Genomic DNA, 225789 nt, shown 5'->3' on the forward strand with positions numbered 1-225789 from the left:
CAGGCGTTCCTCGACCTCCTCCTGCAAGATCCCCGCCTCGGCCCGCTGCTCGGCGAGCTCGGCACGCTCTTCGGCCGCCTCGGCGCGCTGCTCGGCGGCGACGATGCGGGCTTCCAGTTCGGCGAGGCGCTGCTCGAGGTCACTGGACTGGGCGCTGGCGGGGCCGACCAGAGTGAGGCCGGCGGCGGCAATGGCGATGGCAAGTGGCGTCTTGCGCGTGACAGCGTTCATGATCGTCCTTTGTTGTTGTTGAGACGCGGGCACCAGATGGGCAGGATGCCCGGGGAATACCGGAGGCGTGCCGGTAGGAAGTTCACCGCGAACTTAATCGTTATAGACGCCAGCCACAAAATATTTTTGTAAATTTACAACTTATGTCTAACAAATCGAAGAAAAGCCCGGATTTTTTCGTAATAAACCTTCAAAAGATCCCCGATCCTGGCATACCTTTGCGCACTTGACCGACATGGAGCACGCGATGAACACCGCCCCCCCTGCGCTCATGCTGGGCATGATGCGCCTGCATGAAACCGCCGATCTCCACGCTCCCGAGCGCCTGGCCAACTGGATCGAGGCTCGCCTGGAGCAGGGGCTCGACTGGTTCGACCACGCCGATATCTATGGCGGCGGCGGGCGCAACGAGCGCCTGTTCGGCGAGGCATTACGCTGCCGCCCGGGGCTGGCCAAGCGGGTCCGGGTGATCACCAAGGCGGGCATCCGGATGGACCGCGGCGAGACCAAGCACTACGACAGCTCGCCGGAGTGGCTGGCCGGTGCCATCGACCGCGCCCTGTCTCGGCTGGGCGTCGAGCGTCTCGATGTCTTCCTGATCCACCGACCCGACCCGTTGATGGACCCCGAGGCCAGCGCCCGAGTGCTGGACGATGCCGTGCGCGACGGCAAGGTGGCGTCCCTGGGGGTCTCCAACTTCCTGCCCGACCAGTGGCGGCGCCTCCAGTCGGCGCTCTCCTCGCCGCTGCAGCACCACCAGCTGCAACTCTCGCTGACCCATTCCCGTCCGCTGTTCGATGGCCACTTCGATGCCCTGTGCCAGGATGGCCAGCACCCCATGGCCTGGTCGCCGCTGGGAGGAGGTGCGCTGTTTCAGGGAGAGGCAGGACGGGCCCTGGAGGAGATCGCCGCCCGCCATGAGGCCAGCCCGGCCGGGGTGGCCCTGGCCTGGCTGCGCCACCTGCCAGGCGCACCGGTGCCAGTGATCGGCACCCTGACGCCTTCCCGTATCGACACCCTCGGAGGCGAGGCCGGACTGACCCTCTCCCGGCGAGAGTGGTACGCCCTGCTGGAAGCCTGTCGGGGGCATGAAGTGGCATGACGTCTCCCGCCCACCCCTGACCGAGACCTCCTGCGACCAACGTCTAGGTTGATGCCGCTCAGGGGCGGGGTCTACCTTGGCCACCCATAACTTAAACGTTTAAGCCGCCAGAAAGGGTCGCACGACGACCCGATGCCCGGGGTGACGGCGGGACCGGCCCTCGGTGCATCACACCGACAACAACAAGCGACGAGGAAGCCAGCATGCTCAAGAAGACCCTGATCCCCGCGATCGCCCTGGCCAGCGCTGCCGCGAGCACCAGCCAGGCCCAGGCCGATGAACTGACCATCTCCTGCGGCGCCGTCGGTGCCGAGCTCGCCCTGTGCGAGGAAGGCGTCGAGGACTGGGAGGCCAAGACCGGCCACAGCGTGAATATCGTCTCGACCCCCAATTCCTCCACCGAACGCCTCTCGCTCTATCAGCAGATCCTCTCCGCCCAGTCCAGCGACATCGACGTGATGCAGATCGACGTGGTCTGGCCGGGCCTGCTGGCCAATCACCTGCTCGATCTGCGCGAGGCCCTCGGCGAGGACGTGGCCGCCGGTCACTTCGAGACCATCGTCGCCAACAACACCGTCGACGAGCGCCTGGTGGCCATGCCCTGGTTCACCGACGCCGGGGTGCTCTACTACCGCAAGGACCTGCTCGAGCAGCACGGCGTCGAGGCGCCGGAGACCTGGGAGGAGATGACCGCCATCGCCAAGGAGATCCAGGCCGCCGAGCGCGCCGCCGGCAACGACAAGATGTGGGGCTACGTCTTCCAGGGCCGCGCCTACGAGGGCCTGACCTGCAACGCCCTGGAGTGGGTGGCGAGCCACGGCGGCGGCACCCTCGTCGATGCCAACGGCGAGATCACCATCGACAACGCCCAGGCCGCCGAGGCCCTGGACCTGGCCGCGAGCTGGATCGGCGACATCTCGCCGGCCGGCGCCCTCAACTACACCGAGGAGGAGGCGCGCGGCGTCTTCCAGTCCGGCAATGCGGTCTTCATGCGCAACTGGCCCTACGCCTGGTCGCTGGCCCAGAGCGAGGACAGCGACGTGGCCGGCAAGGTCGGCGTGGTCAAGCTGCCCCATGGGGCCGATGGGGCCAGCGCCGCGGGGTCGGGCGGCGAAGCCCAGAGCGCCGCAACCCTGGGCGGCTGGAACCTGGCGGTCTCCAAGTACACCGAGTCCCCCGAGGTCGCCGCCGACCTGGTGGCCTTCCTGACCGGTGAGGCGGAGCAGAAGCGCCGCGCCATCGAGGGCGCCTACAACCCGACCATCGCCAGCCTCTATCAGGACGAGGAGGTGCTCGCCGCCGTGCCCTTCTTCGGCACCCTCTACGACACCTTCACTAATGCCGTGGCGCGGCCCTCCGCCCCCACCGGCGACAACTACGGCCGCGTCAGCAACAGCTTCTTCAACGCCACCCACAGCGTGCTGTCCGGCGACATGACCGGCGCCGAGGCGGTCTCGCAGCTGGATAGCGAACTGTCGCGCATCAAGCGTCGTCGCTGGTAACCGGAGGTCGAGATGTCCACTTCTGCAACCGACAGCGCCCCCCAGCCGGGGCGCACGTCCAAGGCGGGCTACCGGGGCACCAAGGTGCGCCGCCAGCGCGTCCGCGCCGCCTGGCTGTTCCTGGCCCCGATGCTGGTCGCCCTGGCCCTGGTGGCCGGCTGGCCGCTGCTGCGCACCTTCTACCTGAGCCTCACCGATGCCTCGCTGTCGGATACCGCCGGGGCCGCCTTCATCGGCATCGAGAACTACCTGGTCTTTGATGACGGTGCCTGGTACGGCCTGCTGACCGACCCCGTTTGGTGGCAATCGGTGTGGAACACCCTCTATTTCAGCGTGGTATCGGTGTCGCTGGAGGTGGTGTTCGGCATCATCGTCGCCCTGCTGCTCAACGCCGAGTTCAAGGGCCGCATGCTGGTGCGCGCCGCGGTGCTGATTCCCTGGGCGATCCCCACCATCGTCTCGGCCAAGATGTGGGCCTGGATGCTCAATGACCAGTTCGGGATCATCAATCACCTGCTGATGACCCTGGGCCTGATCGACGCCCCCCTGGCCTGGACCGCCGACGCCGACCTGTCGATGTGGGCGGTGATCATGGTCGATGTCTGGAAGACGATTCCCTTCGTCGCCCTGCTGGTGCTGGCCGCCCTGCAGATGCTGCCCAAGGACTGCTATGAGGCCGCCGAGGTCGATGGCATCCACCCGGTCAAGGTGTTCTTCCGCGTCACCCTGCCGCTGATCACCCCGGCGCTGCTGGTCGCCGTGATCTTCCGCCTGCTGGATGCCCTGCGGGTGTTCGACGTCATCTACGTGCTGACCTCGAACTCCACCAACACCATGACCATGTCGATCTACGCCCGTCAGCAGCTGGTCGAGTTCCAGGACGTGGGCTATGGCAGCGCCGCCTCGACGATGCTGTTCCTGATCATCGCCCTGGCCGTGGTGATCTATCTCTACCTTGGCCGCCGCCAACTGGGAGTCGACGAATGAACCGCTATCAGCAGATCAAGCTCGCCAAGCAGATCGGCAAGTGGGCCCTGATCGCGGTGATCATGGTCTACGCCATCTTCCCCTTCTACTACGCCGTGATCACCTCGCTGAAGCCGTCCAGCGAGCTGTTCCAGGTCGACTACTGGCTCTCCTCGGTCGACTTCAGCAACTACGCACAGATCTTCGCTCAGAAGAGCTTCGTGCAGGCCATTGGCAACTCGATCCTGGTCGCCGTCAGCGTGGTGGCCATCGCCCTGCTGCTCGGCATCACCGCCTCCTACGCGCTGGGCCGGGTACGCTTTCGCGGCCGCACCACGGTGATGCTCACCATCCTCGGCGTCTCCATGTTCCCCCAGGTCGCGGTGCTGTCCGGGCTGTTCGAGGTCATTCGTAGCCTGAACCTCTACAACAACCCGGGCGGGCTGATCCTGAGCTACACCATCTTCACCCTGCCCTTCACCGTCTGGGTGCTGACCACCTTCATGCGTCAGCTGCCGCTGGAGCTCGAGGAAGCCGCCATCATGGACGGCGCCACGCCCTGGGTGACCATCACCAGGGTGTTCCTGCCGCTGATGTGGCCGGCCATGGCCACCACCGGCCTGCTGGCGTTCATCGCCGCCTGGAACGAGTTCCTGTTCGCCCTGACCTTCACCCTCACCGACAGCCAGCGCACCGTGCCGGTGGCCATCGCCCTGATCTCCGGCGGCAGCCAGCACGAGCTGCCCTGGGGGCCGATCATGGCCGCCTCGGTCACCGTCACCGTGCCGCTGGTCATCCTGGTGATGATCTTCCAGCGCCGCATCGTCTCCGGCCTCACCGCCGGCGCCGTCAAGGGATAAGCTTCATGTCATCAATGGAATCCAAGATGCAAGACTCAACCTTCTGGTGGCGCGGTGGCGTCATCTACCAGATCTATCCGCGCAGCTTCCTGGACAGCAACAACGATGGCATCGGCGACCTGCCGGGCATCACCGAGAAGCTCGACTACGTGGCCTCGCTGGGCGTCGACGGCATCTGGCTGTCGCCCTTCTTCACCTCGCCGATGCTCGACTTCGGCTACGACATCAGCGACTACCGCGACGTCGACCCGATGTTCGGCACCCTGGACGACTTCAAGGCGCTGCTCGAGCGCGCCCATGCCCTGGGCCTCAAGGTGATGATCGACCAGGTGATCAGCCACACCTCGGATCAGCACCCCTGGTTCCAGGAGAGCCGCCAGGACCGCACCAACGACAAGGCCGACTGGTTCGTGTGGGCGGACCCCAAGCCCGACGGCACGCCGCCCAACAACTGGCTGTCGATCTTCGGCGGCTCGGCCTGGACCTTCGATTCGCGCCGCCGGCAGTACTATCTGCACAACTTCCTGAAAAGCCAGCCGGACGTGAACTTCCACCATCCCGAGGCAAGGAAAGCCCAGCTCGACAACATGCGCTTCTGGCTCGAGCTCGGCGTGGATGGCTTCCGCCTCGACACCGTCAACTTCTACTTCCACGACCTTGAGCTTCGCGACAACCCGCCGGTGCCGGCGGGCGAGGCCAAGACCCTGGGGGCGCCGGACACCAACCCCTACACCTGGCAGCGCCACGTCTATGACCTGAGCCGCCCGGAGAACCTCGACTTCCTCAAGGAGCTGCGCGCCCTGATGGACGAGTTCCCCGGCACCACCACGGTCGGCGAGATCGGCGACGACAACCCGCTCGAGCGCATGGCCGAATACACCGCCGGCGGCGACAAGCTGCACATGGCCTACGGCTTCGACCTGCTCAACGCCCCCCACTCCGCCGGCTACATCCGCGAGGTGATCGAACGCTTCCAGCGCCTGGCCGGCGACGCCTGGCCCTGCTGGGCGCTATCCAACCACGATGTGGTGCGCAGCGCGACCCGCTGGGGCGCCGACGAGGACCCCGTCGCCTACCCCAAGGTGGCACTGGCCATGGTGCTGTCGCTGCGCGGCAGCGTCTGCCTCTACCAGGGCGAGGAGCTCGGCCTGCCCGAGGCCGAGGTGCCCTTCGAGCGCATCCAGGACCCCTACGGCAAGGTGCTGTGGCCGGAATTCAAGGGCCGCGACGGCTGCCGCACGCCGATGCCCTGGACCCAGGGCGAACAGGGCGGCTTCTCCTCCGTCGAGCCCTGGCTGCCGGTCGAGGAGCGTCACCTGCCGCTGGCCGTCGCCAACCAGCAGGACGACGCCGACTCGGTGCTCAATGCCACCCGCGCCATGCTGGCCTTCCGCCGGCAGCACCCGGCCCTGATCGAGGGCGAGATCCGCCTGCTCGAGGTCGGCGAGGACCTGCTCGGCTTCATCCGCGAGAGCAACGCTGACCAGGGCGGCGAGCGGCTGCTGTGCGTCTTCAACCTGACCGGCGAGCCTCGGGAGACTCCGCTGCCGGCATCCGTTGGCGGGCACGCCAAGCTGCTCGAGGGCCCCGGTTTCCAGGCGAGCCTTGCGGCCTCGCAGCTGGTCCTGCCGGCCTACCAGGCCGCCTTTATCTCGCTCGATTAACCTCTTTCCAGAGGCCGGCGCCAAGGCGCCGGCCGGGAGTCGCAAGATGGCAAGCGTAACCCTTAACAAGATCAACAAGGTCTTCGGCAGCACCCACATCATCAAGGATCTCGACCTCGAGGTCGGCGACGGCGAGTTCGTGGTCTTCGTCGGCCCCTCCGGCTGCGGCAAGTCGACCCTGCTGCGCCTGATCGCCGGGCTCGAGTCGATCACCGAGGGCGAGATGCACTTCGCCCGCGACCTGGTCAACGACCTGCCGCCCCGCGAGCGCGGTGTGGGCATGGTCTTCCAGTCCTATGCCCTCTACCCGCACATGACGGTCTACGAGAACATGGCCTTCGGCCTGAAGCTCGCCAAGACCGACAAGCAGAGTATCGAGCAGCGGGTGATGGACACCGCCCGCATCCTGCAGCTCGAGGAACTCCTGCACCGCAAGCCCAAGGAGCTCTCCGGTGGCCAGCGCCAGCGGGTCGCCATGGGGCGCGCCATGGCCCGCGAGCCGCGCATCCTGCTGTTCGACGAGCCGCTCTCCAACCTGGATGCCTCGCTGCGGGTGCAGATGCGCAACGAGATCGCCCGCCTGCATCATCGCCTGGGCTCCACCATGATCTACGTCACCCACGATCAGGTGGAAGCCATGACGCTCGCCGACAAGATCGTGGTGCTGCGCGACGGTCGCATCGAGCAGGTCGGCAGCCCCCAGACCCTCTACCAGCAGCCCGCCACCAAGTTCGTCGCCGGCTTCATCGGCTCGCCGACCATGAACTTCATGCCGGCTACGCTGCTCGAGGGCAGCACCGAGGGCTGCCGGGTCAAGACCCCGGGGCTCGGCGAGCTCGGCCTGCCTCAGGACGCCAGCGGCCAGCCCCGCCACGTCGAGCTGACCCTGGGCGTGCGCCCCGAGCACCTGCGCCTGGCCGAGGCACGCGACGACAACCGCTTCGAGATCGTCAACGTCGAATACCTGGGCAACGAGGTCTACGTCTACCTCGAGCCCCAGGCCGGCGACACCCTGCTGATCCATCGCAGCGAGGCGCCGAGCCAGTGGCAGATCGGCCAGCGGGTGGCGCTGGTGCCCGAGACCGAGCATGTGCACCTGTTCGATGCCGACGACCGAGCACTTCATCGCGCGAGACAGCACGCCGCGGCCTGAGCCTCGATCGGCATGGCCCTCGGCCGTGTCACGACACGGGCCGCGGCTTCCTAGGCAGCCGCGGCCCGAGTCGCTATGCTGGCCCGACTGAATCGTTACAGCCTCAACCGCTCCAGGACGACCATCGCCTCTTGTCTACGTCACCCCGCATCACCATCAAGGACCTGGCCCGGGAGCTGGGCGTCTCCACCGCCAGCGTCTCCAACGCCTTCAATCGCCCCGACCAGCTCTCCCCGAGGCTGCGCGAGCGGATCCTCAGCGAAGCGCATCGGCTGGGCTACTCGGGGCCGGATGCCAAGGCCCGCAGCCTGCGCACCGGCCGCTCGCGGATCATCGCGGTGGTGCTCGCCGAGAGCCTCACCTACAGCCTCAACGATCCCGTGGCCAGCGAGCTGCTGTCCGGCATCGCCGAGGTCCTCGACGCCCACGGCCATACCCTGCTGCTGCTCTCCGGTCGCCAGCACGTTTCCCAGGCGCCCGGCTCGGCCAGCATGGCCGACGGCTTCATCGTCTATGGCCTGATGCCGAGCCTCAAGGTACTGAATGACTTGCCCGTCCAGCGACCACTGATCGCCGTGGATTTCGATATCGAGGCCCGTCCCAGCGTGCATATCGACAACGAGCCGGCCTGCCATGCCATCGCCCACCATGCTCTGGCCAGCCGCCCCGCCAGGCGAATCGGCGTCATCAACCTGCGGCTCACCGCATCACCTTGCAACGGGCCGATCACCGACGATCAGGTGCTGCTCTCGGCGGAGCGCACCATCACCCGATTGCGGCTGGCCGGCTTCCACCGCGCCTTTAGCGAGCACGGCATCGACCCGGCCGATGTGCCGATGTGGAACATCGAGGAGAACACCTTCGAGGTCTGTACCCCGGTGGTCGAGGCCATCCTCGATCTCCCCGATGATGAACGCCCGGACCTGCTGCTCTGCACGTCCGATCGCATCGCGCTGACGGTGCTGACGCTCGCCGAACGGCGCGGCCTGCGCGTGCCCGAGGACCTGCGCATCACCGGCTTCGACGGCATCGCCGAGGGCCAGTACCGGGCCCCGCGCCTGACCACCGTGCGTCAGGACAGCGTCGAGAAGGGGCGCATCGCCGCCCGCATGATCCTCGGCCTCAGCCCCCATGAGGATCGCCGGCTCGACACCGAACTGATCCTGGGCGACACCTGCCCCTGAGATCCACCGCTCCACCCGCCCTCTTCTCGCCCCCCGACCGGCCTCACTCGCCCCTCGACGGGTGACGGGTGAAGAGCGCTACCTGGGTCGGCTGGCCGAGGTCGGGGTCGAGCTCGCCGATCCCCGAGAAGCGCACGCCATAGCCGTGGCGCCGGGCGACCCCGAGGCCCCAGTCGCGAAAGCGCGCCCGGCTCCATTCGAACTTGTGGTCGGGGTCGCGGAACTCGCCGCGTGCCAGCCCAAAGAGCGGGTTGTAGTCGCCGTTGGGGGTAGTCAGCACCAGAAGCCCGGGGCGCAGGCCGGCGAAGACCGCCCGCTCCACCCGGGAGAGCCCCTCGGGGGGCACGTGCTCGAGGGTCTCCACCATGGCCGCGGCGTCGAAGTCGGCCAGCGCCGGATGGGCCTCGGCATAGGAACCGCAGATCAGCTCGAGCCGCCCCGCCCGAGCGGCGGGCAGGGTCGCGAGCCGCAGCTTGGCCTGGGCGAGCAGTTCGCCACAGAGCTCCAGGCCGACCACCCGCTCGAACTGGGCGTCGCGCAGCAGGTACTGCAGCAGGCTCCCGGAACCGCAGCCGAGATCGAGCACCCGCCGCGCGCCGCTGGCGCGGATCAGCGAGGCCGCGCGCTCGAGGCGCGCCTGGTGGAGGTCGGGGTCGTCGCGGTCGCTCATCGCCGTGTCGTCCGGTCGAGGGTGGCGAGACGATGATGGCGCACCCCAGACGGGGCGAAAAGCGGCGACCAGAAAAAAGGCGCGACTCGCGTCGCGCCGAAATGCCTGCTCGAGGCTCGCCGGGGCGTCATCCGATCAGAAGAAGCCCAGCGGGTTGATGTCGTAGCTGACCAGCAGGTTCTTGGTCTGCTGGTAGTGTTCCAGCGCCACCTTGTGGGTCTCGCGGCCCACCCCGGACTTCTTGTAGCCGCCGAAGGCGGCGTGAGCCGGATACTGGTGGTAGCAGTTGGTCCACACCCGGCCGGCCTGGATGCCGCGGCCCATGCGGAAGGCGACGTTGATGTCGCGGCTCCAGACCCCGGCGCCGAGGCCGAACTCGGTGTCGTTGGCGATCGCCAGCGCCTCGGCCTCGTCCTTGAAGGTGGTCACCGCCACCACCGGGCCGAAGATCTCCTCCTGGAAGACGCGCATCCTGTTGTGGCCCTTGAGCAGGGTCGGCTGGATGTAATAGCCGCTGTCATAGGCCGGGTCGAAGCGCTCCTTGTCGCCGCCGGTCAGGAACTCGGCGCCCTCGTCGCGGGCGACGTCCATGTAGGACATGATCTTGTCGAACTGCTCCTGGGAGGCCTGGGCGCCGACCTGGACGTCGGTATCCAGCGGGTTGCCGCGGGTGATGGTCGCGACCTTCTCCATCACCTTAGCCATGAAGGCGTCATACATGCTCTCCTGGATCAGCGCCCGCGACGGGCAGGTGCACACCTCGCCCTGGTTGAAGAAGGCCAGCACCAGGCCCTCGGCGGCCTTGTCGATGAACTCGGGCTCGGCGTTCATGATGTCGGCGAAGTAGATGTTCGGCGACTTGCCGCCGAGCTCCACGGTGGAGGGGATGATGTTGTCGGCGGCGCACTTGAGGATGTGCGCGCCCACCGGGGTGGAGCCGGTGAAGGCGATCTTGGCGATGCGGGTGCTGGTGGCCAGCGCCTGGCCGGCCTCGGCGCCGTAGCCGTTGACGACGTTGACCACCCCCGGCGGCAGCAGGTCGCCGACCAGCTTCATCAGCTCGAGGATCGAGGCCGGGGTCTGCTCGGCGGGCTTGAGCACCACGCAGTTGCCCGCGGCCAGCGCCGGCGCCAGCTTCCAGACGGCCATCAGCAGCGGGAAGTTCCAGGGGATGATCTGCCCCACCACGCCCAGCGGCTCGTGGAAGTGGTAGGCCACGGTGTTGGCGTCGATGTCCGCCGCGGTGCCCTCCTGGGCGCGGATGCAGCCGGCGAAATAGCGGAAGTGATCCACCGCCAGCGGCAGGTCGGCGTTGAGGGTCTCGCGCACCGCCTTGCCGTTGTCCCAGGTCTCGGCCACGGCGAGCATCTCGAGGTGCTGCTCCATGCGATCGGCGATCTTCAACAGGAGATTGCCGCGCTCGGCGGCCGAGGTCCTGCCCCAGGCCGGGGCGGCGGCGTGGGCGGCATCCAGCGCCAGCTCGATGTCCTCGGCGGTGGAGCGGGGAATCTCGCAGAACGGTTTGCCGTTGACCGGGCTGACGTTGTCGAAGTACTGGCCCTTGACCGGCGGCACGAACTCGCCGCCGATATAGTTGCCGTAGCGCGCGTCGAAGCTGACCACGGACTCGGGGCTGCCGGGGTTGGCGTAGATCATGGCGTGTCTCCTGATGATTGTCGTTATGGTGTCGTGATGGAGGTGCATTCAGTGTTGGCGAGCCCGGCCGCTGGCGATATCCGCCGGTGGCAGGAGCCGGGCTCCTCCTTCGGGAGGAGGCGACGCCCGGCGAGCCGGTTCGCCGAACTGGCGCACCACGGCGGCCCTCATCGTTGCATCCATCGCGAATCTCCTTGTCCTAGGCGGGTTCTCGGGCCGCGGCCGGGGGGATGGGACGCTGCCTCTCCAGTCTTGGTCAGCGAAGCCAGGTGGGACATACTGCATTGGCAGGAGAGCGCCTCCTCCCTCGGGAGGAGGCAAGAGGATGTCAGGAGGATTGCCATGCACACCCTGATGGTCGCCGATGACCATCCGCTGTTTCGCGAGGCCATCGGCGCGGTGATCACCGCCGGGCTGCCCGACTGCCGACTGCTCGAGGCCGAGAGCCTGGCGCAGGCCCTCGAGCGCGCCGAGCGGCATACCGAGGTCGATCTGGTGCTGCTGGACCTCGGCCTGCCCGATGCCAGCGGGCTGGAGGGGCTCAGGGCGCTGCGCGAGGCCCATCCTGCCCTGCCGGTGGCCATCCTCTCCGCCGACCAGGAGCGGCGCACCGTCCTCGAGGCCATCGAGCTCGGCGCGGTGGGCTACATCCCCAAGTCGACGCCGCGCCGGGCGCTGCAGGGGGCCCTGATCCGCCTGCTGGAGGGCCAGCTCTACCTGCCGGCGGAGATCATGCGCCACCCCCCGGCCGCGCCCTCCTCTCCGTGCCCCTCGCCGTCGGCCGAGGGCGTACCGCAGGACGCGCAGCGCCGGCGCCTGGCCGAGCTCACCGACAAGCAGCTCGAGGTGCTGATCCGCCTCTCCCGGGGGGCCCCCAACAAGGTGATCGCGCGGGAGCTGGAGATCGCCGAGACCACGGTGAAGACCCACGTCTCGGCGATCCTGCGCAAGCTTGGCGTCTCCGGCCGCGTCCAGGCGATCCTCGCCGCCAATGATGCCGACCTCGAGGCCCTGCTCGCCGAGCGCCGTCTGCCCTCAGCCTGAGCCGCCGCGCAGCGCGACCAGCTGCATGCGCAGGCGCAGCGGCTTCACGGGCTTGAGCAGACAGCCGTAGCCCCGCTGGCGGGCCAGGCCCGTGATCGCGGCGTCGTGATTGGCGGTGATCACCACCACCGCGAGCCCCGGCCGGCGCTCGCCCAGCCGCGCGGCCACCGCCAGGCCATCGGGGTGCCCCTCCCCCAGGTGGTAATCGACCAGCAGCACGTCCGCGGCCTCGTCGGGGGCCCCGGCGTCCAGGTCGGCCTCCAGGGCCGCCAGGCCGGTGGCGGTGCGCACCGCGCAGCCCCAGCCGGCGAGCAGCGCCGCCATGCCCTCGCAGATCCCGGGGTCGTCGTCGACGACCCAGACCCGCATGCCCGCCAGCAGATCGCCCTCCCAGGCCGGCGCCGGTGCGCTCGGCGGCGCCGCCGGCAGCCGGCCCTCGGGCACGCGCACCGCGAACAGCGAGCCGCGCCCCGGCACCGAGGCGAGCCGCAGGGGGTGGTCGAGGATCCCGGCGATACGATCGACGATCGCGAGCCCCAGCCCCAGGCCGCGGTCCTCGGCGTCGCGGCGCTCGCCCAGGCGCTGGAACTCCTGGAAGATCGCCTCGCGCTGCGCCTCGGGAATGCCGGGCCCGGTATCGGCCACCAGGATCTCGAGCCCGCCGGGGCGCCGACGGCAGCCCAGCAGGATCCGGCCCTGCTCGGTGTAGCGAATGGCGTTGGTCAGGAAGTTGCGCACCACCCGCGCCAGCAGCGCCAGGTCTGAGGCGACCACCGCCTCGCTTCTCACATAGTGAAGCGTGAGCCCCCGCGCCGCGGCCATCTGGCGGAACTCCTCGGCCAGCACGTCGAGCAGCCGCGAGACGGGAAAGGGGGCGACGTCCGGCGCCAGCACCCCGGCATCCAGGCGCGAGATGTCCACCAGGGTGCCGAGCAGCGCCTCCACGTCCTGGAGGGAGCGGCCGACATGCCCCACCAGCCGGGTCGAGGCGGCGGGCAGCTCGTGCTCCTCGAGGGCGCTGGTGAAGAGCCGGGCGGCGTTCAGCGGCTGCATCAGGTCGTGGCTGACCGCGGCCAGGAAGCGGGTCTTGGAGAGGTTGGCCGCCTCGGCCTCGGCCTTGGCGGCGTGGAGCTCGGCCAGGGTCTGCTGCAGCGCCTCGGTGCGCTCGCGCACCTGCTCGGCGAGCAGCACGGCATGCTCGAAGGCCGCATAGGGGGCCGCCCCGGCCACCCCGGCCGACTCCACGCGCTCCATCAGCGCGGAGGCGATGCGGCGCAGGCGGGCGTTCTCCGCCAGCAGCTCGCGCTCCCGGGGAGTGGCGTCGTCAGGGATCGTCCGCGGCCGGTCGAGCGCCAATGGCGACTCCGGTGAAGGTCTGGTTGATATGCATGCCATGATGCTGCTCCCCGTAGGAGTTGAAGCCCACCACCCGCGAGCGCGCCAGCAGCCGCGAGGCGGCGTCCACCTGCCCGCGAGCTTCCAGCTCCAGCCGACGCAGGAAGCAGTCGCAGGCGATGATCAGCGCCGGCTCGCCGAGGCGCTCGGCGAGGCCGGCGAAGACCGCTTCGAGGTCCTCGAGCAGGGGCGCGGGCCGCATGGCGGTCAGCACGATGCCGTTCTCCACCGCGCAGTAGAAGCTCAGGCTGCCGTCGTCGTTGACCCGCTGGATGGCGCGCACGTAGTGCGCCTCGCCCAGCCGCACCGCCAGGGGATGGCGGGCGAAGACCGCGGCGTCCAGGGCGGCGACCGGCAGGCCCACCAGCCGGGCATACTCCTCGGCGGCCGGCAGGGCGTTGAGCTCCAGCACCCGACGGCGCTCGCGATCGGCCCGAGTGACCACCAGCTTCTCGGTGCGCGGGCGCAGATGGTGGGTGGTGAAGACCTCGAAGGGCAGCCGGGTATTGATCAGCACCACCACCGCGGCCTGGCCGTGGAAGCGCCCCTCGGCGTGCACGTGGGTATGGGCCAGGCGATTGTCGTCGCCGGCGGAGCCGCCGAAGCTGGGGATGCGTCCCAGGGCGGCATCCAGGGTCGCCAGCACCTGCTCCTCGCAGCTGGAGAGGCCGTCGAGCAGGGTCAGCGCGAAGCTGTGACCGGCCAGGGGCGCCAGGGCGCGGTCGCGACAGTCGTCGAGCAGGCCGTCGACCAGGCGCTGGGCGCGCATCAGGTCGAAGTCCGCCAGGTTCTCGACCAGCGCGCAGGAGACCGCGAAGTGGCGCCGGTCGAGGCCGATGGCGACGATGCCGCCGCGCCCGTAGCCCGCCGGGGTGAGCTCCCCGGCGGTGGTGCAGCCCGCCACCGGCACGCCGGCGAAGGCCGCGTCCAGGGCCTCGGAGAGCGCCGCCAGGGGGTACTCGGCGCTGCAGAAGAAGAGCACGAAGCCGAGCTCGGGGTGGCACAGCGCCTCGGCGAGCTCCTGCCCGGCAGCGTGGGGATCGCCGTGGCGGCTGACGGCCGAGCGCAGCGGCGCGCCCTCGGCCATCGGGCCCGGCCCGGTCGCGCCCCGGTCGGACGCGACCCGGTCGGACGCGACCCGGTCGGACGCGCCGTCGAGCCCGGGGCGGGCGGAGAGATGATCACGCATGGCGACCTGCCTGTCGGGTTTGGGGCAGTGTAGGTCTCGCGTCCCCTCGCCACAACGCCGGACCGGGAGGCGGCACGACAGGGGCATGGGGCATCAAGACGGCCTGGTACTTTCTGCTGATCCTCGAACGAATTTGATCGATATCAAGGATGGGGTGAGCCTGCTCCGTCTACCTTATCTGGACGGTGCCCGGAAGAGGCCCGGATGACAAGAACGGAGAGATCCATGCCTGCCTGCCCACCCGAGACGCACGCCCATCCCAGTCCCGTCGACCAGCCGCTGTCGATCACCTACGACCACGAGGCACGCGAGATGGAGCGCTATCGCGGCCTGGCCCTCAGCTTCCTGCCGAGCCATCCCCACGTCAGCCGCCTGATGGCCGCGCTGGGCATCGAGTGCGAGCAGCGCCTGGCCGCCCTGGAGACGCTCGCCGAGCGGCTGGAGCGACGCTCCTGCCTGCCGGCGCCCCTGGCGCGGCGCCGGGACCACGCGACGCAGTACCGGCAACACCTGTTCATCCGCGACGACGCCACGGCGGCCCAGACCCTGAGCTACGCCCTGGCCTTCGCCCAGCACTCGCTGCAGTTCAGCGAGCTGATGGCCCGACACTGCCAGCTGGCGGGCCTCGATACCCTGCTCACCCGTTTCGCCGACGGCAAGCGCCGGGAGTGCCGGCTCCTCGAGGAGCTCCGGGACCAGTCGCCGGTCACGGCCCGCGCCACTGGTTCATTCGGCTGACGGCCAGGCCTCCAGCGCCCTCAGCGTCTCGGCCAGGCCGCGATGCAGCGCACTCAGCAGCGGCGCGACCTCGTCCAGGCGCGCCTGGGCGCCGAGCCGTTCCACCTGGCCGGCCAGCCTGGCGACCCGCCTCGCGCCCAGGCTCGAGGACTCCCCCTTCAGCCGATGCGCCAGGGACTCGACGTGGCGGTCGATCCCGTCGTCCAGGGCGCGTTCGAGTCCCGCCAGGTGCTCCGCCGCCTGCTGACGGTAGAGGGTGATCAGCGCCGCGAGCCCCTGGCGTCCCAGGCTCTCTTCCAGGGACGAGAGGGTCGACGCCTCGAGCGGCGCCTCGGGAGACGCGGCGTCGCCTGCCGGCGTCGTCCCGGCCCGCGGCAAGTGCCGGTGCAGCAGGGCCATCAGGGCCTGCTGGAAGAGCGGCTTGGTCAGGTAGCCGTTCATGCCGGCGGCCAGGCAGCGTACCTGATCCCCGCTCGGCCCCCCGGCGGTCATCGCCACCACCGGCACCTCGGCCGCCCAGCCGCCCCGGGCACGCAGCCGCCGGGTCGCCTCCAGGCCGTCCGTACCGGGCAGCTGCACGTCCATGAAGATCAGGTCGAAGTGCTCACGGGCCGCCCAGGCGAGGGCCACGTCGGCGTCTTCGGCGACGCTGACGCGACACCCCAGGCGCTCGAGCATGGCCCGGGCCACCTGCTGGTTGACCGGATCGTCCTCGACCACCAGCAACCGGGCATCGGCCAGCCCGCCCTCGGGGAGGGCCGGCGGCGCCTCTTCCGGGAAGGCGTCGCCCGAGGCCTCCGGCAGCGTCAACTCGAACCAGAAGCGACTGCCCCTGCCCGGTTCGCTCTCGAAGGCGAGCCGCCCGCCCTGCGCCTCGACCAGGCGCTGGCTGATCACGAGCCCGAGTCCGGTGCCGCCGAAGCGACGCGCGGTGGAGGGATCGCCTTGCTGGAAGGGCTCGAACAGCTGACACTGGCACTCGGGCGCAATGCCGATCCCGGTGTCGACGACCTCGAAGCGCACCGGCCCCTCGGCCAGGGCACGCACCACCAGGTGCACTTCCCCCTGCTCGGTGAACTTGATGGCGTTGGAGAGCAGGTTGAGCAGCACCTGGCGCAGGCGGCCGGCATCGCCGACGACCCGCGCCGGCAGGCGCGGGTCACGCTCGCACGTCAGGCGAAGCCCCCGAGCGGCGGCCCGCGGGGCGAAGAGGGCCACCGCCCCCTCGATCAGCTCGGCCAGGTCGAAGGGGCGCTCCTCGAACGCCAGGCGCTGGGCCTCGATCTTGGAGAGGTCCAGGAGGTCGTTGATCAGCTCGAGCAGACGCTGGGCGCTGTCGTGGATGGTGTCGGCGAAGTGGCGCGCCTTCACCGGCAGCGGCTGGTCCTGGAGCAGGTCGCTCATGCCGATGACCCCGTTGAGCGGGGTGCGGATCTCGTGGCTGACGGTCGCCAGGAACTCCGACTTGGCGCGGCTCGATGACTCGGCGCGCTGGGCGGTGACCTCCAGCTCGCGGCTCAGGGTCTCCAGCTCGCGACGGGCGGCGGCGTTGTCGCGGGACTCGCGGAACAGGAAGATCACCACCAGCAGCGCCGCCAGGCTCATCGCCAGGATCAGCAGCAGCAGGACGACGTAGAGGGTCTGCAGCGCCCGCCGCTCCTCGGTGGTGGCCTCGGCCAGGTGGCCGTTGATGGCGATGACCAATCGCTCGGTGACGCCGTTCAGGATGTCGAGCCGGGAGATCAGCTGGTTCCGGGCATCGGCATCGAGGCGTTCCAGGCGGCTCAGCTGCGCGTCCATGGCCGCGAGATGCGACTCGACCTGCCCCACCAGCGCCTCGGCGATCTCGATCCTGGCCAGCAGCTGAGTGATGTCGCCCTCCTTGAGCAGGTTGAGGCGGCTGTAGAGCAGCTCCAGGCGGATGCGCAGGGCCATCAGCGGCCGCTCGGCCGTCGGGTCGGGGCGCGCCAGGAAGCTGCGCAGCTCCACCGCGTCCCGGTCGAGCTTGTGGGCGTGCCAGGCGGCATTGCCGCCCACGCTCTCGGCCAGGGTGTGCTGGCGCCAGGCGACCAGGCCGACCACGACCAGGGCGGCGGCGAAGAACAGCAGCGCGGCGATGGCGCCCAGCTTCAGGCGCAGGGGGTAGTGCGACATCAGGCCTCCTCGCCCGAGGCCCCTCAGGGCACGATGATCCGAATGACGTGCCAGACCGAGCGGAAGCGCACCGCCTCGGTCAGAAGCTCGGGGTGTGCATCGAAGGGGTAGACGACGAACAGCGGGCCGTAGTCGCGGATCCCCAGGGGCTCTGCGTTCCGCGACATGGCGAGGATCACGTCGTGATCGTAGAAGTCGGAGCGCGGGGCCCGCGCCTCGAACCCGTTGAGGGCCTGGATGTGCAGGCAGTCACCGTCGGCCCCGACGGCCTCGAGCAGGGCCCGCACCAGCGGCCCCTCGAAGCGTCCCCGGTCGCTGTGCCAGGGCGTGTGGGTCTCGATGACCCGCGACGGCAGGGCCTTAAGCATGGCGCGATCGAAATGCGCCTCGCCGCCCACGTTGGTCCGGGTGATATCGCCGCCGAGGGTCAGGATCACGTCCCCGGTGGGCGCCGGCAGGGCCTGGGCCACGGGCCCGGCCTCATCGCCGGGGCGCGCCTGGACATGGGGAGGCGCGATCAGCAGCCACAGCAGCGGCGTCAGCAGTCGCGCGAGGTATCCGGTCGACATGAACGGGATTCCTGAGACAAGTGAGCGGCCCTAGGGTACGTCACTCGGCGCCCGAGGTCAGGGCACACCGGGCGAAAAGGCCGCGGGGCGCCATGGCGCCCCGCGGGTCTTCCTCGAGAGGGTGCGCGATCGCCTCAGCTCTCCAGCTTCTCGATCGGCTCGATGCGCACCAGGTCCTCGTAGGCGTGCCAGCTGGCATGGCCCAGCACCGGCAGGATCAGCGCCAGGCCGATGTAGAAGGTCATGACCCCGACCAGCACGCAGCCGGTGAGGATGGCCGCCCACAGCAGCATCGGGCGGAAGTTCTTGGCGACCGAGCGGATGCTGGCCTCGATGCCCTCCATGAAGGTGAGGTCCTGATCCATCAGGGTAGGGATCGCCACCACGCTGATGGTGAAGGCGCCGAAGGCCAGCACGGCCCCGATCGCGGTGCCCACCGCCAGCATGGTCAGGCCGTCGACCGTGGTCAGCAGCGAGGCGTAGAGCAGCTCGGGATTGGGCGCCTCGAGGCCGAAGAAGAGCGCGAACAGCAGCGTGGCCAGACGGATCCAGGCGAGAAAGAAGATCATCATCATCACGCCCATCATCGCCAGCTGGCCGGCGTGGCCCTTCCAGCCGCCGAACGCGTCGCCGAGGTTGGGCACCCGCCCCGCCTCGATCGCCCGGCTGATGCCGTAGGAGCCCACGGCCACCAGCGGCCCGAGGAACATGAAGCCGGCGATCAGCGGCAACAGCCAGTGCCACAACCCCAGCGTGAAGGCCCCGGCGGTGACGGCGATACTCAGCCCCACCCAGAACATGCCGTAGGCAAGGCTGACCGAGGTGGCCTGGCGAAAGTCCTCGAAGCCCGACGCCAGCCAGGCACGTGGCTTGTCCATACCCACTGACCGGATGGTGATCCTGACACTGGGCGCAGCCGTCTTGTCCCGCTCTCTGGTTGCCGCATTCATGGTCACACCCCTGTTTCCGCCTGTAGTGTCCCGGGTCTACCGGGCCGGTTCGGAACACCTCTCGCCGCGTCGTCGACAGGCGCCCGTCATCGCTTAACGCCTCATTAATGTAGTCGACGGCCGACGTTCACGCAGAGGGCGCAAGCGCCGGCTCCTCAACGCACAGTGTCCCCAGACGCCGCTCGACCGGGCCGCTGCCCCGGACGCGCGAACGCCCCTCCCGAGGGAGGGGCGTTCGCAGGGTACGGCGGGGCCATCGGCGACGATGGACCCCGAGGGGCAAGAGACCGCCTCAGCGCACGATCATCACCGACACCTTCGAATGGTGCACGACGTGCTCGGCGTTGGGCCCGAGCACGTAGTCGACGAACTTGCGCTTGTTGTGGGAGGCCATGACGATCAGGTCGATCTCGAGCTGCTTCGCCGCCTTGATGATCGCCTCCCAGGGCGAGCCGTCGACGATCACGCTCTGGACGGTGATGTCCTCCGGCACGTGCTCACGGATGAACTCGTGCTGGGCATCGGTGACCGCCTGGTGCGCCTTCGCGGCGAAGTCCTTGGGGAAGTAGGACCCCACCAGCGGCATGCGGTAGTCGGGCAGCACCGTCACCACGTGCAGCGAGGCACCGAAGCTATGGCACAGCGAGAGGGCCGTGGGCAGGGCCTTCTCCCAGGACGCCTCCTCGTTGAGGTCCACCGGCAACATGATCTTCTGGTACATGGTTGCGCCTCCTTCAGGCTTGAGCCAGGGCGGCATCGCGATCACGCCGCCGCCGTTGCAGCATCAGGACCAGGCCGAACACCAGGAAGGCGGGAATCCACATCCACTCCTTGGTCCAGCGATCCACCGGCGCCAGGACCTGGATGATCTCCTGGTCGAAGTCGAAGCCCATGTCGGCGGCCTGGCTGCCGTAGGCGACCATGTCGACCATGGCCTTCTCATCTTCGATGAACAGTTCCAGCCCAAGGTTCGCCAGACGCTCCTCGCCGGTCTCGCCCTCGGGCACCGGCAGCGTCATGTAGGTGGTCATCGGATCGCCGTAGGCGTCCAGCCCCGCGATCTGCAGCCGCAGGGTGGTGTCGTCGCTGACGCTGCCCAGCGTCTCGACGAACTGCGCCGGCGGCACCTCGCGGTAGGGGTCGTGGATCATGTCCATCCAGAAGCCCGGGCGGAACAGCGTGAAGGCCACCAGCAGCAGCAGGATGGATTCGTACCAGCGGCTGCGGGTCACCATGAAGCCCTGGGTGGCCGCCGCGAAGATCAGCATCGCCACCGTGGCCACCACGAAGATCAGGATCCCCTGCAGCCAGGAGACGTCGATCAGCAGCAGGTCGGTGTTGAAGATGAACAGGAACGGCAGCGCCGCGGTGCGCAGGCTGTAGTAGAAGGCCTGGAAGCCGGTGCGGATGGGATCACCGCCCGACACCGCCGCCGCGGCGAAGGAGGCCAGGCCCACCGGCGGGGTCACGTCGGCCATGATGCCGAAGTAGAACACGAACAGGTGCACCGCGATCAGCGGCACCAGTAGGCCGTTCTGCTCGCCCAGCTGGACGATCACCGGCGCCAGCAGCGCCGACACCACGATGTAGTTGGCGGTGGTGGGCAGGCCCATGCCGAGGATCAGGCTGAGCACCGCGGTGAGCAGCAGGATCAGCATGAGGTTGCCCATGGAGAGCACCTCGACCACATCGGCCAGCACCAGGCCCACGCCGGTCTGGGAGACGGCGCCGACGATGATGCCCGCGGTGGCGGTGGCAATGCCGATGCCGATCATGTTGCGCGCGCCGGTCACCAGGCCGCTCCACAGGTCCAGGAGCCCCTCGCGGATGTCGGCGGCCATGTCGCTGCGGCCGCGGAAGATCGAGGTGATCGGGCGCTGGGTGACCATGATGAAGACCATCAGCACCGTGGCCCAGAAGGCGGACAGCCCCGGCGACAGGCGCTCGACCATCAGGCACCAGATCAGCACGACGACCGGCAGGATGTACTGCAGGCCGACCATCACCGTGGGCCGCGTCTGCGGCAGGGTATAGACCGGCTCATCGGGATCGTCGAGCTCGAGCTCGGGATAGCCGGCGGCCAGCTTCAGAAGGGCCACGTAGACCACCGCCAGAACCACAGCCACCAGCCAGGGCGTGGCATCGCCCAGCAGCGGCTTGAGCCAGCCCAGGCCGTAGTAGACCACCAGGGCGGTGATCATCATCAGCAGCAGGCCACCGAGGAAACCGATCACCTTGCGCACCAGGGGCTTGGGCGCGTTGCTGCTCTGAAGGCCCTGCATGTTGGCCTTCAGCGCCTCGAGATGGACGATGTAGATCAGGGCGATATAGGAGATCAGCGCCGGCAGGAAGGCGTGCTTGATCACGTCGACGTAGGAGATGCCGACATACTCGACCATCAGGAAGGCCGCGGCCCCCATCACCGGCGGCATGATCTGCCCGTTGACCGAGGACGCGACCTCCACCGCGCCCGCCTTCTCGGCGGGGAAGCCGACGCGCTTCATCATCGGCACGGTGAAGGTACCGGTGGTCACCACGTTGGCGATCGAGGAGCCGGAGATCAGGCCGGTCATGCCGGAGGCGACCACGGCGGCCTTGGCCGGCCCGCCCTTGTAGTGGCCCAGCAGCGAGAAGGCGACCTTGATGAAGTAGTTGCCCGCGCCTGCCTTGTCGAGCAGGGCGCCGAACAGCACGAACAGGAAGACGAAACTGGTCGAGACCCCCAGCGCGATGCCGAAGACCCCCTGGGTCGTCAGCCACTGGTGGTTGACCAGGCCGAACAGGCTCACCCCGCCGTGCGCCAGGATGCCCGGCATCCAGGGTCCCGCCAGGCTGTAGACGAGAAACACCGTGGCCACGATCATCAGCGGCGGCCCGAGGGCGCGACGCGTCGCCTCGAGGAGCAGCAGGATCCCGACGACCCCGACGATCACATCCTGAAGGATGGGCGCCCCGGGACGCTGGGCCAGCTGTTCGTAGAACATGAACATGTAGGCGCCGCAGAAGGCCGCCGCTGCCGCCATCACCCAGTCCTGCAGGGGAATGCGGTCACGCGGCGAACGCTGCAGCGCCGGGTAGGCCATGTAGGCCAGGAAGAGGGCGAATGCCAGATGAATCGATCGGGCCTCAGTGGCATTGAAGACCCCGAAACCCAGCATGAAAGGAATCGGCGAGGCGATCCACAGCTGGAAGAGCGACCACAGCGCGGCGATGCTGACCAGCAACTTGCCGGGCGTCCCGGCCGGCTTGCGCGCCCCCGAGTCGGTAGAGGCGACCATATCCTCCAGGTCCACCTCGTCACCCGGAGACCTCATCTTGTCCTCGGTCATAAGCGAGCCCTGCTCTAAGTTATCGATTGACACTGGTTAATCATTCGTCAGAACCAGAATGCGCGGTCACCCCTCGAGATGACCGCGCACTCAACACCTGGGTGAGGTGATCTCAGGTACCGGAGATCACTCGATCCAGCCCTGCTCGCGATAGTAGCGTGCAGCGCCCTCATGCAGCGGGGCCGAGAGGCCGGAGCTCACCATGTCCTGGGGATCGAGGTTCTCGAAGGCCGGGTGCAGGCGCTTGAAGCGATCGAAGTTGTCAAAGATCGCCTTGACCGTCTGGTAGACCACCTCGTCGTCGGTGTTGGTGTCGGTCACGAAGGTGGCCGCCACGCCGAAGGTGGGCACGTCGTCCGGGTTGCCCTTGTAGAGGCCACCGGGGATGACCGACTTGGAGTAGTAGGGATGCTCCTCGACGATCTGGTCGATGACCGGCCCCTCGAGCGGCACCAGGCGTGCGTCGACGGTGGTGGTGGCCTCCTGCAGGGAGCCGTTGGGGTGACCGACCACGTAAACCATGGCGTCGATGTTGTTGTCGGACAGGGCCGCGGCCTGCTCGGCGGCGTCGAGCTGAGAGGCCAGGGAGAAGGTGTCCATGGTCCAGCCCTTGGCATCCATCACCACTTCCATGGTGTTGCGCTGACCGGAACCCGGGTTGCCGATGTTGACGCGCTTGCCTTCCAGGTCGTCGAGGCCCTCGATGCCGGCATCGGCGCGGGCCAGCATGGTCAGCGGCTCACCGTGGACACGGAAGACCGCGCGCAGCTCCTCGTAGGCATCACCCTCGAAGTTGCCGGTGCCGTTGTAGGCCTGGTACTGCACGTCGGACTGCACCACGCCCATGTCGAGCTCGCCGGACTTGATGCCGTTGACGTTGGCCACCGACCCGCCGGTGGAGGGGGCGTTGCACTTGATGTTGGCGTCTTCCAGACGGTTCACGAGGCGGCAGACGGACTGGCCGACGACATAGTAGACGCCGGTCTGACCACCGGTACCGATGGTGATGAATTTCTCTTCCTGGGCCATGGCCGGCGATGCGAACATCGCGGCTCCCAGCATCGCACCGGTGAAGGCAGCGGCAGAGAAAGCATGACGTTTCATGGACACACCTCTTGAGTTGTGCAAACGGATTCCTTGGCAGCGATCCGCTCCTGGACCGCCGACGGCCTTGAGCCGCTCCCCCCTACTTTAGCGAAAAAAGCGGTCATATGATGAGGCCTTTTTGCTTACGAGGGAGTCTAGACCCAGCGTAGGTCACGTGAACGTTAATTTTCCGCGGTGCTCTCCACGCACGGTCGCCTGGACGACCGAGGGACGTGGCGGATAGCGAGACGACGAACGGGCCTTGATGCCCCGCGATGCCAGGCGCCAGACTGGGCAGGAGGGGCGCTTGCCCGGCCAGCGAGGAGTCGCGACATGACCCAGCGAATCGAGTGCGTTCAGGGAGATATCGCCCGACAGGCCGATATCGATACCGTGGTCAATGCCGCCAACGCCCAGCTGAGAAGCGGCGGCGGCGTGGCGGGCGCCCTGCATCGGGCCGCCGGCCCGGCGCTTGCCGAGGCGTGCCGGCCGCTGGCGCCGATCCGGCCCGGCCAGGCGGTGATCACCGGCGCCTTCGCGCTGCCCAACCGCCACGTGATCCACTGCCTGGGGCCGGTCTACGGCGTCGACGAGCCCGCCGACGAGCTGCTCGCAGCCTGCTACCGCCACGCCCTGGAGCTGGCCGAGCGCCACGCCATCCCCTCGATCGCCTTTCCCGCCCTCTCCGCCGGGGCCTTCGGCTACCCGCCGGCCGAGGCGGCGCGGATCGCGCTCTCGACGGTGCTCACCACCCTGCCCCGCTGCCCGGGCATCGAGCGCGTGCGCTTCGTGCTCTTCGACGCCACCGGCCGGGCACTGCATGACCGCACCCTGGCCACCCTGCAGGGCGGCCAGGCGCAGCAGGACCCTCCTCAGACGTTGTAGCCCAGCACCGCCGGCAGCCACAGCGCGATGGCGGGGAACAACGCCACCAGGGCCAGGGCGGCCGCCATGGCGGCGACGAACAGCAGCGCCCAGCCGACGGTCTGCTCCAGGCGGATCTTCGCCACCTCGGTGGTCACCATCAGGTTCACCGCCACCGGCGGGGTGAACTGACCGATGGCGATGTTCATCGCCATCAGGATGCCGAACCAGACCGGGTTCCACGCGAAGTGCTGCATCACCGGGATCAGGATCGGCATCATGATCAGGTAGATCGAGATGGCATCGAGCACCATGCCGGCCAGCAGCACCGCCAGCATGATCAGCAACAGCAGCAGGGTACCGCTGTCGGTCAGCCCGATGATCCACTCCGCCAGGTGACGGAAGGTGCCGAGCATGGTGCCGGCCCAGGCGAAGATGCCGGCCAGGGCAATGATCAGGAGCACCACCCCGGAGATCACCGCCGCCTCGCCGAGCAGCGCCCAGAGGTCCCGCCAGCCCATCTCCCGGGTCAGCAGGAGGCCGACCAAGGCGCCGTAGGCCACCGCCACCACCGCCGCCTCGGTGGGCGTGAAGAGCCCGCTGCGCAGCCCCCCGAGGATGATCACCGGGGCGAACAGCGCCGGCAGCGCCTGGCGGAAGCTCTCGCCGAGCGCCGGCCGCTCGACCGCCGCCGGGGCCTCCCATCGATGGCGCCGGGAGAGCAGCAGCGCCGGCACCAGCAGCGCCGCCCCGGCCAGCAGCCCCGGGAAGAGCCCCGCCGCGAAGAGCGCCCGCAGATCGACCCCCGGCACCACGATGGAGTAGAGGATCAGCGCCACCGAGGGCGGAATCAGGATCGCCGTGGAGGCCGAGGCGGCGATCAGCGTGGCCGAGAAGGGCCTGGGATAACCCGCCTTGGTCATGCTGGGCAGCATTACCATGGCCACCGCGGCGGCGTCGGCGGGCCCCGAGCCGCTCATGCCGCCCATGATCATGCAGACCAGCACCGCCACCACGGCGAGGCCGCCGTGGCGCGGACCGATCAGCGCCTGGGCGAAGCGCACCAGGCGCGCCGCCACCCCGGCCCGCTCGAAGATCAGGCCGGTGAGGATGAACAGCGGAATGGCGATCAGCGGATACTTGGCCACGCCGTTGTAGGTGTTGGTGCCGAGCGTGGCCAGCATGGCCGGCGAGAGGCCGGCGAGGATGCCCACGGCCCCGGACAGCCCCAGCGAGAAGGCCACCGGCACCCCGGCGATCAGCAGGCCCGCGAAGGCCAGCAGCATCCACAGATCAGGCGTCATCGTCGAGCCTCCCGCGCAGGCGGTCCCAGGTCTGCTGCCCCTGGCGCAGCAGCATCAGCGCCGAGAGCAGTGGCAGCCAGGCCAGGTACCACCACTGGGGCAGGCCGAGCCCCGGGGAGAGCGAGCCCCACTGGATCTCCTGCCAGGTCATCCGGGCCCCGAACCAGGTGATCAGCCCCAGCACCGTCATACCGCAGGCGCCCTGGAAGAGGATCAGGGCGCGGCGCGGCACCGTGGGCAGGGCCCGCTCCAGCAGGCCGATGCGAATATGGCGGTGGCGGCGCAGGGCCACCGAGGCGCCGGCGAAGGTCAGCACCACCAGCAGGAACACCGAGAACTCCTCGGTGAAGGCGAAGGAGCCGCCGGTGAGGTAGCGCACCACCACGTTGGCCAGGCTGATCAGGCCGATGATCAGGATCGCGAGGGTCGCCAGCAGGCGTTCGAGTCTTGCGTCGGGAGGGGTCATGAGCGTTGAGGGTCAAGGGCGTTGAGACGAGATCGGCCCCGCAAGGGGCCGATCGTGAGAAGCCGAGGGGAAGGGGCGGTCACGGGGACGGCAGGCGCCGGGGTCACTCCGGCGACATGTCGTCGCGGGCGGCCTCGACGATCGCCTCGCCGATGCGCGGCACCCACTCGTCGTGGACCGACTCGGTGGCCTCGACGAAGGCTTGATGCTGCGCCTCGTCGAGATCGGTGACCGTGACCCCGCGCTCGCGGATCGCCGCCAGCCGCGCCGGCTCCTCCTCGCGGGTCATGGCGATCTCCCAGGCGCCGGCCTCCTCGGCGGTCTCGCGCAGCAGGGTGCGCTCCTGCTCGTCGAGGGACTCCCACACCTGGCGGTTCACCGCGAAGACCAGCGGGTCGTTCATGTAGTTCCAGCGGGTCAGGTGTGACTGCCCCACCTGATCGATGCGCGCCACGTCGAACACCGAGAGCGGGTTCTCCTGGCCGTCCACCGCACCGGTGGTCAGCGCCGGCTTGGCATCGGCCCAGCTCATCTGGGTGGGGTTGGCCCCCAGCGCCGTGAAGGTGTCCTGGAAGAGCGGCGAGCCCACCACGCGGATCTTCAGGCCCTCGAGGTCGGCCGGCTCGTCGATGGGCCCCTGGGAGTTGGAGAGCTGGCGGAAGCCGTTCTCGCCCCAGGCCAGCGGCACCACCCCCCGCGAGCCGATGGCCTCGAAGACCAGTTCGCCGGCCGCCCCGCCGGTGACGGCATCGACCGCCTCGGCATCGGGCATGAAGAAGGGCAGCGAGAAGAGGTTGAGTTCCGGCACCTGGGGCGACCAGTTGATGGTCGAGCCCACGGCCGCATCGATCAGCCCCGAGCGCATGGCCGAGAACTCGCGGGTCTGGTCGCCGTTGACCAGCTGGGAGTTGGGATAGACCCGCAGGGTCAGGTCGCCGCCGGAGCGCTCCGCGACCAGTTCGGCCCACTTCTCGGCGGCCTGTCCCCAGGGGAAGGCGTCGGAGAGCACGGTGGAGACGGAGAGCTCCCGGGCCTGGACGGACGAGGCGAGGGCGAGGGAAGCGCTGACGAGAAAGGCGCCGGCCAGGGCGGCGGCTCCTCGGCGCGGAGAGCGTGACGAAGGCATGGCGTGTCCTTGCGGTGTGGTCGTGGGGCGGTCCGTCGCCGGCCTCCCCGACATCGTTATCGGCAGGGCGTCATCGACGCCGCGAGCCTAACGATGCCCTGTCATCCGGGCGTCATGCAAGAGAGACCGCCCCCGGGCGCTGTCGCGGCATTCAACGGAGTTGCTATGCTGTGAGGCTTTTCGCCGACCCTCCCCGAGGAGACACCGTGCCGCTTCGCGACCTGGCCCTGGGCCTCGCCGTCATCGCCATCTGGGCGCTGAACATCATCGTCATCAAGCTGGGGGTGGTCGAGCTGCCGCCGCTCTTGCTGACCACCCTGCGCTTCGCCCTGGTGGCGGCGCTGCTGGTGCCCTTCCACCCCGTGGCCCGCCACCAGCTGCCCTTCCTGGCGCTGCTCTCGGTGACCTTCGGCTCCCTGCACTTCGCCCTGCTGTTTATCGGCCTCGGCCAGGCCGAGGCGGGCACCGGCGCGCTGCTGGTGCAGATGGGCACGCCCTTCGCCACCCTGCTCGCCGTGGTGTTTCTCGGCGAGCGCCTGGAGCCGCGGCGCGTGGCGGGGCTCGCGCTCTCCTTCGCCGGGGTCGCGGTGCTGGCCGGCGGCCCCTCGCTTCCGGCGCCACTGCCCACCGCCCTGCTGCTGGCCAGCGCCCTGGGCTGGGCCATCTCGCAGCTGCTGATCAAGCACGGTCCCAATGTCTCGCCCATGGCCCTGGCGGGCTGGGTGGCGCTGTTCGCCACCCCCCAGGTGGCGCTGGGGTCCTGGTGGTTCGAGCAGGGCCAGTGGGCCGCCATCAGGGCGGCCGGCTGGGCCGGCTGGGGCGCGGTGTTCTACACCGCGGTGATGTCCTCCATCGTGGCCTACGGCCTCTGGTACGGCCTGCTGCGTCGTCACCCGGTCAACCGGGTGGTGCCGCTGACCCTGCTGATGCCGGTAGGGGCGGTGCTGCTGGGCGTGGCGCTGATGGGCGACGGCCTGGGGATGCACAAGCTCATCGGCGGCGGGCTGGTGATCGCCGGACTGGCGCTGATCGTGCTGCGTGTCGGCTTCCGCCGCCCGGCCGGCTGATGCGGGGCGCCCGCGGCGCGATCAGGACGCCGGCGGCTCGCCGGCCTCGCCCGGGCAGAGCCCGCCGCCGCCCGGCCAGCTGACGCAGTCCCCCGCCGCCACGCCCATCGCCTCGAAGGCACCGGCGTTGACCTCCAGGGCCGCCCGGTAGGGCACGCCGGGGCGGGTCACCGGGCAGTCGCCGGGGGCCTCGGCGGTGCAGGGCGTCATGCGGTGGATCTCGGCGATGCGCCCCGCCTCGTCGATGAAGGCGATGTCCAGCGGGATCCGGGTGCGATACATCCAGAAGCCGTTGCGCGAGGGCTGGGGATGACGGTAGAGGAAGAGCATGCCGGTGCCCTCGGCGAGGTGGTCGCGCTCCATCAGGCCGCGGCTGCGCTCGCGAATGCTGCGGGCCACCTCCACCTCGAGGCGCTGCGGCCCCCGCTCGCCGTGGATGACCAGCGGCACGCGCGCGAGCGCCGGGGCCTCGTCGGGCTCGGCGGAGAGCGGGCGGGTCAGCAGGCCGGCCGCGGGCAAGAGGGCCAGGCCCAGCAGCAGCTGGCGACGGGTCGTGTTCATTGGGCCTCCTCGGCCTTGGGGGGAACAGGCAACGGATCGGGGGCGTCCGGCATCAGGTGGATGCCCGAGGCGAGCAGCGAGACGCCTACCCGCTCGCCCCGGGCCAGGCCGTTGCGGCGTGCCGCGTGGGTGGGCAGCTCGAAGCGCAGGGTATCGTCGCAGTGTTCGAAGGCGAGCGCCAGATAGGTGATGCCGCCCAGCACCGCCATCTCCACGACCCGGCCCGTGACGGGGTTCTCGCGCTCTCCCCGGGAGGGACGGCCGCGGCGGTGCAGCACCACGTCCGACGGCGGCAGGTACCAGCTGACGGGCTGACCCGGCGACAGCCCCTCGAGGCCGTGCGCCACCTCCAGTCGCCAGGGCCCCCACTGCAGCCGGCGCCCCGCCGCGGCGTCGACCACGCGGCCCGCGAAGACGTTGTGACGGTCGAGCAGCCGCGCCACCTCCGGGCTCCTGGGACGCCGGAAGAGCGTCTCGACGGGCGCCTGCTGCAGGCTGCGCCCGGCGTGCAGCACGCAGAGCCGGTCGGCCAGGGCGGCGGCCTCGTCGAGGTCGTGGGTGACCAGCAGGATGGGGATGCGGATCTCGTCGCGCAGCAGGGCCAGCTCGCGCTGCAGGCGGCGCCGGGTGACCTGGTCCACCGCGGAGAAGGGCTCGTCCAGCAGCAGCACCCGCGGGTTGCGGGCCAGCGCCCTGGCCAGGGCCACCCGCTGGCGCTGGCCGCCGGAGAGCGCCGCGGGGTGACGCTCGGCGAGGCCGTCGAGGCGCACCCGGGCGAGCCACCGCTCGGCGGCCCGGCGGCGCTCGGCGGCGGGCAGGTGATCAAGCGCGACCATGACGTTGTCCCGAGCGGTCAGATGCGGAAAGAGCGCATAGTCCTGGAACACCAGCCCCACCCGGCGCCGCTGAGGGCGCCGCGAGCGTCCCGACGCGGCATCGAACCAGGTCTCCCCGGCGCAGCGGATGACCCCGCTCGCCGGCCGGTAGAGCCCGGCGATGGCCCGCAGCAGGGTGGTCTTGCCGCTCCCCGAGGGCCCGACCAGGGCCAGCAGCTCCCCGGCCTCGCAGTGGAAGTCGGCGGCCAGCGGGATCGGCCCCGTCTGGTGCAGGCTGACCGCCAGCCCCTCGCCGCTCGCCCCCGGCCCCTGGGAAGGCGTCGACTCAGCCACGGCGCCACCTGCGTCGCCCGGCGAGCCCGTAGACCACGCCGATGGTCAGGAAGGAAACCAGCAGCAGCATGGCCGACATCACCGCCGCTCCCGACTCGTCGAAGGCCTGGACCCGGTCGTAGATGGCGATGGCGAGGGTGCGGGTCTCGCCGTCGATGGCGCCGCCGACCATCAGGATCACCCCGAACTCGCCGAGGGTGTGGGCGAAGGTGAGCGCCAGGGCCGAGACCAGCCCCGGCCAGACCAGCGGCAGCTCGATGCGCAGTAGTGTCTGGGCCGGCGAGAGGCCGCTGCACCAGGCGGCCTCGCGCAGGTTGGGGGGGATCGTCTCGAAGGCGCGCTGGATCGGCTGGACGGCGAAGGGCAGGTTGGCGACCAGCGAGGCGAGCAGGATGCCGGTGAAGGTGAAGTTGAGCCCGCCGCCGGTCAGCGACTGCCAGGCGGCGCCGAAGGGCGCCTGCTCCCCGAAGGCCTGCATCAGGTAGAAGCCGAGCACCGTGGGCGGCATCACCAGCGGCAGCGCCACCAGCGCCTCGCAGAGGGCGCGGCCGCGAAAGCGTGACAGCGCCAGGGCGCGGCCCAGCCACAGCCCTGCCGGCAGCAGCAGCAGGCAGGTGAGCCCGGCCAGGCGCAGCGAGACCGAGAGCGCCGTCCACTCCATCAGGCGCCGCTCGCCGGGGTCGGGGATGGGCTCGGCGGCTGGAAGCCGAAGCGCGCCAGGATCGCGCGGGCCTCCTCGCCCTGCAGCCAGGCGTAGAGGGCGCGGGCCGCCTCGCCGGCGTCGGGCACCAGCGCCATGCGCTGGCGCAGCGGGGCGTGCCGATCGGCGGGAATCAGCACGTGCTCGGCCCGCTCCCCAAGCGCCGGGGCCAGGGCCAGGGAGTAGGCGACCAGGCCGCCGCGGGCCTCGTCGGCCAGGGCGAAGCGCGCCGCCTGGGAGACGTTCTCGCCCATCACGCGCAGCGGCGCCGAGGCCGCCCAGAGCCCGGCCTGCTCGAGGGCCTGGCGCGCGGCGATGCCGTAGGGGGCGTGCTCCGGGTTGGCCAGCGCCACCCGTGGGCGCCCCTCCCCCGCCCGATGGTCGGCGATGGCCGCCTCGACGGCGGCGAGGGGGGCCGACTCGCTCGGCAGCGCGCCGCGCCCGGCGGGCTGGATCCAGGCCAGCCGGCCGACCGCGTAGACCACGCCGGTGTCCGCCAGGTGGCCCGCCTGGTGCAGGGCCAGCACGCTCTGTTCGTCCGCCGAGAGAAAGAGCTCGAAGGGCGCCCCCTGGGCGATCTGGCGACGGAAGTTGCCGGAGGCGCCATAGTTCACCCGCACCGGCGCCCCGCCCTGGGCGCGGAAGCGCTCGACCAGCGCGGGAAAGGCGAACTGCAGGGAGGAGGCGACGGCCACGGTGGCCGGCCCGGCGAGCGCCGGAGCGGCGCTGGCCAGCAGCCAGGCGGCCAGAGCGAGGCGAAGCACAGCGGTCATGGCGAGGTCCAAAGCCCGATCAACGAGCCCGCATTGTCGGCCAGGTCCTCGCCCGGAACAAGGCGGATGCCGCCGCCGCGGCGGCGGTCTCGAGGCGCCTCGAGCCGGATCAGCCCCGGGCCCCGTCGGCCTGGCCGAGGATCGCCATCAGGTCGATGCGGGACTCCCGTACGCTCAGGTCGAGCAGCGCCTCGAGGCCCTCCAGGTGCGCCGCGACGGCCCGCCGGGCGGCCTCTCCCTCGCCCGCCCTGAGGGCGTCGAGCAGCGCGGGGTGATCCCCTTCCAGGTAGCAGGAGCCGAGGCTCGGGCGCTTGTAGAGGGCGATCACGATGGAGGTGCGCAGGATCAGGTCGGTGAGCATCGCGCCCAGCACGCGGTTCGGCGAGGCCTCGGCCAGCAGGTGGTGGAGGGCCAGGGAGTGCTCGATGCGGGCCGGCTCGTCGCCGCGCCCGTGGGCCTCGATCTCGCGCTCGACCTGCTGCTCGAGGCGCGCCGCCGTGGCGGCGTCGAGGCCGCCGGCCAGCAGCGCGGCGACCTCGCCCTCGACCAGGCGCCGGGCGGCGAAGGTCTCGCGGGTCTCCTCGATGCTCGGCGCGCGCACCCGCGCCACCTGGTTGGGGCGCTGGTCCACCACGTGCTCGGAGGCGAGCCGAGTGAGGGCCTTGCGCACCACCGAGCGGCTGACCCCGAACACCTCGCCCAGGGTCACCTCCGGCAGGCGCGTGCCCGGCGGCAGGCGCTGCATCAGCACGGCACGCCGCACCTGGTCGACGATATCCCGGTCGCCGATGCGACGGTCGCCGATGCGACGCCCGGCCCTGACCTCCGCCAGCACCTCCTCCTGCCACTCCTCGTGCATGATGGTTCCTCTCGATAGTTTGCCGACAGCTTCTCATTCCGTCGCCAGAATGGCTACAGCAGAGGCACCTATCGTATACAAGGATCACGCCTCGGCCCGGTGCTCCGTGCCCACGTCGAGGATCTTCATGGTGTTGGTGCCGCCATGGGCGTTCATGTGGTCGCCCCGGGTGAGGATGACGTGGTCGCCCGGCTCGGCGATGCCCTGGCGGACCAGCAGCGCGAGGGCCCGGTCGTTGAGCTCGGCGGCGGTCATCTCGCTGGTGTCGAAGGGCAGCGAGACCACCCCGCGGTAGAGCGCCATGCGCCGCTGGGCCACCGGGTTGTGGGCCAGGCCGATGATCGGCAGCCCCGAGCTGATGCGCGAGGCGATCAGCGGCGTGTAGCCGGAGGCGGTCATGCAGGCGATGGCGGCCACCCCGGTCAGGTGGTTGGCGGCGTACATCGCCGAGAGCGCGATGGTCTCGTCGGTGCGGCTGAAGCCCTCGTGGATGCGGTGGCCGGACTCCTGGGCGCGGCGCTCGCGCTCGGCGCCCAGGCAGACCCGGTCCATCGCCGCGATGGTCTCCACCGGGAAGTCGCCGGCGGCGGTCTCGGCGGAGAGCATCACCGCGTCGGTGCCGTCGAGCACGGCGTTGGCCACGTCGAATACCTCGGCCCGGGTGGGCAGCGGCGACTCGATCATCGACTCCATCATCTGGGTCGCGGTGATCACCGCGCGGTTCAGGGTGCGGGCATGCTTGATGATGCGCTTCTGGGTGCCGATCAGCTGGGCGTCGCCGATCTCCACGCCGAGGTCGCCGCGGGCCACCATCACCGCCTCGCTGGCGCGGATGATGCCGTCCAGGGTCTCATCACTGGCCACCGCCTCGGCGCGCTCGAGCTTGGCCACCAGGCCGATCTCGGCCCCGGCCTCGCCGAGCAGTTCGCGGGCCTCGTCCATGTCGGCGGCGCTGCGCGGGAAGGAGATCGCCAGGTAGTCGACGCCGATGTCCACGGCGGTCTTCAAGTCGGCCCTGTCCTTGTCGGTGAGCGCCGGGGCGGAGAGGCCGCCGCCCTGCTTGTTGATGCCCTTGTTGTCGGAGAGCCTGCCGCCCACCACCACGCTGGTGTGGATCAGGTGGTCGACGACCCGGTTGACGTCGAGCACCACCCGGCCGTCGTCGAGCAGCAGGCGATCTCCCGGGGCGACGTCGTCGGCCAGGGTCTTGTAGTCGCAGCCGACCCGGGTGGCGTCGCCCTGGTCGCTGGCCAGGCCCATGTCGAGGATGAAGGACTGGCCCTCCTCGAGGGTCACGGCGCCCGCCTGGAAGCGGGCGATGCGGATCTTGGGTCCCTGCAGGTCGCCCAGGGCAGCGACGCTCCTGCCCAGGCGCGCGGCGATCTCGCGCACCCGCGCCAGGCGCTGGCGGTGGTCGTCGGCGGAGCCGTGGGAGAAGTTGAGGCGCACCACGTCGACGCCGGCCTCGAGCATGGCCTCGAGCACGCCCTCCCGGTCGCTGGCCGGGCCCAGGGTGGCGACGATCTTGGTGCGGCGGATGGGGGCGTGAATCGGGGCGTGAGTCGGCAGCGTCATGGGGTCCTCGGCAGTACCAGGATGGCACGGAAATCGTTGACATTGGTGCGCGTCGGCCCGGTGACGATCAGGTCGTCCAGGGCCTCGAAGAAAGTATACGCGTCATTACGTGACAGGTAGTCGTCGGGGTCGAGGCCCGCCGCCTGCGCCCGCCCCCAATCCTCGGTGGCGCACTGCGCGCCGGCGTTGTCCTCGGAGCCGTCGATGCCGTCGGTGTCCACCGCCACGGCGTAGATGCCGGGGGCGCCCCTGAGGGTCCCGAAGAGCCCCAGCAGGTACTCGACGTTGCGCCCGCCGCGGCCGTCGCCCCGGACGGTCACGCTGGTCTCGCCGCCGGAGAGGATCAGCAGCGGCCGCTCGAGCCCGACCTGGGCCTCGAGGGCCAGGCGAGCGTGCTCGCGGCCGAGCTCGCGGGCCTCGCCCTCCAGGTCGTCGCCGAGCAGGCGCACCTCGACCGCGTCGGCCTCGGCGGCGGCCCGGCCCGCGGTCAGAGCGTCCCGGGCGCGGGCAAGGATCTCGCTCTCATCGCGGGCGTAGCCCGGATCGTCCGGCCGCGGCGCCTCGTGGTTGGCCTCCAGCTGCCGGCGCACCGCAGCGGAGACCTCGATGCCGCGCCGTTCCAGGATCGCCAGCGCCTCGTCGGGGGTGGAGGCGTCGGGCAGGGTCGGCCCGGAGGCGATCAGCGAGGCCTCGTCGCCGGGCACGTCGGAGATCAGCCAGGTCAGCACCCGGGCCGGGTGCGCGGCGGCCGCCAGGCGCCCGCCCTTGATGGCGGAGAGATGGCGGCGCACGGTGTTGATCTCGCCGATCGGGGCGCCGCTTCTCAGCAGCGCCTTGTTGATGGCCTGCTTCTCGGCCAGGCTCACGCCCGGTGCCGGCAGGGTCATCAGCGCCGAGCCGCCGCCGGAGATCAGGGCGATCACCAGGTCGTCCTCCCCCAGGTCGGCCACGGCCTCGAGCATGCGCCGCGCCGCCTGCTCGCTCAGGTCGTCGGGCATCGGGTGCGACGCCTCGAGGACCTCGATGCGCCGGCACTCGCTATCCGGCCCTTGTGGACCGTGCCCGTAGCGGGTCACCACCAGGCCCTCGAGGGGCGCCTCGGGCTGGTGGGCCTGCCAGCTGCGCTCCAGGGCCGCGGCCATGGCGGCGGCGGCCTTCCCCGCGCCGACCACCACGGTGCGACCGCGGGGCGGCGCGGGGAGCCGTTCGGGCAGCAGGGTATCGGGATGCACGGCCGCGATGGCGGTGTTCGCCAGTCGGCGAAGCCAGTCGCTCGGCGCCTCGAGCGCGCCGTGGGGGGCCTGGGGGCTGTGGGTGTTCATGGACGTCTCCTTCACGAAAAAGGCCCGGTGACGGGCGGGTACTTCAGGGGGACCCCACCACCGGGCAACGATCGCCAGCGGCGATCCGGCAGGCGACGACCCGACGCCTGCCGTCAGGGAGCAGTCACCTCCCCGTCACCCGTCGGCCCACAGTGATGGCCGACGGGCAGAGCTCACGCCCCGTCGAGGGACGGGTCGTCACTCAGTCCTGGCCGATCTCGTGGTTGGCCAGCGACTCCAGGGCCCGGACCATGCCGGCGTGATCCCAGTCGGCACCGCCGTGGGCGGCGCAGGCCTGGAGCAGCTGCTGGGCGTTGGCGGTGCCGGGCAGCGAGAGGTTCAGGGTGCGTGCGCCCTCCAGCGCCAGGTTGAGGTCCTTCTGGTGCAGCTTGACCTTGAAGCCCGGGTCGAAGGTGCGCTCGATCATGCGCTCGCCGTGCACGTCGAGGATCTTCGACTGGGCGAGGCCGCCGAGCAGCGACTCGCGCACCTTGGCCACGTCGGCGCCCGCCCTGGAGGCGAACAGCAGCCCCTCGGAGACCGCCTCGATGGTCAGGGCGACGACGATCTGATTGGCTACCTTGCAGGTCTGGCCGGCACCGTGTCCACCGATATGGGTGATGGTCTTGCCCATCACCTCGAGAATCGGCGTGGCGCGCTCGAAGCCCTCCTCGGTGGCGCCGACCATGATGGTCAGGGCGGCGTTGATGGCGCCGCCCTCGCCGCCGGAGACCGGGGCATCGACGTACTCGCCGCCCGCCTCATGGACACGCCTGGCGAAGTCCTGGGTGGGGATCGGCGCGATGGAGCTCATGTCGATCACCAGGGTGCCCGGTTTTAGCCCCTCGATCACGCCGCCCTCGCCGAAGAGCACCTCCTCGACGTCCGGGGTGTCCGGGACCATGGTGATGATCACCTCGGAGGCCTCGGCGACCGCCTTGGGGTTGTCCAGCGCCTGCATGCCCTTGGCGGCCAGGGTCTCGTCCAGGGTGCCGCGCCTGACGGTGGTCAGTGCGTGGCCGGCGTCCAGCAGGTGCCCCGCCATGGGACGGCCCATGATGCCCAGTCCGATAAAACCGATCTTGCTCATGATGATACTCCTGTCACGTTACTTGCTGACGTTGGGTCGTGAGTCTTCGTCGTCGTGCGGAAAGTGTCGCTCAGGGCCTTCAGGGATGAGCGCCGGGGACAAGACGAAGCGAGGGTCCTACGCCAGGGATGGCGTCGGTAGCGCCCAGGGAGGGGGTCACAGCGCCCTCGCGGCGTCTTGACGCCGGGATAGCTCATCCCGACCGCTGCCCTGTCCCGTCACCGCTTTCTGCCTTCAATGTTCAGCCTTAACATCGTCCAGCCAACCCAGGCCTTCCTGGGTCCCCGCCCGGGGCTTGTACTCGGCGCCGATCCAGCCCTGGTAGCCGAGGCGGTCGAGGTGCGCGAACAGGAAGGGATAGTGGATCTCGCCGCTGCCCGGCTCGTGGCGGCCCGGGTTGTCGGCCAGCTGCACGTGGGCGATGCGATCGAGGTGCTTCTCGATGGTCGGGGCCAGATCCCCTTCCATGATCTGCATGTGATAGATGTCGTACTGCAGCTTCAGGTTGTTCGAGCCCACCTCGTCGAACAGCGCCAGGGCCTGCTCGGTGCGATTGAGGAAGAAGCCCGGGATGTCGCGGGTGTTGATCGGCTCGGCGACCAGCAGGATGCCGGCGGCCTGGAGCTTCTCGGCGGCGAAGCGCAGGTTCTCGACCAGGGTCCGGCGCGCCTGGTCGTCGCTGACGCCCTCGGGCTTGATGCCGGCCAGGCAGTTGACCTGGGTGTTGCCCAGGACCTTGGCGTAGGCGATGGCGCGGTCGACGCCCGAGCGGAACTCCTCGACGCGGTCCGGGTGGCAGGCGATGCCGCGCTCGCCGGCGCCCCAGTCGCCGGCCGGCAGGTTGAACAGCACCTGGGTCAGGCCGTTGTCGTCGAGGCGGCGCTTGAGCTCGTCGGCCTCGACGTCATAGGGAAAGAGGTACTCGACGCCCTTGAAGCCCGCGTCCGCGGCGGCCTCGAAGCGGTCGAGGAAGTCCACCTCGGTGAACAGCATGCTGAGATTGGCGGCGAACTTGGCCATGTCGCTCTCCTGGATCAATGAATCATGTGGTGGGGCACCGGGGACAAGCCGAAGAGGAGGTCCTATGCCAGGGATGGCATCGGTAGCGCCCATGGATGGGTTCACAGCGCCTCCTCGAAGGCTTGTCGACGGTTCAGCCCCATGTCTGCTCTGTATGGTTCAGGTTAAAGCCGCGATCGAGCTCGGCGCATCGGCGACGCTCTCGGCCAGCGCCTCGAACTCCTTGATGCCGGCAAGGTCGGTGCCCATGGCGATGTTGGTCACCCGCTCGAGGATCACCTCGACCACCACCGGCACGCGATGCTCCCTCATCAGCTCGCGGGCCTCGGCGAAGGCCGGCGCGATCCGGTCGGGCTCGGTGACGCGGATCGCCTTGCAGCCCAGCCCCTCGACCACGGCGACGTGATCCACGCCGTAGCCGTTGATCTCCGGGCAGTTGATGTTCTCGAAGGCGAGCTGCACCTGGTAGTCCATGTCGAAGCCCCGCTGGGCCTGGCGGATCAGCCCCAGGTAGGAGTTGTTCACCACCACGTGGAGGTAGGGCAGGTGGAACTGCGCCCCGACCGCCAGCTCCTCGATCATGAACTGGAAATCATAGTCGCCGGAGAGCGCGACGATGTCGGTGTCCGGGTCGGCGCGACGCACGCCCAGCGCGGCCGGGATGGTCCAGCCCAGCGGGCCCGCCTGGCCGCAGTTGATCCAGTGGCGCGGCTTGTAGACGTGCAGGAACTGCGCGCCGGCGATCTGCGACAGGCCGATGGTGCTGACGTAGCGGGTGTTCTTGCCGAACGCCTTGTTCATCTCTTCAAAGACGCGCTGCGGCTTGACCGGCACGTCGTCGAAGTGCGTCTTGCGCAGCAGGGTGCGCTTGCGCGCCTGGCAGGCCTCGGCCCAGGCGCTGCGATCCTTGAGCCTGCCCGCGGCCTTCCACTCACGGGCCACCTCGATGAACAGCGCGAGCGCCGCCCCGGCGTCGGAGACGATGCCGTAGTCGGGGCCGAAGATGCGCCCGATCTGGGTCGGCTCGATGTCGACGTGCACGAAGGTGCGACCCGCGGTGTAGGTCTCGAGGTTGCCGGTGTGGCGGTTGGCCCAGCGGTTGCCGATGCCCATCACGAAGTCGGCCTCGAGCAGGGTCGCGTTGCCGTAGCGGTGCGAGGTCTGCAGGCCGGCCATGCCCGCCATCAGCGGATGGTCGTCGGGGATGGTGCCCCAGCCCATCAGGGTCGGGATGACCGGCACGCCGGTCAGCTCGGCGAACTCGGTGAGCAGGTCGGCGGCATCGGCGTTGATGATGCCGCCCCCGGCGACCAGCAGCGGCCGCTCGGCCTCGTCGAGCATGGCCAGCGCCTTCTCGATCTGGGCGCGGCTCGCGGTGGGCCGGTAGGCCGGCAGCGGCTCGTAGGTGTCCGGATCGAACTCGATCTCGGTCATCTGCACATCGATGGGCAGGTCGAGCAGCACCGGGCCCGGACGGCCGCTGCGCATGACCTGGAAGGCCTGCTGGAAGGCGCGCGGCACCTGGGCCGCCTCCAGCACGGTGGTGGCCCACTTGGTGACCGGGCCGGCGATGGCCGCAATGTCGACCGCCTGGAAGTCCTCCTTGTGCCGCTTGCCCACCGGCGCCTGGCCGGTGATGCAGAGGATCGGGATGGAGTCCGCCGAGGCCGAGTAGAGGCCGGTGATCATGTCGGTCCCGGCGGGGCCGGAGGTGCCGATGCACACGCCGATGTTACCGGGCTGGGCACGGGTGTAGCCCTCGGCCATGTGCGAGGCGCCCTCGACGTGGCGGGCCAGCACGTGGTCAACGCCGCCGATCTCGCGCATCGCGGCGTAGAAGGGGTTGATGGCGGCGCCGGGCAGGCCGAAGGCGACCTCGACGCCCTCCTTGCGCAGCACGTGAACGGCAGCTTCCGCGGCGGTCATGCGAGCCATGAGGAGTCCTCCAGTGGCGTATCTTATTATTTGGAAAATATTTCTGTATACAGAGATTAGGCGCCACCCCGAGACCCGTCAAGATTTATTGGAAAATATTTCCACTTATTTTTCTGCGCCAAAAAAAGCGCAAAATATCAGTGGCATAGAGAGTCAAATACTCCCCACACCCTCTCCTGATCGCCCATGGATCGGCCGGACCGCACCCCGGCTCAGTCGACATGACAAGGGTAATGTGTATGCCATCCTGCGGCGCGACTGGTGACATGCCGGCCCTGCCACCCCAGACGACGACACCCGCCGGCTGGCGGGTGTCGTCATGTCGCGCAGGAATGGCGAAACTCAGCGGCGCTGGCTGTAGGGCAGCGCCATGTGCCGGTTCACGTCCTTGTAGAGCAGGTAGCGGAAGGGCCCCGGGCCGCCCGCGTAGCAGGCCTGCGGGCAGAAGGCGCGCAGCCACATGTAGTCGCCGGCCTCGACCTCGACCCACTGCTGGTTGAGGTGGTAGACCGCCTTGCCCTCGAGCACGTAGAGGCCGTGCTCCATGACGTGGGTCTCGTCGAAGGGGATCACGCCGCCGGGCTGGAAGGTGACGATGGTCACGTGCATGTCGTGGCGCAGGTCGTCCGGGTCGACGAAGCGGGTGGTGGCCCACACCTCGTTGCAGTCCGGCATCACGGTCGGCGCGATGTCGTTCTCGTTGGTGACGAAGGCCTCCGGCACGTCGATGCCATCGACGACCTCGTAGGCCTTGCGGATCCAGTGGAAGCGCACCGGGGCGTCGGCCTCGTTGCGCAGCTGCCAGTCGCAGCCGGGCGGCAGGAAGGCGTAGCCGCCGGGTTCCATGCGATGCTTCTCGCCCTCGAGGGTCAGCGTCATCTCGCCGTCCACCACGAACAGCACGCCCTCGGCGCCGGCGTCGGTCTCCGGGCGCTCGCTGCCGCCGCCCGGGGAGACCTCCATGATGTACTGGGAGAAGGTCTCGGCGAAGCCGGAGAGCGGCCGCGACAGCACCCACAGCCGGGTCTTCTCCCAGTGGGGCAGCTTGCTGGTGACGATGTCGCGATAGACGCCCTTGGGAATCACCGCGAAGGCCTCGGTGAACATGGCCCGGTCGGTGGTCATCACCTTCTGGCTCGGATGGCCGCCCTTAGGGGCGTAGTACTGGTGGCGCGGCTGACTCATGAAGTGGACTCCTGTTCGCTTTCGGTCGGCGCGACGGCCGCGCCTGGCGGCAGGGTCACGCGGATGTCGATGGGGGACTCGTCGCAGTTGTTGCCCTCGCCGCCACGGTCGACCACCAGGAACTCGCCCTCGCGCTCCAGCACCGACTGGATGGCGTGCCAGGTGCCGGCGCGGTAGTTGACGCCCTGGCGGCCGTCGGTGACGAAGGCGCGCACCTCGCTCGGCGCGATGGCCTCGCCGGGCGGCGCCACCACCACGATGAAGCGCTCCTCGTGCATCGGCACGAAGGCCTGGCTGCCCTGGGGATGGCGCTCCAGGAAGGCGAGCTCCAGCGGCAGCGTGACGGGCTGGCTGACGAAGATGCTGATCAACGCGCGGGCCTGCTCGCCCAGCGTCTCGACCCGGGCCAGGTCGTGGTAGCGCCGGGTGCGGCCGGCGTTGATGGGGAAGTAGTCGGACGTGCGGGTGTCGATCACCTCGCCGAAGGGGGCGAAGGCCTCCGGGGTGAGGGGCTGGGCCTCGAGTTCAAGCATGACGGCTCCTGAGGGTCGCAGGGGGTGACGGGCGGCGCACCGCCCGTCCCAAGCTCGAAGATGACACCGGATCAGGGCGCCGGGTGGTGCTCGGCCCAGTGGCGGGCGATGTCCACGCGGCGGGTGACCCAGACGCGATCGTGGGCCTCGATATGGTCGAGGAAGCGCTGCAGGGCGCGGAAGCGGCCGGGACGGCCGAGCAGCCGGCAGTGCATGCCCACCGAGAGCACCTTCGGGGTCTCCTCGCCTTCCGCATAGAGCACGTCGAAGGCGTCGCGCAGATAGGTGAAGAAGTGGTCCGCGGTGTTGAAACCCTGGGGCGCGGCGAAGCGCATGTCGTTGGTGTCCAGGGTGTAGGGCACCACCAGGTGGCTGTGCTCGCGGCCCTGGCTGTCGGCCTCGCGGGTCCAGAACGGCAGGTCGTCGCCGTAGTAGTCGCTGTCGTAGAGGAAGTGGCCCTCGTCGAGCACCAGGCGGCGGGTATTGGGGCTGTCACGGCCGGTGTACCAGCCCAGCGGCTTCTCGCCGTAGAGCGACTGGAAGATCTCGATGGCGCGGCGCATGTGCTCACGCTCGACGCTCTCCGGCACGTTCTGGTAGTGGATCCAGCGATAGCCGTGGCAGGCGATCTCGTGACCCAGCTCCTGGAAGGCTTGGGCCACCTCGGGATGGCGCTCCAGCGCCATGGCCACGCCGAACACCGTCAGCGGCAGGCCGCGACGCTCGAACTCGCGCAGGATCCGCCATACGCCGGCCCGGGAGCCGTACTCGTAGATCGACTCCATGCTCAGGTGGCGGTCCGGATAGGCGTCGGCGCCGATGATCTCGGAGAGGAACTGCTCGGAGCCCTCGTCGCCGTGGAGCACGCAGTTCTCGCCGCCCTCCTCGTAGTTGAGGACGAACTGCACGGCGATGCGCGCCTTGCCGGGCCACTTGGCCTCGGGCGGCGTGCGGCCGTAGCCGATCAGGTCGCGAGGATAGTCCCCTCGGGTCGGTGAGGTCATGGCGTGGCTTCCTTCTTGTTGGGGCCGGTGGTCAGGGGCTGGCTCGATGGCGGGCGGCGTCCATCATGAGTGACAACAAATGTATACAATTAAAGGATAGGGTGTACCCACTAGCGTTGCAAGATCCCCTCCCCGGGAGCGGCGGCCAGCCGCCTCAACGCCAGGCTCCGGGCCAGGCCGGCCTCCAGGGAGTCGATCAGCCGTGCCTAGGGGCTTTCTCGGCGAACCGATATGGGCCACGCCTCGCTCGGCCGTCTCGGCCTCCACCTCGACCGCTTCGCCGAGAAAGGCCCGGACCCGGGCGGCCATGGCATCGGTCATGGCGGCGTTGGTGTTGCCGTTGAGCATCAGCAGGTGCATCGCCTCTCCTCCGAGGGGACTCGGGGACGCCCTCCAGCCCCCATTCTTGTATACAAGAAATCAAGCCTTTCGCCAAGGGGCCGCTGCCGTCCTCGCTAGCGCGTCGGGCTCACCCGCGCCACCGCCCTCGCTGAGGGGCGACGTCAACGCCGGATCGCCGCGGCGACCGGGAGAGGCGCCGTCGGCAATATGGTATCCATTAGCTTAAAGAAAATGTATACATGCTGCTCATATGCATGTCACCACTTGAATGTATACACTAGATGCCGGCATGATTTTTTCTCTAATTATGATTCATGTCGCTGATTTCAAAGGACTTACCAAGGGGCATCCCACGACGCGTCGGACTTGATCTGGCGAACCTGCCATTCTATTTTGTGTACAAGAAATAAATTCATTGTTCACAAAAACAACGAGGCAGCGAGCCCCCCATGAAGATTCGCGTCATCAACCCCAACACCACCCGCGGCATGACCGACACCATCGGCACCGCCGCCCAGCGCATCGCCGCCCCCGGCACCGTCATCACCGCCACCCAGCCGGCACACGGGCCGGTCTCCATCGAGAGCCACTTCGACGAGGCGATCAGCGCCGTGGGGGTGCTCGAGGAGGTGATGGCCGGCGAGCGTGAGGGCGTGGATGCCTATATCATCGCCTGCTTCGGCGACCCCGGCCTGCTGGCGGCCCGGGAGCTGACCCGGGCCCCGGTGATCGGCATCGCCGAGGCCGCCTTCCACATGGCCACGCTGATCAGCACCCGCTTCTCGGTGGTCACCACCCTGGGCCGCACCGGCATCATCGCCGAGCACCTGCTCGAGCAGTACGGCTTCGGCCACCACTGCCGGCGGGTCCGCGCCGCCGAGATCCCGGTGCTCGACCTGGAGGACGACGGCGACGCCGCGCTCACCCGCATCATCGAGGAGGGCCGCCGCGCCCGCGACGAGGACGGCATCGGCGCCATCGTGCTGGGCTGCGGCGGCATGGCCGACCTCACCGACGAGATCAGCGCCGCCGTCGGCCTGCCGGTGGTCGAGGGCGTGACCGCCGCGGTCAAGCTCGGCGAGGCGCTGGTCGGCCTGGGGCTTGGCACCAGCAAGGTGGGCGATCTTGCCTTCCCGCGGGCCAAGGCCTTCACCGGACGCTTCGAGCACCTCTCCCACGGCGCCGGCCTGGTCGGTTAAACCGCGCCGCGCAGGCGACCCCGGCCCCGAGCGGGCCGGAGAACAATCACAACGACAGCATCCCACTGCGAGGACCGTCCCATGACCCTCTCGACCTCCCGCGCCGTTCCCGGCGATGATATCCGGGTGACCCACGACACCCACCCCGACAACCCTCATGACACCAAGGCCGCCGGCAGCGAGTCGCTGGCCCCCCAGAAGACCCGCATCATGGGGCGCACCTCCTACCTGCTGGCCTGGTTCGGCGGCTGCGTCTCGATCGGCACCTTCACCATGGGCTCGAGCGTGGTCGGCACGCTGAACCTGCTGCAGGCGACGCTCGCGATCGCCATCGGCTGCTTCGTGATCGGCATCGCCCTGGCCCTGAACGGCGCCGCCGGCTACAAGTACGGCATTCCCTTCATGGTCCAGGCGCGCAGCGCCTTTGGCATCAAAGGCACCCGCCTGCCGGGGCTGGTGCGCGCCGTGCCCGCCATCGTCTGGTACGGCTTCCAGAGCTGGATCGGGGCCGGCGCGCTGAACATGGTCTCGGCGACCCTGTTCGGCTTCGATAACCTGATCTTCTTCTTCATCGCCTTCCAGTTCCTGCAGATCGCCCTGTCGGTGCTCGGTTTCCAGGGCATCAAGTGGCTGGAGAACATCGGCAGCGCCTTCATCCTGGCCTCGCTGGTCTACATGTTCTACAGCACCGTGCAGCGCTACGGCGACGAGCTCTCCGCCAGCATGCTGACCATGGAAGGCTCCTGGGGCCTGCCCTTCTGGGGCGCCACCATGCTGTTCCTGGGCATCTACAGCACCATGATGCTCAACGTCAGCGACTACTCCCGCGAGCACAAGGAGGGCAGCGGCCCGGGCCTCTTGACCACCCTCTACGCCATGTCGATCCTGCCCTGCACCCTGTTCATGGGCCTGATCGGCTACATGGTCTCCGAGGCCACCGGCGTCGCCGACCCCATCCAGGTGTTCGCCAACGCCGTGGACAACACCCCGCTGCTGATGACCACCCTGCTGTTCATCGCCTTCGCCCAGGTGACCACCAACGTGCTCAACAACGTGGTGCCGCCGACCTACGTGCTGATGGACACCTTCAAGCTGAAGTTCCGCACCGCCACCGTGATCGTCGGCCTGCTCGCCTTCGCGACCTTCCCCTGGGAGCTGGTGCAGCCGGACTCCGCCGACGGCCTGCAGCTCTTCGTGCAGACCTACTCCGCCTTCCTCGGCCCGATCTTCGCCATCCTGGTGGTCGACTACTACCTGGTGCGCCGCCGCACCCTGGACCTCGGCAAGCTCTACGACGAGCAGGGGCCCTACCGCGGCGTCAACCCGGCGGCCCTGATCGCCACCGCGGTGGGCATCGCCGCCGCCCTGACCTTCTCCTCCGTCTCCTGGTACGCCAGCCTGATCCCGGCCGGTGTCACCTACTTCCTGCTGATGAAGCACTGGGCCCCCTGCCAGCGCTTCTGCCAGTAACGCCCCGACCGCGGGGATAGCCTCCCCGACGCCCGGCCCCTCCCGCGGGAGGGGCCGGGATCACCACAGGAACAGAGGGCAGCTCCCATGACGGACATGACGGACCAAGCGCTGGAGATCCAGCATCGCGACCCGAGCCTCTACAACGACGACCTGGCCCCGATCAAGAAAGACGATCGCACCTGGGGCTGGTTCGAGATCTTCAACGTCTGGTCGAACGACATCCAGAGCCTGTTCGGCTACACCCTGGCGGCCTCGCTGTTCATCTCCTACGGCCTCAACGGCTGGGCGGTGATGGCGGCGATCATCCTGGCCGGCGTCGTGGTGATGTGGCTGGTCAACCTGACCGGCAAGCCGAGCGTCAAGTACGGCGTGCCCTTCCCGGTGATGATCCGCGCCAGCATGGGGGTGCGCGGCGCCAACTTCCCGGCCATGCTGCGCGCCATCATCGGCATCTTCTGGTACGGGGTGCAGACCTACTTCGCCTCCACCGCGATGGCGCTGCTGCTCACCGCCCTGTTCGGCGACCCCGGCGGCGAGTTCCTCGGCATGACGGCGATCGGCTGGCTCTCCTTCGTGATCGTCTGGGCCTTCCAGATCGCGCTGTTCTGGGCCGGCATCGAGAAGATCAAGCACTTCCTCAACTGGGCGGGGCCGCTGGTCTACGTGGTGATGGTGGCGCTGATGATCATCGTCTGGGTCAAGGCCGGCAGCGACCTGCTCCCCGCGGTGGGCACCATCTTCGGCGGCGAGAGCGAGTACCAGGGCAGCGCCGTCGGCGCCTTCCTGGCCATCACCGGCACCATGATCGCCTACTTCGCCGCGGTGGTGATCAACTTCGGCGACTTCACCCGCTTCGTGAAGAGCGAGCGGCAGATGAAGCTCGGCAACCTGCTGGGCCTGCCGCTCAACGTTGCCTTCTTCTCGTTCATCGCGCTGATCATCACCGCCGGCACCCTGGCGCTGTTCGGCGAGACCCTGACCAACCCCTCGGACATCATCGAGCGGGTCGACTCGCTGCCGCTGACCATCATCGCCGCCATCACCTTCTTCGCCGCCACCGTGGGCATCAACCTGGTGGCCAACTTCATTCCCCCGGCCTACGACCTGGCCAACCTCTTCCCGCGAAAGATCAGCTTTCGCATCGGCGGGCTGATCACCGCCATCATCGCCTTCTTCGTCGGCGCGCTGTGGGTCTCGGTGATCAGCCAGATCGGCATCGCCGGCTTCGTCAATGCGCTGGGCGCCATCGTGGCCCCCTTCTACGGCATCATCGTGGTCGACTACTACCTGGTGAAGCGCCAGCGCCTGAACATCCAGGAGATGTTCTCGAGCGACCCCGACGGCGCCTACCACTACGTCAAGGGCTGGAACCGGCGGGCGCTCGCGGCCTTCGGCCTGGCCGCGCTGTTCTCGGTCTCCTCGGTCTGGGTACCGGCGCTGGAGGCCCTGGGCGGCTATGCCTGGCTGATCGGGGCCGCCCTGGGCGGCGCCTTCTACGCCCTGCTGATGCGCCCCCGGCGCGCGCCGGTTCCCGCGCACTCCTGAGGGGCTTGGCCCCAACGCGACGCGCCCCGTGCCGATGGCACGGGGCGCGTCGTCGTTCGCGCGGCAAGGGTGGAGAAGACAGAAAAGGCGCTAGCCGGCGAAGATCTCGAACAGATCCGGCGCCTCGTCCTCCTCGACGTGGATCGACAGCGAGGCCTCGATCGCCTTCAGGTGGCGGCCCATGAAGGCCTCGGCACGCTCGCCGTTGCCGGCCTCCAGGTAGCCGATCAGGTCATCGTGGTCGTGGGACTCGCAGCCCAGGTGGCCGGCGTTGCCGTAGACCGCGAGGATCAGCGAGGAGCGCGAGCAGAGCCGCTCGACGAAGTCGGCCAGGGTGGCGTTGCCCGAGATGCTCGCCAGGCGCGTGTGGAAGTCCGCCGAGAGCCGGATCGCCGTGCTCTGCTCGCCGGACTTCAGGGCCTGGCGCTCGCGCCGGGCCATGTCGCGCAGCGCGGCCAGGTCCTCGGCGGTGATGCGCCGAGCGATCTCGCGCATCAGGCCGCACTCGACCATCAGCCGCGCATCGAAGACGTCCTTGGCCTCGTCGGCGGTGGGCCGGGTCACGCTGGCCCCGCGGCGCGGCGTCAGGGTCACCAGCTGCTCCAGGGCCAGGCGCTGGAGGATCTTGCGGATGCCGGTGCGGCTGACGCCGAACACCTCGGCCAGGGCGTCCTCGCGCAGGCGCGCCCCGGGCTTGAGGCGGTGCTCGATGATCGCATCGCTGATCGACTGGTAGATCGCCTCGTGACGCTTGGGACCGTCGCCGCTCTTGCCGGGGCGACCGCCGCTGTCGCCGGCCTGACTCCCGGCGACGGACTGACGCTGGTTCATGGACGCTGCGCTCCGTGAAAAGACCCGATATGCCGATCATTGTATACGCTTTGCGCCCCCCGACACGACAGCCGCCCGCCAAAAAGGCGGGCGGCTGTCAACGACGACGGGGCGGGAAACGGCTCAGGGCGTCCAGGTCGTCACCGCGGCGCGCTCCTCCTCGGTCATCTGGGTGATGTTGCCCAGCGGCATGTAGCCGCTCGCCACCACCTGCTGGACCTGCGCGATCTGACGCAGCAGCTGGTCCTCGGTCTCGAGGATCACCCCCGCCGGGGCCGCCGCGAAGCCGGCGTGTTCGGGGGCCTGGGCGTGACAGCTCACGCAGCGCCGCTCGACGATGGCGTGCACCTCGGCGAGCGACGTGGCGGCCGTGGCCGGCGCCTCGCCGCTCGTCGAGGGGGAGACGGCGGCGGTGGCCACGCCGTCCTTGCCGCTCGGCGCGCCGACCCAGACCGCCACCAGGATCAGCGCCACGCCCGCCGCCGGGTAGGCCGGCCGGATGGCACCCGCGTGCATCAGCACGAAGAACTGGCGGATCAGCGCGCCGGCGAAGATGAACAGCGCCATGATCACCCAGGAGAGCTCATGGGTGTAGGTGAAGGCGTAGTGGTTGCTGAGCATCAGCAGCACCACCGGCAGCGTGAAGTAGGTGTTGTGCACCGAACGCTGCTTGCCGCGCTTGCCGTCGATGGGATTCGGCGTCTCGCCGGCCTTCATCGCCTTCACCATGCGGCGCTGGCCGGGGATGATCCAGAAGAAGACGTTGGCGGACATGGCCGTGGCCATTACCGCACCGGTGAGCAGGAAGGCGGCGCGGCCGGCGAAGATCTGGGTGCTCAGGTAGGCGACCACCACCATCATCACCGCCACGGCCAGGCTCAGCACGCCGTCGCGCTCCATGTTGGGGCTGATGCGCTTGCACAGCTCGTTGTAGACCACCCAGCCGGAGAGCAGGAAGAGCAGCGCCACGGCGTTGGCCTGCCAGCCGGTCAGCTCGGCGGCCCAGGCCCAGTCGCTGCCCGGGTTGACCAGGTAGAAGCCGGGGTTGGTCATGTAGAGCAGCACGAAGAGGCCGAAGCCGGAGAGCCAGGTGGTATAAGCCTTCCAGAACGACCAGTGCAGGTCCTCGGGGAGTTTCTCCGGGGCGCTGGCGTACTTCTGATTGTGATAGAAGCCGCCGCCGTGCACGGCCCACATCTCGCCGAACACGCCCTTCTGCCTGTCCTCGGCGGCCTTGGGCGGCCGCAGGCCGTTGTCCAGCATCACGAAGTAGATGGACTCGCCGATCCAGGCGACGGCGGCGATCACGTGCAGCCACCGCAGCAGGAGGTTGGCAAAGTCCAGGAGATACGCTTGCATGAGTCGGCTCTCGTCTTTTGTCGTTATCAGTGGCGCCGAGGGGCTCAGCTGCCGCGATAGGTGGAGTAGCTGTAGGGCGAGACCAGCAGCGGCACGTGGTAGTGCTGGGAGGCGTCGGCGACGCCGAAGCGCAGCGGGATCACGTCGAGAAAGCGCGGGCTGTCGCCGGCCAGGCCCTGGCGATCGAGGTACTCGCCGGCGTGGAAGACCAGCTCGTACTGGCCCGCGGTGAAGGCCTCGCCCTCCAGGATCGGCGCGTCGCAGCGGCCGTCGTCGTTGGTCACCACCTCGCCGATCCGCTGGCGGCTGTCGCCCTCCAGGCGGTAGACCTCGATGCGAATGCCCTGCCCCGGGCGACCCTGCGCAGTGTCCAGCACGTGTGTGGTCAAGCGTCCCATGCGTCTCTCCTCTACGCCGAAGCCGGCGCTGGCGGCCGGCGGCCAGTGTGTGGCGACCCCCGGGAATTATCCGGATGTCGATAAGGACATTTCTAGCTCGAAGTGGAGTACATTTCAAAGCATTTTTTGTATACAGTTAAATCTCGTCCCGAGAGACACGCATCACCACCCGCAATGGAGGTCACGGCATGAGCGACAATACCTTTACCCCTCGCCCCAGCGAGCTCGACCGGATGCGTTTCGTCGAGCTGTACGGCGAGACCTACGAGCACTCCCCCTGGGTGGCCGAACTGGCCTGGCAGCAGGGCCTTAACAGCGAGCAGGACACCCCCGAGGGGCTGGCCGAGGCCATGGGGCGGGTGCTCTTGGGCGCCAGTCCCGAGCGCCAGCTCGAGGTGATTCGCGCCCACCCGGATCTCGCCGGCAAGGCGGCCATCGCCGGCACGCTCACCGACGACTCCACCCGCGAGCAGGCCGGCGCCGGCCTGGACCAGTGCACCCCCGAGGAGATGGCGCGCTTCGAGCGCCTCAACGCCGCCTACAAGGAGAAGTTCGGCTTCCCCTTCGTGATGGCCGTCAAGGGCCACGACCGCCACGACATCCTGGCCGCCTTCGAGACGCGCCTGGAGAACGACCCGGCCGAGGAGCGCCGCACCGCGGTCGAGCAGATCAACCGCATCGCCCGCTTCCGCCTGCAGGCCCGCCTCGGCTGAACCCGGCGGGCCGGCGCAGACGCCCGAGTCCTGACGAGCCGCCGGCCTGCCGGCGGCTCGTTTTTTATGCCCGTCGCGCCTCGCGATAAGGCCCCCTTTGACACGCGAGCGCGGACGCCCGGCCAAGGATCGGCCGGGCGTCCGCGTCCGTCGCGCGTCGCGTCGTTACTTCGAGGAGGCGCCGGTGGCCGCCGCCGAGCGGCCCTCGTCGCCCCCGGTGGCCTCACCCGCCGCCTCCGCGGCCGCCTCGGCATCCGCCTTGGCGATCTCCTCGCGCTCCCGGGCCTCGTCCGACAGCGACTTCCTCGGCAGCACGATGTTGAGCACGAAGGCGGTGATCGCCGCCACCACGATGGGTGCGCCGCCGATCACGTTCTGCAGCATCGCCGGGAACTGCTCGATGGCCGACGGCACCGAGGCGATGCCCAGGCTCAGCGCCAGCGCCAGGCCGACGATGGTCATGTTGCGGGCGGAGAGCTCGTCCTTGGTCAGCAGCTGGATGCCGGTCATGGTGATCATGCCGAACACCGTGATGGTGGCCCCGCCCAGCACCGGGTAGGGGATGGTGGTCATGATGGCGCCGAACTTGGGACTGAGCCCGGCCGCGATCATGAACACCCCGGCGATGGCCAGCACCGAGCGGCTGATCACCTTGGTCATGGCCACGATGCCGACGTTCTGGCTGAAGGTGGAGGTCGGCAGGGCGCCGAAGAAGGCGCTCGCCGCAGTGGTCAAACCGTTGCCCAGCAGGCCGCCGGTCAGTTCCTTGGTCTTCAGCTCGCGGTTCATGCCCGCCACGCTGGTGGCCGACAGGTCGCCGATGGTCTGCACCGAGTTGATCACGCAGATCACCACCATGGAGACCAGGGCGGCGGTGTGGAACTCCATCTCGAAGGGCATCACCTCCGGCACGGCGACCCAGCGGGCGTCGGCCACGGCGTCGAAGCTGACCATGCCCAGCGAGAGCGACAGCAGGTAGCCGACCAGGATGCCGACGATGATCGCCGAGAGCCTGACCACGCCGCGGCCGAACTGGGAGGCCGCCAGCACCGTCAGCAGGGTGGCGATGCCCACCCCCCAGTTGAGCGGGTCGCCGAAGTTCGGCGCGTCGACGTTGCCGCTTCCGGCCATGTAGCGGATCGAGATGTCGTAGAGCGACAGCCCGATCACCAGCACCACCGTGCCCGCGACGACCGGCGGGAAGAGGTGGCGGATGTACTGGATGAAGTAGCCCACCACCATCATGGTGATGCCGCCCACCAGCTGGGCACCGAGGATGCCCTCGATGCCGAACTGGCCGCCCACCGCGATCAGGGTCGGCACGTAGGCGAAGCCCACGCCGAAGATGGCCGGCAGGCGGGCGCCGAACTTCCAGACGCCATAGAGGTGGAACAGGGTGCAGATCCCCGAGGCCAGCACGGCGATCTGGATCAGCATCAGCTTCTCGGCCGGGGTCGCACCGACCACGCCGGCGATGATGATCGGCGGGGTGATGACGCCGGCGATCATCGCCAGCACGTGCTGCAGGGAGAGCGGCAGGGCCTTGCCGATCGGTGGCCTGCCGTGGAAGTCGAATAGCGAGGTGTTGCTGGCATTGCTCTGCATGGTCTCGGCCTTCGGAGTGGTGTTGTTGTGCGTTCAGCCGTCTTCGTCGCGCCGGCACGCTGCCGCCGACATATTGGATACACGATACTAGATCCAAAAACATACCATATCGAAAATAACTGTATACAAGAAACCAAACCTTCGCCGCGTCTCGCGTCGGCTGGACTAGACTCAAGTCAGTGAAAGCGTGACCGGAGCCCACCATGTTTCGTGACCGCCTCGAGGCGGCCGATCGCCTCGTCGATCGCCTCGCCGACCTCAAGACCGAGAAGCCGCTGATCCTGGCCATTCCCCGGGGCGCCGTGCCCATGGGGCGCCGGATGGCCGATGCCCTGGACGGCGAGCTGGACGTGGTGCTGGTGCGCAAGGTGGGCGCGCCGGGCAATCCCGAGTACGCCATCGGCGCGGTCGACGAGTCGGGCCGCGTGGCCCTGGAGCCCAGCGCCGGCCACTACCGCGAGGACGCGGTGAACCGGGAAGTGGAACGCCAGCGCGCGCTGATCGAGGAGCGCCGCCGGCGCTATACCCCGGTGCGCGCCGCCATCGATCCCGGAGGACGCGTGGTGGTGGTGGTGGATGACGGCAGCGCGACGGGGGCCACCATGGCCGCCGCCCTCGGCGCCCTGCGCGACCGGGGACCGAGACGGCTGATCGCCGCCCTGGGAGCCGCGCCGCCCGACACCGTGGCGCGGCTCGAGGGGCTGGCCGACGAGGTGGTCTGCCTGGAGGTCTCGCCCCACTTCCGTGCGGTGGGCCAGTTCTTCGCCGACTTCGGTCAGGTGGAGGATGAGGAGGTGATCGCCCTGCTGGGACGCGAGGCGGGCTGAGCGGCTTCGCGCCAGGGCCGCTGCCGCCGCGGGCGCGATGAGATGAGCGGAGAGAGGCGGCGCCATCACGCGAACGGGCGCCACCCGAGGGTGGCGCCCGTCATGCGATCGTCCGCCGGGTTCCGCCCGCCCCATCGTGCAGGGGCGGGCGAAACGCGCGGGGACTTACTTGCCGGCCGGGGCCGCGGCCTTGAGACCTTCCTCGGCGAGCTTCTGGCTCTCGCGAACGTACTCCTGGCTCAGGCTCATGAGCGTCTCGGCATCGCCGCGCAGGCGCTCGCCGAGCTGCTCGGTGGCCTTCTGCTGGGCGTCCACGGCCTTCTTCAGGCCCTCGGCGTCGCGCACGTCGAGCCAGCCGCGGGCCTGGGAGAGGCCCATGTCGGTCAGGGCGCGCACGGCGTCGAACTGGGCGGCGACCAGCTTCTCGGTGTAGTCGAGGTTGAGGGCGCCGAGGCGACGGGCGGGGGCCACGAAGGTGGACTCGAACTGCTCGGTCGCCTGCTGGGGGGTTGCCTTGCTCATGAAACACCTCCATCGGTTGTCGGCAACGGGACCTTCGGCCCCGTGTTGCAATGCAACATAGCAGGCCATTTTGTGCAGCGCAACATCTTCTCGCTCAGGCATTCTGCTTTCGCGACCGGCCCCTAACGACGACCCCGACGACGGCGCCCGGCCGAGGCCGGGCGCCGCAGGCAGCGAGCCTTCCAGGAAGCCTCAGCGATAGGCACCCTCGATGTCGGTGACGCGCAGGGCATTGCGCCCCAGGCCGTCGTGGAGGTCGAGCATGCGCTCGAGCCAGCCGTACACCGGGTCGGCGTTGGAGACGAGGTCGGCGCTGGAGACGCAGCGCGCCCACATGAAGTTGCCGAAGACCAGATAGTCGGCGCCTGCCGGGGCGTCACCGTCGAGGAAGTCGCCGTCCGCGAGCTGGGCGCGCAGCGGGGCCAGGGCATGATCCAGCTGGGCCAGCCCCTTGGCCGGGGAGTGGAACTCCTCGAGGGTGCGACCGAGGCGCTTCTCGCGGGTCTCGCGGAAGTAGGCGCGGTCGTCGGGATGGATGGCGTTGAGCAGGTCCATGACGATGGTGCGCAGCATGGCCGGGGCCATCACTCGCTCGGCGTAGTGCTTGAAGAAGCGCCCCCGTGCCTCGGCCAGTCCCTCGCCGAGCAGCGGTGCCTCGGGATAGGTGCGGTCCAGGTAGCGCAGGATCTCGTAGCTGTCGGTGACCACCTCCTCGCCGTCGACCAGCACCGGCACCTGATAGTGATCGGCGAAGGCCAGGGCCTCGGTGTCGTTGAAGCGCCAGGGCCGCGTCTGCACCTCGAGCCCCTTGTGGGCCAGGGCGAGGCGCACCCGCCAGCAGTAGGGCGAGAACCGCAGCCCCTCGTCGATGCCGCAGAGATCATAGAGCACCCGTGTCATGCCGCCTCCTCGTGTCGGGTTCCGGGCCTTCGATAGTGCCAGCCTTTGCGGCCGCCGCCAACGCCGTGTCGGCCCGGTAGTCCGGCGACAGCGGCTTGCCCATTAGTCTAACCCCCTGCCCCCGTCCCGGTCCGGCACCGGGGCCGCATGTGCATTACAAGTCATTGAATAGAAGCTCCTTTCACGAAACGGTGACGCGCCGATCCGAGCCTTCCATATTGGTCAGACCAATGTTCCAACAGTGGTCAAGCCCACGGCTTGCGCTTAAGGTCGCCACCACAACACGCCCTCGCGGGCACGCTCACGCTCCACCGTTCCCCTGTGAAAGGAACCTTCCATGAACGAAACCACACTCGCGCTGCTCGCCTTCGTGCCCCTGGTGCTGGCCGGGGTGCTGCTGATCGGCCTGCGCATGGCCGCCCGGGTCGCCATGCCGATCGTCTTCGTGGTCACCGCGCTGATCGGCCTGCTCGCCTGGCAGATGAGCTTCACCCGGGTCCTGGCCTCCACCCTGCAGGGCCTGATGCTGACCGTGGCGATCCTGTGGATCATCTTCGGCGCCATCCTGCTGCTCAACACCCTCAAGCACTCCGGGGGGATCACCGCCATCCGCAACGGCTTCTCGGGCATCAGCCCGGATCGCCGCGTGCAGGCGATCATCGTCGCCTGGCTCTTCGGCTGCTTCATCGAGGGCGCCTCGGGCTTCGGCACCCCGGCCGCGGTGGCCGCGCCGCTGATGGTGGCGCTCGGCTTCCCGGCGCTGGCCGCCGTGGTGGTGGGCATGATGATCCAGTCCACGCCGGTCTCCTTCGGCGCCGTGGGCACGCCGATCGTGGTCGGGGTCACCGGCGGCCTGGATCGCGCTGGCATCACCGAGGCGCTGGAGGCCGGCGGCAGCGGCTGGCTCGAGTACTATCACCTGATCGCCGGTGAGGTCGCGGTGATCCACGCCCTGGTCGGCGTGCTGATGCCGCTGATCATGGTGATGATCATGGTGCGCTTCTTCGGCGCCAACCGCTCCTGGAAGGAGGGGCTCTCCATCGCCCCCTTCGCGCTCTTCGCCGGTGTCGCCTTCGTGGTGCCCTACGCCCTGGCCGGCATGCTGCTGGGACCGGAATTCCCGTCGATGATCGGCGCCATGGTGGGCCTGGCCATCGTCGTGCCGGCGGCCCGTCGCGGCTTCCTGCTGCCCAAGGACACCTGGGACTTCCCGCCCTCCACCGCCTGGCCGGACAAGTGGCTCGGCAAGCTGGTGATCAAGACCGAGGACGTGGTGGGCAAGACGCCGATCACCACCGTCATGGGCTGGGTGCCCTACGTGCTGCTGGCCGTCTTCCTGGTCGCCTCGCGCACCATCGAGCCGCTCAAGAGCGCGCTCACCTCCGTCGCCATCGGCTGGAGCAACATCCTCGGCGAGACCGGCATCTCCGGCAGCATCCAGCCCCTCTACCTGCCCGGCGGTATCCTGCTGGCGGTGGTGCTGGTGACCGCCGTGCTGCATCGCATGCGCCTGGGCGAGCTCAAGGCGGCCTTCGGCGAGTCGAGCCGGACCCTGCTGGGCGCGGGCTTCGTGCTGATCTTCACCATCCCCATGGTGCGGATCCTGATCAACTCGGGCGTCAACGCCAACGACCTGGTCTCCATGCCGGTCGCCATGGCGCAGCTCGTCGCCGACGGGGTGGGTGGCATCTACCCGCTCTTCGCGCCGGCCGTGGGCGCCCTGGGGGCCTTCATCGCCGGGTCGAACACCGTCTCGAACCTGATGCTCTCCGACTTCCAGTTCAACGTCGCCCAGCAGCTCGGCGTCTCCACCACCCTGATGGTCGCCCTGCAGGCCGTGGGCGCCGCGGCGGGCAACATGATCGCCATCCACAACGTGGTCGCGGCCTCCGCCACCGTGGGCCTGCTCGGCCGCGAGGGCGAGACCATCCGCAAGACCATCCTGCCGACGCTCTACTACATCCTCGCCGCCGGCGCGATCGGGCTGCTGGCCTTCTACGTGCTGGGCATCGGCGACCCGCTGCTGGACCTCGGCTGATCCCGGCGTGCGCCTGGCCATGGACCGGGCGCCCCCGGAACGACGCACCGCCCCCACGGCCCGGCCGTGGGGGCGGTGCGCCTTCCGGGGGCCGCCGGCGCTCGGCGCCCCTACTCCCACTCCTCCAGGCGCATCGCCGAGCGCTCCAGGCGCTGCTCCTCGGCCTCGATCTCGCCCAGCTGCTCGCCGATGCTCGTGAGGTGCTCCAGGGCGGCGCGCCGGGCGAGCTCGGGCTTGCCGTCGACCACCGCGTGATAGAGCCGGGCGTGCTGGCGATTGATCATCTCCCGGCAGTGGGGGCGGTGATAGAGGTTCTTCACCGAGGCGAACACCGAGCTCAGCAGCAGGTCCGTCAGGCTCTGCAGCGTGTGGACCAGCACCGGATTGTGGGAGGCCTGGCAGATGGCCAGGTGGAAGCCGTGGTCGAAGCGCGCCAGGCGCTCGGCCTCGATCGACTCGGCACCCTCCACGTAGTCGACCATCTCCCGGTAGCGGCGGGTGATCAGCACCCGATCCGAGGCCGTGCCGCGGCTGGCCGCCAGACGCGCCGACTCCCCCTCGAGCAGTGCGCGCACCTCCAGCAGGTCGAAGAGGGTCCGCGGATGGTCGCGGAAGAGATGCATCAGCGGAGAGTCCAGGGGCGTGGCGACCAGCGGGGCGACCACCGAGCCCCGCCCCTGGCGGGTCTCGATGACGCCCTTGCTGCGCAGCGTGCGCAGCGCCTCGCGCAGGGAGGCCCGGGACACCTGCAGGCGCTCGCTGAGCCGTCGCTCGGAGGGGAGCAGCTGGTCCGGACGGAAGACGCCGTCGAGGATCAGCTCCTCGAGCCGGGCCGCGATGGCGTCGGGCGTGCGCGAGGTGATCCGCAGCTCTTCATGGTAACGGGGCATGATCGTGCTCTCCGGGGATGCCAGGGCGTATCCCGAGGGTGTATTGTGGAAAAACTTTCCACAATACTACCAAGGACTGGTCTGACCAGCGAACCAGAGACTGGACACGCCCGCCATTAAGGCACAGATTGGTTCCACACAGGTCATGTGCCCGGCCCGGTGGGCGATGGGCACGCAAGCGAGGAAGCCCCATGAACATCCTCTACGACGAGCGGCTCGACGGCGAGCTGGCGACAATCGACAAGGCCGAGGTCCTGGCCGACCTTGAGCGCTCGGCGCCGGGCCTCACCCTGCTGCACCGCGAGGAGGACCTGCGCCCCTTCGAGTGCGACGGCCTCTCGGCCTACCGCGTGCTGCCGATGCTGGTGGCGTTGCCCGAGACCCTCGAGCAGGTCGAGACGCTGATGAAGCGCTGCCGGGCGCTGGGGGTGCCAGTGGTGACCCGCGGCGCCGGCACCGGACTCTCCGGCGGCGCCCTGCCCCTGGAGCAGGGCGTGCTGCTCGTCATGTCGCGCTTCAACCGCATCCTCGACATCGACCCGGACGCCCGCATCGCGCGCCTGCAGCCCGGGGTGCGCAACCTCGCCATCTCCGAGGCGGCGGCGCCCTACGGGCTCTACTACGCCCCCGATCCCTCGTCGCAGATCGCCTGCTCGATCGGCGGCAACGTCGCCGAGAACGCCGGCGGCGTGCACTGCCTGAAGTACGGGCTGACCGTGCACAACGTCATGAAGGTGGAGGTGATCACCATCGAGGGCGAGCGCATGACGCTCGGCAGCGAGGCGCTGGACGCCGCCGGCCTCGACCTGCTGGCGCTGTTCACCGGCTCCGAGGGCATGCTCGGCGTGGTCACCGAGATCACCGTCAAGCTGCTGCCCAAGCCCGAGACCGCCAAGGTGCTGATGGCGAGCTTCGACGACGTAGAGAAGGCCGGCCGGGCGGTCGGCGACATCATCGCCGCGGGCATCATCCCCGGCGGGCTCGAGATGATGGACAAGCTCGCGATCCGCGCCGCCGAGGATTTCGTCAAGGCCGGCTACCCCGTCGAGGCCGAGGCCATCCTGCTCTGCGAGCTCGACGGCGTGGAGGCCGACGTCGACGACGACTGTGCCACGGTGCGCCAGGTGCTCGAGCGGGCCGGCGCCACCGACATCCAGCAGGCCCGGGACGAGGCCGAGCGCGCGCTCTTCTGGGCCGGGCGCAAGAACGCCTTCCCCGCGGTGGGGCGGATGTCCCCGGACTACTACTGCATGGACGGCACCATCCCTCGCCGGGAGCTGCCGCGGGTGCTCAAGGGCATCGCCGAGCTCTCCGAGGCCTACGGCCTCAAGGTCGCCAACGTCTTCCACGCCGGCGACGGCAACATGCACCCGCTGATCCTCTTCGATGCCAACCGCGAGGGCGAGCTGGAGCAGGCCGAGGCGCTCGGCGGCAAGATCCTCGAGCTGTGCGTCGAGGCCGGCGGCTCGATCACCGGCGAGCACGGCGTCGGCCGCGAGAAGATCAACCAGATGTGCGCCCAGTTCAATCCGCACGAGCTGACCCTCTTCCACGCGGTGAAGGCGGCCTTCGACCCCGAGCGCCTGCTCAACCCGGGCAAGAACATCCCGACGCTGGCCCGCTGCGCCGAGTTCGGCGCCATGCACGTCCACAACAACGAGCTCCCGCACCCCGAGCTGCCCCGATTCTGAGGATTCCCCATGGCCGAGACACGCCCCACATCGACCGACCAGGACATCAGCGAGGCGCTCGGCGAGCGCGTGCGCCGGGCCGCCGAGGCGGGCACCCCGCTGCGCATCGTCGGCGGTGACACCAAGGCCTTCTATGGTCGCCCCGTCGAGGGCGAGACGCTCTCGACCCGTGAGCACCGCGGCATCACCTCCTACGACCCGGTGGAGCTGATCGTCTCGGTGCGCGCCGGCACGCCGCTGGCCGAGCTCGAGGCCGTGCTGGCCGAGCAGGGCCAGATGCTCGGCTGCGAGCCGCCCCACTTCGGCGACGACGCCACCGTGGGCGGCATGGTCGCCACCGGCCTCTCCGGCCCGCGCCGCCCCTGGGCCGGCAGCGTGCGCGACTTCGTGCTGGGCATCCGCCTGATCACCCAGGACGGTGTACAGCAGCGCTTCGGTGGCGAGGTGATGAAGAACGTCGCCGGCTACGACCTGTCGCGGCTGATGGTCGGCGCCCAGGGCACCCTGGGGCTGGTCACCGAGATCTCGCTCAAGGTGCTGCCGCGCCCCGGCGCCCGCCAAAGCCTGCGCCTGGAGCTGCCCCGGGCCAAGGCCATGGCCAGGCTCTCCGAGTGGGGCCGCTCGCCGCTGCCCCTCACCGCGGCCGCCTGGCACGACGGGGCCCTGCACCTGCGCCTGGAGGGCGGGCCGAGCTCGGTGGCCGCCACTCGGGCCAAGCTGGGCGGCGACGACCTGGACGACGGCTACTGGGCGGACCTGCGCGAGCAGCGTCTGGCCTTCTTCTCCCGCGAGGACGCCCGCCCCCTGTGGCGCCTCTCGCTGCCCCACAACACCCCCTCGCTGGGCCTGCCCGGCGTCGAGGAGGCGGACCTGCTCTACGACTGGGGCGGCACCCAGCGCTGGCTGCGCAGCGACCTCGACGCGGCCACCCTGCGCGAGGCCTGCGCCCGCGCCGGCGGCCACGCGACCTGCCTGGGCGAGCGCGAGGGCGCCGGCCAGGCCGACCCCTTCATGCCGCTGGAACCGGTGGTGGCGAAGTACCACCGCGCCCTGAAGGACCAGTTGGACCCGAAGGGCATCTTCAACCCCGGCCGACTCTACGCGGCACTCTGAGACCTGAAGGGAACGTCCGAGATGCAGACGCACTTTACCGAGGAAGACCTCCAGAAGCCCCACATCCGCGAGGCCGACCGGGTCCTGCGCAGCTGCGTGCACTGCGGCTTCTGCAACGCCACCTGCCCCACCTACCAGCTGCTGGGCGACGAGCGCGACGGCCCCCGCGGGCGCATCTACCTGATGAAGGAGATGCTCGAGAGCCGCGACGACGACCACCAGGTGACCGAGGAGACCCGGCTGCACCTCGACCGCTGCCTCACCTGCCGCAACTGCGAGACCACCTGTCCCTCCGGCGTCGAGTACCACAAGCTGCTCGACATCGGCCGCGCCGAGATCGAGCGGCGAGTGCCCCGCAAGCCCGCCGAGCGCGCCCTGCGCTTGGGGCTGCGCAAGGCGCTGGTGGAACCGAAGCGCTTCCAGGCGCTGCTCAGGCTCGGCCAGACCTTCCGCCCGCTGGTGCCCGGCTCGCTCGCCGCCAAGATGCCGCCGGCCCCGGTGGACGCCGGCGCGCGACCCGAGGGGAGCCGCCATGCCCGCCAGATGCTGATCCTCGAGGGCTGCGTGCAGCCCGGGCTCTCGCCCAACACCAACGCCGCCACGGCCCGGGTGCTCGACCGTCTCGGCATCGGCCTGACCCCGGCGCCGGAGGCCGGCTGCTGCGGCGCCATCGACTACCACCTCAACGCCCAGGAGGCCGGGCGGGCGCGGATGCGCGCCAACATCGACGCCTGGTGGCCCCATATCGAGAAAGAGGGCGAGGCCGGGGTGGAAGCCATCGTCCAGACCGCCAGCGGCTGCGGGGCGATGGTCAAGGAGTACGGCGAGGTGCTCGCCGACGACCCCGACTACGCCGAGAAGGCGGCGCGCATCAGCGCCCTGGCCAAGGACCTGGTGGAGGTGCTGCGCGACGAGGACCTCGCGGTGCTCGCCGTGAAGGAGAGCCGGCGGCTCGCCTTCCACTGCCCCTGCACACTGCAGCACGCCCAGAAGCTCGGCGGCGCGGTGGAGCAGGTGCTGCGCGGGCTCGGCTTCACCCTGACCCCGGTCCAGGATGCCCACCTCTGCTGCGGCTCGGCCGGCACCTACTCCGTCACCCAGCCGGCGCTCGCCACCCAGCTGCGCGACAACAAGCTCGACCACCTCGAGGCCGGCAACCCCGAGATGATCGTCACGGCCAACATCGGCTGCCAGACCCACCTGGCCGGCGCCGGCCGCACCCCGGTGCGCCACTGGATCGAGATCGTCGACGAGGCCCTGGCCTGACCCATTTCAAGATCTCGAAAGACCCGACCATTCCTGAACGAGGAGCTATACCATGCAGACCAAACCCGTCCTGACCCTGGATGACGTCAACGCCCTGCTGGACGCGGGCCAGAAGGAAGCCGAGGCCAACGGCTGGGCCGTGACCATCGCCGTGGCCGACGACGGCGGCCACCTGCTCGGCCTGCGTCGCCTCGACGGTGCGCCGCCCTTCAGCGCCGGGGTCGCCGCCGAGAAGGCCCGCAACGCCTCCATCGGCCGCAAGGAGACCCAGGTCTTCGAGGACATGATCAACAACGGCCGGACCGCCTTCGTCACCGCGCCGATGGAGGCCCTGCTGGCCGGTGGCGTGCCGGTGATCGTCGAGGGCCAGGTGGCCGGCAGCGTCGGCATCTCCGGCGTCAAGCCGGACCAGGACGTGCAGGTAGCCAAGGCCGCCGTCGCCGTCATCGCCTGAAGCGCTCGTCTGGCCTACCCTTGAAGCCCCTGCCGGCCTACCGGCGGGGGCTTTCGCTATCTGCCACCGAGGACTCCATGCCGCCGCTGCATCTCCTGCCCCCCCTGGGCGCCGTGCTGATCTGGTCGGGCAACATGACCATCAACCAGCTCACCGTGGGCACCATCGCCCCGAGCAGCATCGCCTTCCTGCGCTGGCTGCTGGCGTTCGCCGTGCTCACCCCCTTCCTGCTCCCCGCGGCCTGGCGGCATCGCACGACCCTTCGCCGGGAATGGCCGAAGCTGTCCGTGCTGGGACTGCTCGGCATGGGGCTGTGGCAGGGGCTCGCCTACGTGGCGGCCGAGACCACCAGCGCCACCAACATGGGCATCCTGGCCGCCATGGTGCCCCTGCTCACCGTGCTGCTCAGCGCCCTGATCCTGCGTGAGGCGCCGACCCTGGGCGGCACCCTGGGCGGGCTGCTGGCCCTGGCCGGGGTGGCCCTGCTGCTGGGACGCGGCGACCCGCTCTCGCTGCTCGACCTCGACGTCGCCACCGGCGATGCCCTGATGCTGATCGCCGCCACCTGCTACGCCCTCTACGGGGTGATGCTCAAGCGCTGGCCGCTGGCCCTGCCGCCCTGGGTGCTGCTCTATGCCCAGGTGGGCTGCGCCGTGCTTCTGCTGCTGCCCCCCTACCTGCTGGGCCCCCGCACACCGGTGGACGCCCAGAATATCGGGCTGATCCTCTATGCCGGCCTGCCGGCCTCCATCGTCACCACCTTCCTGTGGATGCTGGCCATCCGCCAGATCGGCGCCAGCCGCGCGAGCATCTTCATCAACCTGATGCCGCTGTTTGCCGCGCTGATCGCCATGGCCTGGCTGGAAGAGCGCCTGGCGCTCTTCCACCTGACCGGCGGCGCCCTGATCCTGGCCGGGGTGATCATGGCCCAGACCCTCACGCGCCCCCTGATGCCGCCCGCGGCGACCGGGACGCGTGCCGAGCGTGATAGACTGCCCTCATCTCGCCGATGACCCAATAAAAGGACGCGCCATGTCCCTCGACGACCTGCATCTCAACCTGCGCAACCTGACCCCGGACGACTATCCGCAGCTCAAGACGCTGATGGACCAGGTCTATCATGACATCGGCGGCGCCTGGCCCGAGGCCACCATCGACAAGCTGATCGCGGAGTTTCCCGACGGCCAGATCCTGATCGAGGACGACGAGACCATCGTCGGCGTGGCCCTCACCGTGCTGGTCGACTACGACACCTTCTCCAACCCGCACCGCTACGACGACCTGATCGGCAAGCGCGAGACCATCCTCAACGACCCGGACGGCGACGCCATGTACGGCCTCGACGTGCTGATCCATCCGGACTACCGCGGCTACCGCCTGGGTCGGCGCCTCTACGAGGCGCGCAAGGAGTTGTGCCGCTCCATGAACCTGCGCTCGATCCTCGCCGGCGGGCGCATCCCCCACTACTACCAGCACGCCCACGAGCTCTCGCCGGCCGAATACCTCGACAAGGTGGCCCGCAAGGAGATCCACGACCCCATCCTCTCCTTCCAGCTGGCCAACGACTTCCAGGTCAAGCGGCTCTTGCGCAAGTACCTGCCGGAGGACGAGAAGTCCCAGGGCTACGCGACCCTGCTGGAGTGGAACAACATCCTCTTCGAGCCGGCCGAGCGGGTGCTGGAGAACCGTCCGACCCAGGTGCGGGTCGGCGCGGTGCAGTGGCAGATGCGCGAGTTCTCCTCGGTGGAGTCGGTGCTGCAGCAGGTCGAGTACTTCGTCGACGCCCTCGCCGACTACCAGAGCGACTTCGCGGTCTTCCCCGAGCTCTTCAACGCGCCCCTGATGGGCCTGCAGGACCGCGCCGCCCAGCAGGACCAGATGGCCGCCATCCGCTTCCTCGCCGGCTTCACCGAGCAGTTCAAGAGCGAGCTCTCGCGCATGGCGGTCTCCTGCAACATCAACATCGTCGCCGGGTCGATGATCGAGGAGCACGAGGACGGCCGGCTCTTCAACGTCTGCTACCTCTTCCATCGCGACGGCAGCATCGAGTCCCAGGCCAAGCTGCACATCACGCCCCAGGAGCGCCGCGACTGGGTGATCGAGGGCGGCGACGAGCTCCAGGTCTTCGACACCGATGCCGGCCGGGTGGGCATCCTGATCTGCTACGACGTCGAGTTCCCCGAGCTCTCGCGGCTGCTCGCCGACCAGGAGATGGACATCCTCTTCGTGCCCTTCTGGACCGACACCAAGAACGGCTACCTGCGGGTGCGCCACTGCGCCCAGGCACGCGCCATCGAGAACGAGTGCTACGTGGTGCTGTGCGGCAGCGTCGGCAACGTGCCCTCCATCGAGAACATGGAGATCCAGTACGCCCAGTCGTCGGTCTTCTCGCCCTCGGACTTCGCCTTCCCCCACGACGCCGTGCTCTCCGAGACCACGCCCAACACCGAGATGATCATGTTCTCGGACCTCGACCTGACCCGGCTGACCGTGGTGCGCGCCGAGGGCTCGGTGACCAACCTCAAGGACCGGCGCAAGGACCTGTTCGACCTGCGCTGGCGCGACTGGTCCTGGAAGTCCGGGGCCAACCTGGAGGAGAGCTGACGCCATGCTCGGCCGGCTGCTGCGCCTGGGGGGGCGGCGCTTCGAGGCACGCCACCCCTTCCCCGCCGCCGACTGGGACGAGGCCCGGGCGCGGGTGGCGCTGCTCGCCGTCCTGCCCGACGACCAGGCCGAGCGGCTGGGGCATCGCGCCTGGGGCTTCGTGCATGCCAAGCGCCTGAGCCTGCATCCGGAACTCGCCGGGACGGTCACCTTCGACGCCCCGGCCAGGCTCGCCCTGGCGGGCCAGGCCTGCCTGCTGACCCTGGGCTGGTGCGACAGCGAGCACCGGGAGGCCTTCGCCAACGTCCACGAGATCCTGATCCTGCCCGACGCCTTCCAGCGCCGCGTGGAGGAGATGGACGAGTTCGGCGTGGTGCACGAGTACGACGACGAGCGTGCCGGCGAGACCTCCCTGCAGGGCCCGGTGGTGGTCGCCTGGCCCGACCTGATGGCGAGCGGCGGGCTCGACGGCTTCAACGTGCTGATCCACGAGCTGGCCCACAAGCTCGACCTCGGCAACTCCCTGGACGTCGACGGCTTCCCGCCGCTGCCCCGGGAGATCGACCCGCGGGAGTGGTATCGCATCTTCATGGGGGTCTGGGGGGACCTCCAGGCGCGCCTCGCCCGGGGCGAGGCGACGCCCATCGACGACTATGCCGCGAGCCACCCCGGCGAGTGCTTCGCGGTCTGCTGCGAGCACTTCTTCAGCGACCCCGACCGCCTCCACCGCGCCTATCCGGCCCTCTACGGCCTGCTCTCCCGCTACTTCCACCAGGACCCGCTGGCCCACCTCCCGGCACACGCCGGCCCCTTCGACGCCTGGTGACTCGGCGCCCCACCTCGACGGCGCCCGGCGGTTCGAGGCCCCGGAGGCCGCCTCAGCCGGGCAGGGCCAGAGGCGCCCTCAGCCACTCCCAGAGCGTCGCCGCCTCCGCCCGGGCGGGCGCGCGGGCCGGCCGCACCAGCCAGAACCCCTCGTCGCTCTCGACCGGCCAGTCGAGCGCCGCCACCAGGTCGTCGCGCCCCTCCACCAGCCGCTGATGGGTCAGGGCCACGCCCTCGCCCAGCGCCGCGAGCGACAGCGTCATGCTCTGGGTATCGCAGGTCAGCGATGCGCAGCGCGAGGCCAGGGTTGGCATCCCCACCGCCTCCAGCCAGGCCGGCCAGCCCACCTCGAACCCCAGGGCGTGCAGCAGGGTGTGCGCCGCCAGGTCCGACGGCGTGGTGATGCGCTCGGCCAGCGCCGGAGCACACACCGGCAGCATCGTCTCCCGGCCCAGGGAAACCGCCTCCATCCCCGGCCAGCTGCCCTGCCCGTAGCGGATCTCGAGATCGGCGCCCTCGGGACCGAAGTCATCCGGCCAGATGGCGCTGATCAGCCTCAGCGCCACCTCGGGATGCTCGCGGCGAAAGGCGCGGATGCGCGGCGCCAGCCAGTACTGCTGCATCACCGGCGTGGTGCGCAGCGTCACCGGCGCCTCCCCGCCGCCGCCGAAGACCTCCTCGGTGCCCTCGGCCAGGCGCGTGAAGCCATCCTGCAGGCACGGCAGCCAGGCCTGCCCCGCCGGCGTCAGGCTGAGGCTGCGCGGGTGGCGCACGAACAGCTTCTGGCCCAGGCGATCCTCGAGCAGGCGCACCCGCTGGCTGATCGCCGCCTGGGTCACGCCCAGCTCCTGGCCGGCGGCGGTGAAGCTCAGGGTGCGCGCCGCCGTCTCGAAGGCCTGCAGCCACAGCAGGGGGGGAAGCCGACTCATGAATAACCTACCTATAAATTGAGTGGGGTCATAGGGGCCAGATTAATCGTTTGTCGGCGAACCGGCCAGCCGCCACCATGGGCGCCTTCACAAGGGAGGAGCCGATCATGACCGATACGCCGATTGCCGACGCACGCGCCGTCCTGCCCATGGGCGAACTGACCCCCCACGCCGAGGGACCGGCGCTCATCGAGGCCACGGCGGCCGGACGACAGCTGGCCCTTGGCTGGGGCAACGGCGACCGGGCCCGGTTTCCGCTGACCTGGCTGCGCGACCACTGCGCCTGTGACGAGTGCCGCCATCCGATGACCCGCGAGCGCCTCTACATGGCCCTCGAGGTGCCGGAACAGGCCCCGGCGACGGCGCTCGAGGACGGCAATCTGGTCCTCACCTGGGCCGACGGCCACGTCAGCCGCTTCGACGCCGTCTGGCTGCATCAGCGCCGCCCGGGCCAGGCGCGGGAGGATGCCGTGCCGTCGCGCCGTCCCTGGGCCCACGACTACCGTCCCACCCGCGTCGACCACGCCGACTTCGTGGCCGGCGCCGAGGGCGAGCGCGCCTGGCTCACCGCCCTGCTGCGCGATGGCCTGGTGCTGCTCGAGAACGGCCCGCTGGCCGACGAGGAAGTGAGCCGCCTGGCGGGCCGCATCGGGCCGCTGCGCGCCACCAACTTCGGCGCCCGCTTCGACGTCAAGTCCAAGCCGAACCCGAACAACGCCGCCTATACCTCCATCGGCCTGGCCCTGCACACTGACCTGCCCAACTGGCGCAACCCGCCGGACATCCAGCTGCTCTACTGCCTGGAGAATGATGCCGAGGGCGGCGAGTCCACCTTCTTCGACGGCTTCGCCGCGGCGGAGGCGCTGCGCGTCGAGTCGCCCGAGGCCTTCCGGCGGCTGGCCGAGACGCCGATCGACTTCCGCTTCCAGGACGAGGAGCACGACCTGGTGTGGACCGCGCCGGTGCTCGCCCTGGACGAGCAGGGCCGGGTCATCGAGGTCCGCCTCAACAACTGGATCCGCGACACCCTGCGCCTGCCCCTCGAGGAGATCGATGCCTGGTACGACGCCTACCGCGCGTTCTGGGCGCTGGCCCAGGATCCCGCGAACCGGCTCGAGTTCTCCCTGGCCCCGGGCGAGATGGTCGCCTTCGACAACCGCCGGGTGATGCACGGCCGCAACGCCTTCGATCCCGGTACCGGCCGGCGCCACCTGCAGGGCACCTACCTCGATCTCGACATGTGCGAGTCCCGCCTGCGGGTGCTGGCCCGCGAGGCCTGATCCCCCCTTCCTTTCTGGCCGCTGCCCGACACAACATCAAACCGGTAGCGGCCTTCCCCCCATCACAAGGAGATCCCATGCGTCTTTCCCCGACGACTCCCGCCCTGCCGCTGATCGCGCTGCCCCTGAGCCTGGGCCTGGCGAGCCCGGCCCTCGCCGACGACGCCACCCTGGACATCGGCGTGCCTCCCTGGCCCGGGGTCACGGTCAAGAGCGAGATGGTAAGCCAGCTCCTCGCCCCCCTGGGCTACGAGACCCGTACCCACGACGTTGGCCTGCAGGTCGTCTACCAGGGGCTGGAGACCGGCGACATCGATGCCCTGCTGGGCGGCTGGATGCCGGCCCAGCAGAAGATGTTCGCCCCCCGCGAGGAAAGCGGGGTGATCGAGGGCCTGGTCAACAACATCGAGGGCGCCCAGATGACCCTCGTGGTCCCGGACTACCTCCATGAGCAGGGCATCACCAGCTTCGCCGACCTGGACGACCATCGCGAGGCCTTCGACGGCAAGATCCATAGCTTCGGGGCCGGTTCCGCCGCCAGCGATGTGCTCTATCAGGCCATCGACGACGACGCCTGGGGGCTGGGCGACTGGGAGGTGGTGGACACCAGCGTGATCGGCATGCTCGGCGCCGCCAGCAGCGCCATCAGCCGCGAGGAGCCCATCGTCTGGGTCGGCTGGACGCCGCACTGGATGAACCTCGAGCTGCCGATGCGCTACCTCGACGATCCCAAGAACCTGTTCGGCGAGGACAACGGCGCGACCGACGTCCTGACCGTGCTGCGCAGCGACTACGGTGACGCCCACCCCAACCTGGAACGCTTCTTCGAGCAGTTCACCTTCGCCGCCGAGGAGCAGAGCTGGATGATCCAGCAGTTCGGCCAGGAGGAGCGCGAGGTCGAGGCGGTCGCCCGAGAGTGGCTGCAGGAGCACCCCGAACGCGTCGCGGCCATGCTCGAGGGCGTGACCACCGCGGACGGCGACCCCGCCTGGCCGGTGGTGAAGGCCAGCCTGTGAGCCGCTGACCCGGCGGCCGCTTTGGCCGCCGGCCGCGCTGCCGTATGCTTGGGGCCCCGTCGCCAAGGATTCGCGCGCCATGAGCCACCGCCTCGTCCTCGTCACCGGCCTGCTGGTCGTCCTGCTGGCCCTCGGCCTGCTGTGGCAGTGGCTCGCCATGCGCGACCTGCTCACCGTGGAGAGCCTGATGGCGCTGGCCAAGGGCTCGGTGGCCTGGCGCGACGCCCCCTGGGCGGTCGCGGTGGTGATGGCGGTCTACGCCGGCGCCTCGCTGGTGATGTTCCCGCTCAGCCTGCTGGTGGCCCTGACCGGCCTGCTGTTCGGCCCCTGGTGGGGCTTCGCCTATGCCCTGGCCGGCACCCTGGCCGCCTCGATGCTGACCTGGTGGGTGGGGCGCCGACTGGGCCGCGAGGCGCTGATGCGCCACGGCGGCCGGCGCCTCCAGGGCCTGTCGCGCTACCTCTCCGGGCGTGGCATCCGCACCATGACGCTGGTCAACCTGCTGCCGCTGGCTCCCTTCACCCTGACCAACATGATGGCCGGCGCCTTCCGCCTGCGCTTTCGCGACTACATGATCGGCTCGCTGCTGGGCATCGCCCCGGGGCTCGCCGGCGTCACCCTGCTGGGCAGCCAGCTGGGCCAGCTGGCCACCGCCGAGAGCCGCGGCGAGCTTTACTGGGCGGCCGGCGGCGTGCTGGCCGGGGTGGCGCTGCTGGTGGGGCTGAAGCGCTGGGCGGACCGGCGCCGCCGCGCCCGCTGAGGGCTACTCCCGGGGCGCCTCGGTCTCGTCCTCCTCGCGGTGGCCGGGCCACCAGGCGGGGCGCTCCTGCTCCCACTCCTCCTGCACCAGGTGACGCAGCAGGCGCCCGCGATGGCGCAGCATCTGCCACTCGGCGCCCAGCCGATGGCGAATTCGCTCCCAGCCGCCTTCATCGGCATGGGTGAAGGGTCCCCCTCGGGCGATCGCCTGACGATAGACGGCCAGGCAGCGCGCGGCGCAGCGCGCCTCGTCGTAGCCGGCGGCGGTCGCCAGCGCCGCCTCGGCGAGCGCCGCGCGCGCCTCATCCACGGCCAGCGCCGCCAGCGCCTGGGTCATGGCCTCGAGGTCGTCGCCGGCGATCAGCCGGCCGTTGCGGCCCTCGACCACCACCTCGCGCACCCCGGGGGCATCGAGGGCCACCACCGGCAGCCCGGCCGCCATGGCCTCGGCCACCACCATGCCCTGGGTCTCGCTGTGGGAGGCGAAGGCGAAGACGTCCATGGCGTGGTAGGCATCGATCAGCGCCTGGCCCTGGAGGCGGCCGGTGAAGTGCAGGCGACCCGCCACGCCCCGCGCCGCCGCCGCCGCCTCGATGTCGCGGCGCGCCTCGCCCTCGCCCACCACCAGGGCGTGCGCCTCGGGCCGCGCCGCCAGGGCGCCGGCCAGCGCCTCGGCCAGGAAGGCCAGGTTCTTCTCCAGCGCCAGCCGCCCCAGGTGACCCATCACGTAGGCCCCGTCGGGGATGCCGAGGCGCTCCCGCCAGGCACCGCCGTCGCCCCGGGCGAAGCGCGCGGTGTCCACGCCGCTCGGCACCACGCTGATGGCGGGGTTGGCCTCGCGCCGGCGCAGCAGGTCGCGGATGCTCTCGCTGGGGGCGATCACCTCGTCGCACAGCCAGGTGTACTGGGTCGCCAGCGCCACGGCGAAGCGCTGCATGCGCGGCGAGTCGCCGGGCACGTAGTGGGTGTAGTGCTCGTAGAGGGTGTGATGGGTGAAGATCAGCGGCAGGCCATAGGTCTCGGCGGCCCGGGCCGCGGTATCGCCGAGCAGGAAGGGGTGGTGGGCGTGGACGATGTCCGGCTCGAAGGCCTCGATCGCCTCGTGGAGCTGGCCGGGAATCGGCACCGGCAGCGAGAAGTCGCTGCCGTTGAAGTGCTGCATGGCCACCACCCGCACCACGTCGCTCTCGTCGTCGGGCTGGCCCTCCAGGCGCGGCGCCACCACCAGCACCCGGTGGCCGGCGGCCTGCAGCTGGCGCTTGAGCCGCTGGACCGACTCGCTGACCCCGCCGACGATGGGCAGGTAGGTGTTGGTGAACATCAGCACATTCACGGGAACGGGGCTCCTCGACTGGCGGTGGCGCCATTCTGCAGGGAAGGCCGGCGCCTGGCCATCTCTGTTCAGGATAGGCAAGCGAGGCCCGGGGCGAGGGGGCGCCGGGGAAAGGGCCCACCCGCGGGAGCGCCGAGACCCGACGGGATTGGCTTTGCCGCCCCGCGCGGTAGACTGGCAGGGTCATCCATGGAGCCTAGGAGCCGACCCATGACCCACCGCATCGCGGTCCTTCCCGGCGACGGCATCGGCAAGGAAGTCATGCCCGAGGGGCTGCGCGCCCTCGAGGCCGCCGCCCAGCGCTTTCACCTCGACCTCGCCCTCGAGTCCTTCGACTTCGCCAGCTGCGACTACTATGCCGAGCACGGCCAGATGCTGCCCGACGACTGGTTCGAGCGGCTCAAGGAGTTCGATGCCCTCTTCTACGGTGCGGTGGGCTGGCCGGACACCGTGCCCGACCACGTCTCGCTGTGGGGCTCGCTGCTGCAGTTCCGCCGCCGCTTCGACCAGTACGTCAACCTGCGCCCCTGCAAGCTGCTGCCGGGAGTGAAGAGCCCGCTGGCGGGCCGTGTGCCCGGCGACATCGACTTCTACGTGGTGCGCGAGAACACCGAGGGCGAGTACTCCAGCGTCGGCGGCAAGATGTTCGAGGGCACCGAGCGCGAGGTGGTGATCCAGGAGACGGTGATGACCCGCACCGGGGTCGACCGGGTGCTGAAGTATGCCTTCGAGCTGGCCCAGAGCCGCCCGCGGAAGCGGCTCACCTCGGCCACCAAGTCCAACGGCATCGCCATCACCATGCCGTGGTGGGACGAGCGCGTGAAGGCGATGGGCGCGCACTATCCCGAGGTGTCGGTGGAGGCGTTCCATATCGACATCCTGGCCGCCAACTTCGTGATGCACCCCGACTGGTTCGACGTGGTCGTGGCGAGCAACCTGTTCGGCGATATCCTCTCCGACCTGGGCCCGGCCTGCACCGGCACCATCGGCGTGGCGCCCTCGGCCAACATCAACCCCGACGGCACCTTCCCGAGCCTCTTCGAGCCGGTGCACGGCAGTGCCCCGGACATCGCCGGACGCGGCATCGCCAATCCCATCGGCCAGATCTGGTCGGCCGCCATGATGCTCGAGCACCTCGGCCACCCGGAGGCCGGCGCGGCCATCGTCGAGGCCTTCGAGGCGGTGCTCGCCGAGGGCGATGCGGACCTGCTCACCCCCGACCTGGGCGGGCGCGGCACCACCGAGACCCTCGGCCGCGCCATCGCCGAGCGCATCGCCGGCTGAGCGAACTCGGCATCCCGACACGCGACGGCCCCCGCTCAGGCGGTGGCGGTCATCCCCCCTCTCCGCTTGGTGGGCGACCCGGTCGGTTCAAGGCCCGTCCACCCCGTCGTCATTGACCGTCTCACGCCCAGTGATCGCAGCGCCAGTCAAGATGACGCGGAGATTGCCATAGCCAAAATACTGACTTGCGTCAAGATGTCGCGGAGTAAAGGAGGACGAAAAAGGAGATAGGTGATAAGTTATAACAATATTCAATATAAGAATAACAAACTTCTGACAACTCGCGCAGGAGCCCCCTCATGTCCGGTCTTCCTCTCGAGCCGCCGCGTCTGGGTCGCCGCCAGCTTCTCAAGCTGGGCATGGGCGCCGGCGCTGCTGCTCTGATGCCACTTTCCGGCCTGCAGGCCAACACCGTCTCCACCCGCGTTCGCGTGGTCATCCTCGGCGGCGGCGCTGCCGGCATGTCCATGGCCAATCGCCTGGCCATGCGCCTCTCCGGCGCCCGCATTACCGTCGTGGAACCCAGAGAGCAGCACTATTACCAGCCCGGTTGGACCCTGGTCGCAGCCGGACTCTGGGAAGCCGATAGCACGGTACGCTCCAATGCCGACTTCCGCCCCGCCGGCATCGACTGGGTCAGCCAGCAGGCGGTGGGTATCGATGCCGATGAACGCCGCATTACCCTGGCCGATGCCAGCACGCTCGCATATGACATCCTGGTGGTCGCCACGGGTCTGCAGCTCAACTATCACCTGATCGACGGCATGTCGACGGACCTGATCGGCAGTCACGGTATCGGCAGCGTCTATGCCGGCCCCCAGGAGGCGGCTCGCACCAGCGACGCCATCGAGGAGTGGCTTGCCGCCGGCAGCGGCCGGGGACTCTTCACCAATCCCCAGACGGCCATCAAGTGCGCCGGGGCCCCCATTAAGATGGTCTTCACTACCCAGTCGCGCATCAAGCAGGTTGGCAACCGGAATGATTTCCACCTGGCCTACTTCACTCCCAGCGACCGCATGTTCAGCCAGCCCTGGATCAACGACTTCCTCAAGCAGCGCCTCGATCGCGACAACATCACCCGCCATCATGGCTGGCACCTTTCCGCCATCGACCCGCAGGCCCGCCAGGCCGAGTTCACCGGCCAAGAGGGCAACAAGGAAACTCGCGACTATGACTTCCTGCACGTCGTGCCGCCCATGAGTGCCCCGGATTTCGTCAAGGGCAGCGACCTGATTGCCCGGGAGGGTCCCTTTGCCGGCGAGTGGCTGGATACCGACATCTACACCATGCAGCACAACCGCTATCCAGAGGTGTTCGGTATCGGTGACGTGATCGGCGCGCCGATCAACAAGACCGCAGCCAGCGTCAAGGCCCAGGCCCCCGTGGTCGAGGAGAACATCGCTGCCTTCCTGGAGGACAAGCCGCTACCTGCACGCCATAACGGCTATACCTCCTGCCCGCTGATCACCGAAATCGGCACGGCGATGCTGGTGGAGTTCGGCTACGACAACGACATGGCCTTCCTGCCCTCCTTCTCGTTCATCGATCCCAAGGAAGAGTCCTGGGCGGCTTGGGTGCTGAAGGACTACATGTTGCAGCCCGCTTACTACGCCATGCTGGAAGGCCGAGTCTGAGGAGACCTGACTATGAATTTCACTCTGTCCGGCATCCTGGCAGTGATGTCCCACGCTATCCCACCCTTCTTGCCGCTGATCCTGGCGACCCTGGCCCTGCTGGTGGTCGCCCAGCTGGTCGGACGGCTGCGCGGCTACAGGTTTGCCGACTACCGTTGCTTGCCAGCTGGCATCATCGCCCTGCTGGCTGGAGTCTCGAGCCTATGGTGGCTGCCCATGCTGACCCATTCCCGGCTCGGTCTTGTGGCTACCGTCACTGACTGGGCGGCGCTGGTAGCGGCGGCGCTCGGCGTCGCCCTGATCACCTGGCTGGTGCTGCACCCGTTGAGCTATCTGGTCCGCGGCCCCCGCCGGCACTGAGCCCCTCAAATGATCGAGCACCAGTATCCGGGGCTTTCGCTCGCCTTCTCCCGTCGCTCCATCGGCCGAGGGGCCCCAGTGTAGAATCGATGGAACAAAAGGACGCGAGGAAATTTGACGCAACCAGTCGGCCGGAACGAAGCGTCACGCCCGGCGGTATACGCCCTCGATGAGACGTACCCGGTCCACGGCCAGCCAAGGCCGGCACCAACCGGCATGACGTGCGGCAGTGCATTCCTGACCACTCCCCAGCACACGTCGCGCTGCCAGCCCGCTTATCCCCCACAGCTGGATCGATATTCCTGCGGCAGATCCTGGCCTATGCTGGTCCGGGAATGCGATGTCTCCGACGCGAAGCGCATCTACCCGGTCACGACCCGATGACCACAGACCAAGGAGCGCCACCATGACGATCTTCGAAGCCTTGCGTGAAGACCACCAGATCCAGCGGGAACTGCTGGAAGATCTCCTGCAGACCTCTGGAGACAGCCAGGAGCGTGACCAGCTCTACCGCCAGCTGCGCGCCGAGCTTCAATACCATGCTGCCGCTGAAGAACGCGCCCTCTACGTCCCGATGATGGCAAACGACCTGACCCAGGAGAAGGCACGTCACAGCGTGGCGGAGCATCACGAGATCGACGAACAACTCGAGACACTGGATGCCACCGACTACACCTCGCCTGCATGGCTGACCCAGGCCAGGAAGCTGAGCGAACTGGTGATCCACCATCTCGATGAGGAGGAACACGAGGTCTTTCAGCTCGCGGGCCGGGGGCTTGCGGAAAACCAGAAAACCGAACTTGCCGAAGCCTATCGGCAAGAAATGGCGAGACAGCGGCAGGACGCCTAGGAGTGCGAGGGAGGGCTGGACTGACGGAAGACACCCTCGATGATCCTGACCCGGTCCGCAGCCAGGTTGTCGCGCAGGTTGCGTCCCATCTCGGCGAAAACCTCGCCGAAGATCAGCCCCGGCCCGGGCAGCGCGGGGCCGGACGCGGCGGCCTCGCCCTCCCGGCGGCTATGCTTGCGCCGCCACTCGAGCGCCGCCGCGGTGACGTCCTGCACCGCCACCGGGACGAAGCCGCCCGCGGTGAGCAGGGCCTCGAGGGCGTGGCGGGAGCGCAGGTGGCTGGTCGCCGCGTCTCGCGCCCAGGGCACCGGGAGCAGCAGCGGCGACGCCTCGTCGCCCGCCACCACCTCATGCAGCAGCACCCGGCCGCCCGGCACCAGGAGCCGCCACCATTCGGCCAGCACCGCCGCCGCATCGGGCATGTTCATCAGCGCGTGCTGGCACCAGACGACCTCGACGCTGGCGTCCGGCAGCGGGACCCGCGCGGCATCGGCGCACAAGAAGTGCGTCCGGTCGTCGAGCCCAGTGGCGCGACTGAGCCACTGCGCCACCTCGACGAAGGCCGGGGTGATGTCGAGCCCCGTCACCTCGCTGCCGAACGCCGCCGCAAGCAGCCGGCTGGCCCCGCCGGTGCCGCATCCCACGTCCAGCACCCGATCGCCGGGCACCAGCTCGCCCCGGGCCGCCAGCGACCGGCTGGCCCGGCGCCCCCCGAGGTGCAGCTGGTCGATGCCGGCGATCGCATCGAGGGTCAGCCGCTCCGGGTCGTGGCCCGCGGCACCAAAGGCCTCGCGCAGCCTCGCCGCGAGATCTGGCTCGCCGGCGGCGCGGGGGGCATCATAGTGAGCCACGAGGGGGCGGGCGGCGAAGCGATCCACGGGGTCGGTCATGGCGGCGTCCTGGCGACGTGCTGAGGAAGGTGGCGCTGCCAGTCTACCCGCCGCGTGCCGCGCCCCCTATCCTGCAAAGGTCACGCCCGACCGCCATTTTCGACCGCTTCACGACAAGGAGTCTGTCGCCATGTCACGACCGCTGCTCACCGCGGCCCTGCTGGGGCTCGGCCTCGCCGGCTGCACCGGCCTGCCCGAGGGCACCCGCGCCGTCTCCGACTTCTCGCTCGATCGCTACCTCGGCCGGTGGTACGAGATCGCCCGCCTCGACCACGGCTTCGAGGAGGGGCTCGACTGCGTGACCGCCGACTACTCGCGTCGCGAGGCGGGCGGCGTGCGGGTGATCAATCGCGGCGTGGACCTCGCCGCCGGCGAGGAGAGCGTCGCCGAGGGCAAGGCCTACCCGATCGGCGCACCGGGCGAGGGCCGGCTGAAGGTCAGCTTCTTCGGCCCCTTCTACGCCGGCTACAACGTGCTCGCCCTGGACCCGGCGTACGACTGGGCCCTGGTGGCCGGCCCCGACCGCGACTACCTGTGGCTGCTGTCGCGCACCCCCGAGCTCGCGCCCGCCACCTACCAGACGCTCGTCGCACGCGCCCGGGCGCTGGACTTCCCGGTGGAGGAACTGATCGAGGTGGAACAGGGCGAGGCCTGCGCCGCCTGGCGCTGAGGAAATTTCACCCTGGGCCCCGCCACTTTCATCCGCCCGACGCGGGGTCTTGAGTCCCTCGAGCCGCGACGGGAAGGTGACGGCCATCACCATCATGCCAACAACAGGTGTCCGCATGCCCTCCGAGATGAGTCTCGAGCAGTTCTTCGCCCGCCTCTGGGACGACTACACCGCCATGACGCCCCAGGCGAGCCGCCTCCACGCGGCCCTGGTCGCCGACGGCGAGACCATCGTCAACGACCACGTGGCCTTTCGCACCTTCGATCGTGGACCGATCCGCCTGGCCGAGCTGGAGCCCCACCTGCTGGCGCTGGGCTACACCCGCCTGGAGCCCTACGACTTCGAGGCCAAGAAGCTGCGCGCCTGGGGCTACCTGCCGCCCCGCGACGACCAGCCGCGGGTCTTCCTCTCGGAGCTGAAGTGCGACGCGCTCTCCGCGTCGGCCCAGGCGATCATCGACGACCTGGTGGCCCAGATCGACCCCGCCCGGATCGCCTCGCCCGAGGTGATGTGGGCCGGCCGCCTCTGGGAGGCGCCGAGCTGGGAGGCCTACCAGGCCCTGGCCGAGGAGAGCGAGTACGCCGCCTGGCTGTCGATCATCGGGCTGCGCGCCAACCACTTCACGATCAGCGTCAACCGGCTGCGCCAGACCCCCACCCTGGCCTCGCTGCTGGAGAAGGTCGAGGCGCTGGGGCTTTCCATCAACACCTCCGGCGGGCGCATCAAGGGCTCGCCGGAGGTGCTGCTGGAGCAGGCCTCGACCCTGGCCGACCGCATGCCCTTCACCTTCGCCGGCGGCCGGGTCGAGGAGATCCCCACCTGCTACTACGAGTTCGCGCGCCGCTATGCCGACGCCGAGGGTCGGCTCTACCAGGGCTTCGTCGCCGCCAGCGCCGACCGCATCTTCGAATCCACCGACGTGCGCCGCGACCATGCTCTCTGAGTGGCTGGACCAGGCGCTGGAGGGGCGTGAGCCGGCGGCTCGCGAGGGGCGCGTGCCCGGCGGGCGCTACCGGCTGCTCGCTCCCGGCGTGCTGGAGCTCGTGCCGGACACCTGCCGCGACGAGGCGCGGGCCTGCGTGCTCTCGGTGGGCATCCACGGCAACGAGACCGCCCCCATCGAACTCGTGGGCGCGCTGCTCGCGCGGCTCGAGGCGGGCCTGCTGACGCTGGGCGCGCCGCTGCTGGTGCTGCTCGGCCATCCGGAGGCGATCCGGCGCGGCGAGCGCTTCGTCGCGACCAACCTCAACCGGCTGTTCCGGCGCGACCTCATCGAGGCCGGCGACGAGCCCGACCGGGCGCGGACGCTGATGGCCGCGGTCGACGCCTTCTACGGACGCCACGCCTCGCTTGCCCCGCTGCACTACGACCTGCACACGGCGATCCGCGACAGCCGCTTCCCGCGCTTCGTGGTCGAGCCCTTCGGCGAGACGCCGACGCCGCCGGCGCAGTGGCAGTGGCTGGCCGGCGCCGACATCCAGGCGGTGCTCCACCAGCACCGCCACAGCTGGACCTTCTCGCACTACTCGAAGCACTACCACGGCGCGGCGGCCTTCACCCTGGAGCTGGGCCGTGCCCTGCCCTTCGGCGCCAACGACCTCGCGCCGCTCGCCCCCATGGGCCGGCTGCTCGAGGCGCTGGTCGAGGGCCGCGCGCCCGAGGGCGACGCGCCCACCCGCATGGCCTTCTTCCGCGCCGAGCACGAGCTGATGCGCCACGCCCCGGACTTCCGGCTCTGCTTCCCCGATGACACGCCGAACTTCACCGAGTTCGCGCCGGGCACCCGGCTCGCCGAGGACGCCAGCGCCGGCCCCTTCGACGTCGGCGAGACGCCGCTGTCGGTGGTCTTCCCCAACGCCAGGGTCGAGATCGGCGCCCGGGCGGCGCTGCTGGTGGTGCCGAGCCCGCCACCGGCCTGACGGCCCGGCCCCGCTTGGGGCCAGGCCCCTCACGGACAATAACAACAGCCAGGAGACACCCCATGCCCTATGCCCCGCGCCCACGGAATCACGCCCGGCTCGCCGAGACGTCGTGTCCCCCTGCCGGAATGTCGCCGGCCTGTTAGAATCGCCTCCTTTTTGATCGCCGGGCCGCCGCCGGGGGCCGCGTGCCCCTGGACCGACGTTGCCCCCGCCCCCGGCACGCCTCGCAGCGACGGCGATCAAGGACCTATGTTGATCACGGAAGCATGCTGGTCACAGACCTGCGATGATCGCCCCCGCGCCGGCCGATCCTCGATGCGGCGGACCACCCACGATCTGGAGCCCGTTTCATGGCCGATACCCCGATTCCGCTGGAAGTGCGCAATATCACCAAGCGCTTCGGCGACACCGATGTCCTCAAGGGCCTCTCCCTGAAGGCCCACAAGGGCGATGTGATCACCCTGATCGGAGCCTCCGGCTCCGGCAAGAGCACCTTCCTGCGCTGCATGAACCTGCTCGAGCAGCCCGACGAGGGCGACCTGATCGTCCACGGCGAGAACATCCAGTTCAAGCTGACCAAGCACGGCCGCGAACCGGCCGACTGGAAGCAGGTGGTGCGCATGCGCGCCAAGCTCTCCATGGTGTTCCAGGGCTTCAACCTCTGGGCCCACATGACCCTGCTCGAGAACATCATCGAGGCCCCGGTCCACGTGCTCGGCAAGCCCAGGCAGGAGGCGATCGCCCACGCCCGCGAGCTGCTCGAGCGGGTCGGCCTCGCCGAGCGTGCCGACTACTACCCGGCCCAGATGTCCGGCGGCCAGCAGCAGCGCGGCGCCATCGCCCGGGCACTGGCCATGGACCCGGAGGTGATGCTGTTCGACGAGCCGACCTCGGCGCTGGACCCGGAGCTCGTCGGCGACGTCCTCAAGGTGATGCGCGACCTCGCCCGGGAGGGGCGCACCATGATCGTGGTGACCCACGAGATGGCCTTCGCCCGGGACGTCTCCAGCCAGGTGATCTACCTGCACCAGGGCCAGGTCGAGGAGGCCGGACCGCCCGACGAGGTACTCGGCAATCCCCGTTCCGAGCGCCTCAAGCAGTTCCTGGCGCCCAAGCACTGATGGGCCGGCCCGGGACAAGGAGAGAGACATGATCGACCTGCACGGCTACGGCCCGCGCCTTCTCGAGGGCGCCATGATCACCATCCAGCTGGGGGTGCTGTCGCTGATTCTGGCGGTGGTGCTCGGCCTGCTGACCGCCAGCGCCAAGATGTCGCGCAGCTGGCTGGCCCACCGCCTCGGCACCCTCTACACCACCATCATCCGCGGCGTGCCGGACCTGGTGCTGATGATGCTGCTGTTCTTCGGCGGCCAGATCGGCATCAACCAGATCACCGATGCCCTCTATAACCACTTCGGGATCGACATCTTCATCAACGTCAACGAGTTCGTGGCGGGGGTGATCACCATCGGCCTGATCTTCGGCGCCTACATGGGCGAGACCTTCCGCGGCGCCTTCCTGGCGGTGGACAGCGGCCAGATCGAGGCGGGGCGCGCCTACGGCATGACCCCATGGCTGGTGTTCCGGCGCATCCGCTTCCCGCAGATGATGCGCCACGCGATCCCGGGGCTCTCCAACAACTGGATGGTGCTGCTCAAGACCACGGCGCTGGTCTCGGTGATCGGGCTCTCGGACATGGTCCGCGTGGCCGCCGAGGCCTCCAAGGCGACCCGCGAGCCGTTCACCTTCATGATCATCGTCGCCGCCATCTACCTGCTGATCGCCAGCGTCTCGGAGTGGGGCTTCGCGCGGCTGCAGAAACGCTATAACGTCGGCTACCGGGAGGCAGACTGATGGACGCCCTGATGACCTGGCTGGAGGCCCGGCTGGCCGACAACAGCATCTTCACCCTGCAGACCCTCGGCTACTACGGCGAGGGCCTGGTCACCACCGTGCAGCTGGTGTTCCTGTCGCTGATCATCGGCCTGGTGCTGGCGGTGCCGCTGGCCATCGGCCGCGGTTCGAGCCACCGCTGGGTGAGCCTGCCGATCTTCCTCTACTGCTACGTCTTCCGCGGCACGCCGCTGCTGGTGCAGCTCTACCTGATCTACTACGGCGTGGTCTTCGTCGAGGGCATCCAGGAGACCTGGCTGTGGGTGATCCTCGAGGAGCCCTTCGTGCCGGCGCTGATCGCCTTCACGCTGAACACCGCGGCCTACACCACCGAGATCTTCCGCGGCGCCATCAAGTCCACGGATCGCGGCGAGATCGAGGCGGCGCGCGCCTACGGCATGTCCCGGGGGCTGATGCTCAGGCGCATCGTGCTGCCCAGCGCCTTTCGCCGGGCGCTGCCGGCCTACGGCAACGAGGTGATCTTCATGCTCCACGCCAGCGCCATCGCCAGCGTGGTCACCATCATGGACCTCACCGGCGCGGCACGCTTCGTCTACGCGCGCTTCTACGCGCCCTTCGATGCCTTCCTGTTCGTGGCCGCGATCTACCTCTGCCTCACCTTCGCGATCCTCTACCTGTTCCGCTATCTGGAAAGGCGACTGCTGGCGCACCTCAAGCCGGCCGGCGGCTGACCGCCGACGACAAGCAGCGTCAAACAAGCGTTGGAAGCGGGCGCTCGAATCGAGCGCCCGCCTCTTCCGATGGGCTCGATCATCGAATATCGTGACCGGGTCAGCACCCACAAGGTGAACGCACCAACAATAGGGAAAACCCCCATGAAAATGAACCACCTCCTGAGCCTCGGCGTCATCGGCGCCACCCTGATCGCCGGTAGCGCCAGCGCCGAGGTCCGCGACATCCGCATCGGCGTCGACGTGCCCTACGAGCCCATGGAGTATCGCACCCCCGAGGGCGAGCTGACCGGCTTCGACATCGACCTGGGCAACGCCCTGTGCGCCGAGATCGGCATCCAGTGCGAGTGGGTCGTGCAGGGCTGGGACGGCATCATCCCCGGCCTGAAGGCGCGCAAGTACGACGCCATCATGTCCTCCATGACCATCAACGAGCAGCGTCGCGAGCAGGTGCTGTTCTCCGATCCCTACATCACCCCGCCCTCGGCCTGGTTCGCCCCCGGCGACGTCGCGATCGACACCCCGTCCGACGAGACCCTCGAGGGCCTGACCCTCGGCGTGCAGCGCGGCACCCTGCAGGACAACTACGTCACCGACATGTACGGCGACGTGGCAGAGGTGAACCGCTACGCCACCGCCGACGACATGGTGCTGGACATGGATTCCGGCCGCCTCGACGCCGCCTTCCTCGACTTCCCGATCGGCAAGTCCACCCTGCTCGACAGCGAGGCCGGCGACTACAAGGTGATCGGCGAGAAGGTCACCGAGCCCAAGGAGTACTTCGGCGAAGGCTTCGGCATCGCCTTCCGCCAGCGCGACGGCGAGCTGGCCGAAGCCTTCAACGCGGCCCTGTCCACGCTGAAGGAGAACGGCACCTACGACGAGATCCACGCCAAGTACTTCGGCGCGGACTGAGCCGGACGGCGACCGCCGCCCGACGCGAACGTCACCGCAAGACCGGGGCCTCAGGGCCCCGGTCTTGCGTTGGCGGAAGGGTCAACAGAGGACCGATGTCGGTCGCCGCCCCGTGGCCGGGCATCAGCGGCGCATCGCCATCGCCCGACGCAGGAAGGCCAGGAGCCAGCGCGCCATCAGGGTGTCGTCTACCGGGGCCGAGAGGGACGCCTCCCCCTGGCGCACCCGATGGTGACCGACCTGGTCGGCGCGTAGCGCCATCAGGTCCCGGGAATAGTCCTTGGTGAACTCGGGGTGTCCCTGCACGCCGAGAAAGTGCTCGCCGAGCTGCATCAGGTAGCGCGGACAGAAGGCGCTGCCGCCGAGCACCCGCGCCCCGGGCGGCAGTCGCGTCACCTGGTCCTGGTGGCTGACCAGCAGGGCGAGGCCGGGCTGCCAGGGCACCATCCAGTCGGCACGCGCGGTCACCCGGTTGCAGGAGCGGCCCACGCCCCAGCCCCGCTCGCTCTTCGCCACCTCGCCGCCCAGGGCCTTCGCCATCAGCTGGTGGCCGAAGCAGATGCCGACCAGCGGCTTTCCCGCGGCCCACAGGTCGCGAACGAAGGCCTCCAGCGCGACGATCCAGGGCAGCTCGTCGTTGACGCCGAACTTCGACCCCGTGGTCATCCAGGCGTCCACCGCCTCGGGATCGTCGGGGATCTCGCCGTCGAGGCAGCGCCAGACGCGAAACTCGAGGGTCGGGTCGACGCGATGGAAGAGCGCCTCGAACATCGCGGGATAGTCGCCGTGGGCCTCGCGCAGCTTGGGGGCCACGTCATCGCACTGCAGCAGTCCGATCACCATCGCCTGTCCTCCTCTCCCCCGTGGCCATCCGGCGACGCGGCGGCCCCGCGCCTGTTGCCGAATCGCGACCCGGAACTCCCGCCGCGCGCCCCCGGTCCACGCGTCCCCATCGTCACGTCGTGAGGTACCCATGATTCAGCAGGCACGTCTCGTCTCCCGGACCACCGCGCCGCGTCCCTCGTCCACCTGGACCGGCTGGGGCCAGTGGCTGGCCCTGGTCACCATGACGGTGGACCACCTGGTTCGCTACGCGGTGCCCGAGCAGTGGGGGCTGGGCTGGGCCGATGCCTCCATCGGCCGCATCGCCTTCCCGCTCTTCGCCGCCATGGTGGCCTGGCACGGCCTCTTCAACACCCGCAACCCGCTGCGCTATGCGCGCCGCATCCTGGTGATCGGCCTGGTGGCCCAGCTCCCCTACATGCTGATGCCCCGAGACGCGGAGGGCCTGATCTTCAACATCTGCTTCACCCTCGCCCTCGGACTGACCGGCGGCGTCTGGCTGACCGCCCTGAGGGAGCGCCTCGGGCGCGGCGCGCTCGGCGCCCCACGGCTGGCCGCCGAGGCCGGGCTCGCCATCGCCGCCTGGGCCGTGGCCGGCCTCTGGGTCGAGTATAGCCACCTGGGCCTGCTGATGATCCCGCTCTACATGGTCGCCATGCGCGCCCTGCACGAGGGCGGCGAGGCCCTCGTCGAGCGCCTCGCCGCCACCGCGCTGGCGCTGCCGGTGCTGGTCGCGGCCGGGCTGATGAACAGCTCCGACATGGCCAAGTCCTTCACCGTCGCCACCTGCCTGTCGGTCCTCTTGCTGGCGGCCGGCGCCCATCGCCCGGTCCCGCGCGTGCCGGTCAGCATGCCGCGTCGCCTGTGGCTCGGCTGGTACCCCGGGCACTTCGCGGCCATCGCCCTGGGGCTAGGGCTCGCCGGCGGGCCGGTCTGAACGCCGCGCCGCCATCAGGAACACCTTGAAGGCCTGCCAGAGCGGGCTGCGATAGCGCTGCGGATGCCAGACCAGGGAGAAGGTGCGGCGCAGCCGCAGCGGCGTCTCCAGGGCGATCAGCTCGCCGCGCTCGAGCTCGCCGGCCACGCTCAGCCGCGACAGGCAGCCAAGCCCCAGCCCCGCCCGCACGGCCTGCTTGATCGCCTCGTGCTGACCGAGCTCCATGCGCACCCTGGGCGGCGCGCCCCGGGCGCGCATCGCCTGCTCGAAGACGCCGCGGGTGCCCGACCCGGTCTCGCGCAGGATCCAGTCGGCCTCGGCCAGCGCCGCCTCGTCGAGCCGGCCGCGCCGGGCCAGCGCATGGCTCGGCGCGGCCACCACCACCATGCGGTCCTCGCACCAGGGCTCGCTGGCCAGCGACGGCTCGCGACACTCCCCCTCGATCAGCCCCAGATCCGCCTCCAGGCGCAGCACATCGGTGATCACCTCGAAGGTGTTGCGCAGCCTGAGCCGCAGGTCCGCCGCCGGGTGCGCCTCGCTGAAGCGCCCGGCCAGGGCCGGCAGCAGGTAGGTGCCCACGGTGGCGCTGGCGGAGACGCTGAGCACGCCCTGCAGGCGCCCCTCGGGCTCGGTGGCCTCGGCCACGAAGCCGGCGACGCCGTCCAGCAGCTCCTCGGCCCGCGGCAGCAGCCGGCGACCCAGGTCGTTGAGGTGCAGGCGGCGCCCCAGGCGCTCGAAGAGCGCGATCCCCAGGTGGCGCTCGAGGTCAGAGAGCGCCTGGCTGGTCGCCGACTGGGAGAGGCTCAGCTCGACGGCGGCCGCACTGACCGTGCCGAGCCGCGCCACCGTGGCGAAGACCTGCAGCTGTCGAAAACTCACCGTGGGAGTCATATCGGTTTTTCCGAAAAGCCAGTTCGTTATTAACCGATAACCATACGGCCTGAACCGCGCCTAGCATAGTCCGACCATCCCCTCGACAGGAGATCATCATGAGGCAAGGCCTGGCAGTCTGTACCGCCCTGACCGTCGCCGGCTTCGGACTGGCACAACTCCCCCCGCTGGCCAACGCCGGCATCAGCCCCCTGGTGGTGGCATTGCTGCTGGGCATCCTGGTCGGCAACACCCCGCTGGCCGGGCGTCTTCACCACACCGCCCCGGGGCTCAAGTTCGCCACCCGCTGGCTGCTGCGTGGCGGCATCGTGCTGTTCGGCCTCTCGCTGACCCTGCAGCAGGTCGCTGCCCTGGGCCCCAAGGTGCTGCTGCTCGACGTGCTGGTGATCGCCAGCGTGCTGGTCGCCGGCTACCTGATCGGCACCCGGGTGCTGGGCATGGACCGCGAGACCACCCTGCTGACCAGCGCCGGCAGCGCCATCTGCGGCGCCGCCGCGGTGCTGGCCACCGAATCGACCATCCGCTCGCGCCCCGCGGCCACCTCCATGGCGGTGGCCACGGTGGTGCTGTTCGGCTCGCTGGCGATGCTGCTCTACCCGCTGCTCTACCCGCTGCTGGGCATGGAGGAGGGCCTCTACGGCGTCTATATCGGCGCGACCGTCCACGAGGTCGCCCAGGTGGTGGCCGCGGGCGAGGCGGTGGGCCCCGAGGCCCTGGCCAACGCGGTGATCGTCAAGCTGGTGCGGGTGATGCTGCTGGTGCCCTTCCTGCTGATCGTCGGCCAGTGGTGGATGCGCCGTGGCGAGGGCGGCGAGGCGCAGGCGGCCGGCGGCGGCCTGGTGATCCCCTGGTTCGCCTTCGGCTTCATGGCCATGGTGGTCTTCAACAGCCTGGTCCGCCTGCCCGCGCCCCTGCACGAGGGCCTGGTGCTGGCCGGCCAGCTGGCGCTGACCATGGCCATGGCGGCGCTGGGCTACGAGACCCGGCTGGAGAAGCTCAAGGCGCTGGGCATCAAGCCCTTCATCCTGGCCCTCACGCTGTTCGTGCTGCTGATCGGCGGCGGCTTCCTGGCGAGCCGCCTGCTGATGGGCTGAGCGAGCCGATAGTGCTGTTCGCCGAGCGACGCTCGAGACGGCCGCCCCCCGGGGCGGCCGTCTTCGTCTGCGTCATGTCAGTACGCGCCGCACCAGCAGGGGCCCGAGGATCTCGAAGACCACCGTCGAGCCCACCACCGCGGAGAGCAGCAGGGTGCCGTGGGCGGGGAACTGCTCGGCGGCGAGCAGCGCCATGCCCATCGCCACCCCGGCCTGGGGCGTCAGGGCCAGGCCGATGTTGGGCGGCAGTTCCGCCTGGCGCTCCCGCGCCAGGCGCACTCCCAGCCGGCCGCCCAGGTAGCGTCCCAGCAGGCGCAGCAGGATATAGGCCAGGGTCAGGCCGACGGCGTCGTCCAGGTGGTAGAGATCGACGCTGGCCCCGGAGAGCACGAAGAAGAAGACCAGGAAAGGCCACTCGATATGCTCGATCTCGTTGAAGGAGCGGGTGTGGTGGGGGGAGAGGTTGGCGATCAGCGCCCCGGTGATCATCGCCGCCAGCAGCGACGAGACCACGAGCCAGGACGAGAGCCCGGCCAGCAGCAGGATCAGCGCCAGCGCCTCGACCTGGGTCGGCTCGCCGGGCCGCAGCCGCCCGGTCAGCCAGGCGGCGGGCAGGCCCACCGCGGCACCGAGCAGGAGCGCGCCGCCCAGCTCCCAGCCGGCCTCCAGCAGGGCCCGCTCGCCGCTGCCCGAGAGCCCCCACCCCAGCCCCGCCATGGCCAGGCCGAAGACCACGATGCCCCAGCCGTCGTCGATGGCCACGATGCCCAGCAGCAGCCGGGCGCGCAGCCGGCTGTCGCCGCTGTCGTGCACCGTCTCCTGGACGGCGGCCGGGTCGGTGGCCACCGAGATCGCCGCCAGCGAGACCGCCACCACCAGCGGGAAGCCCAGCGCCAGCAGGCCGACGCCCACGGCGAGGGCCCCCACCCCGATCACCGAGAGCGAGAGGATCAGCAGCAGCGGCCCGATGCTCTGCAGGCGCTCGCGGGTCAGCTCGCCGCCGAGCAAGAAGGCTACCATCACCAGCGCCACCTGGATCAGCGGCTCAGCGAGCCCGTCCAGGGGGCGAGGCTCCGGCGCCCCGAGGACCCCCTGCTGGACGACGGCCACGCCCACGCCGACCAGCACCAGCAGTGAGATGCGCGGCAGCCGGGTACGCCGCGCCACGGCGTCGGCGAAGATGCTCGAGGAAAGGATCACCCCCAGCAGGATCAGCGCCCCCGCGCTGGGCGACACCGGCAGCCAGGCCTGCGCGTGCTCTGCGATCTCCGTCACCGATGGGTTCTCCCTCTGCGGCCCTGTGTCGAACGCCTGTCCCGGCGACCCTCATCGTCGGCCGCCTACGCCTACCATGCCACAGGCCGGAGCATGACGCCTGACGGCAGAAGGCCCCGCACGGGCGGGGCCTTCTCGTGGCCGGCGGCATCGCCCCGACGCGAGACTTGTCGAGGCTGACGCGGGCTACTCGAAGCTGAAGCGGGGTGCCGGCGCGTCGGGCAGCAGGGCCGCGCAGGCGCGGACCTTCTCCAGCAGCGCATCAAAGGTCGGCGCCACCAGGTTGACGTGGGCCAGCTTGCGCCCCGGACGCTCGCCCTTGTCGTAGCGGTGCAGGTGAGCGTCGTCGATCTCCAGCAGCTTCGCCGCCTCGCCTTCGCGGCCGATCACGTTGACCATGCAGGTCGGCGCACGCGCCGCGGTGCTGCCCAGCGGCAGGCCCTGGATGGCACGCAGGTGGTTCTCGAACTGGCTGGTCACCGCGCCGTCCATGGTCCAGTGGCCGGAGTTGTGCACCCGGGGCGCCATCTCGTTGGCGAGCAGCGCGCCGTCGCGGGTCTGGAAGAGCTCCAGGGTCAGCACGCCGACGTAGTCGAGCTCGTCGAGCAGCGCCCGGATATAGCCGTCGGCGGTCTGCTGGACGGCGGCGTCCAGGTCCGGCATCGGCGCGACGGAGTAGCGCAGGATGCCGTCCACGTGGACGTTCTCCGCCATCGGATAGAAGACCACCTCGCCGTCGCGGCCGCGCACGGCGATGATCGACACCTCGCGCACGAAGTCGACGAAGGCCTCGACGATCAGCCGCGGATGATTGATCGCGCGCCAGGCCTCGGCCGCATCGGCCGGATCCTTGATCACCGCCTGGCCCTTGCCGTCATAGCCCTCGGTGACCGACTTGGCGACCACCGGCGTGCCCAGCTCGCGCACCGCGGCCTCCAGCGCCTCGGCGCTGTCCACCAGACGATAGGCCGGCGTGGGGATCGCCAGCCGGTCGAACAGCGCCTTCTCCTCGGCGCGGTGCTGGCAGATGCGGATCGCCTCGCTGGAGGGGTAGACCGGCTTCTGCTCCTCGATGGCCTGGACCAGCGGCACGGGCAGGTGCTCGAACTCGTAGGTGACGAGGTCGACCGTCTCGAGGAAGCTCGCCAGGTGCTTCTGGTCGGTGTCGACGATCACCTCGCCGATGCCGGCGCTGGGGTGGCCGGTGGTGTCGAGGAAGGTGAAGCGGTTGGCCAGCGGGTAGCCCGCCAGGGCGAGCATGCGGCCCAGCTGGCCGGCTCCCAGTACGCCGATGTTCATGGGCTCTCTCCTGTCACTCGGCCGCGGGACGCGGGTCGGGGTTGTCCAGCACCGTCTCGGTCTGCTCGGCGCGGAAGGCCTCCACGGCGCGGCGCACCTCGTCGTCCTGCAGGCCGATCACCTGGGCGGCCAGCAGCCCGGCGTTGGTCGCGCCGGCCTTGCCGATGGCCAGGGTGCCCACGGCCACGCCGCCGGGCATCTGCACGATGGAGAGCAGCGAATCCAGACCCTTGAGGGCCTTGGACTCCACCGGCACGCCGAACACCGGCAGCGCGGTCTGGGAAGCCACCATGCCGGGCAGGTGGGCCGCACCGCCGGCGCCGGCGATGATCACCGAGAGGCCGCGCCCGGCGGCCTGCTTGGCGTAGTCGAAGAGCAGGTCCGGCGTGCGGTGGGCGGAGACCACGCGGGTCTCGTGGGGCACGCCCAGGCGCTCGAGCATCGCCACGGCATGCTCCATGACGGGCCAGTCCGACTTCGACCCCATGATCACGCCGACCTTCGGCGACTGCTTCGATGACGACATCTGCGACTCCTGGCAAGAAAGAACGACGAAAGCGCCACGGGGCGGGCACCACGCGGCACGGTCAAGAATGGAAGGCAAGCATTCTAGCAGAGGCCGGCGCCCGCTTCCTTACCCGCGAACGACCGTCGCCTTCTCGCGACAACACTTTCACCCTGAGTGTCAGTTTGGCTGCTAGGGTCAATGAGTGAAGGGCAAAGGAACACGCCCCGCGGATACCCCCAACGATGGAGAGAGCCATGAAACAGCCACTGATCCTGACTGCCGCCATGACCGCCGCCCTGCTGCTCGCCGGCTGCGATGACGGCAGCGACACCGTCGCCGAAGAGGCCGCCGAGACCGAGACCCAGGTCGAGCAGGAGATGGAGCAGGCCGCCAACGAGACGGGCGAGGCCCTGGGCGACGTCAGCGCGGAGGTCGAGCAGGCCACCGAGGAGACGGTAGACGACATGGACGCCGCCGCCGACGAGGCCGCGAGCGAGACCGACGACGCCATGGAAGCCACCGCGGAGGCCACCGACGAGGCGATGAACGAGGCCGGTGACGCCATGGAGGCCACCGGCGAGGCCGCCGAGGAGACCGCCGATGCGGCGATGGACGAGGCCGGTGATGCCATGAACGCCGCCGCCGAGACCACCGAGGAGGCCGCCGACGCGGCGATGGACGAGGCCGATGATGCCATGAACGCCACCGGCGAAGCCGCCGAGGACACCGCGGACGCGGCGATGGACGAGGCCGAGGATGCCGCCCAGGCCACCGAGGCCGCGACCGAGGAGGCCGTGGACGAGGCCGAGGAAGCCGTCGACGGCGACACCACCTACTGAGTTCGGCACTCACTCCCCGAAGACCCCGCCCGAGGCGACTCGGGCGGGGTCTTTCGTGTCAGGCCGTGCGCGTCAGGTCGACACGTTCGAGCGCCGGCTGGAGAGCCAGTTGCCGCCCAGGATCAGCACCATCGCCACCGCCCCGGCGGCCTCCACGGCGAGGCTCGGGTAGAAGACCGCGACGATCGCCGGCAGCAGCAGCGCCCGCGCGAGCCAGCCCATGCGCGTGAAGAGGTACCCCTCCAGGGCCGCCGCGAAGGCGCCCAGGGCCAGCAGGCCGGTGAAGGCGGTCCAGACGAGCAGCGGTACGGGGCCGCCCATGATGATCTCCGGGTTGTAGACCATGAACAGCGGGATCAGGTAGAGCCCCTTGGCGAACTTCCAGGCCTGGAAGCCGGTGTCCATGGGCTTCGCCCCGGCGATCGCCGCCCCGGCGAAGCCCGCCAGCGCGATGGGCGGAGTGACGTTGGAGTCCTGGGAGTACCAGAACACCACCAGGTGGGCGATCAGCAGCGGTACGCCGAACTCGGCGGTCAGCGCCGGGCCCACCAGCACGATCAGCACGATGTAGCTGGCGGTCACCGGCAGGCCCATGCCGAGCACCAGGCTCGCCAGCAGCACCATGACGAGCGCCAGCAGCAGGTTGCCGCCGGAGAAGGCCATCATCATCGAGGAGAACTTGAGGCCGAGGCCGGTCAGCCCCACCACGCCGACGATGATACCGGCCACGGCACAGGCCATGGAGACCGCCACGGCATTGCGCGCGCCCAGTTCCAGGCCGCCGACCAGCTTGAGCAGCCCGCGCATCACCGCCTCCCTGAGGGTGGCGGCGGTCACCCTGTCGCCCTCCCGGGGGGCGATGAACAGGAACCACACCGCGAAGCGCAGTGCCGCCACCGCCAGCATGGTGAGGATGGCGTAGTAGCCCACCCGCATCGGCGACATGTTCATCACCAGCAGCCACACCAGCACCGCCAGCGGCAGCAGGAAGTGCCAGCCGGCGCCCATCACGTCGCGCATCTGGGGCAGCTCGCTTCGGGCCATGCCCTGCATGCCCTGCTTCAGCGCGATGATGTGCACGAAGAGGTAGACGGTGCCGAAGTACATGATCGCCGGCAGGATGCTCACCTTGACCACGTCCAGGTAGGGCATGCGCGTGTACTCGGCGATCAGGAAGGCGCCGGCGCCCATCAGCGGCGGCATGATCTGGCCGCCGGTGGAGGCCGCCGCCTCGATGCCGCCGGCCTGGTGAGGCTTGTAGCCCAGGCGCTTCATCAGCGGGATGGTGAAGGCGCCGGTGGTCACCACGTTGGCGATGGCGCTGCCGGAGATCGAGCCCATGCCGGCGGAGGCGATCACCGCCGCCTTGGCCGGCCCGCCGCGCTGGCGACCGGTGGCGGCGTAGGCCAGGTCGATGAAGAACTTGCCGGCGCCGGTGATCTCGAGGAAGGCGCCGAACAGCACGAAGATGAAGATATAGGTGGCCGCCACGCCCATCGGCAGGCCGAAGATGCCCTCCTGCCCCAGGTAGAGCTGGCCGACCAGGCGGTCCAGGTTGTAGCCACGGTGCTCGAGGATGCCCGGCAGGAACTGGCCCAGCCAGGGCAGCTCGCCGCGAGGACCGGCGAAGGCGTAGAGGATGGCGATCACGCCGATGATCGTCATGCCGAGGCCCACCGCCCGGCGTGCCGCCTCCAGCACGGTGACCGTGGCGATGCAGCCGACGACGATGTCGCTCTGGGCCCAGAAGCCGGCGCGATTGATGATGTCGTCGAGGTAGAGCACCAGGTAGCCGCCGGTGATCAGCGCCCCGCCGATGAAGACCGCATCGACCAGGCCGCTGAGCGGCCCGCGGTCGTGCCTCGCGCCCAGCAGGGGGAACATCAGGAAGGCCAGCACCATGATCAGCATCAGGTGGATGCTGCGCTGGTAGAAGAGCCCCAGCGGCTCGATGCCGGCGGAGTAGAGCTGGAACAGCGACAGCCCCACTGCCACCAGGGTGATCAGCCACAGCACCGCGCGCGAATGGTTCGCCTGGCTGCCGGGGATGACGGGGGAGGTACCCGAATCGCTCATCGTGGTTCTCTCGAAGGGTTGTCGTTCAGTCAGGGGACGCGGCAGCCGGGGTCAGGCGGATCGTCACCCGCTCGTTGGCCGCCAGGCGGCTGAGGCTCGTGCGCTCGCCGTCGACCACCAGGCGGTGGTCGACGCGCATCGCCCCCACCCGCAGCCGATAGGCGTTGCCCGGCACCGGCTCGTCGATCGCCTCGATCCAGTAGCCGCCCTCCCCGTCGGAGACCTGGCGGCCGCGCCCGGGAATGTGGTCGAGCCCCGCCGCGAAGTCGGGCAGGTGGCTGCGCACGAGCACCATGCGCCCGTCGCGGTGGCGGTAGCAGTCGAGCACCGCGAAGCCCTCGACCGAGTGGTTCCACTCCAGGCACCACCCCTCGCCCTCGGGCATGGGCAGGCTCACCAGGCGAGCGCCGTCGGCGTCATGCACCTCTAGCCTAGCCTCGGCCGGCGCTCCGGCGGCCGCCGGAGCGCCGGCCGACACGCACACACAAAGCAGCAGGGCGGGCAGCCAGGCCCGCCCTGCGTTCAGGCGTGATGCGCGCATCACGTCTCAGGGACGCTGGTGGTCGCCGATCTCGGCGCCCACTTCCTCGTAGTAGCGCAGCGCTCCCGGGTGGAAGCCGATCGGCGTGGACGCGACGCTGAACTCGACGGTGGTGTCGTTGGCCGCCGGGTGGATGGCGATCAGCTCGTCGGTGTACTCGAAGAGCACCTTGGTGATCTGGTAGGCCAGCTCCTCGTCCATCTCGCTGCTCACGGCCAGCACGTTGGGAATGCCGATGCTCTGCACCGCCTCGTCCATGCCCTCGTAGAGGCCGGCCTTGAGGGTGTAGGCGGCGAAGACGGGTTCGGCCTCCTTGGCGTTGGCGATCTCCTCGTCGGAGAGCCCCACCAGGCGGATGTCACGGGTGGTGGCCAGGTTCATGATCGAGCTGGTGGGCGGGCCCACGCTCCAGAAGCCGGCGTCGATGTCGCCGTCGCGGATGGCGTCGGCGGTCTCGTTGAAGTTCAGGCGACGCGCGTCGATGTCGTCGTAGGTGATGCCGTTGGCCTCGAGCAGCGCCTGGGCGTTGACCTCGGTGCCGCTGCCCGGCGCGCCCACGGAGACCGTCTTCCCCGCGAGGTCGGAGAGCGAGTCGATGCCGGAATCGGCCAGGGTCACGATCTGCACGGCGTTGGGGTAGATCGAGGCCAGCGCGCGGATGTTCTCGAGCTGGCGCCCCTCGAAGTCGCCGGTGCCGTTGTAGGCCTGGTAGACGGTATCGGCCAGCGCCAGGGCCAGGTCGGAGTCGCCGCGCCACACCAGCCCCATGTTCTCCACCGAGGCGCCGGTGACCTCGGCGACGGCATCGGCGCCCTCGATATGGTTGCCGATCAGCTCGGCGAGACCGCCGCCGTAGGGGTAGTAGGTGCCGCCGGTGCCGCCGGTGGCGATGGAGAGCTGCTGGGCGGCGGCCAGCGGGGCCGTGGCCAGCAGCGTGACGGTGGCGGCGTACTTCAGGAGTCGCATGGCATTCCTCCGATCCTGGAACCAGGTTGTCGTGAACGATTGTTATTGATGGTTCGGCGTCGGGTCGCGACGCCTCAGACAACGCTAGCAGGGGCCAGCGCAAGTCACCATGCCACTATTTCTACGTTCTCTGATATTTTCGGCAATTCCCCTAAAGTCGATGACGGCTTCACGCCTCGACCAGCGTCTTCACCTTGTCGACGATGTGCGCGCCGATGGGCAGCGCCGAGGTGGCCGCCGGGGACGGGGCGTTGCCGACGTTCACGGTGCGCCGCGTGTTGACGAACAGGAAGTCGTCGACGAGCTTGCCGTCGCGGGTCACCGCCTGGGCGCGCACCCCGGCCGGATAGGGCGTGAGGTCCTCGAGGGTCAGGCTCGGGCAGTACTTGCGCACAAGCTCCAGGTAGCCACGCTTGTGCAGCGAGTTCTTCATCTCGACCAGCCCCGGGCGCAGGTGCTTGCCCAGCACCCGGAGGATGCCCGGGTCGCTGAACATCCGCGCCATGTCGACAAGCGAGACGTCGCGCTTGCGATAGCCCTCGCGGGCCAGCGCCAGCACGGCGTTGGGCCCCACGGTCACGCTGCCGTCGATCATGCGCGTCAGGTGCACGCCCAGAAACGGCATGGACGGGTCCGGGATGGGATAGATCAGATGGTTGACGATGGCGTTGTGCTCGGCGGGCAGCCGGTAGTACTCGCCGCGGAACGGGCAGATGCTGAAGCCGGGGTCGCGGCCGAGCAGGCGCACCACGCGATCGGCCATCAGCCCGGAGCAGGAGACCAGGTAGCGCCCGGTGAACGTCCCCGCCCCGGTGGTGACCACCACCTCCTGGCGGCGCTCCTCCAGGGCGGTGACCTCGGCGCCATACCGGATCTCGCCGCCCAGGCGCTCGAACTCGGCGGCCATCGCCCGGGTGACCGCGGCATAGTCGACGATGCCGCTGGAGGGCACGAAGATGCCGGCGATGCCGGTGATGTTGGGCTCGCGCTCGGCGAGCGCCCCGGCCTGAAGCCACTCGCGCCTGAGACCGTTGGCCGCGGTGCGCTCCCAGAGCGCCTCCATGCGCTCGAGCTCCTGGGCGTTGGTGGCCACCAGCAGCTTGCCGCAGGTGTCGTAGGCGACGCCGTGGGCATCGCAGAAGGCCTTGGTGGCGCGGTTGCCCTCCAGGCAGAAGCGCGCCTTGAGGCTGCCCGGCGTGTAGTAGACCCCGGCATGGATGACGCCGCTGTTGTGGCCGGTCTGGTGGCAGGCCGCCTCGCGCTCCTTCTCCACCACCAGCATGCGGCGATCGGGCCAGGCCTGCTGGAGCTGCATGGCGGTGGACATCCCCAGGATGCCGCCGCCGATGATGATGAAATCAAACATGCCGTCCTCGTTCTCCTCATGCGACGGCCACGCCGGGGAACGGCGTGGCCTCGTCAGGGTAACGCCTGGGACGCCGAGATGTCCCTCGGACAGCCGCGTTCGAGCGCCTCGACGGGCCCGGGCGACACGACGATTTTCCCCCTGAAAATTCCCCGATGGGAGACTGGCAAAAACGTTCTTTAGCCGCCATAGTGTGCTTGTCGCAACCGCCAACTGGAGCATCATGAGCACGGCACGACAGTCCCGATCCGCGGAACTCCTGGACCCTCCGCGAAGCAGCCCTGACCTCGATGTCAGGGACCTGGAAAAACGTACGCGCCTCATGCGCATCATCACACGGCTGATCGCCGTGTCCGACCTGGGCAGCCGCGAGATCGCGCGCCGCGCCGGCCTGCCGATGCAGAAGATCAGCGACCTCCTCTCGGGTAAGCTGGAACATCTCTCCATCGACGAGCTGCGCCTGGTCTACCACAGCATCGACACGAGCAGGACACCCACGCCGCCCTGATCGATGACTGCCGCGAGCCGCCCCCGGCTCCGAGAACAGCGAACGCTCCGCCCACCGGCGGGGCGTTTTTTTCGTGTCTCGTGTGGCGATCCCCAGACGCGGGCACCGTCATCACGCCCGGCCGTGCACGCCGAGGCGCGCTCCACGACGGGCCGGGGAGATTCCACCACCGGAATCCGGATAGACTGGGCGGCGGCGCGAGCCCGGGATGCCCCGCGCCCCCTTTTCACCCTCTGGAGCGAGCCCCACCATGCAGCCACCCTCGGGGTCACCGACGCTACGCGATATCGTGCTGGTCGGCGGCGGCCACACCCACGTCGGCGTGCTGAAGCGCTTCGCCATGAAGCCGGAACCGGGCGTGCGGATCACCCTGATCTGCCGCGACACCCACACCCCCTACTCGGGCATGCTGCCGGGCTACGTCGCCGGCCACTACGGCTACGACGACGTGCACATCGACCTGCGCCGGCTGGCGGAGTACGCCGGGGCGCGCTTCTTCGCCGACGAGGCCGTCGGCATCGACCACGACGCGCGCCGGGTGCTCTGCCGCTCGCGCCCGCCGGTGCCCTACGACTGGCTGTCGATCAACATCGGCTCCACCCCCCGGGTGGGCAGCGTCCAGGGCGCCGACGCCCACGCCGTGCCGGTCAAGCCGATCCACCGCTTCAACGACCGCTGGCAAGGGCTGCTCGCCCGCCTCGAGGCGCATCCCGGCACCACCCGGGTGGCGGTGGTCGGCGGTGGCGCCGGCGGGATCGAGCTGCTGCTCGCCATGCAGCACCGGCTCGGCCGCGAGCTGGTCGCCCGGGGGCGCGACCCGGCAGAACTTCACTTCGCGCTCTTCACCCGCGGCGCGCGCATCCTGCCGACCCACAACGCCCGGGTGCGCGCCCACTTCGAGGCCACGCTTGGCCGCCGGGGCGTCGCGGTGCACACCGGCACCGAGGTGGTCGCCGTCGAGCCGGGCCGACTCAAGGCCGCCGACGGTCGCTGGCATCCCGCCGACGAGATCGTCTGGGTGACCAACGCCGGCGGCGCCGACTGGCTGCGCGATACTCGGCTCGCCCTGGACGACGACGGCTTCATCGAGGTCGACGACACCCTGCAGTCACGCTCGGACCCGCGGATCTTCGCCGCCGGCGACATCGCCCACCAGGTCCACCATCCCCGGGAGAAGGCCGGGGTCTTCGCCGTGCGCCAGGGCCGCCCGCTGGCCGAGAACCTGCGCGCCGCCGTGACCGGCCGGCCGCTCTCGCCCTACCGCCCCCAGCGCCGCTGGCTGGCGCTGATCAGCACCGGCGGCCGCCACGCCGTGGCCTCCCGGGGCGGGCTCTTCCTTGCCGGCGACTGGGCCTGGCGCTGGAAGGACTGGATCGACCGGCGCTTCATGGCCCGCTTCAACGACCTGCCGCCGATGACCGAGGCCGCCATGCCGGCGCCGGCCAAAAGCCGGGTGGCGCTCGACGAGGAGGAGCGCGACCAGGCGATCTCGGCGCTCGCCATGCGCTGCGGCGGCTGCGGCGCCAAGGTGGGGGCCACCACCCTCTCCCGGGCGCTCGCGACGCTTGCACCGATCGCGCGGGAGGAGGTGCGGGTCGGCCTGCACGCCCCGGACGACGCCGCCGTGGTGCGGGTGCCGCCGGGCAAGGACATGGTGCACACCGTGGACTTCTTCCGCGCCTTCATCGACGACCCCTACGTGTTCGGCCGGATCGCCGCCAACCACGCCTTGGGCGACATCTTCGCCATGGGCGCCGAGGCGCAGACCGCCACCGCCGTGGCCACGGTGCCCCAGGGGCTCGAGGCCAAGGTCGAGGACACCGTCTTCCAGATGATGAGCGGCGCGGTGGAGGTGCTCAACGCCGCCGGCTGCGCCCTGGTGGGCGGCCACACCGGCGAGGGCAGCGAGCTGGCCCTGGGCTTCGCCGTCAACGGCCTGATCGACAGCGGCAGTGCCGACGAGGACAGCCCGGCCGGCGCGGCGCTGATGACCAAGGGCGGCCTCTGCCCCGGCCAGGTGCTGATCCTCACCAAGCCCATCGGCACCGGCACACTGCTTGCCGCCCACGCGCGCCTCGCCGCCCGGGGGCGCTGGATCGATGCGGCGCTGGCGAGCATGGGGCAGTCCAACCGCGAGGCAGCGGCCTGCCTGCAGGAACACGGTGCCACCGCCTGCACCGACCTCACCGGCTTCGGCCTGCTCGGCCACCTGGTGGAGATGACCCGCCCCTCGGGGGTGGATGCCGAGCTCGACCTGGCGGCCCTGCCGCTGCTCGCGGGCGCCGAGGAGACCGTCGCCGCCGGCATCCTGAGCTCCCTGCAGCCCGCCAACGTGCGCCTGCGCCGCGCCATCCGCGACCAGCCGGCCTGGGTCGAGCATCCCCGCTACCCGCTGCTCTTCGATCCCCAGACCGCCGGCGGGCTGCTCGCCGGTGTGCCCGCCGAGCGCGCCGAGGCCTGTCTCGCGGCCCTGCAGGCGATGGGCTACGCCCAGGCCGCGATCATCGGCCGCGTCACCCCCACCGGCGAGGCGCTGGAGCCCATCCACCTCACGGGATAACGGACGCGAGGGAACGCCCCTCCTCGGGCATTCGCCAGGGCCCCTCAGGCCGGATCGCGACGAGTGGGACAGCTCATGCAGCGCCCGCCACCGCGGCCGCGCCCCAGCTCGGCTCCGGGAATCGCCAGCACCTCGATGCCCGCCGCCTCCAGCGCCGCGTTGGTGTCGTCGTTGCGGTCGTAGCCGACGACGACGCCGGGGCTCAACGCCAGCACGTTGTTGCCGTCGCTCCACTGCTCCCGGGCGCGCTCTTCCGGGGTGTCGCCGCCGGTGGGCACCACCGTCAGCGCCGGGTAGCCGAGGGCCTCCGCGACCAGGTCGAAGAGGTGGCGCGGGTCGCGCCGGAATTCGAGCGGCCGGCCGCCCTCCCCGGGGCGCAGGTCGAAGCAGACCGTGGCGTCGGCGACCTCCCGATAGGCGGTCGCCACGTTGCCCCCACAGAGGGTGAACACCGTGTCCAGGTGCATGGCCGCGCGACGCCGGGGAAGCTGGCAGGCGATCACCCGATGCACCCGGCCGCTCCCCTGGCGGGCCCGCGCGAACAGCGTCTCGGCCAGCTGGCCGATGGCCTGGGGCGAGGAGCGCTCGCCCATGCCCACCAGCAGGGTGCCGTGGCCCAGCGGCATGAGATCGCCTCCCTCCAGGGTGGCGAGGCCATGATCGACGAGAGAGTCGCCCCACACCACCTCCACCCGACCGGCGAACCGCGGATGAAAGGCGTAGATGGCCGCCATCACCAGGGTCTCCGGGCGACGGGCGCGCCAGCGCATCGGGTTGAGGGTGACGCCGTCGGGGAGCCAGGCGCTGCTGTCTCGGGTGAACAGCAGGTTGGGCAGGGGCGGCAGCACGAAGCCGAGCGGCCCCAGGTGGGCGCCGAAGAGCCCCGTCGGCGCGAAGGGCAGGTCGGCCACCTCCAGCCCGCCGATCAGGAACTCGGCGAGGGCCTCGCCCGGCAGGGCGTCCAGCCAGGCGCGCAGGTCCGCCATCATCCCCACCCCAACGTGGTCACGGGTGATCCGGTGGTCCAGCAGCCAGGCGCGTGCCGGTGCGAGGGCGAGGGTCTCGGCCAGAAGGTCGTGGACGTCGAGCACCTCCACGCCGCGGCCGCGCATCACGGCGACGAAGGCATCGTGATCGCGCTGGGCCTGCTTGACCCAGAAGACGTCATCGAACAGCAGCGCCCGGCAGTTGTCGGGCGTCAGGCGCCGATGGGCCAGCCCCGGGCGGCAGACGATCACCTGCCGCAGGGGGCCGGTCTCGGAGTGCACGCCCGGGGCGTCGCTCATGGCGTGGGCCGGCTCAGCCCGGCAGGTCGGTGACCGCGCCGGTGGAGGCCGAGCTCACCGTGCGGGCGTACTTGGCCAGCACCCCGCGGGTATAGCGCGGCTCCGGTGCCCGCCAGGCGGCGCGGCGCCGTTCGAGCTCCTCATTGGAGAGCGCGACGTCGATGGTATCGGCCTCGGCGTCGATGGTGATGGTGTCGCCGTCCTCCACCAGCGCCAGGGGGCCGCCGTCGATCGCCTCGGGGGTCACGTGGCCGACCACGAAGCCGTGGCTGCCGCCGGAGAAGCGCCCGTCGGTGATCAGCGCCACCTCGCTGCCGAGCCCGCGGCCCATGATCGCCGAGGTGGGGGTGAGCATCTCGCGCATGCCGGGCCCGCCCCTCGGCCCCTCGTAGCGGATCACCACCACGTCGCCGGCCACCACGGTGCCGTCGTTGATGCGCGCCTGGGCCTCCTCCTCGGAGCCGAACACCCGGGCGGAGCCGGTGAAGCGCGTGCCCTCCTTGCCGGTGATCTTGGCCACCGCCCCCTCCGGCGCCAGGTTGCCGTGGAGGATGCGCAGGTGGCTCTCGGCCTTCACCGGGCGATCCAGCGGGGCGATGATCTTCTGGTCGTCGGGATAGGGGGCGACGTCCGCCAGATTCTCGGCAAGCGTGCGGCTAGTGACGGTCAGGCAGTCACCGTGCAAGAGGCCTGCGTCGAGCAGGGTCTTCATCAGCGGCTGGATGCCGCCGATCGCCACCAGCTCGCTCATCATGTAGTGGCCGCTGGGGCGCAGGTCGGCGACCACCGGCACCCGCCGGCCGATCTCGGTAAAGTCGGCAAGCGAGAGCGGAACCCCGATGGTGCTGGCCATGCCGATCAGGTGCAGCACGGCGTTGGTGGAGCCGCCCAGCGCGATCACCACGGTGATGGCGTTCTCGAAGGCCTGGCGGGTCATGATGTCCGAGGGCTTGATGTCCCGCGCCAGCAGCTCGAGCACCGCCGCGCCGGCCGCCTCGCAGTCCTCGCGCTTGGCCTGGGAGACCGCGTTCTGGGCCGAGCTGCCCGGCAGGCTCATGCCCAGCGCCTCGATGGCCGAGGCCATGGTGTTGGCGGTGTACATCCCGCCGCAGGAGCCGGGCCCGGGGATCGCCGTCTCCTCGATCTGCTTCACCTCGATCAGGTCCATGTCGCCGCGGGAGTGGGCGCCCATGGCCTCGAACACCGAGACGATGTCGGTATGGCCCTCGCCGGGCAGGATGGTACCGCCGTAGACGAAGACACCGGGGCGGTCGAGCCGTGCCAGGCCCATCAGGCAGCCCGGCATGTTCTTGTCGCAGCCGCCGATCGCCACCAGGCCGTCGAAGCCCTCGCAGCCGGCCACCGTCTCGATGGAGTCGGCGATCACCTCCCGGGAGACCAGCGAGTACTTCATGCCCTCGGTGCCGTTGGCGATGCCGTCGGAAATGGTGATGGTGTTGAAGATCACCCCCTTGCCGCCGGCTTCGTCGGCGCCGTCGCTGGCGCGGCGGGCCAGCTCGTCGATGTGGCTGTTGCAGGGGGTGAGGTTGCTCCAGGTCGAGGCGATGCCCACCTGGGGCTTGGCGAAGTCCTCATCGCGAAAGCCCACCGCCCGGAGCATGGCGCGGCTGGCGGACTTGCCGACGCCGTCCACCACCTTGGCGGAATGGCGGCGGCGCGGATCCACGGGCGTATCGGACATGGGAGCTCCTCGGGATGTTGTGCATTGGATTCCCAAGAGTGGCCCCCATGGCACGACCTGGCAACCGGGGCCGCCGAGGATCCGGGCCTCAAGCCGGCACCGAAACGGCCGATAGAGATGGGATCGAGGGGCATCATCGCGTCGCCCCACCGTGACGACCACCCGCCCGGAGCCCCGAGATGCCCTACACCGAAGCCAAGGAACACGCCCCCGGCCGCCTGCACGGGATCTTCGTCGATCCCTACAGCGCCTTCGACAACACCGCCACCGAGCGCCTGCTGCACCTGCGCGTGGCGAGCGACGCGCTGCTCCTCGCCCCCATGCGTGCGGGCCGGCTGGTGCTGCGCGTCCTCCACGGCTGGCAGAACGGAAGCTTCGAGCCCGGCGAGCTCTGCCACAGCGATCATCGGCTGGATTCGCTCGCCGACCTGCGCCGGGTCGCCGACGCCTACCGCCGGGCCTTCGAGCACGGCGAGCCGCTGCCGAACGACGGCAGCGGCCTGCTGGCCGAGCCCCTGGCCCGGGCCATCGCCGCCGCCGAGGCAGAGGGCCAGGCCCTCGACGAGGAGACCCGCACCATTCCGGCGCGCTGGCCCGCCTTCAAACAGGGCCTGACCCTGTACACCTTCTTCAAGGTCTACCACCGCCTGACCTACAGCGAGGACGACGCCTATCGCGCGATCCGCTGCCAGACGCCCCAGGGACTGCGCGAGATCCACGAGTTTCACCTCGAGGAGGGCGAGTTCGCCGTGGCGGCGCCCGCGGAGACCGAGGGCGGCGACAGCGTGCTGCTGCTGCACGAGAGCCAGCTGACGCCGGTGCTGCGGCTACTCGAAGCGGGCCACGGCGCCTAGCGCCGGAAGCACTCGCGAGGGTGGGACCGATTCACTTCTCCCGCGGCACCCGCCCCATCAGGTAGAACTCCTCGTTGGGCGGGGTACCGGTCAGGGTGACCAGGCGGTTGGAGAGGCCGAAGAAGGCGGCGATGGCGCCGATGTCCCAGATGTCGTCCTGGGTGAAGCCAACGGTCTGCAGGCGGGCCTCCCACTCGTCGGTGAGCTCCCCCACCTCCAGTCCGCAGTGCATGGCGAAGTCGATCATGGCGCGATGGCGCTCGCTGATCGGTGCCGTACGGTGGTTGACGGCCACCTGGTCGGCGAGCAGCGGGTCCTTGCTGTAGATGCGCACCAGGGCGCCGTGGGCCACCACACAGTAGAGGCAGCGATTGCGGGCGCTGGTGGCCACCACGATCATCTCCTTCTCCGCCTTGGTGAGGGTGTCGGACTCCCGCTCCATCAGGGCGTCGTGGTAGGCGAAGAAGGCCCGGAACTCCGCCGGGCGGTGGGCCAGCATCAGGAAGACGTTGGGCACGAAGCCGGCCTTCTCCTGCACCGCCAGCATGGCGTCGCGGATATCGTCGGGGAGATCGTGGATCGACTCGGGTACGGGGAAGCGGCTGATGGGTGCGGTCATGATGACTCCGGGCGTTGTGGTTATTGTCGCCGAACCAACATAACAGCTTACGTTAACGTCAACATGCCTGCCAAAGTCGCATACCACGGACCTCGGGGGCGCTACGCCGGCCGCGCCTCTTCGAACAATTCTGCCGGGATGGGATGCGCCAACTCCCAGGTCATGGCGATGGGCCGATTCCCCTGGTAGCGCTTCAGACCCTTGGCCTGACCCAGGAAGATAAACGGCGCCGTTTCCCCGTCGATGCGCTTGGTCAGGCGGGCAAAGAAGAGAATGGTGTAACCGCGCTCCTCGAAGTGAAGGTAATTCTGTCCCGTCGCACTGGCCTGACGGGTGTTCGACTGACTCTCCCAGTGCAGCAGGGTGCGACTGATGGGGTAATCTCGATAGCGTGTGGTGGGAGAGAAGTCGGTGTCATCCTTTTGGAACGTCACCAGGTGAATATAGGCGCGGATTTCCTTTGCATGGATTACTCCCACGCCGGTAGCACCCGGCTTTTCTAAGTTCGACAACCCGAGTACTGCCTTGATCTCTGGCAAACCATAGGTGCCATGCAGGAGCAGCTCACAGTCGAAAGGCAGCTCATTCAGACGTCGCAGGGGCACCTGTTGATGAGCTCGCTTCCAGGCCGCAATCTCGGCGGCATCGGCCGCGATACTGGGGTTGGCACGCCACTTACGTAGTGACTCTTCGAGGCTATCGACGCCAAGCCGGCCGCCCTTCTGGCCCCATAGTAGATAGTGCAGTGCCGTTTGCCGTGGAGTGTCATAACGTCCCAGGGCCTCCTCGACGCCCTCTTTCTCGCCGAGGGTCTCGATGGCCGACAGCAATTCGGGGTCGCTGCGCAGTGCGATCCGCGGTAGCGCCTTGCGCGCCTGGTCGATATCGGGATCCTCGGGCATCGCTTGGCGGTCGGCCAAGGCCTTCCACTCGGACCAGCTGCGGCGAGACAACACTTGCACCGGGGTCAGGTTGGTCACCTCCAGGAAACGCCCGAAGGTCAGCAGCGTCCCGACCTCTTCCTGCCAGGTGCGCAGTGTCTCGGGGATAAACTGATTGAGATCGGCCAGTACCGCGCGGATCTTGCTCAGCACCCGCTCCCGCGCCACCCGCTCAAGCTGGATGCTGCAGCCGGGAGGCAGGCTGGGAAAGTCGGCCTCCACCTCACGATCCAGCCGTTGGCGCCTCCCGGAGAGCAGCGATGTGAACTTGGTATCCAGGCGGTATCGGCGATGGGTCTGGCCCACGAAGTCCAGCACGGTGAGGCACTCCTTCCCCGGCGCATGACGCAGCCCACGCCCTAACTGCTGGAGGAAGACCGTCAGGCTCTCTGTCGGCCTCAGGAACATCACCAGGTTGATATCGGGAACATCGACCCCTTCGCTGAGCACGTCCACGGTGAACAGGAAGGGTAGTTTTCCTTCACGGAACTCACGCAACCGTTCGGCGCGGACCTCGGCCGGCGTGTCTCCGACAAGGACGGCGGCCCGATACTCACCGCCCAGCCGATTGAAGCAATCAGCCATGTACTCGGCATGGCGAACGCCGGCGCAGAACCCCACCGCACGGACGCCCTGCAGATCAGGCTGATAGCGCTCCAACGCCTGCAGGATGGTGTCCACCCGCTGCTTGGCACGCAAGTCATCGCCCGTGAGCAGGTTCTCCAGCTGCCGGACGTCATAGCGACCGTTGCGCCACAGCGCATCGTCACTGAGGTCGACGCTATCGCTGACCCCGAAGTAGTGGAAGGGGCATAGCAGCTTCTCTTCCAACGCCTCCGGAAGGCGAATCTCCGCGGCGAAGTCGCCGTCGAAGTCCGGCAAGATGCTGGTGTGGTCCATGCGCTCGGGCGTTGCCGTCAGCCCCAACAGCACGGCAGGGTTGAGCTGTTCAAGGAGCGGCCGATAGCTGCTGGCAGCCTCATGATGCGCCTCATCGATCACCACGTACTGAAAGTGCTCCGTTCCCAGGGATTCCCAAGGACGCTGCCGATTAAGTGTCTGTACCGAGGCAAAGAGGTGGCGCTGCTCCGTCGGCATATGGCCGCCCACCCAGAGCTCGCCGAAGTTCTGATCCCGCAGCACGGTGCGATAGCAGGCCTGGGCCTGCTCCAGAATCTCCTTGCGGTGAGCAACAAACAACAGCGGCACCTGCCGCCCTTCATGCTCACTAACTCGTCGATAATCCAGCGCTGAGATTACGGTCTTACCGGTACCGGTGGCCGCCACCACCAGGTTGCGAAACGAACCGCGCTGACGGGCAGCCTCTAGAGCTTCCAGAATCCTCAACTGGAAGGGGCGCGGCGTAATCTCGGCAAAGAAACTCACCCCACCTCGAGCGCGATCCTTGTGTGCAGCGATCGCACGACGAAAGCGCAGGAAGTCCTCCGGAGCATAGGGCTCGAAGTCGTCGCTCTCCCAGTAGGCCGCAAACTCTGCCTCGAAGCGCTCGAGGATATGTGCCATGTCCTGAGCAGTGACCTTAACGGTCCACTCGAGACCCTGCGTCATCGCCGAATGAGACATATTGGCCGAACCGATATAGGCCGTGGAATACCCACTGTCGCGACGAAAGTGATAGGCCTTGGCATGGAGACGCGTACCGGCGGTGTCATAAGAGACACGAACAGTGACATTGGGTTGTTGGGTCAGCCACTCCAGCGCAGTCGGATCGCTAGCGCCCATATAACTGGTGGAGATCAGACGCACAGGAATACCACGCTGGGCCAGACGCTCGAAGGCAGGCATTAACAGCCTTAGCCCCGACCACTTGATGAAGGAGACCAGAATATCGACACCGTCGGCTGTGGCCATCTCGGCGCGCAACTCGTGTTCCAGGGATGGATCGTTTCCTAGCCCTGTCAGCAGAGCACTGGTCGCCAAGGGCGTCGCCGGACGTGGTAAGCGGTGACGGCTATGCCCAATCTCGCTGAGTACTGGCCGACCTTCAGCCAGCAATTTTTTGCGCGCCAGAAAACCGAGTCCATCGGTGGCAGAGATCAGTTCAATGAGCCGATTAAGAAGTGGCAGCCGACGCTCCGTATCAACGATCCGCAGAGCCTGATGAAGTACCTGACTGAGAAACTGAGCGTAAGCGTGGGGAGCCGTCTCATCATCGAGGGTTCTCAGAACAGGTGTGAGCTCTGGGTGAGCCTTCAGCTGCTCCCTGAGCTCTTCGTCGAGTAGCCGTTCATAAAGCCCTTCCGGTAACCGCTCCATGGTGTCTCATCCCTGCCCTGTCGATGGCCCCCAGGGTAGCAGCAGCAGAGAGCCAACGAAGGCCTACAGTCTCCTTTCGCTCGACGAAGCCCGCCTCTTTGGTGACGGGCAGCCCGCAGATACGACGGCGGCCCCGCCTCTCTCGAGACGGGGCCGCCGCTGCTCAGGGGCTGAACCTATCAGCTCAGCGAGATGGTGCTGTTGATGCCGCTGGAGACGTTCTCCGGCTCGAACCAGCGCGCGGTGACGGTCTTGGTCTGGGTCCAGAAGGCGATGGCCTGCTTGCCGTTGGGGCCGAGGTCGCCGAGCTTGGAGCCCCGCGAGCCGGTGAAGCTGAAGTAGGCGACCGGTACCGGGATCGGCACGTTGATGCCCACCTGGCCGACGTCGATATCGCTCTCGAAGCGCCGCGCCACCCAGCCGGAGTTCGTGAAGATCGAGGTGCCGTTGCCGTTGGGGTTGGCGTTGACGAAGTCGATCGCCTCGTCGAGGGTCTCGACGCTGACCACGCAGAGCACCGGGCCGAAGATCTCCTCGCGGTAGATGGTCATCTCCGGAGTCACGTCGCTGAACAGGGTCGGGCCGACGAAGTTGCCGTTCGGGTAGCCCTCGACCTGGCAGCCACGGCCGTCGACCAGCAGCGTGGCGCCCTCCTGCTCGCCGGTGGCGATCAGGCGCTCGACCCGCTCCTTGGCCTGGGGCGAGACCAGCGGGCCAAGATCGGCGTCCTGCTGGGTGCCGGGGCCGACCTTCATGTGGCGGGCGCCCTCGACGATGTCGTCCAGCCACTCGCGGGCCTCGCCCACCAGCACCACCACGGAGTTGGCCATGCAGCGCTGGCCGGCGGCGCCGAAGGCGGAACCCAGCAGGTTGTTGATCGCCTGGCTGCGGTTGGCGTCCGGCATCACCACGCAGTGGTTCTTGGCGCCCATCATCGCCTGCATGCGCTTGCCGGCGGCGGCGGCGCGGTTGTAGAGCAGCGAGCCGACGTGGGAGGAGCCGATGAAGGAGAGCGCCTTGATGTCGGCATGGTCGGCGATCTGGTTGGCCACGTCCGGGCCGCCGTGCACCACGTTGAGCACGCCGGCCGGCACGCCGGCCTCGTGGGCCAGCTCGACCAGGCGCATGGTGGAGGTCGGGTCCTGCTCGGAGGGCTTGAGCACGAAGGTGTTCCCGGTGGCGATGGCCAGCGGGAACATGAAGCAGGGCAGCATGATCGGGAAGTTGAAGGCGGTGATGCCGGCGCCCACGCCCAGCGGCTGGTTGAGGGTGTAGACGTCCACCTCGCTGGCGGCGTTCTCGGCCAGCTCGCCGAGCTGCAGGGAGGTGATCGAGCAGGCGTGCTCCACGACCTCCAGGCCGCGCCCCACCTCGCCGACCGCATCCGGCAGGGTCTTGCCGTGCTCCTCGCTGATCAGCGCGGCCAGCTCGTCGGTGCTCTCGCGGATCAGCGCCTGGAGCTTGAGCATGATGCGCATGCGCTTGGCCAGCGGCACCTTGCGCCAGGTCTTGAAGGCCTCCTTGGCACTCGCCACGGCCCGCTCCACCTCCTCGGCGGTGCAGAACGGCACCCGGGCGACCACCTCCTGGGTGGCCGGGTTGACCACGTCGCGCCACTCCTGGCTCTGGGACTGGACGGGCTGGCCGTCGATGTACATCGGGGTTTCGCGAACGGACATGGGCGTGCTCCTGAATCTGTTGTGATTATGGGGACGGGGGCAAGAGGCGTGTTCGACCTTGTGTGCATGCTGGCACGAGGCGTCGATATTTCGAGTCTATACAGAGGTCGGATGGCGAGACAACGGGCACTCGGGCACATTGCTTGTGCACTCATGCACAAACAGGCACGACGAGAGGTCATCCCATGCTGGACTGGCAGGACATCCAGATCTTCCTCGAGGTGGCGCGCAGCGAGCGGCTCACCGACGCCGCCCGGCGGCTGGGCCTGGACCACTCCACCCTGTCGCGACGCACGCGGCGTTTCGAGCAGACCCTCAACACCCAGCTCTTCGAGCGCAGCACCCACGGCTACCACCTCACTGAGGCCGGCCAGCAGCTGCTCGCCCATGCCGAGGAGATGGCCCGCCACGCCTTCGAGGCGGGCGAGAGCCTCACCGACAAGAACCATCAGATCAGCGGCCAGATCCGCCTCGGGGTGACCGAAGGCTTCGGCACCTGGGTCATCGCCCCGCTGCTCTCGGCCTTCTGCGAGCGCCATCCCGGGGTGACCCTGGACCTGCTGGCCCTACCCCGGGTGGTCAACCTGAGTCGCCACGAGGCGGACCTTGCCATCACCGTGGAGCGCCCGGTGAGCCCGGGGCTCGTCATCTCGCGGCTCTGCGACTATCGGCTGCGCCTCTACGGCAGCCAAGGGTATCTGGCCCGCCACGGCACCCCGACGCGGCGTGGCGAGCTGGGCGGGCACCGGCTGATCGGCTATGTCGACGACCTGATCTTCAGCGAGCAGCTGAGCTACCTCGAGCCGCTGCTCGACCCGACGGTGGTCGGCCACCCCGGCCCGCACTTCGCCATGCGCAGCACCAGCGTGACCACCCAGCACGCCGCCTGCCTGCAGGGGGCCGGGCTCGCCGTGCTGCCCTGCTTCATGGCGAGCACCTCGGCGGCCCTGTCGAACGTGCTGGATGACGATGTGGATATCGTGCGCCACTTCTGGATCACGGCCCGCCAGGAGCAACGCCGCCTGGCCCGGGTTCGCCTGCTGTGGGACTTCCTGCGCGAGGCCCTGGAGGCCAACCGTGCCTTCCTGATGGGCGAGAGTCGCGAACTGCGGCTGCCGACCGGTCAATAGCCGGCGTCACTGCATGCACGATTACCGATATGAAATATCTATCGGGGTGGTCGGAAATGGCACTTGGGACGATGAATCCGCGCGGCGTAGGGTATAGATAAGGGTAGCGAGGTCCGCTGCCACGCGTCGGCATGACGACGCTTTCGGCACCAAAGGCATCAGGAAGACATTGTCCCTCGGGGCCGACGTCGTCTATGACTACCAGACGGTTCCCTCAATGCAGCAACGATCGGAGAGCGACATGGGTGATCAACAAGCAGGCAAGTGCCCGGTGATGCACGGTTCCAACACCCAGGAGAAGGCCGACGCGGCCGCCTGGTGGCCGGAAGCGCTGAACCTGGACATCCTCCACCAGCACGATCGCAAGACCAATCCGATGGGCGAGGACTTCGACTACCGCGAGGCGGTCAAAAGCCTCGACCACAAAGCCCTCGAGCGGGACATGCATGCGCTGATGACCGACAGCCAGGCGTGGTGGCCGGCCGACTGGGGACACTACGGAGGCCTGATGATCCGCATGGCCTGGCACGCGGCGGGCACCTACCGCCTGGCCGATGGCCGTGGCGGCGGCGGCACCGGCAACCAGCGCTTCGCCCCGCTCAACAGCTGGCCCGACAACGGCAACCTGGACAAGGCGCGCCGCCTGCTGTGGCCGCTGAAGAAGAAGTACGGCAACCAGGTCAGCTGGGCCGACCTCTTCATCCTGGCCGGCAACGTGGCCTACGAATCCATGGGCTTCAAGACCTTCGGCTTCTCCTACGGCCGCGAGGATATCTGGCACCCCGAGAAGGACATCTACTGGGGCGCCGAGAAGGAGTGGCTCGCCCCCTCCGACCACCGCTACGAGGACGTCGACAAGCCGGACACCATGGAGAACCCGCTGGCCGCCGTGCAGATGGGCCTGATCTACGTGAACCCGGAGGGCGTGAACGGCAACCCGGACCCGCTCAAGACCGCCGAGCAGGTGCGCGTCACCTTCGCCCGCATGGCGATGAACGACGAGGAGACCGCCGCCCTGACCGCCGGTGGGCATACGGTCGGCAAGACCCACGGCAACGGTGACGCCGAGGCCCTCGGGCCCGAGCCGGAAGGTGCCGACGTCGAGAACCAGGGCTTCGGCTGGATCAACCCGAACATGGGCGGCAAGGCGGCCAACGCGGTGACCTCGGGCATCGAGGGCGCCTGGACGGCCAACCCGACCCGGTTCGACATGGGCTACTTCGACATGCTGTTCGGCTACGAGTGGGAGCTCAAGAAGAGCCCGGCCGGCGCGAACCAGTGGGAGCCCATCGATATCAAGGAGGAGCACAAGCCGGTCGATGCCAGCGACCCCTCCAAGCGCCACAACCCGATCATGACCGACGCCGACATGGCGATGAAGATGGATCCCAAGTACCGGGCGATCTGCGAGAAGTTCATGGCCGATCCCGAGTACTTCAAGGACGCCTTCGCCCGCGCCTGGTTCAAGCTGACCCACCGTGACATGGGGCCGAAGTCCCGCTACATCGGCCCGGACGTACCGGCCGAGGACCTGATCTGGCAGGATCCGATCCCCCAGGGCGAGACCAACTACGTCGAGGAGGTCGTCAAGGAGAAGATCGCCGAGGCCGGCCTCTCCCTGAACGAGCTGGTCTGCACCGCCTGGGACAGCGCCCGCACCTACCGCGGTTCCGACATGCGCGGCGGCGCCAATGGCGCGCGGATCCGCCTGGCCCCGCAGAAGCACTGGGCGGGCAACGAGCCGGAGCGCCTGGCCAAGGTGCTGGCGGTCTACGAGAAGGTCTCTGCCGACACCGGTGCCAGCATCGCCGACATCATCGTGCTGGGCGGCAACCTGGGCATCGAGATGGCGGCCAGGGCGGCCGGCCACGAGATCCACGTGCCCTTCGTCAAGGGCCGCGGCGACGCCAGCGAGGCGATGACCGACGCCGAGTCCTTCGAGCCGCTGGAGCCGCTGGCCGACGCCTTCCGCAACTGGCAGAAGCAGGACTACATCGTCAAGCCGGAGGAGATGCTGCTGGATCGCGCCCAGCTGATGGGCCTGACCGCACCGGAGATGACCGTGCTGCTGGGCGGCATGCGGGTGCTCGGCACCAACCATGGCGGCACTCAGCACGGCGTGTTCACCGACCGCGTCGGCCAGCTGACCAACGACTTCTTCGTCAACCTGACCGACATGGGCAACCGCTGGGAGCCCACCGGCAAGAACGAGTACGCCATCGTCGATCGCCTGAGCGGCGACACCAGGTTCACCGCCACCCGCGTCGACCTGGTGTTCGGCTCCAACTCCATCCTGCGCGCCTACGCCGAGCTCTACGCCCAGGACGACAACGAGGCGAAGTTCGTGATGGACTTCATCGCCGCCTGGACCAAGGTCATGCACGCCGACCGCTTCGACCTCGACTGAGGCTCCCTCGGGCCGCCGCCTCTCGGGCGGCCCGAACCACCAGCCTCGCTCCACCGAGCCGCGCCAGCCCCTCCGGGCGGCGCGGCTTCCTTTATGCCGGGCGTCTCCCGAGGCGGCCCGCGCCTCCCACCCGGGCGCCCGCCCCGTCACGCCCCGCCGGCCTCGCGCCCGCGCCACAGGCCGGAAAGCGAGACCGCCAGGATCGACATCAGCACCAGCGCCAGCGACGGCACCAGCACCGCCCAGGGCGCGCGCTCCAGGTAGGGCATGCTGTCGGCGAGCAACAGCCCCCATTCCGGAGCCGGCGGCCGCGGGCCGAGCCCGAGGAAACCCAGGGCGGCCAGCGCCAGCGCGGTGCCAGGCAGGCGCAGCATGGCGTGGCGGAACACCGGCCCGACCAGCGCGGGCAGCACGTAGCGCGACAGCAGCCGCCAGCGCCCCACGCCGAGCACCGGGGTGATGCGCACGTGCGGCTGGGCCAGGGTCTCGCTGACCAGCGCCGAGGTGTGCGCCGCCAGCGGCGCCCAGCTCACCGCCGTCACCGCGATCACCGCGCCGGCGGCGCTCGGCCCCATCAGGCCGGCCACGATCAGCCCGGCGATCACCGGCGGCGTGGCGTTGGTGACCTCGATGGGCCCGGCCGCCAGCCGCGGCATCAGCCCGATCGCGAGCCCCAGCACGAAGGTGACCAGCACCGTGGCCAGCGCCATGCCCATGGTGGAGAGCGCGCCGTGGCTGACCCGCGCGAGGATGTCGCGGCCGATGCCGTCGGCGCCCAGCGGCAGCCCCGCCCCCGGCGGCTGCAGGCGCAGGTAGGCCGAGGTCATCGGATCGCGGGCGAGCCCCGCCAGCACGATCGTCAGCAGCAGCGCCGCCGCCACCGCCGGCACGATCCAGCGCCGGCCGCCGCCGTGGGCCACCGGGGCCGCCACCGGCACCGCGCCGGCCCGCATCGCCCGGCCCAGCAGCAGCGAGCGGCCGAGGTTGGCCAGCCCGCCCAGCACCACGGCGATGGCCAGCAGGATCAGGATGCCGGTCTGCAGCGCCGGCAGGTCCTGGGCGGAGGCCGCCCCCAGCGTGGCCCGGCCGAGGCCGGGAATCGAGAACACCTGCTCGACGGCGATCGCCCCGCCGGTCAGGCCCACCACCACCAGCCCCACCTGGGGCATCAGGCTCGGCAGGGTGCGCTTCAGCGCGGCCAGCGCCAGGCGCCGCCGCGAGAAGCCCGCCATGTGCCAGGTCGCGACCCAGCGCTCGGCGAAGGCCGAGGTCAGGCCGTCGCTGAACAGCCGCCCCAGCAGGCCGCCGGCCGGCAGCCCCAGCGACAGCGCCGGCAGCACCAGGTGGCGCCACTCGCCCCAGCCATAGGGCGGCAGCCAGCGCAGCCAGGCGGCGAACACCACCAACAGCAGCGCCGCGAGCAAAAACTCCGGCAGCGCCGTGACGGCCGCGGCCATCGCGCCCGAGCTCGGCGCCGGACGACCGTCGAGGCCGCGCCGCAGGGCCGGCAGGCAGACCAGCAGCGCGGTGGAAAACGCGACGACCAGCGCCGCCGCCATCAGCGCAAGCGACACCCCGGTCGCCTGCAGCAGGCCCGGCAGCACCGGGGTACCGGAGATCCAGGAGGTGCCGGCATCGCCGTGCAGCAGGCCGCCGACCCAGTGGCCGAGCGTCTCGAGCGGCCCCATGGCCAGGCCCAGCTGCTCGCGGATGGCATCGAGCGCCTCCGGGGTCGGGTTCTGGTCGCCGGCCCGGGCGCGCAGGATGCTGAGCGCCGGGTCGCGCCCCGAGAGCCACGGCAGCAGGCCCACCAGCACCACCACGCCGCCGAGGGTGAGCAGCCGCGACAGGGTCGGCAGCAGCGCGCCCCACGCGATCGACGGGCCGCGCAACGAGGGTCGCGCCGACGGGCTCGCGCCCTTACTCGGCGCCATCGTCGATGAACCGGGTGTGCTCGTTGATCAGCTCGCGCTCGCGCGGGTCGCGCACGGCGCCGGCGATATGCTTGGCCTCGCCCTGGATGACCCGCTCGTGGAGCATCGGCACCGCGGCATCGGTGGCGAGGATCGCCGCCTCGGCGTCGATGATCGCCTGGCGGCGCTGCGGCCCCGGCTCCAGGTCGGCGGCCTTCTCCAGCGCCGCCTCGACCTCGGCATCGCACAGCTGGGCGATATTGAAGGAGCCCTCGCAGGCGAAGTCGCTGACCATGTAGGCCACCGGGTCGCCGGAGTCGAGCATGGTCGCCCGGGACAGGATGAAGGCGTCGAACTCGCCGGCCAGCATGTCCGCCTCGATGTGCGCGTACTGGCGCACCTCCTGCTGGACGTCGAAGCCCGCGGCCTCGAGCTGCTGCTCCAGCAGCACCGCTACCTCGGGCAGCTCGGCGCGGTCGGTGAAGGTGCCCAGGGTGATGGCGACGCCCTCCGGGTCCGCGGCCTCGGGCCGCCCCTGCACCGGCGTGCGCAGCCCGTCGGCCCACTGCAGCGCCGGGCCCAGCAGGCCGTTGGCGATGTCGGCGCGATTCTCGTAGACGGTGCGCACGATGGCCTCGCGGTCGAGCGCCTCGCGCGCCGCCGCCCGCAGCGCCGGGTCCGCCAGCGGCCCGGACTCGGTGTTGAGATAGAGGGTGTTGGTGCGCGGCATCGGAACCTCGTGGATCAGCTCGGGGTCGATCAGCGCGACCTGGGACACCGGCACCGCCTCGACCACGTCGGCCTCGCCGGTGCGCAGCGCCGCGCCGCGGGCCGTGCCGTCCGGCACGTAGTCGGCATCGATGCCGGCGAGCTCGGCGCGCTCGCCCCAGTAGTCCTCGAAGCGGTCGAGGCGCGCGCTCTGGGTGCCGTTGATCTCCTCGAGCACGAAGGGCCCGGTGCCGGCCTCGATCGGGTTGACGGTGCCGTCGTCGCGGTAGGCCCGCTCGGCGAGGATCGCCAGCTGCGGGCTGGACAGGCGATTGGGCACCAGCGGATCGGCCTCGGCGGTGCGCACGATCACCGCCCCGTCGCCGTCGGCCTCGATCGTCATGTCCACGCCGTCGAGGATGCGCGGCTTGGGCGCGGCGTTCGTGGCGGCGGTCAGCGAGGCCACCACGCGCTCGGCGGTCAGCGGCGTGCCGTCGTGGAAGGTCACGTCGTCGCGGATCGCGAAGCGCCAGCGGTACGGGTCGAGCCGCTCCCACTCGGTGGCCAGGAAGGGCTCGGGGCTGCCGTCGTCATCGAGGCGGATCAGCGTCTCGGCGGTGCTCCAGCGCGACAGCTTGAAGGCATCGTCGGTCAGCGGGTTCAGCCCGGAGCGCGGCGGCTGCAGCATGGCGACCCTGAGGCGCCGCTCACCGGCGTCGGCGGTCTCGGTGGCGCTCTTGCCGGCGGTCTCGCCGGCATTCTCGGTGGAGGCCGACTCCTCCTGCTGGCAGCCAGCCAGCAGGGCCAGGGCGAAAAGGCTCAGCGACAGCGGCGCCAGGGGAAACGGCAAGGCACGGCGAAGGGACAAGGGGCGAAGGCTCAAGGGGCTAGCTCCTGGGAACGATGGGCCGGCGTGGCGGCGGAAAGGGAACCGGGGGTAAGAGAAGTCGGAAGAAGATCCTGGCCCGGCAGCATGGCCGCGGCCCGGATCAGCGCCGCCGTGCGCTCGTGCGCCGGCGCGCGAAACAGCGCCTCGGTGGGGCGGTCCTCGATGATCGCGCCGTCGTCCAGCACCAGGGTGCGCTGGCACAGCCGGCAGACCACCGAGAGGTCATGGGAGATCAGCAGCAGGCCGATGCCGGCCTCGTGGTGCAGCGTCTTCAGCACCCGGGTCACCTGGGCCTGGAGCGGCAGGTCGAGGCCGCTGAGCGGCTCGTCGGCCAGCAGCAGTCGCGGGCGCACGGCCATGGCCCGGGCGATGGCCACCCGCTGGGCCTGGCCACCGGAGAGCTCGGCCGGGCGACGCATCAGATAGCCGCCGTCCAGGCCGACCTGCTCCAGCGCCTCGCCCACCCGCGGCTCGTGCGGGCCCTCGATGCCCAGCCGCACCAGCGGCTCGCGGATCAGCTCGCCGACGCGCATGCGCGGGTCCAGCGAGGCCGCCGGATCCTGGGGGATGACCTGCACCACGCGGCGATACCAGCGCAGCGCGCGCGCCGAGCCCGGCGCGATGCGCCGCCCCCGGCAGACGATCTCGCCACCGTCGGCCCGAGTCAGGCCGAGCATCAGGTTCAAGAGCGTCGACTTGCCGGCGCCGGACACCCCGGCCAGGCCGATCAGCTCGCCGGGGTAGAGGCGAAAGTCGATGTCGCGCAGGATGTGGCGACAGTCGCGGCCGCCCCACCAGCGCCGCGGCCCGGGCATGCGCTTGCCGACCCCGGAGACCCGCAGCAGCGAGCCGTCGTCGTTGAGTTCGGGCATCGTCATGGGCCTACCCTGCCGCCCGAAGACGCGGCGTTTCCCCCCGACGCGGCGGGTCGGCCGGCGCCTGGAGGCGTTCGCGGTGGCCCAGCGCCGCGACCAGCTCGCGGGAGAAGCGGTGACGCGGCGCGGCGATGATGTCGGCCAGCCGACCGCTCTCCACCAGCCGGCCCTGATCGATGATCAGCGCACGCTCGCACAGCCGCGAGGCGGCGGCCATGTCGTGGGAGATGAACAGCAGCGCGGGCGTGTCGGCGGTGCCGGTGGTCTCGCGCAGCAGCGCCAGCACCTCGGCCTGGGTCAGCACGTCGAGCGCCGTGGTGGGCTCGTCGGCGACGATCAGCGACGGCCGGCAGGCCAGCGCCAGCGCCAGGCAGGCCCGCTGACGCTGGCCGCCGGAGAGCTCCGCCGGCGAACGCCGCATGACCCGCTCGGGCTCGGCGAGGTTCATCCGCCCCAGCAGCGCGACGGCCGCCTGCTGCGCCTCGCGGCGGTAGAGCCCCTGGAAGCGCCGGAAGGGCTCGCGCAGCTGGACGCCCACGCTGACCAGCGGGTTGAGCGCGGCCTGGGTGTTCTGGAACACCATGCCGGCGCGGGCCTGCGCCGGCCGCCGGGTCGCGCGCACCCCGCCGACCTCGAGGCCGTTGAGGCGGATGGCGCCGTCGATGCGGGCCGCGGGCGGCGTCAGGCCGAGGATCGCCCCGGCGGTGAGCGACTTGCCGGAGCCCGACGGGCCGATCAGGCAGACCCGCTCGCCCGGCTGGACGGCGAACGAGAGGCCGTCCACCACCGGCCGCTGGCCGAGCCGAATGCGCAGGTCTTCTACCCTCAGGACGGGATCAGTTGCCGATGATGTCACGGGGTCTTCACGCCTCGCCGCTCTCGAAAGGGCGAGAGGATATATCATAACAAAAGCGACCGAAACAAGGCGGCATCGACCGAAGCGGCTGCTGACGGCCCGGGAGGGGGTGACGGCCGACCCGGTCGACCGTCACCCCCTGTCAGCGAGGCGAAAGCTCAGGTGCCGCAGAAGGTACGAAACACCGCCGCGCCGGCCGGCGCCGGCCGGGCGTAGGCCTCGCGGTCGGGCTGGGCCTCGAAGGGGGTCGCCAGCACCTCGGCCAGGGTCTCGAAAGGCGCGAGGTCGCCCTCGGCGGCGGCGTCCAGCGCCGCCTCCACCTGGTGGTTGCGCGGGATGTAGCGCGGGTTGGTCCCGCGCAGCCGCGCGGCGATGGTCGCCGGGTCCGCGGCTTCCCGGGCCAGCCGCGCCCGCCAGCGGGGCAGCCAGGCGGCGATGGCGTCCGGCGTCTCGAAGCGCTCCAGCAGCGCCGGAGCGTCTTGCTCCACCGCCTCGGCAAGATGGCGAAAGGCCAGGGTAAAGTCGGCGCGGCCCGCGGCCATCGCCTCGAGGAAGGCCTCGGCGAGCTCGCGGTCGCCCTCCTCCTCGCCGACCAGGCCCAGCTTGCCGCGCATCACCGAAAGCCACTCGGCCTCGTACTGCTCGGGGTAGGCCTGGATCATCGCGGTGGCGCGCTCCACGGCGCGGTCGGCGTCGTCGTCGATCAGCGGCAGCAGGGTCTCGGCGAAGCGCGCCAGGTTCCACTGGGCGATCCACGGCTGGTTGCGGTAGGCGTAGCGGCCGCCCTCGTCGATGGAGCTGAACACCTGCTCGGGGTCATAGGCCTCCATGAAGGCGCAGGGGCCGTAGTCGAGGGTCTCGCCGGCGATGGAGACGTTGTCGGTGTTCATCACGCCGTGGATGAAGCCGAGCCCCATCCAGCCGGCGACCAGCCGCGCCTGGCGCGCCTGAACGGCCTCCAGCAGCGCGAGATAGCGCTGCGCCGGGGGCTTATCGGCAAGCTCGGGGTAGTGCCGCTCGATGGCGAGGTCGGCGAGCAGGCGAACGGCCTCCTCGTCGCCCCGGGCGGCGAAGTACTGGAAGGTGCCCACGCGCAGGTGGCTCGAGGCGACCCGGGTCAGCACGGCACCCGGCTCGGGCACCCGGCGAAAGACCCGCTCGCCGGTGGCCACCGCGGCCAGGGCGCGGGTGGTGGGGATGCCCAGCACGTGCATCGCCTCGCTGACCAGGTACTCGCGCAGCACCGGGCCGAGGGGCGCGCGGCCGTCGGCGCCGCGGGAGAAGGGGGTGCAGCCCGCGCCCTTGAGCTGGAGCTCGCGCAGCCGCCCCTCGCGGTCGGTCACCTCGCCCAGCAGCACCGCGCGGCCGTCGCCCAGGCGCGGGTTGAAGTGGCCGAACTGGTGGCCGGCATAGGCCTGGGCCAACGGCTCGGCGCCCGCCGGCACGGCGTTGCCGGAGAACGCCTCGGCGGCGCTCGTTGCATCGAAGGCCGCCGTCTCGAAGCCCAGTTCCTCGGCCAGCGGCCGGTTGAAGGCCAGCAGCCGCGGCGCCTCCACCGCCACGGGGGCGAAGCGCGCGAAGAAGCGGTCGGGCAGGCGGGCGTAGCGCAGGGTGAACTCGGGAAACATGGCGACTCCGGTCGGCGGCTGCCGCGGGGCAGCGGAGGATGAATACCCGAGTATATCGCTCGGATTTGTGCGAATCGACCTCTCCCCGGCGCCCCTCACCGGACCCAACGGCGATTGCCCTGCCCCTCACCCTTCGCCCAGGGAGAGCTCCTCGCGGATCAGCTCGGCCAGGCGCCGGGCCGGCTCGGTGGGGCGTCGCGCGGCACGGTGCAGGGCCAGCTCCACGGTCGGCAGCGGCGGCAGGCCGCTCGACTCGTCCAGGGCGCGCAGCTGGGGGGTCAGCATGCTGCGGGTCACCACCACGATGGCCAGCCCCGCCTGCACCACCGGGCCCAGGCCGACCATCGACTGGCTGGTGTAGGCCACCCGCCAGTCGCGGCCGGCGGCGGCCAGCGACTGCTCGGCCACCTCGCGGAACAGGTCGGCGCCCAGGGAGTAGAGCGCCAGCGGCAGCGGGTCGGTCAGCGAGGGCTGGTGCTGCAGGCCCACCGCCCAGGCGAGCGGCTCGCGGCGAATGAACTCGCCCCCCGGCGAGCGGCGCTGGCGAGTCACCAGCGCCAGGTCCAGCTCGTCGGCCCGCACCTGCTCCATCAGGTGGGCGCTGGTGCCGCAGGTCACCTGCAGGCGCACTTCCGGATAGAGCTGGTGGAACCAGGAGAACACCGAGGTGAGCAGGCTGGCGTAGTCCTCGGGGATGCCCAGATTGAGCTCGCCGGTGACTCGCCGCATGCGCATGTCGGCGAGCGCCTCGTCGTTGAGCAGCAGCAGCTTCCGGGCATGGCCGAGCAGCCGCTCCCCCTCGGCGGTGAAGCGCAGCCGCCGCCCTTCCCGCTCGTGCAGGGTCACGTCCAGCGCGCTCTCCAGGCGCTGCAGCTGCATGCTGACGGTGGACTGGGTGTAGGCCAGGCGTCGCGCGGCGGCGGTCACGCTGCCGGTGTCGGCCACCGCCACCAGGGTTCGCAGCAGGCCGAGGTCGAGGGTCGGGGCGCGCATATACATCACCAACCTTGATGGTTCACATCAATAAGGATCGATTTTGTGATGAGTATGGACCGGATAGCATGCCGTCGTCACTCACTGGGCAAGGAGGTTGCGATCATGCTGGGTCATACGCTAGGCGTTTCACGTTTTCCATGGCATGGCGCCGGCGCCGCCGCGCTGGCGGTCCTCCTCTGGGCGCTGGTGCCGCTGCTGATGATCGCCGCCGGCGACCTGCCGCCGCTGCGCCTCTCGGCCATGGCGCTGCTGGCAGGAGCCCTGGGCACCCTGCCCATGGCGCGCCAGCGGCGCACCCGTGCGGCCGGGCCCTCCCGCACCCAGGGGGTGGCGATCAACCTGCTCGGCGCGCTGCTGATGGCCGGCGCCGTGGGCGCCTGCGTCGCCGCCTTCTCGCTGGCCCCGCCCGCCGAGGCGGCGCTGATCACCTACACCTGGCCGGTGATCTTCCTGCTGGCGAGCCGCTGGCTGGTGCTCAAGCGCCTGCCGCTGGCCACCCTCGGCGGCGCGTTGCTGGCCTTCTCCGGCGCCGCCCTGCTGGTGGTGCCCCAGGCACTGAGCGGCGGCGTCTCCGGGGCCTGGAGCGGCTACCTGCTGGCCTTCGGCACGGCGCTGTGCTGGGCGCTCTTCTCGCTGGCGAGCCAGGTGCCGAGCTTCCGCTTCGGCGAGCGCATGCCGCACCTGCTGCTGATCGCCAGCGTGATGACCGGCGTCGCCAGCCTGGCGCTGGAGGGCGTGAGCGAGCTGCCCTCGTCTCGGGAGCTGCAGGCCACCGCCGCCCTGGGCCTCGGCCCCTACGGCATCGCCATGCTCGCCTGGGACCGCGCCCTCGGCGATCCCCAGGCGCATCGGCTGGGCAACCTGGCCCACGCCGTGCCGGTGCTGGCCACCCTCTTCCTGGTGATCGCCGGGGTCACCACGCCGGACTGGCGCCTGCCGCTGGCCGCCGGCCTGGTGCTCTGGGGCAGCGTCACGGCCTCGAGGCGCTGAGCGCCGATACGGGCCGCGACGGAGACATTTCCTGTTTTTCGAGACGCTGACGGCAATTCCCCGCCATCTCGAAGACGATTGGACATCTTGCCGTCGGGCCAGTAGGGTAATGGCGCCTCGGGCGAAAACATCGACAACGCCCCGAGGCGGTCACCCCCGTGACCGACTGGTCTCGCTTCACCGCAGACTGGATCACCGGCACTCTCGACTGTCCGTCGCCGACGTCATCGATAGAGAAGGAATCCATGTCGCCCCACTACACCGAACAGGGCCGCTGCATGCCGCGCCGCCCGCCGCCAGACCGCTCCTTCCCCGGGTAACGCCACGCGGCGCCGCCTGAGACGGCCCGTGCGCCTGTGCACCGTCCTGCCGACGGCTCGCATCGATCGCCTCACGCTCGCCAAGAGCGCCGTTCCAGCTCCCATCGGCCCCAGGCCCGATACCTCGCCGCGTGCGCCATCGACGCCCCACCCTGACCGACCATCGCGTCGGGCCGCCGCCCCCTGCGCGGCCGCCCCGTGACGGGCCCTTTCCACTCACCGAGGGACTGCTTTTGAACAGCGCATCGCTCCATCAATTCTCGACCCTGACCGTCATCCTGCTGATGCTCGCCTTCTACGGCGGCACCTACCTGCTCACGCTCGGCATTCGCAAGAAGAAGGAGGACGCCGACGCCTTCATGGTCTCCAACCACCGCATCGGCTTCGGCATCGGCGCGGCCAGCATGACCGCCACCTGGATCTGGGCCGCCTCCTTCTACGCCGCCGCCACCTCCGGCTACACCTACGGCGTCTCCGGCCCCATCCACTACGGGCTCTGGGGGGCGCTGATGATCCTCTTCATCTACCCGTTCGGCCGGCGCTTTCGCAAGCTCGCCCCCAACGCCCACACCCTGGGCGAGCTGATCCACGCCCGCCACGGCAGCTCCAGCCAGCTGATCCTCGCCCTCTCCAACGTGCTCGGCAGCGTGATCAGCCTGATGGTCAACTTCACCGCCGCCGGCGCCCTGGTCTCGGTGCTCTCGCCGCTCTCCTTCCAGGCCGGGGTGATCATCGCCGGCGTCGGCGTGCTGCTCTACACCCTGTGGTCCGGCTTCCGCGCCTCGGTGCTCACCGACTTCGCCCAGCTGGTGGCGCTGATGGCCATCGCCGTGGTGATAATTCCCGCGGTGTTCTTCGCCATGGGCGGCCCCAGCGAGCTGGTCGCCGGCCTCGACAACCTGACGCCTGAGCAGGCCGACTTCTTCTCGATGGATGCCATCCTCCACCAGGGCGCGCCCTTCTTCGTCGCCGTGCTGGCCTACGCCATCGGCAACCAGACCATCTCCCAGCGCCTCTTCGCGGTGAACGAGGAGCACATCAAGCCGACCTTCCTCACCGCCACCGTCGGCTACGGCGCCATCGTCATCGGCCTGGGCATGATCGGCCTGATGGCCCTGACGCTCGGCATCGAGCCGCTCAATGGCGACATGAACAACCTGATCCCGCAGATGGTCTCGGGCTACCTGCCGCCGATCTTCATCGCGCTGTTCTTCGTGCTGGTGATCGGCTCGCTCTCCTCCACCGCCGACTCCGACCTCTCGGCGCTGTCGGCGATCATGATGGCCGACGTCTACGGCAAGAACATCGCCCGGGGCAAGGCCGACCCCCAGCGCATGCTGCTGGTGGGCCGCCTGACCATGATCATCGCCACCGCGGTGGGCATCGTCTTCGCCAGCTTCTCGCTGGATATCCTGGTGATGCTGGTGTTCGTCGGCGCGCTGTGGGGCGCCATCGTCTTCCCGGTGATCGCCAGCTGCTTCTGGGACCGCATCACCAACGCCGCCTTCACCACCTCGGTGCTGGTGGCCATGGTGATGTTCTGCCTGGCGCGCTTCGAGTGGCTGCCGCTGTCGGGCGCCACCGGCCTGCTCTTCGAGCTGCTGGCGAGCATCGGCGGCGGCGTGATCATCGGCCTGATGGTCTTCGGCTTCCTGGGCCGCGCGATGGGTTTTCTCGCCGGCATCCTGGCACTCGCGGCCATGCTGGTCTTCGCCACCGGCTTCCTGCGCGAGTACACCGTGCTGCTGGCCTCGCTGACCGCCTACGGCACCAGCACCCTGGTCTGCGTGGTGATGAGCCTGGCGAGCCGCCAGGAGCGCTTCGACTTCGCCACCATCGGCGAGCGGGTCGGCGACTACGACCAGGCCCCGCTCGCGCCCGAGCAGGCGCCGCGCCGTCCTGCCGCGCCGGCCGCCGCCACCCTGGCCGGCCAGCGCTGAGCCCCACCCCATCCACCGCGGCGCCGGCCCCCGGCGCCGCCCATGAGGAGAACGACCATGACCCTGCTCTACGGCCTCTACGTGCTCGCCTGGCCCGCCCTGACCCTGGGCGTGCTGGTGCTGATCTGTCGCGCCGTGCTGCGCGACCGCCGCGACGCCCAGCGCGAGCATCGCGAGCTCGTGTGATCCCCTCGCGACCCGGATCGCGACACGACCGAGGCCCCGCCGGCACTGCCGGCGGGGCCTCTTGCGTTCAATCCGGCGGCGCGGGGGACTAGACGGCAGGAAGCCCCCCGCGACCCAGGTCGCCCCAACAGGGAGCCACGACGATGACGGACCACGCCCTGGACTACTTCCGGCCGCCGGCCGCCGGCCGCCGGCCTCCGACGCCCTCGGCCAGCGCTCGATGGAAGGCCACCAGGCGCGGCTGCGCTAACAGTATCGGCGCGCGATCGAGCAAAGGCGCCGCATGACCTGCGCGCCTAGTGACGATCCGGCGCCTCGCCGGTCGGGAGCCGGGCCAGGAAGGCCTGGAAGTCCCGATCCGCCCGAAGGCGCCGATGCAGCTCGCCGAGCGCCGTCACCGCCTCGCTCGAGTGGTCGATACGCAGGTCGAGGGGCAGGCCGCCGGGCGCACGCACCTTGAGCGCCGCCGACACCAGTCCCCGCCGGTCGCCGCCGGCTCGCTGGCCCGCCCCGAGCGCGGCCAGCAGTGCCTCGGCCAGTGCCTCGCCCGAGGCCCTCGCCTGGCGGTAGGCCGCCACCATGGCGGGCACCACCTCCTGGCTGCCCAGCATGTTCCCCGCGACTGCCAGACCGGGCTCGAGATGCAGGTCGCAGACCGGCACGTTGCTCGCCCCGGTCCAGCCTGCCACCTCGCCGCGGCCATCCATCAGAGCCAGCTGGCGCCAGGCCTCGCCCCGATCCGCGCGGCGCAGCTCGGCCACGGTCAAGGCCACCGGCTCGCCCTCGGCGAGTCGCGCCAGGCCACGTTCGGCGGCCATCACGCTGGTGCTGTAGCCTTGGGTGATGGCCGCCCCGACGCCGGGCTGCAGGTGCGGGACGAAGCCCCCCAGGGCAGGACCGCCCGTCGCACAGGCGACGCCCAGGGTGCGTCGGTCGGTATCCAGGGCGATCAGACTGAAGGTCATGGGCACTCCGGTGAGAGGATGCAGCGGCATTGCCGAAGACGGCGAGCCTATTTATCATGACAAATACCATGATCATCAGACGGTCGACAAGCCGCCCCACCCGCAAGGAGAGTGATGAGCCAGTCACCACGACACGCCGCGCGCCGTGCCCGCCCCGAGGTCATCGGCGAGGCGATCAAGGAGTACATCGCGCATCACGGTCTCGTCCCCGGAGATCGCCTGCCCCAGGAGTCCCACCTGGTCGAGGCGCTCGACGCCTCCAAGGGCACCATCCGCGAGGCGCTGCGCGGCCTGACGGCCCAGGGCCTGATCCAGACCCGTACCGGCCCCGGCGGCGGCGCCTTCATCTGCGAGGTGAGCGACGACCGCGCCATGGAGTTGCTGGGCAACTACTTCTTCTTTCGCCAGCCGACCATCCATGACATCTACGAGGTCCGCAAGCAGCTCCAGCCCTCCATGGTGGCCAGCCTCGAGGGCGTGCTGGACGACGCTGCCTTCCGCCGCCTGGAAGCGGTGATGGCCTACTACACCCATCCGCCCGCCTCGCTGGAGGAGGAACGCACCCAGCGCATCAAGGAACTGGAGTTCCACCTGGTGCTGGTGGATTACTGCCCCAATCCCCTGCTGGCCCTGATGTGTCGCTTCATGATCCGCCTGCTGATGAGCCTGACGACCTGCCAACAGATCTACGACCGGCCCTACCCGGAGCTGCGCCAGCGCGGCTACGACTACCAGCGCCGACTGCTCGACGCCCTGCGCAACGACGACATGGACGAGGCGCGCCGCATCATGGCCGAGCACATGCAGGCCGCCCAGGCGCTGATGGAGGCGGGGGAAGCCACCCTCGACAAGGCCTTCTTCCGCGCCGACGACACCGCCGGCGAAGCCCCGAGCCGCGAGTACCTGGCGCTGCGCGACCTCTAAGCCCGCGCCGCCGCGGATCCCGCCAGAATCCCTGCGCACGAGACGCTACCGAGCCTGCCCTCCCCGGCAGGCGGACGGGGCATCTCCCTGTGCCCGTGCGCCGAATGACGCGACGACCGAGAGGCCGGCATGGCGTCTTTGCCCCTAGAACCGGCCGCGCCAGGCGACTAGACCATCGTCGTAGCCTGCGAAGCGACGCTCCGGAAGATATTTATCATAACAAATTGTTTTCCCCCGATTTCGCTCGCCTTTGCACCGAAATCGCGCGTCTGTGCGGCATCGAGCGACGATTGACAGCGCTCACCGGGCGCCGCTAGCCTTTATTTATCATGATAAATTAACAACACCCAGGCGATGCCGTTCTCGGCCGCCTTGGCAAGGGGAATCGATGAGTCATTCGTACGAACCGGCGGCCCGGCAGGCCTGGCAGTGGCTGGAAAGGGCGGCCCGCTTCAGTGAAACCCGGGACCCGGACCGCGAGGGCGTCACTCGGCGCTGCGCCACCCCGGAACACCGCGCCACCCTGGACGCCCTCAGCGGCTGGATGCGGGAGCTGGGCATGGCGGTGCGACTGGACAACGCCGCCAACCTGATCGGCCGGCATGCCAGCGGGACCCCGCGGGCTCGCACGCTGCTGCTCGGTTCGCATCAGGACACCGTGCCCCACGGCGGGAAATACGACGGCATCCTCGGGGTGATCCTGCCGCTGGCGCTGATCAAGTACCTGAGGGACAACGCCATCGAGCTGCCCTTCCACATCGACGTGGTGGCCTTCAGCGACGAGGAAGGCACGCGCTTCAGCTCGACGCTGCTCGGCTCCAAGGTGCTCGCCGGCAGCTTCGACGACGCCATGCTGGACGCCGCCGACGACGGCGGCGTGACGCTGCGCGAGGCCCTGGAGGCCTTCGGCTGCCGCCCCGAACGCATCGCCGAGGATCGCTACACCCCCGAGGAAGTCCTCGCCTTCCTCGAGGTGCATATCGAGCAGGGGCCCCAGCTCGAGCTCGATAACCTGCCGGTCGGGGTGGTGAGCGCCATCACCGGCATCGAGCGCCATCGCGTGACCATCCAGGGCCTGGCCGGCCACGCCGGTACGGTGCCCATGCATGTGCGCCAGGACGCCCTGGTCGGCGCCGCCGAAGTGATTCGCCAGGTCGATGCCCTGTGCCGAGAGACCGACGACCTGGTCGGCGTGGTGGGCAAGATCGAGAACGCCCCCAACGGGGTGAACGTCATTCCCCAGACCACCACCCTGTCCATCGAGCTGCGCTCGCCTAACGACGATATCCGGCGTCAGGCTCGGGAAACGCTGCTCGAGCGCATCGACAACGCGCTGACCGCCTCCCGACTGGGGCTCGATCATGCCCTGACCTACGAACAATCCGCCGTGCAGTGCTCCACCTGGCTCTCCGAGGAGCTGCAGGGCGCCGTGCGCGACAGCGGCCTCCCGCCGCGGGTGCTGTTCAGCGGTGCGGGTCACGACGGCCTGGCCATGCGCTCGCTGTGCGACATCGGCATGCTCTTCCTGCGCTGCGAAGGGGGCGTCAGCCACCATCCCGGCGAGGCCATCGAACCCGAGGACCTGACGGCCGCCGTCGAGGTCCTGGTCCACGTCTGCCAACGCCTGGCCAAGCGCCAGACGGCGGCATGACCTCCGTTCCCGACTCCATCCATTCACCACGACAGCACCGACAACGCTCCGAGGGTCGACCATGAGCCAATCCCAACAACATACACAGACCTCGGCACCATCGGCATCGACCGCGCAGAAGTGGTACCAGCGCGTGCCGGACCCGATGGTCCTGATCTTCCTGATACTGGTCGCCGCCTACCTGATGACCTTCATCGTGCCGGCCGGCGAATACCAGCGCGAAATGCTCGAAAACGGCAGGACGTCGGTCATTCCCGACTCCTTCCAGTATCTCGCGGACGTAGCCAACCTCCACGTCTTCGACATCTTCGTGGCCATCCCCGAGGGGTTGATCGCCGCCTCGCAGTACCTGTTCATCGTCTTCATCGCCGGCGGGCTCTTCCACATCCTGCAACGCACCGGGGCCCTGGAGAACGCCATCGGCGTCGCCGTCCACCGGGTCGGCGCCGAGAACAGCACGCGCAGCCGTAACCTGATCATCGTCGCCGGCACCTTCATCTACGGCTTCTTCGGCGTGGCCGTCGGCTTCGAGAACAACATCGCCCTGGTGCCGATCGGCGTGCTGATCGCCACGGCGATCGGCTGCTCGCGGCTGGTCGGCGTGACCATGGCCGTCGGCGGCATCGGGATCGGCTTCGCCCTCTCGCCGATCAACCCCTACACCGTCGGGGTGGCGCAGGGCATCGGCGAGCTGCCGACCTTCTCCGGCTGGGGCCTGAGGACTCTGATGGTGGTCGGCTGCCTGGCCACCCTGAGCGCCTTCATCTGCTGCTACGTGACCCGCGTCGACTATCGCGATGACCAGCCCGCCGAGCTCACCAAGCGGCTCGAGGACTACACCTTGTCGCGCCGCGACCTGATGACCCTGGGCATCTTCGTGGCCGGCCTGGCGATCATGCTGGTCGGGGTGTTCACCCGCGGCTGGTACATCAACGAGATCGCCGCCATGTTCCTGCTGATGGCGATCGTGATCGGCTTCGCCAACGGCCTGGGCGCCAACGAACTGGTCAAGCAGATGATGGAGGGGGCCTCCACGGTCACTGCCGGCGCCCTGGTGATCGGGGTCGCGGCGTCGATCCAGGTGATCCTCAAGGACGCCCAGATCATCGACACCATCGTCCATGGCCTGAGCGGCCTGGTAGGCGACATGCCGACCGCCCTGGCGGCGGTGGCCGCCAGCGTCATCCAGGGCGTGATCAACCTGTTCGTGCCCAGCGGCTCGGGCCAGGCGCTGGTCACCATGCCGATCCTGATCCCGCTGGCCGACCTGATCGACATGAGCCGCCAGCTGATGATCACCGCCTTCCAGGTGGGCGACGGCCTGACCAACCTCATCGTGCCCACCTCCGGCGGCACCCTGGCCATGCTGGCCCTCGGCCGGGTCTCCTATGCCCAGTGGCTGCGCGTGATCATGCCGCTGATGGTGCTGGTCTACGGCATGTGCTGGATCGCCCTCATCGCCGGGCACTACATCGGCTACTGATCCCACCGCGTGTCCAGTCGACACGCCCCACCATAGGGCCGGCCATCCATGGCCGAGGCGAGCGTCCGGAGGGGCGCTCGTCTTCTATCCGCGGCCCCGTCGATCTCCGGGATCCCGCCGGCGGGAGGGTGGCGCTCCGGCCCCTAGCCAGACAGAGGCCCCAAGACATGCCCATTGCTCCCGCCACCTCGGCCCCTCTGGGCGAAACGCTCGAGGCCCTGCACCGCGACGCCGTGGCACGCCCATCGGCAGGCAGAGTGGCCGACTACATTCCAGCACTGGCGACGGTCGATGCTTCGCGCTGCGGCATTGCCGTCGCCAGCCTCGAGGGGGAAGTCGTCACGGTGGGCCACGCCGAGACCGGCTTCTCGATCCAGAGCATCTCCAAGGTCTTCAGCCTGGTGCTGTCACTGCAACGCCTGAGCGATGGCCTGTGGAGCCGAGTGGGCATGGAGCCCTCCGGGCAACCCTTCAATTCCATCGTGCAGCTCGAATGGGAACACGGCATTCCGCGCAACCCCTTCATCAATGCCGGCGCCATTGTGGTCGCCGATACGCTGGTCTCGCACTTCTCGGCGAGTCGTCCGGCCTTCCTGTCCTTCCTGCGCAAGCTGTCCGGCAACCAACGGCTCATGGTCAATGACGATGTGCTGGCATCCGAGTCTCGGAACGGCAGCCGCAATGCCGCCCTGGCGCACCTGATGAAGAGTTTTGGGAATATCGAGGACAAGGTGGAGCGCGTCCTCGATCACTACTTCTTCCAGTGCTCCGTGGACATGTCCTGTGCCGACCTGGCGAGAAGCCTGCTGTTCCTGGCCAATCGCGGCACCCAGCCACACAGTGGCGAGACGATCTGCAGCCGGCGGGACGCCCATCGCGTCAATGCCATCCTCTCCACCAGCGGCATGTACGATCAATCCGGGCAGTTCGCCTTCTCCGTGGGGCTGCCGGCCAAGAGCGGCGTCGGTGGCGGTATCATCGCCATCGTGCCCGGTTACGGCGTGATCGCGGCATGGAGCCCTCCGCTCAACGCCCATGGCAACTCTACGACAGCGCTATGGATGATCACCCGACTGGCGGGTCAGCTAGGACTTTCCATCTACTGAACCTGCGGCGCTGGACCGCTCGCTCCGGAGGCGAAGACTCGGCGTCCGATTCCGGCTAGTCGCCGCTGCCTCAGGCAGTATACTGGAAGGCATGCCCCCATGCCGAGGAGCGCCACCATGCTGGACCCCGCCCAGTGCCGCCAGGCTCGTCTGGCTCGGGATGCCCGCTTCGACGGTCGCTTCTTCGTCGCGGTGACCACCACCGGCATCTACTGTCGGCCGGTGTGTCCTGCGACCCCGCCCCTTGAGCGCAACGTGCGCTACTTCGCCAACTCCTTGGCCGCCGCTGAAGCCGGCTTTCGGCCGTGCCTGCGCTGTCGGCCGGACAGCGCCCCGGACTCGCCGGCCTGGCGCGGCACCGATACCACCCTGGAGCGCGCACTGCGCCTGATCGACGACGGTGCCCTGCGCGACGGCTCGCTCGGCGAGTTGTGCGATCGGCTCGGCGTCGGCGAACGCCACCTGCGGCGCTTGTTCCGCAAACGGCTCGGCGTCTCGCCCAAGGCCTATGCCCAACACCGCCAGTGCCTGTTCGCCAAGCAGTTGCTGCACCAGACCACGCTGCCGATCACCGACATCGCCTACGCCAGCGGCTTTCGCAGCCTGCGCCGCTTCAACGACGCCTTCCTGACCCGCATCGGCCTGGCGCCGCGCACGCTGCGCCGCCGAGCCGGTGATCCTGGCGAGGGCCTGACGCTGTGGCTGGCCTACCGCCCACCCTACGCCTGGCCGGCACTGCGCGACTTCCATGCCGGCCGCGCCATCGAGGGCCTGGAGTGGGTCGGCGAGGCGCATTACGGCCGCCACATCCGCTGGGGCGAGGCGAAGGGCCGCTTCACCGCCGAGCACGTGCCCCAGCGCCACGCTTTCCGGGTTCGCCTCGCGCTCGACGACCTTCGCGCCTTGTCGCCGGTGGTGCGGCACATCCGTCGGGTGCTCGACCTGGACGCCGACACCGCCACCATCGAGTCCCACCTGGCCGACGCCTTCCCCGGAATCGACCTCGTCGAGGGGCTGCGCCTGCCCGGCATCTGGTCGCCCTTCGAGGCCGGCGTGCGTGCCATCCTCGGCCAGCAGGTCTCCGTCGCCGCCGCCCGCCGACAGGTGATCACCCTGGTGGACGAGCTCGGCGAGCCCGCCGGCGACGCCGCCGGCCACCACTTCCCGGTGCCCCGGGCCATCGCCGACAGCGAGCTGACCTTCCTCGGGATGCCTGGCGCCCGCCGCGGGACGCTGAAACGCTTCGCCGCCTGGTATGTCGATGCCGAGGCGGCGGACGAGCCGAGCCGCTGGACGGCACTCAAGGGCATCGGTCCCTGGACCGCCGACTACGCGACGATGCGCGGCACCTCGCACCCGGATGTCTGGCTCGGCGGCGACCTGGGCGTCCAGCGCGCGCTGCCGGCGCTGAACGGCGCCGAGCCGGCCGACGCCGCGCCCTGGCGCAGCTACCTGACCTTTCAACTCTGGTCCCGTTAGGGGCACACTCCAGATGTCGATCCGCACCGCCCACTCAGGAGTCCTCGCCATGTACCTCGACTACTATCGGCCGCCGGCCTCCGACGCCCTCGGCCTGATCCGCCTGCGCGCCAGCGCCGACGGCCTCACCGAGATCGCCTTCGTGATGGAGGCCGAGGCACCGGCCCGCCCCAGCGCAGTGACCGACCGGGCCCGCGCCCAGCTCGACGAGTACTTCGCCGGCAGCCGCCACGCCTTCGAGCTGCCGCTGGCGCCCGAGGGCACCGACTTCCAGCGGCGCGTCTGGCAGGCGCTCGCCGACATCCCCTTCGGCGAGACCCGCTGCTACGCCGAGATCGCCGAGCAGCTGCACTGTCGCGGCGGCCAGCGCGCGGTGGGGGCGGCCAACGGCAAGAACCCGCTGGCCATCGTGGTGCCCTGCCACCGGGTGATCGGCAGCGACGGCCGGCTCACCGGCTACGCCGCCGGACTCGGCCGCAAGCAGTGGCTGCTGGCCCATGAGGCGGGCGAGGTGCCCTTCGCGCTGACCTGAGCCGACCGCTGGGGCCTCGCCCCCGTCACTCGCTCGGCGTCGCCAGGTCCCGATACCAGGCGGCGTAGGGCGTGTTCTCCACCTTGCGCTGGGTAAAGTCCGGCGCCCCGTCCGTCCACCACACCGGGCCGCGCTCGCCCAGCGCCCGCTTCGCCTCGTCGACCTCGTCGCGGGCCTCGCGCTCCGCCTGGGGGTCGCTCGCACGCCTGGCCTGGGCCACGGCCCGCCGCGCCCGCATCAGCCGCTGCACCCAGTCCTGTCGCTCCCGCTCGGGCAGCGCGGGGTTCGTGCAGCGCCAGAGGCGGCCGCGCACCACGATATAGCGGCCGTCCGGGGTGGTGAGAGGCGTCGAGGCAGTCATGGTGAAAAGTGGCTCCGGGTCGGGGGAGGAAAGCGAGCCGGCGGTGGCCGCCTCGCCTACGCCAGGGGCACCGCATAGAAGAGGCAGTCGCTGCGGGCGATATCGCTGTTGGTGGTGGCCATGAACAGCCGCAGCGGGCGGCGGGCGTGGAGGCGCCCCTCGCGCTCGCGGAAGAGTTCCTGCACGCGCTCCCGACCCTCCCCGTCCCGCGCCTGCAGGCAGGCGAGGCCGCGGGGGCCCAGCCAGCCGAGCGTCGCGGACGGAGAGGTCACGCCCCGGTTGTGCTCGTCGATGCGCGACCAGAGCGTCACATCCACGCCGGCACGGGGCAAGCGGTCGTAGGCGACGCTGGCACCGGGACAGAGCTCGACCCGCAGCGGATGCACCAGCACCTCGAGCCCCGGGGCGGCAGGCAGCGCCGCGAGGTCGGGACACTCGGCGAGCAGCCTATAGAGCTCCTCGGCCACGTCGCGGGCGGCGGGCTGCAGGGCGCCGCCGCACTCGAGGGTGAAGACGGGACAGCCCGCCAGTCGCGGCCGCGTGAGCGGCAGTTCCATCAGGCTGCCGAGCCGCATGTCGGTGACGATCAGCTGTTCGCAGAGCCGGCCGCACAGGGCCTCGACGACCGGCTGGCGATGGGTGGCCACGGCGAAGGCGGGGCCGTTGCCGGAGGTGTTGTGCAGGTCGATGACGCACTCCGGCGCCCAGGCCTCCAGGTCGCCGATGATCGCCCGGGCGAGCTCCCCGGACGGCCCCTCAAAGGGCGGCCGGAAACAGCGATTGAGGTCCCGGTCGTCCGGGGTATGGCGATGGGTGAAGGTCGGATGCGAGAGCGCGCCCCGCACGTTGGCCAGCAGCACCGCCAGCCGGGTCCGGGGCCGCGGGCGCTCCGCCAGCCAGCGGTGCAGCGCCAGGGTGCCGGAGGGCTCGTTGCCGTGCAGCAGGGTGGTGACCACCCGGCAGCGCCGGTCATCCTCGCCCTCGAGCATGAACCAGGCGGGCCCGCCGAGGGCCTGGAGCCAGGCCTCGACCTCGCGATGGTCGTCCGGCGGGTCGGTGATGACCGGCAGCGACACGCCCTTCATTCAGGCCTCCTGGGGCCAGCGCGCCACCGGCCGGTTGGTGGCCGCCGCCTCCCGGTAGGCGTCGAGCAGCCGATGACAGGCCGGGCCGCGGGACAGGCCCTGCGCCTCGAGCTGAGCGAGCCTCTGGCGCTGCCAGCGGGCGGGGCTGGTCCGCGCCTGGAGGCGCTCGGCGATCACCGCGAGGTAGGGGCGGCTGTCGGCATCCGCCACGCCCAGGGCGCGCAGCCCGCGCGACACCTCGGGCAGCAGCCATTCGAGCAGCGTCATCACCGGCGTCTCCTCCAGGCGGTGGTGACGGCGATGCGGCCACATCAGCCGGGCGTCCAGCCCCGACTGGGCGGCGCGATAGAAGTTATATTCGGCATAGCGGAACGGCATGGCGCTCAGCCACTCGGTGATGTCGTCGCGCAGCGCCGCCACCAGCCCCAGCAGCAGCGCCGCGTTGGCCACCATGTCCACGGGAGTCGGCCCCGACGGCAGGGCGCGCATCTCCACCCGCAGGTGGCCGCCGTCCTCGGGATCATAGACCGCCCGGTTCCAGGGCCAGAGGGTGCCCATGTGCAGGCGCAGCTCGGCGAGCCCCGGCGCCGTGCTGCCGGGCGGCGACGCCTCGGGAGGATGGTCGGACATGAGCGGCAGCAGCGGCGGGTAGAGGGCCACCGCCTCGGCGAACAGCTCGACGGCGCCCTCGCGCACCCAGCCCTGGCCGAAGGTCACCCGCGCCGGCTGCTGCCAGCGGTCGGCGCCGCGCATCCGGCAATCCACCGCCTGCTTGAACAGGGCGATGCGGGTCTCGTCCCACAGCCGGCGCTGCAGGAAGAGCGGCGAATTGGCGGACAGCGCCAGCACCAGCGGGGTGACGATCTGGGCGGTGTTGTAGGTCGCGGCGAAGCGTTCGGGCGGCACTCGCAGGTGGAGCTGGAAGGAGGTGTTGGCCCCCTCCAGGACCACGTGGTCGCTGCTGACCCGCACGCTCTCCTCGCCACGGATCTCGACGTCGAAGGGGGCGCCGCGCATCCGCTTGAGGCCCTGCTCCAGGGCGCGATAGCGCGGCAGGTCGCTCATGGCGTGCTCCCCCAGGTCCGTCCGGCGCAGGGTGGGGAGGATACCGATCGGCACCACGTGGGCCCGATGGGCCGCCGCGGCCGACTCGAGCCGCGACAGGGCCTCGATGAGCTGGCGCTCCAGGGCCTGCAGCGGGCCGCCCGAGAGGGGCAGCGGCGCCAGGTTGTACTCGATGTTGAAGCGGTTGAGCTCGAGCTGCAGCCGAGGATCATCCAGGGCGTCGACCAGGGCCTGGTTGAGCAGTGCGACCCTCCCCCGCTCGTCGACAATATAGGCCTCGAGCTCGGCGCCGATGCTCGGCGCTCCCGCCCCGAAGCCCGGCCGGGCGAGCGTCTCGCGCAGCACCTCGATGCTGTCGCGCAGGCGCTTGCCGAAGCGAGGGTAGTCCGACGCCGCGAAGGCGTCGCGATCGATGATCGCGCCCATGGCATCCCCTCCTCGCAGCGGCCGGCGTTGTCACCAGTCTAGGTAAAGTCGCCGGGGGATGGGATGCCGGAGGCTAGGACCGCTCCTGAGACCGCCCCTGAGAGCCCCCCTCGAGAAAGGTGCGATAGTCCTGGCGCACGGTGTCGGCATAGCTGACGGCCAGGGTGGTCACCATGTCCACGCAGTGCTCGAGCCGGCCCTCGACGCAGCGCCCGACGGCACGGGCGAAGCCCCCCGGGTCGTCGGGGCTCAGGGCACGTGCGCCGCGCAGGTGCTCCCGCGCCAGGATGCGCCCCCACTGCTTGACCAGCTGGCGATAGGGCTTGGCGCCGTCGAGCTGGTGGGTCGGGAAGTCCTCCTTGTAGGGCGAACGCTCGCGCACCGAGAACACCGTCTCGCCCAGGTGCAGCCAGCCCAGGTAGGGATCGGGGTGCTCGGCGATGGCCTGGAAGGCCTCGGCGTGCCGTATCCCCTCATGGGGAAAGGCCTGTCGCCAGGCGCGCTTCTCGGCGCCGTCCATCAGCCCCCAGCCCTCCGGCGGGGTCTGCTGCTTGACGTCGAGGATGACGTCGTCGTGTTCGTGGTCCTGCCCGCCCTCGATCAGCACATAGAAGCGCTCGAGGCCCAGCGAGCCCGTGCCGGCATCGAGCCGGCGGGCCATGTCCTTGACGCGGAAGTGATCCGCCTCGACCTCATGCCGAAGACCGCCCAGGGTCTCGCGATACTCCTCCTCCACGGCCTTGCGCAGCTGGCTGGCCAGGTGCGCCGGCAGCCGGGCCAGCTTCCCCGGACGTTCATCGACGGCGAAGCGCCGGCCGTCGTCGGACACGGTGGTCCACTTGTCGAGCATCTTCGCCCGGCTCTTCTTCTTGCCCACCTTCTTCATGAAGGGCCCGAGCGGCCCCCTGGCGGTGGCCAGGGTCACCGCGCCGGGCACCTCGCCCTCCACGTGGCGGGCCAGCTCGTCGTGGTAGCGGGTGACCAGCGCCTTGAGCGCCTTGCGAATCGCCTTGTCGGAGAGGTCGGTGTTCTCCCGGGCATCCAGCACCAGGCTGATGGCCAGGCGCCAGAGGTCATACTGGTAGTCGCCGATCATGGCGTCGTCGAAGTCGTCCATGCCGTAGCGCACGGCGTCGTCATGGTGGCCATAGGCGCCGAAATTATAGGCATGGGCATCGCCCTGCAGCCAGGTCTGGGTCTCCGGCAGGCCGCCGAACAGCGCGAAGCGCCAGTCATGCCAGACGTCCTGCCAGTAGAGGTGGTTGGTGCCGCGAAAGAAGCGATAGGGCGACTCGGCCAGCTTGGCGTACTTGGCGTCGCGGTCGCCCTCGTCCAGGGCGGCGTTGGCCGCCTGGATGGCGTCGAGGACCTGGCGGGGACGGTTGTGGCGCGTCAGGGGTGGCGACATGGAGAGGCTCCCGATGGCGAACGAGGACCGCGATCCGCGGCCCCTGCCAGTCAAGCAGGCGGTGCCGCCAGCGACAAGCCCCGGCAAATGTTGCTCCGCCCCACCAACGGTTGCCGCTGGCAGAGCGCCCGTCAGGCCGGCAGATGCAGGATGGCGCCGCGCAGGGCCCGCTCATCGGCCCACAGCTTGCCGAGGGTGAGCGGCAGCGAGAAGCGCCGCCGGCCGGCGCCGCCGGGATTGAACAGCAGCCGGCCGTCGCGCCACTCGTTGCGCGCCTTGTGGGAGTGGCCGTGGAGCACGGCATCGCAGGCGGTGGCGGCGTCGAAGTCGGCGATGTCGTGCACCAGGTGCAGCCGCCAGCCGTTGAATGAGAGATCGAGGAGCCAGGTCAGCCGCTCGGCCCAGGCCGCGGTGTCGACGTTGCCGCGCACGGCGAGCACCGGCGCCAGCTCGCCCAGCCGCTCGAGGATCGCCGCATCGCGATCCCGGCTGCCCACGTCGCCGAGGTGCAGGATCAGCCCGCACCCCTCGAGCAGCGCCAGCGCCTCGTCACGCAGGGTGCCGTGGGTGTCGGCGATCACCCCGATTGGGGCGTCGAGGTCGAAGCATTCGGTTGTCATGGGGCCCCCTGGTGGCGATTCATCCCCATGGTGGCGCCCGGGACGCCAGGAAGACAGCACCGCACGCAAAAAGGAGGGGCAACGCCCCTCCTCCGCCCGCTGCCGATGCCACCCATCAACCCGGCAGCTGGCTCTTATCCGTTCAGCTTCTCGGCCAGGGCAGCGACATCGTCCAGCTCCTGAATCTTCCAGACGGTGTCGATCAGATCGGCCTGGGCCTGCTCGTCCAGCACGCCGTCGCAGCAGGAGCGCACCTTCTGCTCGACCTCCGCATCGCTGAGGGGATTTTCGGGACCACCGCGATAGCGCTCATCGGCCCAACCGCTGACGTCCTGGCCACCTTTCAGGCGCAGGGTGATGCGCGAGCGCATCTTGTCGAAGCCCTGAGCCTCGATCTCTTCATCGAACTCGGTGCGAATGCGACGCTGCATCTCCTGCATCGCGTCCGAGGCCACGAACTCATCGGAGAACTCGACCTTGCCGGCCTGGCGGTTGAGGGCGATCATCGCCAGCGCCGCGGGCAGGGAGAACTTGGCCTGCAGGTGGTTGGCGGCGATGGGATAGCGGATCGGGTTCAGGATGTTGGAGCCGGCATGGACGATGACCTCTTCGATATCGTCCGGCTTGGCGTCGGCCTCGTGCACCAGGCGCAGCATCAGGTCGATGGTCGGATGCGTCAGCACGCCACAGGGGTAGGGCTTGATGGAAACCCCGGGCTCGACGATGGACCAGGTCTTGCCGAAGCCCTGGGACAGCTTGTCCTCACTGACGCCTCCCCCCTGCACCGCCATGAAGCCCCAGGGGCCATCCAGCGCCTCCGGGTCGGCGGTGAAGCCGCGGCTCGCCAGCAGTGCTGCGGTCACGCCGTTTTCCGCCGCGCGACCGACGTGCAGGGGCTTGGTCATGGTACCGAAGTTGCAGCGGATACCGGCGGCGAGGCTGGCGGCGATACCGAAGCCATGGCGCAGGTTGTCACCCGTCAGGCCCAGCAGCTTGGCGGCGCTGGCGAAGGCCCCGAAGGTGCCCACCGTGCCGCTGGAGTGCATGCCCTGCATGTAGTGCTGGGGCAGCATCCACTCGGAGATCTTGCTTTCGACCTCGAAGCCGGTGAGGAAGGCCTCCATGAAGCGCTTGCCATCGACGCCGCCCAGTCGCTGGCTGACGACCAGCGAGGCGGTCAAGGGGGGGATGGTGGGATGCGTCAGCAGTCCGTAGATATGCGCCGGGTCCTTGCTGACCTGACTGTCGTCCCAGTCGTGGGCGTGACCGGCGGTGCCGAGGACCCGAGCCGCCTGAGCCATCGGCGCCTTGATCCCACGCTGGCCCAGCACCAGGGCGTCGGCGCGACCGCCGGTCTCGGCAGCCTCCTCGGCCAACATCTGCACCGTGTGTTCCTCCGACCCCGCGACAAAGAGGCCGACACCGTCCAGCACGCAGCGGATACCGATCCGTACGGCCTCATCGGGAATGTTCTCGAAGCGCACCGACTCGACGAAGTCGGCGGCCTCTGCGGTGATGCGGGTATTCTCCGGCATGTTGGCGAACACGTTAGTAGCGACTGACATGAGAATGCTCCTTATTGGTTCAGGCATGGGGTGAATCTTGGAACCCCGGCAGGCGGGACAGCCGCCCCCACAGGGGACCTGCAAAAAGGTTGACGGAAAGGGCACGAATGGCATGAAACCCCGCCACCAGGGCGGCATTCTGGCCAAGGGCCTGTGCGGTCAGGGTCATTTCGGCCATGCCGCCCACGGAAAAACCGAGCACGAGGGTCGCGGGGGACTCCCCGGATGACGACACCCCCGTCACTGCCAGGGCCGCCATCGCGGCCACCAGGCCGATCAGCATCAGGACCGGCACCCCGGTGGCGATGGCCTTCGGCAACATCCGCAGGGTGGCTTGCTGAAACTTGGCCCCGAGGTTGAAGCCCACCACCACCTGCGCGATGACGAGAATCTCCTGGGGGATTGGCGCCGAGGGCAGCACCTGGCTTCCGGCCAGCCCCCCCGCGACGACAAGGGGCGTCAGGAACCAGGCGGATGGCATCCTGAGCCGCCCCGCGCCCCCACTCACCGCCGCACACAGCACCAGCAGCGCGGCCAGTGTCACCATGTCGAGAGGCGGCTGCGCTGCCTCGGCCGGCGTCATCGACGGGGTAGCACTGATCACGAAGAGCGCCGCCGGCAGCAGGGTGACGATCAGGCCGACCCGAGTGGCATGCAGCGCCGCAATGGCCGCCCGGTTGGCGCGGTAGCCCTCGCCGATCTCGGCCATCTCGATCACGCCCCCCGGCAGCAGGCAGAAGTAGGCCGTGGCCTTGTCGAGCCCGGAAAGCCGGGCGTACAGCGGCGTGACCAGGATGGCCAGCGCCACGCCGAGGGCCGCCGAGGCCAACATCACCGGCAGCCAGCCGAGTAGCTGACGGGCCACCTCGGGCGTGATCCAGAGCCCGACGCTGGCCCCCACCACGAGAAGCCCCGTGCGTTGGATCGGCTTGGGCGCACGAGCCGGGCGGCCGATGCCCGCCCAGATGCCGGTCGCGATGGCCGCGCCAAGCAGCCAGCCGAGCGGCAGCCCAAGGGCATTCCAGACGCCGCCTCCGACCAGGGCGATGCCGCCGGGCAGCAGGAAGCTCTGCCACCAGAATGCCAAGGCGGCCCTGGGGCGATCGGGTTTCAGATCGATGCTCATAGATCAGCCCAGGTAGCTTCCGCCGTTGAGGTGGAACGTCTGGCCAGTGGTGTAGCGGCTCATCGGCCCCGCCAGGTGGCACACCAGGGCGGCGACCTCCTCCGGACGCCCGAGGCGGCCGACGGGAGGCTCCTCGCCTCCCAGCAGCCTTGGGGGCGGAGAGCCCGCCGGCCGTTCGGTGTCGATCTGTCCCGGCACGATGCAGTTGGCGGTAACACCCCGCTCGCCGAACTCCACCGCCAGCGCCCGGGTCAGCCCCACGACGCCCATCTTCGAGGCGATGACGTGGGCCCGCTCCGCCGCGCCCCGGTGCGCGCTGACGCCGCCGAGGGTGATGATGGCGGCCTGGTCGGAATCCAGCAGCAGGGGCAGGCAAGCCTTGCTGGCCAGAAAGACTCCATCGAGATTGATCGCCATCACCCGACGCCACTCCTCGAGGGTCAGCTCGGCGAACGGCGTATGGGGCCGGGTAGCGGCACAGCACACCAGGGAGTCGAGCCGGTGGAAGCGCTCGCTCACCCGTTGCACGGCACGCTCGACCGCCTCGGAGTCCGCGAGGTCGGCGACAAGACCGAGCCCCTGACACCCGAGCGCCTCAACCTGGGCGAGGGTCTCGCTCATGGCCTCACCATGGTGGCTGGCGATGATCGCCACATCGGCGCCCTGCCGGGCGAGCTCCAGCGTCACCGCGCGACCGATATTGCGGCTGCCGCCAATCACCAGGGCAACGCGGCCTGTCAGGGGGTGACTCATCTCACTCGCCCCCCGGTGAGCTGGACGCGGCGCCGCGCATGCGACGAACCATGGAGGAAAGTGGCTTGTAGAAGATGCTCAACGCCGCCAGGACGAAGAACAGCAGGGCCACTGGCCGTTCGAGGAAGCGGGTCGCGTCCTGATCGAAGATGATCAGCGACTGGGCCAGGGAGTTCTCGACCAGCGAACCGAGAACGACCCCCATGATGATCGGGGCGGCCCCGAACCCGTAGCGCTTGAGCCAGAAGCCGATGAAGCCGGCAATCAGCATGATGGTGACGTCCACCAGGCTCTGGTTGACGCCGTAGGCGCCCACCACGCACAGGGCGAACACTGCCGGCCACAGGAAGGTTCGCGGGATCATGGAGATGCGCGAAAACAGCTTGGCGCCGGCCAGCCCGAAGACGAGGAACACCAGGTTGGCCACCAGCATGGCAGCGAAAATGGAGTACAGCAGGTGGGGCTGATTCTCGAACAGGTAGCTGCCGGGGCGAATCCCGTGGATCTGCAGGCCGCCCAGGATCACGGCCGCCGTGGCGGATCCGGGAATCCCCAATGCCAGCGTCGGCACCATGGAGCCGCCGGTGGCAGCGTTATTGGCCGCTTCTGGCCCCGCAATGCCTTCCACCTCGCCAGTACCGAACTTGTCGCCATGCTTCGACCAGCGTCGTGCCTCGTTGTAACCGATCATCGACGCCATGGTGCTGCCTTCCGCTGGCAGGATGCCGATGAAGGTCCCGATACCGGAAGAGCGAAGGATGGTCTTCCAAACCCGTTTGAAGTCATCCCGCGACGGCAGCTTGATGGCGTTGAGCGAAATGCGGTCCTTGGCCCGGTCGATGACATCGGACTGGGACAAGAGCTCCGCCACCGCGAACAGGCCGATCAGGATGGGGATGAAGCTGATCCCTTCATACAGTTGCGGCACGCCGAAGGTGAAGCGCTCGACGCCGGTCGTCAGGTCCACCCCGATGGTGGCGATCAGCAGGCCGAGTGCCCCACCGATCAGGTTCTTGACCGGCGACTTGCCGCTGATCGACGCCAGCATGGACAGCCCGAAGATCGCCAGCGCAAAGTACTCGGGAGGGCCGAAGGAGTGAGCGATGTTGGCGAGTGCCGGGGCCGCCAGCACCATCACGATCAGCGAGAGGATACCGCCGATGACGCTGGACACCGCGGCCATGCCAAGCGCGCGACCGGCTTCACCGCGCTGCGCCATGGGAAAGCCATCGAAGGCGGTCGCGGCCGCGGGCGGCGCGCCTGGGGCATTGATCAGAATCGCCGTGATGGAACCACCGAAGGTACCGGCGCAGTAGAGCGCGGCCAGCATCGAGATCGCCGGGATCGGCTCCAGGTAGATGGTAAAGGGCAGCAGCAGCGCCACCGCCATCGATGAGCTCAGCCCCGGCAGCGCCCCAACCAGCACGCCGATGATGGTACCCAGCAGGATGACGGCAAGGGAGGTGGGATCAGTGAGTATGCTGAACCCTGTCAGAATGGGATCCATGGTCGTCTCCTTCCCTCAGGTCAGCCACGGGCTGAGCACGCCCTGCGGCAACCGGAGTTTCAGTGCAAAGGTAAAGAGCAGGTAAATGCAGGCCGGCACCGCGATGGCATAGATGAGGACGTACAGCCTGCGTCGCTCTCCCCACAGCAGCGGGATAATCAGGCAGGTCAGCATGGTGGTCAGCGTCAGCCCGAGCAGGCTGAACAGGAATACCGCAGCCAGCAGCACCAGCGCCGTGGCCCACATGCGCCAGGAGATTGCCGGCTTGGCCTCTTCCTCCTGGCCGCGTCCCTGGTAGATCATGACCAGTGACAGCACGGCGATGACGACCAGAATCAGGCGCGGCATATCCGCCGCCTGCATGCCCTGAGCGAAAGACGGGGGCACCCTGTCGAAGCCCGCCGTGATCCCGTAAAGCACGCCCACCAGCACCAGCAGCACGCCACCCGGGAGCAGATCTCGCCAATGACGAATCATGAGCGTCTCCTTGTCTCGCATGAGAGAGGGACAGGGCCGCTATGCGCGGCCCCTGCTACACGGGTCACGGGAGCAGACCGAGGTCGGACATGGTGGTCTCGCCCGCCTCGTACATGCGACGAAGCTGCGTGTCCCAGGCCTCGGCGCCGGCGATGCTCGAGCCGTCGAGGCCGATACCGTCGAGGTATTCCTGGTAACGCTCGCTCTGCATACCGTCGAGCATGGCCTGTTCGAGCGCGGTGACCCGCTCCTGGGGGGTATCCTTGAGCACCACGTATCCGCGGACCGTAGAGAACGCGACGTCCATGCCGTTCTCGGCCAGGGTCGGCACGTCCGGCAATGCGCCCATGCGCTCTTCCGCCATCACCGCCAGCGGACGAAAGTCGCCCGCGTCGACCTGGTCCTGGGACTCCGAAATATTCAGGCCGGCGGCATCGATGTCACCGCGGGACAGGGCGGCGGCAAATTCCGCACCGCTGTCGAAGGGCACGTAGGAGACGTTAATGCCCGCCTCGTTGGCGAAGCTCATGGCGGCAATGTGATCGACGCCACCGATCTGGGTGCCGCCCCACTTGATCGTGCCCGACTGGCCGGCGGCGATCAGGTCGTCGAGGGTGGCATAGTCGCTGCCGCCCTGGACCATGATGATGATGGGGTCGTCGGTGGCCCGCACGACGCCCTGGATGTCCTCGATGCCGATCGGGGCGTTACCGCGCAGCATGGTGAACAGGTGGGTCGGCGTGACCGCCATCAGGGTATGGCCGTCGGCGGGCTTGTCGCTGACATAACTCATCGCCACGGAACCGCCACCGCCCTTCTTGTTCTGCACGAAGACGTTGTGGTCGAGCTGTTCCTGGGTCGAGAGAGCCACCATCCTGGCGGTCGTGTCGGTGCCACCTCCGGGTGACGTGTGAACGGCAATTTCGACCGGCTCGGTCGGGAAGTCGTCTGCCGCCTGGGCGATCGAGGCAAGGGAGGCAGAGGTCATACCCACCGCCAGCATGCCGGTTGTGAACCAATGAGGCATGGTGGTGCTCCTTGAAGTCGTTGTTAGTGAGGCCTGCTTCGAAGCTGACTGTAAACTGTTAACAGTTTACAGAAGGGAACGCTACCAGAGCCCTTACCTCGCCATAAGTAGACGTTGGTCTATGTCCGTGAGGGGAAACTCGGCTCAGACCGACGCTGGGAGTCGTCCGGTCCTCACCGCTGGAGCGCTATGCAGGCGTTCCTGGAAGGCTCTGCGAGAGAGACAGAAGGTTCTAGATACAGCGAAGCGACCGGCTCAGGACCCTGCGAGCGCTTCCGACATGCGGCACCACCCTGCCATGACATGATCGCGCAAGGCCTTGGATGCCTGATCGGCGTCGCGCTCGGCAATCGCCCTCACGATCTTCTCGTGCTCCGCATTGGAAGCCTTGAGATTGCCCCGCTGCACCAGCCCGCGACGACGGAACAGGTGAAGCTGCTTGATGATGTCGTCGTAGTAACGGGCCAGGGCGCTATTCCCGGTATTGGCCATCATGGCGTCGTGGAACTGCAGGTTCAGCTGATAGTAGCCATCGAGGTCCTCACGCTCAGCGGCCTCGCCCATCTGATCGACCAGTCGATTCAGTTCCGCGATCACCTCGGGCGTGGCTCTCTCGACCAGCAACTCGCCCACCAGGGCGGTCAAGGCACGACGCACCTCATAGAGCTCGCGGGCCTCCTCCAGGCTCATCTCGCGCACGTAGGCGCCGTGATTGGCAACGTTGCGAATCAACCCGGCGTACTCGAGGCTTCGGCAGGCCTCGCGAATCGGCCCCCGGCTGATATCGAACCTGGCCGCCAGGGCGCTTTCATTGATACGGTCCCCGGCAGAAAGCTCGCCAGAGATAATCAGTTGCTCGATGGCATCTCGAGCGATGGAAGTCAGCGTGCTGGAACGGCGCTGACCGATGCGGTCCTTGGTTGAGTCCATGCTGGGCCTTCATGACAGACTGATTGTCAACTGTTGACGATATCACCTGTCTCCCTCGAAGGGGACCCCCGCGAATAGGCGCCCTCTTCAACCGTCACCCGGCGTCGCATGCCGGTCCGCATAAGGGTGCTCTCGACCCGGCGTTTTCGGTAGACCGGCGTGTCAGCGGCGTCGATGAGCTCAAGGAAAAGGTGCCTCCCGGCCAGGTGAGTGTTCGAGACTCGCCGCCAAGGCTGGCATGCCTTCTCGACTCGTGCCCGCCATGGAGGTTCATCCGGCCCTCGGTCGGCTTCATGCCCCCGGCGTTTTGCGGCACCATGGCCCCCTGCCCGCCCGACGCGAAGGAATCGCCATGCTCGCCACCGCCCAGACCGAACTGACGCCCGGCTTCATGGTGATCCACGGCAACCGCCTGGAGGCGCTTCGCGACCTGGCGGTGGAATGGCTGCGCAATCACCCGCTGGGGCCGCTCGAGGACGAGGTGATCCTGGTGCAGAGCAACGGGATCAGCCAGTGGCTGAAGCTGGCGCTGGCCGCGGACCCGCCCGCGGGTACCGGCATCGCCGCGGCGATGGACGTCACCCTGCCGGCGCGCTACCTGTGGCAGGCCTACCGCGCGGTACTGGGTGCGGACGCGGTGCCGCCGGCCTCTCCGCTGGACAAGCCGCGCCTGATCTGGCGTCTGATGCGCCTCCTGCCGGAGCTCACGGACGACGAAATCTTCGCGCCCCTGGCGCGCTTCCTGGCCGACGACGAGGATCGCCGCAAGCGCCATCAGCTCGCCGAGCGCCTCGCCGATCTGTTCGACCAGTACCAGGTCTATCGCGCCGACTGGCTCGCCGCCTGGGCCGAGGGCCGCGACGAGCTGATCGACGCCCGCGGCCAGGCCAGGCCCCTCGCCGAGGACCAGCGCTGGCAGCCGGCGCTGTGGCGGCGGCTGCGCGACGACATCGGCGAGGCGGGCCTCGCCACCAGCCGCGCCTGGGTGCACACCCGCTTCCTCGAGGCCTGCCGCGAGCTCACCCCCGAGACGAGGCCTCCAGGGCTGCCGCGCCGGGTGGTGGTGTTCGGCATCTCCTCGCTGCCCCGCCAGACGCTGGAGGCGCTGGCCGCGGTGTCCCGAGTCACGCAGGTGCTGCTCTGCGTGCACAACCCCTGCCGCCACTACTGGGCGGACATCATCGAGCATAAGGATCTCTTGAGAGCCGCCCGCCGACGCCAGCGCCACCGCCCCGGCATGCCGCTGGAGCTCGACGACACCGAGCTGCACCTCCACGCCCAGCCGCTGCTCGCCGCCTGGGGCAAGCAGGGCCGCGACTACCTGCGCCTGCTCGACGAGTTCGACGACCAGGACGCCTACCGGGCACTGTTCGACGCCGAGGCGATGCGCATCGACCTGTTCGACTCGCCCACCGAGGGCGAGGCGCCGGGGCTGCTGCAGCAGCTGCAGGACGATATCCTCGAGCTGCGTCCGCCCCAGGAGACCCGCGAGGCCTGGCCGGCGGTGGACCCGGCCCATGATCGCAGCCTGCGCTTCCACGTCGCCCACAGCGCCCTGCGCGAGGTCGAGATCCTCCACGACCAGCTGCTGGCCGCCTTCGACGCCGACCCCACGCTGCGCCCGCGCGACGTGCTGGTGATGGTGCCGGACATCGACACCTACGCGGCCGCCGTGCAGGCGGTGTTCGGCCGCCTGTCGCCGGAGGACCCGCGCCATATCCCCTTCACGCTCTCCGACCAGACCAGCCGCCACCGCCAGCCGCTGCTGGTGGCGCTGGAGGCGCTCCTGCACCTGCCGGAGGCGCGGCTGACGGTCAGCGACCTGCTGGACCTGCTGGAAGTGCCCGCCCTGCGCGCCCGTTTCGGCCTGGACGCCGACGCTCTGCCGGTGCTGCGCCGCTGGATCGAGGGCGCCGGCATCCGCTGGGGGCTGAACGCCACGCAGCGCGCCCGGCTCGATTTGCCCGGCGGGCTCACCGCCAACACCTGGGCCTTCGGCCTGCGCCGGCTGCTGCTGGGCTACGCCGTCGGTGACACCGCCGACGGCCCCTGGCACGATATCGAACCCTTCGGCGACATTGGCGGCCTGGAGGCGGCGCTCGCCGGCCCGCTGATGGACCTGCTCGACGCCCTCGAGGCCCAGTGGCGCGCGCTCAGCGAGCCCGCCGACGTGGCCACCTGGTGCCGACGGCTACGCGGGCTGCTCGCCGCCTGCTTCGCCGCCGAGGATGAGGCCGACCTCGCCACCCTGAGCCGCCTGGAGGAGCTCCTCGAGGAGTGGCAGGAGACCACCGAGGACGCCGGCCTGACCGAGGCGCTGCCGCTCTCGGTGGTGCGCGAGCACTGGCTCGGCCAGCTCGACGAGGCCAACCTCTCCCAGCGCTTCCTGGCCGGCGCGGTGAACGTCGCCACCCTGATGCCGATGCGCGCCATCCCCTTCCGCCATGTGTGCCTCTTGGGCATGAACGACGGCGAGTACCCGCGGGTGCAGCGCCCGCTGGACATCGACCTGATGGGCCACGACTACCGCCCCGGCGACCGCTCGCGCCGCGAGGACGACCGCTACCTCTTCCTCGAGGCGCTGCTCTCGGCCCGGGACAGCCTGATGGTCAGCTGGGTCGGCCGCAGCATCCACGACAACGAGCCGCGACCGCCCTCGGTGCTGCTCGGCCAGCTGCGCGACCACCTGGCCGCCGGCTGGACACTCGCCGGCCACGAACACGAGGACGACGCCGGCCAGGCCCTGGTCGACGCCCTGACCACCGAGCATCCGCTGCAGCCGTTCAGCAGAAAATACTTCCGCGCGGGGTCGGGCGCGCTAGAGAGCTTCTCGGAAGACGAGAGGCTGTTTACCTACGCCCGGGAGTGGCGGGCGGTGCACCAGGCCGCGCCGGACGCCGTGGCCGACGGCGAGCTGCCGCCCATCGAGCTCGACACGGCACTGACGCTCTCGCGCCTCAGCGGCTTCCTCAAGGAGCCGGTGAAGGCCTTCTTCACCACCCGGCTCGGCGTCTATCTCGAGCGCGAGGCGCTGGAGAGCCCCGACCACGAGCCCTTCGCCCTGGACGGCCTGGACCACTGGCAGCTTCAGCAGGCGCTGATCGAGGCCGGGCGCCTCGCCGTGGACGAAGGCGCATCGCCCACCCCCGCCGTCTACGACACCCTGGCACGCCTGGAGCGCGAGGGGCGCCTCGCCATGGGCGGCTTCGCCGAGCTGATGCGTGAGCATCTCGTAGAGCCCCTGGACGACCTCTTCGAGGCCTACGCCGAGAAGCTCGAGGCCTGGCCCCACGCTTGGGAGACGCCGGCGTCCGTGTCGCTCGAGCTCGCCACCCCAGACGGCCCGCTGCAGATCGAGGACTGGCTGGACGGCCAGCGCGAGAACGCCGACGGCGAGCGCTGCCGACTGGTGCTGATGACCAGCAGCCTGGTCAACAAGGGCAAATATAACTGGAAGCACTGGCTCGCCCCCTGGGTCGGCCACCTGGCCGGCCAGCTCGCCCTCGGCCCCATGACCACGGTGCTGCTCTCCCGCGCCGGCGGCGGCACCCTGGCGCCGCTGGACGAAGCCACCGCGCGCAAGCATCTCGAGGCCATCGCCCGCGCCTGGCGCGCCGGCATGGCCACCCCCCTGCCGCTGGCCCGGGACACCGCCTTCGCCTGGCACGAGAAGGGCGGCGACGCGAACGCCCTGGCCCGCGTATTTGGAAATGAGGAGAAGGCCGAAGAGGCCGACCTCAAGGCCTGGAAGGCCGCCGTCACCGCCTTCCATGGCACCGGCTACAACGGCGACCATGGCGAGCTGGGCCGCGACCCGTATCTCGCCCGCCAGTGGCGAGACCTCGCGAGCCTCGTGGGCCATGAGGCCGCCGGGCGGCACTTCACCGAGCTGACCGCCGCACTCTACGCCCCCCTTCACGATGCGGTGAAGGCCAAGGGCGGGGATAAGAAGAGCGACAGGAAAGGCGGCAAGGGCCAGGGAGGCAAGGCATGACGATGACGGAAACCCTGCACGCGGCCGAGACGCCTCGGCTCGATCCCGTGGCGCTGCCGCTCACCGGCAGCCGACTGATCGAGGCCAGCGCCGGCACCGGCAAGACCTTCACCATCGCCCTGCTCTACCTGCGCCTGGTGCTCGGTCCTCGGAACGAGGCGGACGCGGCCAGCTTCCCGCGGCCGCTGACGCCGCCGGAGATCCTGGTGGTCACCTTCACCAACGCCGCCACCCAGGAGCTGCGCGACCGCATCCGCGCCCGGCTGGTCGAGGCCGCCGAGGCGTTTCAGTCCGATCCGGGTCAGACTCTTAAGTCCACTGAGGGGTCTGACCCCGAGGATGAGCCGCCCCTGATCGGCGACCTCTTCTCCGATCCCGAGGGTCAGACCCCAAAGTCCGCTGAGGGGTCTGACCCCAAAGAGGGATTAGGCGATCCGCTGCTTGCCCTGCGCGACAGCTACCCCCGCGAGAGCTGGCCAACCTGCGCCCGCCGACTGCGGCTGGCCGCCGAGTGGATGGACGAGGCCGCGGTCTCCACCATCCACTCCTGGTGCCACCGCATGCTGCGCGAGCACGCCTTCGACAGCGGCAGCCTGTTCGCCCTGGAGATGTCGCTGGACCAGTCCGAGATGGACCTGGAGATCGCCCGGGACTACTGGCGCAGCTTCTACTACGACCTCGACCCCGAGGCGCTGGCGATCGTCGCCCGCTACTGGACCACGCCGGACGCCTTGAACGACACCGCCGCCCGGCTGCGCACCCATGCCGCCGCCCTGCCCGTGGCCCCGCCGCCCTTTGATGCGCTCGCGAACTACCGCGAACAGCGCGCCGCGGCGCTGGCCGAGCTGAAGGCGCCCTGGCCGGCCTGGCTCGACGAGCTGGAGGCCCTGCTCGAGGCCGCCGCCCAGCGCAAGGCGTTCAACGGCCAGAAGCTCAACGCCAAGAGCCGCGCCAACTGGCTCGCCGCCCTGCGGGCCTGGGCCTTTGATGCCGAACTCGCGAGCCCCGATCTTACCCCCGCCGCCTGGAAGCGCCTGACGCCGGAGGGCATCGCCGAGATCTGGAAGGAAGAGCCGGCCCCCAACCTGCCGGCGCTGGAGGCGCTGGAAGCGTTGCCGGAGAAGCTCGCCGCGCTGCCCGATCCCTTCGCCGACCTGCTCGCCCACGCCGTGCACTGGATGGCCGCGCGCCGCGAGACCGTGCAGCGCCGCCGCGCCGAGCTCGGCCCCGACGACCTGCTGCACCGGCTGGATGCCGCCTTCGCGGGCGAGGCCGGCGAGACGCTCGCCGCGCGCATCCGCGAGCAGTTCCCGGTGGCCCTGGTCGACGAGTTCCAGGACACCGACCCGGTGCAGTACCGGCTCTTCGACCGGGTCTACGAGCTGGAGAAGAACCGGGACGACAGCGCGGTACTGCTGATCGGCGACCCCAAGCAGGCGATCTACGCCTTCCGCGGCGCCGATATCCACACCTACCTCCAGGCCCGGCGCGACACCGCCGGCCGCCACGTCACCCTCGGCACCAACTTCCGCTCCGCCGGCCCCATGGTCGAGGCCGTGAACCGGGTATTCGCCCACGCCGAGCAAAGCGACGCCGGCGCCTTCCTGTTCCGCCGCGGCGACGACAATCCCGTGCCCTTCGCGCCCGTCGACGCCAACGGCCGCAAGGACTCGCTGACCCGACACGGCGCCACACAGCCGGCGCTCACGCTCTGGCACCTGGCCGCCGATGAGACCCTGCCGAAGGGCACCTACCTGGCTGAGCTGGCCGGGCGCTGCGCCACCGAGATGGCCGCACTCCTTCGCGAGGGCCAAGCCGGGCAGACGGGCTTTACCCAAGATGGCGAGCTGCGCCCGCTGGCGCCGTCGGACCTCGCGGTGCTGGTCAACAACGCCGGCGAGGCTCGCGCCATCCGAAGCGCCCTGCTCGCCCGCGGCATCCGCAGCGTCTACCTCTCCGACAAGGAGGGCGTGTTCGAGACCGAGGCCGCCGCCGAGCTGGAGGGGTGGCTCGCCGCCTGCGCCGCGCCGGACGACGAGCGCTGCCTGCGCGCGGCACTCGCCACGCCGAGCCTGGGGCTCTCGCTCGCCGAGCTCGACGCCCTGAACGGCGGCCCCCAGCAGGACGAGCTGGCCTGGGAGGCGCGGGTGATGCAGTTCCGGGACTACCACCGCCAGTGGCAGCGCCGCGGCGTGCTGCCCATGCTGCACCGGCTGCTGGCCGACTTTGCCGTGCCCGGCCGGCTCCTGGCCGTGCCCGAGGGCGAGCGACGGCTCACCGACCTCTTACACCTCGGCGAGCTGCTGCAGGAGGCCAGCGCCGAGATCGACGGCGAGCACGCCCTGCTGCGCTTCCTCGCCGAGTCCCGCGCGCATCCGCACACGCAGTCCGACACCCACCGCCTGCGCCTGGAGAGCGACGCCGACCTGGTGCAGGTGGTCACCATCCACAAGTCCAAGGGCCTGGAGTACCCGCTGGTGTTCCTGCCCTTCATCGCCGCCTTCCGCCCGGTGAAGCAGGGTGACCTGCCCCTGCGCTGGCACGACGACGACGGCCACCTGCGCCTGACGCTCTCCGCCGACGAGGCCATCCTCGCCCGCGCCGACCGCGAGCGGCTGGGCGAGGATCTGCGCAAGCTCTACGTCGCCCTGACCCGCGCCCGCCACGCCACCTGGCTCGGCCTGGCGCCGCTGGACGCCATGGAGCGCAGCGCCGTCGGCCACCTGCTCAAGGGCGGCGAGGAACTGACGCCCGAGGCCCTGCGCCCGGCCCTCGAGGCGCTGGCCGATGGCGAGGGGAGGGTCAAGGTGATCGACGCCCCCGAGGCCGAGGCCACGCCGGTCGAGCTCGCCAGCGACGACGCGCCGCTCGGCCATGCCCGCGCGCCCGGCCGGACGATCCGCGAGCACTGGTGGATCGCCAGCTACTCGGCGCTGCGCACCGGCGCCATCCCGGATGAGGAAGCTGAATCCGCCGGCGAGGCCGAGCCGGCGCCCGAGCCCACCACCGCCGACGAGGCCACGGCGATGGAGGTGATCGACGAGCCCTTCGATGCTGCCGCCGCCACGGTGAGCGAGGGCTCGCTTCACCGCTTCCCCCGCGGCCCCTCGGCGGGCACCTTCCTGCACGGCCTGCTGGAATGGGCCGCCGAGGAGGGCTTCGCCCGGGTGGCCGAGGACGCCGACCTGCGCGCCGACACCCTGGCCCGGCGCGCCAACCGCCGCGGCTGGGAGGGCCAGATCGCCGCCCTCGAACAGTGGCTGCCGGAGCTGCTGACCACGCCGCTGCCGGTGCCGGAGCCGGGCGATGGCGAGGCCGCGCCGCTGCGCCTCGACGCCCTGGACGGCGCGCGCAACTATCGGATCGAGCTGGAATTCTGGTTCGCCGCGCACAAGGTGAATACACGCAAGATGGACGCCCTCGTAAGCGCTCACACACTCGGTGGCCGGCCGCGGCCGGCGCTCGAGCCCGATACCCTCAACGGCATGCTCAAGGGCTTCATCGACCTGGTGGTGGAGCACGAGGGGTGCTTCTACGTGCTCGACTGGAAGTCCAACCACCTGGGCGCGGACGACGCCGCCTACACCGAGGCGGCGATGTTTGATGCCGTGCTCGAGAAGCGCTACGACGTGCAGTACTGCCTCTACCTGCTGGCCCTGCACCGGCTGCTCGAGGCCCGGCTGCCGGACTACGACATCGAGCGCCACCTGGGCGGGGCGCTCTACGTCTTCCTGCGCGGCACCCGCGCGCCCTCCCGCGGCGTACACGCCGAACGCCCGCCGAGCGAGCTGATCCTCGCGCTCGATGCCCTGTTCCGTTCCGCCGAGGAGGCCGTCGCATGACTCCGGATATCCCCAACCACGCCGCCGCGTCCGAACAAGCACCCGAAAACGCGCTGGCCGATCATGCGGCGCTGTTCGCCCTGCTCGACCGCTGGGTGGCACGCGGCTGGCTGCGCTCGCTGGACCGCGCCTTCGCCGCCTTCCTGCATCGCGAGGCGACGGCGGCCAACGGGGTGAGTGAGGCCTCACCCCTGCTGTTGCTGGCGGCAGCCCTGGCCAGCCACCAGCTCGGCCGCGGCCACGTTTGCCTGGACCTGGCCCAGACGCTGGCCACCCCGGACCTGGCGCTCTCGCTGCCGCCGGAGGGCGACAGCCTGGACGACCCGCCGCCGCTGCCCAGCCGGGTGATGGCCGCGCTGGAGCTGGACGCCTGGCGCGCCGCCCTCGATCAACCCGAGCTGGTGGCCGACGGCCCCGGCAGCACCCCGCTGGTGCTCGCCGGCACCGCCGCGCGCCCGCGGCTCTACCTGCGCCGATACTGGCAGCACGAGCAGGATATCCACAGCCGGATCTTCGCCCGGCTCGGTAGCGGGGAGAACGACGAGGCGCCGGACGCCGCCCGCCTGCGCCCGATCCTCGATGCGCTTTTTCCCGAGCGGGGCGATGCGCCGCCAGCCATCGACTGGCAGAAGGCCGCCTGCGCCCTGGCCGGCCGCTCGCGCTTCGCGGTGATCACCGGCGGCCCCGGCACCGGCAAGACCACCACCGTGGTGCGCCTGCTCGCCCTGCTCCAGGCGCTGGCCATGGGAAATAGCGACGACGAGGAAAGCGAAGCGGACGGCGCACCGCCCCTGCGCATCCGCCTGGCCGCGCCCACCGGCAAGGCCGCCGCCCGGCTCAACGAGTCCATCGCCGGCCAGGTGGCGCGGCTGGACCTCGACGGCCTGGCCGACGATCCCGAGCGGCTGCGCGAGGTGATTCCGAAAGACGTCAGCACGCTGCACAGGTTATTGGGCTCGCGGCCCGACACCCGCCGCTTCCGCCACGATCGCCATAACCCGCTGCCGCTGGACGTGCTGGTGGTGGACGAGGCCTCGATGGTGGACGTGGGCATGATGGCCGCGATGCTCGAGGCGCTGCCGCCCCGGGCGCGGCTGGTACTGCTCGGCGACAAGGATCAGCTCGCCTCGGTGGAGGCGGGCTCGGTGCTCGGCGACCTGTGCGCCCGGGCCGAGGGCGGCCACTACACCCCGGCCACCGCCGAGTGGCTGGCTGAGGCCACCGGCCAGCCGCTGCCCGCGGAGACGCGGGACGCCGACGGCCAGCCCCTCGACCAGGCCATCGCCATGCTGCGCGTCAGCCACCGCTTCACCGCCGACAGCGGCATCGGCCAGCTGGCCGCGGCGATCAACCTGGAGGCCGAGCCCGCCGCCAAGCGCAAAGCGATTGGCGGCGCACTGAGCGCCGGCTTCGCGGACCTATCGCACCAGAAACTTTCCGCCGACGACGAGCGCGGCCTGGCCCGCCTGGCCGTGACCGGCTGCCCGGAGCGTTTTCCCAATTCAGGGCAGGGCCGCATTGATCGCGACGAGACGCTGCCACCCCCGGTGGGCTATCGCCACTTCCTGAGCGTGATGGCCGAGCGGCGCCCGGCCGACGACGCGGATCAGCAGGAATTCGATGACTGGGCCCGCGCCGTGCTGGCGGCCCACGGCGACTTCCAGCTGCTGTGCGCGCTGCGCCGCGGCCCCTGGGGCGTGGAAGGCCTGAACGAGCGGGTGCGACAGGCGTTGGAGCGGGAGAAACTGATCGACAGCCAGGACGGCCGCCAGCGCTGGTATCCCGGCCGCCCGGTGCTGGTGACCAAGAACGACTACGGCCTGGGGCTGATGAACGGCGATATCGGCATCACCCTGGACATGCCGCGCCCGGACTCAAAGCCAGCAGACGACAGCCGCCGCCTGCTGCGCGTGGCCTTCCCCGCCACTGATGGCACCGGTCGCATCAAGTGGGTGCTGCCCTCGCGCCTGCAATCGGTAGAGACGGTGTTCGCGATGACGGTGCACAAGTCCCAGGGCTCGGAGTTCACCCACGCCGCCCTGGTACTGCCCGACGCGCCGAACCCCATCCTCACCCGGGAGCTGGTCTACACCGGCATCACCCGCGCCCGCCACTGGCTGACGCTGGTGGAAACCGGCCGCGGCCAGCTGATAGACGCGGCGCAGAGAAGGGTGATGCGGGTAAGTGGGTTGGGGAGTTGAAGCGCATCAGCTCCCTTATTCAAGCCAATTTCCAGTTAAGCTTTCGGCCAAAAGCGGACTTGTCGACGAATCTGATGTGACGCTATACTTAACTGGCGTGTCAACGCCTATCTGGAGCAAGTATTATGTACCACATTTATTGCTTCAGGAAATTATCCGAGAGTTTCCGTTTCACCCCTCATCTCCCCAAAAAGTACTTGTGAATTGAATCCTTATCCTTCCATCCGAAGTTTTCGTTTTTTAAAAAATAGTTTAAATGTTCTGGACCGAACGACACGCCGGGAAATATTCTTTTTATCTCGGGATACAAATCTATGCCTGATATTCGAGAAAGTTGCCCATATATATTTGATCGTCTCCTCAAATATTTATCCAAATTTTCGCCACCCTCGATGGCAATAGGTACTAAAGCTACATGCGGAGACCATAGAGAGGTTACCGCAGCAGTCAATCCAATAGTCCATTTTATCCATGTGGGAAAACGCGACTTTAAGCCTTCACCTGCCAATAAAGAATTTGAGTCACTACTGGCTTCTTTAAGGGCTTCATACCTCTCCGGCAACGATAACTTTGGATCTGAGTATAGTTTAATTAGCGAACGATAGTGCTTGGCACCTTGAGAATATCGCATCTCCAATAATGACTTAAAAACACCCGACACATTGTCGGAGTTGCGCAATGCCTCGGCTAAAAATGATGGAGCGTATATTTCATGCAAACTTCCTGGAAATATTTTCTCCATTTCAGATCGAATGCATTCCTTGAAATCATTTACGACCATGTGGGGTAAAAATCTTACAACTTCGGGATACCTCTTTAACGCTTCTGATCCATATCTTCTTTCAGCAATGTAATTTGCCTCTATTTGGTCAGCCAATAAAATAAGTGCTTGCTGCTGTCTAACTCTATTGTCATGAACCAATATGTCACGCTGGTGCCTAAGATCTTTCGCGCCACCAATCTCCACGCCTCTTTCTTTATTCTCTATCTCTTCATCAATATCTTTAATAACCCCGCTAAATGCAGTAATATTCAACACATCTTCAAAGACACTAATATCAAAATCATAGCGTGAAGCTCCATATCCAGCAGTTTCAACTCCATCATCACGCCCTGATAGACTTAAGATTCGTTCCGATAAGGCTCCATCACAAAAAGAAGATATACCGCTAACCACAGTGCGCTCATTCAACACATAACTATCACAAAAAAGCATCAGTTCGCGCGCGCCATCTAGCTGACCATAGGGATCCCCTTTGGAGAGGAGAGAGTCGGCCTGCCCCGATAAAAAAATTACGGAACGGAGTATGTGCTTCTCTTTGTTATCAAACATTAACTAACCCACCGCATCAAAAATTAATAAAATAACAGCGATTAGAGTAAATTGTGTGATACTAAGTGCACACGCTCCCTCGTCAGCATAATACCGCGAACCATTTCTTCCCTAACCATAAGCACGTTCGCTAATGAAGTATAAAGTCTCAGTATAGCACCAACAATCGTGCCAGTTGCATAACACGGCTCAAAGTGTCTGCTGGCTTGTCGGCTGTGGGTCGTCAGTGTCTGCACAAGCGTAATCAGCGTAGCCTGAAGTTCGGCATCCGGCCAAAAGAGGACATCCAGAATGTGCTGATATAACGCCTTTGTTATACACTCTTCGCACACCGTCTAATTGAGCGGCGGCAAGGTATTATCACGTCTTTGCGCATTAGAATGGGCTAGAACCTTTCCAACTGAAGTAATTGCCAAAGCCATAGGAATATTATCCCACCATTCTCTTAGCGCTTTTAAGTTAGGGCGATCATCCCATTCGACCATTAACGAATCGACATTAATCTTTCTTAAATTATTATCTTGAGTGTAAAGGTCATAGATAGATTCGACTGCGCTCAACTGATTCTTTGTCAAAGGAAAACTCATTAAACGCGGCTTACCTTCATTCATCACCACTCGATTTAAAGATAGATTTTGGATATGCCCTCTATTTGTAACAGGAATTCTCAGGTACTGATTGTTGAAGTCATGTTCGACCAATAAATCTTTTGGCAGATTATTTTTGGAAAGGATCTCTATGGCCATTTTATGGTTCTCAGACTCCTTTTCAATACCAACATCAAGGTAGCCAGACAGTGTATTGGAATAATATTCTCGGGTCTTCTTCATGCTGCCAAACGAGTTTGATCGAATAGTATTCAATACATCTAAATGGTCAAGCCACTCTTGTCCTTTAGGAAGCTCTCCATAGAATAATTTACCAAAAAGACCTTCTAACGCATTGAGCCCTTGCTGAAATCTCCACTTATTGGAATAAACTGGGCTACCGCATGGGCCACAGTTAAGCCGAGCAATGCTTCATCCGAAACCTTATCTACTATATCTATAGCAAGGCTTATCCCTGCTCTAGCGTTACGATTGCTACCTTTTTGGAATCTATGGATGAGCAACTCTGACAAGAGATCGTAATCTGCTGGTCTTTCGGTAGCCGCAGCTGTTTTTTGGGCTTCGACTAGCAGCAGCTGAAAGCTTGGATCTGCAAACGCCTCCAAGGCTCCCTCTACCCGCTCCATTTTAGGCATGAGACTATTCTCAAACTCAGATACACGGGCATTTGCAACTTCTAATGCTTCTTGAGTGTATTCCTTTCGAAGTTGCAAGTTCATCTCTTGAAAAACTTCTCTTGCACGTTTCTCATCAATGCCGACTTGCACCACCATTTCCTGAGCCTGGAAATTATTAGAACCTTCTCCGCCCTTTTGGCTCTGTCTAGTCATCTTCTTTTCTACCACCTATTCTGAGATTTCGACCAACCTGTATATTTGTCGAATTATCACCGCCTTTTTGGGTTTGCTTTTTCCTACGAGAAGAAATCAACCAACCTATGATTGCAAGAGGTATGGCTATTGCAACACCACTAAATAGCCAATCTTTATTTTCTGCAATCCATTCCATATTTTATTCTCTATCCGAGATGTATAACACCGGTGAGCGTGCCTGCTGCTTTCTCCCGGATGGCCGCACTGGGTCGATAGCGGCCATCATTCCACAAGCTCCGTCACCTTCCTGGCATCGAAAGCCAACCGCCCGGCAATCGCCTGCATCTCGTCGATCGGCCGTTCATAACTCCAGGCTACATCAGTGATATCGAGCAACGAGTAATAAGTGCTATCGCCCTTGAACGGGCAGAGAGTGACAGTGGAGGAAATCGAAAGCTTCGCCATATCCACATCCTCTTTCGGGATGTAGTGGCGGTGTGGATAGCCTTTCTCGCGCAGCTCGATGGCATTGCGGGTATCGGCGATCAGGGTGTCGCCAGCAAGGATGCGCACCCTCTGTGAATGCGGGTGCAGGGTGATGCGAGATTCGGTGGAGTGATTGGCCATGGCAGTCCCTTGCTGGTTGGCTGATCCATCAGCCTAGAACGAGGGGGTCAGCTTGTCACCGCCTGGTGACAATTTCACTTCGGCTTTTGATCTAGATCGATCTTGCGGGAACGCCTCGCTCGCCTCCCTCACGCCCTCGCCCGCTTGGCGCCAACGCGCCCGCCCGCCATGATGGTGGCATTCATAAATTGCGGGAGACTTGGGGATGAACCAGACACCACGCGCACCGGCGCCGCTGACGACGATCGGCGGGCGCTCCGTGCTGTTCGTGATGGCGGCGGACGCGGAATACGGGCCGCATCTGCGGGAGCGGTTCACGCCCTTCATGACCGGCGTGGGGCCGGTGGAGGCGGCGGTGGAGCTCACCGCGGCATTGGCGGAGCTTGCGGCGCGCGGGCAACGGCCGGACCTGGTGGTGTCGCTGGGCTCGGCGGGCAGCCGGGAGCTCGAGCAGACCGAGGTCTATCAGGCGACCTCGGTGGCCTACCGCGACATGGACGCCTCGCCGCTCGGCTTCCAGAAAGGCGTCACGCCCTTTCTCGACCTGCCGGACATCCTGCCCCTGCCGCTGCGCATTCCCGAGATTCCCGAGGCGTCGCTCTCCACCGGCGCCAACATCGTCTCGGGCGCGGCCTATGCCGCCATCGCCGCCGACATGGTGGACATGGAGAGCTACGCCTGCCTGCGCGCCTGCACCCGCTTCGACGTGCCGCTGGTGGTGCTTCGCGGCATCTCGGACGGCAAGGCGGAGCTCAACCACGTCGACGACTGGACGGAGTATCTCCACGTCATCGACGAGAAACTGGCCACCGCCGTGGACCGGCTGGGCGAGGCGCTCGGCGAGGGCTTATTGGCGGGCTGAGGCGCCACCGTCGAGGCCATGGGCGCGGCGCGTCACGGCGTGTTCACCAGCGCCATGTGCAGTAGCGGATAGGGCTTGCCCAAGCCGTCGAGCGCTGAGCGATCGGTGACGGAAAACCCCTTGTGCCGGTAGAAGCCCAGCGCCTGTGGGTTCTGTTCGTTGACGTCCACCCGGGAGGCGTCCTGGGCGGTCACCGCGTCATCCAGCAACAGGGAGCCGATGCCGGCGCCGCGCGCCTGCGGCGCGACGAACAGCATCTCGATCTTGCCGCCTTGCACGCCGCAGAAGCCCAGGATGTCACCGCCCTCGCCCTTGACGCAGGTCAGGTCGAGGGCGCCGAAATACTTCTCGTAGATGAGCGGCTTCAGCTCCAGCAGGTCGTCTTCCCGCAGGAAGTCGTGCGTTGCCCTGACCGAGGCCTCCCAGACCTCCAGCAGCTCGCGGTAGTCTTCCTTTTCCACACTCTCGACGTACATCCCACACTCCCCTGTTTCTTGTTCCCTATCCGCCATGGCGTCGTGCGCCGCCTCGTGGCGGCCGGGTCGAGACAAGGGCCCGGCTCGGGCGACGTCGCGGCGGCTGGCGCGCCGATAAAAGACGCCATGCCGCCCACTGCTGTCAACCGACGCCACCGTATCCCGCACTCGTGGAGGCCATTCCCATGACATCGTCGAATCCCCTGACCGACCGGCTGGGCATCCAGCCAATCATCCAGGCGCCCATGGCCGGCGTGGCCACCCCGGCGCTGGCGGCGGCCGTGTCGAATGCCGGCGGCCTGGGCTCGCTGGGGATCGGCGCCAGCGGCGTCGATAAGGCTCGGGCGATGATCGAGCGCACCCGGGCGCTGACGCCCCGCCCGTTCAACGTCAACGTCTTCTGCCATGCCCCCGCGCAGCGCGACCCGGCCCGGGAGGCGGCCTGGCTGTCGCACCTGGCGCCGCTGTTCCGGGCATACGATCGCGAGCCGCCGGCGGGGCTCGACGAGATCTACCGCAGCTTCGTGGAGGACGAGGCGGCCTTCGAGATGCTGCTCGAGACGCGCCCCGCCGTGGTCAGCTTTCACTTCGGCTTGCCGCCCGAGGAGTGGATACGCGCGCTGCGCGAGGCCGGCATCTACACGCTGGCGACGGCGACGAAACTGCGGGAGGCGGGCGAGATCCAGGCAGCGGGCGTCGACGCCATCGTGGCCCAGGGCGATGAGGCGGGCGGGCACCGCGGCTGCTTCGATCCGGCGGCGGACGATGAGCGGCTGAGCACCGCCGTGCTCGTTCGCCGGCTGGTCAGGGAGATGGACCTGCCGATCGTCGCGGCCGGCGGCATCATGGATGGCCAGGGCATCCGCTCGGCCCTGGCGCTGGGCGCCTGCGCCGCCCAGCTGGGAACGGCCTTTATCCTGTGCCCGGAATCGGCGGCCAACGAGGGCTATCGCGCGGCCCTCAAGAGCGAGCGCGCCGAGACGACCCGCATGACCACGGCGCTGTCCGGGCGCCCGGCGCGCGGCATCCTCAATCGCCTGATGCGCCATGCCGAGGCCACGCCCGATGCCACGACCGGGGCAACGCTCAAGGTCAGGCCGCCCGCCTATCCGCTGGCGTACGACGCGGCCAAGCGGCTCAACGCGGCGGCGGCCGAGCGCGGCGATCATGACTTCGCGGCCCACTGGGCCGGACAGGGCGCGCCGCTGGCGCGCGAACTCCCCGCCGGCGAGCTGGTGAGCCGGCTGCTTCGGGAGTGGCGAGACGGCGCCTGACGGCACGGGCACGGCCGTTCCCGAGTGCCCCGCGGCTCGGTCGTCGTTGAGCAGGCCCGGGGTGTCGGCGGCTGGCCGAGGCTTTAGGATGAGAGGCGACCCTTCGGCATCGAGCTCAAGGAGGCGCCATGCCTGCCACCCGCACGACCTCCCCCGCCCTGGAGCGGGTCCACCTGGTCTGGGACCTGCTCGTCATCGTGCTGGTGATCGCCAACCTGGCGCTGCTGCTGTTCGACAGCCTCTACCTGCTGCCGCCGCTCAACGCCGCCTTCGAGGCCGTGGCCCCGGGCCTGCACGCCGCCTACGAGCGGCACATCCATGCCAACTTCCTCACCATCGACCTGGCGTTCGTGTCGATCTTCCTGCTCGACGTCCTGCTGGGCTGGGCGGTGGCCATCGCCGAGCGCCACTACCATCGCTGGTTCTTCTACCCCTTCGTGCACTGGTACGACGTGCTCGGCTGCATCCCGATGGGCGGCTTCCGGCTGCTGCGCATCCTGCGCGTCATCTCGCTGCTGCACCGCCTGCAGCGCATGGGGCTGATCGACGTGCGCCGCTGGTACCTCTACAGCGTGGTCGCCAAGTACTACGACATCCTGCTCGAGGAGCTCACCGACCGCATCGCCGTCCGCATGCTCGACAACGTGCAGCGGGAGATCCGCCAGAGCGACAGGCTCTCCGCCCCGCTGATGGATCGGGTAGTGCGGCCCCGCAAGCAGGCGCTGATCCACGAGATCGGCCAGCGGCTGGAGGCCATGGCGGGCGACGCCTATGCCCACAACCGCGACGACACCCTGCGCTACGTGCGCGGGCTGGTCGGCCGCACCCTGGCGGAGAGCCCGGAGCTCAAGCGGCTCGGGCGCCTGCCGCTGGGCGGGCAGCTGACACGGGGGCTCGAGGCCTCGCTCTCGGACCTCGCCTGCCGCCTGGTCGACGAGGCCCTGGCGGGCCTCAAGTCGGCGGAGTTCTCCGCCCTGGTGGAGCACCTGGCCGAGAGCGGCTTCGATGCCTGGCTGCGCACCGACCCCGAGACCGAGCGGATCACCGAGCAGGTGCTGGTGGACATGCTGGAGCTGCTCAAGGAGCAGATCGCGGTGAAGGGCTGGCAGCACCGCTATCAGTGAGCCCGGCTCTCTCGCCCTCAGGCCGTGAGCGCCGGCTGGGGGCTCGCCGGCGAGGACGCCTGCAACCGGGCGATCAGCTCATCCACCCGGCGCTCGGCCGCGGCGCGGGAGGCGGCCAGCCGCTCCCCGCCCTCTTCCTGGTGCTCGATGGCCACGCGGTGGATCCGGGTGATGCCGATGAACCCCAGCACCGTGGCAAGCCCCGGCTCGAGGTGGTTCATGTGCGCCAGCGCGCCGCCGGGCTCGAAGCCGGCGCCGCCCCGCGAGGCCAGGATGACGGCGTGGCGCGGGCGGTCGTCCAGCAGGGGGATGAAGGGATCGTCCGGCCGGCTGGGGTCATACTCCACCGTGCGGCCCATGCGCACGACCTGGTCCACCCAGGCCTTCAGCGCTGCCGGCATGCCGAAGTTGTAGAGCGGCGCGCCGATCACCACGACATCGGCGGCCCTCAGTTCGTCGATCAGCCGGTCGCTCTCGGCCAGCACTTCCGCCATCCAGGGTGCCTGGCGCTCGGCGGGCGTGAAGGCGGCCTGGATCCAGCGCTGATCGATGAAGGCGGGCGGGGTGGCGCCCACGTCGCGATGGGTCACGGTAGCCTCCGGCTGGCGGGCCTGCCAGCCGGCGACGAAGCGGTGGGTCAGGAGACGGCTGAGGGAGCCGTGCTCATCGATGCCGGCGAGGCCGGGGCGGGCGCTGGCGTCCAGTTGCAGGAGGTGGGTCATGTCGGGCTCCTTGTCTTGTGAGTTGAACTCACTCATCGTGGATGAGGTATATCGAGCCTATGTCCTGCCATGAAGGGTCACAAACGATGAATACTTGCCAATACAGATGAGTTAAATTCACTCATGAGCCCTCGCCGACTCCCTTCGCTTTCGGCCCTGCGGGCCTTCGAGGCCGCCGCCCGCCATCAGAGCGCCAAGCAGGCGGCCGATGAGCTGTCCGTCACGGCCACGGCCATCAGCCATCACATCCGCGGCCTGGAGGACGCCCTTCAGGTGGACCTCTTCGTGCGCCGGCCCCGGCAGCTAGTGCTGACCGCGAAGGGGCAGGCGCTCTTCCAGACTCTGGAGGCCGCGTTCGACAGCATCGACGAGACCGTCACGCGGCTGAAGGCGCCGCCCGCGCGCCAGGCGGCCACGCTCTCCACCACCCCGGCGGTGGCCGTGCGCTGGCTGCTGCCCTGGGTGTGCCGGCTGACGGAGGCGCACCCGCACATCGACCTGCGCATTCACGCCACCCACGAGCCGGTGACGCTGGACGGCGTGACCGCCGACCTGGCGATCCGCTATGGCGACGGCCGCTGGCCCGGGCTGGTGGCGGAGAAGCTCTTCGACAACGCCTTCGTCCCGACCTGCAGCCCGGGACTCCACCTGACCGACCCGGCCGAGCTCCCCGAGCACCCCCTGATCCACTTCCGCCCCCAGGGCGCCTCGGTGACGCCCATGGACTGGGCCGGCTGGCAGAAGCGCGCCGCGGTGCCGGGGCTGGACGTGAACGCCGGGCTGGTGTTCTCCGACGAGACCCACGCCATCTCCGCCGCCATCGGCGGCCAGGGGGTGGCCCTGATGAGCCGGCCGCTGATCGCCGACGAGCTGGCGGAGGGGCGGCTGGTGCAGCCCTTCGGGCCGGTGCTGGAAGGCAAGCCCTTCTACCTGGTCTATCCGGAGCACCGCCGAGATGACCCGACCCTGCGGGCGATCCGCGACTGGGTTCTGGGCGTGCCGATCGGGCTGTGTCACCCGAATCCTACGACGGGCCGCCCGGACGACGACGAAGGCGGGGAGCGCCAGCCCCCGAGCTGAGGGCCTTGGCGCCTGGGACGCCGTCAGCGCTTGCACGCCGCGGGCGGATGGCCCTGGCGGCGGACCTGCTATGCCAGCCCGAGGCGACGGTGAGCCGCGTGGCGGAGCAGGTCGGCTATGCGACGCCCTATGCCTTCAGCGCCGCCTTCAAGCGGGTGCGCGGCGTCAGCCCGACCCGGTACCGGGCCCAGGCCCGCTAGGCTGATGGCTGGCGGATCGCCGCCTTCATCGCCTGGCGCAGGTCGCGCAGCGTCTCATCCAGCCAGTCACGAAAGGCAACGACTCGCGGGGCATCCGCCGCCTCCGGCAGGCTGACCAGAAAGTGGCTGAACTCGGTGCGCCGCCAGGGGCGCAAGGCCACGACCTCACCGCGCGCGATCGCCTCCTGGGCCAGCGACAGCCGTGACAGGCACAACCCCAGGCCCTGGCGGCAGGCGGTGAGCGCCAGCCCGCTGTCCGAGACCGTGAGCCGTCGCAGCTCCTCGGGCGCATGCAGCCCCGCCTCGCGCCACCATGGGCGCCAGTGGCTCCAGGGCTCAGTGGGCAAGGCGCTCGCGTCCTCGATGAAGCAGGCATGCCGCCAATCGTCGGGCAGCCTTTTCCCATCCGCCGGGGCCAGTACCGTGATGGCATCGTCGAGCAGCGGTGCGACATGCAGGCCATGGTAGTCGCCGTTGCCGAACCGGATCGCGAGATCGACCTGGCCGCTGCGCAGGTCGGCGAGCCGGTTGTCGCCCACTAGCGTGAGCTCCAGCCCCGGGTGGCGACGCTGCAGGTCGCCTACCCGCGGCATCAGCGCGTGTTGCAGGAAGGCCTGGGGCGCCGACACTCGCAGCGGACCGTCGAGACTCGGCTGGCCAAGCTCTCGGGTGGCGCGATCGATGAGGGTGAAGGCCTCGGCGATGCGCGCCTGGTAGCGCACGCCGGCCTCGGTGAGCACCACCCCGCGCACCTTGCGCTCGAACAGGGGCAGGCCCAGGCTCTCCTCCAGGGCCTTGATGCGATGACTGACGGCGGCGGCGGTGACATGCAGCTCGTCGGCGGCCGCGCTGAAGCTGCCATGACGCGCCGCCGCCTCGAAGGCACGCAGGGTGGGCAAGGGGAGTCGTGAGGCGGGCGACATGACTTACTCCAGCTAAGCCGATGGGCGATTAACGATACGTTGTTGTTACCTCTGTTAGGCCGATAATGCCAGTCATTCCCCCACGATCAGGAGCACTGACATGCCTGGCACTCTCTACCGGTTGGCCTCGTTCACCCAGGACCCCGAGGGCGGCAACCCTGCCGGCGTCTGGATCGGCGACGCCCTGCCCGACGCGGCGACCATGCGTAACATCGCCGCCGAGGTAGGCTATTCCGAAACGGCCTTCCTCGGCCCGGAACATGACGGCGTGCGCACGGTGAGGTACTACAGCCCCGAGGCCGAGGTCAGCTTCTGTGGCCATGCCACCGTGGCCGCCGGAGTGGTGCTGGGTCGCCTCAATGGGGCAGGCACCTACCGGCTCGCCACGGCGGTCGGCGAGGTGCCGGTGTCGGTCGAACGGGTCGACGGCGACTGGCATGCCGCGCTGGTCTCGGTGGCCCCCGAACAGCGAGCCGTCTCCCCGGCCTTGGTCGAGGCGGCACTGACGAGTCTCGGCTGGGCGGCTGCCGAGCTGGACCCGGAGCTGCCTCCGGCCCTGGCCTATGCCGGCGCCTGGCACCTGGTGCTGGCCGTCGCGTCCAGGGCGCGGCTCGATGAGCTGTCCTACGACTTCGCGTCTCTCAAGGCTCTGATGCTGCGTGAGAACCTCACCACGCTCCAGCTCGTGTGGCGGGAATCGGCGACATGCTTCCATGTTCGCGATCCGTTTCCGGTTGGCGGGGTCATCGAGGATCCGGCCACCGGCGCCGCGGCGGCGGCGCTGGGAGGCTACCTACGCGATGCCGGCTTGATCGAAGCCCCCGCCCGGTTGACGCTGCGGCAGGGCGAAGCGATGGGCCGGCCGAGTCGGCTCGAGGTCGAGGTGCCGGCCACCGGGGGCATCGTGGTCTCGGGCACCGCGGTGTCGCTCCAGGCGCCCTAGGAGCTGACCGCGGGCGATTCGGCGTCACCCTTTTGCACTGGGCGATATGGCCCGGGTAGAAGGGCGACAGAGCGAGACCGCCATGAGGGGGCAGCAGCGGCACCCTCAACTGCGCCGGGCGGCGGGCGGCTCGCCCAGGTCGTGGGCGCCGCCATGGGCGGTGTCGCTGTCGCACAGCCGGTGGTCGCCGAGCACCTCGATGATGCGGCAGCTCTCCACCTTCCCGCCGGCGCACTGGCCGATCATGCGCTGGAGCTCGTCGCGCAGCGCGGCGAGGCGCTGCAGCCGCGACTCCACCTCCTCCAGGTGGTGCTTGGCGAGGGCGTCGACCTCGTCGCAGCACATGTCGGGGCGGTCCGACATCGCCAAGAGCTCGCGCACCGCCTCCACCGAGAAGCCGAAGTCCCGGGCGTGGCGGATGAAGGTGAGCCGCCGCACGGCCTGCTCGCCGAAGCGGCGCTGCCCGCCCTCGGTCCGCGAGGCGGCCTGCAGCAGTCCGATCTGCTCGTAGTAGCGCACGGTTTCCGGCTGGCAGCCGGCCCGCCGGGCCAGCGCGCCGATGCCGATGGTGGGGGACATCTCCGTCATGGGGGCTCCTCGCTGCAGGGGGTGAGCGTTTTTGCTCGGATCTGTGACGTCAGACCTGTCACGTCAGACCGTCACTTGAACCTGTAGTTGCTACAGGGTTTAGGCTTGAGACGTTACCCCACGCAGAGGAGCCCCGCCATGGCCACATCGGCACCCACCTCCACCGCCGCGACCCTGACGCTGCGCGTCGAGGGCATGGACTGCGGCGGCTGCGAGCACAAGGTCGAGTCGGCGCTGGGTCGTCTGGAGGGCATCGCGGAGGTCTCGGCCAGCTCGGTCACCGGCTCGGTCAAGCTGCATCACCCATCACATGCCGCGCCCTCCCGCGACGCGATCGAGCGCACGATTCATGAGCTCGGCTACCGCCTGATCAGCGAAGAGGAGGCGGCCGCGCCGGACGCCCCGGCGCCCTGGTGGCGCACCGCCAAGGGGCGGCTGGTACTCGTCACCGGCGGCCTGCTCGTGCTGGCCTTCGCGCTGCGCCTGGCCTGGCCGGCGCTCGGCCAGTGGCCCTTCGTCGCCGCCACCGCGGTGGGGCTGGTGCCCATCCTGCAGGGTGCCTGGGGCGCGCTGAAGCAGCGCAACCCCTTCACCATCGAGATGCTGATGAGCATCGCCGCGCTGGGAGCGCTGGCCATCGACGCCGCCGCCGAGGCCGCGGTGGTGGTCTTCCTGTTCGCCGTGGGCGAACTGCTGGAGGGCGTGGCCGCCTCCCGGGCGCGGCGCAGCATCTCGGCGCTGGCGGACCTCACGCCCTCGACGGCGCGGCTGCTGGAGGGCGACGACACTCGCGAAGTGCCGGCCGCTACCCTCGCACCCGGCCAGCGGGTGCTGATCCGGCCGGGCGATCGGGTGCCCTGCGACGGGCGCATCCTCGCCGGCGCCTCCGAGCTCGACGAGTCGCCGATCAACGGCGAGTCGGTGCCCCGGGCGCGGGCGCCGGGCGACGACGTCTTCGCCGGCACCGTGAACCTGGAGGCCGCCCTGGAGGTGGAGGTGACGCGGCGCGCCGAGGACAACACCATCGCCCGGGTCATCCGCCTGGTCGAGGAGGCCCAGGCCGCCAAGGCGCCGGTCGCCCGCTTCATCGATCGCTTCGCGCGCTACTACATGCCGGCGGTGATCGGGCTCGCCCTGCTGATGGCCGTGGCGCCGCCGCTGGTCGCGGGCATGGCCTGGTCGGAGGCGATCTACCGGGCACTGGCGCTGCTGCTGATCGCCTGCCCCTGCGCGCTGGTGATCTCGACCCCGGCGGCGATCGCCGCCGGGCTCTCGACCGGCGCCCGCCGCGGCCTGCTGATCAAGGGCGGCGCGGTGCTGGAGCAGCTCGGACGGCTCAAGCTGGTGGCGCTGGACAAGACCGGCACGCTGACGGAGGGCCGCCCGCGCGTCACCGACGTGGAGGCCCTGGATGCCGGGCACGACGAGGGCGAGATCCTGCGCCTCGCCGCGGCACTCGAGCGCGACTCCAGCCACCCCATCGCCGCAGCCATCCTGGCCCACGCCGAGCAGCAGGGGCTCACGGTGCCCTGGGCGAGCGACGGCCGCGCCCTGGCCGGTCGCGGCATCGCCGGCTGGGTCGAGGAGCGCGAGCTCTCGCTGGTCACCCCGCGCCACCTGGCCGAGCATGGTGAAGGAATCGGCGAGGATCTCAACGCGCGGATCGCCGAGCTTGAGCAGACGGGCAAGAGCCTCGCGGTGCTGGTCGAGGGCCAGCGGGCGCTGGGGCTGATCGCCGTGCGCGACGAGCCCCGCGAGGATGCCCGCCAGGGACTCGCGGCGCTGTCGCGCCTCGGCGTGCGGGCGGTGATGCTCAGCGGCGACAACGCCCGCACCGCCACCGCCATCGGCGAGCAGCTGGGCATCGAGGCCCACGGCGAGCTGATGCCCGGGGACAAGGCCCATCGCGTGCGGGAGTGGCAGGCCGCCGGCGAGGGACCGATCGGCAAGGTGGGCGACGGCATCAACGACGCCCCGGCGCTGGCCACCGCCGAGGTGGGCATCGCCATGGGCGGCGGCACCGACGTGGCGCTGGAGACGGCGGACGCGGCGCTGCTCAAGGACCGCGTCAGCGGCATCGCCGAGCTGATCGACCTCTCCCGGGCCACGCTGCGCAACATCAAGACCAACGTCGCCCTGGCGCTGGGCCTGAAGGCGGTGTTCCTGGTCACCACGGCACTCGGCATCACCGGCATGTGGATCGCGGTGATGGCGGATACCGGCGCCACGGTGCTGGTGACGCTCAACGCCATGCGCCTGCTCGGCTACCGCTTCTCGCCGGGGCCCGGGTAGAACACCACCCTGCCCTCGATCTCCTTGAGGCTCTCGAGCGGGCTCTCGTAGCTCCAGGCCACGTCCTCGTGCTCGCCGAAGGCGAAGTAGCTGGCCTCGCCCTTGAAGGGGCAGTGGGTACTGGTCTCGGTGGGCGTCAGCCGGTCCATGCGCACGTCCTCCCGGGGCAGGTAAAGCCGGGGCGGGTAGCCGGTCTCGCGCAGCTCGATGGCGCGGGTGGTGTCGGCGAGCAGGGTGCCGTCGATGACGACCCGCACCCGGCGCTCGTGCGGATGCAGCGTGATGCGGGGCTCGGAGGTATCGGCCATGGTCGTCTCCTCTGGGCGTAACGAAGATGCCGGCAGAGTAGCATTACGGTGCCGAAGGGCGCCCGCTCTGCCGCTGCGGCGCGCCGGATCGCGATGGCAAGCATCGTCGGGCTGATCCTCAGGGCATCCAAAGAAAAGAGTTGGCGCCCTTGATAACCCGCTCCGTCGCTCGCAGGTCTTGGGGTAACACTCCGAGAGCGGGCTATCCTCACAGGACCCGCTCTCACATCGGAAGGAGCACCTGATGAGCAATCGAGACGCCTACGAGCAGAAGCTGCGCGCCAAGCTGGACGAACTGCAGGCCGAGGTGGAGAAGCTGAAGGCCCGCGCCCGAAGCGCCGAGGCGGATGCGCGCATCGACCGGGAGGAGGAGATCGATCGGCTCGAGGCCCGCCGCGAGGAGATGCGCCGAAAGCTCGAGGAGCTCCGCCACTCCGGCGACGAGGCCTGGGACGACATCCGCGCCGGCGCGGAACGCGCCTGGGAATCCCTGAGCGACGCGATCGAGAAGGCGCGTTCGCGCTTCAACAAGTAACGTCCGCCTTATTCCGACCGCAGGACGCACGACGCCCGCCCGACCTCACGGTCGAGCGGGCGTTTTGGTTGCCCAGGCGGGGTGTTCCTCAGGCGCTCGGCTTCGCGTGATAGGTGATCCCCTCGGCGTGCACGCCGTCGGCATCCGCCTCGATCTGGCCGGCCCGGCGAGAGGCGGAGTGCGAATCACACGCGAAGACAATCTCAAATAATTGATAAAAAAGGGAAAAATTGACCGGGAAGACGGTTGACCCTAGGATGCCTCGTTCATTCTCCGCCGCCAGGACGCCGCCCCATGAAAGGCCACCAAGAGATCATCGATGCCCTGAACGGCCTGCTCGCCGCCGAGCTGGCCGCCATGGACCAGTACTTCGTCCATGCCGAGATGTATGCCGACATGGGCCTCTCCAAGCTCCATGCGCGCATCGCGCACGAGTTCGACGACGAAAAGGGGCATGCCAAGCAGCTGATCGAGCGCATCCTCTTCCTGGAGGGCAAGCCGGACATGCACACCCGCACCCCGGTGCGCATCGGCCAGGACGTGGAGGAGATGCTCGGCAATGATCTCCAGCTGGAGTACGAGGTGGGCGACGCCCTGAAAGCCGCGATCGCACTGTGCGAGCGGGAGCGCGACTACCAGACCCGCGCCGTGCTCCAGCAGCTGCTCGAGGACACCGAGCAGGATCACGCCCACTGGCTGGAGCAGCAGCTGCGGCTGATCAAGCTGCTGGGACGGGAGAACTACCTGGTCGCCCAGATGTGATGCTCCTCGAGCGGGACGGTCCCGCCCATCAGCGACTCGCCAGGACCCGCGCCCGCTCTCGGCGGTAGGCCGCGGCGTGCTCGGCCGGATCGGCGGGCAGGCGGCCAAGCGCGACGGCCAGCTCGAAGAAGCCCGCCCGGGGCAGCTCGCCGCGGCGGCTGACCACCAGGGCGGCGATCAGCGGACGACCGGCGGTCGCGTCCTCGCGCATCAGCGCCTCGAGGGCCTGGGCGACACGCTGGATGATGCGCGGCGGGGCGAGGCCCATCGCCTCGGCGGCCTGCTGGTAGGTCACCGGCAACTGCGCCTCGGGCAGGCGCTCGAGCCAGGCGCGCAGGCGCGGCGGCAGCTCGGGGTCGGGCCTCGTCGGCGAGGCGGTCGTGGGAGGAACGGTCATCGAGGGCATGGCAACGGCTCGCAGGTCGGTGGAAAGGGATCACGAAGACCAGCGGCAGCGTACCCGGGGTAAGGTGGCGCGTCGACGCCATCGAGGCGATGATCGACAACGAGGGCGACAGGCGGCGAGCACTGGACGCACCGCCCCAGGTTGTGGGCATCATGGGCCTGTTCTCGGGCTGGCCGGCGACCGTGACCCTCCACGGCAACCGTCTCCCTCCACCCCGTTTCCCGACGCCCCACGAGGATCGCCATGACGTCACACCGCACGCCCTCCGCCCGCCAGGGCCGGGGCGCCGCCTTCAAGGTCGCCATCGCCGGGGGCATCCTGGCCGGCCTGGCCGGACTCTCCATGGCCGGCGCCGGGCCGGCCTACCGCCTGGCGCTGCTCTCGCTGGGCGAGGCCTTCGGCCTCCTGCGCTACGGGGCGCTCGTCGCCCTCGGTGCCGCCGGGCTGGGCGCGGTGGGCCTGCTGATCGCAGCCGTCACCCGCCGCGCCCTGGCGGCGCTGCTCGCCGCGCTGGTGATCCTGGCCGGCATGGCGCTGGTCGCGGTGCCCTGGCAGCAGCTGCAGCAGGCGCGCACGGTGCCGCCCATCCACGACATCACCACCGATCTCGAGGCGCCGCCGGTCTTCGAGACACTGGCCGAGGCGCGCCAGGCCGCGCCCAACGCCGTGGCCTATCCCGGCGAGGCCACCGCGAAGCAGCAGCGCGAAGGCTATCCGGAGCTCGGGCCGCTGGTGCTCCGGGCACCGCTTCCCGAGGTGCGCAACGCCGTCGAGGCGGTGGCCCGGGAGGCCGGCTGGACGATCGCCGAGGTGGGAGGCGACCGGCTCGAGGCCACCGACACGACCTTCTGGTTCGGCTTCAAGGACGACGTGGTGATCCGCCTGCGCGAGACCGACGGCGGCGTGCGGGTGGACATGCGCTCCGCCTCGCGGGTCGGCACCAGCGACGTGGGCACCAACGCGGCGCGCATCCGGGCCACCTTCGAGGCCCTGGAGGCGCGGGTCGGCGGCTGAGCCGGCACGGCGATCCTCACCCGTAGCAGGTGCGAGCGGCGGCCAGATGGCCGCCGCTCGTCGTTCGGGGGTTCCCCTCGATCACGCTCACTTCATCTCGAAGCCGCGCTCGACCAGGAACGGGCGCATGTGCGGGCGCAGCTTGGTGTCGAACAGCGGGGTGAGGTTGTGGGACCAGTCGCTCTGCTTGGTGCCGCCCTTCCGCGACCGGTAGTAGGCCTGCATGGTCTCGTCGAAGGCGGCGACCTCCTCCCGGTCGTCACGGTAGGTGTCCTGCTTGAGGATCGCCGCCACCGGCAGGCGCGGCTTCACGTCCGGCTGGTGGGCGGGATAGCCCAGGCACATGCCGAACACCGGGTAGACATGATCGGGCAGGCCGAGCAGCTCGCTGACCTGCTGGGGGTCGTTGCGGATGCCGCCGATGTAGCAGATGCCGAGCCCCTCGGACTCCGCGGCGACGGCAACGTTCTGGGCCATCAGGGCGGTATCGACGCTGGCCACCAGCAGCTGCTCGGTCATGCCGCGTACCACCCGCGCGCCGGTGCGCTCGGCGGCCTCGGTGGGTCGCTTCATGTCGGCGCAGAACACCAGGAAGGCGCCGGCGCTCGCCACGTAGCCCTGGCCGCCGGCGAGCTCGGCGATCGCCTCGCGGTTGGCGGGGTCGGTCACGTGAATGACGCTGTAGGCCTGCACGTGGCTGGAGGTGGCCGCGGCCTGGCCGGCGCTGACCAGCTCCTCGAGCAGCGCGCGGGAGACCGGCTGGTCGGTGAACTTGCGGATCGAGCGGTGGGACTTGAGCAGTTCGATGGTGGGATTCATGACGTCTCCTCGACGATGAGCATGGAACGGCGGCGCCCGGGCCGGCAGCGGCCCGGGCGACCAGAATACCTAGCCAGCTTACTATCTTTCGGGCTCCCGTCGCGCTCATCCGACGCCAGGGCGTGAGCAGCGACCTCGACCGGCCCCGAAAAATACTTGTACAACACCGATACATGGACAACACTAATATAGAAAATTCACTCCCCAGGCCCGCCTTGGCGACGAACGGCCAGGTCCAGGATCACCAGGAGATGTCCCATGGGACGCTGCGCAAGAAGGAACGGACACTGCGGTCGCTGTGAACGGGCGCTGCCCTTCGATTTCACCATGGCCTTCCAGCCGATCGTCGACCTGAAACGGCGACGCGTGCACGCCTACGAGGCGCTGGTGCGGGGCCCCGAGGGAGAGCCGGCGAGCCAGATCCTCGACCAGGTGACCGAGGCACTGCTCTACCGCTTCGACCAGGCGTGCCGCGTCCGGGCCATCGAGCAGGTCAGCGCCCTGGGCATGCAGGAGAGCCTGTCGATCAACTTCCTGCCCAACGCCGTCTACGAGCCCGAGGCGTGCATCCAGGCCACGCTGGAGGTCTCGAGACGGGTGGGCTGGCCACTGGACCGGCTGATCTTCGAGGTCGTCGAGTCGGAGCGGATCCAGGACCATGCCCACCTGAGCGCCATCATCACCGCCTATCGCCGCATGGGCTTCCGGGTCGCCCTGGACGACTTCGGCACCGGCCACGCCAACCTCGACGTGCTGATCTCCCAGCGGCCCGACAAGCTGAAGATCGACCGCCAGCTGGTGATGGGCTGCGACACCGACCCGCGCCGCCAGGCCCTGCTGCGGGCGCTGATCGACCTGACGCGCCCGCTGGCGATCGACCTGATCGCCGAGGGCATCGAGACGGCCGCGGAGGCGCGCTGGCTTTACGCGGCGGGCATCTCCCTGCAGCAGGGCTACTACTTCGCTCGCCCGGCCCTGAACGCCCTGGCACAGGGGGTCGAGGCGCGCCTGGCGGCGGTGCTCGATGCCCCCGTATCCATCGAAGACGCGCCCATGCGGGCCGCCGGAGCCTTCTCATGATCCCGTTCCTCGAGCCCTTCGACACCACGGAGACGGTGATCCGCGCCGCCCCCATCGGCATCTGCATCACCGACGCCGAGGGGCGTTTCGAGATGGTCAATCCCGCCTACTGCGAATTCTACGGCTATCGCGAGGAGGAGCTGCTGGGGCAGCCCTTCACCCTGGTGGTGCCCGCGGCCGATCGCGCCCGGATGAACGACCTGCATGCGCGCTTCATCGCCGGCGACAGCGCCTTGGAGGACACCCAGGAGTGCGAGGTGCAGGGCAAGGATGGCCGGCCGAGAAGCATCCTGGCCAAGGCCGCCCGCATCCATGACGGCCAGGGCCGGGTGAAGAAGGTCACCTTCGTGGTCGACATCACCGAGCGCAAGGCCATGGAGCAGCGCCTCGCGTACCTGGCCCATCATGACGAGCTCACCGGCCTGCTCAACCGCCGGGCGGGGCTCGATCTGCTCGAGGAGGAGATCCGCCGCAGCCGCCGCTACGGCACGCCGCTGTGCGTGGCGAACTGCGACCTGGACCACTTCAAGCGGGTCAACGACCGCCACGGCCATGCGGTGGGCGATCGGGTGCTGCGCGAGGCCGGCGCGCTGATGCAGGCGACCATGCGCCGGCACGATCACGTCATTCGCCTGGGCGGCGAGGAGTTCCTGCTGCTGCTGCCCGGCGTGCCCCGGGAGGAGGCGAGCCAGGCCGTGGAACGCCTGCGCGCGCAGCTGGCCTCGACACCGATCACCGACGAGAGAATACCGCTGACGCTCTCGGCCGGGGTCGCCCAGCTGGCAGGCGATGAGCCGGCCGATGCCCTGCTGGAGCGGGCCGACCGCGCCCTCTACGACGCCAAGCATGCGGGGCGCAACCGGGTGCAGGAGACCGCCGACGCGCGGCCGGTCGGCGAGCCGGTCTCCTGATTGTCGCGCGGCGCCATCAGGGGCCAGGCGTCGCGCCCGCCCCACCCCGGCCGGGCGAGCGTGCTAGGCTCGCCCTTTTCATGAAGGAGCCCCGCCCGTGCACCCCGACGACCTCGAGAAACTGGTCACCCTGCGCATGCCCTTCGGCAAGCACGCGGGATGTCTGATCGCCGACCTGCCCGGCCCCTACCTCGCCTGGTTCGCCCGCGAGGGCTTTTCCGATGGCCAGATCGGCCGCCTGCTTCAGCTGATGCACGAGATCGACCACAACGGGCTGAACGGGCTGCTCGATCCCCTGCGACAGCGCGGCTGAGCCCCGTGGCGCTCATCGACGACTCGCCGGGGGAGGTGCGATGGCAAACGAGCGGTGAGTGGCTTCCAGGCGGCGGGTCATCAGCCGCCAGCGGCCACCGTGCGGGCAGCCGGGCCAGGGCACCAGTGGCAGGGAGGCGAGTTCGCGAAAGCCCAGGCGGTGGTAGAACGCGCCGGCTCGGCGGTTCTCCTCGGCGACGATCAGGCTCAGCTCCTGGCAGCCGGCCGCGATCGCCGAGGCCTCGGCCTGGGCCATCAGCAGGCGCCCGACGCCCTTGCGGCGTGCCGCCGGCAGGGTCGCGATGCCGTTGATGTACCAGCTGCCCGGCACCAGCGCCTCGAGGCGCAGCAGGGGCTGGACGGGAGCGGGGGCGTCGTCCAGCGCCTCGAGCCCGCCATCGTCGGGGAGCCGGTAGGCGAGGATCATTCCCACGACACGCCCGCGCGCGATGCACACCCGGGCATGGCGATAGCTGAACCCGCCCTCCTCGCGACCGGCACGCTGCGCGCCGATCGCCAGGGCCGCGGCCCCACCCTGGGCCATCTGGCCCCACAGGTATTCGGGCAGCCCCTCTCCCGCCAGGTTGATCAGGTGGGCCAGATCCCGGGCATCGGCCCGGGTGGCATCGCGCAGTCGCATCATCGTCTCACGCTTTCGCACCGGGCAGGCCGCGGGTCCGCGGCCTGCCCCTTCTTCAGCGTAGCGCCCTCCGACGTCCTCTGCAGGCGACCGTCAGTGGTGCTTCACGCGCCGGATGCGCCAGGCCAGCACGCCGATGATCCCGATGCCCAGCGGGCCCAGCACCCCGGCGGCGATGCTCGGCTCGATGGGCATGCCCAGGGCCGCGGCTCCCTCCAGGCCCAGCTTGCCCAGGCTGATGAGGTAGTAGCTCATGACGATGAGCGAGAGCCCCTCGACCGCCTTCTGGATCTTCAGCTGGCTGCTGGTGCGCTCGTTGAGGCTCTGCAGGATCTCGGAGTTCTGCTCCTCGATCTCCACCTGGGCGCGGGTCCGCAGCAGGTCGTTGAGCCGGGCCACGCTCTCCGCCAGGCTCGCCTGGCGCTGGTTGATGGCGGCGCAGTAGTGCACCGTCGGCCGGAAGCGGCGCAGCATGAAGGTGCCCAGCCGAGGACGGCCGCCGAGGCGCTCCTCGCGCAGCTCCTCGATGCGGGTGAAGACGATCTGCGCGTAGGCCTCGGTGGCGCTGAAGCGCTGACCCGTTCGCGCCGCGCTGCGCTCGAGCCGCGCCGAGAGCGCGGAGATCGCCGCGAGCAGCGGGCGCGGGCTCTCCTCCTTGCCCTGGGTGTTGCGCGTCGAGAGCTCGCCGAGCTCGAGCTTATGGTCGCGCAGCGCCAGGCTCAACTCCTTGGCGACCGGCAGCGCCAGCGACGCCATCATGCGATAGGTCTCGATCTCCAGCAGGCGCCGGGCCATGCGTCCCAGGCGAAAGGCGTTGAGCCCGCGGTTGACCAGCAGCACGCGGTTGATGCCCGAGGCGGTGAGCCGGAAATCGCTCCATGCGATGGCGTCACCGCCGCCGATGCTGGAGCCGGCGGGATCGCGAAAGCCGTAGGCCTCGGGATCGCCCTGCCAGGCCGCCTCCGACTCCACGAGGATCAGGGTCGCGTTGATCAGGGCCGGGTGATGCGCGGCGACGATCCGCGCCAGCGGCGCGGGCGGGGCCGGCCACGGCTCGCGCTGGCCCACGGGCCTCGGCACCAGGAGGGTGAGGGTGAAGAACTCCGTGTGGCGCTCCCACTTCAGGACCTGGTCGCCGAGTTCGATGATCTCCTGGGCGGCCTCGCGATCGGGCGTCCGGCCGGTCAGCTCGGCGAGCCCGTCGAGGATCTCGGCGGCGATCTCGCCCTCGTCCAGGAAGGCGTAGTGGTGAAGGTGTGCCGGCGCCTCGAAGTAGATCGAGGGCCGGGCATGGAGCTCGTTGTGCAAGCGTGCGCGCTGTGGGTGCATGTCGGGGCCTGGAGGGAAGGGGGACCCCGAGACTAGAGCCTGGCGGCAGCCAGGCCAAGCGCGATGCCTCAACGTGATGGGCGACAGGAGCGCGACCGGAACGGCGCCCGCACCTCGGCCTGGATCAGGGCGCGCGCTCGTCGGCGGCCTTGAGGCGGTAGAACTCGGCGACGACCTCGTCCATGGCGGCGGCGTCGTAGTCGCACAGGCCGCTGACCACCAGCTTCTTGGAACCACTGCCGACCGCCTCGCCCCCGGCGGTGATGCGAAACTCCAGCAGCGCATCGCCGCGCTTGCCGGCGACTTCCAGCGAGGAGTCGAGGAGCTCCAGGCTCGGCAGGCGACCGTTCAGCCGATCCAGCGAGAAGCCCATGCTGTCGTAGATCACCAGCGGACGGCGCGGGTTGAACATGACCCCCTGCTCTTCCATCAGCGGCTTGAGGTAGTGGGGGAAGTTCTTGCCCGAGAAGGCCACGTAGCAGCGGGTGAAGGCTTCCACCACGGCCGCGTCGTGGGTCGTCTCGCCGCTGCGGGTGACCTCCAGGTAGCCCTTGCCCTGCTCGTCACAGACGCGAATCAGGCCGTCGTCATCCTCGTGGAAGCACAGCGGCACGCCGTCGCCCACCATGCTCAGGAAGCGGAAGCTCATGTTCTGGGAGAGCCCGTAGTGCGACAGCACCAGCGCGAACAGCAGGTCGCCCGGGACGCAGAAACGTCGGGCATCGACGTTATGGATGGGGTTGAAGTCGCCGGCCACGCGCTTGGCGAAACGGCTGGCCTGCTCGGCGGAGATCCGGATCCAGCCATCCGTGCGCGTGTGGAAATCGTCAAGAAACATGTGTCGTTCGCCTGCCCCGAGTCATTGGCAATCCTTGGTCTCCGGCTGCGGCCGGGAGGGGCAGATGATGCCACAAAATGGCGGCGTGCGCGGCCCGCAACCGAGGCGATTCTGCGTGCGGCGGCGCGCTCTTGACTCATACCAAAGATGCACGGGGTAATAGAGAAGGAGCACACTGCGCTGCAGCACGCTGTGATAACATCGAGGCACTTTTCAACCCTTCCCCCCACCTCTCGCCTCAGGATCATTGCAGCCATGCTGACTCCCTGTCGTTCCCCCCACTGGCCGCGGCAGATCGCCCGTTGGCCGGGCATGCTGATGCTTGCCCTTCTCACCCTTCTGGCCAGCGGACCGGTGCTCGCCGTGACCGGTGAGCTCGACCTGACCGGCTCCTTCGTGGGCCTGCTCGCCGTCGCCATCTTCGTGGTCGCCTACGCCCTGGTGATGGCCGAAGAGAAGATCCACATGCGCAAGTCGAAGCCGGTGCTGGTCGCCGCCGGCATCATCTGGGCGCTGATCGGCTGGGTCTACGTGAAGGCCGGCATGCCCGCCGAGTCGGAGCACGCCTTCCGCATGACCCTGCTCGAGTTCACCGAGCTGATGCTCTTCCTGCTGGTGGCGATGACCTACATCAACGCCCTGGAGGAGCGCCGCGCCTTCGACGCCCTGCGGTCGTGGATGGTCCGCAAGGGCTTCAGCTACCGCTCGCTGTTCTGGATCACCGGCGTGCTGGCCTTCGTCATCTCGCCGATCGCCGACAACCTGACCACCGCCCTGCTGATGTGCGCCGTGGTGACCAAGGTGGCCGAGGGCGACAAGCGCTTCATCAACCTGGCCTGCATCAATATCGTGGTGGCCGCCAACGCCGGCGGCGCCTTCAGCCCCTTCGGCGACATCACCACCCTGATGGTGTGGCAGGCCGGCCTCGTCGAGTTCTACGAGTTCTTCGAGCTGCTGATCCCCTCGCTGATCAACTTCCTGATCCCGGCCGTGGTGATGAGCTGCTTCATCAAGAACCGCAAGCCCGACAGCCTGGAGGAGGACGTCTGGCTCAAGCGCGGCGCGCGGCGCATCATCGCCCTGTTCCTGCTCACCGTGGCCACCGCCGTGGCCTGCCACACCCTGCTGCACCTCCCGCCGGTGCTGGGCATGATGACCGGCCTTGGCTACCTGCAGTTCTTCGGCTACTTCCTGCGTCGCACCCTGCCCCGCTCCCTGGAGCGCAAGCGCACCCACTATACCCAGCGAGGCGACTGGAAGAAGCTCGAGAGCCTGGGCAGCGTGGTGCCTTTCGACGTCTTCAACCGCGTGGCGCGTGCCGAGTGGGATACCCTGCTGTTCTTCTACGGGGTCGTCATGTGCGTCGGAGGCCTTGGCTTCATGGGCTACCTGGGGATGCTGTCCGATGCCCTCTACACCGGCTGGAACGCCACCGGGGCCAACGTCACCCTGGGCGTGCTCTCCGCGGTGGTCGACAACATCCCGGTGATGTTCGCCGTGCTGACCATGGAGCCCGACATGTCCCATGGGCAGTGGCTGCTGATCACCCTGACGGCCGGCGTCGGCGGCAGCCTGCTGTCGATCGGCTCGGCGGCGGGTGTCGCCCTGATGGGCCAGGCCCGCGGCAACTACACCTTCATGGGACACCTGCGCTGGAGTCCGGTGATCGCACTGGGGTACATCGCCAGTGTCCTGGCCCACCTGTGGCTCAACGCCGAGAGCTTCACCGTGATGTGATGGCGCCGCCCGCGCCTATCCATGCCCGAGCCTTCCGGCGGCCTTAGAGCCGCCGGAATTTTTCTTAGCCGTTGAGACTCTTGCCTGTAAATCTCGGTAAAGTGATGTAGCGTATAAGGATGGCGAGTGCCTACGTTCAGAATGGGCTTCGTAGTGCCTATTCGGGCTCGTCGCTGAGTACGCACTAGGATAAAAAACATACAGACCTCATGCTCTGCAGGGAGACGGCATCATCGACTCAGACACACTTCGCGTGTGGGCTACCCTTGCATGGCCCATGAGCCTGTCGCTAACAAGACAACGGGAACCCTTCCCCCGATGCCGGCTTACGTCCTGATCCACTCTCTCAGCGCGACAGCGGCCTTTGCAGAAGGGCACCGACCAGGGAGGCGCTCACGATGGCACGCCTGAGCTCCCTCCTGGCCGCCAGCCTGATGCTGCTGACCAGCGCCCTGGCCAACGCCCAGGAGTTGGCTATCGCGGTGGTGGCTCACCCGGACGTGACCACCCAGCACCTGACGCGTGACACCACTCGCGCCATCTTCGCCATGCGCCAGCGTACCTGGCCCGATGGTCAGGCCGTGCGCGTCTTCGTGCTAGACAACAACCACCCCGTGCATGCGCGCTTTGCCAAGGAGCAGCTGGCCGTCTACCCGCACCAGCTGCAGCTGGCGTGGGACCGCATGGTGTTCTCGGGAACCGGGCAGGCCCCTAATCGGGTGCAGAACCAGCGGGAGATGCTCGAACGCATCGCCACCACGCCTGGCGCCCTGGGATATCTTGAAAGGGAGTACCTGGATGATCGTGTCCAAGTCATTTCAATGGAGTGATGCGCGTTCCGTCACCGCCATCCTGGCCGGACTGGCCCTGAGCCTGGGCCTGCCCGCCGAGGCCAGAAGCGAGGAGCGCGTGCTGGACACCCTGCAGATGCATGGCTTCCTGAGCCAGGCGCTGATCGTCACCGACGACAACAACTTCTTCGGCCCCAGCAGCGAGGGCGAGGGGAGTTACGAGTTCACCGAGATCGGCGCCAACGTCTCGCTGCGTCCCCACGAGGACGTGCTGCTGGCCGCACAGGCCCTGAGCCGTCGCGCCGGGGGAGAGGGCAGCGATGCCCGACCGGTGCTGGACTATGGCATCGTCGATTATCAGGTGCTGTCGAACCAGCAGCGGACCTTTGGCATACAGGTCGGCCGCTTCAAGAACCCGTTCGGCTTCTACAACCAGACTCGCGACGTCGCCTTTACTCGACCCAGCATCCTGCTTCCCCAGTCCATCTACTTTGACCGCACGCGCTCCCTGGGCCTCTCCGCAGACGGCGCCAGCGTGTACGCGGAAGAGCGCTTCGACAGTGGCATCGTGCGTTTCAAGGGCGGCGTGGGCACACCCACGACGCGAGACCTGGGCACTCAGCTCTTCCCGCCCAGCCTTAGCTCCGAGGTGAAGGGTGACACCTCCTCGATTGCGCAGCTCATCTACGAGCACCACAACGGACGCTTCACTGCCGCCTTGAGCACCGCGGATGTCAACCTCGACTTTCAACTTGCCGGCAGCGAGGGTGAGCTGAATTTCCAACCCTGGATCCTGTCCCTGCAATACGACACGGGCAGCTGGGCCCTGACGAGCGAATATGCGCTTCGCAACCTTGATATCACAGGCACTGGGGTCGTCCGCGAATCCGACATTACCGGCGAAAGCTGGTATGTCCAATATTCCAAGCGCTTCCATGACAACTGGCAGTGGCTGCTGCGTTACGACAGCCTGATCAGCGACAGGGACGACCGATCCGGCAGCGAATATGAGGCGCAAGGCCTGGGTCCGGCACACTCGCGATTCGCCGAGGACATCACGCTGGGCCTGCAATGGAACGTCAATCCACGCCTGCTTCTGGCGGCAGAGTACCACCATATCGATGGCACAGGGTGGCTGCCGCTTCAGGATAACCCGGCCCCCTCAGAAACAGAGCGTCACTGGAACATGCTGCTGTTCCAGCTGTCGCTGCGTTTCTGACGCTTCCATGTCCCTGGCCTGGTTGTCCAAGAGATGACTGCTCTCACGTCCTTACAGCCCCGTCATCGACTCAGCCTGACGTGGCGTGTCATCGCCCTGAGCAGCCTGCTGCTGGTCGGCCTCGTGGTGCTGTTCACCTGGCTGGGCCACGAGAACCTGACGCGTCAGTTCCAGGAGAGTCGTCACGAGTACCACGAGCGTCAGCAGCGCGAGATCCGCCTCGCCCTGCAACGCTCGGCGGAGAATCTGCGACAGCTGGCAGGACTGGCCGCGGCCTCGCCGCGCCTGGGGCCCCCGCTCGAGGCCGGCCGCACGGCTGAGGTCGAGGAGGCGCTCGCCTCCCAGTGGCCGACCCTGCAGCTCGAGGCCGGCATCGATGAGATCAGGGTCGCGGATACCCGGGGGCAGCTGATGGGCCACTGGGGCGCCGGCCAGTCGGACGGCCACCTCCCGATTCAGGCCTGGGCGCAGCGGGTCATGCGCACCGAGATGCCCATCACGCGGCTGAGTTGCACGTCGAACTGTCAGCAGGTGGCCGCCGTCCCGGTGCTGGTGGACGGCGAAAGCGTCGGCCTGGTCGTGCTCTCCCGCTCCCTGGCCGATGTGACCCGCCAGGCCAGGGAGGTCTCCAACGCCGATGTGGCCCTGCTGGTCACGGGAGCGCTGGACGAGGACAGCCTGCTCGAGGAGCGCAAGCTGGCACCCTGGGACGGCTACCTGCTGGCGCTGACGCGCCAGGAGGAGAGCCTGCCGTTGCTGCAGCGGGCGTCGCGCCTCGGCCCCATCGACGAGCTGCTCGAGCGACCGGTGCAGCTGCAGGACCGGGGGCAGCACCTCGAACTCAGTGCGGTGCGCATGGATGAGGACGCCGGCGGTCGCGGCAACGGCTATTTCCTGCTGATCTCCGACATCACCCCCCAGATCCAGGCCATCAACGAGGACACGCGCACCCTGATGGGGGTCGGCCTGGTCGGCTGGCTGGCCGCCGAGCTGATGCTGCTGTTGATCCTGCTGCGCCCCATGGCCCGCCTGCGCCGGATCGCCGGCCTGCTGCCGACGCTGGCCAGCGGCGGCTTCGAGGATGTCCGGGCCGCGATTCCCGCGACCCGCCATCGCCTGCCGGACGAGATCGACGTGCTGGAGGGCACCACCCTGTCCCTCTCGCGTCAGCTCGAGACGCTGGAGGCGGAGGTGCAGGAGCGCGGCGACCAGCTGGCCGAACGGGTCGACGAGCTGGCCAAGGAGCGGGACTTCGTCAATAGCCTGCTGGATACCGCTCGTGTCTTCATCATCGCCCAGGACAGCCGGGGGCGCATCAGCCTGGTCAACGATTACACCCGGGGGATGCTGGGCCTGGACGATGCCTCCCTGCTGGGCCGGCACTTCGTCGACGTGTTCGAGGCCGGCCGTCCCTCGCCGGTGAGCACCGTCGACATCCCCCAGCAGGAAGAGCGAACGCTGCATACCTCGGACCAGCGCCTGCATACCATCGCCTGGTACCACGCCCCGCTGCCCTCGGGCGGCAACGGCGACAAGTCACGGATCTCGGTGGGGCTCGATATCACGGAGCGCAAGGCCGCCGAGGCACGCCTGACCTGGCTGGCCGAACGCGATCCCCTGACCGAGCTCTACAACCGACGCTACTTCCAGGACGCCCTGCAGCAGGCGCTCTCGCGCGAGTCGCGAGGGGCGGTGCTGCTGCTGGATCTTGACCAGTTCAAGGAGGTCAACGAGCTGAGCGGCCACCACGTCGGCGACCGCCTGCTGCGCGAAGTGGCCGAGACCCTGCTGTTGAACCTGGGGCACCGCGGCGTCATCGCCCGCCTGGGCGGCGATGAGTTCTCGCTGCTGCTGGAGCATGCCGAGGCCGACCAGGCGATTCAGGTGGCCCAGCACATCGATCAGCTGCTCGACACCCTGGGGTTCACCGCCGCGGGACGGCGCCACCGCGTCACCGCCAGCATCGGCATCGCCCTGTTCCCCGCTCACGGCAAGACGCCGGCCGACATGATGGCCAGCGCCGACGTGGCCATGTACAAGGCCAAGGAGAGCGGTCTCCAGCAGTGGCATCTGCTCTCGAGGTCCGAGAACGCCAAGGACGAGCTTCAGGAGCGCGTCTACTGGGTGGAGCGCGTGCGCAGCGCCCTCGCCGAGGACGATTTCGAGCTGATGGTGCAGCCGATCATGCGGCTGGAGGATCGCGACGTGAAGCATTACGAGGTGCTGCTGCGCATGCGCGATGCCGACGGCAGCCTGGTCTCTCCCGCCGCCTTTATCCCGGTGGCGGAGCGCAGCGGCCAGATCGTGCAGATCGATCGCTGGGTGCTGCGCCACAGCCTGCGGCTCCTCGGCCAGATCCAGGAACGGGGGTTCTGCCTGGCGGTCAACCTCTCCGGCCAGTCCCTGCATGACGAGGGCCTGAAGCAGTACCTGGCCGACGAACTGGCCGCCAGCGGCGCCGACCCCCACCACCTCATCCTCGAGGTGACCGAAACCGCCGCCGTGACCGACTTCTCGACGGCGCGGGGCGTGCTGCAGGCCATTCGCGACCTCGGATGTCGAACCGCCCTGGATGACTTCGGGGTCGGATTCAGCAGCTTCCATTACCTGGGGCAGCTGCCGGTGGATTACATCAAGATCGACGGCTCCTTCATTCGCAGCCTCCTGATCAGCCAGGAGAGCCGAGTGATCGTCCAGGCGGTTGCCGATATCGCCGCCGGGTTCGGCAAGCAGGCCATCGCCGAGTTCGTCGACCAAGAAGCCCTGCTGCCGATACTGACATCCTATGGCATTGCCTACGGTCAGGGTTTCCACCTGGGCAAGCCATCGCGGGTGGCCGAAACCTTCCCGCACACCCACAGCATGCCCTCACCGTCCGGACTAAAAGGAGGTAGCCGGTGAAAGATGACAGCACAGGAAGCCAGACCAGGGCTCTGCCCTCCTCCGGCAGACGTCTCGGCATCGATCCCGACGATCTCTTCGATCATTTCAGGCTCATCATCGCCCATACGCCCGAGCAAAAAGAGCGTGCCTTTTCACTCCGGCATGCGGTGTTCCATGAAGAACTGCACTACGAAATAGGCGACAAGACAAACAGCCCGATAGAGAAAGACAAGTATGACCACAACTCCATACTCTGCCTGCTGCAGCACAAGGCGAGCCATGTGGATGCGGGCTGCCTGAGAGTGGTCATCATCGACAAAAACCGTGACCACCCGATTCAAAACCTCCCCCTCGAGGAGTACAGCGGAAACAGCCTGGAAGGCTCCGAGCTGCACCCCCAGTTCTTCCCGGAGAGCCAGCTGTGCGAGGTTTCCAGGCTTGCCGTTCATCCGCTCTTCAGGAAGAAAGAGCTCCCGCCCATCGGGGCAAGGGACAAGGACATCAGCAACATCGGCACTGAAGGGAGCGAAAACCAACCGGCCCTCATCAGCTTGAGCCTGTTCCTGGCGGCGACGGCCATCGTGGGACTCTCGGGGCGCCGACATGTCTTTGCCATGATAGAGCCCAGGTTCAACAGATTACTGAAAGTCTCGGGGCTGCATTTCCACAGGGCGGGAGAGACGATCGATCACTGCGGCTTGAGAGCGGCTTACTACATCGATCAGCATCAGGCAGAAATCGATCTCCCCGAGAAGATCATGCCGCTCTACGCGAGAATCAAGCGCTGCCTGGAACAGCAGATGCGCCAGCAGGAGAGTGCGCACAGCGTTTCTCAGGAAGTTTAGGGCCTCCCCCGGAAGCGGCGGGGGTGCCCTTCCCGTCGCGACGAGGCCACCTCCTCCCGCATCAGGGGCCTCCCGGTGCGACGACGAGGCTTCACCCTCTTCTCATCTCGCCCTCTTGCCCCGGCCACCGCGCCCGGGCGTGATCATCCTCACCCTGACCTTGGCACGGCGCGGCGTCGATGGCGCCGCCGGCGGCGGAGCCGGGTCGGCCTCGCCGGTCGGCGCCTCGGCCGCGGGCGGCTGTGGCGGCTGCACCACCACCCAGGCGAACACCGGCAGGGAGAGCTGCCAGTAGATCGCCGAGAGGCGCAGCCCCAGGGTGACACCGAGCCCGGTGGCGATGGAGATGCCCAGCGGCGCCGACAGCGCCTCCAACCCGACGAAGGCCACGCCGCCGGCGATGGAGGCGGTGGCATAGATCTCGCGACGCAGCACCATGGGCACCCGTCGCGCCAGCACGTCGCGGGTCATGCCGCCGGCCACGCCGGTGAGCAGCCCCATGAGCACCGCCACCACGCCGGGCGCCTCGAGGGTCAGGGCCTTGTGGGCGCCGATCACCGTGAACAGCGCCAGGCCGAAGGCGTCGGCCACCGGCAGGAAGCCCCGCGACAGGCGGTGGATATAGTGAAAGCCGAGGACCGACAGCCCCACGGTGGCGAGGATCACCCAGAGATAGGTCGGATCGGTGACCCAGAACACCGGCCGCACGCCCAGCACCAGGTCGCGCAGGGTGCCGCCGCCGATCCCGGTCACCGCCGCCAGCACCAGCATGCCGAACGGATCCATCCGCGAGCGGCAGGCCAGCACCACCCCCGAGAGGGCGAAGACGATCACCCCCGCCATGTCCAACCAGTAGACCAGCCCCGTCACGTCGTCGCTCCTTGCTCTCGTGCCTCACCTGGACTCAGGATACGCGATGTGCGGCGGGGCGGCGTGGCATCGCCGACAGGCGTGGCGCGGGCCTGGTGGCGCGGGCCTGGTGGCGTGGGTCGGCCAGCGGCGGCCAAGTCACCAGGGGATGTCACTGCGATGGGGCCGGGAGTATGCTTCATGCATTATGCTTCAATCATGTCATCGTTCGCGAAGGCCCCATTCCCGATGCCGTCCTCATTGCCGCCTCCTGTGTGCCGTCCTCTCGCCGCCGGCTTCCTGCTGACGGGTCTCGGGCTCGTGCTGCCGCTCGCCGGCTGCACCCTCAACACCTACCCGGATGGCCACCGCGAGACCGTGCTCGGCGTGCCGAACGAGGAAGGCCCTACGCGGTATTCCCCGGGGGTGATCGTCGACGAGCAGGGTGAGCCGCGGGCGATCACCGATGCCCCGGACTGAGGCCCGCCGCGCCATCACCCCGAGCGCCCCTTGCTCGCACTGTCAGAGGCCTCGCCGGCCCCACGAGGAACCACCATGGAATGGACCCCCGCCACGTTCTGGCTCGCCACCGCCCTGCTGCTCGGCCTGGCCGAGCTGACCTCCGGCGCCCTGCTGCTGCTGGCGCTGGCCTTCGCCGCCGCGCTGACCGCCGCTGCCACCGCCGTGTTCGGGCTGCCCCTAAGCGGCCAGCTGCTGGCCATGGGCATCCTCGCCGGGGTACTGGTACCGCTGACCATCAAGGTGATCCGCCCGCGCTTCTCGCCCCGAGGGGTGGCCTACGGCACCACCGGCAGCGGCGTGGAGAGGGGCAAGCGCTACCTGACGCTGGAGCGCGACTTCGACGGCGCCTCGGGGCTCAAGATCAACGGCGACTTCTACCGCCTGCGCGTCGACGGCAGCGCCACCACTCGCCTGCCGCCCGACACCGAGGTCATCTTCAAGGAATTCGATGGCACCACCGCCATCGTCACGCTGGCCGAGGCCGGCGCCTCATCACAGGAGCAGTGAACATGGACCTTCCGTTGAGCCCGGGGCTGATGCTCAGCCTAATTATCGTCGTCATGGGGATCGTGATCATCGCCAAGGGGCTGGTGATCGTGCGTCAGTCCGAGGTCATGGTGATCGAGCGGCTGGGGTCGTTCAGCCGGGTGCTGGAGAGCGGCATCAACATCATCATTCCCTTCATCGAGCAGCCCCGCGCCATCACCATGATCCGCTACAAGAAGATGGGCGAGGAGTACCTGCCGCTGACCAGCGACGAGGTGCGCATCGACCGCCGCGAGACGGTGATGGACTTCCCCGGCCAGCCGGTGGTGACCACCGACAACGTCACCGTGACCATCAACGGCGCCCTCTACTACCAGATCATCGATCCCAAGCGGGCGGTCTACGAGGTCGAGAACATGAGCCAGGCGGTCGAGGTGCTGGCCAAGACCACCCTGCGCTCGGTGGTCGGCAAGATGGAGCTCGACAAGCTGTTCGAGTCCCGAGCCGAGGTCAACAACGAGATCCAGGCCTCGATGGAGGAGCCCGCCTCCAAGTGGGGCGTGAAGATCTCGCGGGTCGAGGTGCAGGACATCGCCATGCCCGAGGAGGTCGAGTCCGCCATGCGCCTGCAGATGGCCGCCGAGCGCAAGCGTCGCGCCACCGTCACCGAGGCCGAGGGCGAGAAGTCCGCGGCCATCGCCATGGCCCAGGGCCAGCGCGAATCGGCGATCCTCAACGCCCAGGGCGACAAGGAATCCGCCATCCTGCGCGCCCAGGGGGAACAGGAGTCGATCAAGCTGGTGCTCAATGCCATCGGCGAGAGCGAGGAGAACAAGCGCACCGTGGTCGGCTACCTGCTCGGCCAGAGCTACATCAAGGCGCTGCCGACCATGGCCAAGGACGGCGAGCGGGTCTTCGTGCCCTACGAGTCCACCGCGCTGCTGGGCTCGATGGGCATGTTCCGCGAGCTGGCCGGCTCCCCGGAAGACACCGTGCGACAGCAGCTCGACGCGAACACCGGCCAGACCGGCCTGCGCAGCGGCATGCTGGGCGGGGCCGGCAGCGCGTCCTGAGCCCATGCTCGACGGTTGATGCCGGGCATCAGCGCCCAGCCGCTGCCTCTCCACCGAAGCGGCCAAGCTGCATCTCCTGCAGACGGCTCAGGCTGCGCCGGAAGGGAAAGGCCAGGTGCCCCTCGGTGTAAAGCGCCTCGAGGGGCACTCGGGCGGCGAGGTAGAGGGGAATGCCCCGGTCGTAGCACTCGTCGACCAGAGCGATGAAGCGGCGCACGCCATCGTCCTGAGGGGAGAGCGCGGGCAGCGCCCGGTCGCCAGCCATGACGCGCGCCACGCCATCCTCGGTGCCGCGAGAGATGCGGGCGGCCTCGGGCTCGCCGCCGAGGCTCGGCACCTCATCCAGCAGGATGGTCCGAAACCGGTCGCACAGGCCGATGAAGTCCAGTGCCGACAGCGGCTGCTCGCAGAGGGCGGCGTAACGACACCAGAGCACATCCTCGCCTCGCTGTGTCACGTCGAGCTCCCGGTGACCCAGGGTGATGGGCTCGCTCGTGGTCGCCTGCCCCGCCGCCAATGCCTCGAAGACCGCCGGCAAGGGGCTTGGCGTATCGGGCTCGATCACCCAATAGCGCTCATGCGCCTCGCCCGGATGCTGGCGATGGTCCTGGCCGCCATCGAGGTGAAGCACCTCGAGATGCGCCTTCAGGGCGGCGATCGCCGGCAGGAAGCGCTCGCGGTTGAAGCCGTCGGCGTAGAGCTGATCCGGCGCCTGGTTGGACGTGGTGACCAGCACCACCCCCTGCTCGACCAGCGCCATCAACACCCCACCGAGCAGCATGGCATCGGCGATATCGTTGACGTAGAGCTCGTCCAGGCACAGCACCCTCACCTCGTCCGCGAGCTCGGCCGCCAGACGGCTCAACGGGTCGGCGGCGCCCATCAGCTGGAACTGGCGACGGTGCACCCAGCGCATGAAATGATGGAAATGCTGGCGGCGCGCCGGCACCTCAAGCGAGGCCACGAAGCGATCCATCAGCCAGGTCTTGCCGCGCCCCACCGGCCCCCACAGATAGAGCCCCCTGGCGTGATTCACGCCCTCATGGCCGTGTTCCGCCCCATGGGCTGGCACTTCGTGCAGCGCCCGGGCACAGGCGTCGAGCGCCTCGGCGGCCTGGCGCTGGGCAGCGTCCTCGACGAAGCCGTTCTCTAGGGCGTGCTCATAGGCGTCAAGCGGCGAGAAGGTCATCGGCAGGGCCTGCGTCGTGAAAGGACATCTGAAGAGGCATTACTGTGCCAGCGTCGGAGCTCGGTAGAAAGCGACACGGTAGATGGCGCCTGCGTCGGGGCACTATGACAGTAGAAAGTGCCAGCACCGCCGTCAGGGCAGCATTCAAGGCTATCAAAATAGCTAACGCCCCCGCCGACCAGGAAGGCCGACGGGGGCGTCGCATTGCCATGCCTCAAAGGACAAGCCCTCGAGGCAGCGGCTTACCCCAGCTGGAACGGATACACCGAGCCAATCTTCAAGAGCCGCGTCAGCTCGTCCAGGGCGGTGAGGGCCTCGGCGGCGAGCTGCGGGTCGGCCAGGTCCTCCGGGGCCAGGCGGTCCCGGTAGTGACGCTCGACCCAGGCGGTGAGATCGCCGTGCAGGGCGTCGTCCAGCAGCACCCGGCCGGAGAGTGCGGCCCGCTCGGCGGCCGAGAGCACCACCCGCAGGCGCAGGCAGGCGGGGCCGCCGCCGTTGCGCATGCTCTGCTTGACGTCCTTGACCACCACCTCGGCGATGGGGTTGTGGCCGGCCAGCAGGTGATCCTGGATGGCCCGCCAGACGCTCTCGCGCTCCTGGCACTCGCCGGGCACCACCAGGGTCATGGTGCCGTCAGGGTTGGAGAGCAGCTGCGAGTTGAAGAGATAGGAGGCCACGGCGTCCTCGAGGCTCACCGCCTCTTCCGGCACCCGCACCGGAATCAGCGGCGTGGGCATCTTCGCGCGCAGCGCCTCCAGGGTGCCCTCCTCGTCGAGGAAGGCCCGCTCGTGATAGAGCAGCACCGGGCCGTTGCCCACCGCGATCACGTCGTTGTGGAAGACGCCGGCGTCGATCGCCTCGGGATGCTGCTGGGCGAACACCACCTGGGACTCCGAGAGGCCGTGCTGACGGGCGATCGCCTGGCTCGCCTCCAGGGTCTGGCGGGCCGGGTAGCGACGCGGCGCCACGCTCTCCTCCGTCCCCCAGCCGAAGGCCGCCCGGCCGTAGACGAAGAGGTGCACGCCGGGCTCGCCGTACTCGCCGCAGAGCCGGGTGTGGTTGGCCGCGCCCTCGTCGGAGAAGGCCGGCGTGGCCGGCAGCGCCGGGTGATGAGCGAAGAGGCTCGGCTCGCGGAAGATCGAGGCCAGCACCCGGCCGGTGGTGTCCGGCTCCAGGTAGCGGTGGAAGCTCGACTGCAGGTTGGCCGGGGTGAAGTGCACCCGGCCGTCCAGGGCATCCGCCGAGGGCGTCACGGTCGCCGCGTTGGCGGTCCACATGCTCGAGGCCGAGCAGACCGCGCGCAGCAGCTGCGGCGCCTCGCCGGCCGCCCGGGCCAGCACCTGGGCATCGCTGCCCTGGAAGCCCAGGCGGCGCAGCGCCCCCAGGTCGGGACGCTGCTGGGGTGGCAGCACGCCCTGAGCATAGCCGGCGTCCATCAGCGCCTTCATCTTCGCAAGCCCCTGCAGGGCGGCCTCCCGGGGATTGGCCACCAGCCCCTGGTGGGTCATGGAGGCCAGATTGCCCAGCGCCAGGCCCGAGTAGTTGTGGGTCGGGCCGACCAGGCCGTCGAAGTTGACCTCGCGCGCGTCCGCGACCGGCCGCTCGCCGATGTCGTTCATCCCGTCACTCATAGCGTCACCCCCGGCGGCAGCTTGTCGGGCAGGCTCAGCGCCTCGCTCTCCATGGAGGCCACGGGATAGGCGCAGTAGTCGGCCGCGGTCTTGTAAGAGCGCGCTGGGAGCGCCTGCGGAGCGATGGGTATTAGTATCCGAGTCACAGCGTCACCCCCGGCGGTAGCTTGTCGGGCAGGCTCAGCGCCTCGCTCTCCATGGAGGCCACCGGATAGGCGCAGTAGTCCGCGGCGGTCTTGTAAGAGCGCGCTGGGAGCGCCTGCGGAGCGATGGGTATCAGTATCCGAGTCATAGCGTCACCCCCGGCGGCAGCTTGTCGGGCAGGCTCAGCGCCTCGCTCTCTATGGAGGCCACGGGATAGGCGCAGTAGTCGGCCGCGTAGTAGGCGCTGGGGCGGTGGTTGCCGCTCGCGCCCACGCCGCCGAAGGGCGCGTCGCCGGAGGCGCCGGTGGTCTGGCGGTTCCAGTTGACGATGCCGGCGCGGATGCGCAGCAGGAAGTCGTCCCAGTCGTCACGCTCGCCGCCGATCAGCCCCGCGGAGAGACCGTAGCGAGTGTCGTTGGCCAGGCGCAGGGCCTCGTCCCAGTCGCGATAGCGGTAGACCTTGAGCAGCGGGCCGAAGTGCTCCTCGTCGGGCACCTCGAGGCCGGTGACGTCGATCAGCGCGGGGCTGAGCAGGCTGGTGCCGGGCTCCAGGCGCTCCATGCGCGAGAGCACCGTGCCGCCGCGCGCCTCCAGGTCCTCCTGGGCCGCGAGCAGGCCGTCGGCCGCCGCCACGTTGGCCAGCCCCGCGTAGAAGGGCGCCGGCTCGCAGAACTGGTCGGCCACGTGAAGCCGCGAGATGGCGTCACTGAGGGCGTCGAGCAGGTGATCGCCCACCTGGCCCTCGGGGACGATCAGCCGCCGGGCGCAGGTGCAGCGCTGGCCGCCGGAGAGGAAGGCCGACTGCAGGATGGTCAGCACGGCGGCCTCCTGGTCGGGCACGTCCTTGACCACCAGCGGGTTGTTGCCGCCGAGCTCCAGGGCCAGGATCTTGTCGAACTGGTCGGCGAACTGGCGGTGCAGGATGCCGCCCACCCGGGCGCTGCCGGTGAACAGCAGGCCGTCGATGCCGGGGTGCGCCGAGAGCGCCTGGCCCGTGGCGGCCGCGCCCTGGACGAGGTTGATCACCCCGTCGGGCAGCCCGGCCTCCTGCCAGCACTGCAGGGTGAGGTCGGCGGTCAGCGGGGTCTGCTCGCTGGGCTTGAAGACCACGCTGTTGCCGGCCAGCAGCGCCGGGACCATGTGGCCGTTGGGCAGGTGGCCGGGGAAGTTGTAGGGGCCGAACACCGCCATCACGCCGTGGGGGCGGTGGCGCAGCACGGCGGTGGCGTCGCCGAGGTCGCGGCTGCGCTCCCCGGTGCGCTCCTGGTAGGCGCGCAGGGAGATCGCCACCTTGCCGATCATCGCGCCGATCTCGGTGCGCGCCTCCCAGAGGGGCTTGCCGGTCTCGTGGGCGATGGTGGTGGCGAGATCCTCACGATGGGTCTCGAGCACCTCGCGGAAGCGCTCGACCAGCGCCTGGCGCTCGGCGAAGGGGGTGCGGGCCCAGGCCGGGAAGGCCTCGCGGGCGGCCGCCACGGCGGCGTCCACCTGGGCCTCGTCGGCCGCCTGGCCCTCCCAGAGGCGCGCGTCGGAGACCGGATCGCGCTTGGCGATGACCTCGCCGCGCCCTGCCTGCCAGGTGCCGCCGATCAGCAGCTGTTCTGTTGCCTTCATCACGCCTCCTCCTCGGTATCCAGTATGCGCAGGGTGTCGCCGGACGCGACCTCGAGCCGACGCGCCTCGGCCTCGTCGAGGGTCACCACGCCCTGCTCGTCCGGGCCTCGGCCCAGCCAGGCGGCCCGGAAGCCGGTCATCGAGGTGGTGGCCGCCAGCCAGCGCGGGCGCGGCGTCGCCTCGAGGGTGCCGGCTTTCACCTCCACCCAGCAGCGCCGCGACAGCCGCACGCCGCGCACGTCGTCGATGTAGGCCTCGACGGTGGGACCGCCGTCGAAGATGTCGATGTAGCCCTCCCAGCGCAGCCCCTGCTTCTTGAGCATGGCCAGCGCCGGGCGGGTGTGTTCATGGACCTGGCCGATGCAGGCCCGCGCCTCCTCGCTGAGGAAGGGGGTGTAGATCGGGAACTTGGGCATCAGCTCGCCGATGAAGCTCTTCTGGCCGAGCCCGGTGAGCTTGTCCGCCTCGTCGAAGTCCAGCGGGAAGAAGTGGCTGCCCAGGCACTCCCAGAAGGGGCTTCTGCCGCGCTCGTCGAAGACGCCGCGCATCTCGGCCAGCACCTTCTCGGGGAAGCGGTCGCGGAACTCGGCCATGAACAGCCAGCGCATCATCGAGAGCAGCGCCCCGTTGCGCTGGTGGCGGGGGTCGCCGCCGCGGTACTCGGGCCGGAGGAACAGCGAGGCCACCTCGGCGTCGCCGGTGTGGTCGGAGCTCAGGAAGAGGGTGTCGATGGTACGGTGCAGGTCGAGCTGCACCGAGGAGTGCGCCAGGGTGCCGAGACGGTAGTGGTAGAACGGCGTCTCGCGTCCCACCTGGCCCTCGATGGCGCAGCAGCCGGCCAGCCGGCCGGTCTCCTCGTCCTCCAGCACGAAGAAGTAGAGCCGCTGGTCCACCGGGGTGCGCTCCTCGAAGGCGCTCATCGTGGAGGCGATCCGGGCGGCCAGGAACTCGCGATTGTCGGGCAGCGAGGTGAAGCCCACGCCGGTCTCCCGGGCCAGGGCCTGGAGTTCGTCGATGTCGGTCTCGACGATCGGTCTCATGCGCATCACAGCTCTCCCTCGTCATAGCCCGGTTCGTCGGCATCGGTACTCGCGTCACCGAACCCGGGCAGCGCCAGGGGCGCGGCCAGCACGGCACGGCCCTCCTCGACGCCCAGAAGCTCGGCGTGCTCGGGCGAGAGCATCAGCTGGCCGGTGGGCGACAGCGCATAGCGCGCCACCACGCAGCGGAAGTCCTCCAGCCGCTGGTTGGCGATCATCGCCGGTTCGGCGTCGGGCAGCGCGTGGGCCGGGCGGATGCGCACCGGGTGCCAGGCGGCGCGGCGAAAGCTCGCCAGGCGCTCGCGCTCGCCCTTGATCACCGGGCCGGCGTCGAAGATGTCCACGTGGCGGCTGCGCAGGAAGCCCTCGGCCAGCATCTCGTTCATCGCCGACTCGTGGTCGGGATGCTCGCGGCCGATGGCGGCGCGGGCCTGGGGCGTGAGCAGCGCCAGGTAGAGCGGGAACTGCGGCATCACCTCGGCGACGAAGCTCTTCGAGCGCACCCCGGCGAAGTAGTTGATCTCCTGGTAGTCACGCACGAAGAAGTGGCGCCCCACGCTGTTCCAGAACGGCGACTCGCCCTGCCCGTCCAGGTAGCCCGGGAAGGCCATGGCCAGCAGGTCGGCGAAACGCTCGGGGTACTGGCTGATGAACATCAGCCGCGCGCGGCGCAGCAGGCTCTCGGCGCTGGTGCCCTTGTAACGGGCGTCCAGCGACAGCGCGCAGAGCAGGGTCGCCTCGGAGACCTCGTGGGAGAGCGCCAGGGTCGGCACCTCGCGGCGCACGTCGAGCTGCTGGGAGGCGTGGATCAGCGTCTCCTGGCGATAGGTGTAGTAGGCCTCGCGGGCGCCGGCCTGGGCGCGGATGGTGGCGGTGCCGGCCACCTCGCCGCGCTCCAGGTCCTCGAGCACGAAGATGTAGTGCTCGTCGCCGGGCGCCTCGATGTCGCCGGCGAAGGCGCGCTGGGAGCGCGCGATGCGCTCCTCGAGGCGGTCGCGATGGGCCGGCAGGTTGGTCAGCCGCGGCGTGGCGCTGCCGGCCAGCCGCTCCAGGGACGGCAGGTCCGCCGGGCGAACGGGACGAATGACCAGCATGGCAGGATCTCCGATGGGGGATGGTTCGTCGCGCAGGGCGGAGCCGCGGTTCACTGCTCGGCCACCAGCCGCGCCACCGCCCGCTCGAGGCGCGCCATGCCTTCGCGAATGTCCGCCTCGGGAATAACCAGAGACGGCGCCATGCGCAGCACGTTGGGCCCGGCGATCAGCGCCATCACGCCCTCCTCGATGGCCAGCGGCAGGATGTCCTTGGCGCGGCCCTCGTAGTCGGCAGACATCTGGGCGCCCATCAGCAGGCCCATGCCGCGCACCTCCTTGAACACGCCGTACTTGCGGTTGATCGCCTCGAGGTGCTCACGGAAGAGGTCGTGACGGCGCTTGACGCCCTCGAGCACCTCGGGGGTGTCGATGTACTCCACCGCGGCCAGGGCCACGGCGGAGGCCAAGGCGTTGCCGCCGTAGGTGGAACCGTGGGTGCCGATGGCCATGGCCGGGGCGATGGCGTCGGTGGTCAGCATGGCGCCCACCGGGAAACCGCCGCCCAGCGACTTGGCGCTGGTCAGGATGTCCGGGGTCACGCCGTACTCCATGTAGGCGAAGAGCGAGCCGCTGCGGCCGACGCCGGTCTGCACCTCGTCGAAGATCAGCAGCGCCTGGTGCTCGTCGCACAGCGCGCGCAGCCCCTCGAGGAATTCCTGGGTGGCGGGCACGATGCCGCCCTCGCCCTGCATCGGCTCGACCATCACCGCGCAGGTGTCGTCGCCCATCAGCTCGCGCACCGCCTCGAGGTCATTGAACTCGGCGTGCAGGATGCCGCCGGGGATCGGCCCGAAGCCCTGGGAGTACTTGGGCTGGCCGCCGACGCTGACGGTGAAGAAGGTGCGGCCGTGGAACGACTGGCGGAAGGAGATGATCTTGTCCTTGTGCTCGCCGTGCTCGTTGTAGGCCCAGCGGCGCGCCAGCTTGAGCGCCGCCTCGTTGGCCTCGCCGCCGGAGGAGCAGAGGAACACCTTGTCGGCGAAGGTGCGCTCGACGAGCGCCCGGGCGAGCTTCAGGGCCGGCTCGTTGGTGTAGACATTGGCCAGGTGCCAGACCTTGTGGGCCTGCTCGGTGAGGGCGTCGACCAGCACCGGGTGGCAGTGACCGAGGGCGTTGACGGCGATGCCGCCGGCGAAGTCGATGTACTCGCGGCCCTCCTGGTCCCACAGGCGGCTCCCCTCGCCGCGCACCGGGATCGCCTTCTGGGGGGCGTAGTTGGGCACCATGTACTGGTCGAAGTCGGCGCGGGTCGGGGTCTGGCTCATGTCGCTCTCCATGGTCGGAATGAGGGATTCTGGCAATACCTCGAGTATAGGGAGCGGCGCGACGGGGGGCTTTCAGCAATGGGACGGGGAGTTGTGTAAAAGGTAGCGGCGGCCATGACGCCCCCACGACCGAGACGGGATGGAGTAGGCTGAAGGGATCCATCCGCAGGAGCCCCACATGCTCAACACCACGGCCTGGAACCGGATCCGCTACGGCCTCTACGCGCCCGTCTATGACCTGGTGGCCGAGCGGGCCTTTCGCGCGGCGCGCCGCCGGGCCCTCGCCCAGGTGGACTGGCGCCCCGGCATGCGGGTGCTGCTGGTCGGCGCCGGCACCGGACTCGACCTGCCCTGGCTGCCCCGGGACATCGAGCTGCACGCCACCGACCTCGCGCCGCGCATGGTGCGGCGCCTGGTGCACCGCGCCGAGCGGCTCGGCCGTGACGTCCAGGCCGAGACGATGGACGCCGAAAGGCTCGACTACCCCGACGGGCACTTCGACGTGGTGGTGATGCACCTGATCCTGGCGGTGATGCCCGACCCGGCTCGGGGCCTGGCCGAGGCCCACCGGGTGCTGAGGGGCGAGGGGCAGCTCTGCGTGATGGACAAGTTCCAGGCCGACGCTCGCCCGGCGAGCCTGCCGCGCCGCGGCCTCAATCTCCTCACCTCGGCCATCGCCACCGACATCACCCGCCAGGCCCGGCCGCTGCTGGCGAGCGCCGGCTTCACCATCGAGCAGGACACTCCGGTCATGATGGGCACGCTCTTCCGCGCCCTGCTGGCCTGCAAGGCGCGGCCGGCTGACGGCTGATCGACGCCGCGGAGCCCGCGTCACCCGAAGGCGATGGCCCGTCCCGCTACTCGGCAGGGAGCGAGAGCCGCGCCAGGCACCAGTCCCATACCGCATCTTGCCGGGCGAGAGACAGGGATGACCGCTGGCGCACGAGATAATAGCTGGGCGCTTCGATCATGGACTCCCCCGTGACCTGCACCAGGCGCCCGGCCGCGAGATCTCCCGTCACGAACGCCCGGCATGCCAAGGCGATGCCCTGGCCCGCCAGGGCGGCGTCCAGCGCCAGTGTCGTCTGATTGAAGACCGCACCGGGCAGTGGTCCGTCGGCACGCAGAAACCTCGGCCAATGATCGTGCGCGTCATGCAAGAGCGGAAGCTCCCGCAGCCGCTCGGCAGAGAGGGGGAGCGCTGACGCCTTGACCAGATGGGGGCTCGCGACCGCGACCAGCTCCTGGTGAAACAGCAACTCGGCCTCCAGTCTGGATGGAAACGGAGGCCGGGTGAGCCGCACCGCGATGTCCACCTGGTCGCGCTCGAAATCGGAGAGCGCCTCGGTGGCCACCGTGCGCAATGCCACGCCGGGTAGCGCGGCGTTCAGCTCGGCGAGACGAGGGATCAGCAGCTTCGTGGCGAAGGTCGGCGCCACGCTGATCGTGATCGTCTCCGGTCGCTCCAGCAGCCGTCCGGTGGCGTCCCCGAGCGTATCGAAGGCGCGGGTCACGTCCGTCAGGTAGGCCGCGCCCTGGGGCGTCAGGGCGAGGCCGCGCGGCAGGCGCTGGAACAGGGCCTGGTCCAGGTGCGCTTCCAGGGCGCGCACCTGCTGCGCGACGGCACCCTGGGTGACACCCAGCTCATCGGCGGCGGCCCGGAAACTCCGTCGGCGGCCCGAGACCTCGAAGGCACGCAGGGCATTGAGAGGGGGGAGCTTGCGGCGGGAGGGCGTCATGACAATAGCCTGGAGTTTTTCTACAGCCTGGCACGTTTATTCATCACGCGAAACGTCAGCGGTCACTTGGCACAATGCCGCCAGACATTCACCGAAGGGGGCGTGACCCGCTCCCTCCGATGGTCCTGTCTCCGCGCTGCCACGCGCCCCCTGCCCCAGGGAGGCGCTCGTTGCGCTCTTGCTCAAGGAGAACGCCATGTTACGTGCCTATGCTGCGCTCGCTGCGCTTGGCATCATCTGGGGCTCGAACTTCATCTTCATGAAGTGGGCCACCGATGTGATCTCGCCGACACAGACGGTATTCCTGCGTGTGCTGTTCGGCTTCCTTCCCCTGGCCCTGGTGGCCTGGCGAGCCAGGGTCCTGACGCGTGATCAGTTGCGCCATCTGCCGCACTTCGCGGTCATGTCGGTGCTGGCGACGACCTTCTACTACTACGGCTTCGTGGCCGGTACCGCGCGGCTGCCATCGAGCATGGCCGGACTGCTGAGCGGTTCGATCCCTATCTTCACCTTCCTCTGCGCCGTCCTGTTCCTGCGCCAGGATCGCCCGACCGGCCAGATGGCGGCCGGCGTTGCCCTGGGCTTCATCGGCATTGCGCTGAGCGCCCGTCCCTGGGAGGGCACCGAGGGTGTCGCGTTCACCGGGGTCCTCTGGATGCTGGCCGGGACGCTGAGCCTAGGGGTGTCATTCGTCTACGCCCAGCGGTTCCTGTCGCCGCTGCAACTGCCCCCGCTGGCCCTGGCGACCTGGCAGACGGGGCTCGCCCTTCTGACCCTGCTGATACTGACCAACTTCGACGGCATGACGGCCATCGCGGGAGACCCACGCGCCCTGTTGGGCGCCGTCGTCGGCCTGGGCATGCTGGGCACCGGCGTGGCCTTCTTCACCTACTACTTCATCATCGAAAGGCTCGGCTCCGTGCAGGCCGCAGGCGCCACCTACATCGCGCCGCTGGTGGCCGTGATCATCGGCGCCGCGGTCGGTGAGGACATCACCGTCCCCCTCATCCTCGCGCTGGGCCTGATCCTGGGGGGCGTGGTGCTGATCCAGACGGGCAAGCGCCGCAACGCCTCTGCGCCCATGCCGTACCAGGCCAAGGAGTAGGGGCGACCCTGGCGGCGTTCCATCGCAGGCGCCAGCAGGAGGCAGCAGCTTGCCGGCCGGACAGGGTGACGTACCGGACACAAGGCCGTGGACCGGACGCCTCGTCGCCTGACGAGATGCCGAACGCCCCACCGGATTGTCAGCCCTGACCGAGGGACCATCCGCCACCGGCTTGGCAGGCTCAACGCGCAAAGGCTCACCACGGGGGTGAGCCTTTTCTCTCGACGCTTGCCGCCTCGAATATCGACGGCTGGAAGGGTTACATGTTGGCTGCCTCGAGGGCCACGAGGGTCTCCTCCAGCAGCGCTTTCAGCTCCGCCACCTCCTGTTCGAGCACTTCCACCTTGCGCTCTTCGAGGGCCGTGTCGCTGCGCTGCTCGATCTTCTGCATGCGCTCCTGCAGGGTGGCAGAGTCCATGGCGTAAGCGGTGCCGGCGACCAGCATGGAGGCCATTACGGCAGAAAACATCGTCTTGGTCTTCATCTCATTCTCCTTGGTATCACGGGGACGTTCATCTTTGCCCATGAGGGATGCGTCAATGTCAGTCACACTTCTTTTAACAACCGAACAACCGTCTTGCCTGCTGGGTTTCGAACTCCCTCCTCCTGCCTTTCGCCTCAACCCGCCAGGTTCTCGCGCACGGCCGGGGTGCCACCCTGCTCGCCCTGCGCTTCGCCAACGGCCCTCCAGGCGGCGCCGGTAATGGCCAGTGACACGCCCAGCAACACCAGGTCCTTGGCCAGGAAACCACCGAACAGTGACGGATAGGGCAGCGTATTGCCTGACAGGCTGCTGACGTGGAGCACGCCCGGCGTGGTCAACAGGAAACTCGCCGTGGTCAGGAAGATGACACTGGCCAGCGCCCCGCCCACCAGGCCTGCCTTCTTCGACACCGGGTAGGCCGCCAGGAGCAGGCCGACCACGATCTCGACGGTCCCGATAACGGCGGACACCTGCTGGACACTGGCAAGGCCATAGAGCCAGGACATCAGCGGGGAACTGGCCACGATACCCTGGATAGCCGCGGCTTCATCCGGGTGATACTTGAAGACGCCGATCCACAAGAGAATGGCCACCACGCCATACAGGGCCACGTAAAAACCCGCTCGAGACAGGATGTCGCGATTCATGTCTTGCTCTCCACTTAGAGATTTTCGTGAGGTCATTGAAACCATGTCCGCCGTATTGAAGGCCCGCGCCTTCCACATATTCGCCTGAACGATCGCCTGGAACTTCATCGCGCCCCGGCCTGCTGCCAGGCCCCTGACCCATCGCCAGGCCGGTGCCGATCAGCGCTGCGCCCTGCAAGGTGGTACTTGGTGTCATGCGACACCTTGCCCTTACAGCTCCCCCCATATTTTTTCGTCTCTCCTGCCATCTCAGCCGTCGCCTTTCCCGTCTGGAATGTCTCTTGTCAAGGCATCGCTTAACCGAGTGTCCGGACTTCGTCACCTTCGCACGCTCCCCCTTACACGGCGCCTCCATCTCGGACGTACGACCGCATGGACGCCCCCTGTAAAAGGGAAAGCGCCCCAGGAAGATCGGGCCTTGTTCCGGGCGAGCGGTGGTCAGGGACTGCAGCGTCGGATCGGGAGGGGAGAAGACGTGGCGGGAAGAGCGGCCCGGACGAGGGCCAGGGCCGGCAGGCGGATCACCGACGCAACGCGCCGCCGATGTCGCCCAGGCGCTCCTCTCTCGGCGTGATGCCGAAGTGGTTGCGGTAGGCAGTGGAGAAGTGGGCCGCCGAGGAGAACCCGGTCAGCAGGGCGATCTCGCCGGCGGGATGATCGCTCTCGCGCAGCAGGCGACGCGCCCGCTGCAGGCGCAGGTCCAGGTAGTAGCGACTGGGCACCGCCTGGAGGTACTTCTTGAAGAGTCGCTCGAGCTGGCGCCGCGAGATACCCAGGTGCTCGGCCAGCTCGTGGGTGGTCAGCGGCTCCTCGATATTGGCCTCCATCAGCGACACCGCATCGGCGAGGCTCTCCGGGGCGTGGCCGAGCCGCGAGCGCAGCGGCATCTGCTGAGGCTCGTCGCCCATGCGGATGCGCTCCAGCACGAAATGCTCGGAGATGCGCTCGGCGAGCCGCGGGCCGTGCTGGCTGCCGACCAGGGTCATCATCATGTCCATGGCGGCGGTCCCGCCGCCGCAGGTCAGGCGGTCGCGGTCGATCTCGAAGAGCTGGCGCGAGAGACGCACCTGGGGGAAGTCGTCGGCCACGGCGTCGAAGCGCTGCCAGGGCAGCGTGGCCCGATAGCCGTCGAGTACCCCGGCCCGGGCCAGCACCTCGGTGCCGCCACCGATGCCGCCCAGCAGCACCCCGGCGCCGGCGAGGCGGCCGAGCCAGTCGACCAGCGCCTCGGGCACGCGCCCGGCGAGCGGCCCGGGGGCGCACACCAGCAGCAGGTCCAGCGGGTCATCCACCTCGCCGAGGGCGGCCTGGGGCATCAGCGCCTGCTGGGAGGCGCTCGCCACGGGGCCCACCGCGGTGGCGAAGGTGGTCAGCCGATAGAGCGGGCGCCCCTCCAGCCGGTTGGCCACGAACAGCGGCTCGGTGGCGCAAGCCTCGGCCAGCAGGGAGAAGCCGGGCAGCACCACCACGCCGACGTGGCGGGTCAGCGACGTCGGGCGTGGCGTTGAAAGGGAGTCGGGCATGCGGATCTGGCCTTGGGTCGGCGCCGGCAGGCACGGGGAACGACCCTATCTTACCCAAGGCCGGGCGGGATCCACAGCCCCGCCGTCGGGGACGAGAGGGGCTAGGGACCGTTGCCGCTGAGCAGCAGCATGGCCGCCACGGCGAGACCGAGGATCACGATCACCAGGGGCAGCACGCGGGGGAGCGCGCCGGGCGGGCTCTTGGCCTCGGGCTGCTCCGCGTCCGGCTCGGGATGCTCGTAGTCCTCGGGCTGGCTCACTTCCTTGAGATGCTTGAGTTCCTCTTCCGGCGTCTTGCTGTCGTCGCGGGTATCCATGGCACGCCTCCTTCGCTCTGGCAACGATCCCGCGCCCTGCACGCCGCTCGAAAGCACGGGTCCTACAGGTTCACGACATCGAAGTCGGCCACCGGGTTCACATCGGCGTCGTAGTCCACGTCGTCACGCTCGAAGCCGAACAGCTTCAGGAAGTCGTGCTTGTAGCCGGCGTAGTCGGTGATCTCGAAGAGGTTCTCGGTGGTCACCTGGGGCCACAGGTCCTTGCAGGCCTGCTGGACGTCGTCACGCAGCTCCCAGTCGTCCAGGCGCAGGCGGCCGGCCTCGTCGGTCGCGGCGCTGCCCTGCCCGTCACCCAGGTAGAGCCGCTCGCCGAACAGGCGGTTGAGCTGGTCGATGGTGCCCTCGTGCAGGCCCTGCTCCTTCATCACCCGGTAGACCATGGCGATGTAGAGCGGCATGACCGGGATGGCCGCGCTGGCCTGGGTCACCACGGACTTGAGCACCGCCACGTTGGCGCCGCCGCCGGTGGCCTTGAGACGCGCGTCGATCTCGCCGGCGGCGCGATCCAGGTCCTCCTTGGCCTTGCCCAGGGCGCCGTGCCAGTAGATCGGCCAGGTGATCTCGGTGCCGATGTAGCTGAAGGCCACGCTCTTGGCGCCCGGGGCCAGCACGCCGGCACGATCCAGGGCCTCGATCCAGAGCTCCCAGTCTTCGCCGCCCATCACCGCCTTGGTGTCCTCGATCTCCTGCTCGGTGGCGGGCTCGACCTCGGCCTCGATGATGGCGTCCTTGTTGGTGTCGATGGCGGTGGCGCGGTAGGTCTCGCCGATCGGCTTGAGGCTGGAGCGCTTGAGCTCGCCGCTATCGGGGAGCTTGCGCACCGGCGAGGCCAGCGAGTAGACCACGAGATCCACCTGGCCGAGGTCCTGCTGGATCAGCTCGATGGCCTTCTCGCGGGCCTCGTGGCTGAAGGCGTCGCCGTTGATCGACTTGCTGTAGAGGCCTTGCTGCTTGGCGAACTTGTCGAAGGCCGCGCTGTTGTACCAGCCGGCGGTGCCGGGCTTCTTCTCGGTGCCCGGCTTCTCGAAGAACACGCCCAGAGTGTCGGCGCCATAACCGAAGGCCGCAGTGACGCGCGCCGCCAGGCCATAGCCGCTGGAGGCACCGATCACCAGCACCTTCTTCGGGCCGTTGGCCTTGTCCAGGCCGCGGGCGCGGGTCGCCTCGATCTGCTCGAGCACGTTCTGCTCGCAGCCGACGGGATGGGTGGTGGTGCAGATGAAACCGCGAACCTTGGGCTTGATGATCACGACAGACCTCGTTTTTGCTGGCGGACCCGAGGGCCGGAAACGGCCGGCGGGCTCGAATGAGTGGCACGCACGCCTGCGGCGTGCCGGAGTGGGCCACATTCTAGCGGCAAGGGCGCCGGCTGTCCGCCCTTGAGGCGACCGCCCGGCTGGTGCAGGATGCCAAGCGACGCCCGAGCGGCAAACCTGGCAGGAGTAGAGTGGATGGATGCGCAGACCCTGGTCGACGAGCGCGGCGAGCTGTGGCTCGCGCTGGCCCCGCTGTGGCTGGAGCGCGAGCCCCGCGAGACCGACTACGCGCGGATGATCGCCGAGATCGAACGCCACGCGCTGAGCCTGCGCGACCTGGAGTGGATCTTCCGCCTGGAGCTCGCTCCGGTGATGGCCCGCCATCAGCTGTCCGTGGCCGGCGAGTGGCGCGCCTTCGACGACTACCGGCTGATGCAGCAGCTGGTCTCCCACAACCTGCGGCTCACCGGCTGGCGGCGCAAGAGCTGGGCGCTGTTCTCGGGGCTGACCACCATGATGACCCGCCACCGCTGGAACGAGCTGATCGCCCGGCTGATGGTGGAGCGCGGCGAGACGCCCTGACCGCACGATGACCCGACTCGGCCAGGGGGCTGGAACGCACGGAAAGGCCGGCAGATGGTGAAGCGCGGCGTGACGACCATGACTCTGACACAGGGGGCCGGCGTCAGGGCTCGTCCAGGGCCCTCTCCAGCGCCGCGCGCAGCGCCACCTCGCCGTCGCGCGGGGAGAAGCGCCGGATCACCCGGCCGTCGCGTCCGACCAGGAACTTGGTGAAGTTCCACTTGATCATCCCGGTGCCGAGCACCCCCGGCGCCTGGCGCTTGAGCTCGACGAACAGCGGATGGGCGCCGTTGCCGTTGACCCGCACCTTCTCCATCAGCGGGAAGGAGACGCCGAACTCCTGCTCGGCGAAGCGGCTGAAATCCAGCGCCGACTCCGGCGACTGACGGGCGAACTGGTTGCAGGGGAACGCCAGCACGGTGAAGCCGCGATCGCGATAGCGCACATAGAGATGCTCGAGGTCGCGCAGCTGCGAGGTGAAGCCGCACTGGCTGGCCACGTTGACGATCAGCAGCACCTGGCCCCGCAGGGCGCGGAGGTTGAAGGGCTGGCCGCCCTGGGTGCGACAGTCGTGATCGTGAAGGGTCATCAATCGGGCTCGCTCGTTGAGCCTCCTACGATGCCACGCCGGTTTCCCGGGCGCCAGTCCCGCCCTATCCGCCGCGTCGCGGCCTCGGCAGGCGGCGGCGCACCTCGGCCGCCCGCCGCGACAGCCGGCGCCGGCGCGCGGCCCGCTCCGGCGCCTCGAGCGGGGCGTAGGCGAGTCGCTCGAGGTCGTGGGCGCAGTCGTTGAGGGCGCGGCCCGCCGGGCCGGCCTCGAGGGCGATGCGCCGCAGGTGGGCGGCGGGCGACTCCCCGGGCATCGCCGCCCATCCGCGACGGGCCAGCCAGGCCTGCAGGGCGCCGACCAGGCGTCGCTCGTCCCGCCGACGCCGCCAGCGCACCACGCCCAGGCGCACCAGCAGCGCGGCGCCCGCCGCCAGCAGCAGCAGCGCCGCCAGCCCCAGGGTCGTGGCCAGCACGCCGCGCCCCGGCAGCCAGGTCTCCAGCCGGGCCCAGAGCGCCCGCCAGCCCTCCGTCAGCTGCGCCAGCAGCGAACGTCGCGACTCGCGCTGATAGCCGATCACGCCGCGCTGCCAGCGATATTCCAGCCGCTCCCAGCCCAGGCGCAGGCGGTTCGCCCAGCCCACGTCACGCAGGCGCAGCGCCGAGAACCGGGCGTCGGCCAGGAAGGCCTCGCCCCCCGCCTCGACCGCCTGGGTGCCCCGGTCGATACGCTCCGGCGCGATCACCGCCGTGGGGTCCAGGCGCTGCCAGCCCCCCTCGCGCCAGACCTCCACCCAGGCATGGGCGTCGTAGTCGCGCACCGTGTAGTGGCCATCGGGGTGGCGCTCGCCGCCCAGGAAGCCCGCCACCACCCGTGCCGGAATGCCCGCCATGCGCGCCATCACGGCGGCCGCCGAGGCGTAGTGGCTGCAGTAGCCGGCCCGGGTGTCGAACAGGAAGTCGTCGACGCGATCGCTGCCGCCGAGCCGCGGCGGCGAGAGCGTATAGCGATAGGGCGCTTCGCCGAAGCGCGCCATCATCGCCCGGAGGTAGGCGTCCGGGTCGCCGCCGCTGTCGCGCCAGAGCCGCTCGACCAGCGCCCGGGTGCGGGGGTTGGCCTCCACCGGCAGCAGGCGGTGCCAGCGCGACCCGGCGGGATCGGGATGGGCCGGCGCCGCACCGCTGCTCTCGAGCCTGAGCAGCGCGCGGGAGCTCAGGGCGGCGAGTCCCTCCAGGGTGCCGTCGCCCAGGTAGCGCTGGGGCTGGCCGCTGGCGAGCGGCGCGCCCAGGGAGGGGCGCCAGGGGCGGCTATCGGGCTCCAGCAGCAGCTCCGCGCGAAAGCGCGTCCCGCCTGGCGCCTGCCAGGGCGTGCGCGTACCGACGCCGGCGAAGGCCTCGACGGGGCGCTCCAGGGTCGCGGCGAGCTGCTCGGGCGAGGCCCGCGACCAGCGGACGCCGTCGAAGTGCGACAGGGTATAGACCCGCCAGTAGCGCTCCCCCGGGGCGGGCTCGGGCCCCTCGAAGCGGGCGCGAAAGGCGCGGTCGGCGCTGCGCGAGAGCTCGGCGATGTCGCCCGGGGCGATCGTGTCGGAGAGCCCGGTGGCGGCGCGGTCCAGCTGCGGCATGCTCCACAGCGGCCCCAGGCGCGGGAAGGCGACGAACAGCAGTGCCATCAGCGGCGCTGAGAGCGCCAGCAGCCAGGCCGCCTCCCGCCATGCCTGGCGAGGGTCGCGCCCCCCGGCGAGCCGTACCAGCGACTGCAGCAGCCAGGCGAGCGCCAGCAGCGCCCCGATGGCCATCGGCACGCCCTGGTCATGAAGGAAGGCCACGACCGTGGCGATCAGGCCGATCATCACCACCACCCGGGCGTCGCGACGGTCCTCGGTCTCGAGCAGCTTGAGCAGATAGACGCCGAGCAGCAGGCCGATCAGGCCATCCATGCTGCCGAGGGTGCCGTACTCCCAGCGCAGCGCCAGCACCAGGCCCCCCACGGCGGCGATCCGCGTCACCACGCCGACCCGGGGCAGGCCGCGACGCCACTGCCACCCGCGAAAGCCGGCCACCGCCAGGGCCAGCGCCGCCAGCCAGGCGGGCATCCAGGCCAGATGCAGCGCCAGCACCAGGCACTGGCCGAGGAAGAGCTCGCGCAGCAGCGCGGGCTCCAGGCGCCGCGACGAGCGCCCCCCGGGTGGGCCCGCCGCCGGGCGAGCCGACCTCACCCGGCGCCCTCCCCGGTCGGCGGCGCGAAACGGGCCAGCGCATCCAGCGCCCGACGGCGCTGGCCGTCGCCCTCCCCCTGGGCCAGGGTCAGGCCCGGCAGCCGCAGGCCGAAGCGCTCCCCGGCACGGTGGAGGGTGAGCACCCGGGCACAGAGCAGCGACAGGCGTCGCTCCGGGGTACCGTGGCAGGCGTCGTAGTCGAGCCAGCATTCGCGGCGGGGCGGCGCGCTGAACTGCTTGGTGGCGAGCACCCCGCTGCGGCTCCACTGCTTCCAGGCCACCTGGCCGGGACTGTCGCCGGGCTGGAAGCGGCGCAGCCCGGCGAAGTCGCCGGCCGCCTCGTCGGCGTCCCGACGGCGCCCCGACGGCGCCTCCTCCTCCAGCGGGCGTGGCCAGACCAGCAGCTCGGCGTCATGGCTCACCCAGGCCACCACGCGCACCAGCCCCAGCGGCCAGCGCGTCTCGAGACGAAGCCAGGGCAGGGCGAAAGGGCCGCGAGTGGGCGTCGGAAGGGAAAGCTCGGCCTCCCCGACGCCGTCGGCGACCTCCAGCCAGGCCTCGGCGCCATCGACGCGCAGTTCGAGGGCCGTGCGCGGGCGGCGGGCCCGCACCACCACGCGAAGGCGCGCCTCGCCGCCGGCGAAAACGTCCCGGGGCAGGTGCAGCGCGGGCGTGACCCCGAGCAGGTTGAACCAACCGCGCAGCAGCGCCACCACGGCGATGGCGAACAGCCAGAAGGCCAGGGCATAGGCCAGGTTGTTCTGATAGTTGATGCCGAACAGCAGCAGCACGACCACCAGGGTCGCCCAGCCCAGGCCGAAGCGCGTCGGGATCAGGAACAGCCGCCGCTGGGGCAGCGGCGCGTCGACCGGGGTGGCCAGGCGTCCCCGCCACCAGCGGCGCAGCCGCTCGCGGCGGACGTCACGGGCCGTCCCCTCGGCCATCGCGCTCACCCCATCACCGACACGCGGGTCAGCAGGTGTCGCGCCAGGGCCTCGCCCTCCTCCCGCGGCCCGTTGCTGAGCCGGTGGCCCGTCACCGGCACCCATACCGCCTGGACGTCCTCGGGCAGCACATGGTCGCGCCCCTCGAGCAGCGCCCAGCCCCGCGCCGCCTGGAGAAGCGCCAGCACCCCGCGGGTGGAGAGCCCCCAGGTGGACTCGGGCCGCTCGCGGCTGGCCGCGGCCAGCGCCTGCACATAGTCGAGCAGCGCCTCGGCCACGTGGATGTCGTCCAGGCGCGCCTGCCAGGCGCGCAGCCGCTCGGCGTCGAGGAGCGCCGGCAGCGCGGCGAGCCGTCCCCGCCCGGCCTGGCCGCGCAGGATCTCGCGCTCGGCCCGGGGATCCGGATAGCCCAGCGAGAGGCGCATCAGGAAGCGGTCGAGCTGCGACTCCGGCAGGGCGAAGGTGCCGGCCTGCTCCTGGGGGTTCTGGGTCGCGATGACGAAGAAGGGATCCGGCAGCGCCCGGGTCTCGCCCTCCACGCTCACCCGCCCCTCCTCCATCGCCTCGAGCAGCGCGCTCTGGGCCTTGGGCGTGGCACGGTTGACCTCGTCGGCGAGCACCAGGCCATGGAAGATCGGCCCCGGGTGGAAGCGAAAGCGCCCCTCCCGGGGATCGAAGACCGAGACGCCGAGCACGTCGGCGGGCAGCAGGTCGCTGGTGAACTGCAGGCGCTGCATGTCGAGCCCGACGACCCGTGCCAGGGCCTGGGCCAGGGTGGTCTTGCCCTGGCCCGGCAGGTCCTCGATCAGCAGGTGGCCGCGAGCCAGCAGGCAGCAGAGGGCCAGGCGTACCTCCCGGGGCTTGCCGAGCACCACCCCCTCGAGGGTGGCGAGCAGGGCGTCCAGATCATCGAGCTGCGCGGGGCGGTTCATGACCCGGCCTCGAGCGGGGCGCCGAGCTCGCCGGCGGCCCGCAGCGCCTCGACCGCCTGGCGGGTGTCCGGGGTGATGTCCTCCAGGGCCAGGGCATCGTCGGGCGCCAGCCAGAAGGCGTCGGCCACCTCGTCGGCCTGCAGGGTCAGCGGCCCGTCATGCTCGACCAGGAAGACGCTGCCGAAGATGTGGTTGCCGCGCTCGGCGTGCACGAACTCCAGGGCGTGGCGCAGCGGCACCCCGCGGATGCCGAGCTCCTCGGCAAGCTCACGGCGCGCCGCCACGTGCACCGCCTCGCCGGCCCCGACCACGCCTCCAGCGGCCAGGTCCAGCCCGCCGGGAAAGACTTCCTTGGTCAGGGTGCGCCGCTGCACGCAGAGCTCGCCGCGGGCATTGCGCACCACGATGTAGGTGGCGCGGTGCCAGAAGCGAAAACGTCGCATGGCGGCCCGGGGGGCGCTCCCGCAGGGGCGGTTGCGGGGATCCACCAGCTGGATCTGCTCGTCGGCGATGATGGGCTCGGGCGGCGCATCGGCCGGGGAAGGCTGGGCGGTCATGGGGGACTCCGATGAAGTTGCCTTCAGCCTAACCAGTCGCGGCCGAGGCGTCACGCCATGCGTTGACCACCCCGGGGGCGCCGACCATGCTCAGGCAAGGCCCCTCTCGCGGAGCTCGACCATGCCCGATGCCCCCGCCCGCACCCGCCTCGCGACCCATGTGGTGACCAACCAGCCCGCCCCGCCGGGCGACCGCGACCTGCTCAAGGAGGACGCCCCGCTGGGCGAGGCGCTGGCGCGGGAGGCGCCGGCCTGGGTGGGCCAACGCCTCGCGCCCCTGGGCCGCGAGGTCGGCAGCGCCGAGGTCCAGGCACTGGGCGAGGACGCCAACCGACACCCGCCGGCGCTGCGCCTGTTCGACCGCCATGGCCGCCGACTCGACGAGGTGCACTACCACCCCGCGTATCACGCCTTGATGCGCCTCGCCATCGACCATGGCTGGCACGCCGTGGCCTGGCAGGAGGAGGGACGCGGCGGCCACCAGGCCCACGTCGCCGCCCTCTACCTGCTGACCCAGGCCGAGCCCGGATTCTGCTGCCCGATCACCATGACCCACGCCACCGTGCCGGCGCTGCGCCAGGCACCCGAGATCGCGGCCCGCTGGGCGCCGGGCTTGCTCGCCTGGGACTACGATCCCCGCGTACGGCCGGCCAGCGAGAAGCGCGGGCTGACCGTCGGCATGGCGATGACCGAGAAGCAGGGCGGCAGCGACGTGCGAAGCAATTCCACGCGAGCCGAGGCCCTCGTCACTTCCACGCGAGCCGAAACGAGCCTGGACGGCTGGCGGCTGACCGGCCACAAGTGGTTCTGCAGCGCCCCGATGTCCGACGCCTTCCTGACGCTGGCCCAGACCGAGGCGGGCCTCTCGTGCTTCCTGGTGCCGCGCTTCACGCCGGACGGCGAGCGCAACGCCATCGAACTGCAGCGCCTCAAGGAGAAGTGCGGCAACCGCGCCAACGCCTCGGCGGAGATCGAGTACCGCGGCGCCTGGGCCAAGGCGATCGGCGAGCCCGGGCGCGGCATCGCCACCATCCTGGCGATGGTCCAGCAGACCCGGCTCGATGCCGCCACGGCCCCAGTGGGCATGATGCGCCAGGCCCTGGTGGAGGCCTGGCGGCACGTGCGCGAGCGTCACGCCTTCGGCCGCGCCCTGGCCGAGCAGCCGCTGATGCGGGTGCTGCTGGCCGACATGGCCGTGGAGGTGGAGGCAGGCCTGGCGCTTTCGCTGCGTGCCGCCCGGGCCTTCGACGGCGCGGCCCGCGGCGAGGCGAGCGAGGCCGCCCTGGCCCGGCTGCTGCCGACCCTGGCCAAGTACTGGCACAACAAGCGCACCCCCGCCTTCATGGCCGAGGCCATGGAGTGCCTGGGAGGCATCGGCTACGTGGAGGAGGCGCCGCTGGCCCGGCTCTACCGCGAGGCTCCGGTCAACTCGATCTGGGAGGGCTCGGGCAACGTGATCTGCCTGGACCTGCTGCGGGTGCTGGCGCGCCATCCGGCGTCGCTCGAGGCCGTGCGCGAGGAGGTGCGCGCGGCACGCGGGCGCCAGGGCGATCTCGATCGCGCCTGGGCCGGCCTGGAGGCGGAGCTCGGCGCGGCGCCGGCGACGCTCGAGCCCCGCGCCCGCTGGCTGGCCCAGCGCCTCGCCCAGTGCCTGCAGGGGGCGCTGCTGCTGCGCCATGGCCCGCCGGCGGTGGCCGAGACCTTCTGCCGCTCGCGGCTAGGCGGCGAGGCCGGCCCGGCCTACGGCGTGCTGCCGGGGGACGCCCCGCTGGCGGCGCTGCTGGCGCGGATCGGCGACTGAGCGCGGGCCAGCGTCAGGATGTCGCCGGCGGGCATCGGCCGCGCCAGGCCGAAGCCCTGGGCGTGGGTACAGCCGAAGCGCTCCAGGAGCGGCAGGCAGGCGAGGTCCTCGATCCCCTCGGCCACCACGCGGATGCCCAGCCGGCGCCCGAGCAGCGCCACCGCCTCGACGATGGCGGCGTCCTGGGGATCCTCGAGCAGGCGGCTGACGAAGCTGCGATCGACCTTGAGCTCGCTGATCGGCAGCAGCTGCAGCCGCGCCAGGGACGAGAAGCCCACCCCGAAGTCGTCCACCGAGACCTCCAGGCCGCTCAGGTGCAGCCGGGCGGCCACCTCGCCGCCGAGCAGCTCGTCCTCCATGGCCGCGGTCTCGGTGATCTCCAGCACCACCGGTGCGTCGCCGAGGGAGCGGCGCCCCTCGCTGACCAGCGCCAGCAGCTCCGGGCACGTCAGGTCGTCGGCGGTAACGTTGACCGACAGCGAGAGCGAGAGCCCCGCGCGGCGCCAGTGCTGGGCATCCTCCAGGGCCAGCTGCAGCACGCGGCGGGTCAGGTGGCGATTCTGGTCGGGGGTCAGCAGCGGCAGGAAGCGGCCCGGCACCAGCAGGCCCGCCACGGGGTGGGCCCAGCGCACCAGCGCCTCGACGCCGCTCAGGCGACCGGTGGAGAGATCAAACTGGGGCTGGTAGTGGAGGGTGATCTCCTGGCGGGCGAAGGCCTGGTTGAGCTCCTCGAGACGACACGGCGGGAGGGCATCGGGCTCGCCGCCCGCGGCCTGGTCCTCGAGGCGCCGGCGCAGCTCACCCAGGCGCATCGGCTTGCCCAGCGAGGGCAGCATCGCGAGCCCTAGCGCCTGGCCCAGCCGCTCGGCGATGCGCACGATCTTGCGCTCCACCCCGCTGAGCAGCAGCACCCGGCCGCGGTAGCCGCTCTCGGCGAGCCGGCGCAGCATGGCGAAGCCGTCGTGCTGGCCGAACTCGAGGGCCATGATGACCAGGTGTGGGCGGCGCGCCACGACCTCGCCGATCAGGTGCTGGCCCTGGCGACAGTAGCGAGATTCCATGCCCAGAGCACGCAGCTGCAGGGAGAGCGTGGCGGCGGCATCGGGGTCTTCCTCGAGCACCACCACCAGCCGCGAGGCCTGCATCGTCAGATCGTTCATCCAGGAGGATTTCCGCCAGAAGACTCGTACCCAGCCTATCAGCAAAACGCCTGACTCAACGGTTCAAGGCGCATCACGCCAATCAACGTTGTGCCTCCACCAAGCGACTGAGCCAGGGGGCTCGATCGATGCAGACGCCACATACGCTCAAGCGACGCGGCCGATCGGCCCCTCAGCCCAGCGGTCCCGCCACCACCCGCAGCGCCAGCGCCAGCAGCAGCACCCCGGTGATGCGATTGAGCCAGTGGGCGCGGGCCTGCAGCCAGGGCAGCACCCGGGAGTGCGACAGGCCCACCGCCACCAGCACGTACCAGCCGGCATCGATGACCATCGCCGTGCCCACCACCAGCGCCTTGGCCGCGAGGCTCATCCCCGGCGTGACGAACTGGCTGAGCAGCGCGATGAAGAAGAGGATCAGCTTGGGGTTGGCCAGGGCCACCAGCATGCCCTCCCGAGCGGCCTGGCGGCGGCTGGTGGCGCGGCCCGCGGCCTCCAGGGCGCCTGCCCGGCCGGCGCGCAGCGCCTGGATGCCGAGCCACGCCAGGTAGGCGGCCCCCGCCCAGGTGATCGCCTGGAACAGCGTCGGCAGGCGCACGATCACCGCGCCCAGCCCCCAGACCGTCAGGAGGGCATAGAGGCCCACGCCCAGGGCATGGGCGAGCGCCGCCGTGACGCCCGGCACCCGCCCGCCGCCCAGGGTGTGGCGCAGCACCATGGCGAGGCTCGGGCCGGGCGACATGGCGCCCATGGTGCAGACCGCCGCCAGGGAGAGCCAGAGGGAAAACGGCATGGTGATCTCCATCGTCGAAGGGGCCGTCTCAGCGGTGGAACTGGCCTTCCCGCTCGGGTTGCCAGAGGATGGCGTCGATGCGCAGCCGCGATTCGCGACCGCCCGGCAGCGGCCAGGCGATGGTATCGCCGATGCGCAGGCCGAGCAGCGCCGCGCCCACGGGCGCCATCACCGAGATGCCATCCTCCGTTGTGCTCAGCGCATGGGGATAGACCAGGGTGCGGATGATCTGGCGGTCGCGGTCCAGGTCGGTGAACTGCACCTGGCTGCACATGCTGACCACGTCCTCGGGGACCTCTTCCGGGTCGACGACCTCGCCCCGCGCCAGCTCCTCCTCGAGGGCCTCGGCCACCGCCAGGGTGTCGTGATCGGCCGCATCGATGAGGCGCTGCAGCCGCTCGGCATCGAGCCGATTGATGATCAGGGGGGGACGCATGGTCATAAGGCCTCCAGGACACCGTCAACGTTGATTGCACGCTTTCGGGGTTGCCAACGAAAACAGTCCTCCGCCAGGGAAAGGCGAAGGACTGTGACAGGGCTACTCTACGCCATCCCGTCGGGCGGCGACAGCCCCCACCGGGGCGGCCACGCGGGGACTGCAGCCCGGGCGATCGGGGCGTTACACTGGTCGGACACTCGCACGGAGAGCGCCCATGACGGTTCGCACCCTGGCCCTCGCCCTGCTGATCGCCGGCGCCCTGCTGCCGGTCATCGGCTGGCATACAAGGAGCCCCATCGCCTTCGTCGGCCCCGCCCTGCTGCTGCTCGGCGGCCTGCTGCTGTGGACGGGCAAGCGCCATGGCCGGTGAGGCGGCCGAGCCGGAACCCACTGGAGGCGACCTGAGCCGGCTGCTGGCGCGGGTCCAGCAGGCGGGGCGCCACGCCGAGAGCGTGAGCCTCGAAGCGATCCTCGACAGCCTCGGGCGTCGCTCCTTCGCCCCCTTCCTGCTGGTGGCGGGGCTCGTCACCCTGGCGCCGCTGATCGGCGACATTCCCGGCGTGCCCACCCTGATGGCGATGCTGGTGGTGCTCGCCGCCGTGCAGTTGCTGGCCGGCCGGGAGCATATCTGGCTGCCGTCCTGGCTGCTGCGCCGCCGGGTCTCCCGGGCGCGCTTCGTCGCGGTCGTCCGTTGGATGGAGCGGCCGGCGCGCTGGGTCGACCGCCTGCTCAAGCCGCGCCTGACGCTGCTCATTCGCCGGCCGGCGCACCTCCCCGTGGCCCTGACCAGCCTGCTGATCGCCCTGGCCATGCCGCCCATGGAGGTGGTGCCCTTCACCGCCAACGGCGCGGGGCTCGCCCTGACGCTGTTCGCCCTGGCCCTGCTCGCCCACGACGGCCTGATGGCCCTGCTAGGCTATGTCCTGACCTTCGGCACCCTGGCCCTGGTCATCGTCGGCCTGGCCTGAGCCCCCCCTCGCGACGGCACCCCGCGCCTCGGAGCCCCCATGAACGCCTCTCATCCCCTCGCCAAGCGACGCCTCAAGCGCGGTCTCGCCCTCGCCGCGCGGCTCGGCTATGTCGCCAAGGGCGTCGTCTACCTGCTGGTCGGGGGCCTGGCCGTGCTGGCCGCGGCCGGCCTGGGCGGCGGCCATGCCGGCACCAAGGCGGCCATCAACCAGCTGGCCCATCGCCCCTTCGGCGATGCCATGCTGGGGCTGCTCGGCCTCGGGCTGTTCGCCTATGCCCTGTGGCGGCTGCTGCAGGCACTGGTGGATACCGAGGAGGTCGGCCGCGGTCTCAAGGGGCTGGTCACCCGCCTGGGCTTCACGATCAGCGGCGTTCTCCACGCCAGTCTCGGCACCTACTGCCTCGACCTGCTGCGCCATGCGGCGATGGAATCGGGCGAGGCCGCGGCGCAGGACCGCACCGCCCTGCTGATGAGCCATCGGGGCGGCGTCGTCCTGGTCTTCGCCGTCGGCCTGGTGTTCCTGGGGATCGGCCTGCGCCAGCTGTGGCGTGCCCTGGCCCGCACCTACCTCGGCAACTGGCATCACCGACAGATGAGCACCGTTCAGCGCCGCCTCTTCGAGGGCATCACCCGCTGGGGCCTCTCGGCCCGCGGAGTGGTCTTCATGATCATCGGGCTGTTCCTGTGCATCGCCGCCTGGCGGACCGACCCCAGCGAGGCCCAGGGCCTGGGCGGGGCCCTGGCCGTGCTCGCCGCCCAGCCCTTCGGCCCCTGGCTGCTCGGCGCGGTGGCCCTCGGGCTCTTCAGTTATGGGCTCTACTGCCTGATCAACGCCGGCTTCCGGATGACCCGCATCGACTGAGCGGGCTGGCCTGGCGGCTGGCGAGGGCAGGACATGGCCTGCCAATGCGTGCCTATGTCCCGAAAAATCATGGCATTTAGATGTAACAGCAGCGCAACGGATCCAGCACGCCCAACGGCATAGCGCCTCTGGCAACTCTGATGAGCACAGTCAAGATGGACTGCCGTATCAACCGTTTACGGCAGGCAGGTATTTGATGCTTGCATAGCCTCTCCGAAAGGCCTAATACAGAAGAACGAGCCGACCGATAATTCAGGCTTCTGGCGCGGACCCTACACCAGGAAGACGCATCCATGCTGAATGAGCACATCCCTATATATAGAAACCTGATCCAGATCCCGACCTCCGCGTTGCGTATTGGCATGTACGTTGCACAACTCGACAGACCCTGGCTCGAGACCCCTTTCACGCTGGAGGGGCTCTTGATCAGAAACCAGAACGATATAAAGAAGATAAAAAAGTACGCCAGCACGGTCTACATTTCCGTTGACGAGTCTTCTACGAACATCGTTCATTCAAGCGCCTCGCTCCCCTATACAAAAAAACGTGTCGACACCAAGACCAACAAAGGCCTGCCTTACGAGCCATCAAGCAACCCCATTCCCATAAGGAAGGAAATACAAGAGATAGGAAAAGAGCATGCCGACGCAAAAGGAATGATCAAGAACCTGATGAGCGACAGCCAGAACTGGCACAACAACCTCCCCAGAGCCAAGGAGGTCGTAAAGTCATTCGCACAATCCATTATCAGAAACCAGAATGCGCTCTACTGGCTCACCAGAATAAAGAACAAGAACGAATACACCGCCGAGCACTGCTTGAACGTCGGGATTCTAGCGATGCTATTTGCCAAGCATCTCGGTTGGGAGATGAAAAACATCGAAGAGGTGGGGCTGGCAGGGATGCTCCATGACGTGGGAAAAATGAGCATCCCCGCAGAGATTCTCGATAAGCCTGAAAGGCTCAGCGACGCAGAATTCGACATCATAAAGAATCATGTCCTGGAAGGTTATAAAATACTGAGCAGAGACAAGACATTGCCGGAAACGGTGCTAAGAACAAGCAGGGATCATCACGAACGAATAAACGGAGCAGGGTATCCCTACGGAAAGAAAGGTGACGACATCTCGGATGAGGCCAAGCTCATCGCCATCGTTGACACCTACGATGCCATCACAAGCGAGAGGGTCTACAGCCCAGCCCAACCACCCACTGAAGCATTAAGAATCATATACGAAGAATCCGGAGAGCTCTTCGACAAGTTCCTGGCCGTCAAATTCATCGAATGCATTGGCATATACCCTCCCGGCTCAGCCGTTCAGCTTGACACCGGAGAAACTGCCATCGTCGTCGAGCAGAACCCCAAAAGAAAGCTCCTTCCCAAAGTATTCATTCTGCCGAGCAGCGGAAAACAACATCTCTGCAACGGAACACTGCTGGACTTAAGTCAACAAAAACACCATGGGAACAGAAAGATAAACCGGGCTCTTTCGGAGCCCCAAAATCCAGACGACATCGAAGAGATATTCAACTTTCTGAAAGCCGACGAGTGCCAGACCTAGAAAGCTTGTCACAAGGTCAGATGACGAGGGGCGTCCAAATTGGACTCTTGGCCCCTGACGTCAAGCAGGCACTCGACATTTCGAGCACGACGGTGGGAGTCGAAGGATCAGCCGGACTCTATCCGAAGAGGTGTCAGATGGCCGCGAAGGACAATACGAGGCACCGGAAGAAGCAGGCAGGGCGAGTCGATGCCCTTGATGCAAGGCGCTGGGTGCGAAACCTGCAATGAGGCAGCATGGGGAAGGCAGCCATGGAACCTGCTTGGCTGGTACCGGCGGTCGGACTCGAACCGACAAGAGGTTGCCCCCGGCGGATTTTGAATCCAAACAACCACTTACTGACAATGCCGAAAAAACAGATTTTCCTAAAGTGTCACACCTAACTGTGGACTATCGTCATCGTAGGCCACGCAAACAACCGCCATAACCTGCTGACCACGCTCTCTCACGAGCAGGAGAAGTGCTGACCGTGGTCCGAGTTCCTGAGCCCACGGCCATCATGACCTTTCCCCCAGAAACCGGCCCACCCAATGTGAGATTTCCGCTACGTTTACCCTGATAGCCGGAGATCTCGCGATGAAGCGTAATCGACACACCGAAGAGCAGGTCATCACCATCCTCAAGGCCCATGAGCGCGGCGTCTCGGTGGCCGAGCTGGCTCGGCAGAATGGCGTCACCGAGCAGACCATCTATCGCTGGAAGGCCAAGTACGGCGGTATGGAGGTATCAGAGGCCAAGCGTCTGCGGGAGCTGGAGGCAGAGAACGCCCGCCTGAAGAGGCTGCTGGCGGAAAGCGCTCTCGACAATGCTGCTCTCAAGGAGATCGTCTCGGGAAAGTGGTGACGCCCGAAGCGAAGCGGCGGGCGGTAACGCATCTGGTGACAGGCGGCTGGCTCAGCCAGCGACATGCCTGTCGATTGCTGGGCCTGCCACGATCGGTGGCCCGCTACCAGGCGATGCCGCGTGACGATGAGCCGCTTCGGGCGCGACTGAACGCCTTGGCGACCTGCTACCCCCGCTACGGCTACCTGTTGCTGCACGCACTGTTGCGTCAGGAGGGCCTGGTGGTGAATCGCAAGCGAACTTACCGGCTGTACCGTGAGGCTGGGCTTCAGGTCCGCACCCGGCGGCGCAAGCGACTGGTGCGGCCAAGAGCGCCGATGCCGTGTCCAGACAGGACCAACCAGCGCTGGTCGATGGACTTCGTCTCAGATCAGCTGGCCTCGGGGCACCGATTCCGCGTGCTGAACATCGTGGACGACTTCAGCAGAGAGTGTGTTGGTCAGCTGGTGGACACGTCCATTTCCGGGCGTCGCTTGGCCAGGTTCCTGGACGAGGTCGCGCAACAGCGCTCGCTGCCTGCCTCGATTGTCTGCGATAACGGCCCCGAGCTGACCAGCAAGGCGATGTTCTTTTGGGTGCGTGAGCGGAAGGTCACGCTGGCCTTCATCCAACCGGGCAAGCCGACACAGAATGTCTTCATCGAGAGCTTCAACGGCAAATTCCGGGATGGCTGTCTCAATCAGCACTGGTTTCTGAGCCTGACCGATGTCCGACATGAAATCGACCAATGGAGAGCCCACTACAACCATGTCAGACCGCACAGCTCGCTGGGCTATATGCCGCCCGTCGCCTATGTCCAGCGGTGTGCATGAAGGGGCGGTTTCTCACATTGTGGGTGGACCTAGATTAGGGGGAAGGTCAATCACATTCCGGCCTGCACCGCATGATCAAGCGGAGTGAGGTGCCAACGCTCGCCGAGCTGGCCCGACAAGATACCGAAGATGATGAGATGGACCGGCACAAGCCTTCAATCCATAACTAAAAGGCCTGCCCCCTTTACAGTACAGGAGTCAGGCCTTGCGCCGGACGAATGAACCGTCCAACTATTGAGTGTCAGTTAAATATCTTGCCCCCTTCCACGATAGTTTGGATTAATTACTAGAGTGAGACTCAATCTCGCTCATCATGCTTTCGAGAAGAGCAATGCCTTCTTCTCCATACTGCTCTTCAATAACTTCACGAACAGCAGGCTGGCTGGTTTCAATGAACTCGTCACGGGCCTCTTGACTAAGTGTGTTGATCTCCATGCCATTCTCTAGCTTCGGAAGGCCATTGTCGGAAGCTTCAATAATCCGCGACATGGAACGCCCGGCATCGACGGCAATCTCCGAGGCCCAGTCAATGACTTTTTGATGTTCATCCGAGAGGCTGGCGTAGAAATCATCATTGATCAGCCACACATAGGGGGTGATCAAGTGATTGCTGATGGTGAGGTAGTCCTGAACTTCTTCGAAGTTGGCGAAGGAAGTCTGCTGGATGGGATTCATCTGGCCGTCGGCGACACCAGTCTGTAGCGCCGTATAGACCTCAGACCACGCGAGCGGTGTCGCCCGAGCGCCCAAGGCATTCGTCATGGCCTCGTGGGTCGCGAGGGTCATGGTGCGGATACGCAGGCCGTCCATGTCCTCAATTGACTCGATGGGACGCTGTGAGTTGGTAAACTGGAAGAAGCCACCACTGTCCATCAGTCCGATGACCTTAAGACCTGAGGTTTCTTCCTCGAGGTCGGTTGCCAGTTGCTGGCCAAAGTCACTGGACAGGTCGATAACATCGGTGGCCACCCCAATGTTGGGGAAAGCGAATGGAATGTCAAAGATACCGATTCGCGGATAGTGTTCGGCCACGCCACCTGCAGAGGAAATCGACGACTCGACGATCCCCTGACCGACTTGGTTGATGGCGTTGGCGTCATCCCCCAACTGACCCGACGGGTAACCCTCGACCTTGATCTCGCCATCGGTGGCCGTTTCCACAAGCTGCTTGAAGACAGCCACCATGGCAGCGGAATGACTGCCGGTGGGATCGGGCGGATTCAGGTGAGCGATACGCAGGGTAGTGGCTGCTTGAGCAGATAGGCTGCCGACCATTGTCATGGTGAGGGTAGCCGCGGCAAGAGTCTTGAGTTTGTTATTAGCCATGTGTACTCCTTGATAGGCCAAGCGTCCGAGCTAGCTAGCCAGCTAGCCCGAGCAGTCGTGGGATGAACAGTGAGATCGACGGCCAGTAGGCGGTGACGACCAACACTAGTAGCTGCGCCAGAATGAATGGCCACAGCGATCGCGTAATGGCCTCGATGCGTTCTCCGGTTACCGAGGCCAGGACGAACAGGCAGGCGCCGACAGGCGGCGTCATCAGCGAGATGGTCAGTGAGAGGATGATGATCATGCCGGCATGCACCGGTTCGAGGCCGATAGCGAGCGACAGCGGTGCCAGCACCGGGGCCAAGATGATGAGCGCGGCATTGATGTCCATGAAGAGGCCGATGAACAGCAGCAAGGCCAGTATCATGCCCACGATGACCGCGGGGTCTTCGGAGATGGACAGGAAGCCATCGGCGATCAGCTGGGGAATCTGGTTGAAGGTCATCCACCAGCCGAGAATCGACGCCGAGGCAATGATCAGGAAGATGACGCCGGTGATCAGGGCCGTGCGCGCCAGCATGTCATACAGATCCTTCCAGCTGATGTTGCGATACACCACACAGCCCACGAAAAGTGCGTAGAAGACGGCCAGGGCCGCGGCCTCGGTGGGCGTGGTAATGCCCGTCAGGATGGCGCCGAGTATGAACACCGGCAGGATCAGAGCGAGGATGCTGTAGCGGAACTCCCTCAGGATGCGCGCCAGGCTCGGGCCGCGGTCATCCTTGGGCAGGTTGAGCCGGCGCGCCGTGGCCGCGATTAGGCACATGCATACCAGGCAAAGCAGCAGTCCAGGGATGATACCGGCAGCAAACAGACCGGCAATGGAGACACCCATTAGGGAGCCATAGATGATCGCCAGGGTGGAAGGCGGGATGATCGGGCCGATGATGGACCCGGCCGCCGTGACGGCACAGGCGTAGGGGCCGCTGTAACCAGCCTTTTTCATGGCGGGCACCAGGGTGTTGCCAAAGGCAGCGGCATCGGCCGTGGCCGAACCGGTTAGGCCTGCGAACATCACGGACGCCAACATATTGGAATGGGCCATGCCGCCCCGAAGCCAACCGACCAGTGCCTGGGCAAAGTTCACGAGATTCATGGTCAAGCCAGACCGGTTCATGATTTCACCGGCCAGGATAAAAAACGGCATGGCGAGGAAAGGAAAAAGGTTAAGTCCCGAGAAGAAACGATCGGGCACCATGGCCAGGAAATGGCCGCCTCCCATATCAAGAATACCGACCATGCCTGCGACCCCAAGAACGATACCCACTGGCATGCCCAAGAGGAGGAGGCCGAAGAAAGCGCTTGCGACAATAACCATCGTGGAGTCTCCTCAGGTGCGTTCGACGGCGAGCGTCGGTTCGGTCTTGAACAGGTCGCCGATGGCGGACAGCAATAACTGTATGCATGCCAGGCCCGAGGCAATGGGAATGATCATGTAGGGGATGCCGCGAGGCATACCGAAGATCATGGTGACTTGATCAAAGCCACGGGATACGTAGTTGAGACTGTAGAAAAAGATAACACCAAAGAAAATCATGGCGATGATATCAAAACTGACGGCGAGGCATTTTTTCATTCGACTGGGGAAGCGATCGAACAGGACCAGCATGCCTACGTGTTGCCGCCTGCATATGCCGATCGACACCGAGAGCAGCGCTACCCATATCATCAGGTATCGTGCCAGCTCTTCGGTAAACGTGAAATTCCAAGGCAGGGCATACCTGGAAAGAATGCCTAGCCATACCACAAGAACCAGGGCGGTGAGAATCAAGACGCAAACTCTTTCAATCCAGGTGTCCAGCGTCTTGCTTGTTCTGTAAATGGCATCCGGTGATATCGCCATATCCTGTTACTCCAAGGCTAGACTGTTGTAGTTTTCGATGCGCTTGTCGAGCTATCTTCTCAGGCAATCTGTCATTAACTATTGTTGTTTTGTCATGTTGGGTTGTTCTTTGTTTATCCAGGCACGTCCTTCGTCAGCCAGGCATACGCATTCAGCTCATCCAGGTTGTCATGAAACGTTTCGATGCGCTTCAGCCTTTCCTGGCTGTAGGCAATGTTCTTCTGGAAGAGCTGCGTGCAAATCAAATTCAGGATGCTCATGGTGGCCGAGTAGCTGTCGAACAGGGACTGGGAGTTGACCTGACAGGTGAAGGTCCACGTCGCCTCCAGTCCGTGATCGGCATAGGGGTCGGTCAGCAACAGCGTGCTGGCCCCTTGAATGCGGGACATATCGAGCACCTGAGACACCATGGCCACCCGCCGCCGAAGCCCCACCACCACCACGACATCGTCATCACCGATGTCGACCAAGTCCTCGGCGAGTGTCTGCCCTGTGTTGGGTATCAGGCCGACACCCGGGCGTAAAATCTGCAGCTGGCGATGCAGGTAGCTGGCCAGCATGTAACTGTTGCGGAACCCGGCCACATGGACCTGCCTTGCGCCGGCAATAGCCTCGATGACCTCCCTGAGCTGATCGCTGCGTATCGCCTCTAGGGTTTGCATTAGGTTCTGGGTTTCCTGCGCCAGATGGTCGGCAATCGGCTGGCTCGGCATGGAGGGGCGTTCCTGCGGGGCCGCCGAGGAGAGGTAGACTGGCGAGCCCCAACGCTTCGCCTCGCGAGCCTGCTGTCTCGCTTCATTGAAATCTTTGTACCCGAGTCGCTGGAAGAAGCGCGAGGCGGCTGCACGTGACGTCCCGGCAGCCTCCGCCAGCTCCCCCGCACTGTAGGTAGCAATCTCTCCAGGGAAGCTAAGCAGCATGTCGCCCAGGCGTTTCTCCGCCTTGGGAAGGGCCTCGTAGTGGGCCCGGATGCGTGCTTCCAGTGTGTCGTCGTGTTTGCTCATAAGGTCACCCTGCCATGATCCGAAAGAAATGAAAATACTTTTCCATGCATTGACATAATGAAAATATGATTCCAGATTGAACCCCATCGGGCCACTCCCAGCTGCTGGGGAGACGGCGTGGCCGATACTGCTCTCCGCCATACTCAAGGACTGCCATGAAAACTCATATAAATCATGACTCTGTCGCACATTTTTCCAATCCTAGAGCGAGCAGAGGAGTGCCGATCGGCGACCGCCAGCGGGCCGTACTCAACCTGGACGCTATGCACAAGGCCCGAGATGAAATCCGTACCTGGCCGGGGTACGCGCCGACTCCTCTGGTTTCCCTGAAAGGGCTCGCTAAAGAGGCCAAGGTGGCCTCCATCACCTACAAGGATGAGGCTCATCGTTTTTCTTTGAACAGTTTCAAGGCACTGGGGGGCGCCTACGCAGTCCTGCAACTGCTCAAGTCCCACCTGCCTGAGGAGGTGTCCTCCTCGGACCTGATGGCGGGGCGTTACAAAGACATCGTGTCAGGCCTGACGGTGTGTTGCGCCACCGACGGCAACCATGGCCGGTCGGTCGCATGGGGCGCCCAGCAGTTCGGCGCCCGCTGCGTGATCTACCTGCACGCCACCGTTTCCCAGGGGCGTGAGGATGCGATTACTCGCTTCGGGGCCGAGGTGCGTCGAGTCGATGGCAATTACGACGACTCGGTTCGGCAGGCTGCACGGGATGCCGAGGCCAATGGCTGGTTCGTAGTCTCGGATACCTCCTACCCGGGCTATATGAAGGTGCCTCGCGACGTAATGCAGGGCTACACCATCATGATCGACGAAGCGGTACAGCAACTCCCGGAACCACCGACCCACTGCTTCGTTCAAGGCGGTGTAGGTGGGCTGGCGGCCGCTGCCCTGTCCCAACTCTGGGAAGCCTATGGCCCGGACCGTCCGCGTGTGGTCGTGGTCGAGCCTGACCGCGCCGCCTGCCTCTATGCCAGCGTGCGTGCCGGCAGTCCAACGGCAGTCGAGGGCGAACTGGATACGCTGATGGCCGGATTGGCCTGTGGCGAGGTCTCGTTGTTGGCCTGGGAAGTGCTCGACGAAGGCGTAGACGACTTCATGACGGTCTCCGACGATTCCGCGGTGGAGGCGATGCGGCTGTTGGCTAATGGCGCAGCCGGCGACGCACCGTTAGTGGCCGGGGAGAGTGCCGTAGCAGGTCTCGTCGGTCTACTGATCGCGCGCCAGCAGCCGGAGCTGAGTGCCGCTCTCGGCCTGGACGAAGCGAGTCGTGTGCTTGTCATCGGCAGTGAAGGGGCAACGGACGAAGCGGTATATCGTGAACTCGTCGGCCGCGGATCGGCCGAGGTGGAAAATGAGGCTCTAGAGCATGCGTGACACTCTTCGTATCAATGGCAAGCGGCTACTTGAGCGACTTCAGTCACTGGGGGAAATCGGTGCACTGCAAGGTGGTGGCGTCTGCCGCCTGGCCTTGAGTGAGGAAGATCGCCAGGGCCGAGAGCGAGTCATCGGCTGGATGCGTGAGCTCGGCCTGCAGGTCACCACCGATGCCATGGGCAATGTCTTCGGCCTGCGCCCCGGTCAGGAGAAGGGCCCCCCTGTGATGACGGGCTCTCATATCGATACCGTCCGCACTGGTGGTCTCTATGATGGGAACTTGGGGGTCTTGGGAGGGCTGGAGGTTGTCGAGACCCTCAATGACGCGGGCATCACGACGCGCCGCCCCCTATGTGTCGCGTTCTTCACCAACGAGGAAGGGGCACGTTTCGCTCCGGACATGATGGGTAGCTTGGTCTATGTAGGCGGCATGCCCCTGGAAGAAGCACTAGCGACCAAAGGGATCGACGGCGAAAAGGTCGGTGATTGCCTGGATGCCATTGAGGCACGGGGAAGCATGTCGGTGGGAAATCCCGAGGTGCACGCCTTCGTTGAGCTGCATATCGAACAGGGACCGGTGCTTGAAGAGTCCGGCATCACGATTGGTGCCGTGGAGAAAGTTCAGGGTATCTCCTGGACAGAACTAACCTTCACCGGCACATCGAATCATGCCGGCACCACTCCCATGCGCCTGCGGCATGACGCAGGCTATGCAGCGATGGCCACGGCTACCTTCGTACGCGACTTGGTAAACCGGATCGGGGGGGATCAAGTCGGTACGGTCGGCTATTTGGATATCGCGCCGAATCTAGTCAATGTCGTGGCTAACCATTCTCGCTTCACGGTCGATCTACGCAATACCGACAACGAACGATTGAAGCAGGCCGAGCAGGAGCTGGCTGACTTTGTAAACCAGCTGGCTGACCGAGAGGGCATCGAGTTCGAGCGACGCACCTTGGCTCGCTTCGACCCCGTTCCATTCGATCTCGCTATGGTCGACCGGGTGGAATCCGCTGCCAAGGCGCTAGGGCATTCCGTCATGCGCATGCCCAGCGGCGCTGGCCATGATGCTCAGATGCTCGCCCGGATCTGTCCGACCAGCATGATCTTCGTGCCCAGCGCCGACGGGATCAGTCACAACATCAACGAGCATACCGAACCCGCTGATCTGGAGGCAGGCGTCAATGTCCTGCTTCAGGTGATGCTGGATCTCAGCGAGTGAGCCCAAGGATATACGCATGAGTCGAAAACTGATGGTAGGGGCCGCTCAGCTCGGCCCCATCGAGAGGACAGAGTCCCGTTCCCAGGCCGTGGCTAGGATGGTTGACCTGATGCACCAGGCCAAGGCCCGCGGGGTCCAGCTGGTGGTGTTCCCGGAACTGGCGCTGACCACATTCTTCCCGCGCTGGTACTTCGAAGATCAGGCCGAGGTTGACGCCTTCTTCGAACGAGAACTCCCCGGCCCTGAGACGCAGCCATTGTTCGATGCTGCCCGAGAATTAGATATCGGCTTTTATTTAGGCTATGGGGAACTGGCGCAAGAAGATGGCAAGACACGCCACTTCAACACCTCCATCCTAGTCGATGGATCGGGCCGCATCGTTGGTAAGTACCGCAAGGTACATCTTCCCGGACATGCCGAGCATGAGCCCTGGCGGCCTTTTCAGCATCTCGAAAAGCGGTATTTCGAGCCGGGTAATCAAGGTTTCGGTGCCTGGCAAGCCTTCGGGGGAACCATGGGCATGGCGCTGTGCAACGACCGGCGCTGGCCCGAGACTTATCGGATGTTGGCCCTGCAGGGGGTCGAGCTGATGATGCTCGGCTATAACACGCCGATCCACTACCCGCCTGTGCCAGAGCATGACCACCTGCAAGGCTTCCACAACCACCTCTGCATGCAGGCAGGTGCCTACCAGAATGGCATGTGGGTGGTCGGGGTGGCCAAGGCAGGCAAGGAGGAAGGCTGTGACCTGTTGGGTCAGAGCTGCATCATCGGCCCAACCGGTGAAATCATGGCCATGGCCAGCACCATGGAAGATGAATTGATCACCTATGAGTGCGACCTAGACCGGACTCGTGAAATTCGTGAAAACATCTTCAACTTCTCACTTCACCGGCGACCCGAGGTCTACGATCTGATAACTAAAGCATGATCAAAACTTGTGAAAGGCAGCCCGGCTTAGTGCCGGGCTAAGACGGTATAACAAGAAGAATAAACCAGCATACCAGCTTATTGACCACTGTTTAAAGGCTAGCTGTTTAGCCCCGGAGTTTAATGGTCCATGGTACGAACCATTGTCCGAGGAGGATCCACGGCTCAAGTACTTCATCAACGCGCCAAGACCACGCACGCCATCCGAGAAGACATACAGCGATCGTCCGCTTCGGTCGCGGAGTTGAGTCGGCGTTACAATCTCAACCCCAAAACAGTCCGCAAATGGCGTCGTCGCACGTCCGTTCAAGATGAGCGCATGGGGCCTAAACAGCCGAGCTCCACGTCGCTGTCAGACCTTGAGGAAGCCGCCGCTGTGACTTTCCGGCGCACCACCTGGCTTCCCTTGGATGACTGCCTTTTCGCGTTGCAGCGTTTCATCCCTCATCTGACGCGTTCAAGCTTGCATCGGCTGTATAAACGCCACGACATCAGCCAACTGCCGCGTCAACTGGATGGAAAGCCGAACACATCGTCCTTCAATCGTTACCCGATCGGTTACCTACACATAGATATCTGTGAGGTCCGCACCGGAGAAGGCAAGGCATACCTATTCGTGGCCGTTGATCGAACCTCGAAGTTCGTTCATGCCCAGCTGTATCGTAAGGCACAACGGGAGCAGGCGGCTGAGTTTCTCGAAGACACCCTCCAGCAGCTGCCGTACCGGATTCATACCGTACTGACGGATAACGGCGCACAATTCGCCAAGCGCCTCGGGACAGAAGCCTACAAGCCACACCGGTTCGATGTGATATGCCATCGACATGACATTGAGCACCGTCTGACACGGCCGTTCCATCCTTGGACCAACGGGCAGGTCGAGCGGATGAACCGCACGATCAAGGAAGCGACGATTCGAAGCTTTCATTACGCGACCTTGGAGGAGCTAAGCGCTCACCTGAAAGACTACCTGTGGGCCTATAACAGCGCTCGTCCATTAAGAGCGCTGAAGGGCAAAACGCCCGTTGGTTTCATTCTTGAACGCTGGCAGGATGAGCCCGAAAGATTTCATAAAGACCCTGTCCACTACTTCCCGGGACCATACAGGTCGTAGGTATCGCGGAGGTCATGGGGAATGACGATTCCGGAATACCAGTTGGTGCGGTGACGACTGCGCGCCAGGTAGGTTCCGTAGGGCATATCAGATCTCGAAAGTGGATCACCGAAGTGTCACACCCTAGGATCTGATCTAGGCCCCTAACCCCTTGAACCCGCATGGTTTCTAGGTTCACAGAGAGGCTGGTACCGGCGGTCGGACTCGAACCGACAAGAGGTTTCCCCCGGCGGATTTTGAATCCGCTGCGTCTACCAATTCCGCCACGCCGGCAACGCGCATGGCATTATACGTGGGCGCCGGGGGAGGTCAATCGGCCGGCTGACTTCGCCGCGTCGAGACGGTATCCTATCGGGCTTTGTGCGGCTCACCGCGAGCCGCCCACGACGCCCCTCTTCCGGACCGAAACGTCTCATGCAGCGTGCCGACTTCCACTACGAGCTCCCCGAGGCGCTGATCGCGCGCTACCCCTCCGAACAGCGCAGCGACTGCCGCCTGCTGTGCGTCGATGGCGCGAGCGGCAGGCTTGCGCACCGCCGCTTCCCCGACCTGGTCGAGCTGCTCGAGCCAGGAGACCTGCTGGTCTTCAACGACACCCGGGTGATTCCCGCCCGCCTGCACGGCCACAAGGCCAGCGGCGGCAAGGTGGAGATGCTGCTCGAGCGTCCGCTGGACGCCCACCGGGGCCTGGCGCACCTGCGCTCGAGCAAGTCGCCGAAGCCCGGCACCGAGATCGTCTTCGAGGGCGACATCCGCGCCGTGGTCGAGGGGCGCCGGGACGCGCTCTACGAGCTGCGCTTCCTCGGCGAGACGCCGCTGATCACGCTGCTCGAGGCCCACGGCCACATGCCGCTGCCGCCCTACATCACCCGCGAGGACGAGCTGGCCGACCGCGAGCGCTACCAGACCGTCTACGCGCGCCGCGACGGCGCGGTGGCCGCCCCCACCGCCGGGCTGCACTTCGACGAGCCGCTGCTCGAGGCCCTGGCCGCGAAGGGCGTGGAGAGCGCCTACGTCACCCTGCACGTCGGCGCCGGCACCTTCCAGCCGGTGCGCGCCGACGACATCCGCGAGCACCAGATGCACAGCGAGTGGATCGAGGTGGACGAGACCGCCTGCGAGCAGGTGCGCCGCGCCCGCGCTGCGGGCCGCCGGGTGATCGCGGTGGGCACCACCAGCGTGCGCTGCCTGGAATCGGCGTGCCTGAAGAGCGGCGCTGATCGTCAACAGGGAGGCGAGATCGCCCCCTACCGCGGCGAGACCGATATCTTCATCTACCCCGGCTACGAGTGGCGGGTGGTCGACGCCCTGGTGACCAATTTCCACCTGCCGGAGTCGACCCTGCTGATGCTGGTCTCGTCCTTCGCGGGCTACGACACGACAATGGCGGCCTATCGAGAGGCGGTGGCCGAGCGCTACGCCTTCTTCAGCTACGGCGACGCAATGTTCCTGGAGCGCGCGCGCTGAACCGCCCGCGCCCTTTCGACAACCTCCTTCGGGGGCCCTGACACCCGGGCCCCGGCCGCCGTCGGCGCAGGGCCCCTTCGAGGCACAGCGAGATATCCATGCGTAAAGAAAGCTTCATGACCTTCGAGCGCCTGGCCAGCGACGGCCGGGCCCGGCGCGGCCGCTTGAGTTTCCCCCGGGGCACCGTGGAGACCCCGGCCTTCATGCCGGTAGGCACCTACGGCACCGTCAAGGGCATGACGCCCGAGTCGGTCAAGGAGATCGGCGCCGAGATCATCCTTGGCAACACCTTCCACCTCTGGCTGCGCCCCGGCACCGAGGTGATCGAGGGCCACGGCGACCTCCACGACTTCGCCCAGTGGGACAAGCCGATCCTCACCGACTCCGGCGGCTTTCAGGTCTTCTCGCTGGGCGCCATGCGCAAGATCACCGAGCAGGGGGTACACTTCCGCTCGCCGGTGGACGGCGCCAAGGTCTTCATGGGCCCCGAGGAGTCGATGGCCGTGCAGCGCTCGCTGGGCTCGGACATCGTCATGATCTTCGACGAGTGCACCCCCTACCCGGCCACCATGGACGAGGCCAGGAAGTCGATGGAGATGTCGCTGCGCTGGGCGCAGCGCTCCCGCGACGCCCACGGCGACTCGCCCTCGGCGCTGTTCGGCATCATCCAGGGCGGCATGTACCCCAAGCTGCGCGAGGCCTCGCTCGAGGGTCTCGAGAAGATCGGCTTCGACGGCTACGCCATCG

The 225789-nt window shown here is 68.7% G+C and carries 205 protein-coding genes, 1 tRNA gene and 1 pseudogene (2 of these 207 cut by a window edge); 95 read left to right on the forward strand and 112 right to left on the reverse strand.

All coding sequences use genetic code 11. The annotated features are described in order from the left end of the window. Positions 1 to 231: the 5' portion of a carbohydrate porin gene (locus FIU83_RS14065; RefSeq protein WP_152484619.1), read on the reverse strand. It extends 1275 nt beyond the left edge of the window; 231 of the gene's 1506 nt are visible here — the first part of the coding sequence; its start codon is at positions 229 to 231; its stop codon lies off the left edge, out of view. 247 nt (positions 232 to 478) lie between these two features. On the opposite strand from FIU83_RS14065, the gene FIU83_RS14070 reads away from it, so the two are divergent. From FIU83_RS14070 to FIU83_RS14100, 7 genes are all read left to right on the forward strand, one after another. Continuing rightward, positions 479 to 1333, forward strand: coding sequence for an aldo/keto reductase family oxidoreductase (locus FIU83_RS14070; protein ID WP_152484620.1), 855 nt, complete (start codon positions 479 to 481; stop codon positions 1331 to 1333). Between the two features lie 203 nt (positions 1334 to 1536). Continuing rightward, positions 1537 to 2835: an ABC transporter substrate-binding protein gene (locus FIU83_RS14075; RefSeq protein ID WP_152484621.1), complete on the forward strand. Its 1299-nt coding sequence runs from the start codon at positions 1537 to 1539 to the stop codon at positions 2833 to 2835. A gap of 12 nt (positions 2836 to 2847) precedes the next feature. Then, on the forward strand, positions 2848 to 3822 hold the full coding sequence (locus FIU83_RS14080) for a carbohydrate ABC transporter permease (protein WP_152484622.1): 975 nt from the start codon (positions 2848 to 2850) through the stop codon (positions 3820 to 3822). Next, positions 3819 to 4661: a carbohydrate ABC transporter permease gene (locus FIU83_RS14085; protein ID WP_152484623.1), complete on the forward strand. Its 843-nt coding sequence runs from the start codon at positions 3819 to 3821 to the stop codon at positions 4659 to 4661. The genes FIU83_RS14080 and FIU83_RS14085 overlap by 4 nt, the downstream gene beginning before the upstream one ends. Before the next feature lie 26 nt (positions 4662 to 4687). Continuing rightward, positions 4688 to 6325: an alpha-glucosidase family protein gene (locus tag FIU83_RS14090; protein ID WP_152484624.1), complete on the forward strand. Its 1638-nt coding sequence runs from the start codon at positions 4688 to 4690 to the stop codon at positions 6323 to 6325. 46 nt (positions 6326 to 6371) lie between these two features. Next, positions 6372 to 7478: an ABC transporter ATP-binding protein gene (locus FIU83_RS14095; protein ID WP_152484625.1), complete on the forward strand. Its 1107-nt coding sequence runs from the start codon at positions 6372 to 6374 to the stop codon at positions 7476 to 7478. A gap of 131 nt (positions 7479 to 7609) precedes the next feature. Beyond that, a complete protein-coding gene (locus FIU83_RS14100; protein WP_172976092.1) occupies positions 7610 to 8662 on the forward strand; it encodes a LacI family DNA-binding transcriptional regulator in 1053 nt (350 codons plus the stop codon). 43 nt (positions 8663 to 8705) lie between these two features. On the opposite strand, the gene FIU83_RS14105 is transcribed toward FIU83_RS14100, so the two are convergent. Then, the gene (locus tag FIU83_RS14105; RefSeq protein WP_152484626.1) at positions 8706 to 9332 is read right to left on the reverse strand and encodes a bifunctional 2-polyprenyl-6-hydroxyphenol methylase/3-demethylubiquinol 3-O-methyltransferase UbiG; all 627 of its coding nucleotides are present in this window, start codon (positions 9330 to 9332) and stop codon (positions 8706 to 8708) included. Positions 9333 to 9467: 135 nt separating this feature from the next. After that, the gene (locus FIU83_RS14110; protein ID WP_152484627.1) at positions 9468 to 10988 is read right to left on the reverse strand and encodes an aldehyde dehydrogenase family protein; all 1521 of its coding nucleotides are present in this window, start codon (positions 10986 to 10988) and stop codon (positions 9468 to 9470) included. 342 nt (positions 10989 to 11330) lie between these two features. On the opposite strand from FIU83_RS14110, the gene FIU83_RS14115 reads away from it, so the two are divergent. Continuing rightward, the gene (locus FIU83_RS14115; protein WP_152484628.1) at positions 11331 to 12032 is read left to right on the forward strand and encodes a response regulator transcription factor; all 702 of its coding nucleotides are present in this window, start codon (positions 11331 to 11333) and stop codon (positions 12030 to 12032) included. Here FIU83_RS14115 and FIU83_RS14120 read toward each other — a convergent pair. Next, the gene (locus FIU83_RS14120) at positions 12024 to 13388 is read right to left on the reverse strand and encodes a hybrid sensor histidine kinase/response regulator (protein ID WP_253939485.1); all 1365 of its coding nucleotides are present in this window, start codon (positions 13386 to 13388) and stop codon (positions 12024 to 12026) included. The genes FIU83_RS14115 and FIU83_RS14120 overlap by 9 nt on opposite strands. Continuing rightward, positions 13357 to 14514: a nitric oxide-sensing protein NosP gene (gene nosP / locus FIU83_RS14125; protein ID WP_152485386.1), complete on the reverse strand. Its 1158-nt coding sequence runs from the start codon at positions 14512 to 14514 to the stop codon at positions 13357 to 13359. The genes FIU83_RS14120 and nosP overlap by 32 nt, the downstream gene beginning before the upstream one ends. Before the next feature lie 327 nt (positions 14515 to 14841). Between nosP and FIU83_RS14130 the strand changes: the two genes are divergently transcribed. Then, the gene (locus tag FIU83_RS14130; protein ID WP_152484630.1) at positions 14842 to 15354 is read left to right on the forward strand and encodes a hypothetical protein; all 513 of its coding nucleotides are present in this window, start codon (positions 14842 to 14844) and stop codon (positions 15352 to 15354) included. On the opposite strand, the gene FIU83_RS14135 is transcribed toward FIU83_RS14130, so the two are convergent. The 6 genes from FIU83_RS14135 to FIU83_RS14160 all read right to left on the reverse strand — a co-directional run bounded on the left by FIU83_RS14135 (position 15343) and on the right by FIU83_RS14160 (position 23460). Further along, the gene (locus tag FIU83_RS14135; protein WP_152484631.1) at positions 15343 to 17508 is read right to left on the reverse strand and encodes an ATP-binding protein; all 2166 of its coding nucleotides are present in this window, start codon (positions 17506 to 17508) and stop codon (positions 15343 to 15345) included. The genes FIU83_RS14130 and FIU83_RS14135 overlap by 12 nt on opposite strands. Before the next feature lie 23 nt (positions 17509 to 17531). After that, the gene (locus FIU83_RS14140; protein WP_152484632.1) at positions 17532 to 18077 is read right to left on the reverse strand and encodes an oxidoreductase; all 546 of its coding nucleotides are present in this window, start codon (positions 18075 to 18077) and stop codon (positions 17532 to 17534) included. A gap of 134 nt (positions 18078 to 18211) precedes the next feature. Further along, positions 18212 to 18955 carry a DUF2189 domain-containing protein gene (locus FIU83_RS14145; RefSeq protein WP_253939486.1) on the reverse strand — a complete coding sequence of 248 codons (744 nt, stop codon included), beginning with the start codon at positions 18953 to 18955 and terminating at the stop codon, positions 18212 to 18214. Between the two features lie 364 nt (positions 18956 to 19319). Continuing rightward, the gene (locus FIU83_RS14150) at positions 19320 to 19748 is read right to left on the reverse strand and encodes a universal stress protein (protein ID WP_152484634.1); all 429 of its coding nucleotides are present in this window, start codon (positions 19746 to 19748) and stop codon (positions 19320 to 19322) included. 13 nt (positions 19749 to 19761) lie between these two features. Next, a complete protein-coding gene (locus tag FIU83_RS14155) occupies positions 19762 to 22356 on the reverse strand; it encodes a TRAP transporter permease (protein ID WP_152484635.1) in 2595 nt (864 codons plus the stop codon). A gap of 126 nt (positions 22357 to 22482) precedes the next feature. Continuing rightward, a complete protein-coding gene (locus FIU83_RS14160) occupies positions 22483 to 23460 on the reverse strand; it encodes a TAXI family TRAP transporter solute-binding subunit (RefSeq protein ID WP_152484636.1) in 978 nt (325 codons plus the stop codon). Positions 23461 to 23775: 315 nt separating this feature from the next. Between FIU83_RS14160 and FIU83_RS14165 the strand changes: the two genes are divergently transcribed. After that, positions 23776 to 24327 (forward strand): macro domain-containing protein, encoded by a 552-nt coding sequence (locus FIU83_RS14165; RefSeq protein WP_152484637.1) that lies wholly within the window; start codon positions 23776 to 23778, stop codon positions 24325 to 24327. Here the strand turns inward: FIU83_RS14165 and FIU83_RS14170 are convergent. From FIU83_RS14170 to FIU83_RS14180, 3 genes are all read right to left on the reverse strand, one after another. Further along, positions 24315 to 25610: a TRAP transporter large permease gene (locus FIU83_RS14170; protein ID WP_152484638.1), complete on the reverse strand. Its 1296-nt coding sequence runs from the start codon at positions 25608 to 25610 to the stop codon at positions 24315 to 24317. The two genes, FIU83_RS14165 and FIU83_RS14170, sit on opposite strands and share 13 nt — an antisense overlap. Then, entirely contained in the window at positions 25600 to 26076 is a 477-nt protein-coding gene (locus FIU83_RS14175) for a TRAP transporter small permease (protein ID WP_152484639.1), read from the reverse strand. The genes FIU83_RS14170 and FIU83_RS14175 overlap by 11 nt, the downstream gene beginning before the upstream one ends. Positions 26077 to 26179: 103 nt before the next feature. Continuing rightward, the gene (locus FIU83_RS14180) at positions 26180 to 27202 is read right to left on the reverse strand and encodes a DctP family TRAP transporter solute-binding subunit (protein ID WP_152484640.1); all 1023 of its coding nucleotides are present in this window, start codon (positions 27200 to 27202) and stop codon (positions 26180 to 26182) included. Positions 27203 to 27408: 206 nt separating this feature from the next. On the opposite strand from FIU83_RS14180, the gene FIU83_RS14185 reads away from it, so the two are divergent. Next, entirely contained in the window at positions 27409 to 28269 is an 861-nt protein-coding gene (locus FIU83_RS14185) for a DMT family transporter (protein WP_152484641.1), read from the forward strand. A gap of 21 nt (positions 28270 to 28290) precedes the next feature. Here the strand turns inward: FIU83_RS14185 and FIU83_RS14190 are convergent, their stop codons facing one another. The 13 genes from FIU83_RS14190 to puuE form a co-directional block, all read right to left on the reverse strand. Further along, complete coding sequence (locus FIU83_RS14190) at positions 28291 to 28830, reverse strand: DUF192 domain-containing protein (protein ID WP_152484642.1); 540 nt, start codon at positions 28828 to 28830, stop codon at positions 28291 to 28293. After that, positions 28827 to 29999 (reverse strand): ABC transporter ATP-binding protein, encoded by a 1173-nt coding sequence (locus FIU83_RS14195; RefSeq protein ID WP_152484643.1) that lies wholly within the window; start codon positions 29997 to 29999, stop codon positions 28827 to 28829. The genes FIU83_RS14190 and FIU83_RS14195 overlap by 4 nt, the downstream gene beginning before the upstream one ends. After that, positions 29992 to 30660 (reverse strand): molybdate ABC transporter permease subunit, encoded by a 669-nt coding sequence (gene modB, locus FIU83_RS14200; protein WP_152484644.1) that lies wholly within the window; start codon positions 30658 to 30660, stop codon positions 29992 to 29994. The genes FIU83_RS14195 and modB overlap by 8 nt, the downstream gene beginning before the upstream one ends. Next, a complete protein-coding gene (gene modA / locus FIU83_RS14205) occupies positions 30660 to 31472 on the reverse strand; it encodes a molybdate ABC transporter substrate-binding protein (protein ID WP_152484645.1) in 813 nt (270 codons plus the stop codon). The genes modB and modA overlap by 1 nt, the downstream gene beginning before the upstream one ends. A gap of 109 nt (positions 31473 to 31581) precedes the next feature. Then, positions 31582 to 32331, reverse strand: coding sequence for a GntR family transcriptional regulator (locus FIU83_RS14210; protein WP_152484646.1), 750 nt, complete (start codon positions 32329 to 32331; stop codon positions 31582 to 31584). A gap of 84 nt (positions 32332 to 32415) precedes the next feature. Next, positions 32416 to 33906 (reverse strand): pyruvate kinase, encoded by a 1491-nt coding sequence (gene pyk / locus FIU83_RS14215; RefSeq protein WP_152484647.1) that lies wholly within the window; start codon positions 33904 to 33906, stop codon positions 32416 to 32418. Next, positions 33903 to 35228 carry a glycerate kinase gene (locus FIU83_RS14220; protein WP_152484648.1) on the reverse strand — a complete coding sequence of 442 codons (1326 nt, stop codon included), beginning with the start codon at positions 35226 to 35228 and terminating at the stop codon, positions 33903 to 33905. Before FIU83_RS14220 ends, pyk begins: the two co-directional genes overlap by 4 nt. 202 nt (positions 35229 to 35430) lie before the next feature. Continuing rightward, positions 35431 to 36318, reverse strand: coding sequence for a 2-hydroxy-3-oxopropionate reductase (locus tag FIU83_RS14225; protein WP_152484649.1), 888 nt, complete (start codon positions 36316 to 36318; stop codon positions 35431 to 35433). Between the two features lie 234 nt (positions 36319 to 36552). Next, on the reverse strand, positions 36553 to 37338 hold the full coding sequence (hyi, locus tag FIU83_RS14230) for a hydroxypyruvate isomerase (RefSeq protein ID WP_152484650.1): 786 nt from the start codon (positions 37336 to 37338) through the stop codon (positions 36553 to 36555). 159 nt (positions 37339 to 37497) lie between these two features. Beyond that, entirely contained in the window at positions 37498 to 39273 is a 1776-nt protein-coding gene (gene gcl, locus FIU83_RS14235) for a glyoxylate carboligase (protein ID WP_152484651.1), read from the reverse strand. A 342-nt stretch (positions 39274 to 39615) separates the two neighbouring features. Beyond that, complete coding sequence (locus FIU83_RS14240; RefSeq protein ID WP_152484652.1) at positions 39616 to 40458, reverse strand: bifunctional allantoicase/(S)-ureidoglycine aminohydrolase; 843 nt, start codon at positions 40456 to 40458, stop codon at positions 39616 to 39618. Continuing rightward, entirely contained in the window at positions 40455 to 40991 is a 537-nt protein-coding gene (locus tag FIU83_RS14245; RefSeq protein WP_152484653.1) for an ureidoglycolate lyase, read from the reverse strand. Before FIU83_RS14245 ends, FIU83_RS14240 begins: the two co-directional genes overlap by 4 nt. 71 nt (positions 40992 to 41062) lie before the next feature. Then, a complete protein-coding gene (puuE, locus tag FIU83_RS14250) occupies positions 41063 to 41995 on the reverse strand; it encodes an allantoinase PuuE (protein ID WP_152484654.1) in 933 nt (310 codons plus the stop codon). Between the two features lie 791 nt (positions 41996 to 42786). On the opposite strand from puuE, the gene FIU83_RS14255 reads away from it, so the two are divergent. The 3 genes from FIU83_RS14255 (at position 42787) to FIU83_RS14265 (ending at position 46554) form a co-directional block, all read left to right on the forward strand. After that, positions 42787 to 43536 (forward strand): aspartate/glutamate racemase family protein, encoded by a 750-nt coding sequence (locus FIU83_RS14255; protein ID WP_152484655.1) that lies wholly within the window; start codon positions 42787 to 42789, stop codon positions 43534 to 43536. A gap of 81 nt (positions 43537 to 43617) precedes the next feature. Continuing rightward, positions 43618 to 45006 (forward strand): NCS1 family transporter, encoded by a 1389-nt coding sequence (locus FIU83_RS14260; protein WP_253939487.1) that lies wholly within the window; start codon positions 43618 to 43620, stop codon positions 45004 to 45006. Between the two features lie 87 nt (positions 45007 to 45093). After that, the gene (locus FIU83_RS14265) at positions 45094 to 46554 is read left to right on the forward strand and encodes an NCS1 family nucleobase:cation symporter-1 (protein ID WP_216645035.1); all 1461 of its coding nucleotides are present in this window, start codon (positions 45094 to 45096) and stop codon (positions 46552 to 46554) included. Between the two features lie 90 nt (positions 46555 to 46644). Here the strand turns inward: FIU83_RS14265 and FIU83_RS14270 are convergent, their stop codons facing one another. From FIU83_RS14270 to uraH, 3 genes are all read right to left on the reverse strand, one after another. Then, complete coding sequence (locus FIU83_RS14270) at positions 46645 to 47385, reverse strand: GntR family transcriptional regulator (protein WP_152484656.1); 741 nt, start codon at positions 47383 to 47385, stop codon at positions 46645 to 46647. 123 nt (positions 47386 to 47508) lie between these two features. Further along, positions 47509 to 48744, reverse strand: a complete 1236-nt coding sequence (locus FIU83_RS14275) for a urate hydroxylase PuuD (protein ID WP_152484657.1) — start codon at positions 48742 to 48744, stop codon at positions 47509 to 47511. A 44-nt stretch (positions 48745 to 48788) separates the two neighbouring features. Continuing rightward, the gene (gene uraH / locus FIU83_RS14280) at positions 48789 to 49142 is read right to left on the reverse strand and encodes a hydroxyisourate hydrolase (protein WP_152484658.1); all 354 of its coding nucleotides are present in this window, start codon (positions 49140 to 49142) and stop codon (positions 48789 to 48791) included. A gap of 188 nt (positions 49143 to 49330) precedes the next feature. Here uraH and uraD point away from each other — a divergent pair, with 188 nt between their 5' ends. Beyond that, entirely contained in the window at positions 49331 to 49855 is a 525-nt protein-coding gene (gene uraD / locus FIU83_RS14285) for a 2-oxo-4-hydroxy-4-carboxy-5-ureidoimidazoline decarboxylase (RefSeq protein ID WP_152484659.1), read from the forward strand. A gap of 165 nt (positions 49856 to 50020) precedes the next feature. Here the strand turns inward: uraD and FIU83_RS14290 are convergent, their stop codons facing one another. Continuing rightward, entirely contained in the window at positions 50021 to 51460 is a 1440-nt protein-coding gene (locus FIU83_RS14290) for a uracil-xanthine permease family protein (protein WP_152484660.1), read from the reverse strand. Between the two features lie 203 nt (positions 51461 to 51663). Here FIU83_RS14290 and FIU83_RS14295 point away from each other — a divergent pair, with 203 nt between their 5' ends. Further along, positions 51664 to 52287: a phosphoribosyltransferase gene (locus tag FIU83_RS14295; protein ID WP_152484661.1), complete on the forward strand. Its 624-nt coding sequence runs from the start codon at positions 51664 to 51666 to the stop codon at positions 52285 to 52287. 165 nt (positions 52288 to 52452) lie between these two features. Here FIU83_RS14295 and FIU83_RS14300 read toward each other — a convergent pair whose 3' ends face one another. Further along, a complete protein-coding gene (locus FIU83_RS14300) occupies positions 52453 to 52809 on the reverse strand; it encodes a phasin family protein (RefSeq protein ID WP_152484662.1) in 357 nt (118 codons plus the stop codon). 192 nt (positions 52810 to 53001) lie between these two features. Next, entirely contained in the window at positions 53002 to 53709 is a 708-nt protein-coding gene (locus FIU83_RS14305) for a glutathione S-transferase family protein (protein WP_152484663.1), read from the reverse strand. A gap of 337 nt (positions 53710 to 54046) precedes the next feature. Here FIU83_RS14305 and FIU83_RS14310 point away from each other — a divergent pair, with 337 nt between their 5' ends. Then, complete coding sequence (locus FIU83_RS14310) at positions 54047 to 55747, forward strand: L-lactate permease (protein ID WP_152484664.1); 1701 nt, start codon at positions 54047 to 54049, stop codon at positions 55745 to 55747. Positions 55748 to 55857: 110 nt separating this feature from the next. On the opposite strand, the gene glcC is transcribed toward FIU83_RS14310, so the two are convergent. Further along, positions 55858 to 56637 carry a transcriptional regulator GlcC gene (gene glcC / locus FIU83_RS14315; protein WP_152484665.1) on the reverse strand — a complete coding sequence of 260 codons (780 nt, stop codon included), beginning with the start codon at positions 56635 to 56637 and terminating at the stop codon, positions 55858 to 55860. Positions 56638 to 56828: 191 nt separating this feature from the next. On the opposite strand from glcC, the gene glcD reads away from it, so the two are divergent. The 7 genes from glcD (at position 56829) to FIU83_RS14350 (ending at position 64591) form a co-directional block, all read left to right on the forward strand. Then, a complete protein-coding gene (gene glcD / locus FIU83_RS14320; protein WP_152484666.1) occupies positions 56829 to 58328 on the forward strand; it encodes a glycolate oxidase subunit GlcD in 1500 nt (499 codons plus the stop codon). A gap of 9 nt (positions 58329 to 58337) precedes the next feature. Further along, on the forward strand, positions 58338 to 59441 hold the full coding sequence (glcE, locus tag FIU83_RS14325) for a glycolate oxidase subunit GlcE (RefSeq protein ID WP_152484667.1): 1104 nt from the start codon (positions 58338 to 58340) through the stop codon (positions 59439 to 59441). 21 nt (positions 59442 to 59462) lie between these two features. After that, positions 59463 to 60707, forward strand: a complete 1245-nt coding sequence (gene glcF, locus FIU83_RS14330; RefSeq protein ID WP_152484668.1) for a glycolate oxidase subunit GlcF — start codon at positions 59463 to 59465, stop codon at positions 60705 to 60707. 52 nt (positions 60708 to 60759) lie between these two features. Beyond that, positions 60760 to 61161, forward strand: a complete 402-nt coding sequence (locus tag FIU83_RS14335) for a heme-binding protein (RefSeq protein ID WP_152484669.1) — start codon at positions 60760 to 60762, stop codon at positions 61159 to 61161. 77 nt (positions 61162 to 61238) lie between these two features. Beyond that, on the forward strand, positions 61239 to 62174 hold the full coding sequence (locus FIU83_RS14340) for a DMT family transporter (protein ID WP_152484670.1): 936 nt from the start codon (positions 61239 to 61241) through the stop codon (positions 62172 to 62174). Positions 62175 to 62193: 19 nt separating this feature from the next. After that, positions 62194 to 63765, forward strand: a complete 1572-nt coding sequence (locus tag FIU83_RS14345) for a bifunctional GNAT family N-acetyltransferase/carbon-nitrogen hydrolase family protein (protein ID WP_152484671.1) — start codon at positions 62194 to 62196, stop codon at positions 63763 to 63765. 4 nt (positions 63766 to 63769) lie between these two features. After that, on the forward strand, positions 63770 to 64591 hold the full coding sequence (locus FIU83_RS14350) for a zinc-dependent peptidase (RefSeq protein WP_152484672.1): 822 nt from the start codon (positions 63770 to 63772) through the stop codon (positions 64589 to 64591). A 52-nt stretch (positions 64592 to 64643) separates the two neighbouring features. On the opposite strand, the gene FIU83_RS14355 is transcribed toward FIU83_RS14350, so the two are convergent. Beyond that, positions 64644 to 65519 (reverse strand): LysR substrate-binding domain-containing protein, encoded by an 876-nt coding sequence (locus FIU83_RS14355; RefSeq protein WP_152484673.1) that lies wholly within the window; start codon positions 65517 to 65519, stop codon positions 64644 to 64646. A gap of 107 nt (positions 65520 to 65626) precedes the next feature. Here FIU83_RS14355 and FIU83_RS14360 point away from each other — a divergent pair, with 107 nt between their 5' ends. The 3 genes from FIU83_RS14360 to FIU83_RS14370 all read left to right on the forward strand — a co-directional run bounded on the left by FIU83_RS14360 (position 65627) and on the right by FIU83_RS14370 (position 68575). Beyond that, on the forward strand, positions 65627 to 66799 hold the full coding sequence (locus tag FIU83_RS14360; protein WP_152484674.1) for a TauD/TfdA family dioxygenase: 1173 nt from the start codon (positions 65627 to 65629) through the stop codon (positions 66797 to 66799). A gap of 77 nt (positions 66800 to 66876) precedes the next feature. Continuing rightward, positions 66877 to 67815: an ABC transporter substrate-binding protein gene (locus FIU83_RS14365; protein ID WP_152484675.1), complete on the forward strand. Its 939-nt coding sequence runs from the start codon at positions 66877 to 66879 to the stop codon at positions 67813 to 67815. A gap of 79 nt (positions 67816 to 67894) precedes the next feature. Next, positions 67895 to 68575 carry a TVP38/TMEM64 family protein gene (locus tag FIU83_RS14370; protein WP_152484676.1) on the forward strand — a complete coding sequence of 227 codons (681 nt, stop codon included), beginning with the start codon at positions 67895 to 67897 and terminating at the stop codon, positions 68573 to 68575. A 3-nt stretch (positions 68576 to 68578) separates the two neighbouring features. Here FIU83_RS14370 and FIU83_RS14375 read toward each other — a convergent pair whose 3' ends face one another. Further along, a complete protein-coding gene (locus FIU83_RS14375) occupies positions 68579 to 69907 on the reverse strand; it encodes a glycosyltransferase (RefSeq protein WP_152484677.1) in 1329 nt (442 codons plus the stop codon). A 210-nt stretch (positions 69908 to 70117) separates the two neighbouring features. On the opposite strand from FIU83_RS14375, the gene FIU83_RS14380 reads away from it, so the two are divergent. The 4 genes from FIU83_RS14380 (at position 70118) to FIU83_RS14395 (ending at position 74035) form a co-directional block, all read left to right on the forward strand. Further along, a complete protein-coding gene (locus FIU83_RS14380; RefSeq protein WP_152484678.1) occupies positions 70118 to 71191 on the forward strand; it encodes a tartrate dehydrogenase in 1074 nt (357 codons plus the stop codon). A gap of 299 nt (positions 71192 to 71490) precedes the next feature. Beyond that, positions 71491 to 72825, forward strand: a complete 1335-nt coding sequence (locus FIU83_RS14385) for an NAD(P)/FAD-dependent oxidoreductase (protein WP_152484679.1) — start codon at positions 71491 to 71493, stop codon at positions 72823 to 72825. A 12-nt stretch (positions 72826 to 72837) separates the two neighbouring features. Further along, complete coding sequence (locus FIU83_RS14390) at positions 72838 to 73185, forward strand: hypothetical protein (protein WP_152484680.1); 348 nt, start codon at positions 72838 to 72840, stop codon at positions 73183 to 73185. A 406-nt stretch (positions 73186 to 73591) separates the two neighbouring features. Continuing rightward, the gene (locus FIU83_RS14395; protein ID WP_152484681.1) at positions 73592 to 74035 is read left to right on the forward strand and encodes a hemerythrin domain-containing protein; all 444 of its coding nucleotides are present in this window, start codon (positions 73592 to 73594) and stop codon (positions 74033 to 74035) included. Here FIU83_RS14395 and FIU83_RS14400 read toward each other — a convergent pair. After that, the gene (locus tag FIU83_RS14400) at positions 74032 to 74925 is read right to left on the reverse strand and encodes a class I SAM-dependent methyltransferase (protein ID WP_152484682.1); all 894 of its coding nucleotides are present in this window, start codon (positions 74923 to 74925) and stop codon (positions 74032 to 74034) included. The genes FIU83_RS14395 and FIU83_RS14400 overlap by 4 nt on opposite strands. A gap of 130 nt (positions 74926 to 75055) precedes the next feature. Between FIU83_RS14400 and FIU83_RS14405 the strand changes: the two genes are divergently transcribed. From FIU83_RS14405 to FIU83_RS14435, 7 genes are all read left to right on the forward strand, one after another. Next, entirely contained in the window at positions 75056 to 75595 is a 540-nt protein-coding gene (locus tag FIU83_RS14405; RefSeq protein WP_152484683.1) for a lipocalin family protein, read from the forward strand. A gap of 115 nt (positions 75596 to 75710) precedes the next feature. Further along, positions 75711 to 76538: a DUF1338 domain-containing protein gene (locus FIU83_RS14410; protein ID WP_253939488.1), complete on the forward strand. Its 828-nt coding sequence runs from the start codon at positions 75711 to 75713 to the stop codon at positions 76536 to 76538. After that, entirely contained in the window at positions 76528 to 77514 is a 987-nt protein-coding gene (locus tag FIU83_RS14415) for a succinylglutamate desuccinylase (protein ID WP_152484684.1), read from the forward strand. Before FIU83_RS14410 ends, FIU83_RS14415 begins: the two co-directional genes overlap by 11 nt. 353 nt (positions 77515 to 77867) lie before the next feature. After that, positions 77868 to 78638, forward strand: a complete 771-nt coding sequence (locus FIU83_RS14420; RefSeq protein ID WP_152484685.1) for an ABC transporter ATP-binding protein — start codon at positions 77868 to 77870, stop codon at positions 78636 to 78638. Positions 78639 to 78666: 28 nt separating this feature from the next. After that, on the forward strand, positions 78667 to 79371 hold the full coding sequence (locus FIU83_RS14425) for an ABC transporter permease (RefSeq protein ID WP_152484686.1): 705 nt from the start codon (positions 78667 to 78669) through the stop codon (positions 79369 to 79371). Next, complete coding sequence (locus tag FIU83_RS14430; RefSeq protein ID WP_152484687.1) at positions 79371 to 80102, forward strand: ABC transporter permease; 732 nt, start codon at positions 79371 to 79373, stop codon at positions 80100 to 80102. Before FIU83_RS14425 ends, FIU83_RS14430 begins: the two co-directional genes overlap by 1 nt. 150 nt (positions 80103 to 80252) lie before the next feature. Beyond that, the gene (locus FIU83_RS14435) at positions 80253 to 81017 is read left to right on the forward strand and encodes a transporter substrate-binding domain-containing protein (RefSeq protein ID WP_152485390.1); all 765 of its coding nucleotides are present in this window, start codon (positions 80253 to 80255) and stop codon (positions 81015 to 81017) included. Positions 81018 to 81140: 123 nt separating this feature from the next. On the opposite strand, the gene FIU83_RS14440 is transcribed toward FIU83_RS14435, so the two are convergent. Next, positions 81141 to 81860, reverse strand: a complete 720-nt coding sequence (locus FIU83_RS14440; protein ID WP_152484688.1) for a gamma-glutamyl-gamma-aminobutyrate hydrolase family protein — start codon at positions 81858 to 81860, stop codon at positions 81141 to 81143. A gap of 130 nt (positions 81861 to 81990) precedes the next feature. Here FIU83_RS14440 and FIU83_RS14445 point away from each other — a divergent pair, with 130 nt between their 5' ends. Beyond that, complete coding sequence (locus FIU83_RS14445) at positions 81991 to 82797, forward strand: TraX family protein (RefSeq protein ID WP_152484689.1); 807 nt, start codon at positions 81991 to 81993, stop codon at positions 82795 to 82797. Here FIU83_RS14445 and FIU83_RS14450 read toward each other — a convergent pair. Then, a complete protein-coding gene (locus tag FIU83_RS14450; RefSeq protein WP_253939489.1) occupies positions 82771 to 83676 on the reverse strand; it encodes a LysR substrate-binding domain-containing protein in 906 nt (301 codons plus the stop codon). The two genes, FIU83_RS14445 and FIU83_RS14450, sit on opposite strands and share 27 nt — an antisense overlap. Before the next feature lie 110 nt (positions 83677 to 83786). Between FIU83_RS14450 and FIU83_RS14455 the strand changes: the two genes are divergently transcribed. Beyond that, positions 83787 to 84782 (forward strand): YeiH family protein, encoded by a 996-nt coding sequence (locus tag FIU83_RS14455; RefSeq protein WP_152484691.1) that lies wholly within the window; start codon positions 83787 to 83789, stop codon positions 84780 to 84782. A gap of 72 nt (positions 84783 to 84854) precedes the next feature. Here FIU83_RS14455 and FIU83_RS14460 read toward each other — a convergent pair whose 3' ends face one another. The 3 genes from FIU83_RS14460 to purE all read right to left on the reverse strand — a co-directional run bounded on the left by FIU83_RS14460 (position 84855) and on the right by purE (position 87882). Next, positions 84855 to 86057, reverse strand: coding sequence for a cation:proton antiporter (locus FIU83_RS14460; RefSeq protein ID WP_152484692.1), 1203 nt, complete (start codon positions 86055 to 86057; stop codon positions 84855 to 84857). 186 nt (positions 86058 to 86243) lie between these two features. After that, positions 86244 to 87356: a 5-(carboxyamino)imidazole ribonucleotide synthase gene (locus FIU83_RS14465; RefSeq protein WP_152484693.1), complete on the reverse strand. Its 1113-nt coding sequence runs from the start codon at positions 87354 to 87356 to the stop codon at positions 86244 to 86246. Positions 87357 to 87369: 13 nt separating this feature from the next. Continuing rightward, complete coding sequence (purE, locus tag FIU83_RS14470; protein WP_152484694.1) at positions 87370 to 87882, reverse strand: 5-(carboxyamino)imidazole ribonucleotide mutase; 513 nt, start codon at positions 87880 to 87882, stop codon at positions 87370 to 87372. Between the two features lie 236 nt (positions 87883 to 88118). Between purE and FIU83_RS14475 the strand changes: the two genes are divergently transcribed. After that, positions 88119 to 88703, forward strand: coding sequence for a hypothetical protein (locus FIU83_RS14475; protein WP_152484695.1), 585 nt, complete (start codon positions 88119 to 88121; stop codon positions 88701 to 88703). Between the two features lie 72 nt (positions 88704 to 88775). Here FIU83_RS14475 and FIU83_RS14480 read toward each other — a convergent pair whose 3' ends face one another. The 4 genes from FIU83_RS14480 to lhgO form a co-directional block, all read right to left on the reverse strand. Further along, a complete protein-coding gene (locus tag FIU83_RS14480) occupies positions 88776 to 90779 on the reverse strand; it encodes a TRAP transporter permease (protein ID WP_152484696.1) in 2004 nt (667 codons plus the stop codon). Between the two features lie 25 nt (positions 90780 to 90804). Then, a complete protein-coding gene (locus FIU83_RS14485) occupies positions 90805 to 91320 on the reverse strand; it encodes a DUF1850 domain-containing protein (protein ID WP_152484697.1) in 516 nt (171 codons plus the stop codon). A gap of 6 nt (positions 91321 to 91326) precedes the next feature. Beyond that, complete coding sequence (locus tag FIU83_RS14490) at positions 91327 to 92286, reverse strand: TAXI family TRAP transporter solute-binding subunit (RefSeq protein ID WP_152484698.1); 960 nt, start codon at positions 92284 to 92286, stop codon at positions 91327 to 91329. A 169-nt stretch (positions 92287 to 92455) separates the two neighbouring features. Further along, positions 92456 to 93652, reverse strand: coding sequence for an L-2-hydroxyglutarate oxidase (lhgO, locus tag FIU83_RS14495; RefSeq protein WP_152484699.1), 1197 nt, complete (start codon positions 93650 to 93652; stop codon positions 92456 to 92458). A 223-nt stretch (positions 93653 to 93875) separates the two neighbouring features. Here lhgO and FIU83_RS14500 point away from each other — a divergent pair, with 223 nt between their 5' ends. Together FIU83_RS14500 and selD are read left to right on the forward strand one after the other, a co-directional pair. Next, positions 93876 to 94160, forward strand: a complete 285-nt coding sequence (locus FIU83_RS14500) for an XRE family transcriptional regulator (protein WP_152484700.1) — start codon at positions 93876 to 93878, stop codon at positions 94158 to 94160. A 250-nt stretch (positions 94161 to 94410) separates the two neighbouring features. After that, complete coding sequence (selD, locus tag FIU83_RS14505) at positions 94411 to 96720, forward strand: selenide, water dikinase SelD (protein ID WP_152484701.1); 2310 nt, start codon at positions 94411 to 94413, stop codon at positions 96718 to 96720. A 44-nt stretch (positions 96721 to 96764) separates the two neighbouring features. On the opposite strand, the gene FIU83_RS14510 is transcribed toward selD, so the two are convergent. Together FIU83_RS14510 and ilvD are read right to left on the reverse strand one after the other, a co-directional pair. Then, positions 96765 to 98006 (reverse strand): arginine deiminase, encoded by a 1242-nt coding sequence (locus FIU83_RS14510; protein ID WP_152484702.1) that lies wholly within the window; start codon positions 98004 to 98006, stop codon positions 96765 to 96767. 13 nt (positions 98007 to 98019) lie between these two features. Continuing rightward, positions 98020 to 99708 carry a dihydroxy-acid dehydratase gene (ilvD, locus tag FIU83_RS14515; protein WP_152484703.1) on the reverse strand — a complete coding sequence of 563 codons (1689 nt, stop codon included), beginning with the start codon at positions 99706 to 99708 and terminating at the stop codon, positions 98020 to 98022. Between the two features lie 179 nt (positions 99709 to 99887). Between ilvD and FIU83_RS14520 the strand changes: the two genes are divergently transcribed. Continuing rightward, positions 99888 to 100562 (forward strand): hypothetical protein, encoded by a 675-nt coding sequence (locus FIU83_RS14520; protein ID WP_152484704.1) that lies wholly within the window; start codon positions 99888 to 99890, stop codon positions 100560 to 100562. A 31-nt stretch (positions 100563 to 100593) separates the two neighbouring features. Here the strand turns inward: FIU83_RS14520 and FIU83_RS14525 are convergent, their stop codons facing one another. The 3 genes from FIU83_RS14525 to FIU83_RS14535 all read right to left on the reverse strand — a co-directional run bounded on the left by FIU83_RS14525 (position 100594) and on the right by FIU83_RS14535 (position 106078). Beyond that, the gene (locus FIU83_RS14525; RefSeq protein WP_152484705.1) at positions 100594 to 101181 is read right to left on the reverse strand and encodes a peroxidase-related enzyme; all 588 of its coding nucleotides are present in this window, start codon (positions 101179 to 101181) and stop codon (positions 100594 to 100596) included. 101 nt (positions 101182 to 101282) lie between these two features. Beyond that, on the reverse strand, positions 101283 to 104399 hold the full coding sequence (locus FIU83_RS14530) for a DUF3427 domain-containing protein (protein ID WP_152484706.1): 3117 nt from the start codon (positions 104397 to 104399) through the stop codon (positions 101283 to 101285). Positions 104400 to 104578: 179 nt separating this feature from the next. After that, positions 104579 to 106078 carry a CoA-acylating methylmalonate-semialdehyde dehydrogenase gene (locus FIU83_RS14535; protein ID WP_152484707.1) on the reverse strand — a complete coding sequence of 500 codons (1500 nt, stop codon included), beginning with the start codon at positions 106076 to 106078 and terminating at the stop codon, positions 104579 to 104581. A 185-nt stretch (positions 106079 to 106263) separates the two neighbouring features. Here FIU83_RS14535 and FIU83_RS14540 point away from each other — a divergent pair, with 185 nt between their 5' ends. Both FIU83_RS14540 and katG read left to right on the forward strand, forming a co-directional pair. Next, positions 106264 to 107208 carry a LysR family transcriptional regulator gene (locus FIU83_RS14540; RefSeq protein WP_152484708.1) on the forward strand — a complete coding sequence of 315 codons (945 nt, stop codon included), beginning with the start codon at positions 106264 to 106266 and terminating at the stop codon, positions 107206 to 107208. A gap of 241 nt (positions 107209 to 107449) precedes the next feature. Beyond that, positions 107450 to 109615 carry a catalase/peroxidase HPI gene (gene katG / locus FIU83_RS14545; RefSeq protein WP_152484709.1) on the forward strand — a complete coding sequence of 722 codons (2166 nt, stop codon included), beginning with the start codon at positions 107450 to 107452 and terminating at the stop codon, positions 109613 to 109615. Between the two features lie 146 nt (positions 109616 to 109761). Here the strand turns inward: katG and FIU83_RS14550 are convergent, their stop codons facing one another. From FIU83_RS14550 to FIU83_RS14575, 6 genes are all read right to left on the reverse strand, one after another. After that, the gene (locus FIU83_RS14550; RefSeq protein ID WP_253939491.1) at positions 109762 to 111549 is read right to left on the reverse strand and encodes an ABC transporter permease subunit; all 1788 of its coding nucleotides are present in this window, start codon (positions 111547 to 111549) and stop codon (positions 109762 to 109764) included. Beyond that, on the reverse strand, positions 111536 to 113119 hold the full coding sequence (locus FIU83_RS14555) for an ABC transporter substrate-binding protein (protein ID WP_253939492.1): 1584 nt from the start codon (positions 113117 to 113119) through the stop codon (positions 111536 to 111538). The genes FIU83_RS14550 and FIU83_RS14555 overlap by 14 nt, the downstream gene beginning before the upstream one ends. Continuing rightward, positions 113116 to 114003 carry an ABC transporter ATP-binding protein gene (locus FIU83_RS14560; RefSeq protein WP_152484710.1) on the reverse strand — a complete coding sequence of 296 codons (888 nt, stop codon included), beginning with the start codon at positions 114001 to 114003 and terminating at the stop codon, positions 113116 to 113118. Before FIU83_RS14560 ends, FIU83_RS14555 begins: the two co-directional genes overlap by 4 nt. Before the next feature lie 4 nt (positions 114004 to 114007). Beyond that, complete coding sequence (locus FIU83_RS14565) at positions 114008 to 114856, reverse strand: ABC transporter ATP-binding protein (protein ID WP_172976093.1); 849 nt, start codon at positions 114854 to 114856, stop codon at positions 114008 to 114010. Positions 114857 to 115014: 158 nt separating this feature from the next. Next, positions 115015 to 116484, reverse strand: coding sequence for a YdiU family protein (locus FIU83_RS14570; RefSeq protein WP_152484711.1), 1470 nt, complete (start codon positions 116482 to 116484; stop codon positions 115015 to 115017). Positions 116485 to 116610: 126 nt separating this feature from the next. Then, complete coding sequence (locus FIU83_RS14575; protein WP_152484712.1) at positions 116611 to 117477, reverse strand: LysR substrate-binding domain-containing protein; 867 nt, start codon at positions 117475 to 117477, stop codon at positions 116611 to 116613. 105 nt (positions 117478 to 117582) lie between these two features. Between FIU83_RS14575 and FIU83_RS14580 the strand changes: the two genes are divergently transcribed. From FIU83_RS14580 to FIU83_RS17570, 3 genes are all read left to right on the forward strand, one after another. After that, entirely contained in the window at positions 117583 to 118470 is an 888-nt protein-coding gene (locus FIU83_RS14580) for a DMT family transporter (RefSeq protein WP_152484713.1), read from the forward strand. 553 nt (positions 118471 to 119023) lie between these two features. After that, positions 119024 to 120730 carry a sodium:solute symporter family protein gene (locus FIU83_RS14585; protein WP_152484714.1) on the forward strand — a complete coding sequence of 569 codons (1707 nt, stop codon included), beginning with the start codon at positions 119024 to 119026 and terminating at the stop codon, positions 120728 to 120730. A 57-nt stretch (positions 120731 to 120787) separates the two neighbouring features. Beyond that, on the forward strand, positions 120788 to 120916 hold the full coding sequence (locus FIU83_RS17570) for a putative transporter small subunit (RefSeq protein ID WP_216645036.1): 129 nt from the start codon (positions 120788 to 120790) through the stop codon (positions 120914 to 120916). A gap of 296 nt (positions 120917 to 121212) precedes the next feature. On the opposite strand, the gene FIU83_RS14590 is transcribed toward FIU83_RS17570, so the two are convergent. Next, positions 121213 to 121881, reverse strand: coding sequence for a DUF1028 domain-containing protein (locus FIU83_RS14590; RefSeq protein ID WP_172976094.1), 669 nt, complete (start codon positions 121879 to 121881; stop codon positions 121213 to 121215). A gap of 114 nt (positions 121882 to 121995) precedes the next feature. On the opposite strand from FIU83_RS14590, the gene FIU83_RS14595 reads away from it, so the two are divergent. The 6 genes from FIU83_RS14595 (at position 121996) to FIU83_RS14620 (ending at position 129056) form a co-directional block, all read left to right on the forward strand. After that, on the forward strand, positions 121996 to 122805 hold the full coding sequence (locus FIU83_RS14595; RefSeq protein WP_152484716.1) for a FadR/GntR family transcriptional regulator: 810 nt from the start codon (positions 121996 to 121998) through the stop codon (positions 122803 to 122805). Between the two features lie 388 nt (positions 122806 to 123193). Next, positions 123194 to 124456, forward strand: a complete 1263-nt coding sequence (locus tag FIU83_RS14600; RefSeq protein ID WP_152484717.1) for an allantoate amidohydrolase — start codon at positions 123194 to 123196, stop codon at positions 124454 to 124456. 61 nt (positions 124457 to 124517) lie between these two features. Continuing rightward, positions 124518 to 125939 (forward strand): YfcC family protein, encoded by a 1422-nt coding sequence (locus FIU83_RS14605; protein WP_253939493.1) that lies wholly within the window; start codon positions 124518 to 124520, stop codon positions 125937 to 125939. A 167-nt stretch (positions 125940 to 126106) separates the two neighbouring features. Then, a complete protein-coding gene (locus FIU83_RS14610) occupies positions 126107 to 127045 on the forward strand; it encodes a glutaminase (protein ID WP_152484718.1) in 939 nt (312 codons plus the stop codon). 117 nt (positions 127046 to 127162) lie between these two features. Next, positions 127163 to 128524: an AlkA N-terminal domain-containing protein gene (locus tag FIU83_RS14615; protein ID WP_152484719.1), complete on the forward strand. Its 1362-nt coding sequence runs from the start codon at positions 127163 to 127165 to the stop codon at positions 128522 to 128524. Positions 128525 to 128573: 49 nt separating this feature from the next. After that, a complete protein-coding gene (locus FIU83_RS14620) occupies positions 128574 to 129056 on the forward strand; it encodes a methylated-DNA--[protein]-cysteine S-methyltransferase (protein WP_152484720.1) in 483 nt (160 codons plus the stop codon). A gap of 25 nt (positions 129057 to 129081) precedes the next feature. Here the strand turns inward: FIU83_RS14620 and FIU83_RS14625 are convergent, their stop codons facing one another. The 12 genes from FIU83_RS14625 to FIU83_RS14680 form a co-directional block, all read right to left on the reverse strand. Then, positions 129082 to 129417, reverse strand: a complete 336-nt coding sequence (locus tag FIU83_RS14625; protein ID WP_152484721.1) for a hypothetical protein — start codon at positions 129415 to 129417, stop codon at positions 129082 to 129084. Between the two features lie 56 nt (positions 129418 to 129473). Next, positions 129474 to 130502 (reverse strand): succinylglutamate desuccinylase/aspartoacylase family protein, encoded by a 1029-nt coding sequence (locus FIU83_RS14630; RefSeq protein ID WP_152484722.1) that lies wholly within the window; start codon positions 130500 to 130502, stop codon positions 129474 to 129476. Further along, the gene (locus FIU83_RS14635) at positions 130503 to 131993 is read right to left on the reverse strand and encodes a glutamate--cysteine ligase (RefSeq protein ID WP_152484723.1); all 1491 of its coding nucleotides are present in this window, start codon (positions 131991 to 131993) and stop codon (positions 130503 to 130505) included. It lies immediately after the preceding gene. Positions 131994 to 132066: 73 nt separating this feature from the next. Beyond that, entirely contained in the window at positions 132067 to 133401 is a 1335-nt protein-coding gene (locus FIU83_RS14640) for a DUF2252 domain-containing protein (protein WP_152484724.1), read from the reverse strand. A gap of 131 nt (positions 133402 to 133532) precedes the next feature. After that, positions 133533 to 134021 carry a metallophosphoesterase family protein gene (locus FIU83_RS14645; protein ID WP_152484725.1) on the reverse strand — a complete coding sequence of 163 codons (489 nt, stop codon included), beginning with the start codon at positions 134019 to 134021 and terminating at the stop codon, positions 133533 to 133535. 134 nt (positions 134022 to 134155) lie between these two features. Beyond that, positions 134156 to 135586, reverse strand: a complete 1431-nt coding sequence (locus FIU83_RS14650) for an MmgE/PrpD family protein (RefSeq protein ID WP_152484726.1) — start codon at positions 135584 to 135586, stop codon at positions 134156 to 134158. 19 nt (positions 135587 to 135605) lie between these two features. Further along, complete coding sequence (locus FIU83_RS14655; RefSeq protein ID WP_152484727.1) at positions 135606 to 136712, reverse strand: AbrB family transcriptional regulator; 1107 nt, start codon at positions 136710 to 136712, stop codon at positions 135606 to 135608. Between the two features lie 3 nt (positions 136713 to 136715). Next, positions 136716 to 137465, reverse strand: coding sequence for an SDR family NAD(P)-dependent oxidoreductase (locus FIU83_RS14660; protein ID WP_152484728.1), 750 nt, complete (start codon positions 137463 to 137465; stop codon positions 136716 to 136718). Position 137466: 1 nt separating this feature from the next. Then, positions 137467 to 138972, reverse strand: a complete 1506-nt coding sequence (locus FIU83_RS14665) for a tripartite tricarboxylate transporter permease (protein WP_152484729.1) — start codon at positions 138970 to 138972, stop codon at positions 137467 to 137469. Positions 138973 to 138987: 15 nt separating this feature from the next. Further along, entirely contained in the window at positions 138988 to 139449 is a 462-nt protein-coding gene (locus FIU83_RS14670; protein ID WP_172976095.1) for a tripartite tricarboxylate transporter TctB family protein, read from the reverse strand. Between the two features lie 64 nt (positions 139450 to 139513). Further along, on the reverse strand, positions 139514 to 140323 hold the full coding sequence (locus FIU83_RS14675; RefSeq protein WP_172976096.1) for a tripartite tricarboxylate transporter substrate binding protein: 810 nt from the start codon (positions 140321 to 140323) through the stop codon (positions 139514 to 139516). Between the two features lie 408 nt (positions 140324 to 140731). Beyond that, positions 140732 to 141406, reverse strand: a complete 675-nt coding sequence (locus FIU83_RS14680; protein ID WP_152484732.1) for a GntR family transcriptional regulator — start codon at positions 141404 to 141406, stop codon at positions 140732 to 140734. Between the two features lie 352 nt (positions 141407 to 141758). Here FIU83_RS14680 and recC point away from each other — a divergent pair, with 352 nt between their 5' ends. The 3 genes from recC to recD are packed head-to-tail and all read left to right on the forward strand — an operon-like array spanning position 141759 to position 151443. Continuing rightward, positions 141759 to 145400 (forward strand): exodeoxyribonuclease V subunit gamma, encoded by a 3642-nt coding sequence (gene recC, locus FIU83_RS14685; protein WP_152484733.1) that lies wholly within the window; start codon positions 141759 to 141761, stop codon positions 145398 to 145400. Beyond that, positions 145397 to 149242, forward strand: a complete 3846-nt coding sequence (gene recB, locus FIU83_RS14690; protein ID WP_152484734.1) for an exodeoxyribonuclease V subunit beta — start codon at positions 145397 to 145399, stop codon at positions 149240 to 149242. The genes recC and recB overlap by 4 nt, the downstream gene beginning before the upstream one ends. After that, the gene (gene recD / locus FIU83_RS14695) at positions 149239 to 151443 is read left to right on the forward strand and encodes an exodeoxyribonuclease V subunit alpha (RefSeq protein WP_152484735.1); all 2205 of its coding nucleotides are present in this window, start codon (positions 149239 to 149241) and stop codon (positions 151441 to 151443) included. The genes recB and recD overlap by 4 nt, the downstream gene beginning before the upstream one ends. 178 nt (positions 151444 to 151621) lie before the next feature. Here the strand turns inward: recD and FIU83_RS14700 are convergent, their stop codons facing one another. The 5 genes from FIU83_RS14700 to FIU83_RS14715 all read right to left on the reverse strand — a co-directional run bounded on the left by FIU83_RS14700 (position 151622) and on the right by FIU83_RS14715 (position 154823). Beyond that, a complete protein-coding gene (locus FIU83_RS14700; protein ID WP_152484736.1) occupies positions 151622 to 152776 on the reverse strand; it encodes a hypothetical protein in 1155 nt (384 codons plus the stop codon). A gap of 335 nt (positions 152777 to 153111) precedes the next feature. Next, positions 153112 to 153606 (reverse strand): hypothetical protein, encoded by a 495-nt coding sequence (locus FIU83_RS17575; RefSeq protein WP_216645037.1) that lies wholly within the window; start codon positions 153604 to 153606, stop codon positions 153112 to 153114. A 104-nt stretch (positions 153607 to 153710) separates the two neighbouring features. Then, a complete protein-coding gene (locus FIU83_RS17580; protein WP_216645038.1) occupies positions 153711 to 154214 on the reverse strand; it encodes an LPO_1073/Vpar_1526 family protein in 504 nt (167 codons plus the stop codon). Continuing rightward, positions 154207 to 154392, reverse strand: a complete 186-nt coding sequence (locus FIU83_RS14710) for a hypothetical protein (protein ID WP_152484737.1) — start codon at positions 154390 to 154392, stop codon at positions 154207 to 154209. Before FIU83_RS14710 ends, FIU83_RS17580 begins: the two co-directional genes overlap by 8 nt. An 86-nt stretch (positions 154393 to 154478) precedes the next feature. Further along, positions 154479 to 154823 (reverse strand): DUF427 domain-containing protein, encoded by a 345-nt coding sequence (locus FIU83_RS14715; protein WP_152484738.1) that lies wholly within the window; start codon positions 154821 to 154823, stop codon positions 154479 to 154481. Positions 154824 to 155028: 205 nt separating this feature from the next. Here FIU83_RS14715 and FIU83_RS14720 point away from each other — a divergent pair, with 205 nt between their 5' ends. Further along, complete coding sequence (locus FIU83_RS14720) at positions 155029 to 155685, forward strand: 5'-methylthioadenosine/S-adenosylhomocysteine nucleosidase (protein ID WP_152484739.1); 657 nt, start codon at positions 155029 to 155031, stop codon at positions 155683 to 155685. A gap of 32 nt (positions 155686 to 155717) precedes the next feature. Here the strand turns inward: FIU83_RS14720 and FIU83_RS14725 are convergent, their stop codons facing one another. Further along, positions 155718 to 156161, reverse strand: coding sequence for a GNAT family N-acetyltransferase (locus tag FIU83_RS14725; protein ID WP_152484740.1), 444 nt, complete (start codon positions 156159 to 156161; stop codon positions 155718 to 155720). Positions 156162 to 156346: 185 nt separating this feature from the next. Here FIU83_RS14725 and FIU83_RS14730 point away from each other — a divergent pair, with 185 nt between their 5' ends. Both FIU83_RS14730 and FIU83_RS14735 read left to right on the forward strand, forming a co-directional pair. After that, positions 156347 to 157435 carry a nitronate monooxygenase family protein gene (locus FIU83_RS14730; RefSeq protein WP_152484741.1) on the forward strand — a complete coding sequence of 363 codons (1089 nt, stop codon included), beginning with the start codon at positions 156347 to 156349 and terminating at the stop codon, positions 157433 to 157435. 128 nt (positions 157436 to 157563) lie between these two features. Further along, positions 157564 to 158559, forward strand: coding sequence for an ion transporter (locus FIU83_RS14735; protein ID WP_152484742.1), 996 nt, complete (start codon positions 157564 to 157566; stop codon positions 158557 to 158559). 17 nt (positions 158560 to 158576) lie between these two features. On the opposite strand, the gene FIU83_RS14740 is transcribed toward FIU83_RS14735, so the two are convergent. After that, positions 158577 to 159281, reverse strand: coding sequence for an FMN-dependent NADH-azoreductase (locus FIU83_RS14740; RefSeq protein WP_152484743.1), 705 nt, complete (start codon positions 159279 to 159281; stop codon positions 158577 to 158579). A 123-nt stretch (positions 159282 to 159404) separates the two neighbouring features. Here FIU83_RS14740 and FIU83_RS14745 point away from each other — a divergent pair, with 123 nt between their 5' ends. Both FIU83_RS14745 and FIU83_RS17720 read left to right on the forward strand, forming a co-directional pair. Further along, on the forward strand, positions 159405 to 160361 hold the full coding sequence (locus FIU83_RS14745; RefSeq protein WP_152484744.1) for a LysR substrate-binding domain-containing protein: 957 nt from the start codon (positions 159405 to 159407) through the stop codon (positions 160359 to 160361). After that, positions 160292 to 160561, forward strand: a complete 270-nt coding sequence (locus tag FIU83_RS17720) for a helix-turn-helix domain-containing protein (RefSeq protein WP_301538563.1) — start codon at positions 160292 to 160294, stop codon at positions 160559 to 160561. Before FIU83_RS14745 ends, FIU83_RS17720 begins: the two co-directional genes overlap by 70 nt. Here FIU83_RS17720 and FIU83_RS14755 read toward each other — a convergent pair. After that, positions 160558 to 161484 (reverse strand): LysR substrate-binding domain-containing protein, encoded by a 927-nt coding sequence (locus tag FIU83_RS14755; protein ID WP_152484746.1) that lies wholly within the window; start codon positions 161482 to 161484, stop codon positions 160558 to 160560. The two genes, FIU83_RS17720 and FIU83_RS14755, sit on opposite strands and share 4 nt — an antisense overlap. A gap of 100 nt (positions 161485 to 161584) precedes the next feature. Here FIU83_RS14755 and FIU83_RS14760 point away from each other — a divergent pair, with 100 nt between their 5' ends. After that, the gene (locus FIU83_RS14760) at positions 161585 to 162427 is read left to right on the forward strand and encodes a PhzF family phenazine biosynthesis protein (RefSeq protein WP_152484747.1); all 843 of its coding nucleotides are present in this window, start codon (positions 161585 to 161587) and stop codon (positions 162425 to 162427) included. A 105-nt stretch (positions 162428 to 162532) separates the two neighbouring features. Here the strand turns inward: FIU83_RS14760 and FIU83_RS14765 are convergent, their stop codons facing one another. Then, complete coding sequence (locus FIU83_RS14765) at positions 162533 to 163015, reverse strand: helix-turn-helix domain-containing protein (RefSeq protein WP_152484748.1); 483 nt, start codon at positions 163013 to 163015, stop codon at positions 162533 to 162535. Positions 163016 to 163153: 138 nt separating this feature from the next. Here FIU83_RS14765 and FIU83_RS14770 point away from each other — a divergent pair, with 138 nt between their 5' ends. Continuing rightward, on the forward strand, positions 163154 to 165307 hold the full coding sequence (locus FIU83_RS14770; protein ID WP_152484749.1) for a cation-translocating P-type ATPase: 2154 nt from the start codon (positions 163154 to 163156) through the stop codon (positions 165305 to 165307). Here FIU83_RS14770 and FIU83_RS14775 read toward each other — a convergent pair. After that, entirely contained in the window at positions 165280 to 165615 is a 336-nt protein-coding gene (locus tag FIU83_RS14775; RefSeq protein ID WP_152484750.1) for a DUF427 domain-containing protein, read from the reverse strand. The genes FIU83_RS14770 and FIU83_RS14775 overlap by 28 nt on opposite strands. 244 nt (positions 165616 to 165859) lie before the next feature. On the opposite strand from FIU83_RS14775, the gene FIU83_RS14780 reads away from it, so the two are divergent. Together FIU83_RS14780 and bfr are read left to right on the forward strand one after the other, a co-directional pair. Next, the gene (locus FIU83_RS14780; protein ID WP_152484751.1) at positions 165860 to 166150 is read left to right on the forward strand and encodes a coiled coil domain-containing protein; all 291 of its coding nucleotides are present in this window, start codon (positions 165860 to 165862) and stop codon (positions 166148 to 166150) included. A gap of 294 nt (positions 166151 to 166444) precedes the next feature. Continuing rightward, on the forward strand, positions 166445 to 166912 hold the full coding sequence (gene bfr / locus FIU83_RS14785) for a bacterioferritin (protein WP_152484752.1): 468 nt from the start codon (positions 166445 to 166447) through the stop codon (positions 166910 to 166912). Positions 166913 to 166940: 28 nt separating this feature from the next. Here the strand turns inward: bfr and FIU83_RS14790 are convergent, their stop codons facing one another. After that, on the reverse strand, positions 166941 to 167309 hold the full coding sequence (locus tag FIU83_RS14790) for a hypothetical protein (RefSeq protein WP_152485395.1): 369 nt from the start codon (positions 167307 to 167309) through the stop codon (positions 166941 to 166943). A gap of 252 nt (positions 167310 to 167561) precedes the next feature. Here FIU83_RS14790 and FIU83_RS14795 point away from each other — a divergent pair, with 252 nt between their 5' ends. Next, positions 167562 to 168332, forward strand: a complete 771-nt coding sequence (locus tag FIU83_RS14795; protein ID WP_152484753.1) for a DUF1499 domain-containing protein — start codon at positions 167562 to 167564, stop codon at positions 168330 to 168332. Positions 168333 to 168419: 87 nt separating this feature from the next. Here FIU83_RS14795 and nfsA read toward each other — a convergent pair whose 3' ends face one another. Further along, entirely contained in the window at positions 168420 to 169151 is a 732-nt protein-coding gene (nfsA, locus tag FIU83_RS14800) for an oxygen-insensitive NADPH nitroreductase (RefSeq protein ID WP_152484754.1), read from the reverse strand. A gap of 258 nt (positions 169152 to 169409) precedes the next feature. Between nfsA and FIU83_RS14805 the strand changes: the two genes are divergently transcribed. The 3 genes from FIU83_RS14805 to FIU83_RS14815 all read left to right on the forward strand — a co-directional run bounded on the left by FIU83_RS14805 (position 169410) and on the right by FIU83_RS14815 (position 171455). Next, positions 169410 to 170231 carry an EAL domain-containing protein gene (locus FIU83_RS14805; RefSeq protein WP_152484755.1) on the forward strand — a complete coding sequence of 274 codons (822 nt, stop codon included), beginning with the start codon at positions 169410 to 169412 and terminating at the stop codon, positions 170229 to 170231. Then, positions 170228 to 171142 carry a sensor domain-containing diguanylate cyclase gene (locus tag FIU83_RS14810; protein WP_152484756.1) on the forward strand — a complete coding sequence of 305 codons (915 nt, stop codon included), beginning with the start codon at positions 170228 to 170230 and terminating at the stop codon, positions 171140 to 171142. Before FIU83_RS14805 ends, FIU83_RS14810 begins: the two co-directional genes overlap by 4 nt. 97 nt (positions 171143 to 171239) lie before the next feature. Continuing rightward, entirely contained in the window at positions 171240 to 171455 is a 216-nt protein-coding gene (locus tag FIU83_RS14815; RefSeq protein WP_152484757.1) for a DUF3820 family protein, read from the forward strand. Between the two features lie 12 nt (positions 171456 to 171467). Here FIU83_RS14815 and FIU83_RS14820 read toward each other — a convergent pair whose 3' ends face one another. The 3 genes from FIU83_RS14820 to FIU83_RS14830 all read right to left on the reverse strand — a co-directional run bounded on the left by FIU83_RS14820 (position 171468) and on the right by FIU83_RS14830 (position 174261). Continuing rightward, positions 171468 to 172097 carry a GNAT family N-acetyltransferase gene (locus FIU83_RS14820; protein WP_253939494.1) on the reverse strand — a complete coding sequence of 210 codons (630 nt, stop codon included), beginning with the start codon at positions 172095 to 172097 and terminating at the stop codon, positions 171468 to 171470. Between the two features lie 90 nt (positions 172098 to 172187). Then, positions 172188 to 173423 (reverse strand): DUF3422 domain-containing protein, encoded by a 1236-nt coding sequence (locus FIU83_RS14825; protein WP_152484758.1) that lies wholly within the window; start codon positions 173421 to 173423, stop codon positions 172188 to 172190. A 124-nt stretch (positions 173424 to 173547) separates the two neighbouring features. After that, positions 173548 to 174261: a DUF3581 domain-containing protein gene (locus tag FIU83_RS14830; RefSeq protein WP_152484759.1), complete on the reverse strand. Its 714-nt coding sequence runs from the start codon at positions 174259 to 174261 to the stop codon at positions 173548 to 173550. Positions 174262 to 174579: 318 nt separating this feature from the next. Between FIU83_RS14830 and nhaD the strand changes: the two genes are divergently transcribed. The 5 genes from nhaD to FIU83_RS14855 all read left to right on the forward strand — a co-directional run bounded on the left by nhaD (position 174580) and on the right by FIU83_RS14855 (position 181736). Next, on the forward strand, positions 174580 to 175998 hold the full coding sequence (nhaD, locus tag FIU83_RS14835; protein ID WP_253939603.1) for a sodium:proton antiporter NhaD: 1419 nt from the start codon (positions 174580 to 174582) through the stop codon (positions 175996 to 175998). A gap of 398 nt (positions 175999 to 176396) precedes the next feature. Next, complete coding sequence (locus FIU83_RS14840; RefSeq protein WP_152484761.1) at positions 176397 to 176828, forward strand: hypothetical protein; 432 nt, start codon at positions 176397 to 176399, stop codon at positions 176826 to 176828. Continuing rightward, positions 176797 to 178008 (forward strand): porin, encoded by a 1212-nt coding sequence (locus FIU83_RS14845; RefSeq protein ID WP_152484762.1) that lies wholly within the window; start codon positions 176797 to 176799, stop codon positions 178006 to 178008. Before FIU83_RS14840 ends, FIU83_RS14845 begins: the two co-directional genes overlap by 32 nt. A 33-nt stretch (positions 178009 to 178041) precedes the next feature. Further along, complete coding sequence (locus tag FIU83_RS14850; RefSeq protein ID WP_152484763.1) at positions 178042 to 180909, forward strand: EAL domain-containing protein; 2868 nt, start codon at positions 178042 to 178044, stop codon at positions 180907 to 180909. Further along, positions 180906 to 181736, forward strand: a complete 831-nt coding sequence (locus tag FIU83_RS14855) for a PEP-CTERM/exosortase system-associated acyltransferase (RefSeq protein ID WP_152484764.1) — start codon at positions 180906 to 180908, stop codon at positions 181734 to 181736. The genes FIU83_RS14850 and FIU83_RS14855 overlap by 4 nt, the downstream gene beginning before the upstream one ends. Before the next feature lie 102 nt (positions 181737 to 181838). On the opposite strand, the gene FIU83_RS14860 is transcribed toward FIU83_RS14855, so the two are convergent. Then, positions 181839 to 182606 carry a trimeric intracellular cation channel family protein gene (locus tag FIU83_RS14860; RefSeq protein WP_152484765.1) on the reverse strand — a complete coding sequence of 256 codons (768 nt, stop codon included), beginning with the start codon at positions 182604 to 182606 and terminating at the stop codon, positions 181839 to 181841. 300 nt (positions 182607 to 182906) lie between these two features. Between FIU83_RS14860 and FIU83_RS14865 the strand changes: the two genes are divergently transcribed. From FIU83_RS14865 to FIU83_RS14875, 3 genes are all read left to right on the forward strand, one after another. Next, positions 182907 to 183065: a hypothetical protein gene (locus FIU83_RS14865; protein WP_172976097.1), complete on the forward strand. Its 159-nt coding sequence runs from the start codon at positions 182907 to 182909 to the stop codon at positions 183063 to 183065. A gap of 75 nt (positions 183066 to 183140) precedes the next feature. Next, complete coding sequence (locus tag FIU83_RS14870; RefSeq protein ID WP_152484767.1) at positions 183141 to 183614, forward strand: NfeD family protein; 474 nt, start codon at positions 183141 to 183143, stop codon at positions 183612 to 183614. Between the two features lie 2 nt (positions 183615 to 183616). Continuing rightward, positions 183617 to 184666 (forward strand): SPFH domain-containing protein, encoded by a 1050-nt coding sequence (locus FIU83_RS14875; RefSeq protein WP_152484768.1) that lies wholly within the window; start codon positions 183617 to 183619, stop codon positions 184664 to 184666. Positions 184667 to 184694: 28 nt separating this feature from the next. Here FIU83_RS14875 and zapE read toward each other — a convergent pair whose 3' ends face one another. From zapE to FIU83_RS14905, 7 genes are all read right to left on the reverse strand, one after another. Further along, entirely contained in the window at positions 184695 to 185855 is a 1161-nt protein-coding gene (gene zapE / locus FIU83_RS14880; protein ID WP_152484769.1) for a cell division protein ZapE, read from the reverse strand. Positions 185856 to 186097: 242 nt separating this feature from the next. Further along, complete coding sequence (astB, locus tag FIU83_RS14885; RefSeq protein WP_253939495.1) at positions 186098 to 187486, reverse strand: N-succinylarginine dihydrolase; 1389 nt, start codon at positions 187484 to 187486, stop codon at positions 186098 to 186100. A gap of 142 nt (positions 187487 to 187628) precedes the next feature. Next, positions 187629 to 187778, reverse strand: a complete 150-nt coding sequence (locus tag FIU83_RS17490) for a hypothetical protein (RefSeq protein WP_172975993.1) — start codon at positions 187776 to 187778, stop codon at positions 187629 to 187631. Beyond that, positions 187775 to 189244 (reverse strand): succinylglutamate-semialdehyde dehydrogenase, encoded by a 1470-nt coding sequence (gene astD / locus FIU83_RS14890; protein ID WP_152484770.1) that lies wholly within the window; start codon positions 189242 to 189244, stop codon positions 187775 to 187777. The genes FIU83_RS17490 and astD overlap by 4 nt, the downstream gene beginning before the upstream one ends. Beyond that, on the reverse strand, positions 189244 to 190290 hold the full coding sequence (gene astA, locus FIU83_RS14895) for an arginine N-succinyltransferase (RefSeq protein WP_152484771.1): 1047 nt from the start codon (positions 190288 to 190290) through the stop codon (positions 189244 to 189246). Before astA ends, astD begins: the two co-directional genes overlap by 1 nt. Next, entirely contained in the window at positions 190290 to 191378 is a 1089-nt protein-coding gene (locus tag FIU83_RS14900) for an arginine N-succinyltransferase (protein WP_152484772.1), read from the reverse strand. The genes astA and FIU83_RS14900 overlap by 1 nt, the downstream gene beginning before the upstream one ends. A gap of 50 nt (positions 191379 to 191428) precedes the next feature. Continuing rightward, positions 191429 to 192643 (reverse strand): aspartate aminotransferase family protein, encoded by a 1215-nt coding sequence (locus FIU83_RS14905; RefSeq protein WP_152484773.1) that lies wholly within the window; start codon positions 192641 to 192643, stop codon positions 191429 to 191431. Positions 192644 to 192821: 178 nt separating this feature from the next. Between FIU83_RS14905 and FIU83_RS14910 the strand changes: the two genes are divergently transcribed. Then, a complete protein-coding gene (locus tag FIU83_RS14910) occupies positions 192822 to 193454 on the forward strand; it encodes a class I SAM-dependent methyltransferase (protein WP_152484774.1) in 633 nt (210 codons plus the stop codon). Between the two features lie 46 nt (positions 193455 to 193500). On the opposite strand, the gene FIU83_RS14915 is transcribed toward FIU83_RS14910, so the two are convergent. After that, a complete protein-coding gene (locus FIU83_RS14915; RefSeq protein ID WP_152484775.1) occupies positions 193501 to 194382 on the reverse strand; it encodes a LysR substrate-binding domain-containing protein in 882 nt (293 codons plus the stop codon). Positions 194383 to 194578: 196 nt separating this feature from the next. Here FIU83_RS14915 and FIU83_RS14920 point away from each other — a divergent pair, with 196 nt between their 5' ends. After that, a complete protein-coding gene (locus FIU83_RS14920) occupies positions 194579 to 195487 on the forward strand; it encodes a DMT family transporter (protein WP_152484776.1) in 909 nt (302 codons plus the stop codon). Between the two features lie 259 nt (positions 195488 to 195746). Here FIU83_RS14920 and FIU83_RS14925 read toward each other — a convergent pair whose 3' ends face one another. The 5 genes from FIU83_RS14925 to fabV form a co-directional block, all read right to left on the reverse strand. Then, complete coding sequence (locus FIU83_RS14925) at positions 195747 to 195971, reverse strand: hypothetical protein (protein ID WP_152484777.1); 225 nt, start codon at positions 195969 to 195971, stop codon at positions 195747 to 195749. A 134-nt stretch (positions 195972 to 196105) separates the two neighbouring features. Next, positions 196106 to 196618 carry a DUF417 family protein gene (locus FIU83_RS14930; RefSeq protein ID WP_152484778.1) on the reverse strand — a complete coding sequence of 171 codons (513 nt, stop codon included), beginning with the start codon at positions 196616 to 196618 and terminating at the stop codon, positions 196106 to 196108. A gap of 521 nt (positions 196619 to 197139) precedes the next feature. Further along, a complete protein-coding gene (locus FIU83_RS14935) occupies positions 197140 to 198141 on the reverse strand; it encodes a GlxA family transcriptional regulator (protein WP_172976098.1) in 1002 nt (333 codons plus the stop codon). Between the two features lie 101 nt (positions 198142 to 198242). Beyond that, on the reverse strand, positions 198243 to 198458 hold the full coding sequence (locus FIU83_RS14940; RefSeq protein ID WP_152484779.1) for a hypothetical protein: 216 nt from the start codon (positions 198456 to 198458) through the stop codon (positions 198243 to 198245). Positions 198459 to 198520: 62 nt separating this feature from the next. Beyond that, on the reverse strand, positions 198521 to 199729 hold the full coding sequence (gene fabV / locus FIU83_RS14945; RefSeq protein ID WP_152484780.1) for an enoyl-ACP reductase FabV: 1209 nt from the start codon (positions 199727 to 199729) through the stop codon (positions 198521 to 198523). 201 nt (positions 199730 to 199930) lie between these two features. On the opposite strand from fabV, the gene FIU83_RS14950 reads away from it, so the two are divergent. Then, positions 199931 to 200317, forward strand: a complete 387-nt coding sequence (locus FIU83_RS14950) for a hypothetical protein (RefSeq protein ID WP_152484781.1) — start codon at positions 199931 to 199933, stop codon at positions 200315 to 200317. Positions 200318 to 200420: 103 nt separating this feature from the next. On the opposite strand, the gene FIU83_RS14955 is transcribed toward FIU83_RS14950, so the two are convergent. From FIU83_RS14955 to FIU83_RS14975, 5 genes are all read right to left on the reverse strand, one after another. Next, complete coding sequence (locus tag FIU83_RS14955; RefSeq protein WP_152484782.1) at positions 200421 to 200906, reverse strand: glutathione peroxidase; 486 nt, start codon at positions 200904 to 200906, stop codon at positions 200421 to 200423. 64 nt (positions 200907 to 200970) lie between these two features. Then, positions 200971 to 203082, reverse strand: a complete 2112-nt coding sequence (locus FIU83_RS14960) for a DUF3488 and transglutaminase-like domain-containing protein (RefSeq protein WP_172976099.1) — start codon at positions 203080 to 203082, stop codon at positions 200971 to 200973. Beyond that, a complete protein-coding gene (locus FIU83_RS14965) occupies positions 203079 to 204026 on the reverse strand; it encodes a DUF58 domain-containing protein (protein WP_152484784.1) in 948 nt (315 codons plus the stop codon). Before FIU83_RS14965 ends, FIU83_RS14960 begins: the two co-directional genes overlap by 4 nt. A gap of 5 nt (positions 204027 to 204031) precedes the next feature. Continuing rightward, positions 204032 to 204958, reverse strand: coding sequence for a MoxR family ATPase (locus FIU83_RS14970; protein ID WP_152484785.1), 927 nt, complete (start codon positions 204956 to 204958; stop codon positions 204032 to 204034). Beyond that, on the reverse strand, positions 204955 to 205515 hold the full coding sequence (locus tag FIU83_RS14975) for an NUDIX hydrolase (RefSeq protein ID WP_152484786.1): 561 nt from the start codon (positions 205513 to 205515) through the stop codon (positions 204955 to 204957). The genes FIU83_RS14970 and FIU83_RS14975 overlap by 4 nt, the downstream gene beginning before the upstream one ends. A gap of 121 nt (positions 205516 to 205636) precedes the next feature. On the opposite strand from FIU83_RS14975, the gene FIU83_RS14980 reads away from it, so the two are divergent. Beyond that, entirely contained in the window at positions 205637 to 207316 is a 1680-nt protein-coding gene (locus tag FIU83_RS14980) for an acyl-CoA dehydrogenase family protein (RefSeq protein WP_152484787.1), read from the forward strand. On the opposite strand, the gene FIU83_RS14985 is transcribed toward FIU83_RS14980, so the two are convergent. The 3 genes from FIU83_RS14985 to rnk form a co-directional block, all read right to left on the reverse strand. Next, positions 207256 to 208476, reverse strand: a complete 1221-nt coding sequence (locus tag FIU83_RS14985; RefSeq protein ID WP_152484788.1) for an EAL domain-containing protein — start codon at positions 208474 to 208476, stop codon at positions 207256 to 207258. The genes FIU83_RS14980 and FIU83_RS14985 overlap by 61 nt on opposite strands. A 172-nt stretch (positions 208477 to 208648) precedes the next feature. Further along, positions 208649 to 209266, reverse strand: coding sequence for a LysE family translocator (locus tag FIU83_RS14990; protein ID WP_152484789.1), 618 nt, complete (start codon positions 209264 to 209266; stop codon positions 208649 to 208651). A gap of 28 nt (positions 209267 to 209294) precedes the next feature. Next, a complete protein-coding gene (gene rnk, locus FIU83_RS14995; protein WP_152484790.1) occupies positions 209295 to 209708 on the reverse strand; it encodes a nucleoside diphosphate kinase regulator in 414 nt (137 codons plus the stop codon). 211 nt (positions 209709 to 209919) lie between these two features. Here rnk and FIU83_RS17495 point away from each other — a divergent pair, with 211 nt between their 5' ends. The 6 genes and pseudogenes from FIU83_RS17495 to FIU83_RS17665 form a co-directional block, all read left to right on the forward strand. After that, positions 209920 to 210075 carry a hypothetical protein gene (locus tag FIU83_RS17495; protein WP_172976100.1) on the forward strand — a complete coding sequence of 52 codons (156 nt, stop codon included), beginning with the start codon at positions 209920 to 209922 and terminating at the stop codon, positions 210073 to 210075. Then, positions 210065 to 210673, forward strand: coding sequence for an exopolysaccharide biosynthesis protein (locus tag FIU83_RS15000; protein WP_152484791.1), 609 nt, complete (start codon positions 210065 to 210067; stop codon positions 210671 to 210673). Before FIU83_RS17495 ends, FIU83_RS15000 begins: the two co-directional genes overlap by 11 nt. A 39-nt stretch (positions 210674 to 210712) precedes the next feature. Next, entirely contained in the window at positions 210713 to 211537 is an 825-nt protein-coding gene (locus tag FIU83_RS15005; protein WP_152484792.1) for a DUF1206 domain-containing protein, read from the forward strand. 293 nt (positions 211538 to 211830) lie between these two features. Then, positions 211831 to 213099: an HD-GYP domain-containing protein gene (locus FIU83_RS15010; RefSeq protein WP_152484793.1), complete on the forward strand. Its 1269-nt coding sequence runs from the start codon at positions 211831 to 211833 to the stop codon at positions 213097 to 213099. A gap of 576 nt (positions 213100 to 213675) precedes the next feature. Beyond that, a protein-coding gene (locus FIU83_RS15015) for an IS3 family transposase (protein ID WP_152484794.1) occupies positions 213676 to 214754 on the forward strand; the annotation gives its coding sequence in 2 pieces (ribosomal slippage) (positions 213676 to 213931 and positions 213931 to 214754; 1080 coding nt in all). 50 nt (positions 214755 to 214804) lie between these two features. Continuing rightward, positions 214805 to 214909 (forward strand): annotated as a pseudogene (locus tag FIU83_RS17665) (IS481 family transposase); the annotation flags it as partial. A 124-nt stretch (positions 214910 to 215033) separates the two neighbouring features. On the opposite strand, the gene FIU83_RS15025 reads toward FIU83_RS17665, so the two are convergent. From FIU83_RS15025 to FIU83_RS15040, 4 genes are all read right to left on the reverse strand, one after another. Beyond that, positions 215034 to 216080: a DctP family TRAP transporter solute-binding subunit gene (locus tag FIU83_RS15025; protein WP_216645039.1), complete on the reverse strand. Its 1047-nt coding sequence runs from the start codon at positions 216078 to 216080 to the stop codon at positions 215034 to 215036. 34 nt (positions 216081 to 216114) lie between these two features. Next, the gene (locus tag FIU83_RS15030; protein WP_152484795.1) at positions 216115 to 217401 is read right to left on the reverse strand and encodes a TRAP transporter large permease; all 1287 of its coding nucleotides are present in this window, start codon (positions 217399 to 217401) and stop codon (positions 216115 to 216117) included. 12 nt (positions 217402 to 217413) lie between these two features. After that, positions 217414 to 217926 (reverse strand): TRAP transporter small permease, encoded by a 513-nt coding sequence (locus FIU83_RS15035; RefSeq protein WP_152484796.1) that lies wholly within the window; start codon positions 217924 to 217926, stop codon positions 217414 to 217416. Between the two features lie 113 nt (positions 217927 to 218039). Beyond that, positions 218040 to 219017: a MurR/RpiR family transcriptional regulator gene (locus tag FIU83_RS15040; RefSeq protein ID WP_172976101.1), complete on the reverse strand. Its 978-nt coding sequence runs from the start codon at positions 219015 to 219017 to the stop codon at positions 218040 to 218042. 131 nt (positions 219018 to 219148) lie between these two features. Between FIU83_RS15040 and FIU83_RS15045 the strand changes: the two genes are divergently transcribed. The 4 genes from FIU83_RS15045 to FIU83_RS15060 all read left to right on the forward strand — a co-directional run bounded on the left by FIU83_RS15045 (position 219149) and on the right by FIU83_RS15060 (position 223575). Next, entirely contained in the window at positions 219149 to 220309 is a 1161-nt protein-coding gene (locus FIU83_RS15045) for a diaminopropionate ammonia-lyase (protein ID WP_253939496.1), read from the forward strand. Then, complete coding sequence (locus FIU83_RS15050; protein WP_152484799.1) at positions 220302 to 221531, forward strand: Zn-dependent hydrolase; 1230 nt, start codon at positions 220302 to 220304, stop codon at positions 221529 to 221531. Before FIU83_RS15045 ends, FIU83_RS15050 begins: the two co-directional genes overlap by 8 nt. A 16-nt stretch (positions 221532 to 221547) precedes the next feature. Further along, complete coding sequence (locus tag FIU83_RS15055) at positions 221548 to 222462, forward strand: N-carbamoyl-D-amino-acid hydrolase (protein WP_152484800.1); 915 nt, start codon at positions 221548 to 221550, stop codon at positions 222460 to 222462. A 129-nt stretch (positions 222463 to 222591) separates the two neighbouring features. Further along, positions 222592 to 223575 (forward strand): IS481 family transposase, encoded by a 984-nt coding sequence (locus tag FIU83_RS15060; protein WP_152484801.1) that lies wholly within the window; start codon positions 222592 to 222594, stop codon positions 223573 to 223575. Between the two features lie 186 nt (positions 223576 to 223761). Here FIU83_RS15060 and FIU83_RS15065 read toward each other — a convergent pair. Continuing rightward, positions 223762 to 223848 (reverse strand) — tRNA-Leu (locus FIU83_RS15065). 141 nt (positions 223849 to 223989) lie between these two features. Here FIU83_RS15065 and queA point away from each other — a divergent pair. Together queA and tgt are read left to right on the forward strand one after the other, a co-directional pair. Further along, the gene (gene queA / locus FIU83_RS15070) at positions 223990 to 225042 is read left to right on the forward strand and encodes a tRNA preQ1(34) S-adenosylmethionine ribosyltransferase-isomerase QueA (protein ID WP_152484802.1); all 1053 of its coding nucleotides are present in this window, start codon (positions 223990 to 223992) and stop codon (positions 225040 to 225042) included. Positions 225043 to 225158: 116 nt separating this feature from the next. Then, on the forward strand, positions 225159 to 225789 hold the 5' portion of the coding sequence (gene tgt, locus FIU83_RS15075; protein ID WP_172976128.1) for a tRNA guanosine(34) transglycosylase Tgt. It continues 488 nt past the right edge of the window; 631 of the gene's 1119 nt are visible here — the first part of the coding sequence; the start codon lies at positions 225159 to 225161; its stop codon lies off the right edge, out of view.

It is taken from the genome of Halomonas sp. THAF5a, from assembly GCF_009363755.1.
Lineage (GTDB): Bacteria > Pseudomonadota > Gammaproteobacteria > Pseudomonadales > Halomonadaceae > Halomonas.

Excerpts from the sequence above, each read along its gene's own strand:
- FIU83_RS14370 (WP_152484676.1), top strand. The coding sequence starts at position 67,895 with ATGAGCCACCGCCTCGTCCTCGTCACCGGCCTGCTGGTCGTCCTGCTG.
- lhgO (WP_152484699.1), bottom strand. The coding sequence starts at position 93,652 with ATGTTTGATTTCATCATCATCGGCGGCGGCATCCTGGGGATGTCCACC.
- FIU83_RS14500 (WP_152484700.1), top strand. The coding sequence starts at position 93,876 with ATGAGCACGGCACGACAGTCCCGATCCGCGGAACTCCTGGACCCTCCG.
- uraH (WP_152484658.1), bottom strand. The coding sequence starts at position 49,142 with ATGGGACGCTTGACCACACACGTGCTGGACACTGCGCAGGGTCGCCCG.
- FIU83_RS14410 (WP_253939488.1), top strand. The coding sequence starts at position 75,711 with ATGCCCTCCGAGATGAGTCTCGAGCAGTTCTTCGCCCGCCTCTGGGAC.
- FIU83_RS14155 (WP_152484635.1), bottom strand. The coding sequence starts at position 22,356 with ATGACCGAGGACAAGATGAGGTCTCCGGGTGACGAGGTGGACCTGGAG.
- FIU83_RS14245 (WP_152484653.1), bottom strand. The coding sequence starts at position 40,991 with ATGCTTGAACTCGAGGCCCAGCCCCTCACCCCGGAGGCCTTCGCCCCC.
- FIU83_RS14730 (WP_152484741.1), top strand. The coding sequence starts at position 156,347 with ATGACATCGTCGAATCCCCTGACCGACCGGCTGGGCATCCAGCCAATC.
- FIU83_RS14225 (WP_152484649.1), bottom strand. The coding sequence starts at position 36,318 with ATGAGCAAGATCGGTTTTATCGGACTGGGCATCATGGGCCGTCCCATG.
- FIU83_RS14420 (WP_152484685.1), top strand. The coding sequence starts at position 77,868 with ATGGCCGATACCCCGATTCCGCTGGAAGTGCGCAATATCACCAAGCGC.
- FIU83_RS15055 (WP_152484800.1), top strand. The coding sequence starts at position 221,548 with ATGAGTCGAAAACTGATGGTAGGGGCCGCTCAGCTCGGCCCCATCGAG.
- FIU83_RS14535 (WP_152484707.1), bottom strand. The coding sequence starts at position 106,078 with ATGTCCGTTCGCGAAACCCCGATGTACATCGACGGCCAGCCCGTCCAG.
- FIU83_RS14175 (WP_152484639.1), bottom strand. The coding sequence starts at position 26,076 with ATGACCCCTCCCGACGCAAGACTCGAACGCCTGCTGGCGACCCTCGCG.
- FIU83_RS14425 (WP_152484686.1), top strand. The coding sequence starts at position 78,667 with ATGATCGACCTGCACGGCTACGGCCCGCGCCTTCTCGAGGGCGCCATG.
- FIU83_RS14110 (WP_152484627.1), bottom strand. The coding sequence starts at position 10,988 with ATGATCTACGCCAACCCCGGCAGCCCCGAGTCCGTGGTCAGCTTCGAC.
- FIU83_RS14190 (WP_152484642.1), bottom strand. The coding sequence starts at position 28,830 with ATGAACACGACCCGTCGCCAGCTGCTGCTGGGCCTGGCCCTCTTGCCC.
- FIU83_RS14080 (WP_152484622.1), top strand. The coding sequence starts at position 2,848 with ATGTCCACTTCTGCAACCGACAGCGCCCCCCAGCCGGGGCGCACGTCC.
- FIU83_RS14275 (WP_152484657.1), bottom strand. The coding sequence starts at position 48,744 with ATGCAAGCGTATCTCCTGGACTTTGCCAACCTCCTGCTGCGGTGGCTG.
- queA (WP_152484802.1), top strand. The coding sequence starts at position 223,990 with ATGCAGCGTGCCGACTTCCACTACGAGCTCCCCGAGGCGCTGATCGCG.
- FIU83_RS15025 (WP_216645039.1), bottom strand. The coding sequence starts at position 216,080 with ATGGCTAATAACAAACTCAAGACTCTTGCCGCGGCTACCCTCACCATG.
- FIU83_RS14415 (WP_152484684.1), top strand. The coding sequence starts at position 76,528 with ATGCTCTCTGAGTGGCTGGACCAGGCGCTGGAGGGGCGTGAGCCGGCG.
- FIU83_RS17495 (WP_172976100.1), top strand. The coding sequence starts at position 209,920 with ATGACGGTTCGCACCCTGGCCCTCGCCCTGCTGATCGCCGGCGCCCTG.
- FIU83_RS14795 (WP_152484753.1), top strand. The coding sequence starts at position 167,562 with ATGACGTCACACCGCACGCCCTCCGCCCGCCAGGGCCGGGGCGCCGCC.
- FIU83_RS14845 (WP_152484762.1), top strand. The coding sequence starts at position 176,797 with ATGATCGTGTCCAAGTCATTTCAATGGAGTGATGCGCGTTCCGTCACC.
- FIU83_RS14305 (WP_152484663.1), bottom strand. The coding sequence starts at position 53,709 with ATGACACGGGTGCTCTATGATCTCTGCGGCATCGACGAGGGGCTGCGG.
- FIU83_RS14475 (WP_152484695.1), top strand. The coding sequence starts at position 88,119 with ATGAAACAGCCACTGATCCTGACTGCCGCCATGACCGCCGCCCTGCTG.
- FIU83_RS14820 (WP_253939494.1), bottom strand. The coding sequence starts at position 172,097 with ATGATGCGACTGCGCGATGCCACCCGGGCCGATGCCCGGGATCTGGCC.
- FIU83_RS14700 (WP_152484736.1), bottom strand. The coding sequence starts at position 152,776 with ATGTTTGATAACAAAGAGAAGCACATACTCCGTTCCGTAATTTTTTTA.
- FIU83_RS14825 (WP_152484758.1), bottom strand. The coding sequence starts at position 173,423 with ATGCACCCACAGCGCGCACGCTTGCACAACGAGCTCCATGCCCGGCCC.
- FIU83_RS14210 (WP_152484646.1), bottom strand. The coding sequence starts at position 32,331 with ATGCACGAGGAGTGGCAGGAGGAGGTGCTGGCGGAGGTCAGGGCCGGG.
- FIU83_RS14990 (WP_152484789.1), bottom strand. The coding sequence starts at position 209,266 with ATGCCGTTTTCCCTCTGGCTCTCCCTGGCGGCGGTCTGCACCATGGGC.
- FIU83_RS14365 (WP_152484675.1), top strand. The coding sequence starts at position 66,877 with ATGCGTCTTTCCCCGACGACTCCCGCCCTGCCGCTGATCGCGCTGCCC.
- FIU83_RS14915 (WP_152484775.1), bottom strand. The coding sequence starts at position 194,382 with ATGACGCCCTCCCGCCGCAAGCTCCCCCCTCTCAATGCCCTGCGTGCC.
- FIU83_RS14665 (WP_152484729.1), bottom strand. The coding sequence starts at position 138,972 with ATGGATCCCATTCTGACAGGGTTCAGCATACTCACTGATCCCACCTCC.
- FIU83_RS14950 (WP_152484781.1), top strand. The coding sequence starts at position 199,931 with ATGGATGCGCAGACCCTGGTCGACGAGCGCGGCGAGCTGTGGCTCGCG.
- glcD (WP_152484666.1), top strand. The coding sequence starts at position 56,829 with ATGAACATCCTCTACGACGAGCGGCTCGACGGCGAGCTGGCGACAATC.
- FIU83_RS14405 (WP_152484683.1), top strand. The coding sequence starts at position 75,056 with ATGTCACGACCGCTGCTCACCGCGGCCCTGCTGGGGCTCGGCCTCGCC.
- FIU83_RS14935 (WP_172976098.1), bottom strand. The coding sequence starts at position 198,141 with ATGCCCGACTCCCTTTCAACGCCACGCCCGACGTCGCTGACCCGCCAC.
- FIU83_RS14340 (WP_152484670.1), top strand. The coding sequence starts at position 61,239 with ATGCCGCCGCTGCATCTCCTGCCCCCCCTGGGCGCCGTGCTGATCTGG.
- FIU83_RS15000 (WP_152484791.1), top strand. The coding sequence starts at position 210,065 with ATGGCCGGTGAGGCGGCCGAGCCGGAACCCACTGGAGGCGACCTGAGC.
- FIU83_RS14345 (WP_152484671.1), top strand. The coding sequence starts at position 62,194 with ATGTCCCTCGACGACCTGCATCTCAACCTGCGCAACCTGACCCCGGAC.
- FIU83_RS14925 (WP_152484777.1), bottom strand. The coding sequence starts at position 195,971 with ATGAAGACCAAGACGATGTTTTCTGCCGTAATGGCCTCCATGCTGGTC.
- glcC (WP_152484665.1), bottom strand. The coding sequence starts at position 56,637 with ATGCCCCGTTACCATGAAGAGCTGCGGATCACCTCGCGCACGCCCGAC.
- FIU83_RS14670 (WP_172976095.1), bottom strand. The coding sequence starts at position 139,449 with ATGATTCGTCATTGGCGAGATCTGCTCCCGGGTGGCGTGCTGCTGGTG.
- FIU83_RS14390 (WP_152484680.1), top strand. The coding sequence starts at position 72,838 with ATGAATTTCACTCTGTCCGGCATCCTGGCAGTGATGTCCCACGCTATC.
- FIU83_RS14920 (WP_152484776.1), top strand. The coding sequence starts at position 194,579 with ATGTTACGTGCCTATGCTGCGCTCGCTGCGCTTGGCATCATCTGGGGC.
- glcE (WP_152484667.1), top strand. The coding sequence starts at position 58,338 with ATGGCCGAGACACGCCCCACATCGACCGACCAGGACATCAGCGAGGCG.
- FIU83_RS14445 (WP_152484689.1), top strand. The coding sequence starts at position 81,991 with ATGATTCAGCAGGCACGTCTCGTCTCCCGGACCACCGCGCCGCGTCCC.
- FIU83_RS14905 (WP_152484773.1), bottom strand. The coding sequence starts at position 192,643 with ATGAGCCAGACCCCGACCCGCGCCGACTTCGACCAGTACATGGTGCCC.
- FIU83_RS14115 (WP_152484628.1), top strand. The coding sequence starts at position 11,331 with ATGCACACCCTGATGGTCGCCGATGACCATCCGCTGTTTCGCGAGGCC.
- FIU83_RS14465 (WP_152484693.1), bottom strand. The coding sequence starts at position 87,356 with ATGAACATCGGCGTACTGGGAGCCGGCCAGCTGGGCCGCATGCTCGCC.
- FIU83_RS14965 (WP_152484784.1), bottom strand. The coding sequence starts at position 204,026 with ATGGCCGAGGGGACGGCCCGTGACGTCCGCCGCGAGCGGCTGCGCCGC.
- bfr (WP_152484752.1), top strand. The coding sequence starts at position 166,445 with ATGAAAGGCCACCAAGAGATCATCGATGCCCTGAACGGCCTGCTCGCC.
- FIU83_RS14520 (WP_152484704.1), top strand. The coding sequence starts at position 99,888 with ATGCCCTACACCGAAGCCAAGGAACACGCCCCCGGCCGCCTGCACGGG.
- FIU83_RS14850 (WP_152484763.1), top strand. The coding sequence starts at position 178,042 with ATGACTGCTCTCACGTCCTTACAGCCCCGTCATCGACTCAGCCTGACG.
- FIU83_RS14790 (WP_152485395.1), bottom strand. The coding sequence starts at position 167,309 with ATGACCGTTCCTCCCACGACCGCCTCGCCGACGAGGCCCGACCCCGAG.
- FIU83_RS14295 (WP_152484661.1), top strand. The coding sequence starts at position 51,664 with ATGTTTCGTGACCGCCTCGAGGCGGCCGATCGCCTCGTCGATCGCCTC.
- FIU83_RS14760 (WP_152484747.1), top strand. The coding sequence starts at position 161,585 with ATGCCTGGCACTCTCTACCGGTTGGCCTCGTTCACCCAGGACCCCGAG.
- FIU83_RS14655 (WP_152484727.1), bottom strand. The coding sequence starts at position 136,712 with ATGAGCATCGATCTGAAACCCGATCGCCCCAGGGCCGCCTTGGCATTC.
- FIU83_RS14675 (WP_172976096.1), bottom strand. The coding sequence starts at position 140,323 with ATGGTGGCTCTCTCGACCCAGGAACAGCTCGACCACAACGTCTTCGTG.
- FIU83_RS14540 (WP_152484708.1), top strand. The coding sequence starts at position 106,264 with ATGCTGGACTGGCAGGACATCCAGATCTTCCTCGAGGTGGCGCGCAGC.
- FIU83_RS14745 (WP_152484744.1), top strand. The coding sequence starts at position 159,405 with ATGAGCCCTCGCCGACTCCCTTCGCTTTCGGCCCTGCGGGCCTTCGAG.
- FIU83_RS14075 (WP_152484621.1), top strand. The coding sequence starts at position 1,537 with ATGCTCAAGAAGACCCTGATCCCCGCGATCGCCCTGGCCAGCGCTGCC.
- FIU83_RS14610 (WP_152484718.1), top strand. The coding sequence starts at position 126,107 with ATGCCCATTGCTCCCGCCACCTCGGCCCCTCTGGGCGAAACGCTCGAG.
- FIU83_RS14220 (WP_152484648.1), bottom strand. The coding sequence starts at position 35,228 with ATGAACACCCACAGCCCCCAGGCCCCCCACGGCGCGCTCGAGGCGCCG.
- FIU83_RS14755 (WP_152484746.1), bottom strand. The coding sequence starts at position 161,484 with ATGTCGCCCGCCTCACGACTCCCCTTGCCCACCCTGCGTGCCTTCGAG.
- ilvD (WP_152484703.1), bottom strand. The coding sequence starts at position 99,708 with ATGTCCGATACGCCCGTGGATCCGCGCCGCCGCCATTCCGCCAAGGTG.
- FIU83_RS14355 (WP_152484673.1), bottom strand. The coding sequence starts at position 65,519 with ATGAGTCGGCTTCCCCCCCTGCTGTGGCTGCAGGCCTTCGAGACGGCG.
- glcF (WP_152484668.1), top strand. The coding sequence starts at position 59,463 with ATGCAGACGCACTTTACCGAGGAAGACCTCCAGAAGCCCCACATCCGC.
- FIU83_RS14480 (WP_152484696.1), bottom strand. The coding sequence starts at position 90,779 with ATGAGCGATTCGGGTACCTCCCCCGTCATCCCCGGCAGCCAGGCGAAC.
- recC (WP_152484733.1), top strand. The coding sequence starts at position 141,759 with ATGCTCGCCACCGCCCAGACCGAACTGACGCCCGGCTTCATGGTGATC.
- FIU83_RS14310 (WP_152484664.1), top strand. The coding sequence starts at position 54,047 with ATGAACGAAACCACACTCGCGCTGCTCGCCTTCGTGCCCCTGGTGCTG.
- FIU83_RS14680 (WP_152484732.1), bottom strand. The coding sequence starts at position 141,406 with ATGGACTCAACCAAGGACCGCATCGGTCAGCGCCGTTCCAGCACGCTG.
- FIU83_RS14160 (WP_152484636.1), bottom strand. The coding sequence starts at position 23,460 with ATGAAACGTCATGCTTTCTCTGCCGCTGCCTTCACCGGTGCGATGCTG.
- FIU83_RS14775 (WP_152484750.1), bottom strand. The coding sequence starts at position 165,615 with ATGGCCGATACCTCCGAGCCCCGCATCACGCTGCATCCGCACGAGCGC.
- FIU83_RS14135 (WP_152484631.1), bottom strand. The coding sequence starts at position 17,508 with ATGTCGCACTACCCCCTGCGCCTGAAGCTGGGCGCCATCGCCGCGCTG.
- modA (WP_152484645.1), bottom strand. The coding sequence starts at position 31,472 with ATGACCGCTGTGCTTCGCCTCGCTCTGGCCGCCTGGCTGCTGGCCAGC.
- uraD (WP_152484659.1), top strand. The coding sequence starts at position 49,331 with ATGAGCGACAATACCTTTACCCCTCGCCCCAGCGAGCTCGACCGGATG.
- FIU83_RS14605 (WP_253939493.1), top strand. The coding sequence starts at position 124,518 with ATGAGCCAATCCCAACAACATACACAGACCTCGGCACCATCGGCATCG.
- FIU83_RS14725 (WP_152484740.1), bottom strand. The coding sequence starts at position 156,161 with ATGTACGTCGAGAGTGTGGAAAAGGAAGACTACCGCGAGCTGCTGGAG.
- FIU83_RS14070 (WP_152484620.1), top strand. The coding sequence starts at position 479 with ATGAACACCGCCCCCCCTGCGCTCATGCTGGGCATGATGCGCCTGCAT.
- FIU83_RS14590 (WP_172976094.1), bottom strand. The coding sequence starts at position 121,881 with ATGACCTTCAGTCTGATCGCCCTGGATACCGACCGACGCACCCTGGGC.
- FIU83_RS14170 (WP_152484638.1), bottom strand. The coding sequence starts at position 25,610 with ATGACGCCTGATCTGTGGATGCTGCTGGCCTTCGCGGGCCTGCTGATC.
- recD (WP_152484735.1), top strand. The coding sequence starts at position 149,239 with ATGACTCCGGATATCCCCAACCACGCCGCCGCGTCCGAACAAGCACCC.
- selD (WP_152484701.1), top strand. The coding sequence starts at position 94,411 with ATGCAGCCACCCTCGGGGTCACCGACGCTACGCGATATCGTGCTGGTC.
- gcl (WP_152484651.1), bottom strand. The coding sequence starts at position 39,273 with ATGGCTCGCATGACCGCCGCGGAAGCTGCCGTTCACGTGCTGCGCAAG.
- FIU83_RS15040 (WP_172976101.1), bottom strand. The coding sequence starts at position 219,017 with ATGGGGTTCAATCTGGAATCATATTTTCATTATGTCAATGCATGGAAA.
- FIU83_RS14740 (WP_152484743.1), bottom strand. The coding sequence starts at position 159,281 with ATGACCCACCTCCTGCAACTGGACGCCAGCGCCCGCCCCGGCCTCGCC.
- FIU83_RS14095 (WP_152484625.1), top strand. The coding sequence starts at position 6,372 with ATGGCAAGCGTAACCCTTAACAAGATCAACAAGGTCTTCGGCAGCACC.
- FIU83_RS14650 (WP_152484726.1), bottom strand. The coding sequence starts at position 135,586 with ATGTCAGTCGCTACTAACGTGTTCGCCAACATGCCGGAGAATACCCGC.
- FIU83_RS14580 (WP_152484713.1), top strand. The coding sequence starts at position 117,583 with ATGCTGGGTCATACGCTAGGCGTTTCACGTTTTCCATGGCATGGCGCC.
- FIU83_RS14435 (WP_152485390.1), top strand. The coding sequence starts at position 80,253 with ATGAACCACCTCCTGAGCCTCGGCGTCATCGGCGCCACCCTGATCGCC.
- FIU83_RS14385 (WP_152484679.1), top strand. The coding sequence starts at position 71,491 with ATGTCCGGTCTTCCTCTCGAGCCGCCGCGTCTGGGTCGCCGCCAGCTT.
- FIU83_RS15010 (WP_152484793.1), top strand. The coding sequence starts at position 211,831 with ATGCTGAATGAGCACATCCCTATATATAGAAACCTGATCCAGATCCCG.
- FIU83_RS14985 (WP_152484788.1), bottom strand. The coding sequence starts at position 208,476 with ATGAACGATCTGACGATGCAGGCCTCGCGGCTGGTGGTGGTGCTCGAG.
- FIU83_RS14430 (WP_152484687.1), top strand. The coding sequence starts at position 79,371 with ATGGACGCCCTGATGACCTGGCTGGAGGCCCGGCTGGCCGACAACAGC.
- purE (WP_152484694.1), bottom strand. The coding sequence starts at position 87,882 with ATGTCGTCATCGAAGCAGTCGCCGAAGGTCGGCGTGATCATGGGGTCG.
- FIU83_RS14715 (WP_152484738.1), bottom strand. The coding sequence starts at position 154,823 with ATGGCCAATCACTCCACCGAATCTCGCATCACCCTGCACCCGCATTCA.
- FIU83_RS14335 (WP_152484669.1), top strand. The coding sequence starts at position 60,760 with ATGCAGACCAAACCCGTCCTGACCCTGGATGACGTCAACGCCCTGCTG.
- FIU83_RS14900 (WP_152484772.1), bottom strand. The coding sequence starts at position 191,378 with ATGCTGGTCATTCGTCCCGTTCGCCCGGCGGACCTGCCGTCCCTGGAG.
- FIU83_RS14780 (WP_152484751.1), top strand. The coding sequence starts at position 165,860 with ATGAGCAATCGAGACGCCTACGAGCAGAAGCTGCGCGCCAAGCTGGAC.
- FIU83_RS15050 (WP_152484799.1), top strand. The coding sequence starts at position 220,302 with ATGCGTGACACTCTTCGTATCAATGGCAAGCGGCTACTTGAGCGACTT.
- FIU83_RS14485 (WP_152484697.1), bottom strand. The coding sequence starts at position 91,320 with ATGCGCGCATCACGCCTGAACGCAGGGCGGGCCTGGCTGCCCGCCCTG.
- FIU83_RS14350 (WP_152484672.1), top strand. The coding sequence starts at position 63,770 with ATGCTCGGCCGGCTGCTGCGCCTGGGGGGGCGGCGCTTCGAGGCACGC.
- FIU83_RS14805 (WP_152484755.1), top strand. The coding sequence starts at position 169,410 with ATGGGACGCTGCGCAAGAAGGAACGGACACTGCGGTCGCTGTGAACGG.
- FIU83_RS14380 (WP_152484678.1), top strand. The coding sequence starts at position 70,118 with ATGACCCACCGCATCGCGGTCCTTCCCGGCGACGGCATCGGCAAGGAA.
- FIU83_RS14640 (WP_152484724.1), bottom strand. The coding sequence starts at position 133,401 with ATGTCGCCACCCCTGACGCGCCACAACCGTCCCCGCCAGGTCCTCGAC.
- FIU83_RS14130 (WP_152484630.1), top strand. The coding sequence starts at position 14,842 with ATGCCTGCCTGCCCACCCGAGACGCACGCCCATCCCAGTCCCGTCGAC.
- FIU83_RS14575 (WP_152484712.1), bottom strand. The coding sequence starts at position 117,477 with ATGCGCGCCCCGACCCTCGACCTCGGCCTGCTGCGAACCCTGGTGGCG.
- nfsA (WP_152484754.1), bottom strand. The coding sequence starts at position 169,151 with ATGAATCCCACCATCGAACTGCTCAAGTCCCACCGCTCGATCCGCAAG.
- FIU83_RS14875 (WP_152484768.1), top strand. The coding sequence starts at position 183,617 with ATGGACCTTCCGTTGAGCCCGGGGCTGATGCTCAGCCTAATTATCGTC.
- FIU83_RS14615 (WP_152484719.1), top strand. The coding sequence starts at position 127,163 with ATGCTGGACCCCGCCCAGTGCCGCCAGGCTCGTCTGGCTCGGGATGCC.
- FIU83_RS14600 (WP_152484717.1), top strand. The coding sequence starts at position 123,194 with ATGAGTCATTCGTACGAACCGGCGGCCCGGCAGGCCTGGCAGTGGCTG.
- FIU83_RS14770 (WP_152484749.1), top strand. The coding sequence starts at position 163,154 with ATGGCCACATCGGCACCCACCTCCACCGCCGCGACCCTGACGCTGCGC.
- FIU83_RS14255 (WP_152484655.1), top strand. The coding sequence starts at position 42,787 with ATGAAGATTCGCGTCATCAACCCCAACACCACCCGCGGCATGACCGAC.
- FIU83_RS14510 (WP_152484702.1), bottom strand. The coding sequence starts at position 98,006 with ATGAGCGACGCCCCGGGCGTGCACTCCGAGACCGGCCCCCTGCGGCAG.
- FIU83_RS14840 (WP_152484761.1), top strand. The coding sequence starts at position 176,397 with ATGGCACGCCTGAGCTCCCTCCTGGCCGCCAGCCTGATGCTGCTGACC.
- FIU83_RS14105 (WP_152484626.1), bottom strand. The coding sequence starts at position 9,332 with ATGAGCGACCGCGACGACCCCGACCTCCACCAGGCGCGCCTCGAGCGC.
- recB (WP_152484734.1), top strand. The coding sequence starts at position 145,397 with ATGACGATGACGGAAACCCTGCACGCGGCCGAGACGCCTCGGCTCGAT.
- puuE (WP_152484654.1), bottom strand. The coding sequence starts at position 41,995 with ATGACCTCACCGACCCGAGGGGACTATCCTCGCGACCTGATCGGCTAC.
- FIU83_RS14620 (WP_152484720.1), top strand. The coding sequence starts at position 128,574 with ATGTACCTCGACTACTATCGGCCGCCGGCCTCCGACGCCCTCGGCCTG.
- FIU83_RS14955 (WP_152484782.1), bottom strand. The coding sequence starts at position 200,906 with ATGACCCTTCACGATCACGACTGTCGCACCCAGGGCGGCCAGCCCTTC.
- FIU83_RS14635 (WP_152484723.1), bottom strand. The coding sequence starts at position 131,993 with ATGGGCGCGATCATCGATCGCGACGCCTTCGCGGCGTCGGACTACCCT.
- FIU83_RS14660 (WP_152484728.1), bottom strand. The coding sequence starts at position 137,465 with ATGAGTCACCCCCTGACAGGCCGCGTTGCCCTGGTGATTGGCGGCAGC.
- FIU83_RS14595 (WP_152484716.1), top strand. The coding sequence starts at position 121,996 with ATGAGCCAGTCACCACGACACGCCGCGCGCCGTGCCCGCCCCGAGGTC.
- FIU83_RS14400 (WP_152484682.1), bottom strand. The coding sequence starts at position 74,925 with ATGACCGACCCCGTGGATCGCTTCGCCGCCCGCCCCCTCGTGGCTCAC.
- FIU83_RS14440 (WP_152484688.1), bottom strand. The coding sequence starts at position 81,860 with ATGGTGATCGGACTGCTGCAGTGCGATGACGTGGCCCCCAAGCTGCGC.
- FIU83_RS14260 (WP_253939487.1), top strand. The coding sequence starts at position 43,618 with ATGACCCTCTCGACCTCCCGCGCCGTTCCCGGCGATGATATCCGGGTG.
- nosP (WP_152485386.1), bottom strand. The coding sequence starts at position 14,514 with ATGGCCGAGGGCGCGCCGCTGCGCTCGGCCGTCAGCCGCCACGGCGAT.
- FIU83_RS17580 (WP_216645038.1), bottom strand. The coding sequence starts at position 154,214 with ATGACTAGACAGAGCCAAAAGGGCGGAGAAGGTTCTAATAATTTCCAG.
- FIU83_RS14490 (WP_152484698.1), bottom strand. The coding sequence starts at position 92,286 with ATGCGACTCCTGAAGTACGCCGCCACCGTCACGCTGCTGGCCACGGCC.
- FIU83_RS14150 (WP_152484634.1), bottom strand. The coding sequence starts at position 19,748 with ATGTACCAGAAGATCATGTTGCCGGTGGACCTCAACGAGGAGGCGTCC.
- katG (WP_152484709.1), top strand. The coding sequence starts at position 107,450 with ATGGGTGATCAACAAGCAGGCAAGTGCCCGGTGATGCACGGTTCCAAC.
- FIU83_RS14570 (WP_152484711.1), bottom strand. The coding sequence starts at position 116,484 with ATGTTTCCCGAGTTCACCCTGCGCTACGCCCGCCTGCCCGACCGCTTC.
- FIU83_RS14710 (WP_152484737.1), bottom strand. The coding sequence starts at position 154,392 with ATGGAATGGATTGCAGAAAATAAAGATTGGCTATTTAGTGGTGTTGCA.
- FIU83_RS14630 (WP_152484722.1), bottom strand. The coding sequence starts at position 130,502 with ATGAAGGGCGTGTCGCTGCCGGTCATCACCGACCCGCCGGACGACCAT.
- rnk (WP_152484790.1), bottom strand. The coding sequence starts at position 209,708 with ATGACCATGCGTCCCCCCCTGATCATCAATCGGCTCGATGCCGAGCGG.
- FIU83_RS15005 (WP_152484792.1), top strand. The coding sequence starts at position 210,713 with ATGAACGCCTCTCATCCCCTCGCCAAGCGACGCCTCAAGCGCGGTCTC.
- FIU83_RS17570 (WP_216645036.1), top strand. The coding sequence starts at position 120,788 with ATGACCCTGCTCTACGGCCTCTACGTGCTCGCCTGGCCCGCCCTGACC.
- FIU83_RS15035 (WP_152484796.1), bottom strand. The coding sequence starts at position 217,926 with ATGGCGATATCACCGGATGCCATTTACAGAACAAGCAAGACGCTGGAC.
- FIU83_RS15030 (WP_152484795.1), bottom strand. The coding sequence starts at position 217,401 with ATGGTTATTGTCGCAAGCGCTTTCTTCGGCCTCCTCCTCTTGGGCATG.
- FIU83_RS14240 (WP_152484652.1), bottom strand. The coding sequence starts at position 40,458 with ATGAGTCAGCCGCGCCACCAGTACTACGCCCCTAAGGGCGGCCATCCG.
- pyk (WP_152484647.1), bottom strand. The coding sequence starts at position 33,906 with ATGACGCTGCCGACTCACGCCCCGATTCACGCCCCCATCCGCCGCACC.
- FIU83_RS14645 (WP_152484725.1), bottom strand. The coding sequence starts at position 134,021 with ATGACAACCGAATGCTTCGACCTCGACGCCCCAATCGGGGTGATCGCC.
- FIU83_RS14970 (WP_152484785.1), bottom strand. The coding sequence starts at position 204,958 with ATGAACCGCCCCGCGCAGCTCGATGATCTGGACGCCCTGCTCGCCACC.
- FIU83_RS17490 (WP_172975993.1), bottom strand. The coding sequence starts at position 187,778 with ATGACTCGGATACTGATACCCATCGCTCCGCAGGCGCTCCCAGCGCGC.
- FIU83_RS14560 (WP_152484710.1), bottom strand. The coding sequence starts at position 114,003 with ATGACGATGCCCGAACTCAACGACGACGGCTCGCTGCTGCGGGTCTCC.
- FIU83_RS14360 (WP_152484674.1), top strand. The coding sequence starts at position 65,627 with ATGACCGATACGCCGATTGCCGACGCACGCGCCGTCCTGCCCATGGGC.
- FIU83_RS14765 (WP_152484748.1), bottom strand. The coding sequence starts at position 163,015 with ATGACGGAGATGTCCCCCACCATCGGCATCGGCGCGCTGGCCCGGCGG.
- astA (WP_152484771.1), bottom strand. The coding sequence starts at position 190,290 with ATGCGCATGAGACCGATCGTCGAGACCGACATCGACGAACTCCAGGCC.
- FIU83_RS14395 (WP_152484681.1), top strand. The coding sequence starts at position 73,592 with ATGACGATCTTCGAAGCCTTGCGTGAAGACCACCAGATCCAGCGGGAA.
- FIU83_RS14530 (WP_152484706.1), bottom strand. The coding sequence starts at position 104,399 with ATGGAGCGGTTACCGGAAGGGCTTTATGAACGGCTACTCGACGAAGAG.
- FIU83_RS17575 (WP_216645037.1), bottom strand. The coding sequence starts at position 153,606 with ATGAAGAAGACCCGAGAATATTATTCCAATACACTGTCTGGCTACCTT.
- FIU83_RS14735 (WP_152484742.1), top strand. The coding sequence starts at position 157,564 with ATGCCTGCCACCCGCACGACCTCCCCCGCCCTGGAGCGGGTCCACCTG.
- FIU83_RS14290 (WP_152484660.1), bottom strand. The coding sequence starts at position 51,460 with ATGCAGAGCAATGCCAGCAACACCTCGCTATTCGACTTCCACGGCAGG.
- FIU83_RS14140 (WP_152484632.1), bottom strand. The coding sequence starts at position 18,077 with ATGTCGACCGGATACCTCGCGCGACTGCTGACGCCGCTGCTGTGGCTG.
- nhaD (WP_253939603.1), top strand. The coding sequence starts at position 174,580 with ATGCTTGCCCTTCTCACCCTTCTGGCCAGCGGACCGGTGCTCGCCGTG.
- FIU83_RS14525 (WP_152484705.1), bottom strand. The coding sequence starts at position 101,181 with ATGACCGCACCCATCAGCCGCTTCCCCGTACCCGAGTCGATCCACGAT.
- FIU83_RS14550 (WP_253939491.1), bottom strand. The coding sequence starts at position 111,549 with ATGGCGCCGAGTAAGGGCGCGAGCCCGTCGGCGCGACCCTCGTTGCGC.
- zapE (WP_152484769.1), bottom strand. The coding sequence starts at position 185,855 with ATGACCTTCTCGCCGCTTGACGCCTATGAGCACGCCCTAGAGAACGGC.
- hyi (WP_152484650.1), bottom strand. The coding sequence starts at position 37,338 with ATGGCCAAGTTCGCCGCCAATCTCAGCATGCTGTTCACCGAGGTGGAC.
- FIU83_RS14810 (WP_152484756.1), top strand. The coding sequence starts at position 170,228 with ATGATCCCGTTCCTCGAGCCCTTCGACACCACGGAGACGGTGATCCGC.
- FIU83_RS14625 (WP_152484721.1), bottom strand. The coding sequence starts at position 129,417 with ATGACTGCCTCGACGCCTCTCACCACCCCGGACGGCCGCTATATCGTG.
- FIU83_RS14145 (WP_253939486.1), bottom strand. The coding sequence starts at position 18,955 with ATGGACAAGCCACGTGCCTGGCTGGCGTCGGGCTTCGAGGACTTTCGC.
- FIU83_RS14720 (WP_152484739.1), top strand. The coding sequence starts at position 155,029 with ATGAACCAGACACCACGCGCACCGGCGCCGCTGACGACGATCGGCGGG.
- astB (WP_253939495.1), bottom strand. The coding sequence starts at position 187,486 with ATGAGTGACGGGATGAACGACATCGGCGAGCGGCCGGTCGCGGACGCG.
- modB (WP_152484644.1), bottom strand. The coding sequence starts at position 30,660 with ATGGAGTGGACGGCGCTCTCGGTCTCGCTGCGCCTGGCCGGGCTCACC.
- FIU83_RS14270 (WP_152484656.1), bottom strand. The coding sequence starts at position 47,385 with ATGAACCAGCGTCAGTCCGTCGCCGGGAGTCAGGCCGGCGACAGCGGC.
- FIU83_RS14980 (WP_152484787.1), top strand. The coding sequence starts at position 205,637 with ATGCCCGATGCCCCCGCCCGCACCCGCCTCGCGACCCATGTGGTGACC.
- astD (WP_152484770.1), bottom strand. The coding sequence starts at position 189,244 with ATGAAGGCAACAGAACAGCTGCTGATCGGCGGCACCTGGCAGGCAGGG.
- FIU83_RS14940 (WP_152484779.1), bottom strand. The coding sequence starts at position 198,458 with ATGGATACCCGCGACGACAGCAAGACGCCGGAAGAGGAACTCAAGCAT.
- FIU83_RS14930 (WP_152484778.1), bottom strand. The coding sequence starts at position 196,618 with ATGAATCGCGACATCCTGTCTCGAGCGGGTTTTTACGTGGCCCTGTAT.
- FIU83_RS14090 (WP_152484624.1), top strand. The coding sequence starts at position 4,688 with ATGCAAGACTCAACCTTCTGGTGGCGCGGTGGCGTCATCTACCAGATC.
- FIU83_RS14165 (WP_152484637.1), top strand. The coding sequence starts at position 23,776 with ATGACCCAGCGAATCGAGTGCGTTCAGGGAGATATCGCCCGACAGGCC.
- FIU83_RS14830 (WP_152484759.1), bottom strand. The coding sequence starts at position 174,261 with ATGTTTCTTGACGATTTCCACACGCGCACGGATGGCTGGATCCGGATC.
- FIU83_RS14085 (WP_152484623.1), top strand. The coding sequence starts at position 3,819 with ATGAACCGCTATCAGCAGATCAAGCTCGCCAAGCAGATCGGCAAGTGG.
- FIU83_RS14870 (WP_152484767.1), top strand. The coding sequence starts at position 183,141 with ATGGAATGGACCCCCGCCACGTTCTGGCTCGCCACCGCCCTGCTGCTC.
- FIU83_RS14455 (WP_152484691.1), top strand. The coding sequence starts at position 83,787 with ATGAGGCAAGGCCTGGCAGTCTGTACCGCCCTGACCGTCGCCGGCTTC.
- FIU83_RS14300 (WP_152484662.1), bottom strand. The coding sequence starts at position 52,809 with ATGAGCAAGGCAACCCCCCAGCAGGCGACCGAGCAGTTCGAGTCCACC.
- FIU83_RS14180 (WP_152484640.1), bottom strand. The coding sequence starts at position 27,202 with ATGCCTTCGTCACGCTCTCCGCGCCGAGGAGCCGCCGCCCTGGCCGGC.
- FIU83_RS14265 (WP_216645035.1), top strand. The coding sequence starts at position 45,094 with ATGACGGACATGACGGACCAAGCGCTGGAGATCCAGCATCGCGACCCG.
- FIU83_RS14975 (WP_152484786.1), bottom strand. The coding sequence starts at position 205,515 with ATGACCGCCCAGCCTTCCCCGGCCGATGCGCCGCCCGAGCCCATCATC.
- FIU83_RS15060 (WP_152484801.1), top strand. The coding sequence starts at position 222,592 with ATGGTACGAACCATTGTCCGAGGAGGATCCACGGCTCAAGTACTTCAT.
- FIU83_RS14910 (WP_152484774.1), top strand. The coding sequence starts at position 192,822 with ATGCTCAACACCACGGCCTGGAACCGGATCCGCTACGGCCTCTACGCG.